The sequence below is a fragment of the Lysinibacillus sp. fkY74-1 genome (genome assembly GCF_053165895.1).
The window spans coordinates 2,362,499-2,593,184 of record NZ_CP170173.1 but is presented as its reverse complement, the minus strand read 5'-3'; the positions used below and the strand labels follow the sequence as shown (position 1 = coordinate 2,593,184).

The 230,686-nt window shown below is 36.4% G+C and carries 246 protein-coding genes, 7 pseudogenes, 7 riboswitches and 1 other annotated feature (2 of these 261 cut by a window edge); of the genes and pseudogenes, 187 read left to right on the top strand and 66 right to left on the bottom strand.

The window, feature by feature from the left end; all coding sequences use genetic code 11:
* Positions 1-322 carry the end of an SDR family NAD(P)-dependent oxidoreductase gene (locus ACE1MS_RS12685; protein ID WP_416277619.1) on the top strand. 401 nt of this gene lie to the left of the window's left edge, so the window shows 322 of its 723 coding nt (coding positions 402-723); the start codon falls outside the window, past its left edge; its stop codon occupies positions 320-322.
* Positions 323-763: 441 nt separating this feature from the next.
* Here the strand turns inward: ACE1MS_RS12685 and ACE1MS_RS12680 are convergent, their stop codons facing one another.
* Together ACE1MS_RS12680 and ACE1MS_RS12675 are read right to left on the bottom strand one after the other, a co-directional pair.
* Positions 764-871 carry a YjcZ family sporulation protein gene (locus ACE1MS_RS12680; RefSeq protein WP_080695207.1) on the bottom strand — a complete coding sequence of 36 codons (108 nt, stop codon included), beginning with the start codon at positions 869-871 and terminating at the stop codon, positions 764-766.
* Positions 872-1,500: 629 nt separating this feature from the next.
* A complete protein-coding gene (locus ACE1MS_RS12675; protein WP_012294761.1) occupies positions 1,501-1,653 on the bottom strand; it encodes a hypothetical protein in 153 nt (50 codons plus the stop codon).
* Between the two features lie 282 nt (positions 1,654-1,935).
* Between ACE1MS_RS12675 and ACE1MS_RS12670 the strand changes: the two genes are divergently transcribed.
* Positions 1,936-2,817 carry a cation diffusion facilitator family transporter gene (locus tag ACE1MS_RS12670; RefSeq protein ID WP_036161865.1) on the top strand — a complete coding sequence of 294 codons (882 nt, stop codon included), beginning with the start codon at positions 1,936-1,938 and terminating at the stop codon, positions 2,815-2,817.
* A gap of 163 nt (positions 2,818-2,980) precedes the next feature.
* Positions 2,981-3,808, top strand: a complete 828-nt coding sequence (locus tag ACE1MS_RS12665; RefSeq protein WP_036167040.1) for a DNA alkylation repair protein — start codon at positions 2,981-2,983, stop codon at positions 3,806-3,808.
* Positions 3,809-3,914: 106 nt separating this feature from the next.
* On the opposite strand, the gene ACE1MS_RS12660 is transcribed toward ACE1MS_RS12665, so the two are convergent.
* Both ACE1MS_RS12660 and ACE1MS_RS12655 read right to left on the bottom strand, forming a co-directional pair.
* Positions 3,915-4,085, bottom strand: coding sequence for a hypothetical protein (locus ACE1MS_RS12660; RefSeq protein ID WP_171821092.1), 171 nt, complete (start codon positions 4,083-4,085; stop codon positions 3,915-3,917).
* Between the two features lie 178 nt (positions 4,086-4,263).
* Entirely contained in the window at positions 4,264-4,908 is a 645-nt protein-coding gene (locus ACE1MS_RS12655; RefSeq protein ID WP_012294757.1) for a pentapeptide repeat-containing protein, read from the bottom strand.
* Between the two features lie 414 nt (positions 4,909-5,322).
* Here ACE1MS_RS12655 and ACE1MS_RS12650 point away from each other — a divergent pair, with 414 nt between their 5' ends.
* The 9 genes from ACE1MS_RS12650 to ACE1MS_RS12610 all read left to right on the top strand — a co-directional run bounded on the left by ACE1MS_RS12650 (position 5,323) and on the right by ACE1MS_RS12610 (position 10,118).
* Positions 5,323-5,802, top strand: coding sequence for a GNAT family N-acetyltransferase (locus ACE1MS_RS12650; RefSeq protein WP_031417856.1), 480 nt, complete (start codon positions 5,323-5,325; stop codon positions 5,800-5,802).
* Positions 5,803-6,109: 307 nt separating this feature from the next.
* A complete protein-coding gene (locus ACE1MS_RS12645; RefSeq protein ID WP_230584433.1) occupies positions 6,110-6,283 on the top strand; it encodes a hypothetical protein in 174 nt (57 codons plus the stop codon).
* A 275-nt stretch (positions 6,284-6,558) separates the two neighbouring features.
* Positions 6,559-6,732, top strand: coding sequence for a hypothetical protein (locus ACE1MS_RS12640; protein ID WP_155273060.1), 174 nt, complete (start codon positions 6,559-6,561; stop codon positions 6,730-6,732).
* 96 nt (positions 6,733-6,828) lie between these two features.
* The gene (locus ACE1MS_RS12635; protein ID WP_197223641.1) at positions 6,829-7,104 is read left to right on the top strand and encodes a hypothetical protein; all 276 of its coding nucleotides are present in this window, start codon (positions 6,829-6,831) and stop codon (positions 7,102-7,104) included.
* Between the two features lie 47 nt (positions 7,105-7,151).
* Complete coding sequence (locus ACE1MS_RS12630; protein ID WP_447402384.1) at positions 7,152-7,865, top strand: UDP-N-acetylmuramyl pentapeptide phosphotransferase; 714 nt, start codon at positions 7,152-7,154, stop codon at positions 7,863-7,865.
* Between the two features lie 135 nt (positions 7,866-8,000).
* Entirely contained in the window at positions 8,001-8,282 is a 282-nt protein-coding gene (locus ACE1MS_RS12625) for a hypothetical protein (RefSeq protein ID WP_447402383.1), read from the top strand.
* Between the two features lie 159 nt (positions 8,283-8,441).
* The gene (locus ACE1MS_RS12620) at positions 8,442-9,026 is read left to right on the top strand and encodes a GNAT family N-acetyltransferase (RefSeq protein WP_099806219.1); all 585 of its coding nucleotides are present in this window, start codon (positions 8,442-8,444) and stop codon (positions 9,024-9,026) included.
* A 229-nt stretch (positions 9,027-9,255) separates the two neighbouring features.
* Complete coding sequence (locus ACE1MS_RS12615; RefSeq protein WP_012294750.1) at positions 9,256-9,639, top strand: hypothetical protein; 384 nt, start codon at positions 9,256-9,258, stop codon at positions 9,637-9,639.
* A 92-nt stretch (positions 9,640-9,731) separates the two neighbouring features.
* Positions 9,732-10,118, top strand: coding sequence for a hypothetical protein (locus tag ACE1MS_RS12610; protein ID WP_239069379.1), 387 nt, complete (start codon positions 9,732-9,734; stop codon positions 10,116-10,118).
* A gap of 165 nt (positions 10,119-10,283) precedes the next feature.
* On the opposite strand, the gene ACE1MS_RS12605 is transcribed toward ACE1MS_RS12610, so the two are convergent.
* A complete protein-coding gene (locus ACE1MS_RS12605) occupies positions 10,284-11,219 on the bottom strand; it encodes an EamA family transporter (RefSeq protein ID WP_447402969.1) in 936 nt (311 codons plus the stop codon).
* Between the two features lie 447 nt (positions 11,220-11,666).
* Between ACE1MS_RS12605 and ACE1MS_RS12600 the strand changes: the two genes are divergently transcribed.
* Positions 11,667-12,581, top strand: coding sequence for an EamA family transporter (locus ACE1MS_RS12600; RefSeq protein WP_036216491.1), 915 nt, complete (start codon positions 11,667-11,669; stop codon positions 12,579-12,581).
* 230 nt (positions 12,582-12,811) lie between these two features.
* Positions 12,812-13,453, top strand: coding sequence for a DUF998 domain-containing protein (locus ACE1MS_RS12595; protein WP_206700963.1), 642 nt, complete (start codon positions 12,812-12,814; stop codon positions 13,451-13,453).
* A gap of 269 nt (positions 13,454-13,722) precedes the next feature.
* On the opposite strand, the gene ACE1MS_RS12590 is transcribed toward ACE1MS_RS12595, so the two are convergent.
* The gene (locus tag ACE1MS_RS12590) at positions 13,723-14,268 is read right to left on the bottom strand and encodes a DUF7010 family protein (RefSeq protein ID WP_031417209.1); all 546 of its coding nucleotides are present in this window, start codon (positions 14,266-14,268) and stop codon (positions 13,723-13,725) included.
* Between the two features lie 323 nt (positions 14,269-14,591).
* Between ACE1MS_RS12590 and ACE1MS_RS12585 the strand changes: the two genes are divergently transcribed.
* On the top strand, positions 14,592-14,750 hold the full coding sequence (locus ACE1MS_RS12585; RefSeq protein ID WP_172799063.1) for a hypothetical protein: 159 nt from the start codon (positions 14,592-14,594) through the stop codon (positions 14,748-14,750).
* 555 nt (positions 14,751-15,305) lie between these two features.
* Here the strand turns inward: ACE1MS_RS12585 and ACE1MS_RS12580 are convergent.
* The gene (locus tag ACE1MS_RS12580) at positions 15,306-16,658 is read right to left on the bottom strand and encodes a lytic polysaccharide monooxygenase (protein ID WP_447402968.1); all 1,353 of its coding nucleotides are present in this window, start codon (positions 16,656-16,658) and stop codon (positions 15,306-15,308) included.
* Positions 16,659-17,239: 581 nt separating this feature from the next.
* Here ACE1MS_RS12580 and ACE1MS_RS12575 point away from each other — a divergent pair.
* From ACE1MS_RS12575 to ACE1MS_RS12560, 4 genes are all read left to right on the top strand, one after another.
* Positions 17,240-17,704 (top strand): DUF2243 domain-containing protein, encoded by a 465-nt coding sequence (locus ACE1MS_RS12575; protein ID WP_012294741.1) that lies wholly within the window; start codon positions 17,240-17,242, stop codon positions 17,702-17,704.
* Positions 17,705-17,717: 13 nt separating this feature from the next.
* Complete coding sequence (locus ACE1MS_RS12570) at positions 17,718-18,512, top strand: cytochrome c oxidase assembly protein (protein ID WP_447402382.1); 795 nt, start codon at positions 17,718-17,720, stop codon at positions 18,510-18,512.
* 317 nt (positions 18,513-18,829) lie between these two features.
* Entirely contained in the window at positions 18,830-19,714 is an 885-nt protein-coding gene (locus tag ACE1MS_RS12565; RefSeq protein WP_207889190.1) for a peptidase MA family metallohydrolase, read from the top strand.
* 421 nt (positions 19,715-20,135) lie between these two features.
* Positions 20,136-20,645, top strand: a complete 510-nt coding sequence (locus ACE1MS_RS12560) for a hypothetical protein (protein ID WP_447402381.1) — start codon at positions 20,136-20,138, stop codon at positions 20,643-20,645.
* A 109-nt stretch (positions 20,646-20,754) separates the two neighbouring features.
* Here the strand turns inward: ACE1MS_RS12560 and ACE1MS_RS12555 are convergent, their stop codons facing one another.
* Positions 20,755-21,294, bottom strand: a complete 540-nt coding sequence (locus tag ACE1MS_RS12555; RefSeq protein WP_036216464.1) for a hypothetical protein — start codon at positions 21,292-21,294, stop codon at positions 20,755-20,757.
* A 683-nt stretch (positions 21,295-21,977) separates the two neighbouring features.
* Here ACE1MS_RS12555 and ACE1MS_RS12550 point away from each other — a divergent pair.
* Positions 21,978-22,259, top strand: a complete 282-nt coding sequence (locus ACE1MS_RS12550) for a CPCC family cysteine-rich protein (protein ID WP_447402380.1) — start codon at positions 21,978-21,980, stop codon at positions 22,257-22,259.
* Positions 22,260-22,457: 198 nt separating this feature from the next.
* Here ACE1MS_RS12550 and ACE1MS_RS12545 read toward each other — a convergent pair whose 3' ends face one another.
* A complete protein-coding gene (locus ACE1MS_RS12545; RefSeq protein ID WP_012294730.1) occupies positions 22,458-22,721 on the bottom strand; it encodes a hypothetical protein in 264 nt (87 codons plus the stop codon).
* Positions 22,722-23,370: 649 nt separating this feature from the next.
* On the opposite strand from ACE1MS_RS12545, the gene ACE1MS_RS12540 reads away from it, so the two are divergent.
* Positions 23,371-24,225, top strand: coding sequence for a malate synthase (locus tag ACE1MS_RS12540; RefSeq protein ID WP_447402379.1), 855 nt, complete (start codon positions 23,371-23,373; stop codon positions 24,223-24,225).
* Positions 24,226-24,468: 243 nt separating this feature from the next.
* Here ACE1MS_RS12540 and ACE1MS_RS12535 read toward each other — a convergent pair whose 3' ends face one another.
* Complete coding sequence (locus ACE1MS_RS12535; RefSeq protein WP_036216456.1) at positions 24,469-24,753, bottom strand: hypothetical protein; 285 nt, start codon at positions 24,751-24,753, stop codon at positions 24,469-24,471.
* A gap of 236 nt (positions 24,754-24,989) precedes the next feature.
* Positions 24,990-25,412 carry a ferritin-like domain-containing protein gene (locus ACE1MS_RS12530; protein ID WP_031416121.1) on the bottom strand — a complete coding sequence of 141 codons (423 nt, stop codon included), beginning with the start codon at positions 25,410-25,412 and terminating at the stop codon, positions 24,990-24,992.
* Positions 25,413-26,028: 616 nt separating this feature from the next.
* Here ACE1MS_RS12530 and ACE1MS_RS12525 point away from each other — a divergent pair.
* Entirely contained in the window at positions 26,029-26,301 is a 273-nt protein-coding gene (locus ACE1MS_RS12525; protein ID WP_447402378.1) for a hypothetical protein, read from the top strand.
* 144 nt (positions 26,302-26,445) lie between these two features.
* On the opposite strand, the gene ACE1MS_RS12520 is transcribed toward ACE1MS_RS12525, so the two are convergent.
* Positions 26,446-26,826 (bottom strand): hypothetical protein, encoded by a 381-nt coding sequence (locus ACE1MS_RS12520; RefSeq protein ID WP_447402377.1) that lies wholly within the window; start codon positions 26,824-26,826, stop codon positions 26,446-26,448.
* Between the two features lie 666 nt (positions 26,827-27,492).
* On the opposite strand from ACE1MS_RS12520, the gene ACE1MS_RS12515 reads away from it, so the two are divergent.
* Both ACE1MS_RS12515 and ACE1MS_RS12510 read left to right on the top strand, forming a co-directional pair.
* The gene (locus ACE1MS_RS12515) at positions 27,493-27,714 is read left to right on the top strand and encodes a hypothetical protein (RefSeq protein WP_036161846.1); all 222 of its coding nucleotides are present in this window, start codon (positions 27,493-27,495) and stop codon (positions 27,712-27,714) included.
* 249 nt (positions 27,715-27,963) lie between these two features.
* Positions 27,964-28,683 carry a hypothetical protein gene (locus tag ACE1MS_RS12510; RefSeq protein WP_197224587.1) on the top strand — a complete coding sequence of 240 codons (720 nt, stop codon included), beginning with the start codon at positions 27,964-27,966 and terminating at the stop codon, positions 28,681-28,683.
* 98 nt (positions 28,684-28,781) lie between these two features.
* Here ACE1MS_RS12510 and ACE1MS_RS12505 read toward each other — a convergent pair whose 3' ends face one another.
* Positions 28,782-28,985 carry a hypothetical protein gene (locus tag ACE1MS_RS12505; RefSeq protein WP_012294721.1) on the bottom strand — a complete coding sequence of 68 codons (204 nt, stop codon included), beginning with the start codon at positions 28,983-28,985 and terminating at the stop codon, positions 28,782-28,784.
* A gap of 856 nt (positions 28,986-29,841) precedes the next feature.
* On the opposite strand from ACE1MS_RS12505, the gene ACE1MS_RS12500 reads away from it, so the two are divergent.
* Both ACE1MS_RS12500 and ACE1MS_RS12495 read left to right on the top strand, forming a co-directional pair.
* Positions 29,842-30,024 (top strand): hypothetical protein, encoded by a 183-nt coding sequence (locus ACE1MS_RS12500; protein ID WP_236249535.1) that lies wholly within the window; start codon positions 29,842-29,844, stop codon positions 30,022-30,024.
* A gap of 8 nt (positions 30,025-30,032) precedes the next feature.
* Positions 30,033-30,203, top strand: a complete 171-nt coding sequence (locus ACE1MS_RS12495) for a RusA family crossover junction endodeoxyribonuclease (RefSeq protein WP_289448928.1) — start codon at positions 30,033-30,035, stop codon at positions 30,201-30,203.
* A 248-nt stretch (positions 30,204-30,451) separates the two neighbouring features.
* Here the strand turns inward: ACE1MS_RS12495 and ACE1MS_RS12490 are convergent, their stop codons facing one another.
* Together ACE1MS_RS12490 and ACE1MS_RS12485 are read right to left on the bottom strand one after the other, a co-directional pair.
* A complete protein-coding gene (locus ACE1MS_RS12490; protein WP_031417201.1) occupies positions 30,452-30,763 on the bottom strand; it encodes a hypothetical protein in 312 nt (103 codons plus the stop codon).
* Positions 30,764-30,790: 27 nt separating this feature from the next.
* A complete protein-coding gene (locus ACE1MS_RS12485) occupies positions 30,791-31,123 on the bottom strand; it encodes a hypothetical protein (protein WP_031417202.1) in 333 nt (110 codons plus the stop codon).
* Positions 31,124-31,555: 432 nt separating this feature from the next.
* Between ACE1MS_RS12485 and ACE1MS_RS12480 the strand changes: the two genes are divergently transcribed.
* The 4 genes from ACE1MS_RS12480 (at position 31,556) to ACE1MS_RS12465 (ending at position 33,503) form a co-directional block, all read left to right on the top strand.
* Positions 31,556-32,404, top strand: a complete 849-nt coding sequence (locus ACE1MS_RS12480; protein WP_289448929.1) for a hypothetical protein — start codon at positions 31,556-31,558, stop codon at positions 32,402-32,404.
* Between the two features lie 170 nt (positions 32,405-32,574).
* Positions 32,575-32,844, top strand: a complete 270-nt coding sequence (locus ACE1MS_RS12475) for a hypothetical protein (RefSeq protein ID WP_207889186.1) — start codon at positions 32,575-32,577, stop codon at positions 32,842-32,844.
* Positions 32,814-33,143, top strand: coding sequence for a DUF4355 domain-containing protein (locus ACE1MS_RS12470; protein ID WP_447402376.1), 330 nt, complete (start codon positions 32,814-32,816; stop codon positions 33,141-33,143). Before ACE1MS_RS12475 ends, ACE1MS_RS12470 begins: the two co-directional genes overlap by 31 nt.
* A 120-nt stretch (positions 33,144-33,263) precedes the next feature.
* On the top strand, positions 33,264-33,503 hold the full coding sequence (locus tag ACE1MS_RS12465; RefSeq protein WP_281487107.1) for a hypothetical protein: 240 nt from the start codon (positions 33,264-33,266) through the stop codon (positions 33,501-33,503).
* A gap of 98 nt (positions 33,504-33,601) precedes the next feature.
* Here the strand turns inward: ACE1MS_RS12465 and ACE1MS_RS12460 are convergent, their stop codons facing one another.
* Together ACE1MS_RS12460 and ACE1MS_RS12455 are read right to left on the bottom strand one after the other, a co-directional pair.
* Positions 33,602-34,138 (bottom strand): hypothetical protein, encoded by a 537-nt coding sequence (locus tag ACE1MS_RS12460; RefSeq protein WP_099806208.1) that lies wholly within the window; start codon positions 34,136-34,138, stop codon positions 33,602-33,604.
* A complete protein-coding gene (locus ACE1MS_RS12455) occupies positions 34,135-34,869 on the bottom strand; it encodes a YpjP family protein (protein ID WP_416277628.1) in 735 nt (244 codons plus the stop codon). Before ACE1MS_RS12455 ends, ACE1MS_RS12460 begins: the two co-directional genes overlap by 4 nt.
* Before the next feature lie 160 nt (positions 34,870-35,029).
* Between ACE1MS_RS12455 and ACE1MS_RS12450 the strand changes: the two genes are divergently transcribed.
* From ACE1MS_RS12450 to ACE1MS_RS12380, 15 genes and pseudogenes are all read left to right on the top strand, one after another.
* Entirely contained in the window at positions 35,030-35,455 is a 426-nt protein-coding gene (locus ACE1MS_RS12450) for a hypothetical protein (RefSeq protein ID WP_416277629.1), read from the top strand.
* A gap of 219 nt (positions 35,456-35,674) precedes the next feature.
* Positions 35,675-36,462: pseudogene (locus ACE1MS_RS12445) on the top strand (siphovirus ReqiPepy6 Gp37-like family protein).
* Positions 36,463-36,544: 82 nt separating this feature from the next.
* A complete protein-coding gene (locus tag ACE1MS_RS12440) occupies positions 36,545-37,273 on the top strand; it encodes a hypothetical protein (RefSeq protein WP_416277630.1) in 729 nt (242 codons plus the stop codon).
* Between the two features lie 216 nt (positions 37,274-37,489).
* On the top strand, positions 37,490-37,687 hold the full coding sequence (locus tag ACE1MS_RS12435; RefSeq protein WP_416277631.1) for a hemolysin XhlA family protein: 198 nt from the start codon (positions 37,490-37,492) through the stop codon (positions 37,685-37,687).
* A gap of 1 nt (position 37,688) precedes the next feature.
* The gene (locus ACE1MS_RS12430; RefSeq protein ID WP_089987110.1) at positions 37,689-37,949 is read left to right on the top strand and encodes a phage holin; all 261 of its coding nucleotides are present in this window, start codon (positions 37,689-37,691) and stop codon (positions 37,947-37,949) included.
* Positions 37,946-38,614 carry a M15 family metallopeptidase gene (locus ACE1MS_RS12425; RefSeq protein ID WP_416277632.1) on the top strand — a complete coding sequence of 223 codons (669 nt, stop codon included), beginning with the start codon at positions 37,946-37,948 and terminating at the stop codon, positions 38,612-38,614. The genes ACE1MS_RS12430 and ACE1MS_RS12425 overlap by 4 nt, the downstream gene beginning before the upstream one ends.
* Before the next feature lie 260 nt (positions 38,615-38,874).
* Positions 38,875-39,720, top strand: coding sequence for a discoidin domain-containing protein (locus tag ACE1MS_RS12420; protein ID WP_416277633.1), 846 nt, complete (start codon positions 38,875-38,877; stop codon positions 39,718-39,720).
* Positions 39,721-39,849: 129 nt separating this feature from the next.
* Positions 39,850-40,074 (top strand): transcriptional regulator, encoded by a 225-nt coding sequence (locus tag ACE1MS_RS12415; RefSeq protein WP_289448945.1) that lies wholly within the window; start codon positions 39,850-39,852, stop codon positions 40,072-40,074.
* A complete protein-coding gene (locus ACE1MS_RS12410; RefSeq protein ID WP_416277634.1) occupies positions 40,068-40,388 on the top strand; it encodes an aconitate hydratase in 321 nt (106 codons plus the stop codon). Before ACE1MS_RS12415 ends, ACE1MS_RS12410 begins: the two co-directional genes overlap by 7 nt.
* Positions 40,389-40,739: 351 nt before the next feature.
* Positions 40,740-41,165: an acyl-CoA thioesterase gene (locus ACE1MS_RS12405; RefSeq protein ID WP_031416085.1), complete on the top strand. Its 426-nt coding sequence runs from the start codon at positions 40,740-40,742 to the stop codon at positions 41,163-41,165.
* 12 nt (positions 41,166-41,177) lie between these two features.
* Positions 41,178-41,552, top strand: coding sequence for a DUF423 domain-containing protein (locus ACE1MS_RS12400; protein WP_197149590.1), 375 nt, complete (start codon positions 41,178-41,180; stop codon positions 41,550-41,552).
* Between the two features lie 146 nt (positions 41,553-41,698).
* The gene (locus tag ACE1MS_RS12395; protein ID WP_031416084.1) at positions 41,699-43,030 is read left to right on the top strand and encodes an SPFH domain-containing protein; all 1,332 of its coding nucleotides are present in this window, start codon (positions 41,699-41,701) and stop codon (positions 43,028-43,030) included.
* A 14-nt stretch (positions 43,031-43,044) separates the two neighbouring features.
* Positions 43,045-44,148 carry a hypothetical protein gene (locus ACE1MS_RS12390; RefSeq protein ID WP_031416082.1) on the top strand — a complete coding sequence of 368 codons (1,104 nt, stop codon included), beginning with the start codon at positions 43,045-43,047 and terminating at the stop codon, positions 44,146-44,148.
* Between the two features lie 468 nt (positions 44,149-44,616).
* Positions 44,617-45,822, top strand: a complete 1,206-nt coding sequence (locus ACE1MS_RS12385) for an EAL domain-containing protein (protein ID WP_031416080.1) — start codon at positions 44,617-44,619, stop codon at positions 45,820-45,822.
* Between the two features lie 254 nt (positions 45,823-46,076).
* Positions 46,077-46,946 carry a GNAT family N-acetyltransferase gene (locus ACE1MS_RS12380; RefSeq protein ID WP_031416078.1) on the top strand — a complete coding sequence of 290 codons (870 nt, stop codon included), beginning with the start codon at positions 46,077-46,079 and terminating at the stop codon, positions 46,944-46,946.
* A 612-nt stretch (positions 46,947-47,558) separates the two neighbouring features.
* On the opposite strand, the gene ACE1MS_RS12375 is transcribed toward ACE1MS_RS12380, so the two are convergent.
* A complete protein-coding gene (locus ACE1MS_RS12375) occupies positions 47,559-48,185 on the bottom strand; it encodes a nitroreductase family protein (protein WP_012294702.1) in 627 nt (208 codons plus the stop codon).
* A gap of 126 nt (positions 48,186-48,311) precedes the next feature.
* Here ACE1MS_RS12375 and ACE1MS_RS12370 point away from each other — a divergent pair, with 126 nt between their 5' ends.
* Positions 48,312-48,683 carry a winged helix-turn-helix transcriptional regulator gene (locus ACE1MS_RS12370; protein WP_031416075.1) on the top strand — a complete coding sequence of 124 codons (372 nt, stop codon included), beginning with the start codon at positions 48,312-48,314 and terminating at the stop codon, positions 48,681-48,683.
* A gap of 138 nt (positions 48,684-48,821) precedes the next feature.
* Here ACE1MS_RS12370 and ACE1MS_RS12365 read toward each other — a convergent pair whose 3' ends face one another.
* The 6 genes and pseudogenes from ACE1MS_RS12365 to ACE1MS_RS12340 all read right to left on the bottom strand — a co-directional run bounded on the left by ACE1MS_RS12365 (position 48,822) and on the right by ACE1MS_RS12340 (position 51,584).
* Positions 48,822-49,001 carry a hypothetical protein gene (locus tag ACE1MS_RS12365; protein ID WP_206701604.1) on the bottom strand — a complete coding sequence of 60 codons (180 nt, stop codon included), beginning with the start codon at positions 48,999-49,001 and terminating at the stop codon, positions 48,822-48,824.
* Between the two features lie 10 nt (positions 49,002-49,011).
* Positions 49,012-49,589, bottom strand: a pseudogene (locus ACE1MS_RS12360) (transposase); the annotation flags it as partial.
* A 314-nt stretch (positions 49,590-49,903) separates the two neighbouring features.
* Positions 49,904-50,029, bottom strand: a pseudogene (locus ACE1MS_RS12355) (manganese catalase family protein); the annotation flags it as partial.
* The gene (locus tag ACE1MS_RS12350) at positions 50,030-50,293 is read right to left on the bottom strand and encodes a spore coat protein CotJB (RefSeq protein WP_447402375.1); all 264 of its coding nucleotides are present in this window, start codon (positions 50,291-50,293) and stop codon (positions 50,030-50,032) included.
* Positions 50,290-50,511, bottom strand: a complete 222-nt coding sequence (locus ACE1MS_RS12345) for a spore coat associated protein CotJA (protein WP_031418574.1) — start codon at positions 50,509-50,511, stop codon at positions 50,290-50,292. The genes ACE1MS_RS12350 and ACE1MS_RS12345 overlap by 4 nt, the downstream gene beginning before the upstream one ends.
* Positions 50,512-50,951: 440 nt before the next feature.
* Complete coding sequence (locus ACE1MS_RS12340) at positions 50,952-51,584, bottom strand: hypothetical protein (protein ID WP_012294697.1); 633 nt, start codon at positions 51,582-51,584, stop codon at positions 50,952-50,954.
* Between the two features lie 144 nt (positions 51,585-51,728).
* Between ACE1MS_RS12340 and ACE1MS_RS12335 the strand changes: the two genes are divergently transcribed.
* Complete coding sequence (locus ACE1MS_RS12335) at positions 51,729-52,202, top strand: hypothetical protein (protein WP_031418573.1); 474 nt, start codon at positions 51,729-51,731, stop codon at positions 52,200-52,202.
* Between the two features lie 569 nt (positions 52,203-52,771).
* Here the strand turns inward: ACE1MS_RS12335 and ACE1MS_RS12330 are convergent.
* Both ACE1MS_RS12330 and ACE1MS_RS12325 read right to left on the bottom strand, forming a co-directional pair.
* Entirely contained in the window at positions 52,772-53,173 is a 402-nt protein-coding gene (locus ACE1MS_RS12330; protein WP_031418572.1) for a hypothetical protein, read from the bottom strand.
* A 222-nt stretch (positions 53,174-53,395) separates the two neighbouring features.
* Positions 53,396-53,716 (bottom strand): DUF4183 domain-containing protein, encoded by a 321-nt coding sequence (locus ACE1MS_RS12325; protein WP_031418571.1) that lies wholly within the window; start codon positions 53,714-53,716, stop codon positions 53,396-53,398.
* A gap of 1,271 nt (positions 53,717-54,987) precedes the next feature.
* Between ACE1MS_RS12325 and ACE1MS_RS12320 the strand changes: the two genes are divergently transcribed.
* The 3 genes from ACE1MS_RS12320 to ACE1MS_RS12310 all read left to right on the top strand — a co-directional run bounded on the left by ACE1MS_RS12320 (position 54,988) and on the right by ACE1MS_RS12310 (position 57,190).
* A complete protein-coding gene (locus tag ACE1MS_RS12320; protein WP_012294692.1) occupies positions 54,988-55,749 on the top strand; it encodes a glycosyltransferase in 762 nt (253 codons plus the stop codon).
* A 190-nt stretch (positions 55,750-55,939) separates the two neighbouring features.
* A complete protein-coding gene (locus ACE1MS_RS12315) occupies positions 55,940-56,341 on the top strand; it encodes a VOC family protein (RefSeq protein WP_099806454.1) in 402 nt (133 codons plus the stop codon).
* A 93-nt stretch (positions 56,342-56,434) separates the two neighbouring features.
* Positions 56,435-57,190: a class I SAM-dependent methyltransferase gene (locus tag ACE1MS_RS12310; RefSeq protein ID WP_447402374.1), complete on the top strand. Its 756-nt coding sequence runs from the start codon at positions 56,435-56,437 to the stop codon at positions 57,188-57,190.
* 91 nt (positions 57,191-57,281) lie between these two features.
* Here ACE1MS_RS12310 and ACE1MS_RS12305 read toward each other — a convergent pair whose 3' ends face one another.
* Together ACE1MS_RS12305 and ACE1MS_RS12300 are read right to left on the bottom strand one after the other, a co-directional pair.
* A complete protein-coding gene (locus tag ACE1MS_RS12305) occupies positions 57,282-57,434 on the bottom strand; it encodes a hypothetical protein (protein ID WP_155729468.1) in 153 nt (50 codons plus the stop codon).
* Between the two features lie 312 nt (positions 57,435-57,746).
* Complete coding sequence (locus ACE1MS_RS12300) at positions 57,747-60,101, bottom strand: M13-type metalloendopeptidase (RefSeq protein WP_197149577.1); 2,355 nt, start codon at positions 60,099-60,101, stop codon at positions 57,747-57,749.
* 426 nt (positions 60,102-60,527) lie between these two features.
* Positions 60,528-60,574: riboswitch (PreQ1 riboswitch) on the top strand.
* Positions 60,575-60,696: 122 nt separating this feature from the next.
* On the opposite strand from ACE1MS_RS12300, the gene queF reads away from it, so the two are divergent.
* The 7 genes from queF to ACE1MS_RS12265 all read left to right on the top strand — a co-directional run bounded on the left by queF (position 60,697) and on the right by ACE1MS_RS12265 (position 65,233).
* The gene (gene queF, locus ACE1MS_RS12295) at positions 60,697-61,197 is read left to right on the top strand and encodes a preQ(1) synthase (RefSeq protein ID WP_031418567.1); all 501 of its coding nucleotides are present in this window, start codon (positions 60,697-60,699) and stop codon (positions 61,195-61,197) included.
* A 22-nt stretch (positions 61,198-61,219) separates the two neighbouring features.
* A riboswitch (PreQ1 riboswitch) is annotated at positions 61,220-61,263 on the top strand.
* Between the two features lie 53 nt (positions 61,264-61,316).
* A complete protein-coding gene (queC, locus tag ACE1MS_RS12290; protein ID WP_012294686.1) occupies positions 61,317-61,976 on the top strand; it encodes a 7-cyano-7-deazaguanine synthase QueC in 660 nt (219 codons plus the stop codon).
* Between the two features lie 2 nt (positions 61,977-61,978).
* The gene (queD, locus tag ACE1MS_RS12285; protein WP_012294685.1) at positions 61,979-62,452 is read left to right on the top strand and encodes a 6-carboxytetrahydropterin synthase QueD; all 474 of its coding nucleotides are present in this window, start codon (positions 61,979-61,981) and stop codon (positions 62,450-62,452) included.
* A complete protein-coding gene (gene queE, locus ACE1MS_RS12280; protein ID WP_281487115.1) occupies positions 62,445-63,173 on the top strand; it encodes a 7-carboxy-7-deazaguanine synthase QueE in 729 nt (242 codons plus the stop codon). Before queD ends, queE begins: the two co-directional genes overlap by 8 nt.
* A 45-nt stretch (positions 63,174-63,218) precedes the next feature.
* The gene (locus ACE1MS_RS12275) at positions 63,219-63,758 is read left to right on the top strand and encodes a VUT family protein (protein WP_012294683.1); all 540 of its coding nucleotides are present in this window, start codon (positions 63,219-63,221) and stop codon (positions 63,756-63,758) included.
* Positions 63,759-63,906: 148 nt separating this feature from the next.
* Complete coding sequence (locus tag ACE1MS_RS12270) at positions 63,907-64,104, top strand: hypothetical protein (protein ID WP_197224573.1); 198 nt, start codon at positions 63,907-63,909, stop codon at positions 64,102-64,104.
* A 736-nt stretch (positions 64,105-64,840) separates the two neighbouring features.
* Positions 64,841-65,233: a RidA family protein gene (locus ACE1MS_RS12265; RefSeq protein WP_325881515.1), complete on the top strand. Its 393-nt coding sequence runs from the start codon at positions 64,841-64,843 to the stop codon at positions 65,231-65,233.
* Between the two features lie 317 nt (positions 65,234-65,550).
* Here the strand turns inward: ACE1MS_RS12265 and ACE1MS_RS12260 are convergent.
* The 4 genes and pseudogenes from ACE1MS_RS12260 to ACE1MS_RS12245 all read right to left on the bottom strand — a co-directional run.
* A pseudogene (locus tag ACE1MS_RS12260) lies at positions 65,551-66,012 on the bottom strand (transposase); the annotation flags it as partial.
* Positions 66,013-66,335: 323 nt separating this feature from the next.
* Positions 66,336-66,581, bottom strand: coding sequence for a hypothetical protein (locus ACE1MS_RS12255; RefSeq protein WP_012294680.1), 246 nt, complete (start codon positions 66,579-66,581; stop codon positions 66,336-66,338).
* Positions 66,582-66,810: 229 nt separating this feature from the next.
* Positions 66,811-67,854, bottom strand: a complete 1,044-nt coding sequence (locus ACE1MS_RS12250; protein WP_325881514.1) for a DUF418 domain-containing protein — start codon at positions 67,852-67,854, stop codon at positions 66,811-66,813.
* An 89-nt stretch (positions 67,855-67,943) separates the two neighbouring features.
* Positions 67,944-68,888: a helix-turn-helix transcriptional regulator gene (locus ACE1MS_RS12245; RefSeq protein ID WP_012294678.1), complete on the bottom strand. Its 945-nt coding sequence runs from the start codon at positions 68,886-68,888 to the stop codon at positions 67,944-67,946.
* Between the two features lie 101 nt (positions 68,889-68,989).
* Here ACE1MS_RS12245 and ACE1MS_RS12240 point away from each other — a divergent pair, with 101 nt between their 5' ends.
* On the top strand, positions 68,990-69,520 hold the full coding sequence (locus ACE1MS_RS12240; RefSeq protein ID WP_031417215.1) for a dihydrofolate reductase family protein: 531 nt from the start codon (positions 68,990-68,992) through the stop codon (positions 69,518-69,520).
* A gap of 135 nt (positions 69,521-69,655) precedes the next feature.
* Here the strand turns inward: ACE1MS_RS12240 and ACE1MS_RS12235 are convergent, their stop codons facing one another.
* On the bottom strand, positions 69,656-70,027 hold the full coding sequence (locus ACE1MS_RS12235; protein WP_012294676.1) for a hypothetical protein: 372 nt from the start codon (positions 70,025-70,027) through the stop codon (positions 69,656-69,658).
* 164 nt (positions 70,028-70,191) lie between these two features.
* A complete protein-coding gene (locus tag ACE1MS_RS12230; RefSeq protein ID WP_031417216.1) occupies positions 70,192-70,533 on the bottom strand; it encodes a hypothetical protein in 342 nt (113 codons plus the stop codon).
* A 320-nt stretch (positions 70,534-70,853) separates the two neighbouring features.
* Between ACE1MS_RS12230 and ACE1MS_RS12225 the strand changes: the two genes are divergently transcribed.
* The gene (locus ACE1MS_RS12225) at positions 70,854-71,375 is read left to right on the top strand and encodes an AAA family ATPase (RefSeq protein WP_012294674.1); all 522 of its coding nucleotides are present in this window, start codon (positions 70,854-70,856) and stop codon (positions 71,373-71,375) included.
* A gap of 41 nt (positions 71,376-71,416) precedes the next feature.
* On the opposite strand, the gene ku is transcribed toward ACE1MS_RS12225, so the two are convergent.
* Positions 71,417-72,238 (bottom strand): non-homologous end joining protein Ku, encoded by an 822-nt coding sequence (gene ku / locus ACE1MS_RS12220; protein WP_012294673.1) that lies wholly within the window; start codon positions 72,236-72,238, stop codon positions 71,417-71,419.
* Between the two features lie 107 nt (positions 72,239-72,345).
* Here ku and ACE1MS_RS12215 point away from each other — a divergent pair, with 107 nt between their 5' ends.
* Positions 72,346-74,163 carry a DNA ligase D gene (locus ACE1MS_RS12215; protein WP_198695941.1) on the top strand — a complete coding sequence of 606 codons (1,818 nt, stop codon included), beginning with the start codon at positions 72,346-72,348 and terminating at the stop codon, positions 74,161-74,163.
* Positions 74,164-74,214: 51 nt separating this feature from the next.
* On the opposite strand, the gene ACE1MS_RS12210 is transcribed toward ACE1MS_RS12215, so the two are convergent.
* Positions 74,215-75,177: an MBL fold metallo-hydrolase gene (locus ACE1MS_RS12210; RefSeq protein ID WP_289448953.1), complete on the bottom strand. Its 963-nt coding sequence runs from the start codon at positions 75,175-75,177 to the stop codon at positions 74,215-74,217.
* A gap of 136 nt (positions 75,178-75,313) precedes the next feature.
* On the opposite strand from ACE1MS_RS12210, the gene ACE1MS_RS12205 reads away from it, so the two are divergent.
* The 7 genes from ACE1MS_RS12205 (at position 75,314) to ACE1MS_RS12175 (ending at position 81,761) form a co-directional block, all read left to right on the top strand.
* Complete coding sequence (locus tag ACE1MS_RS12205) at positions 75,314-76,789, top strand: methyl-accepting chemotaxis protein (protein ID WP_036161818.1); 1,476 nt, start codon at positions 75,314-75,316, stop codon at positions 76,787-76,789.
* A gap of 188 nt (positions 76,790-76,977) precedes the next feature.
* Positions 76,978-77,451 carry a GNAT family N-acetyltransferase gene (locus ACE1MS_RS12200; RefSeq protein ID WP_012294669.1) on the top strand — a complete coding sequence of 158 codons (474 nt, stop codon included), beginning with the start codon at positions 76,978-76,980 and terminating at the stop codon, positions 77,449-77,451.
* A gap of 46 nt (positions 77,452-77,497) precedes the next feature.
* Positions 77,498-78,157, top strand: a complete 660-nt coding sequence (locus tag ACE1MS_RS12195) for a hypothetical protein (RefSeq protein ID WP_197224569.1) — start codon at positions 77,498-77,500, stop codon at positions 78,155-78,157.
* Positions 78,158-78,896: 739 nt separating this feature from the next.
* Positions 78,897-79,415 (top strand): PadR family transcriptional regulator, encoded by a 519-nt coding sequence (locus ACE1MS_RS12190; RefSeq protein WP_036161815.1) that lies wholly within the window; start codon positions 78,897-78,899, stop codon positions 79,413-79,415.
* A gap of 156 nt (positions 79,416-79,571) precedes the next feature.
* Positions 79,572-80,693, top strand: coding sequence for an ABC transporter permease (locus tag ACE1MS_RS12185; RefSeq protein WP_197149555.1), 1,122 nt, complete (start codon positions 79,572-79,574; stop codon positions 80,691-80,693).
* Positions 80,694-81,407, top strand: a complete 714-nt coding sequence (locus ACE1MS_RS12180) for an ABC transporter ATP-binding protein (protein ID WP_447402373.1) — start codon at positions 80,694-80,696, stop codon at positions 81,405-81,407.
* 33 nt (positions 81,408-81,440) lie between these two features.
* Complete coding sequence (locus ACE1MS_RS12175; RefSeq protein WP_447402372.1) at positions 81,441-81,761, top strand: heme oxygenase; 321 nt, start codon at positions 81,441-81,443, stop codon at positions 81,759-81,761.
* Between the two features lie 236 nt (positions 81,762-81,997).
* On the opposite strand, the gene ACE1MS_RS12170 is transcribed toward ACE1MS_RS12175, so the two are convergent.
* Positions 81,998-82,387: a hypothetical protein gene (locus tag ACE1MS_RS12170; RefSeq protein WP_012294664.1), complete on the bottom strand. Its 390-nt coding sequence runs from the start codon at positions 82,385-82,387 to the stop codon at positions 81,998-82,000.
* 328 nt (positions 82,388-82,715) lie between these two features.
* Here ACE1MS_RS12170 and ACE1MS_RS12165 point away from each other — a divergent pair, with 328 nt between their 5' ends.
* Positions 82,716-83,276 carry a hypothetical protein gene (locus ACE1MS_RS12165; RefSeq protein WP_012294663.1) on the top strand — a complete coding sequence of 187 codons (561 nt, stop codon included), beginning with the start codon at positions 82,716-82,718 and terminating at the stop codon, positions 83,274-83,276.
* 1,322 nt (positions 83,277-84,598) lie between these two features.
* Here ACE1MS_RS12165 and ACE1MS_RS12160 read toward each other — a convergent pair.
* Positions 84,599-85,048 (bottom strand): hypothetical protein, encoded by a 450-nt coding sequence (locus ACE1MS_RS12160; protein WP_099805899.1) that lies wholly within the window; start codon positions 85,046-85,048, stop codon positions 84,599-84,601.
* Between the two features lie 262 nt (positions 85,049-85,310).
* Between ACE1MS_RS12160 and ACE1MS_RS12155 the strand changes: the two genes are divergently transcribed.
* The 3 genes from ACE1MS_RS12155 to ACE1MS_RS12145 all read left to right on the top strand — a co-directional run bounded on the left by ACE1MS_RS12155 (position 85,311) and on the right by ACE1MS_RS12145 (position 90,783).
* Entirely contained in the window at positions 85,311-85,454 is a 144-nt protein-coding gene (locus ACE1MS_RS12155) for a hypothetical protein (protein WP_447402371.1), read from the top strand.
* 881 nt (positions 85,455-86,335) lie between these two features.
* Positions 86,336-89,041, top strand: a complete 2,706-nt coding sequence (gene acnA / locus ACE1MS_RS12150) for an aconitate hydratase AcnA (protein WP_099805897.1) — start codon at positions 86,336-86,338, stop codon at positions 89,039-89,041.
* A 281-nt stretch (positions 89,042-89,322) separates the two neighbouring features.
* Positions 89,323-90,783 carry a DUF6612 family protein gene (locus ACE1MS_RS12145; protein WP_447402370.1) on the top strand — a complete coding sequence of 487 codons (1,461 nt, stop codon included), beginning with the start codon at positions 89,323-89,325 and terminating at the stop codon, positions 90,781-90,783.
* 57 nt (positions 90,784-90,840) lie between these two features.
* Here the strand turns inward: ACE1MS_RS12145 and ACE1MS_RS12140 are convergent, their stop codons facing one another.
* Complete coding sequence (locus ACE1MS_RS12140) at positions 90,841-91,425, bottom strand: DJ-1/PfpI family protein (RefSeq protein ID WP_447402369.1); 585 nt, start codon at positions 91,423-91,425, stop codon at positions 90,841-90,843.
* A 138-nt stretch (positions 91,426-91,563) separates the two neighbouring features.
* Here ACE1MS_RS12140 and ACE1MS_RS12135 point away from each other — a divergent pair, with 138 nt between their 5' ends.
* From ACE1MS_RS12135 to ileS, 5 genes and pseudogenes are all read left to right on the top strand, one after another.
* Entirely contained in the window at positions 91,564-92,010 is a 447-nt protein-coding gene (locus ACE1MS_RS12135) for an Lrp/AsnC family transcriptional regulator (protein ID WP_031416066.1), read from the top strand.
* 345 nt (positions 92,011-92,355) lie between these two features.
* Positions 92,356-92,907 carry a hypothetical protein gene (locus tag ACE1MS_RS12130; RefSeq protein ID WP_447402368.1) on the top strand — a complete coding sequence of 184 codons (552 nt, stop codon included), beginning with the start codon at positions 92,356-92,358 and terminating at the stop codon, positions 92,905-92,907.
* On the top strand, positions 92,904-93,143 hold the full coding sequence (locus ACE1MS_RS12125) for a hypothetical protein (RefSeq protein ID WP_227256849.1): 240 nt from the start codon (positions 92,904-92,906) through the stop codon (positions 93,141-93,143). Before ACE1MS_RS12130 ends, ACE1MS_RS12125 begins: the two co-directional genes overlap by 4 nt.
* Positions 93,080-93,561: pseudogene (locus tag ACE1MS_RS12120) on the top strand (DUF2785 domain-containing protein). The gene ACE1MS_RS12125 and the pseudogene ACE1MS_RS12120 overlap by 64 nt, the downstream one beginning before the upstream one ends.
* Positions 93,562-93,804: 243 nt before the next feature.
* Positions 93,805-94,041 (top strand) — a binding site (T-box leader).
* A gap of 59 nt (positions 94,042-94,100) precedes the next feature.
* Positions 94,101-97,193: an isoleucine--tRNA ligase gene (gene ileS, locus ACE1MS_RS12115; RefSeq protein ID WP_447402367.1), complete on the top strand. Its 3,093-nt coding sequence runs from the start codon at positions 94,101-94,103 to the stop codon at positions 97,191-97,193.
* Between the two features lie 41 nt (positions 97,194-97,234).
* Here ileS and ACE1MS_RS12110 read toward each other — a convergent pair whose 3' ends face one another.
* Positions 97,235-97,837 (bottom strand): LysE/ArgO family amino acid transporter, encoded by a 603-nt coding sequence (locus ACE1MS_RS12110; protein ID WP_447402366.1) that lies wholly within the window; start codon positions 97,835-97,837, stop codon positions 97,235-97,237.
* A gap of 106 nt (positions 97,838-97,943) precedes the next feature.
* On the opposite strand from ACE1MS_RS12110, the gene ACE1MS_RS12105 reads away from it, so the two are divergent.
* Together ACE1MS_RS12105 and ACE1MS_RS12100 are read left to right on the top strand one after the other, a co-directional pair.
* Positions 97,944-99,404, top strand: coding sequence for an aminotransferase-like domain-containing protein (locus ACE1MS_RS12105; RefSeq protein ID WP_447402365.1), 1,461 nt, complete (start codon positions 97,944-97,946; stop codon positions 99,402-99,404).
* A 146-nt stretch (positions 99,405-99,550) separates the two neighbouring features.
* A complete protein-coding gene (locus tag ACE1MS_RS12100) occupies positions 99,551-100,735 on the top strand; it encodes an oxalate decarboxylase family bicupin (protein ID WP_447402364.1) in 1,185 nt (394 codons plus the stop codon).
* A 37-nt stretch (positions 100,736-100,772) separates the two neighbouring features.
* On the opposite strand, the gene ACE1MS_RS12095 is transcribed toward ACE1MS_RS12100, so the two are convergent.
* Positions 100,773-101,924 carry an MFS transporter gene (locus tag ACE1MS_RS12095; protein ID WP_036161791.1) on the bottom strand — a complete coding sequence of 384 codons (1,152 nt, stop codon included), beginning with the start codon at positions 101,922-101,924 and terminating at the stop codon, positions 100,773-100,775.
* Positions 101,925-102,022: 98 nt separating this feature from the next.
* Between ACE1MS_RS12095 and yeiL the strand changes: the two genes are divergently transcribed.
* Positions 102,023-102,685 carry a transcriptional regulator YeiL gene (yeiL, locus tag ACE1MS_RS12090; RefSeq protein ID WP_031416058.1) on the top strand — a complete coding sequence of 221 codons (663 nt, stop codon included), beginning with the start codon at positions 102,023-102,025 and terminating at the stop codon, positions 102,683-102,685.
* A gap of 46 nt (positions 102,686-102,731) precedes the next feature.
* Here yeiL and ACE1MS_RS12085 read toward each other — a convergent pair whose 3' ends face one another.
* A complete protein-coding gene (locus tag ACE1MS_RS12085; RefSeq protein WP_036163751.1) occupies positions 102,732-103,031 on the bottom strand; it encodes a hypothetical protein in 300 nt (99 codons plus the stop codon).
* A gap of 283 nt (positions 103,032-103,314) precedes the next feature.
* Between ACE1MS_RS12085 and ACE1MS_RS12080 the strand changes: the two genes are divergently transcribed.
* From ACE1MS_RS12080 to panF, 3 genes are all read left to right on the top strand, one after another.
* Entirely contained in the window at positions 103,315-104,295 is a 981-nt protein-coding gene (locus tag ACE1MS_RS12080; RefSeq protein WP_012294638.1) for a diaminopimelate dehydrogenase, read from the top strand.
* A 691-nt stretch (positions 104,296-104,986) separates the two neighbouring features.
* A complete protein-coding gene (locus ACE1MS_RS12075) occupies positions 104,987-105,250 on the top strand; it encodes a YhdT family protein (RefSeq protein ID WP_012294636.1) in 264 nt (87 codons plus the stop codon).
* On the top strand, positions 105,250-106,695 hold the full coding sequence (panF, locus tag ACE1MS_RS12070) for a sodium/pantothenate symporter (protein WP_036161783.1): 1,446 nt from the start codon (positions 105,250-105,252) through the stop codon (positions 106,693-106,695). The genes ACE1MS_RS12075 and panF overlap by 1 nt, the downstream gene beginning before the upstream one ends.
* 45 nt (positions 106,696-106,740) lie before the next feature.
* Here panF and ACE1MS_RS12065 read toward each other — a convergent pair whose 3' ends face one another.
* Positions 106,741-107,511, bottom strand: a complete 771-nt coding sequence (locus tag ACE1MS_RS12065) for a TSUP family transporter (protein WP_447402363.1) — start codon at positions 107,509-107,511, stop codon at positions 106,741-106,743.
* Positions 107,512-107,638: 127 nt separating this feature from the next.
* Here ACE1MS_RS12065 and ACE1MS_RS12060 point away from each other — a divergent pair, with 127 nt between their 5' ends.
* Positions 107,639-108,421 carry a TrmB family transcriptional regulator gene (locus ACE1MS_RS12060; RefSeq protein ID WP_012294634.1) on the top strand — a complete coding sequence of 261 codons (783 nt, stop codon included), beginning with the start codon at positions 107,639-107,641 and terminating at the stop codon, positions 108,419-108,421.
* A 21-nt stretch (positions 108,422-108,442) separates the two neighbouring features.
* On the top strand, positions 108,443-108,826 hold the full coding sequence (locus ACE1MS_RS12055) for a hypothetical protein (protein ID WP_447402362.1): 384 nt from the start codon (positions 108,443-108,445) through the stop codon (positions 108,824-108,826).
* Positions 108,827-108,871: 45 nt separating this feature from the next.
* Here the strand turns inward: ACE1MS_RS12055 and ACE1MS_RS12050 are convergent, their stop codons facing one another.
* A complete protein-coding gene (locus ACE1MS_RS12050; protein WP_025116318.1) occupies positions 108,872-109,243 on the bottom strand; it encodes a nucleotide excision repair endonuclease in 372 nt (123 codons plus the stop codon).
* A gap of 202 nt (positions 109,244-109,445) precedes the next feature.
* Positions 109,446-109,555: riboswitch (SAM riboswitch) on the top strand.
* 98 nt (positions 109,556-109,653) lie between these two features.
* On the opposite strand from ACE1MS_RS12050, the gene metA reads away from it, so the two are divergent.
* On the top strand, positions 109,654-110,589 hold the full coding sequence (gene metA, locus ACE1MS_RS12045; protein WP_012294631.1) for a homoserine O-acetyltransferase MetA: 936 nt from the start codon (positions 109,654-109,656) through the stop codon (positions 110,587-110,589).
* 55 nt (positions 110,590-110,644) lie between these two features.
* Here the strand turns inward: metA and ACE1MS_RS12040 are convergent, their stop codons facing one another.
* The 6 genes from ACE1MS_RS12040 to plsY form a co-directional block, all read right to left on the bottom strand.
* Positions 110,645-112,522 (bottom strand): endospore germination permease, encoded by a 1,878-nt coding sequence (locus tag ACE1MS_RS12040; RefSeq protein ID WP_447402361.1) that lies wholly within the window; start codon positions 112,520-112,522, stop codon positions 110,645-110,647.
* Between the two features lie 33 nt (positions 112,523-112,555).
* Entirely contained in the window at positions 112,556-112,789 is a 234-nt protein-coding gene (locus ACE1MS_RS12035; RefSeq protein ID WP_197223907.1) for a hypothetical protein, read from the bottom strand.
* Positions 112,790-112,793: 4 nt separating this feature from the next.
* Complete coding sequence (locus ACE1MS_RS12030) at positions 112,794-113,993, bottom strand: Ger(x)C family spore germination protein (protein WP_197223908.1); 1,200 nt, start codon at positions 113,991-113,993, stop codon at positions 112,794-112,796.
* Between the two features lie 27 nt (positions 113,994-114,020).
* Positions 114,021-115,565, bottom strand: a complete 1,545-nt coding sequence (locus ACE1MS_RS12025; protein WP_197223909.1) for a spore germination protein — start codon at positions 115,563-115,565, stop codon at positions 114,021-114,023.
* 147 nt (positions 115,566-115,712) lie between these two features.
* A complete protein-coding gene (locus ACE1MS_RS12020) occupies positions 115,713-116,003 on the bottom strand; it encodes a HesB/YadR/YfhF family protein (RefSeq protein WP_031416033.1) in 291 nt (96 codons plus the stop codon).
* Positions 116,004-116,022: 19 nt separating this feature from the next.
* Complete coding sequence (gene plsY, locus ACE1MS_RS12015; RefSeq protein WP_198695949.1) at positions 116,023-116,625, bottom strand: glycerol-3-phosphate 1-O-acyltransferase PlsY; 603 nt, start codon at positions 116,623-116,625, stop codon at positions 116,023-116,025.
* A gap of 537 nt (positions 116,626-117,162) precedes the next feature.
* Here plsY and parE point away from each other — a divergent pair.
* The 7 genes from parE to ACE1MS_RS11980 all read left to right on the top strand — a co-directional run bounded on the left by parE (position 117,163) and on the right by ACE1MS_RS11980 (position 125,487).
* Positions 117,163-119,139 carry a DNA topoisomerase IV subunit B gene (parE, locus tag ACE1MS_RS12010; protein WP_031416030.1) on the top strand — a complete coding sequence of 659 codons (1,977 nt, stop codon included), beginning with the start codon at positions 117,163-117,165 and terminating at the stop codon, positions 119,137-119,139.
* A complete protein-coding gene (parC, locus tag ACE1MS_RS12005; protein ID WP_447402360.1) occupies positions 119,136-121,574 on the top strand; it encodes a DNA topoisomerase IV subunit A in 2,439 nt (812 codons plus the stop codon). Before parE ends, parC begins: the two co-directional genes overlap by 4 nt.
* 123 nt (positions 121,575-121,697) lie before the next feature.
* A riboswitch (TPP riboswitch) is annotated at positions 121,698-121,808 on the top strand.
* A 155-nt stretch (positions 121,809-121,963) separates the two neighbouring features.
* Positions 121,964-122,959 (top strand): ABC transporter substrate-binding protein, encoded by a 996-nt coding sequence (locus tag ACE1MS_RS12000; RefSeq protein ID WP_012294623.1) that lies wholly within the window; start codon positions 121,964-121,966, stop codon positions 122,957-122,959.
* A 1-nt stretch (position 122,960) separates the two neighbouring features.
* Positions 122,961-123,254 carry a thiamine-binding protein gene (locus tag ACE1MS_RS11995; RefSeq protein ID WP_012294622.1) on the top strand — a complete coding sequence of 98 codons (294 nt, stop codon included), beginning with the start codon at positions 122,961-122,963 and terminating at the stop codon, positions 123,252-123,254.
* Positions 123,251-124,024, top strand: a complete 774-nt coding sequence (locus ACE1MS_RS11990) for an ABC transporter permease (RefSeq protein WP_099805888.1) — start codon at positions 123,251-123,253, stop codon at positions 124,022-124,024. Before ACE1MS_RS11995 ends, ACE1MS_RS11990 begins: the two co-directional genes overlap by 4 nt.
* A complete protein-coding gene (locus tag ACE1MS_RS11985; RefSeq protein ID WP_012294620.1) occupies positions 123,999-124,748 on the top strand; it encodes an ABC transporter ATP-binding protein in 750 nt (249 codons plus the stop codon). The genes ACE1MS_RS11990 and ACE1MS_RS11985 overlap by 26 nt, the downstream gene beginning before the upstream one ends.
* Positions 124,738-125,487: a TatD family hydrolase gene (locus ACE1MS_RS11980; RefSeq protein ID WP_099805887.1), complete on the top strand. Its 750-nt coding sequence runs from the start codon at positions 124,738-124,740 to the stop codon at positions 125,485-125,487. The genes ACE1MS_RS11985 and ACE1MS_RS11980 overlap by 11 nt, the downstream gene beginning before the upstream one ends.
* Positions 125,488-125,547: 60 nt before the next feature.
* Here ACE1MS_RS11980 and ACE1MS_RS11975 read toward each other — a convergent pair whose 3' ends face one another.
* The 5 genes from ACE1MS_RS11975 to ACE1MS_RS11955 all read right to left on the bottom strand — a co-directional run bounded on the left by ACE1MS_RS11975 (position 125,548) and on the right by ACE1MS_RS11955 (position 130,079).
* Positions 125,548-125,724: a hypothetical protein gene (locus tag ACE1MS_RS11975; RefSeq protein WP_227256847.1), complete on the bottom strand. Its 177-nt coding sequence runs from the start codon at positions 125,722-125,724 to the stop codon at positions 125,548-125,550.
* A gap of 92 nt (positions 125,725-125,816) precedes the next feature.
* Entirely contained in the window at positions 125,817-127,361 is a 1,545-nt protein-coding gene (locus ACE1MS_RS11970) for a solute symporter family protein (RefSeq protein WP_036163773.1), read from the bottom strand.
* Positions 127,362-127,369: 8 nt separating this feature from the next.
* Complete coding sequence (locus ACE1MS_RS11965) at positions 127,370-127,708, bottom strand: DUF485 domain-containing protein (RefSeq protein WP_031416022.1); 339 nt, start codon at positions 127,706-127,708, stop codon at positions 127,370-127,372.
* Between the two features lie 481 nt (positions 127,709-128,189).
* Positions 128,190-129,743 (bottom strand): solute symporter family protein, encoded by a 1,554-nt coding sequence (locus ACE1MS_RS11960; protein ID WP_031416021.1) that lies wholly within the window; start codon positions 129,741-129,743, stop codon positions 128,190-128,192.
* Positions 129,744-130,079 (bottom strand): DUF485 domain-containing protein, encoded by a 336-nt coding sequence (locus ACE1MS_RS11955; protein WP_012294615.1) that lies wholly within the window; start codon positions 130,077-130,079, stop codon positions 129,744-129,746. It abuts the gene before it with no gap.
* A gap of 586 nt (positions 130,080-130,665) precedes the next feature.
* Here ACE1MS_RS11955 and ACE1MS_RS11950 point away from each other — a divergent pair.
* The 4 genes from ACE1MS_RS11950 (at position 130,666) to ACE1MS_RS11935 (ending at position 133,635) form a co-directional block, all read left to right on the top strand.
* On the top strand, positions 130,666-131,262 hold the full coding sequence (locus ACE1MS_RS11950) for an SCO family protein (protein ID WP_012294613.1): 597 nt from the start codon (positions 130,666-130,668) through the stop codon (positions 131,260-131,262).
* A 317-nt stretch (positions 131,263-131,579) separates the two neighbouring features.
* Positions 131,580-132,227 carry a type A chloramphenicol O-acetyltransferase gene (gene catA, locus ACE1MS_RS11945; RefSeq protein WP_036163740.1) on the top strand — a complete coding sequence of 216 codons (648 nt, stop codon included), beginning with the start codon at positions 131,580-131,582 and terminating at the stop codon, positions 132,225-132,227.
* Positions 132,228-132,354: 127 nt separating this feature from the next.
* On the top strand, positions 132,355-132,852 hold the full coding sequence (locus ACE1MS_RS11940; RefSeq protein ID WP_031416019.1) for a DinB family protein: 498 nt from the start codon (positions 132,355-132,357) through the stop codon (positions 132,850-132,852).
* 357 nt (positions 132,853-133,209) lie between these two features.
* Positions 133,210-133,635 carry a YfmQ family protein gene (locus tag ACE1MS_RS11935; protein WP_031416018.1) on the top strand — a complete coding sequence of 142 codons (426 nt, stop codon included), beginning with the start codon at positions 133,210-133,212 and terminating at the stop codon, positions 133,633-133,635.
* A gap of 322 nt (positions 133,636-133,957) precedes the next feature.
* On the opposite strand, the gene ACE1MS_RS11930 is transcribed toward ACE1MS_RS11935, so the two are convergent.
* Positions 133,958-134,233, bottom strand: coding sequence for a YqhV family protein (locus ACE1MS_RS11930; protein ID WP_012294608.1), 276 nt, complete (start codon positions 134,231-134,233; stop codon positions 133,958-133,960).
* A gap of 365 nt (positions 134,234-134,598) precedes the next feature.
* Here ACE1MS_RS11930 and ACE1MS_RS11925 point away from each other — a divergent pair, with 365 nt between their 5' ends.
* Complete coding sequence (locus tag ACE1MS_RS11925) at positions 134,599-135,954, top strand: FAD-binding oxidoreductase (protein ID WP_036161765.1); 1,356 nt, start codon at positions 134,599-134,601, stop codon at positions 135,952-135,954.
* Positions 135,955-136,258: 304 nt separating this feature from the next.
* Here the strand turns inward: ACE1MS_RS11925 and ACE1MS_RS11920 are convergent, their stop codons facing one another.
* Complete coding sequence (locus ACE1MS_RS11920) at positions 136,259-136,870, bottom strand: hypothetical protein (RefSeq protein WP_012294606.1); 612 nt, start codon at positions 136,868-136,870, stop codon at positions 136,259-136,261.
* Between the two features lie 146 nt (positions 136,871-137,016).
* On the bottom strand, positions 137,017-137,220 hold the full coding sequence (locus ACE1MS_RS11915; protein ID WP_447402359.1) for a hypothetical protein: 204 nt from the start codon (positions 137,218-137,220) through the stop codon (positions 137,017-137,019).
* 253 nt (positions 137,221-137,473) lie between these two features.
* Between ACE1MS_RS11915 and ACE1MS_RS11910 the strand changes: the two genes are divergently transcribed.
* The 10 genes from ACE1MS_RS11910 to ACE1MS_RS11865 all read left to right on the top strand — a co-directional run bounded on the left by ACE1MS_RS11910 (position 137,474) and on the right by ACE1MS_RS11865 (position 147,025).
* The gene (locus ACE1MS_RS11910) at positions 137,474-138,022 is read left to right on the top strand and encodes a DUF6143 family protein (protein ID WP_447402358.1); all 549 of its coding nucleotides are present in this window, start codon (positions 137,474-137,476) and stop codon (positions 138,020-138,022) included.
* Positions 138,023-138,444: 422 nt separating this feature from the next.
* Complete coding sequence (locus tag ACE1MS_RS11905) at positions 138,445-138,771, top strand: ArsR/SmtB family transcription factor (RefSeq protein WP_012294603.1); 327 nt, start codon at positions 138,445-138,447, stop codon at positions 138,769-138,771.
* Positions 138,764-139,822 carry an ACR3 family arsenite efflux transporter gene (arsB, locus tag ACE1MS_RS11900; protein WP_036161760.1) on the top strand — a complete coding sequence of 353 codons (1,059 nt, stop codon included), beginning with the start codon at positions 138,764-138,766 and terminating at the stop codon, positions 139,820-139,822. The genes ACE1MS_RS11905 and arsB overlap by 8 nt, the downstream gene beginning before the upstream one ends.
* A gap of 12 nt (positions 139,823-139,834) precedes the next feature.
* Positions 139,835-140,251 carry an arsenate reductase (thioredoxin) gene (gene arsC / locus ACE1MS_RS11895; RefSeq protein WP_447402357.1) on the top strand — a complete coding sequence of 139 codons (417 nt, stop codon included), beginning with the start codon at positions 139,835-139,837 and terminating at the stop codon, positions 140,249-140,251.
* Between the two features lie 330 nt (positions 140,252-140,581).
* Positions 140,582-141,937, top strand: a complete 1,356-nt coding sequence (locus ACE1MS_RS11890) for an NAD(P)-binding domain-containing protein (protein WP_447402356.1) — start codon at positions 140,582-140,584, stop codon at positions 141,935-141,937.
* Positions 141,938-142,034: 97 nt separating this feature from the next.
* Positions 142,035-142,277: a hypothetical protein gene (locus ACE1MS_RS11885; RefSeq protein WP_447402355.1), complete on the top strand. Its 243-nt coding sequence runs from the start codon at positions 142,035-142,037 to the stop codon at positions 142,275-142,277.
* A gap of 668 nt (positions 142,278-142,945) precedes the next feature.
* Positions 142,946-144,013 carry a DUF4085 family protein gene (locus tag ACE1MS_RS11880; RefSeq protein WP_447402354.1) on the top strand — a complete coding sequence of 356 codons (1,068 nt, stop codon included), beginning with the start codon at positions 142,946-142,948 and terminating at the stop codon, positions 144,011-144,013.
* Positions 144,014-144,199: 186 nt separating this feature from the next.
* A complete protein-coding gene (locus ACE1MS_RS11875) occupies positions 144,200-145,255 on the top strand; it encodes an ankyrin repeat domain-containing protein (RefSeq protein WP_447402353.1) in 1,056 nt (351 codons plus the stop codon).
* 166 nt (positions 145,256-145,421) lie between these two features.
* Positions 145,422-146,183, top strand: a complete 762-nt coding sequence (locus ACE1MS_RS11870) for an alpha/beta fold hydrolase (RefSeq protein ID WP_447402352.1) — start codon at positions 145,422-145,424, stop codon at positions 146,181-146,183.
* Positions 146,180-147,025 carry a DUF2785 domain-containing protein gene (locus ACE1MS_RS11865; protein WP_447402351.1) on the top strand — a complete coding sequence of 282 codons (846 nt, stop codon included), beginning with the start codon at positions 146,180-146,182 and terminating at the stop codon, positions 147,023-147,025. Before ACE1MS_RS11870 ends, ACE1MS_RS11865 begins: the two co-directional genes overlap by 4 nt.
* Positions 147,026-147,422: 397 nt before the next feature.
* On the opposite strand, the gene ACE1MS_RS11860 is transcribed toward ACE1MS_RS11865, so the two are convergent.
* On the bottom strand, positions 147,423-147,569 hold the full coding sequence (locus tag ACE1MS_RS11860) for a YrzI family small protein (RefSeq protein WP_080695201.1): 147 nt from the start codon (positions 147,567-147,569) through the stop codon (positions 147,423-147,425).
* A 546-nt stretch (positions 147,570-148,115) separates the two neighbouring features.
* A riboswitch (cobalamin riboswitch) is annotated at positions 148,116-148,294 on the top strand.
* Positions 148,295-148,405: 111 nt separating this feature from the next.
* On the opposite strand from ACE1MS_RS11860, the gene ACE1MS_RS11855 reads away from it, so the two are divergent.
* Both ACE1MS_RS11855 and ACE1MS_RS11850 read left to right on the top strand, forming a co-directional pair.
* Complete coding sequence (locus ACE1MS_RS11855) at positions 148,406-149,323, top strand: tyrosine-type recombinase/integrase (RefSeq protein ID WP_447402350.1); 918 nt, start codon at positions 148,406-148,408, stop codon at positions 149,321-149,323.
* A 42-nt stretch (positions 149,324-149,365) separates the two neighbouring features.
* The gene (locus ACE1MS_RS11850) at positions 149,366-149,611 is read left to right on the top strand and encodes a hypothetical protein (protein WP_447402349.1); all 246 of its coding nucleotides are present in this window, start codon (positions 149,366-149,368) and stop codon (positions 149,609-149,611) included.
* Here ACE1MS_RS11850 and ACE1MS_RS11845 read toward each other — a convergent pair.
* Entirely contained in the window at positions 149,608-149,826 is a 219-nt protein-coding gene (locus ACE1MS_RS11845) for a helix-turn-helix domain-containing protein (RefSeq protein ID WP_447402348.1), read from the bottom strand. The two genes, ACE1MS_RS11850 and ACE1MS_RS11845, sit on opposite strands and share 4 nt — an antisense overlap.
* Positions 149,827-153,054: 3,228 nt before the next feature.
* Here ACE1MS_RS11845 and ACE1MS_RS11840 point away from each other — a divergent pair.
* From ACE1MS_RS11840 to ACE1MS_RS11635, 42 genes are all read left to right on the top strand, one after another.
* Positions 153,055-153,255: a hypothetical protein gene (locus tag ACE1MS_RS11840; protein WP_447402347.1), complete on the top strand. Its 201-nt coding sequence runs from the start codon at positions 153,055-153,057 to the stop codon at positions 153,253-153,255.
* A 16-nt stretch (positions 153,256-153,271) separates the two neighbouring features.
* Positions 153,272-154,345 (top strand): hypothetical protein, encoded by a 1,074-nt coding sequence (locus tag ACE1MS_RS11835; protein ID WP_447402346.1) that lies wholly within the window; start codon positions 153,272-153,274, stop codon positions 154,343-154,345.
* Positions 154,326-154,943 carry an HNH endonuclease gene (locus ACE1MS_RS11830; protein ID WP_447402345.1) on the top strand — a complete coding sequence of 206 codons (618 nt, stop codon included), beginning with the start codon at positions 154,326-154,328 and terminating at the stop codon, positions 154,941-154,943. The genes ACE1MS_RS11835 and ACE1MS_RS11830 overlap by 20 nt, the downstream gene beginning before the upstream one ends.
* A 413-nt stretch (positions 154,944-155,356) precedes the next feature.
* Positions 155,357-157,816: a hypothetical protein gene (locus ACE1MS_RS11825; protein ID WP_447402344.1), complete on the top strand. Its 2,460-nt coding sequence runs from the start codon at positions 155,357-155,359 to the stop codon at positions 157,814-157,816.
* A gap of 240 nt (positions 157,817-158,056) precedes the next feature.
* The gene (locus ACE1MS_RS11820) at positions 158,057-158,236 is read left to right on the top strand and encodes a hypothetical protein (RefSeq protein ID WP_447402343.1); all 180 of its coding nucleotides are present in this window, start codon (positions 158,057-158,059) and stop codon (positions 158,234-158,236) included.
* A 63-nt stretch (positions 158,237-158,299) separates the two neighbouring features.
* Positions 158,300-158,599: a hypothetical protein gene (locus tag ACE1MS_RS11815; RefSeq protein WP_447402342.1), complete on the top strand. Its 300-nt coding sequence runs from the start codon at positions 158,300-158,302 to the stop codon at positions 158,597-158,599.
* Between the two features lies 1 nt (position 158,600).
* On the top strand, positions 158,601-158,807 hold the full coding sequence (locus ACE1MS_RS11810; protein ID WP_447402341.1) for a hypothetical protein: 207 nt from the start codon (positions 158,601-158,603) through the stop codon (positions 158,805-158,807).
* A gap of 2 nt (positions 158,808-158,809) precedes the next feature.
* Complete coding sequence (locus ACE1MS_RS11805) at positions 158,810-159,244, top strand: hypothetical protein (protein ID WP_447402340.1); 435 nt, start codon at positions 158,810-158,812, stop codon at positions 159,242-159,244.
* Positions 159,245-159,259: 15 nt separating this feature from the next.
* The gene (locus ACE1MS_RS11800) at positions 159,260-159,457 is read left to right on the top strand and encodes a hypothetical protein (RefSeq protein WP_447402339.1); all 198 of its coding nucleotides are present in this window, start codon (positions 159,260-159,262) and stop codon (positions 159,455-159,457) included.
* Between the two features lie 93 nt (positions 159,458-159,550).
* Entirely contained in the window at positions 159,551-159,901 is a 351-nt protein-coding gene (locus ACE1MS_RS11795) for a hypothetical protein (protein ID WP_447402338.1), read from the top strand.
* Complete coding sequence (locus ACE1MS_RS11790) at positions 159,898-160,245, top strand: HNH endonuclease (protein WP_447402337.1); 348 nt, start codon at positions 159,898-159,900, stop codon at positions 160,243-160,245. Before ACE1MS_RS11795 ends, ACE1MS_RS11790 begins: the two co-directional genes overlap by 4 nt.
* Before the next feature lie 726 nt (positions 160,246-160,971).
* Complete coding sequence (locus tag ACE1MS_RS11785) at positions 160,972-161,349, top strand: hypothetical protein (RefSeq protein WP_447402336.1); 378 nt, start codon at positions 160,972-160,974, stop codon at positions 161,347-161,349.
* A 1-nt stretch (position 161,350) separates the two neighbouring features.
* Positions 161,351-163,075, top strand: a complete 1,725-nt coding sequence (locus tag ACE1MS_RS11780) for a terminase large subunit (protein ID WP_447402335.1) — start codon at positions 161,351-161,353, stop codon at positions 163,073-163,075.
* Positions 163,076-163,090: 15 nt separating this feature from the next.
* A complete protein-coding gene (locus ACE1MS_RS11775) occupies positions 163,091-164,347 on the top strand; it encodes a phage portal protein (RefSeq protein ID WP_447402334.1) in 1,257 nt (418 codons plus the stop codon).
* A gap of 20 nt (positions 164,348-164,367) precedes the next feature.
* Positions 164,368-165,078 (top strand): head maturation protease, ClpP-related, encoded by a 711-nt coding sequence (locus tag ACE1MS_RS11770; protein ID WP_447402333.1) that lies wholly within the window; start codon positions 164,368-164,370, stop codon positions 165,076-165,078.
* A 2-nt stretch (positions 165,079-165,080) separates the two neighbouring features.
* Positions 165,081-166,265 carry a phage major capsid protein gene (locus ACE1MS_RS11765; RefSeq protein WP_447402332.1) on the top strand — a complete coding sequence of 395 codons (1,185 nt, stop codon included), beginning with the start codon at positions 165,081-165,083 and terminating at the stop codon, positions 166,263-166,265.
* A 27-nt stretch (positions 166,266-166,292) separates the two neighbouring features.
* Positions 166,293-166,541 (top strand): hypothetical protein, encoded by a 249-nt coding sequence (locus ACE1MS_RS11760; RefSeq protein ID WP_447402331.1) that lies wholly within the window; start codon positions 166,293-166,295, stop codon positions 166,539-166,541.
* On the top strand, positions 166,525-166,794 hold the full coding sequence (locus ACE1MS_RS11755; RefSeq protein ID WP_447402330.1) for a phage head-tail connector protein: 270 nt from the start codon (positions 166,525-166,527) through the stop codon (positions 166,792-166,794). The genes ACE1MS_RS11760 and ACE1MS_RS11755 overlap by 17 nt, the downstream gene beginning before the upstream one ends.
* Complete coding sequence (locus ACE1MS_RS11750) at positions 166,784-167,083, top strand: phage head-tail adapter protein (protein WP_447402329.1); 300 nt, start codon at positions 166,784-166,786, stop codon at positions 167,081-167,083. The genes ACE1MS_RS11755 and ACE1MS_RS11750 overlap by 11 nt, the downstream gene beginning before the upstream one ends.
* A gap of 1 nt (position 167,084) precedes the next feature.
* Positions 167,085-167,441 (top strand): HK97 gp10 family phage protein, encoded by a 357-nt coding sequence (locus ACE1MS_RS11745; protein WP_447402328.1) that lies wholly within the window; start codon positions 167,085-167,087, stop codon positions 167,439-167,441.
* Positions 167,442-167,777 (top strand): hypothetical protein, encoded by a 336-nt coding sequence (locus ACE1MS_RS11740; RefSeq protein WP_447402327.1) that lies wholly within the window; start codon positions 167,442-167,444, stop codon positions 167,775-167,777.
* Positions 167,778-167,794: 17 nt separating this feature from the next.
* Positions 167,795-168,364: a major tail protein gene (locus tag ACE1MS_RS11735; protein ID WP_447402326.1), complete on the top strand. Its 570-nt coding sequence runs from the start codon at positions 167,795-167,797 to the stop codon at positions 168,362-168,364.
* A 32-nt stretch (positions 168,365-168,396) separates the two neighbouring features.
* Entirely contained in the window at positions 168,397-168,750 is a 354-nt protein-coding gene (locus ACE1MS_RS11730; protein WP_447402325.1) for a hypothetical protein, read from the top strand.
* A gap of 41 nt (positions 168,751-168,791) precedes the next feature.
* Complete coding sequence (locus ACE1MS_RS11725) at positions 168,792-168,959, top strand: hypothetical protein (RefSeq protein WP_447402324.1); 168 nt, start codon at positions 168,792-168,794, stop codon at positions 168,957-168,959.
* A 75-nt stretch (positions 168,960-169,034) separates the two neighbouring features.
* Positions 169,035-171,833, top strand: coding sequence for a phage tail tape measure protein (locus ACE1MS_RS11720; RefSeq protein WP_447402323.1), 2,799 nt, complete (start codon positions 169,035-169,037; stop codon positions 171,831-171,833).
* Positions 171,830-172,642 carry a distal tail protein Dit gene (locus ACE1MS_RS11715; RefSeq protein WP_447402322.1) on the top strand — a complete coding sequence of 271 codons (813 nt, stop codon included), beginning with the start codon at positions 171,830-171,832 and terminating at the stop codon, positions 172,640-172,642. Before ACE1MS_RS11720 ends, ACE1MS_RS11715 begins: the two co-directional genes overlap by 4 nt.
* Positions 172,643-172,657: 15 nt before the next feature.
* The gene (locus ACE1MS_RS11710) at positions 172,658-175,453 is read left to right on the top strand and encodes a pyocin knob domain-containing protein (protein WP_447402321.1); all 2,796 of its coding nucleotides are present in this window, start codon (positions 172,658-172,660) and stop codon (positions 175,451-175,453) included.
* 15 nt (positions 175,454-175,468) lie between these two features.
* On the top strand, positions 175,469-175,774 hold the full coding sequence (locus ACE1MS_RS11705) for a hypothetical protein (RefSeq protein ID WP_447402320.1): 306 nt from the start codon (positions 175,469-175,471) through the stop codon (positions 175,772-175,774).
* A complete protein-coding gene (locus ACE1MS_RS11700; protein ID WP_447402319.1) occupies positions 175,774-177,117 on the top strand; it encodes a hypothetical protein in 1,344 nt (447 codons plus the stop codon). Before ACE1MS_RS11705 ends, ACE1MS_RS11700 begins: the two co-directional genes overlap by 1 nt.
* A 19-nt stretch (positions 177,118-177,136) precedes the next feature.
* Entirely contained in the window at positions 177,137-178,669 is a 1,533-nt protein-coding gene (locus tag ACE1MS_RS11695) for a phage tail spike protein (protein ID WP_447402318.1), read from the top strand.
* Between the two features lie 194 nt (positions 178,670-178,863).
* Entirely contained in the window at positions 178,864-179,055 is a 192-nt protein-coding gene (locus tag ACE1MS_RS11690) for a hypothetical protein (protein WP_447402317.1), read from the top strand.
* A gap of 56 nt (positions 179,056-179,111) precedes the next feature.
* Positions 179,112-179,393: a hypothetical protein gene (locus ACE1MS_RS11685; protein WP_447402316.1), complete on the top strand. Its 282-nt coding sequence runs from the start codon at positions 179,112-179,114 to the stop codon at positions 179,391-179,393.
* A gap of 20 nt (positions 179,394-179,413) precedes the next feature.
* Positions 179,414-179,653: a hypothetical protein gene (locus ACE1MS_RS11680; protein WP_447402315.1), complete on the top strand. Its 240-nt coding sequence runs from the start codon at positions 179,414-179,416 to the stop codon at positions 179,651-179,653.
* Positions 179,640-180,341 (top strand): M23 family metallopeptidase, encoded by a 702-nt coding sequence (locus tag ACE1MS_RS11675; RefSeq protein ID WP_447402314.1) that lies wholly within the window; start codon positions 179,640-179,642, stop codon positions 180,339-180,341. The genes ACE1MS_RS11680 and ACE1MS_RS11675 overlap by 14 nt, the downstream gene beginning before the upstream one ends.
* 91 nt (positions 180,342-180,432) lie before the next feature.
* Positions 180,433-180,687, top strand: a complete 255-nt coding sequence (locus tag ACE1MS_RS11670) for a hypothetical protein (protein WP_447402313.1) — start codon at positions 180,433-180,435, stop codon at positions 180,685-180,687.
* A gap of 141 nt (positions 180,688-180,828) precedes the next feature.
* A complete protein-coding gene (locus ACE1MS_RS11665; protein ID WP_447402312.1) occupies positions 180,829-181,518 on the top strand; it encodes a hypothetical protein in 690 nt (229 codons plus the stop codon).
* A 427-nt stretch (positions 181,519-181,945) separates the two neighbouring features.
* A complete protein-coding gene (gene metE, locus ACE1MS_RS11660; protein WP_036163729.1) occupies positions 181,946-184,243 on the top strand; it encodes a 5-methyltetrahydropteroyltriglutamate--homocysteine S-methyltransferase in 2,298 nt (765 codons plus the stop codon).
* Positions 184,244-184,363: 120 nt separating this feature from the next.
* Positions 184,364-184,556: riboswitch (cobalamin riboswitch) on the top strand.
* Positions 184,557-184,700: 144 nt separating this feature from the next.
* A complete protein-coding gene (gene nikA / locus ACE1MS_RS11655; RefSeq protein ID WP_289448968.1) occupies positions 184,701-186,320 on the top strand; it encodes a nickel ABC transporter substrate-binding protein in 1,620 nt (539 codons plus the stop codon).
* Positions 186,321-186,391: 71 nt separating this feature from the next.
* On the top strand, positions 186,392-187,345 hold the full coding sequence (nikB, locus tag ACE1MS_RS11650; RefSeq protein WP_036161745.1) for a nickel ABC transporter permease: 954 nt from the start codon (positions 186,392-186,394) through the stop codon (positions 187,343-187,345).
* 1 nt (position 187,346) lies between these two features.
* On the top strand, positions 187,347-188,150 hold the full coding sequence (locus tag ACE1MS_RS11645; RefSeq protein ID WP_230586010.1) for an ABC transporter permease subunit: 804 nt from the start codon (positions 187,347-187,349) through the stop codon (positions 188,148-188,150).
* Positions 188,151-188,160: 10 nt separating this feature from the next.
* Positions 188,161-188,934 carry an ABC transporter ATP-binding protein gene (locus ACE1MS_RS11640; protein ID WP_012294587.1) on the top strand — a complete coding sequence of 258 codons (774 nt, stop codon included), beginning with the start codon at positions 188,161-188,163 and terminating at the stop codon, positions 188,932-188,934.
* A gap of 2 nt (positions 188,935-188,936) precedes the next feature.
* Complete coding sequence (locus ACE1MS_RS11635; RefSeq protein ID WP_447402311.1) at positions 188,937-189,755, top strand: ABC transporter ATP-binding protein; 819 nt, start codon at positions 188,937-188,939, stop codon at positions 189,753-189,755.
* 47 nt (positions 189,756-189,802) lie between these two features.
* Here ACE1MS_RS11635 and ACE1MS_RS11630 read toward each other — a convergent pair whose 3' ends face one another.
* Positions 189,803-190,288, bottom strand: coding sequence for an NUDIX hydrolase (locus ACE1MS_RS11630; RefSeq protein WP_031416007.1), 486 nt, complete (start codon positions 190,286-190,288; stop codon positions 189,803-189,805).
* Positions 190,289-190,519: 231 nt separating this feature from the next.
* A riboswitch (cobalamin riboswitch) is annotated at positions 190,520-190,714 on the top strand.
* Positions 190,715-190,903: 189 nt separating this feature from the next.
* Between ACE1MS_RS11630 and mmgD the strand changes: the two genes are divergently transcribed.
* From mmgD to ACE1MS_RS11600, 6 genes are all read left to right on the top strand, one after another.
* Positions 190,904-192,025 (top strand): citrate synthase, encoded by a 1,122-nt coding sequence (mmgD, locus tag ACE1MS_RS11625; protein ID WP_416277654.1) that lies wholly within the window; start codon positions 190,904-190,906, stop codon positions 192,023-192,025.
* Between the two features lie 98 nt (positions 192,026-192,123).
* Entirely contained in the window at positions 192,124-193,557 is a 1,434-nt protein-coding gene (locus ACE1MS_RS11620) for a bifunctional 2-methylcitrate dehydratase/aconitate hydratase (RefSeq protein ID WP_036216312.1), read from the top strand.
* A gap of 42 nt (positions 193,558-193,599) precedes the next feature.
* A complete protein-coding gene (prpB, locus tag ACE1MS_RS11615) occupies positions 193,600-194,514 on the top strand; it encodes a methylisocitrate lyase (protein ID WP_036163716.1) in 915 nt (304 codons plus the stop codon).
* A 45-nt stretch (positions 194,515-194,559) separates the two neighbouring features.
* Positions 194,560-196,218: an acyl-CoA dehydrogenase family protein gene (locus tag ACE1MS_RS11610; protein ID WP_447402310.1), complete on the top strand. Its 1,659-nt coding sequence runs from the start codon at positions 194,560-194,562 to the stop codon at positions 196,216-196,218.
* A gap of 10 nt (positions 196,219-196,228) precedes the next feature.
* On the top strand, positions 196,229-197,014 hold the full coding sequence (locus ACE1MS_RS11605) for an enoyl-CoA hydratase-related protein (RefSeq protein ID WP_031416003.1): 786 nt from the start codon (positions 196,229-196,231) through the stop codon (positions 197,012-197,014).
* Between the two features lie 14 nt (positions 197,015-197,028).
* A complete protein-coding gene (locus ACE1MS_RS11600; RefSeq protein ID WP_197223917.1) occupies positions 197,029-198,084 on the top strand; it encodes an enoyl-CoA hydratase/isomerase family protein in 1,056 nt (351 codons plus the stop codon).
* 109 nt (positions 198,085-198,193) lie between these two features.
* Here ACE1MS_RS11600 and ACE1MS_RS11595 read toward each other — a convergent pair whose 3' ends face one another.
* Positions 198,194-198,835 (bottom strand): YczE/YyaS/YitT family protein, encoded by a 642-nt coding sequence (locus ACE1MS_RS11595; RefSeq protein ID WP_012294578.1) that lies wholly within the window; start codon positions 198,833-198,835, stop codon positions 198,194-198,196.
* A gap of 121 nt (positions 198,836-198,956) precedes the next feature.
* On the opposite strand from ACE1MS_RS11595, the gene ACE1MS_RS11590 reads away from it, so the two are divergent.
* From ACE1MS_RS11590 to ACE1MS_RS11560, 7 genes are all read left to right on the top strand, one after another.
* The gene (locus ACE1MS_RS11590) at positions 198,957-199,475 is read left to right on the top strand and encodes a GNAT family N-acetyltransferase (RefSeq protein WP_099805870.1); all 519 of its coding nucleotides are present in this window, start codon (positions 198,957-198,959) and stop codon (positions 199,473-199,475) included.
* Positions 199,476-199,947: 472 nt separating this feature from the next.
* Positions 199,948-201,768, top strand: coding sequence for an IucA/IucC family protein (locus ACE1MS_RS11585; RefSeq protein WP_447402309.1), 1,821 nt, complete (start codon positions 199,948-199,950; stop codon positions 201,766-201,768).
* Positions 201,743-203,488, top strand: a complete 1,746-nt coding sequence (locus tag ACE1MS_RS11580; protein WP_099805868.1) for an IucA/IucC family protein — start codon at positions 201,743-201,745, stop codon at positions 203,486-203,488. Before ACE1MS_RS11585 ends, ACE1MS_RS11580 begins: the two co-directional genes overlap by 26 nt.
* Before the next feature lie 2 nt (positions 203,489-203,490).
* On the top strand, positions 203,491-204,723 hold the full coding sequence (locus ACE1MS_RS11575) for an AMP-binding protein (RefSeq protein ID WP_036216306.1): 1,233 nt from the start codon (positions 203,491-203,493) through the stop codon (positions 204,721-204,723).
* Entirely contained in the window at positions 204,720-204,977 is a 258-nt protein-coding gene (gene asbD / locus ACE1MS_RS11570; RefSeq protein WP_031415996.1) for a petrobactin biosynthesis protein AsbD, read from the top strand. The genes ACE1MS_RS11575 and asbD overlap by 4 nt, the downstream gene beginning before the upstream one ends.
* 13 nt (positions 204,978-204,990) lie before the next feature.
* Entirely contained in the window at positions 204,991-205,965 is a 975-nt protein-coding gene (locus tag ACE1MS_RS11565; RefSeq protein ID WP_031415995.1) for a DUF6005 family protein, read from the top strand.
* Positions 205,962-206,786 (top strand): sugar phosphate isomerase/epimerase family protein, encoded by an 825-nt coding sequence (locus ACE1MS_RS11560; RefSeq protein WP_031415994.1) that lies wholly within the window; start codon positions 205,962-205,964, stop codon positions 206,784-206,786. The genes ACE1MS_RS11565 and ACE1MS_RS11560 overlap by 4 nt, the downstream gene beginning before the upstream one ends.
* A gap of 134 nt (positions 206,787-206,920) precedes the next feature.
* Here the strand turns inward: ACE1MS_RS11560 and ACE1MS_RS11555 are convergent, their stop codons facing one another.
* Both ACE1MS_RS11555 and ACE1MS_RS11550 read right to left on the bottom strand, forming a co-directional pair.
* The gene (locus ACE1MS_RS11555; RefSeq protein WP_332291859.1) at positions 206,921-208,399 is read right to left on the bottom strand and encodes an Lsa family ABC-F type ribosomal protection protein; all 1,479 of its coding nucleotides are present in this window, start codon (positions 208,397-208,399) and stop codon (positions 206,921-206,923) included.
* A gap of 447 nt (positions 208,400-208,846) precedes the next feature.
* On the bottom strand, positions 208,847-209,812 hold the full coding sequence (locus ACE1MS_RS11550) for an arsenic resistance protein (protein WP_099805907.1): 966 nt from the start codon (positions 209,810-209,812) through the stop codon (positions 208,847-208,849).
* Between the two features lie 203 nt (positions 209,813-210,015).
* On the opposite strand from ACE1MS_RS11550, the pseudogene ACE1MS_RS11545 reads away from it, so the two are divergent.
* A pseudogene (locus tag ACE1MS_RS11545) lies at positions 210,016-210,204 on the top strand (SDR family oxidoreductase); the annotation flags it as partial.
* 109 nt (positions 210,205-210,313) lie between these two features.
* Here ACE1MS_RS11545 and ACE1MS_RS11540 read toward each other — a convergent pair.
* Positions 210,314-210,649 carry a 2Fe-2S iron-sulfur cluster-binding protein gene (locus ACE1MS_RS11540; protein ID WP_031415986.1) on the bottom strand — a complete coding sequence of 112 codons (336 nt, stop codon included), beginning with the start codon at positions 210,647-210,649 and terminating at the stop codon, positions 210,314-210,316.
* Positions 210,650-211,199: 550 nt separating this feature from the next.
* On the opposite strand from ACE1MS_RS11540, the gene ACE1MS_RS11535 reads away from it, so the two are divergent.
* The 18 genes and pseudogenes from ACE1MS_RS11535 to ACE1MS_RS11450 all read left to right on the top strand — a co-directional run bounded on the left by ACE1MS_RS11535 (position 211,200) and on the right by ACE1MS_RS11450 (position 226,497).
* On the top strand, positions 211,200-211,568 hold the full coding sequence (locus tag ACE1MS_RS11535; protein ID WP_031415985.1) for a DUF2089 domain-containing protein: 369 nt from the start codon (positions 211,200-211,202) through the stop codon (positions 211,566-211,568).
* Between the two features lie 12 nt (positions 211,569-211,580).
* Positions 211,581-211,970, top strand: a complete 390-nt coding sequence (locus ACE1MS_RS11530) for an SHOCT-like domain-containing protein (RefSeq protein ID WP_031415984.1) — start codon at positions 211,581-211,583, stop codon at positions 211,968-211,970.
* Positions 211,971-211,976: 6 nt separating this feature from the next.
* Positions 211,977-212,258: a hypothetical protein gene (locus ACE1MS_RS11525; protein WP_031415983.1), complete on the top strand. Its 282-nt coding sequence runs from the start codon at positions 211,977-211,979 to the stop codon at positions 212,256-212,258.
* Between the two features lie 305 nt (positions 212,259-212,563).
* The gene (locus ACE1MS_RS11520; RefSeq protein ID WP_012294563.1) at positions 212,564-213,001 is read left to right on the top strand and encodes a MarR family winged helix-turn-helix transcriptional regulator; all 438 of its coding nucleotides are present in this window, start codon (positions 212,564-212,566) and stop codon (positions 212,999-213,001) included.
* A gap of 392 nt (positions 213,002-213,393) precedes the next feature.
* Positions 213,394-214,272: an Hsp33 family molecular chaperone HslO gene (gene hslO, locus ACE1MS_RS11515; protein WP_031415980.1), complete on the top strand. Its 879-nt coding sequence runs from the start codon at positions 213,394-213,396 to the stop codon at positions 214,270-214,272.
* Between the two features lie 366 nt (positions 214,273-214,638).
* On the top strand, positions 214,639-215,391 hold the full coding sequence (locus tag ACE1MS_RS11510) for an SDR family NAD(P)-dependent oxidoreductase (RefSeq protein ID WP_207889104.1): 753 nt from the start codon (positions 214,639-214,641) through the stop codon (positions 215,389-215,391).
* 584 nt (positions 215,392-215,975) lie between these two features.
* Complete coding sequence (locus tag ACE1MS_RS11505; RefSeq protein ID WP_447402308.1) at positions 215,976-217,100, top strand: ABC transporter; 1,125 nt, start codon at positions 215,976-215,978, stop codon at positions 217,098-217,100.
* A gap of 17 nt (positions 217,101-217,117) precedes the next feature.
* Positions 217,118-218,329: an ABC transporter permease gene (locus tag ACE1MS_RS11500; protein ID WP_012294557.1), complete on the top strand. Its 1,212-nt coding sequence runs from the start codon at positions 217,118-217,120 to the stop codon at positions 218,327-218,329.
* 11 nt (positions 218,330-218,340) lie between these two features.
* Positions 218,341-219,261, top strand: coding sequence for an ABC transporter ATP-binding protein (locus ACE1MS_RS11495; protein WP_447402307.1), 921 nt, complete (start codon positions 218,341-218,343; stop codon positions 219,259-219,261).
* Between the two features lie 47 nt (positions 219,262-219,308).
* Positions 219,309-219,938, top strand: a pseudogene (locus ACE1MS_RS11490) (DUF3885 domain-containing protein).
* A 229-nt stretch (positions 219,939-220,167) separates the two neighbouring features.
* Positions 220,168-220,593 (top strand): stage III sporulation protein AH, encoded by a 426-nt coding sequence (locus ACE1MS_RS11485; protein WP_200991356.1) that lies wholly within the window; start codon positions 220,168-220,170, stop codon positions 220,591-220,593.
* 478 nt (positions 220,594-221,071) lie between these two features.
* Positions 221,072-221,506: a hypothetical protein gene (locus ACE1MS_RS11480; RefSeq protein ID WP_200990346.1), complete on the top strand. Its 435-nt coding sequence runs from the start codon at positions 221,072-221,074 to the stop codon at positions 221,504-221,506.
* 113 nt (positions 221,507-221,619) lie between these two features.
* A complete protein-coding gene (locus tag ACE1MS_RS11475) occupies positions 221,620-222,405 on the top strand; it encodes a tetratricopeptide repeat protein (protein WP_230584412.1) in 786 nt (261 codons plus the stop codon).
* A gap of 37 nt (positions 222,406-222,442) precedes the next feature.
* A complete protein-coding gene (locus tag ACE1MS_RS11470; protein WP_200990345.1) occupies positions 222,443-222,892 on the top strand; it encodes a hypothetical protein in 450 nt (149 codons plus the stop codon).
* Between the two features lie 19 nt (positions 222,893-222,911).
* Positions 222,912-223,823, top strand: a complete 912-nt coding sequence (locus tag ACE1MS_RS11465) for a tetratricopeptide repeat protein (RefSeq protein WP_051889515.1) — start codon at positions 222,912-222,914, stop codon at positions 223,821-223,823.
* Entirely contained in the window at positions 223,816-225,093 is a 1,278-nt protein-coding gene (locus ACE1MS_RS11460) for an ATP-binding protein (RefSeq protein ID WP_447402306.1), read from the top strand. Before ACE1MS_RS11465 ends, ACE1MS_RS11460 begins: the two co-directional genes overlap by 8 nt.
* 255 nt (positions 225,094-225,348) lie before the next feature.
* The gene (locus ACE1MS_RS11455; RefSeq protein WP_447402305.1) at positions 225,349-225,762 is read left to right on the top strand and encodes a DUF4279 domain-containing protein; all 414 of its coding nucleotides are present in this window, start codon (positions 225,349-225,351) and stop codon (positions 225,760-225,762) included.
* 78 nt (positions 225,763-225,840) lie between these two features.
* A complete protein-coding gene (locus tag ACE1MS_RS11450; protein WP_197148409.1) occupies positions 225,841-226,497 on the top strand; it encodes a Type 1 glutamine amidotransferase-like domain-containing protein in 657 nt (218 codons plus the stop codon).
* Between the two features lie 371 nt (positions 226,498-226,868).
* Here the strand turns inward: ACE1MS_RS11450 and ACE1MS_RS11445 are convergent, their stop codons facing one another.
* Positions 226,869-227,780 carry a DNA glycosylase gene (locus ACE1MS_RS11445; protein ID WP_447402304.1) on the bottom strand — a complete coding sequence of 304 codons (912 nt, stop codon included), beginning with the start codon at positions 227,778-227,780 and terminating at the stop codon, positions 226,869-226,871.
* 163 nt (positions 227,781-227,943) lie between these two features.
* On the opposite strand from ACE1MS_RS11445, the gene ACE1MS_RS11440 reads away from it, so the two are divergent.
* The 4 genes from ACE1MS_RS11440 to ACE1MS_RS11425 form a co-directional block, all read left to right on the top strand.
* Positions 227,944-228,657 (top strand): 2OG-Fe(II) oxygenase, encoded by a 714-nt coding sequence (locus ACE1MS_RS11440; protein ID WP_447402303.1) that lies wholly within the window; start codon positions 227,944-227,946, stop codon positions 228,655-228,657.
* Positions 228,658-228,742: 85 nt separating this feature from the next.
* The gene (locus tag ACE1MS_RS11435; protein WP_198695677.1) at positions 228,743-229,381 is read left to right on the top strand and encodes a bifunctional transcriptional activator/DNA repair enzyme AdaA; all 639 of its coding nucleotides are present in this window, start codon (positions 228,743-228,745) and stop codon (positions 229,379-229,381) included.
* Positions 229,365-229,898, top strand: coding sequence for a methylated-DNA--[protein]-cysteine S-methyltransferase (gene adaB / locus ACE1MS_RS11430; RefSeq protein WP_031415949.1), 534 nt, complete (start codon positions 229,365-229,367; stop codon positions 229,896-229,898). Before ACE1MS_RS11435 ends, adaB begins: the two co-directional genes overlap by 17 nt.
* Before the next feature lie 36 nt (positions 229,899-229,934).
* Positions 229,935-230,686 carry the 5' portion of an SPL family radical SAM protein gene (locus ACE1MS_RS11425; RefSeq protein WP_012294542.1) on the top strand. Its footprint extends 67 nt past the window's final position, so 752 of the gene's 819 nt are visible here — the first part of the coding sequence; its start codon is at positions 229,935-229,937; its stop codon lies beyond the right edge, outside the window.

Below are 230,686 nucleotides of genomic sequence, written 5' to 3'. Positions count from 1 at the left end.
AATTGGTTCAACTGCAGGGTTAGACCATACAAACAATGCACAGGTTTCATTTGTCACATCTAAATTCGGTTTACGAGGCATTACAAATGCTTTACGTGAACATTTAAGAGAAGACAGAATTTCTGTCACTTGCATTAATCCTGGGGAGCTAGCAGCAGAAGTCCCTTATGAGGCAGGCGCTGATAAGGCCATCCAATTATATGAAGGTACACGTATCCCTGTCCAAGATATTGTAGCTATTGTGCAATGTGTGGTTAATTTATCACCCGCTTCATGTGTAAAGGAAATTAATATCCCTGCCATAACAGATTTAAATGCTTAATGGTTCCATATTATTCTAGGGATCTCGTCCTATTAGAGTATAGTGTTAGCAGCTACATGAGCTATAACGGCGGGAATTAAAAAGGGTCACAGAGGATAGTGACCCTTTATAGAATAAGTGATATTAGTAGTTATGAACATTAGAGGCGAACAATATCATCAGAGAAGTGTTGGATGCCTTTAATATTTAGACATGAACTTAAGCTTGCATTAAAACAAATGATGATTTAGAGCCATAACCACCCCTTAATCTAGCAGACCGCATTACTCCCCCTCTCTAATTGTTCATGAATAGAGGTTCACAAGGAAATTTGAAAATATTGTTATGGTTGGGGAAGGTAATAGATTTTTAGTCTAGTGATTTGGGATGGAAAAAATGGCTCTAAAATGGCTATCTATCATTTTAATTTGTTCCTATATAGGACAAACGAGTAATGAGCGATTAATATAAAACTGAAGCGCCGACAATAATTAATAGAATAAATAGAACAACAACTAGAACGAATGTTGAACCGTAACCGCCGCCGTTATTGCCTCCGTAATAACTCATAAAGTATCCCTCCTTTCTCTCTATATGTATAGTATGTATCGTTATAGGAAGTTTAAAGGTATTTATCCAAACCTATAGAGCTCTAATGAAAGAAAAATTATTGCGACAAACTAAATTATAGGAAATGGTTGATTTTGCTATTCAAATAAAAAGTAACCAAATGCTTACTTGAAAGCTTATGTAAAATGCCCGACTTACTTTTGATAGAACGAATATGACATAAAGAATTACAGACACCTCTATCTACTGTAAACCAAAGGTATCGTGAAGAAGAACCCTCTTGGTGGCTTTTGTGATGTTAACATATTCATTTGAAGAACGCCCCCAAATAGAAGAGGGAAAATCAATGATTGTCTCTTGTTTTCGTCCTAACAGGATTTGAGGAGCTATGTTTTTAAAGGTGCCTTGTCCATCTATTTCATTCCCCAAAAAGTTCATTGGGAACGAATAGCGGAGACTTCTGTAGGAACAGCGTGAAAGTCGAGAACCTAGAATGGACCAAGCAGCTCGTCCCCCATGTGTAGTGAAAATTTCCATGCTTGGAATGGTGCTCGAAGCTTAGCATTTCGAATGGAATAATACCTCATTTCGGTTTATTTACATCGCTAATACGTACATCAGAATTCTCCTTAAAAAAATGACAAAATAAGAGGGGAGGCTGAAGCAATAAAAGAGCCTGTAGGTCTGACATTATCATACAGTTGATTATTTTCCGCAGGTAGTTGACCAGTTGCAAAAGAATTTATTTCACGAGCCTTGCCGACTAATTTTTTTGTCCCCATCTAATCACCTCAAGATTACAGTATATGTGAAAATAGCACATGAAAAACGACAGCGTTTAAGCCCACCTAGAAGGCATCAATAGGAAATTCATGAGGGTGAAAATAATATATTGAAATAAATGTTGGAGTGGCCGAAGACTGCTTCTTTAGGAAACGAATTTTTCCTGTAAGCAACTCTTTTATATCCCTTCCACTAATGTACGCTTAGGCAAAAAGGTTGCTGTAGACCCACTCGGGGTGGGGCTGTTATGATAAAACAGAACGTTAGTGGGAGGTAATGAATTGGAAGAAGAAAAATACAATAATCTTAAATTAGGTGAACGTGGTGCCATTATAAGTATTATTGCTTATATAATTTTGTCTGTTGTAAAAGTGGGAATTGGTTACATGAGTGGTTCAGAAGCCTTAAAGGCTGATGGTCTCAATAATACGACTGATATTATTGCCTCGATTGCAGTACTTATAGGCCTTAAGCTTTCACAAAAACCTGCAGATCATGATCATCGATATGGTCATTGGAAAAGTGAAACAATTGCTTCTATGGTAGCTTCCTTTATTATGATGGCAGTAGGTATTCAAGTATTATTTGGTGCATGTACTTCCATTTTTCAAGGTGGAAAAGAATCACCTGACATTTTCGCAGCCTATGTAGGTCTTGGATCGGCATTGGTCATGTATTTTGTATATCGTTATAACAAAAAATTGGCTGAAAAGATAAATAGTAAAGCCGTTATGGCTGCTGCCAAAGACAACTTGTCAGATGCCTGGGTAAGTATTGGGACAGCAGTAGGTATATTTGGATCACAATTACATATGCCATGGTTAGATACAGTAACAGCTATTATTGTAGGTTTTTTAATTTGTAAAACAGCTTGGGATATTTTCAAAGAAGCTTCTCATGAACTTTCTGACGGATTTGATGAAAACATACTTCAAAACTACAAAAATATTATTTTAAAGTTAGACGGAGTTATTGGAATTAAAGAAATTAGAGGTAGAAATTATGGCAACAACGAAGTGATTGATGTTGTCATTCTAGTCGATGCAAATTTAGATATTACAGAGGCTCATGATGTAGCTTGTCATGTTGAAGATAAGATGATTCATGAGCAGGGCGTATATGAAGTTCATGTGCATGTGGAACCCAATGAGGAGAAAATATAAAAAAGATTAGGCACTCAATGAATTTGAGTCCTAATCTTTTTTTATATTTGTCCATATTTAAGCCATTTCTTTCAAGGAAATGTATAAGTTTGTTTAAATTAATTAGAAATTATTAGTATAATAAACTTACTTTGGAAAATAATTATAGTAGGAGGATATCTTCATGCCAATTCATATAGATATAGTAAACAGAAAAGGGGCTAGAAAAGTTAGTGAAATCCCTGAAGAGGTATTAACGTTGTTGAACGAAGGAGAAATAGAAAGTGTTAATTTAACTGAATGGTTGGGGGTCAATCATATTTCTTTAGTGAAACATGTCCTACCTAAGATAGGATTATCTCATAAATTAGAAGGTATAGTAGAAGAAATGTTAAAACAGAATGCTGAATCGGGAATGAAGGCTATTCGTTTAACTGGTGAACTATTAAATACAGCAATAAACGAAGAAAACGAACGAACAAAAGAAGATATTATTAAAAAATTTGCAACGCATCCTTCTGATAGTGTTCGCTGTTGGGCAGCATTTATGAATAAAAATGAAAGCTCCTCTTTGGAAGAAAAATTAGCATATATTTATCCATTCGCTGGGGACCGTCATTTTGGGGTTCGAGAAATTTCTTGGATGTCGATTAGAGAGGAAATAGCGCAACAACTTGATGATAGTATAGAATTCTTAACAGAATGGGCAAAAGAAGAGGATGAAAATATACGAAGATTTTCTATTGAAGTCATTCGTCCTCGTGGTGTTTGGGCCAAGCATATCGAAGTTTTAAAACAGAATCCTAGTAAAGCCCTTCCTATTCTAAACCAACTGAAATCTGATCCATCAAAGTATGTACAAGATTCTGTAGGGAATTGGTTAAATGATGCCAGTAAAACCCAACCTGATTTTGTCATAATGCTTTGTGAAAAATGGAGTAAAGAATCTGAAACAAAAGAAACATCAAAAATTATAAAGAAAGCGAAAAGAACAATTATGAAGGGCAATTAATTAAAAAAGATAAAAACGTCAATCTAGCATATGCAAGAGCTAAAGGTTCTTGATATTTAAATGAATTAAAGTAGGTGGGAAGGGAAGGAAAACGAGTGAAGCCTTTTTAAATGCTGTTATTTTGTTTCTTCCCTGTTTCCATTCCTGCCTCGAAAATAAAGACGAGCATAAGAAAGAAGATAACAATTTTTATTGTGAGGGTTTCTGTCCAAAAGCCCAAATAATACATGAACACCATCATAATAGATAAAAGTGTTTTAACAATCTTTAGGGTCATTATGACACCTCCTAATAGTCGGATTACCTTATAACAAAAGGCTGTATAATAGAAACGCTTTTTTTTTCATAAAACAAAAAGTAGCCAAAAAGAAATAAACTTCAATGGCTACCTGTAACGTAAATGATTATTTATAATTGGCTGTTTTGAGTAGTGTATTAATCATTGCTTGGTCGTATCATTTAACCGTTAATCCGAGCAGTGAAGCAAACCCGATAGCTTGTTCAGAAGATACTTCACACCCATTCAAACTTTCGAGAGATACTTGAAGTCTTTTAAAGGTACACGTACTAATATCAATCCCCTTTAACGAAGTTTCAGTAAAATCAACCTCATTAATATCACATTCTTGAAATGCCACTTTCTTTAGTAAGGAATCAAAATAATTAGCTCCTTGTAGGTTGGTGTTATGGAATAATACTTGTTTTAAACGAGCCTCAGGAAAATTGCTTAAGGTTGCCATACAATTTTCAAAAGAAACATTTCCAAGATTAGCTTCGGAAAAATTCACACCTAATAATTTACAATTTTTAAAAACCACTCTATGTATAAGGCTTTCCTTTAAGTTTAAGTTAGATAAATCACAGTTTTCGAAAATGACATCCGTTACATCCATTTTTTTAAAAGAAGAATTGATGAATGTGACATTTTTAAAAATAACCTTAGCTACGATTAATCTTTCAACAACCTCCTTATCAATGACTGTATCTGCGATCATGCAATTTGATAAATAAGGTTCCTCCTCGTCATAAATAGCTTGAAAATTAGCTTTTTCTAAATCAGTAGGTATTTTTGGTGATGTAATTTGGAAATTATAGGACATATAAGCACACCCTTCGAAAGTAGTTAGCATCTATCTTATAGAATAAGAACTAAAATAAAAAGTCTTTCTTATTAAGTTAAAGTGTGTGCAAATCTAATTTTCTATAATAAAAGTGTTCATTCCAATGATATTCCGGAGTAGGGAAAGAGGCAAAGGCTTACCTATAGCTAGCATACATAAAACCATTTGTTACGGACTCAGTGTCTTCAGTAGAAGAACATTCTATAGCATATGACGAATACCTATTTGATGTTCCACTTAGCTTTCAGTGGTACTGAAAATCAATGAGTAGGATCCCAAACAGTTCATTAATGGAGGGCATCGGTATCGTTTATTTAGAAATTTCAAATAAATAAATGACCAAAACCACTTTAAATGGTAAAGTATAGAAATAGTGATTGGGGGAATGGTCATATGGAGAAATTAAACAGGGTTGAACTAAAGCATTTCATAAGTGAATATAAAGAAGAGTTAAACACTTTTGTCCTTACAGAGGAACAAAAACAATTCTCTGCGCTTCCAAGCAATTTTGAGGAAATCAATGAAGGACAATATCGTATTGTAATTTTAAGTGATCATACACCTGTTGGTTTTTTTCTATTGAATTCAAATGAAAGAGTAAAGAAGTACTCTAATAATTCGAACGCTTTGTTATTATCGGCACTTTCAATTAATCATGCTGAACAAGGAAAAGGTTACGCAAAACAGGGAATGACATTACTAGTTGAGTTTGTTCAATCAGAATTCCCTCATTGTGATGAACTTGTCTTAGTTGTAGATAAAGATAATATACCAGCACAAAAGTTATATTTAAAGGTAGGATTTGAAGATACGAATGAGCGATTAATAGGACGGATTGGCGAAGAAATTATTATGAGACAATTAATAAAATAATACACCCCACAAATACATAACGACCTACTTTTATGTATGGGAACGGCCATGTACGGCAGTACGACGACGTTCGGTAGCAGAAACAGTAAATTGAAAACAATGATGAAGTAGCCAAGCAGCTACTTCTTTTTAATGATGGCTAGATGAAATTTAATAAGCAGAGGTGATGATTTAAGATGCGAGAAAGTGTCAATCATTTTATGAACGATCCGTGGTGGCAGATTTCAAAAGGTATGTCAGAATCATTAAATGAAGAGTTAAAGAAATTTCACAACAACATATTCTTTATGGGAAAGAGGCAATTGCGGTGGCTAGAAGAGAAGATAATGATGATGTGATTTTTTGGATTGAAAAGATGAATAAATACGCAGTCGTTCATTTAACCTATTCGATAGAAACTTCAAGCGAATATCCTATCACATCATTATATACACGGAGAGAGTTAGAAGAATACTGTAAGAGTGTTTCAAAGCTTTATTAAGGTCTTTTAAATTTTATTTTGATACCATTTGCAATTTTGGTAATATAAAGGAGGATTTATTCGGTAAGTTATAAAAATGCCTTTATTAAAATTTCAGAGGATTCGGAAGTTACTTCGGCTGTTACTCCTCTCCCAAGAAACAACAGGCCTACTATAGCTTCAATTGAATTGAATTTAATTTAATTTGACATAACCCAGACAACTATACTGAGGAAGATGTGCAATTCCAAACGTATTTGATTAAAAATCAAATTGATTTAAATCGGATTCATTAAATGAAATCAGGAAACAATTTTTCCAAAAGTCTAAAGCGTGTTTTAGAGCTATTAATCATCTCATTTGTCCTCATTGCCTTTGTTTGGGTGATGATAGCGAAATCAGAATCCTACTCTGAACCTCATGAAGCGTTATGGTCAAAGGATAGTGATTTAGTGTTAATCCAAAGCTAACAGCTAAAGGATAAGGCACTCTTCTTTTTTATAAAAAATACGAATAATATAGGGGCTGCTTATGTTGAAAAAGGGCTCTTTGGATGGAATGCTGGGATGCTTACTTGGGACCCAATGGACAAGGAGAGAGGCTATGAAAAATTGGATCATTTAAAAGGACATAGAGATAGTCTAATCTATGGTCTCATTAGGAATGGTGACGAACAACTTATTAAAATCGGCGAAAGATATGCTACTATACTAGATTTAGCCGTCATACTGCCACCAAGTGAAGTAGAAAAGTATCAATTAGACGGCCTATTTATTTGGTATTTCGAAAGCCATACACCTCCCAACGAAGAGGAAATAACACGCATTAATAAAGTTACTTAAGAAGAACTAGGTACGAATTTTTAAAATGAATTTCAGGAGGGGAAAAGTTGTTATATATAGCTCTATTAATTGGCATCGCAGTTATTATGATTGCCGATAAGCTTACTCAGGCTTTTAAGCTATCAAGCATTTGGGGATTAATAAGTCAAATTTGTGCTTCACTTGTCTTGATAATGGTTGGTGGTCTTGAGGTGAATTATATTCATCTAAGTAACCACATCGAATTAGGGTATTTGGCGATTCCTTTTTCTTTATTATTTCTTGTAGGCTTTACAAATGTTATGAATATTGAAACAGGACAAAAATCTTTCATACTACTATTGCCATTGGTCTCTTTAGTGTGCTTCTCCATGGCAGCCTTCATTATGGGGCATTCATTTATTTTAATAATCGGGATTTCTAGCTGTTTAGCGATTCTACTTATTCTGCTTTATAGTTATGTCTCAGGTAACCTATTTATAGGAAAATCGCTTACCACATCAATAGGTTTTATCATAGCTGTACTTTCAATATCGCTCATTAAATTATTTATTGTAGCCATTTATATTCCGATATTTACGTTAGCACTACCATTCACTTTATATTATTTTATTCAAGATAAGTTTACGAGTGTTCAAGCAATTATCATTAGTACTTTAACAGCTGTAATATTTGGTGTATTTATATTCATCGTACCTACTCATCTATTATGGTATCCCGTTGTTGGCATAACCATTATATTGGTTATCATGCAATCTTCACGTAAATTTCGTATTATTTAGAAGCAACGCTCAGCCTCACTAATAGTTGAGTGGTTGCTTTTTTTACAGAATATAAGTTCTTAACTGTTTTAATTTTGTATTTGCAACCATATAATACCATAAGCGCTATTGTGAGTGTGAGTGGGGGTGAGGTAAATGTATATGAAGGCACAAACTAATTTTATTGATGTAGTAAAAAATACGATTAGTAATAACGGACAATCTATCGAAGAAAGACTTGGAGAAAAGCACAAAGGCTTTGAAAAAGGCTGGAAAATGGATGGAAATGAAGTTGTGTTTTGGGTCAGTCCTACATTAAGACTTAGTGAGTATACAGGAAGTATAATGAACGAATTTAGATTCACTCTATTATTTGACGAAGAAAATAAAAAGTTAATAGTATCTGGTAACAATGTTAAATCACGAAATTTATTATAAATAATCCATTACCTAGTCACATCCAATAGATGTGGCTTTTTAATATTGTAAGAATAGAAAACTCTAAAAAGGAAATAATCATCCATAATTTTAATAATTGCCTAAATAGAATATGGTACTATTCAATTATATTACTCTATAGTGAAAAGGAGAGTTATGATGAAAAGTGGGTTCGAATTTAAAGATTTCCCCGTATTAGAAACAGAACGCTTTATTCTAAGAAAAGGCACAGTAGATGATGGTAATGATATTTTTGAGCTTTATGCTAATGAAAATGTGGTTAAGTATCTTCCATTAAATTTATTTGAATCGCCTGATGACGCAATGGTTGAAATTAATTGGTATGAGAAAATTTTTAAAGAACAAATTGGTTTAAGATGGGTAATCGAAGAAGCCAAAACGAAAAAAGTGATTGGAACATGTGGCTATTTGAATTATGAAAAAGAACATAACCGTATAGAAATGGGTTATGATTTGAACCCTGCTTATTGGCGGCAGGGTATCATGCAAGAGACTTTAGGCAAGATTATTCATTTTGCTTTTACGTCGATGGCAATAAATAAAATAGAAGCGAAAGTTGAACCTGAAAATAAAGCATCCATCAGATTGCTGGAAAAATTAAAGTTTTGCCAAGAGGGTGTTTTAAGACAACATGAATTTGAAAAAGGGAAATATGTTGATCTTGTCCTCTTTTCAATGTTGAAAAGTGAATATATCGCGCTAAATGAGGAGTCACGCTTGTAATGAGCAGTGGCTTTTTTCTTTTCTTAATAGTGGGTATCAACTAGTCAAAACGTTAGTATGAATTTATGAGGTGAAAGGGAATAATGAAGCATTTATTATCTTTAATATTTGAGGTTATTGATTACCAAAATTTGTTTTTTATGCTTTAATATAAAAGAAGAGGGGAGGAAATGATTAACAAAAATCTATAAGATGCATGGTCATTAAGAAATAAGAGGATTGTGAAAAGATGTTACAAAATAAAATAATTTCAGCTGTAATTACATTAATTATAGGTGCTTTTATTATTCCATTATTTATTGGTTATACATACAGCATTTCATATGGTATTTATGGCACTGCATTTACTGCACCAGCTATGCTTATAGCTGTTACCATATCAATTTTGATTGAAAAATACAGTAAAAATAAAAATGCTATATTCATGTATTTGAAGCATTTACTATGTGCATTAATTTTTTCACTATTATTTAGCTTAATTAATTTTAATGTTAATACTTTTAAAGATACTATTTATCTAGTTTCTTTAATGGGAAGTATTTATATAACTATATTTGTAATCTTTGATTATTTGTTAAAAAGATTACAACTAAACCAATCAAATCGCAATTAGAGTATCTACAAAAACATTCAAGAATTTTTGAGGAAAAAGGGGAGATTATATGAATACTATCAATTATTCATATGGAGCAAGGGTGAATATAAATGAAGGGTTTTATGATTGATTATTTTGAGAGAAAATTAAGATTTAAAGATATGGAAGTCTGGGATATCTGGTTTGATAAAGATATATATAGATTGTTTATAGTAGATGAAAACCGTGCTTCTGAAATAAGGGATCTGAACTTGCCCCCTAATGCAAGGGTATTTGAAGAGGATTTAAGAGAGAATCTAATCACTGTGAAGGTATACTCCGAAAAACAAGTAAAAAGTGAACATGTAGAGTTAATCGATCAGTTTGCTAAACAATTAACGGATCATGTTGCATTAGCTCATTGTGATATCCAACTTACGTTTTATACGGGTAAAATAAATGATGATATTTTTGAAAAAATTCCTTTAAAGCATTTGCTACATTTCAACCAGGACTAATTTCAAGTAGCTCTTGACGTAGAAGTTGATTAGAACGAAGGGTGACCTCGCTCTGGGAAAGCGTCTGCACGTAGTGGTAATCAATGGCTTTACTGTATGGTAAAAGAAAAAAGACTGTAGATAAACTCAAAATTCATTGAGTTTGCCTACAGTCTGAAAGGATTTTTAAATAGAAGATCCTTTAGCTATTTCCTTGCTTGATTTTTTGTATGTTGTTTCGTTATTTCTTAACAAGCTATCTTTATCTAATATAGTTGGTAAACAAATACCAATAATGATTGTTACGATACCTGCAATTTGCAAAGTTGTAACCGTTTCGCTTAATAAGATAACGGATACCATCACTGCTATGGGTAATTCAACCGCACTTAAAATGGATGACATTCCTAAACCAACTTTAGGAACGGCAATAGTGAATAAGAATACGGGTATAATCATACCAAATAATCCCAACGCCAATCCGTAAACCCACAGTCCTTCATTAAACAAAGTACCATTCCAAATAATTTCTGGGGATTGAAAAACAGCCGTAATTATAAAGGCAAAGAAAGAAACAAATACTAAACGGTTGGACGTGGACATATTGGCAGTAGCTTTTCCGTTCACATATAAAAATAAGGAATAACAAAGAGCAGCTGCTAGCCCCCATAACCATCCCTGCATAGGGATTTGGGATAAATCAACATCAATGATGCCAGCAGCTGGAATGGTTCCAGCTACCAATATGAGTAAAGAGATTAATTCAATTCTACTTGGGAATTGTCGTTTTGTAATACAAGATATCAACATACCGATCCATGTAAATTGAAACAGTAGTACAACTGCCAACGAAGCGGGCAAAAAGTTTAAAGAATGACCATATAAAATGTTTGTTAATCCTGTTAAAATACCTGCGAATATAAGGATTTTAACACCTTTAAAGCTCATTTTGGCTCTGTTTGTAACTAAGAAGATACATACCGCTATACAAAAGCCTATAAAAAACTGACTTGTCACGGCCTCAGAGACAGAAAACCCACTACGCATGGCCAGTTTTATAATAGTTGAAACGATACCAAAACTACTAGCTGCGATAATAACTAGTAGGGGATAAAGATACATCTTCATTTATCCACTTCCCTCCTAAAACGTTTATATAAATAGAAATTTAGCTATGATTTTGAGATTTAGAAAAAAAATCATAATCTCCAATATAAATGACAGATTGCTATTTTACAATCTTTTTTTTATAATAATTGCTGGTGAAAAAGAGTTTTTCTGTGGAGGAAAGTAATATTTTAGAAAAGGTAAAAATACCAAAATCATATGTATCAAGGCTTTGGCTTATGGTTGTGGCTAAATATTTTTCAAAATGGAGAAATGTATTTGCTATCAAGAATAAATGAATAGCATTGACACTTCCCCAATTTTTTTATACAATTGTGCTAATTTTATAAGCAAACACTCACAGGTTCGTGAGTGGCGGAATTTTGTAGAGTGTTCACTCTGTTTCATTCGCTCGTTGTCTATTTATAGGCGACGAGATTTTTTATTTTTTGGAGGGATTTTTTGAACAAGTTGAAGTTTTCTTTAGTGGTTTTATTAGGGGCCTGTAGCTATGGGGTCCTATCATCCATTCTGAAAGTTGGATTTTCAAATGGCTATACTTTTCCTCAACTTTTAGGGGGACAATATGTATTCGGTTGGTTTGGACTTTTAATACTCGTTCTTACTTTTTCTCGTTATAAAGTATCCTTGAAAAATATAGTATCACTATTAGCGGTTGGGACAACGATGAGTTTAACGAGTATTTTTTACGGCTTTTCTGTAAAAGAACTTCCGGCATCTATTGCGATTGTGCTGTTATTTCAATTCACATGGATGGGTGTTCTCATTGAAGCGATTATTAATAAAAGTTTCCCAAGTCGCGAAAAGGTTTTGTCGATCATTATCTTATTTGTAGGAACGATGCTCGCTGGGGGTGTGTTTGAAGGGTTAGGACAACAATTATCTTTGAAAGGAATACTCTTTGGACTACTAGCAGCGATAACTTTTTCCTTCTATATATTTGCTAGTGGTCGTGTTTCTACCGAAGTACCGATCTATTCAAAAAGCTTTCTGATGACAACGAGTGCAACACTCTTTGTTTGCATAATGTTTCCCCCAACATACTTGATGGATGGTACATTGCAGGCTGGATTATGGAAATATGCGCTAATCCTAGGTTTCTTTGGTGTCGTTATACCAGTTATTTGTTTTTCTATTGGTATCCCAAAAGTAGGGACGGGTTTAGGAACCATTTTAGGAGCTGTCGAGCTACCAACAGCCGTGATCGCTTCAATTACGCTTGTTCATGAGGTCGTGTCTCTTTTGCAATGGCTGGGAATTGTCTGTATTTTACTAGGTATTTTCATCCCTCAAATGCTAAATGTACGAAAAGAGAGGCAGCTAGCTCGTTTTAGTAATGAAGCCACAGAATTTTAGAATGCTATCTACGGGGATCACCAATCAATCTAAGCATTTTATAAAGCTTGGTTTGCCTATCTATCATAGAAGCTTTCATCTTTGAATGAAGGCTTTTTTATGAGTCAAGAAGGAAGAGTTGTTTTAATAATTGTAGTCTAGACAGCTATGATAACCATATTTTATCCTCATTTTTGGTTATAAATTGGTAATTTATTTTGGAATTAACTATATAATTATAAAAAAGGGGGATGAATGTTATCTATTTATCTAAAAAAATAGGAATAGTAAGCTGGATAGTTACCATTTTATATTGCGTGATAGAGCCGATTTTTATTATGACTTCACTTGTACCTTATAATATAATGCAACAAGCTATGAGTGATTTAGGAGTGACAACATGTGGTAAGTATACGTATACAATCGCGCCGCATGAAATTTGTTCGCCATATCATTTTTGGATGAATGTATTGTTTATCGTAAATGGCTTATCATTTTCAGTTGGCGTTATATATATATATCAATATTTAGAAAAGAATTTGATTAATAAAATAGGAACAGTATGTATTCTTATTTTTGCAGTAGGAAATATTGTGTCTGGTATTATACCGGCAAATGTTCATTTATTTTGGCATTCGATTTTAGCTCAAATAGGCATGATTACTTTTTTAATTGGGCTGGGAATATATGCAAAATCATTAGATAGAGGTAAACATTGGACCTATTTCAACTTAATTGTACTGATAGTTTTACTAATCTTTATTGGTCTATTGTTTTTCCTTCCTTTGCCTGCAGGTTTATTACAAAGGCTTTTTTATGGTGTAATTTTCGTGTGGGGTATGGGGCTAACTATTCTATTAGGTTCATCAGAAATAAAACCAGGTACTCACTGACTTGAGCCTGTTATTTTTTATATAAACAGAAAAGTAAACATATAGGGCATCATCACAAAGAAGAGGACGACTCATGATGACCATTTCACTGGGAGAAGGATGTAAGAAAGGTACATAGCAATAAAAAAAGCTGCTTAATCTGACCAGAGATTAAACAGCACATGGATATTGTCAATATAAAACATAAAAAGGAAAAAGTCAACAAATTTTTAGTGGATAAAGTGCCAAGCATAATTTCGGCATGTACCCTATATACTATCTTCCATTAATTATACAGGTTTGACTTTAAGTTCTCTTTGGATTAAAACAACTCCAATTCCATACACAATCGAAATAGCTAAAGGGACAACAGTGAAAGCATAATCAACAAAGAAACCACCTAAGATGAGAGCAGAAAAACAGGTTCCTAAAGTAACGAATAAATAGGCTTTACTTTTATAAATCCATATGTATGGAAGAAAATGAGAGCCTGCAAGTAAACCAATTGTGAAGGGAAGGTATTCAGGTATTTTCATATACACAATGATAAATACAGGTATATAAAAAGCTTGAGGAGCCGCGACAATTCCTCCTAAAATCCCTAAAGGATTGTCTGTAGAGTTTAAACTGACACCAAGAATTTTACTAATGAAAATGCCAATAGGAAAAATAGCGCCCAATCCAAAGATCCAAATTAAACGGACAGCTTCTATTGGAAGGACAAAGTACATTAGGGTGAAAACTAAAAAGACAATAACGCCAGAAAGTAGAATTGGGAATCCTTTTTGTGTTTCAGCTATAAGCTCATTTTGCAAATTTACAAGAGTTTTACTCATAAACGTACCACCTTTCATAAAATGGGGAGAAGATAGTATAGTATAACAGTTCATAATCAAATTTACCGTAAATATCCTAAAAATGGTATCTTTTTCAGATGTTTTGGCGGAAGATATAGGGAAATGGAAATGGGGAAGAAATGGAAAAAATCATTCAAATGAAGGAGTAGCAGGCATTGATTCGTCGGTTTTTCTTCCATCCCTCTCTTTTGAAAACTAAACGTTAATAATTACAGTATGAAGCATTTGGATATGTTATGATCAAATTTGTGGAAAATATTCACAAACAGTCAGTGTGGTCTAATGAAATAGGGGGACAGATGATGGATAATCAGTATTTCGTAGGTTGGGGTACATTAGCGTTAATTAATGCAGGCCTGGCACAAGGGAAAAATAGAACAGGGTTAAATTGGTTTTTACTTTCTCTTTTATTAGGTCCATTTGCCACATTAATTTTATTATTTGTTGAAAAGAGACAGTAACTTCCTTCCATCTAGGAAGATTTGCGATAGAAGAGACGAGAATAGCGTTTTAGTAGGACTAGATAAAACTTCTATAAGTGGAACAATACTAAGTCAGTTACATTTAAAGGAGGAGAATATATTTATCTTACTCATAGTCTAAGTAAAATTAACGATGGAGCTCATTTGTTTAGCCATTTTGATGGTGACTCTCAATCTTTCATTACTTCTGCAATTTGAATCAAGTATTAAAATGACTATGATATCCTTGCAAATTCAACCGAGTTAAAGGGCAGTAAGAATGAACCTCACCTGATGGTGGGGCTTTTTCTTATAAAAATAGTCTAAACTAAAAGTGAAATCAAATAATAATAACGTTGTGGAGAAAACTCTATTTCCACCATCGAACGGATTCTTCATTTAGATTATCTGTTGTACTAACCTGTTGTATAATCTCGAAGAATAGTAGCATGTTTTACAAATGTAAAAGCAGCTTGTAAGTAAGCTGCTTTTACTTGAATCATTCTTTTGGAATAAAAAGATACTGAATCCTCTTACTAGAATACTGTCTTTTTATTAAATTTCTTTCCATAAAGACAGTGCGTTTATCCAATTTGGATCTCCATATCCTTGATAGCTTTGAACCGCTTCATAATTTTTACCTTGATACTCTACCTTATCTCCTTTTTTGTACGCCTTAAATGGACTCCATTGCTCATAAGAAGCACCTTGCTCCTTAGTCGTTACAGTTAAAATAGAACTTTTAATGGACTCATTTCCATCTGCATCTACGGCAGTTACTGCATACATATATGAAGTGCTTGATTGAAGATTCATGTCCATAAATGATGGGATTGTGGAAGTCCCAACTGCAGACATTTGTTCTTTTGTTGACCCTCTATATATAACATAATGGTCAACGGCTACATTATCCTCTGAAGCACCCCACATTAAGTCTACACTTGAAGAAGTAATTCCCATTGTATGTAGTGAAGTTGGTTGCGTAGGGGATTCTGTATCTGGAGCAGCATTCAATGTTTTTACAACTAGAGACTCACTTACTGTAGAAACATTCCCAGCTGCGTCTACAGCCTTTACAGAGTAAGTATAGGTTGTATTGGAATTTAAATGTTTATCTATAAATGTCGTTCCTGGGATAGTGGCAACTACCTTGCCATCACGTAATACTTGATATTCTTTTACACCTACATTATCAGTAGAAGGGTTCCATTTTAGCTCGGCGCTAGTAGAAGTAACTTTTGTTGTATGTAAACCATTTGGTTGAGATGGGGCTTCCATATCCACATTGCCACCATTATTAACCAAATTTATATCAATCACATTATAGAATGCATTTGAAGTGTCTGCGACATCCCAAACGGCTAGAATAACGTGGTAGCCATTACGGTCCGTCGGCACGTTAATGGTATGAGTTAAATTAGTCGATGCAGCAGTGCCATTATGTGCTACAGTACCAATTGGCTCAAGGTCAGCGCGGGTTAAAGGTTTGTTGGGATTCCAATCACGTTTTGTAATATAATAGTGCCATTTGCTTGTTAAATGTGGCGCAGTATATTTCCATGTAAAAGTATTGGGACCTCCCGTAATCGTATTCTTATACCAGCGATCTGCAGTTTGTTGATCAAGGATACCACCAAAAAGACCACCCGCAGATGCAATTTTTCCATCTAGAGGTCCACTTTGCGGAAATCCTTTAGGCGCCTCTAGACTCTGAGGCTCATACATGATGCTTCCACACATTAAGTTAAGTGCTCCATAATTTTGAGTACATAACGCTGCTCGGCTAGCTGGTTTTTCAACAAATCCATGAGCATATGCATTTGGAGCTGTCGAAATCCCTATGATTCCGGCTGCTAATAGGGCAGCACTCAGTCCTTTTTTGCTTAATTTTGAGAATTTAGTGTTCATCATCCATCGTCTCCTTAATTTGAATTTGTATTGCGACTAGTATGATAGCAATAGATTAATAATTATTCAAACTACGGAGAAATAATACAATAGTTTTATTTTGCAAAAAAACATTTTTATAAAAATATAGATATAAAGACCTTGTTTAGTGGAAATTGTTATTTTTAAAAGCTAATTTCTATTAAAAAAAGCTATAAATTCTAATAAAATATTTAAATTTGTCTATTTTCGTACTAATTGATATTATTCCAAAATATCCAACTGATTAAGCTTGTAAGGGCTATTGGAGATGTCTTTTTAAGGACAAACTAAGTTTCACCGCGAAGCAACAGTAAGTGGTGAGTTAAGGGATGAATCCAATATTTTTAGACACTATGTAGGTAAATGTCTGTTGCGATAGAATGCAGCTAAGAAAAAAATAACCTAAAGATGCTTTGCTCTTGCACATGCATGCAAATCCTTTTGGTGGTTTTCTACACACCATAAACAAAGGAGTTGATTACATAAAATGGTTTAGATTCTTTTGTTTCATGGTTAAACTAATAAAAATCTAGGAGGTGAATGGGTTGGATATATCAAAAATGAATGAGGTTAACCATCATACACACGAAAATCGTTTTCAGTATGGGAAACGTAATATGTGGACCGGCATATTATTTGGCTTTGGTGCAGTAGCATTTATAGACGAAGTAATTTTTCATCAATTATTACATTGGCATCATTTCTATGATAAATCTACGGCTAATATTGGATTAGTCTCTGATGGATTGTTTCATGCCTTTAGCTTTTTCGCCACAATTGGCTCTGCTTTTTTACTGGCAGATCTTCATCGAAAACATGGGTTTTGGTTAAAAAGGTGGCTTGGAGGTATTTTTCTAGGTTCAGGAACATTTCAACTATACGATGGTATCATTCAACATAAATTCATGAGGCTACATCAAATACGATATGATGTCGATATTGTCCCCTATGATATAGTTTGGAATGTGCTAGCGGCTATTTTAATTATTATTGGTATGGCCTTATTATTTAAAACTAATCAATAAGGAGGTACCATCTTTGCATTCACATGAAACTCACATCCAAAATCTTTCTGTCATTGTACAGCTAATAGTAGTTATCCCATTTTTCATTTCTTTGATTTCTTATATCGTGGCAGTCAAGCTCTCAAATCAACATAAAAAACAGTGGCCTTATATTCGTACATTATGTGGGATTCTTGGACATGTATGTGCCATATTAACATTAATGGGTCCATTAGCAGAGCTTGCACATGTTAATTTTTCAGCCCATATGGTGGGTCATTTATTGCTTGGAATGCTAGCACCACTACTTATAGCATTATCGGCACCTATTACCTTATTCTTAAGAACTATTCCTGTGAAAAAGGCCCGTTTTATTTCACGAATACTCCGCAACTCTTACTTTAAATTTGTGTCCAACCCGATCATAGCAACGATTCTGAATGTAGGTGGTTTATGGCTTCTCTATACTACGCCGCTTTTTAGCATGATGCACGAAAGCTCGATTTTATATATACTGATTCACATGCATATTTTTCTAGCAGGTTATTTGTTTACTAGTGCATTTATCTATATTGATCCAACGCCACATCGGTTATCTTATGTTTTTCGTTCAATCGTTTTATTGATAGCTTTAGCAGCTCATTCGATATTGTCCAAACATATTTATGCGTATCCCCCTAATCGTGTATCTACTGAACAAGCAGAGCAAGGTGCTATGATTATGTACTACGGTGGAGATTTAATTGAAATTGCACTGGTCTATATACTATTTTATCAGTGGTTTAAAAAGACAAGAAATCCTGTTTTTGCAAATCCTATTATTTCTTAACAACTCATCGTATACACTTATAAACAATCATGATGAGTATGAAATCGAGTGATTTCCAACTATTTTCTCATAGCCCAATTAGATTGAGCTATGAGAATAACGATGCTCCATCTTGAAATTTTATAGTAAAAGACAAAGCTCAGGTACTCATCATATGAGAGCCTGGGCATTTTTGTATTTTATTCTTTGTAAAAATGAAACTCAAGTGTAATTAATCTAGTTGCCTTATATTAAAGTTCGAATAAATGCCAATAATTGAAACTTCTGTATTTTCAGTTCGTATAAATGGGTAATACTATTTTTTCCAGGGGGTAAAAATGTTTAAGTTGAGAAGCTGCTATCTTATATTAGTCCTCTTACTAACTGCCTGTACTCAGGAGGCAGTCATTCCAAAAGAACAAGAAAAAAATGATGATAATATCGTGGTGACACCAGATGGAAAAATAACCTTTGAGATTATTAAAAATATCGAGATTTCACAAAGCAAAGTAGAATCATTAAAAGATGAACTTCTAATTGCCTATCATGATATTCAAAACTCAATTCAAACGGATTATGTTCCATCCGAGAGAATAAAAGTATATCTTAATGCAGGTAATGACTTATCTTGGGGCCTGAGGTCGGAAATCTATTTATATGGTGTTAAATCAAATTTCTATCCACTTGTTCATGAATTGACACATTCTATACTAGGCTATGGCAACAATTTTGATGCAAGTAATGGCTATTTTACGCAAGAAGGGTTTGCTACTTACATGGAAGATAAGTATGGAAAAAGCTCATATACCAATCAGTTTGTGAAGTCTTTTATCGATTCAAATACATTATTACCTATTAGTAATTTAATAGACCCGACTCAAGACGATTCTTATTTTCGACCAGATATTACAAGTGAAACAAGGTTCACCCTAATGAGGATGAGCTATATTCATTCAGCTTCATTTATTAATTACTTAATTGAAACTTATGGATTAGAAAAGTTTGAAAAGATATACAACGAAAAAAATGTAGCAAATAAAATAGAGGAAGTATACGGGAAGAATGTTAGTGAAATAGAGAAAGAATGGGTAGCTTTTATTAAACGTAGTCCAGAACCAACAAAAGAAGAAATAATAAAAATGAGGAATTATTCCGAATTAACTTCTTCACTTATTAATCAAATTGATGCCAAGTATTTTTCTAGAGATACTACAAATGACTAAGGACGTTCTGTTATATGAGAGAGAGAAAGAAAAAAACAGCTATTCCTTCTAAAAAATAGCTGTCTAAACTATAATGCTAACAGTGGAAATGGTTGAATCAGCTTATAATGTTGCTTGTGTGTTAACGGAAATAGTAATTTGATAGTTGCTTATCAAAAAAAAGTCTTACTAAAATTAATGCATTATTTTTTCTTTCTAGTAATTTTATTATGGATAATTATGTTAAAATTAATTTCGGAGATTGTGAAAGGAACTTATCATCCATATCCTATTCAAGCATATTTAGAAAATTAAGAGGGTCGTTTTTTGTACGACAAGCTAAATGTATTTAAACTAATGCCGCATTTTTGTATGCAACAATAGTGTATTAAAGCTACTGATGTTAATACAGAATCTGTGAAAACCTAAAGGAGGATTTATGTTGCAAATTAAATTGAACAAATCTCTTGCTTGGAAAATGGGGGAGATGATTGAATCTGGCTTAATAACGTATAAGCATTATGTATTATTTTGTGACGAAATTATTGAAAAATATGAAAATCCTCCTTATTGGATTATAGAACTATCATTAACAAAAGTTCAAAATGATGCAGTAAGAATAGTAAGAGAATTTGCGCATTCGGAACCCTTTGAAAATTTTCCAGAAGTAAATGATTTCTATTTGGCATGTTTATTTTTACAATATAAACAACGTCAAATATCTTGGGTAAGTTTTCTATTTAATGCTGGATGGTATTGTGACGGTTACCATTGTTCAATCCACTGTGAATTTTTTTATGACCTGCTAAATGCTTATGAAAAATCCAAAGCTTTAGAAGAAATCCAAGTAAGAAACGTTGAAAATTTTCTTCTAGTAAATATCAATGAAGCACAAGATATTTATAAGATATTTGAATATTACTTTGACAAATACATAGTAGCTAGTTCCTAATAATTCTAAAATTTTGTAAGATTAAATTCTGACCAAGACAGCTAAAGGCCGTCTTGGTCTCAAAATTATTCTATATGTATAGTAAAAAATGATTTGCTGGATAATCATATTAATATTTCCTTTTTGTAATCAATCCGAATTCATAAATAGCTTCTAGCTTGCCATTATTAAATTCTAAACTTACCATAGAATTTTCTTCTACACCGTTCTTTCCTTTATAATTAAGTTTATTTTCATCTGTGTGCAAAGCTCCGTATCCTACGATTTCTTTTACGGTTTCTTCACTCATACCAATTTTGAGCTTTCGAAACATTTCAGGCGTTATGGTTGAAATTTGTTTTGTCGGTTTTTCCTCCTCTGAGAAGATCATTTCTATCGATTGGCCAACTATCAATAATCCAATTATACTAATCAAAATTAAAGCGATTTTTTTAGGCCATTTTGGTGGAGTGACCTCTCTATAATAATAAGTTCTATTTGCTGACTCTCTGACTATTTCTGGGTGATTATATTCAAAATGAGTTTCTTTTTCTATAATCGTATAATCTTCTGAAACGGCACCACAATATTCACATACATATATATCTTTATATTCTTTGTGAGATTTTTTATATGAATTTGTAGCTAAACAGTTAGGGCAATTTTTCATAAATCCTTCTCCTTACCTTTGTCACTTCTTTCGGGTTGTGTCTTCAACAATCGTATGACAATATTCTCATTTTATTAACACTAAACCCACTTTATATACGTTCTTAAACATTACTGGCTAAACTATTAGGACAGTTATTCAACGACATACATCTCTCAATCTCTTCTTCTAATTACTATTTTAGGAAACTTAGTATGAATTGTATAGAGACAAATTGAGAATAAAAAATTATTGTTGTCACAGCTGGTGAGAATCAAGTGATTATTTTTGAGGAAAAGTGTGCTAAAGGCGCAGATGAAGAAACGAATACAGATAGCAAAGTAAAGACCAGAAGCTCAAATGAGTTACTGGTTATTTGTTGTGTATTATGTATAAAATATAAATTTAACCATTAGGCTGTATAACTTCCTAGTAAATCATTATACGAGTAGGCTTAAAAAAGCCGAGAAAATAAGCTATAATGTAATTCTAGAGAACTAGTAATGGGGCAGATTTTATCATAATTTTAAAGCAAGGAAGATGGAGATACAGTAGTTTACTCTCCATATCCCATTTCATATTTAGAAGATTGAGAGGGCTTGTATCAGTAGAACAAAAGTCCATTTGGTGAAAAAATGTATTTGGGTAGGCCAAGTAAAAAGAAGTATGATGTTATTTACTTATAAAAGTATTGGAGAAATTATATGAAATATACTTGTCCTTGTTGTGGATATAGAACATTAGGCGAAGAACCACCCGGAACTTATGATATTTGTGAAATTTGTTTTTGGGAAGATGATGGAATTCAATTTTCTGACCCTGATTGTATAGGAGGAGCTAATATTCCATCCTTAAGGCAAGCACAAAAAAATTTTATTGAATTTGGAGCTTGTGAAGAAAGATGTATTGAATTTGTAAGAAAACCTAATGAAAAAGACGAAAAAGACCCTAATTGGAAACGTATAGATTTCCAAGTTTTGAAATAGAAAAAATTTACCGTTATATGACGGATGAAGAACTTGCACAAAATTCAGAAGCGATAAATGATGATCTACATGCAATTTATTATGAAAATGAGCTTCATGTACAATACCCACCATGGGAAAATTGATCCATATAGTTCCTTAAAGAAAACCCAGGTACTTGTGTATCTGGGTTTTTATTCTTTTTCAAATTGCTATCATTTAATTTAATTTAGATAAAGTATCTATAATGAAAATCAGGATCATAAGTCCAATTACAATTACGAAAACCTTACCTGAAGATTTTTCATTTTGCACATCATTTTGAATTTCGTTACGTATTCTCTCTGACACTTCTCTCGTTTTTTTCGTTGTTGTTTTATCTTCAAAAATTGTATTACAATACTCACATTTCACAAATACTAAACCATCTCGATATACTTTTTTAAAAGGAGTATTGGCTAAACAATTAGGACAATTATTCATACATTCCACCTCGATTTATCTATCTTCTATTTACCATTTTAGGAAATTTGACATGAATTGTATATATAAATAAAATAAGTCATCAAATTTATGGAAGAGTATTTAATATGATTAATAATGCAAATATCAGATTTATTTTTGACTCATGAAGTATGTTTGACACGAAAGGATAAAAGCTTTAAAAATATTGCGATAGAGATACACCTGATTTCAGCGAGATATTTTTGTGGCTATCAAATAGTGAATTACTAAAGGTATACGATGAAATTTTAAAAGCCCAGGTACTCAATTAATTTTGAGCCGGGGCTTTTTCTGACTAACAGTTCTTCAGTTATAGATAAAATCTAAACTATTTCAGAGAATAATTTTTAATTTTAACCTATGATAAAATGAGTTGTCAATAATAAATTTGTGGAATTACTAAAAAAATGTTATAATAATGTTACAATTATTTTTAAAATCGTATTTTTGAATTCTGAAGTCCTTTTTGCTGATAGAGTTTGGGTACGTTTTTTTAATATCCTTTTATAAGCCAAAGAAAAAATCAAAACAATTATGTGAGCTTTTAAGGAAGTTAGTTGAAAATAAATTTATTAATTTACTATCTAATTGTAATTAAGTTTTTTATTCCTTAAGGAGGACTAAAATAATGAATCTAATCAATAAGAAAGTTACACACAAGCGTTTTGGTATAGGTAGTATAGTGAAGCATAACGATTCTAGTATTGAAATCCATTTCGCATCGGAAAATAAAAAGTTTGTTTATCCGGATGTATTTGGAAACCATCTAATATTACATGATAAAAGTGATGCTAAATTACTTGAAGAAATTATACAAAAAAAGGAAAAAGAACGAAAAGAAGAGGAACTAAAAAAGGAGGAGGAAAAAAAACAACAACGAAAAAATTTGGCACTTCGCTTGGAACATGAAAAACTTATGAAAAACCATAAACTACATCCATCCTCTCAAATGGTTTTTTGGTGTGACACAAATGAACAGAATAGTGCTTTTTCAGAGTGGAAAGTTTTTTCAGGAATATTGAAAAGTGGTAATAACATAGGAAAGCCAAACAAGCCGAGCCGATTGCACCCAAATAGTGCTGTCGTCTTAACAGCAATAGATCCCAAAATGCCTGAAAAAGACAGACGTATTTTAGGTGTCTATATGGTGAAAGAAGATTTTGTTGGTAAAATTTGTGAAGATGGATACATTCCAGCTCATTCCTTATACAGAATTCAGCTTACAGAACAAGAATCGAATCAGTTACTTTTCTGGAAATATTATATAAACGAAAAATCCCCTGAAAAAATAATATGGAAAACAGGTAAATATCGTTATTTTGAAAATTTGTGGATGGCACAAATTTTGCTTGATATAGTTTCGTTGAAAAGTGATTCAAATGAACGGGAGCTGGCACAACAATTTTTCAAACATTTTTGTAAAATGAATCAGATATCAGCTCAAGAATTACCAAAACCAGATGGTGCATTAATGCGTATTTAGACATTAACCCAAATATTATGAGGATGACTAAAAACCACTCTTGATAGAGTGGTTTTGAAATTAGATAAGGCATGTTCAAACAGTATTGTAGCAATGGCATCATACGTAAATGGTTTAGGTACAGTTACATTCGTTTCTGGTGATTCGTGGAAAGCTACTTCATTGAGCATGACAAAGAAATAAATTATTCAAGGGACGCTCATATTGAGTGTCCTTTAATTTTTTGATACTAACTGGTTTGTATTAAAAATAATGAGATGGCTTTTTTTTATTATTTAAATACTGTTCTCTTACTAATTGTGCGTAGTCCTTTACTATTTTAGAAAGTGTGTCAGTATCTACAGAAGGAAGTGAAGGCATAATTTCAAAAAGTTGAGGGTCAAAAGATAAGGTTTTTCCTTTATATGTAGCAATAATTATTATTTTTATGAATCCAATATCCCCAAATGTTTTGTAGTGCTCACTTGTGATTAGTATCTCTTTTTGAGGGTGCAATTTAACCCATTTTCTTACACGGAATTTTTCCATTGAAACACCACTCCAATTATGATAATTTAACACTTTATATTTTATCATTAATTCCTATAAAAGGGTGCTTATATATGTATAATTTTAACTTTTAAAATAATAATAACCATTTTTATCGAGGTGTAATATGGGGTAAAAACAACTAGTTGAGTTATACACTATCTTGATTGGCGGTTGTAAGTAATTCCTGATAATCAATAAAAAAAACCGACCATTTAGTCGGTAATATTTCATTATCAATATTGGTTAATAAAGAATAAAAACCAAACTGCGTGATTCTGTTCATCTGAAGCATTGGAACTGAATTGATTACTAATATAAGGAATATTATATTCTCTAGCAACACGATGATAAAATTCCACGGCTTCTTGTTCATCTTTAAATGCCGTTAAAATACCACTCTTAAAGTTCTGTGGCAATGTTTCGTTTATTTGTAGAGTTGGTTGTTGAGCTGTAAGGTAAGTATAGGTATAAACAAAACCTTGGTAATGTCTTATTTCATCTTTTTGTATTTCTAGTATACGATTTTTAACTTCCTCATTTGGAGCAAGCTTTGCCAATTGTTCATAATATCGAATAGCATTATATTCGCCGTTAATGGCTTTATTAAGGTCGAGAATTAATCTATTGTTTGAAGTTGGTTGTACAGTGTATTGCAAAGGTTTACCCTCCTTTTTTATATTTTAATGTCACCTTTTAAGGTTTAGGAGAAGCTCTAGTAATCGACTTTTTAACTTGCATTAATTCATTTATTAAATAGTCTATTTGCTTTTGAAGAGCCTTTACTACCTTAGATTGATCACTGGATTTGAGGATTTTGGTTATTTGTTTTTTTTAAAGCATTTGATGCTAAACCTGCTGCAACAGCAGATAGGCCATCACCCAAAGTGAATTATTTTTGGTCATTTCAATCAATAACCTCTTTACTTACATAGTGATGAATTACCACAACCGTATTCTATGTATTGCGTTACATAAAGGTGACAGCTCACAATCGGGTTACAGACGATACAGCATACAGATGAACAAATAATGAGGGGGAGAACCATTCATATTAGTAAAAATCGAAGAAATCTAAATATAAAGCGCCTTTGCCGATTCAATAATTTGCTCATATAACTCATTGGCTTTCTTGAAAAGACTATTTAACAACAATTGGGTATAAGGGTGCCCATATAGAAAGGCTGTAGCATGTTCACGCTTCTGCTCGAATTGGTTTATGCCCTTTGATGGCTTGTCAGATAAGTCATGATAGCTCAGCTTGAAGGCAAACCTATGCTAAAAGAAAGAACACTACCAAAGGCAGCAATCGGCTTAGGCGATCCAATTATGCAGGATGCAATTAGACGTTCGAAAAATAGGAAACATGTTACTGAGTATGAAAAGAAGCTTTTTGAGGTTCAAAATTTAAACGAAGGAGTTGCTGGTGATAGAGAGGTCCAAGTGTTGAACTGGATGTTAGACGGCAAGTCCCAGCGATGGATAGGGCTACACATGGCTCTATCAGCAACAAGCATTAAACGTATTAAGCATGCATCGTTAAGATGATTGCATGAATTGGGGCCTTGGCTCCTACGAATTAATTGCCACAATTAAAGAGTGTGGCAATTAATAAGATTTATATTTAGGTATCAGTTATAACCTTCACGCAAATTAATAATAAATACTAATCATGGTATATATTATTCGTCCTCAAATACCTGTTTTATATTTAGAGATATTTTTTTCCTTTTCAAAAATAGAAGTATTCTGTTCATATTTTTGGGGATTAGATACCTTTTCAAGCTCTTGTATCAACATATCCTCTATATCTATAGACTCTTTCATGTTTTCTTTGGTTTGTTTTACCTCCTTAACAAGTACTCTAACTAATTTTTGTCCATTCGATTTCACAAGATATGTACGTATATATCCATCTTCATATCTGGTTTCCAATTTAGGTTTGATATTTTTTTCATTTTCGTCTTCATCTTTGTTTTTAATTCCAAATAAATCTAAGAGGCTTTCATTTTTTATATTTTTATTTACCTCAGTTTTCAAATAATTTAATGTATTATTGGTTTGGATTTTCATCAATAATTCTCCTTAATTACAAAATATTTTAAATTAAACACTTTGAAATAGGTTTAATTTAGTATTTTTTATACGTTATTATACCTTATATAGTTAAAAATTGGAGGTTTTTGAAAATTCATTCAGTGCTTTTAACATCAGTTTGCTGATATACAAATATTATAGCATTCATGACTACACTATAATTTGTTCATGTACAAATGTAATAGATGTATAAATGTTACATTCGTTACACATTAGGTATTTAAAATCTTTTCTTCTTGTAAACTGGAGGGGAGGTTGGAGACAGAAAAATGTTTCCTCTCTTGGTATTTATAAAAAACCTAACTATTAGGGAAAGACATACTTACGAGCGGCCAGTGCTGAACAAACTTGTTCGAAGCATCCCATACAACGCCAGCCCATTTTTTTAAGAGATTAAGTAATTCTAGTAAATCAAAAAGCCGCCGAGTCCGAGTGTAACAGTACCATTCATAAGCTTAGAGGATTCGAGAAAGCAATTTAGTGCAAAATAAAGTTTGATAAGTATCGTTATTATTTTAAAGTAATCAAATTTGTTTTGTATTTAAGTAAGAAAAATTATATGCGAAATTTATCAATGTGGTAAAATAAACCATAATAAAGTATTGAAATAACAGAAAAGATATTTAATAGGAGGTTGAGTGTATGAATGAAGAAAAGAATAATAAAATACATATTTTAGCGATATTATTGATGATATCGTTATTGGTTGCGGCGTTTGTAATTTTTTTCTTAGGTCATTACATGGTGGGTTCTATTTTATTTGTAATTTTTATGCTGATTTTGAATGCTATTAGTAGTTGGCAGAAAATGAAAAATGATGAGTACATCCATTTGAAAAATTTTAAAAATAATGAGAAATGGTAATTGGCAGGATTGAAAATCATCATTATCAAAGCCCAGGTACTCATAAATTTGAGCCTGGGCATTTTTAATGAACATATGTTAACTCTATCTTTTTAGAAGATAACGACAATTTATCTACTTATTCAAATGTCATTGTCCAATTTCCGTCGGCTGAAATATCAAAGAAATAAAACTAGCTATGATAACTATTATTACAGCTCTGGTGAATTCTCCCCAAATTATGTATATTTGTGTATGAGGAGGGATTAGATGCAAAGAGTTATTCACCTAATAATCATTTCGTTGGTTGGAATATATTTCGTGTATGGTTTGTCTAGTATATTTTTAAACACCCAAGGAAATACAGCTGCGGACTTTATAATTTTAGCTATTTTATTAGTACTAGTTGCTCTATTTGAGGGATTTTTAATTCAACTTTATAGAAGAAAATATAGTGCTAAAGCTATAAAAGCACGCAAAGAAAGAGAAGCTAATAGAAAGAGAGAACAATTCGATGCAGAGAGTAAAGTACTTGGTTCAAGAGCTCGACAACAACTATTCAATGCAGATTTATGTATTAAAGTAAAACATACAGCTGGTTTACCAATTGCTGAAGGTGCTGAAACCTTTGTTTACAGATGCACAGATAAGGTCATTTTTGAGAGGGGTCAAGACACAATCGAGTTAGATATAAATAAAGTTACCGATATTCTAATAAAAACAGATGTTGAGATTCAAAAAAGCTGGGTAAGTAATGCTGGAAGAGCTATAGCGGGGGATAATATTTTTGGTTCGTTAGGTGCTATAATTGGAGGACTAGAAAAAGAAAAAACAAGTACTGTCATAGAAAAGTATTTAATTTTTGCTTATGAAAAGAATGGTGGGCAAAAATATATATCTTTTGAAGTCACTAAAGAACCTAATGCAAACTTATTTAATTCAAATTATTACAATCTCTCCCATAACGAAAGAAGATTTACGAGTCTATAGAGTGCCAAATTGGTGCTCTTTTTTGTATTTGAAATTAGTTTTGAATAGTATAGAAAAGAATTGTAAATGCGGCTACAGAACAACAAAAACCAAGACAGCTACATGCCGTCTTGGTCTATTTTCATTTCTAATAATACTTGTTTTCGTTCTAAAATCAATTCCATAATCTCATCTAAATCTTCTTCTAAAGCATAATTTTTTATAAAGCTGCGCGCGCTTGATCGTGCACTAATGTATTTTGCTCCCTCCTTATTCTTCTCTTGCCAACGATTATTAACTTCGGTCTGGGAATTCCCCTCCATCTTAACCCTTCCACAGTTAAGATTCAGTTTTGATTTTAGAGGCTCCGGGCACTCGAAAGAGATACACCAAACCTTAAAGTAGTGTTTTCGGATGTGGGACATTAACATCCTGAAACCTATAAATATATTGATTATCTTGAAAAAGAGCTAGGGCCTGTTACAAGAATTAAGCCTGACTATAGCCAATGGTGAAAAGAAGTTGTATCAGAAAAGATTATCAAGCAAGCGTTAGAAGTACTGCATCCAACAGGTAATCCATTTTTATGTATGTGGAAAGGTCGTTTCCCTTCAACAATGGCAAGGTTTTGTACAGTTGAACTAAAAGTTAGACCGATGTTTGACCAAATATATGTACCAATCTTTGAGGCTGGCGACAAAGTAATAAGTTGGCAAGGAATTAGGGCGAATGAAAGTTTGAGACGATCTCTAAAATGGATGAGACAGAGGAAACGCCAGAAGGTTACACAATCTATCGGCCAATACTCAATTGGGATGTATATGACGTTTTTTAGCAGCATGATAAGCACGGTATTGAGCCAAATCCACTGTAAAAACAAGGTATGGGGCGAGTTGGTTGTATGCCATGTATCAATAGTAAAAAAGAAGAACTGTACGAAATTGTTAGACGATTCCCTGAAGAAATTGAGAGGGTGGCTGCTGGGGAGAGATTGTTTCAAAAGCACCTAAGCGTGGATTTGCAACTTTCTTTCAAGTGATGACAGAGGACATGGAATCCATGATGTAGTTGAATGGTCAAAACGACTTATGGCGGAGTACAATGCGACCTTTTGAAACTGATGGAGGAAGTTCCGATGTGTTCAAGCCAATATGGTTTGTGTGGAATAGGAGGGCAAACATGAACGTACTCACATTTGAAATACCAGGAGTCATACAACCGCAAGAACGACCTCGATTTAGTAGAAGTGGTAAAAATGTTGTCACACATGACTCACCAAAGAGTAAGGACTTTGTAAAGCTCGTAGCATGGCAAAATAAGCCGTCTGAATTGATTACAGGGCCGATTAAACTACAAGCTTAATTGATCTAATGCCACCGAAGAAATACCATACAGGACCCAAAAGAGCTCTAATAGCTAGAGGTGAATTACGACCTACAACGAAACCCGAAGCGGATAACCTGATTAAGGACAAAAAGGATTGGATGAGTAAAATCATCTGGCATGATGACGCACAAATCGTTGAAATTAAATGTTCGTAGGTTTTATTCGGAGCAGCCTAGAGCTGAGGTGACGATAGAATGGCACCAAAAATAGAGAGTCGATACATCTGCTACTTGAAATGGCAGGGAATATTGGGTGAAGAGCTGGTGGGTTGCTAGGGAAGAGGAAAGTGGTTAGTTGAAAGATAAAGCTACCTCGAATAGACCGTACTGTATTTCGGTAATCGAGGTAGGTTTAGCATGGAAAAAGTATAGCTTTGTTATAGAAGTAGAGGTGTTAAAATGACTTAAATTATTGCATATACATTAACTAAGAAAGTGCCATTAGGTCCATCCGGATTAGCGATATAAAGTGATGTTTGAGAATTTACTTCAGTTCTATTTCCACTCATTACATTGCTATAAATTACAGGATCTGTACCAGCACAAACATCTTGCATTACATTAAAAGTATAATCGTCACCATCTTCAATTTCCCATTTAAGTGACTTGGTGTTTTCAGGAAGTACTAAAGTACTAAAATTCCCACTTGATCGATTTTTTTGGCCAGTAAGTGGAACATCTTGCGATTTTACTCGAGCAATTAATTTTTTTTCCATTTTATAATCCTCCATTTCACAATTTTATTAATTGAAATTTGCGTAAACGCTAACTAAAAATTGTTCTGAAGCTCCAGTAGGGTTAGCTATATAAAGTGAGTTTTCACTTTCATAACCTGCTGTTGATGAACCATTTTTTAAACCCTTAAAAAGGACAGGGTCGATATCGGCACAAAGATCTTGCATTACATCAAAAGTAATGTCATTTAAAGCATTCCCATCTGCATCTTGAACTTCCCATGTGAATGACTCAGTTTCAAGAGAAGGAATTAATAGGGTATTAAAATTCCCACTCGAACGATGATTTTGACCCTTTAGCTTATTTTTCTCAGATAAAACAGAAGCAAGTAAATCTTTCATTTTTTATTCTCCTTTGTTATGTGATTAGGTGTTACGCCAACTATTGTTGGTGTATTTTTAAAATAAATGCGTGTAAATAAGATGAAGAAATTTAAATTTGTGTAAAAATTAGTTAATTATCTAGATATATGATTAAGATGGAAAATATAAAAAAGCTGCAGCGTTTGCAGACGCTACAGCTCGAATTGGTTTATGCCCTTCTAGGCTAGTCAGATAAGTCATTATACCACAACTTAGGAGGGGCAACCTATGTTAAAAGAAAGAACACTAACGATTACACCAGATGCTTTAGATTCAATGTTGATTTTCATCATAAGAGTTTATTAAACTACATCCTTTCTTCGTGGTTAATTTTTTTGGAAGTGATTTTATTATTGGGTATTTATGCTAAAATTTATATAGCATTAATGTAACAATAAAGGAGAGGGTTGTATGTGGCATCTGGGGTTAACAAACAACAATAAAACATATAGTTTAGCAAGACAAAGGTTCTCGAGTGATATAGATATAATGTATCTTACAGACAATAGTGAACATGAAACATACTATTTAATATCGCCTCATTTTAGTGACTTGCCAGAAGAAGATTATGTAAAAGCATACTACAAGGCACTGTCTTTTGTTCGTTTAATAAATGGGTGTTTACTTTTAACGGGTGATTACTTACTGCAAGCGGATAATTATTTGACTAATTTTGATGATTCATATACTGCTTTACGTAGGGGAAAAGAGGTATATGGCAGAAGTCTTATCGAATATGAGCAGATTGTAAATCCGTTCGAAAATATACAAATAGAGGATTTGGAAAGCAACTCATACCTAGCTAACTGTTTAACTATGGTTAAACATAATCAAAAAGTTAGAAGAGTAATTGGCCTATTATATCTATATCACAGAGACAATTTATATCTTTTAGTAAATGCCTATAAAATCTATGAAATTATTCTTGCTGATTTAAGTATTCAGAGAAATGCAAAGGAATATAAAAAAATTCGTACTACCTTATCAAAAGAGATTTTGCCTTATTTGGATTATTTTATCTTAGGAGATTTTACTCACTATGCAAACACTACAGCAAGTTCTGATGGAACAGAGGTGACTGGTATATTCTCGCGTCACGGAGAATCTGAAAAAGTTTATAATAAAAATCCTATAGATCTAAAGGAGCTTGATTTCAATTTGAGAAATTTAATCAACAGTTGGTTAAGTATAAAAATAGAAAATCAAATTGGTAAAGTCCTTAAGGTAGAATATCAAAGAAGTGATATTTTTGATATATAAGTTAACTTCATATAGTTTTTTGGGGTAAAAAAATTCTACAAAAGCCATTCATTTTGAGTGGTTTTTTATTTTGTCTTTATTCTCGCAGACGCTATAAAGAACGAGAACAAATAAACTTTCCAACAGTTTAGGGATTCATGAGAGTAACTAAATTGGGCAAGGAGGAAAACATGGCACGCAATCTATTCAATCTTAAAACTTTATTACCTTTAGATATTCAAATGCTTGCAGACGGTGGCGAAGGAACTCCCCCAACGGAAAACCCACCATCAGGAGATGACATAAACGGTCAAGAGTCTACATTGACACTTAAATCGGTTCAAACTTTCCTGAACGAAAATGCGGAAGGTAAGAGCTATTTCTTCCATAGAAACTGGAAGAAGAGATTTCTAAACGCTATCCACCTGAATTGGAGGAAGCAAAACAGTTACGTGATTTAAAAGCACAATTTGAACAGTCTCAAAAAGAAGCTGCACGAGAAAAGCTAGTGAATCCAGCACTGTCCACTGCTACCGAAAAGAGCTTACCGAGTAAATTAGTAGGGTTCTTTGTAGGCGATGATGCAGAAAAGACAACTACTAATCCAAATGCTTATGGACGAGAAGGGGCAGCTATTGGGCGAAACAACCGAGTCGACGGACTAGAATGGCTGGAAGTACTTACAGACGTCGCACAACATATGAAGATTTACGATATAGATCTCATTATGTCGTGGACGCCTAATGTACAAAGCTTTTAAGCAAGGTTCCATGTTACAGGTTGTTGACAATTACGACAACATGGCTCGTATGGCTGTATTTCATCGTATCGCCGCTGGATTACGGACAATTTAAAAGGCACGACACATAGAGATCCATATTTGTATTTAGCGAGTATGGGGATTACAAAGGAACAATTCAAACTACATATAAAGAACGGTTTAGAGGAAGTAAAAGAGACACAAGAAGCAAAAGTAATGCTTAATGATGCTAAGACTATCCCTGCTGTGATTACAAATAGTAGGACGCATGTACAAGTACGTGAGCTTGCAGGTTTGCTAGGATTGAAGATCGTTTATAACAACGAAAGCAAGATAACAAAATTCTATGAAGTAAAATAATTGTAAAGGCCCAGGTACTCAATTTTGAGCCTGGGCTTAATGTGTCCAATTTACAGTAAACTTTTAAAGTTTAGACTTTGAACAATTTTATTGCTTTTTTAATTAATTTCGTTAATTATGCGATTTATCCAATTAGTAACTAACAGATCTCTCTCTTCGAAAGTTATATTACTTTGCATCTTTAGACAGTGTAAATCTTTTTGTAGTTTTGGCAACTTTTCTCTTAAAGTGAAATTATTTTCAGATTCCTCGTCTATAAAAATTAATTTTTGGTCATTCACTAATGTTTGGTATACTCGGCCAGAATACTCTAGGTCATCAATATAAACATTAACATGCCCTCTAACCTTAGGGTGAACATAAACATGATTTCCTTTAAGTTTAGAGAGTGAATACATGAAAGCCTCTAATCTCATTTTATTAATATAAAATTTGTGGCCGTAATAGAGCTGTTTGTGTTTCTTTGGGTTAATATCAAATACCTCATATCTAACACAAATATCTGTTTCCTTAGGTCGTTTCTTATTAGTCCAATGAGAAAAAGGTAACAGCCGTTCTTTTACTAAATAATCAATATTACTATGATCTAAATCACACCCGTAGCTTAATATAAAAACTTCTTCATGTTCATTCACTTAATCGGAGTCCCCCATGCAGGTAAGCTATTATGTCTTAAAAGTGTTTGTTCATGATGATATTCAAAACCATCATATTTAAGGTGGTAGTGCCAGTTGGTTACAGTTTTATTTTGTTCAAGGCCTACATGTCCTCTCATGATAGAATTACCATTTTTTCCGTAAATTTCAAAAACGTGGTCGCCTTGTCTAATTCCATTTGCCCCAGAACCTTCTGGTCCTACGAATTTAGAATAGCCATGTTTATCAATTTCTTTTTCAGCTGCAGCTATCCATTTATCCTCAATTTTATCTTTTACTTCCTTACCAATCTCTTTTTTTATTTTATCACCCATTTTCTTTTTAAGTGCATCTTTAATCAATACTCTGATTAATACATTTGCTAAACGGGGTTGAATGTTATCATTGTTAGTTACATTCTGTGAAACAGCAAAGGCATTTAAAGTTACCGATGGATAATTAATATCATAAAAATATTTTAGTAATGCAATATTTTGATCTTCAAGACCATATGAATTAAGGACAGTAATATCAGCATTTTCAAGAAATAAACTGCTATTTTCAGAAATAATATCTAAACTTAATTGTATATCATCTTCTGTTAAACTTGTTTCTTGTCTAATTAAATCTAACCCATTTTGAGTGTTGGCAGAGCTAGTTAAAGGTAAAGTTAATTGAAGAATTAATGTAAATATTATTATTATAGATAATTTGTTAAATATTTTTTTCATTTTTGACTCCTTGTATTTCAATTTTATTAATATTCCGGAATATTAAGGAAATTATCTCATTTTAATTAATATTTTTCAATAATTTCCTTAAAGAAGGATAATTCCTAATATTTACAATATTCTTTTTGGATAATTATCTTCTTATCTAATAGATGAACGTATGAAAGAAGATTTATGTGGTATCGTTTATTCGCTTATTAACGTACCTACAAGCGTGTTTCAACAACAATGGGATTATTGGTTTAATCTTAAAAAACAGACGCTTGAGGATGATATGGAAGCGTGGCAATTACAGCAGAAAAATGACTTTGAGACGTGGCAAGCAATTAGGAAACAAGAATATTTAACTTGGATTGAATCGATTAAAGATATATTGGATGAAAATGTAGCAGCTAATTTAGCAGCTAGAATAGCAAGTTTAGAGCAAACAGTTAACCCACATATAGCTGATTTAGTTAAACATAATAATTACGGAAATGCTACTGGTACAAATACATTAGTTGTCACGTTAACGCCTGCACTGAGTACTCTAATAGAAGGTTTCACCTTACGGTTTAAAAATGGGCGCAACCACTTTGAAGGTTAATGGTCTAGGTGCTAAACCTCTCAGAAAAAATGGTGGTATTGCATTAAGTGCTGGTAATTTAAAAGCCGGTGGCATATACGCTGTCACTTAGGATGGAGCGTCTTTTCTCTTAGCGGATGAAGGGGGGAATATGGTAATGCGGTAGAAGGGGACGCACGTAAAGGAAAAACAATAGGGACTGCAGGTGGTGTTAAGACTGGTACTTTAGATTTGACGAATGTGAATCCTGAAAATATACGTCAAGGGATCATCATTGATGGAGTAACTGGTAACTTAGGTATTATAGGGGCTGGTGAAAATCAGATATTACCTTGGGAATGGAACACAACGCCAAGAGTAACGTCCGAATCTAAACCTTATTGGCTACTGTCTGATTATGGATTAGGTTGGAACAATGATCTTGATTTGAAAAATAAACGTTTTGTATTTGTTGTGAAAGAAGGAAGAAACTTAGTAGCCAATCAAACGGGGCTGCCACAAGCTATTTTCTCGACAGAGTTTGAAACAATTGAATCCCTAGAATACACCGAAAGTGATTTGGATTATAAGAACTTCGCAGTCGTAGCAGGTCAGGGTGAAGGCATTGAGCGCAGAATTATTTCGATTGGTGATGCTGCAGGTGCTGACCGTTATGAAATGTTTGTGGATGCCAGGGATGTATCAGAGGAAGACGATAAGGGAAACCCTCGTCCAGATGAAAAAGTTATAGCTGATTTAAACAAAAGTGGTAATGAAAAGATGTCAGGGCATGCTCAAGAAATTTACTTAAGTGGCCAGATACTGACTACATCACGTTTGATATTCGAAAAGATTACAGTGTAGGCGATATGGTGACGGCCCGTGATAAAGGTTGGGGCGTTACTATGGATACAAGAATTACGGCAGCAACAGTGATTTGCGAATATGGCAAACGAAAGGTTGCGGTAGTTTTTGATAATGATAAGCCTACCTTCATAAGTAAGATGAGACGAGAGATTGATGCATTCAAATATGAATTAAAGAAGTAGACGCAGCATAGGCTAGCGTTATTTTTTATAGTATTGCAGGAAATCATTCCCTTCTGTAAAGTAGATGAAGGGAGGTTTAATTATGATTAAAAATGTAAAAACAATTTTAAATGAACTTGGAGCAAACGAATTATTGGTTGCTATGTTTTTATTGCTAATTGGATTAGTGATATTTTCTTTGAAAAATTACGATAAATCGGAATATGAAATTGTATTATCTAATTATTTCAATAAATTATTAGTATTAATATCTAAGTCAATACCTGCATATATAATAGCTTTTATAATTTTTACTTTAAGTGTTGCCTTTAATAATGATGGAGTTGCCTTTATTGATGTAATGTTTATGAGTTTAATAGCTATTTCTATAATATTTTTTATTCATATTATCACTATTCAATGTATAGGTTTTACGGCTATTAAATATGATTATTTTATTTATATTGAAGAGAATTCAAAGAAAAGAATAATTAAATTAATTAATAATGAAATTATGATGGTTGAAAACACGGATACACATGAAATTGAATTTACAACAAAGTGGAAAGATAGTAGGATTAAAAGAGAAGTGTCAAATAGAGGTATATTTCAGGAGCTTTATAATGATTTGAAATATAAAAAAGCCATATGGCTTAGTTTATTCTTATTAATTTTTATTGTAATACTCTTTGGAATCGGAATATTATCCAATAATATAGGCTATACAATAATTTTTATATTCTTAGCATATATTCTGTTTATGAATTTTTTTTCTATTTGGATAAATATTTTATTTAATAAATTAGAAAAGATGATTATTAGAAATCCATAAACAAAGGCTGATAGTATTAGCAATTAACTATCAATACATCTATTCAATTTGAATGGTAATCACAAAGAGAAGACTAATTAATAATCCAGTAGCACTCTCAACCGATGGTGCTTTTTTATTGCCTTCCACAATCATCTGTGGAGGGCTATTTTTATACAACAAGACCTAGCAATGCACTGTGCCGAGCAGTGCTATTTTTATTTGTGAGGTGTTGACATGGATCAACGAATAGAAAGATTAGAAACTGATATGACTGATGTGAAAACACGTCTTGCTGTAGCTGAATCGAATATCAAGGAAATTCGAGAGGATTTAGGCGAGACTAAAGACAATACAATTTGGATATTGAGATTATTAATTGGCGGTCTCGCAAGTGCAGTATTGGCTTTTATTATTCAAGGAGGATTGATGTAATATGAAAATCAACTGGAAAGTACGCTTACAACATAAACAATTTTGGGTTTCATTAATTGCATTACTATTAGTGCTCGCTAATCAAACAGCGGGCATTTTTAATGTCGATATTACGATTTACAACGCACAAATCACAGCCATTTCAGAGACTGTATTAAGCATTTTGGGATTACTTGGTATTATCATCGACCCGACTACAAAAGGTACCTCGGACAGTGAGCAAGCATTGAATTATGACAAGCCAAAGGGTGATGTGAAATGACAAGCATTACAACAACCTGCCGAGATATTTCTGAACTATTACCAGCAGCACAAACTGCCTGTCGATTGTTGTTCCAAGAGTACTTTAAAGCAGGTATTAAGAACGTCTTTATTACTGAAACATATCGCTCACAAGAACGACAGAAGTACCTTTATGCACAGGGAAGAACTCGACCAGGGGAGATTGTCACTTGGACACTAGACAGTAACCATAAGTCACGATTAGCGTGGGATATTGCTGTTGGTCCTCCACAGTCTTTATATGATGTAGTAACCCTAAGTCGAGTAGTTGCTAATGCACATAGACTTGGTATTACATGGGGGGGAGATTGGATAAGTAAAATTGATCGTCCCCATTTTGAGGTTAAGCCAAATTGGATTATACCGAAGGGATACAAAATTGAAGGACAAGTAATTATACCAACCAATTGTAAATACCAAGTGCAATTAACTGTGGAAGGCAATACGACTAAACCAATAGCAAAGGATGATGACACAATGAAATTCACAAGTACAACCGCAAAAGTTGCAGTCCGTGATTATATTCAACAAGTAGTCGGTAAAGGATTGATTGATAAATCTTGGTTGGAGAAATTCGATAATGGAACTATGACTAGTGGTGATTTTGAAGGGTTGAAGATTATCATTGCGCAACGTATCAAATAAAGAAGGTATTATTCCCAATTAACACTTGAAGGGTGTACAGTGAATCGATGACTACTGATTGTTTAGTAGGAGTGTATACCAAGATTCAACAAAGCTTATTTTGTTAAGTGAGGTATTTATATTATTAATTAGATGGCTTGGATAAATATATATACAATCGATAGGGCAATGTGATTGTACAAACCTTAATTTACACGAAATCTTATTATATATTTTCTTGTTGAATTTAACTAAAATTCAAATATAAGGAGTGAATAATTATGAAAAAAATTTTATTAATGTTTTTAGTTAGTATTCCATTTTTTATTTTTTCTACAATCGGGGATGCACATGCAGCAACAGGTAATCCTACAAGTTTAGTACCAAAAATGACAGCAGATAATGCTCCAAGTGGTAAGGCAACAAGTAGTTCTGAATGGTTCAAACCTTATCTTGCATTTGATGGAGTACCTGATTATGCATCAAACGGAGGATTTCATGCATGGGGGACATCTCAAACAACAGGATGGCTTGCATATGAATTCGATCAACCTAAAATATTAACTAAATACGTTTTATTTTATGGTAAACACCAAAGTAGTAATCCAGGATATACATTTAATTTACCTAATTCTTGGACTTTCGAAGGGTCCAATGATGGTGTGAACTGGGTAGAACTTGATAAAGTCAATGATTATACTACTTGGGAAGATGGAGAAAATACATTCACAATATCTAATAATCAACCCTTCAAACATTTTAGAATTAATGTTACTAAAAATAATGGTAGTGTTTCAAATCAAGTAAATCTTACTATTCATGAACTACAACTTTGGGGTTATGATAGTACAGAAAAACCGAACCCCGAACCAAATCCTGAACCTAAACCAGATCCTACACCTGAACAAAATAGAGCTATCTTAGTAATATCTTTAATTACAGGAATAGAGAAAGAGTATGATTTGAGCCTTGAAGAAGTGAATAGTTTTATAAATTGGTATGAATTCACTACTGGTGAGAAGTCTTATGCTATTAATAGAACAAATAAGAATAAAGGACCCTTTAAATCAAGAAAAGATTACTTTGTACATGACAAAATATTAATGTATGAAGTTAGTGAATACTAATAAATCATGTGGACTAGGACAATAAATTTTGTTCCTAGTCTTTTTTTATTTCCACAATACTCGTTAAAATACAAACGTTTGTTCTAAAATAATACAAACGAATGTTCTTGTTTTGAGGGGTGTGGAATGATGAAAGAACAACTAATTAAAGCAATGCAACGGAACCAATTTTTGAACATGATGTATATGGCTAAAGACGGCACAGTGTCACAAAGGCGTATTAAGATTATTAAAATTGTTGGTGATTCGTTTCAGGCGTATTGTTTTACAAGGCAAGCCAAACGCACATTTATGATTGATAGTGTATTAGCAGTTGTTCCAATCAGCCACAAGGAACGTTCAGTTGTATGCTGAAACCTGAACAACGGAAAATTTTTCATAAATTTTTAATTCTAGAAATGGCAGTTCAATCATTGCAACGTGACTTCCCGATAATTGAAAATCTAAAAATGAGTAAAGTTTATTTACCAATCCTTGAAAGATTACTAAAGGACATAACGCATGATTATTACGATTCAAAAAGATTTTTGGCAAAAGACAAAATAAGATTAGTAAAAGTAGAAAAGATAGACGAGTATTTTAGTGATGTGGATAGAGCCAAGGTTGTATTGCAAAGTTCAATATTTGGAGAAAACAAATACTGGGTCACTACGAATTGTATCCTTTAAAGGATTTAATTTTGGTAAAATTCCAGAAGCAATAAACTAATAACCAGGCGCTTGGATGAGTGCCTGGTTTTAATCATTTACATCAAATTTTTCTCGTGTAAAAATAGGTATCATTTTTGATTTCCAGCACCTGCCCAGTATCTTTTATTTTTAAATTTTTGTACCCCAGTGTACCCCAATTGAGTGGGGTACAACGGGTAAAAACGGAAACCAACATCTATTACCAAATATTTTTCTGATTCTAATCTCTAATTTTTGTAAAAATGAATTTATTAACTTTTTCTAATCAATAGAGCAAAAACCCCACCAAACCAATACTTTTACGCTATAATGTAGGACGAGGTGAAGAAAATGTTTGTGAGTGAAAAACAGATTGAGATTCGATATGCAGAGACAGACCAAATGGGCGTTGTCTACCATGCCAACTATATAATTTGGATGGAGATTGGGCGTACGCAGCTTGTAAGTGATGTGGGCTTTAAGTATGCGGCGTTAGAAGAAGATGGTTATGTATCACCGGTTATGGATTTATCGATTTCCTATAAGGCTGCGATGCACTACGGACAGGTGGCAACGGTTCGTACTTGGGTAGAAAAGCATGACCGCTTACGAACAACCTATGGCTATGAAATTTTACATGAGGATGGTACAGTGGCGGCCACTGCACAGTCTGTACATATTTTAGCACGTAAGGATACATTGCGTCCGGTATCTTTAAGTAAGGTGGATCCTGCTTGGGATGCAAAATATAAAGAAATTGCCGTTGTGGCAAAATAGGAGAGAGCCTAAATGGAAATGTTTTTAGCGTTAGGTGCGATTTTGGCCTGCCTTGGTGTTATTTTAGGTGCATTTGGGGCCCATGCTTTAAAGGATAAGTTTGCATCGCCCCATTATGCAGCTATTTGGGAAACAGCAGTTCAATATCAGATGTACCATGCATTAGGGATTATCGGCTTAGGTATTCTTTCAAATGAGACGCTTCTAGGAAGTTCTAGTCTGCTTTCATGGGCGGTATATCTAATGTTTACTGGGATTGTTTTCTTTTCTGGTAGCCTGTATGTCCTTGCCGTGACAGGTGTGAAAAAACTAGGCGCGATTACGCCCATAGGGGGAATGTTATTTATTATCGCTTGGGTACTTGTAGCAATTGCGGCATTCTCTTAAAAGAAAACGAGACAGTTCTCATAGGAGCTGCTCGTTTTTTTATGTGCGAATAAAGAAAAGTGAAACAATTTGTCTGATTATGCGTATTACATATTGTTTATAGATGATAAAATAAGCTAAATATCAATGTGAAGGTGGGAAATCAAATGGGTTTATTAAAAGCGGGAATTGGCGCGTTATCTGGCGTTTTAGAGGATCAATGGCGTGAATACTTCTATTGTGAGGCATTATCAGCGGATGTGCTTGTGACAAAAGGTGTGAAGCGCACGTCCAAACGAGGATCCAATAAAGGGAATGACAATATAATTAGTAATGGTTCTATTATTGCGATAAACGAAGGGCAGTGTATGATGGTCGTTGAGCAGGGGAAAGTCGTAGAGTTTTCTTCGGAATCAGGCGAGTATGTTTATGATACGTCAACTGAACCTTCAATTATGTATGGCTCAGACCTGTCTCAGGGGATTATGGAGACTTTTAAGCAAATTGGCAAACGTTTTACATTTGGAGGAGAACCTGCGAAAGATCAGCGAGTTTACTATTTTAATAAGAAAGAAATAGTGGGGAATAAATACGGAACACCTGCACCTGTCCCTTTCCGTGTGATTGATCGCAATATTGGTTTAGATATTGATATTGCTATTCGTTGTCATGGCGAATATTCATATAAAATTATAGATCCACTACTATTCTATACAAATGTTTGTGGCAATGTAGAGCGTGAATATACAAGGGCTGCTATTGATAGCCAGTTGAAGTCAGAATTAATGACAGCTCTACAACCGGCGTTCGCACAGATTTCTGCTAGCGGCGTTCGCTATAGTGAAATACCTGCCCATACTGCTGCATTAGCAGAGGCTCTTAACAAAGTATTATCGGAGAAATGGCTTGCAACACGCGGATTAGCTGTTGTGTCTTTTGGTATTAGTACACTAAAAGCATCAGAAGAAGATGAGGCTATGATTAAGCAACTTCAACGCAGTGCTGTAATGCGTGACCCTGGAATGGCTGCGGCTCATTTAACAGGGGCACAGGCAGAAGCGATGATTGCAGCTGCCAACAATGAGGCGGGTGCAATGACAGGATTTATGGGCATGAACATGGCGGCACAAGCAGGTGGCATTAATGCTAGTCAGCTTTATCAAATGAATGAACAAAATAAGCAAGCACAAATGGCTCAAGCGGATAGGCAAAATCAATCAGCAAAAGAAGATAATTCATGGACATGTACATGTGGTCATGAAAATACTGGGAAGTTCTGTTCCAATTGTGGGACGGCAAAACCGGTTGAAGAAGGTTGGTCATGTGCATGTGGAGCGGTGAATAAAGGGAAGTTCTGCAGTGAATGTGGGACAAAAAAACCTACAGGAGCGTTATTATACGCATGTGATAAATGTGGATGGACACCAGTAGACCCTGCAAATCCACCTAAGTTCTGCCCTGAATGTGGCGATGTGTTTGATGAAAATGACGTGAAGTAAGGAGAGGATGATTCATGTCAACGCAAGAAGTTGAGAATGTCAAACAAGTAAAGCTTGATTTTGATGCAGAATGTCCATCATGCAGCGCAACAATTGAATTTAATCCTGCCACAGGTAAGCTAGCTTGCCCATATTGTGGCTTTGAGACAGAAATTGCAACTCCTGAGCAAGAGGAAGAAAAAGTTGCTCGAGAAATGGACTTTTTAACAGCCGAGGAACGTGGCAATTTCAATTGGGGTGTAGAGAAAAAAACAGTCATCTGTGAAGCCTGTGCCGCGGAAACGATATACGATGCGTTGCAAGTGGCCGACAGTTGTCCTTACTGTGGTTCCCATCAGGTCATGGAAGCGAGTGCTGAAAACACACTAGCACCAAATGGTGTATGTGCTTTTGAAGTAACGGATAAGCAAGCTGGGGAACATTTTCAAAAGTGGATAAAAGGTAGATGGTTTACACCGAAAGCCGCCAAAAATAGTGCTAGGCCTGATGCCTTTAAAGGGGTCTATCTTCCATACTGGACGTTTGATACGAAAACAAGCTCCAGATATTCTGCCCGATATGGACGACATCGCACCGTTACAGATAAAGATGGGAAAACACATACGGAAACAGATTGGTATTCCACAAGCGGCTTTTATCAGGAATTTATCGACGATCATTTAATAAGTGCAACTACTCGCTATGATCAGAATATGATGCGAAAAATCGAGCCTTTTAATCTTTTAAACAATAAGGCTTATAAACCAGAGTATGTATCTGGCTTTTTATCTGAACGATATAGCATCGGCTTACAGGATGGCTGGAATCAAGCCAAAAGGGATATCCATGATCATCTTCATGCGCAAATCACTTCAAAAATTCGTTGGGAAAATAGCGCGGATGTAGTATCGAATTTACGTTTTTCGACCAATCATGATGATATTACATACAAATATTTAATGTTACCGATTTGGTTATCCTCTTTCCGTTATAAAGAGAAAATTTATCGCTTTATGGTCAATGGGCAAACGGGTCGAGTGGGTGGAGATGCTCCTATATCACCACTTCGTGTAACGATAGCTGTTATCTTATCATTAATGGTAATAGCAATCATTTGGTATTTCTTCATGTCTGAATAATGACGAGCAGTATTCCATCAGGGGCGTAATTGACCATTTGGAATACTGCTTTTTTCATAAAATTGTCCATCCATGCTGGGTAAATGACTACTTTATGAATTATTATCATCTATTATCCCAACCACTAGTGACACTCGTAGCATAAATTAATATGAATAGGGAAAATGAGCGAACAGCCATGAACCAATAACATGTTCATGAGAACAAAAGCATAACATGACAAGATGGCGTAAAAAATAACCTTTTCTGTTAATAAGTCGTCGGAAATGATGGGAAATTATGAGTATGACACCTAAGTTGATCTGAAAATTTCTATTAGATAAGCTATAAATGTTAAGAAGTGAAGTTGCGATTTTACAATAAACAACTTATTATACAGTCAGAGAGCATTTTTTAAGCTATTTATAGACTATATATTGTTATTTTTGAATAACAAATAAAAGGTTATTCATAATGGAGGTTTCGAAGATGGACGCAATTGAAGTGTTAACGAATTTAGATCAAATACATGGGTATTATCAGCCGATATTTAGCGCAGATGCGCATACGGTGATAGCCTACGAAATTTCCGGACATCTACAAATTGAAGGTCAGCAAATTAATTTAAAGGATTTTGTCAATAATGAGGACATTCCAGAAGAATACCGAATAGATATGGAACATAAAATTTTGCATGCAGCACTCGCCCAAATTGATGAAATTGCATCTGATATTGATATTTACATTCCAAGTAACCCTAATTTATTGATGCAGGATTTTGGTGAGAGTCATTTTAATATCATCCAACAATATATTGGAGAAGAAGATTTACACAGAATCGTGTTTGTCGTATCTGAGCATCGATTTTTAGGCGATATTAATAAATTGCACCATGCACTGCGGTATTTTACGACATTTGGGGTAAAAATCGCTGTACAAGAGGTCGGAGCTGAAAGTCATTTAGAGCATATTGCATTATTGGCCCCCCATATTTTAAAAGTCAACACACGTGATTTAAATTATGATTCTTGGTCTGCTCAATCCGATATGATTTCTGCTATTGGCAGTCTTGCTTATAAAATAGGTGCCAATCTTTTATTCGAAGATATTGAAACGGTTTATCAGCTACAATTTGCTTGGAAAAACGGAGGACGCTATTATCAAGGTCCTTATTTAGCCAACCCTGCTAGAAATCTTGTCGATAAAGATGTATTAAAGGAACGATTTAAAAAAGAATGCCAGCAATTTATTACGTCTGAAAAGAAAATGCTAGAGGCGCAATTTTTGCAGCTAAAGAAATTAAGAGAAGAGTTGGAGGCTATTGTTCACCGTGTGAAACCAACGAGTGATAATGCCTCACAATTAGAGCATTTAGCTGAATTACTGGATAACTATTCTTTTAGACTATACATTTGTAATGAGGATGGTTTCCAATTAACGCCTAACGTCATGCGAATAGATGGAAATTGGGAGTTGCAGCCACGTGCCATCAACAAAAATTGGAGCTGGCGCCCATACTTCTTACAAACGATCATTAAAATGCGAAACGATCAAAGTGGGGAAATCTCTGAGCTTTATCGTGATATTGAAACAGGAGAAATTACAAGAACCTTTTCAATCGCCATCAACGAACATGAATACTTGTTTGTTGACCTTTCCTATGACTATCTTTATGAGCACAGTATTTTTAGGTAAGCCTAGAAATGCTTATATAGCAAGGTTTGTGGGGTATAACTTATGATTGTACCCCAAAATGATTGTTTATCATAATAGAGTTTGTACATTACCAGTTAGAAATAATATTTTGAGTCAGATGATGAAGTAGCCGAAAGGTTGCTTCTTTTTAGTTATATGTAAAAGTATTGTTTCTGCAACGATAGAGTAGTTTCATTGAATAAAGGTAGATGGTAAATTATGATAATAATAGAAATAAAATAGGGGGATTTTTCATGTATACTGACAATAAAATAGAATTAAAATTAGTGGAATTTGATAAATATGATGTCTTAGGCTTAGTAGAACTTTCTACATCAGTTGGCTGGGATTATGATGAATATGAAGTAAGAACCGTTATGGCATCTGGAAAAATATACGGACATAAAAATACTGTGGGGAAAATTGTTTCTAGTGCTGCAATTATACCTTATGATACTAATTTAGCTTCAATAGGTATGGTTATTGTTAATGAAGATTATAGGGGCTTAGGCTTAGGCAAGAAGGCCACTCAGAAGTGTATAGACAGTGTTTCTCAAAATACCTCAATCATGTTAATTTCAACCGAGGATGGAAAACCTTTATATGAAAGATTGGGTTTTAGTACGGTTGATTCTGTACATAAATATTTAAGTGATAATTATATTCCAACTAATTTGTTTAATCATCCTCAAATTACTTTAGAAAGATACAAAGAGGAAGAAATTCATAAAATTATTGAATTAGATTCTGCTGCATTTGGAGATAAGAGGGGGGAATTGCTTCTTAATAGGATAAATCAATCAAAACAATGTTTAGTTGTTAAAAATCAAAATGGGAAAATTATTGGATTTGGATTATCTATATTAGGTCCAGAGAATCTATTAATAGGACCTATTGTAGCACCAAATTCACAAACAGCTGCTTTAATAATCGATGGGTTAGTTATTAATCATCAAGGGAAGATAAGGATTGATGTGCCATCCAGTAATGACGAGTTAATGTTGTTCTTGGAGAAAAGTGGATTTATTAAAGTTAGTAATCCTCCAATAATGATAAAGAATTCTATTAAAATGCCATATAGGAATAAAGAGTTGTTTGCTATTGCTGCACAAATTTTTGGTTAGAGATATCAATATCCTTTGTTCATGTAACGTTTGGAACTAATATAAGGGGAAAAGGTAATATGGTAAAAAAAATAAAGAAAGTGTGGTCTTAGGAAAAAATTGATGATTACTTTGATTCCAAAACGGATCATTATTTAACTATTTATAATGGGATAAAATAGTATTGGATTGTCCAACTGCACCTTAAAAAAACCGAAGTTGGCAATGAATTATGATAATAGGACATCAAAGTCAAAATTAGAAATTCTGTGGGAAGATGAAAAGACTAGTGTTTGTGAAGCTAACACTTTCTACGATTCTGATAACGGGTTAGAACTAGATGATGATAATTATGAAGAATATGATGTTGCACTAGTTAAAGATGTGTTGAATGATTTTCAAAATTGAAATGGCAACAGGTGAAAATAAACCTACACGTATTAAGATAGAGAAAACAGGAGAAGTAATTTTTGACTGATTTTCTTGCAATTATTGAAAGAAAAATGTTATTACAGGGCCCAGGCACTCAATAAATCTTGAGCCTGGGCATTTTTTCCACAAAAGCGCCTGGTCTATTTGTGGTTTTTCTTAAGATTACCTATTTCGACTATCTAATTTAGGCTCTAAAAAGCACTATATTATTTCGTTTTTATAAATTATCTCATTTACATTGTGTCTTACGGTTTTGTGACCAGCCTTCGTCCCTTTACCAATCGCTATTAGCATAACATCTAAATATCTTTCAGAAATATTTAAGGCGTCTTTTAACTTTTTAGAATCATAGCCTGACATAGTAATTGTGTCAAAGCCCGCTTCATTTGCTAACAAGATTAATGACATTGAGGCAAGACTTACATCTCTAGTTAATTCTATCTTTAAATCTTCAGTTGATTTATTTTTATAATAATTTATCGCAGCATGCGCTAGATAATCTCTTAGAGATTCGTCAAAATAACCTGCTTGAAAGCCTTCTTCATGTATCCTAATAATATTTTCTTTATCGAATGCCTGATAATCTCCCAACATAACAATTAAAGTTGAAGCTTCTATTACTTGTTGCTGATTAAAAGCTATAGGCAATATTAAATTTCTTAAGTCAGGTTCATCAATTATTAAGTAACGTGTAGCTTGGATATTATTCCCATTAGGGGATTTGCTTGCAGTCTCAACTAAAGAAGTTATAATTTCTGAACTAATTTTATAACTTGGATCATAATGTCTAACTGAACGTCTTTTTTCCAAAATATTTTTTACACTCATGATATCACTCCATAATTTTTATTATTTCTTGCAGCTTTAATTATAGTAAGCAATAATAAATAAGAAAATAACGCACAAAAAAGTGGTATAGCTACTTTTTTGTGCCTATTTAGGGAGAGAAAGCATATGGTTAAATATAATACTGGCATCAATATTTTTATGAATATTGCAGGTGGAAAATGGAAGTGTTTAATCCTCTTTTTTTTGAGCCAAAAATCTGTAAGAACAAAAGAATTTTATGAATTCATACCAGGAATTACACAAAAAGTTTTAACAGATCAATTGAAACAACTAGAAAGAGATGGGCTTGTACAACGAGAAATATTTAAAGAAGTGCCACCAAAAGTAGAGTACAGCTTGACTGATTTAGGTAAGTCATTTGTACCAGTTTTAAACACAATGTGTGAATGGGGGAATAAGTATGCATTAATGAATGGTATAGATAAAGATCAAAAAATTGATTGTCATACATTCATTGCAAACGAAGTAAAGTCGTAATTGCTAAAAATTGTATCGTTTAAAGGGTGAAATTTCTGAAGTTACAAATAAATAACCCGGTGCTCATTTAATTGAGCACTGAGTTATTTTAAGCGCTAAACTACTAATTCATACTTGAGAAAAAGGCCATGACCCGTTTCATAAATGTAATACTAAAAAAATGCAAAATAATGAAAACAGACCACCTAGAAAAGTGGTCTCAGACTGTAGACAAAAGTCATCGAGAAGTTTATTGTCGATGGCTTTTGTCATTTTTCTTTCTCTTTCATTTTCAATATCTGGTAAATCATTGCTGTATCCAACATACTCTTCGAGCATAGAGGCTCTCTTAAGCTGTCTGCCACGTCCAAGTAGCTAGTTTCTTTAAATTCATGGCAGCAAAAGTAAGCATCGCTTGCATGGACCATTTTTTTAGACCTCTTAAGGTTGTCCATCGCATACCATGCTTTTCTTTTGCATCCGCAAAGACACGCTCAATCGTTTCTTTGCGCTTGGCATAAATTTGTTTGATGTCATAGGAATGGCGTAAATGTTCAGCTTCCTCCACATACGACGCCCAAATATGACGTTGAATGAGTTTTTGATGATGCTTACTTTCTGTACATTGGGAAAGGCTTGGACACCTCGCACAAATCAAAGGATTCGATTTATATTGGCGATATCCTTCCTTCGTCGTTGTCGTATTCTTCAATATCTGCCCTTTATTTCTTTCCATTCTTCCTTTTCAAACTTCTCCATGGGAAGGGGCTTTTTTCCGTGTTCTTCACGATCCATATTTAACTCTAATGGAAGTTTTTCTTCATAAGCCCGTGTTTCTTTTCGCACAACCTTTTTATCATACTTTCGTTTATTCACACTCGCTTTCACATGCGTGGAATCGATAAATAAATGGTCTGCATGGAGCATTTACTTTTCAACACCCTATGTAGATGGAGTACTTTATGTAGAAGTTGATGGGAACGAAGGGCGGCGACTCCTGCGGGAAAAGCGGGAAAGTCGAGATCCTGGACTGAGCGAAGCGAGGGAAGCAGCTCGACCCCGCCCGCGGAAAGCGTCCGCCCGTAGTGGAAATCAACGGCTTTACTTTATTTCATTGTAAAAGAAAAAAGAAGACTGTAGGCAAACTCTCAAATTTTTTGAGTTTGTCTACAGTCTGAGACCACCTAGAAAAGTGGTCTACTACATTTTTAGAAAATTTTCTTTTGATTTCTGTCATCCTTTAAAATTTCTAGAGCTGCAGCTAATTCCCCATCAGCATCACCATATTGCTCCGTTAAATACTTTGCGAGCATGGGATTACATGTACTAACCTTAACCGCAAAAATTATTCCTCCCGGACTCAGAATTTATACTTGCCATGGCCAAGGTGTATCAACCCAATTGAAAGGATAATCAGAATAACTTCTTCCAAAATTCATTAATGGACCAAATTTTTGCTCAAATTTGACTTTAAGTTTCATACTTTTTTCAGTGTTTTCATTAAATTGCTTAATGGCATCATAGTCATCGGGATGAGTATCCAGATATAAGTTTAATTCAACAATGACAAAATCGATCGCTTGTATTTCTTCAAGTAGGGTATAAAATTCGGGTGGCATCTTTTTACTCACTTTTCATCCCTCCTTTTTGGTGGTGGGTAGGGACTAAACAATTGAGGCCATAAAGTTCCGGCTAGAAGTGCTTCTTGAGGGGTTGGGAATTGAGGTAATCCGGGTGGTTGAAAGCCCATATATAATTGTGGTGGTGTAGCATAAACTTTAACTTTTATAGGTGGACATGGATCGAATGGGCCGATATAAGGTTTCCAATACTTATATTGTGAAGACATGATATCCTCCCTTCTATAATCATTTGCATCAGTGCAATATATGGGGAGGCGATAAGTATTATTCTGAAGAAATAAAGATATTTCAAAAGAAAGTCCTAAACCATTAAACAATTTTAAATTAAGTAGAGATTTTCAAACACCTGCCATATAATACTTATTATGCTAACCGATAATCTGGGGTACAAACTTCAATAACGGTCGTACACCCCCACTTGATTTACTTTTACAAACATTGATTTAACAATATCCTCTAGAATTACTTTAATGCGCCATTCTCTTATGATTGTGCGCCACAATGGACAATAATTATTCTATTTTAATTAAAATGAGTATGCTTGAGTTGCTTTTATTTTACGAAGTCATTAAAAACCCAACTACAAACAGATTGTAGTTGGGTTTTCGTAGCAGGATATTCATAGCTTGTACTGCTAAATAGCTACTTAATTTTTATACATTAATTCAGTATACGTATCACCAATTGGAGTTGCAGTTTCAGTTATATACGTGTTGATGATTGTACCCATAGGGTTTTTCACTACATTTTTTACTTTGTGGTAAATAACGTCTTTTCTAACACCAACTCGGACATATTTATTAGGGTATTGCGATTCATAAGTCCTTGTAGAAGTAAAGCTATGTGAAAATGAAATACCGAACGTCGATGAACCTTGTGCAAAGGAGCCGTTTATACTCCAAGTGATGCCACCAGCAATGGATACACTTTTCACTTTATCCCAACCTGGTGTAGCAGGGTGGTAACCAATAAATGCCCGTGAAACAGTATATTTTTCAAGTGTAGTCTGTGTTGTTTGATTACATGTAGCACATAATAGTTGTTTGCTGTTATTCAGATAGGATTGATAGTCTGCTTCTGATTCAAACAGAATCATGCCGCCGTCTTCTGTTGTTATGCTATACCTATTATCTGTCACTAATTCTAATTCCTCAAAGGGTAGTAATTCTGAATCACTCTCGGCTGCATGGACTAAAAGGCTACTGCAACTAAACACTAAAAATAACACAAAGCTAAAGAGTAACGAACTAAGTAACTTATTTCCAGTTATTGCTGTCATCTTTTAACAACCTCCCCTATATTTGTAATTAAATTTCCATTATATACTAAGTGGCAATATTTGTATATAGAAGGTTTGCTTATTGTATAATATGTAAGTATTAACCAATGTTATTAAATTTTAAGAGAAGGTGGAATAAGAGTCGTGAAAAAGAGGTTAACATTTTGTGCTTTACTCGGATTATTGTTGATGCAAACGGCTTGTAGCTATGGAGTAAATGTTAACTACGAAGAAGTGAGCAATCCTGAAATGGTAATTTCCGAAAATACAAAATTGGAGAATGTAAGAGTACTAGAACTGGATATTAATCATGAAGAAAGTAAAAGGGTTCTTAACACATTTGGAGATGATTTAAAGGATGGAATTTATGCTTACGACAAGAATAAGCATAAAACATATATTTTGATAAATTCAACTACTAGGAATTACTCTGATTACTCGTTTAAATTTGATAAGGAAAAGAAAATTTTAACTCTTACCTATACAACGACAGAAGGAAGTAATACAAATAAAAAAACGCTATTTCTGTTAGAGAGTTATAAGAAGAATCCATATAATGAAATCAAACTCGTTAATAACGGGAACGATGATGGATTCATCGGAGTGTATACGCAGTAAACCATATTCAAAAAACATTTTATGTTGAGTTCAGGTACCAAAAAGATTATTCCTCCAACAGAAATACCCTGTATATTTCTACACAGAAAGAGGTAATGAATACATAGAAATGTACGAATTGTTATAGATAAGTGAAACAAACGTAACATGCCTTTGCTGATGCACGGAACTTGGAGTTTCCCCATCTCACGGTAAAGGGTGGGCTTCTACAAAACCAGTAAGACACAGATATATTGAGTTTTGCTGGTTTTGTTCTATTGGTGATAATTAAATTTTTGAACGGAATGAAGAATTACTCCATCTAATGGAGGAAGGAGGTGGAAAGGATAAAATTTGAATTAGAAAGGCACGCAATACACAAAGGTATTTCGATTTCACGAGATGAGTAATACGAAGTGGAGAGAACACAATTTGAAGAATATAATGGAAAAGCAAAAACTTATTTGAATTATGATGCCAATCCCATGGGGGAAAATATTGAACTGAATATTCCTTTGCAATAAGAAAAAGATGTTCAAAAAGGCTCTCCTTTCTAGACATCTTTTTTATTACATCATTTAGTAGATGCATTAGGATTGATCAAAGCTGCCTAGAACCATAAAATCTACAACAACACCACTTACTGGATTTTCTGACCCTAATACATTAATGCCTAATACTGTTACACCGCTAATATTTGTCACATTTGCAGAAACATATTTTGCGGCAATATTCTTCTCTCTCATTTGTACCCGAGGTCTTAAATTAATGGTTGTATTTGTAGAGTATACGCTTGATACTGCGAAATCAATAGTTGTTAACAAAGGATTGCCACTCGCTATTGCATTGTCTGTGAAATAAAAAGTAGCGATACCATTTGCATCTGATGTAGCTTGTCCATAAATAACGCGCTTTTCTTTTTTAGGAATCGACTCTCCAGCTTTAAATACATGTAATAATGTTGGTGCGAGTTTAATAATTTCAATGCTCATAAACATTCTCCTTCGTTAAATAGTTTCGTACCCATCCTAATTATTTATGAATGATGCAATGCTATTCTATGAACTTTTTATTAGTTTATTACTTTTTTAAATCAGTTATTAAAGTGCATAAGAAAATTAAAATTTTGCTGTAGTGGCAATGCCTTGAAGTATTTGAAGGGTCACTTGGGATGTAGTGACCCTCGAACAAAAGGAATGTGAATTAATAACTCATTACGTTTGTGTAACTAATTCTACTGCTTCGATTACTAAAGGTGTACCTGCAGTAAGCGTGCCTGTAACGCCATTAAATGTTAATTCTGTCGCAGAAACTGTATAGGAGCCACCTTCTTGTAATACCCCATTAATATAGAAATTATAGTAGCCATTAGTTACTACTGGGAAAGCAGTAGCGGCATTTCCACTATCGTTTAAAAAGGCAGTTGCAGCAATAGTTGTGCCATCTGTGACAGTTAAATTGGCTGCTAAAATATTAAAGAATTTAGTCGAAGTTCCTGTAACATTTACATGAATATTTATAATTGAAAGTGCCATTTTTTCACCTCCTTCCAAAACAATAATATTTACTGAAAAACTTCAAATTCATTTACCTATCCAATGAGATTTACGGGTTTGTTATACGGGTGAAAAAAGTTGATTATTTTCACAGTGAAACATGTAAGTTTTTAAAAAAATACATCTTATCTTATTTTCATTAATAGTATATGAATCGAATATGGAAGATGATTGGTAATGTGTCTATTAAAAAAAATGAATATAGGATTAAAAAATAATGGGAAATGGGAGGCAGTCGATGGCCGAACACTACATAAACACGCGCGAGGCAAGACAAAAATGGCTGGCCGATAGATACAACATTCTTTTGGAAATTTCCTATCGACTATTATTGAAAGGCAATATGATGAGGGTAAGAATACTACTCGGATGCTTGAGTAAGTCAAGGATTATGATGAAATCAGTCGTCTAGTGTTAAAAGAGGAGACTAAACTTGTCATTTCTTGCGCTTACCCGGGAAATTATTTTTTTATTTCCTAGCTAGATAGCTTTTCACAAGGGAAATATAATACATCATCATGGGGGAATGAAATCATATCGACAAAGAGGAAATAGTCATGATCGTCTATTTCCTGTCTATTTATCTGTTGTTAACGTGTGATCTGCTTATAACCGCACTTTCTACAGGAGCAGTGAACTTTACATTTGCTCAATTCACCACGTTCTCATTCTCCCGTAGCATACTATTCTATTTAATGGCCCATTTCTTTTGAATAATTCGTACTCTTTGATGGCAAAAAATAGATTTTGAATGGGCTTTGATCCCAATTAGCTCTCTTGAGAAAGCAAGCTTGCAGGTGTTCAAGTTCAAGGGATGTGTTGGCACGCACTTCAAGCTTGTGTAGCTGATATTCTACACGAATCTTTTCATCTCATCATTTCCTCTTGATTAAAAACGCAACAGCATCACTTCAAGGGGGTTATGCCTTTTGGTTTTGCAGTTTGTTGTAAATTTGAACTCAGAAGCTTATTTACATAATGTTCTAGAAGGTGACGAAAGGAAATTTAGGCGTTCTGAAATGTGGGAAAAGGAAAAACTTATGTTGATAAAGACTTCTAATTTTTTTATTTCTACAATACATAATAATTAGAAAAAAATTCAAATTCTAACTAGCTGAGACCATTAATTCAATGAGATAATAATTAATGGGTAGGTTTGGAAATAAAGTGAATAGGTAGTGCCACTTTGATTTTATTTCCATGTTATTCACTCTTATGTAAGTTACTGTTAGTTAAAGGGGAGATTTTACATGAATGAGAAGGAGAACGTTTTAAAGGAAAAAAATAAAGAGGATATAAAATTTTCAGTTGTAATACCCGCGCATAACGAAGAACAGTACATTGGAAAATGCATAGAATCCATATTAAAAGCTTCCAAGCCATTTGAACATCAAGTGGAAATCATTGTTGTATTAAATCGATGTACAGACAGAACGGAGGATATTGCAAAATCGTACAATTGTATCGTATTAGAGAATAACGACAAGAACCTCTCTAAGATAAGGAATGCTGGTGTTGAGATAGCAAGAGGTGAAATCATCGTAACGATTGATGCAGATACACGGATGAATGACCATGTGTTGTTAAAGGCAGAGGAGTATTTAAGCTCTGGAAAATACATTGGCGGTGGAGTTACAGGGAAGTTTGAGAGAATGTCTTTAGGAATTTTTGTTTCAGCTATGTTATTGATTGGTCCATTATTCTTTAAATATGGAGCCATATCTGTGGGAATCTTTTGGTGTAATAAAAAGGATTTTAAATCGATTAATGGTTTTAATGAAGAAATGCTTATGGCAGAAGATGCGGATTTTGCTAAACGATTAAAAATGTGGGGAAAAAAGAACGGGAAAAAATATGGGACAATTCAAAATGGAATGATCACATCAAGTAGAAAATTTGATAAAAATGGGGATTGGATTTTACTTAAGCGTCCGACAATCATCCTAGCCTACCTAAAAGGAACAGACCGAAAATATGCGGATGAAGCTTATTATGAAAATCAGGATAGATGAATGATCTTAAGCTAGAGGTTAAAATGAGAGATAAAAATAAAGAAACATTTGTGACGTTAATCCTCCATCGATTAACGCTTTTTTTTTGCTGTGATAGTGATGTTGTAATAGATAACTAATAAAGGTGAATAGTAGGGTGAGGTAGAATTCTAAAGTATATGGAATGCTGGATTGGAAGGAGAGTGTATGAATGATTATTTCTAACAATAGTACCCCAATTAAAAACAGAGTGGGTGCTGTGTTTGTTCCAGTTCGTAACTTAGAGAAGGCAATAGAATGGTACAGGAAAATATTTGGTTTGGAGGGGGGAGAAGAACATTTTGGGCATTTATTCGTGGCACCCATGGAAGGAACGGCTGGGTTAATTTTAGATGCTATGCCAATGTGGAGAAAAGAGGATGGAGATATTGCCACCTACCAAGTTCCATCCATTCAGTTTGTGACGGACGATATCCAAGCTTCTTATCAATTTATGAAAGACAATTATGTTGAACTTTTAACAGAAATACAGGATGATTTTTATTTTGTGTTCAAAGATTTAGAAGGAAATGTATTAATGGTTTGTAAAAGTGTTGGAGCTTCGGAGGGCTAATAAAGTGTGAGTGATAATGAATTTTGGTAAGGTATGATCCTTATCTCCTTATCAAAACATTAAAGAAAATAGTGTGGGGAGGAAGGGTGTACAGTGAAAACAACTGAAAATTTTACGGACAAGGCCGAAATATATGCGAAATATCGCCCTAGTTACCCTAATGAATATATTGATTATTTGTTTTCAGCAAACCAACTTAAAGGAGAACAGACGGTGGCAGATATTGGTTCAGGTACGGGGATATTGAGCCGTCAGTTACTTGAAAAAGGGATGAATGTTATTGGTGTGGAGCCAAATGACGACATGAGAAAGATGGCTGAGGAGTCTTTAAGCTTCCATTCTCGTTTTAAATCAGTAAAAGGAACTGCTGAACATACCACATTAAAAGGCAATAGTGTTGATTTAGTAACTGTGGCACAGGCATTTCATTGGTTTGATAAAAAAGCTTTTAAAATGGAATGTCAACGGATATTAAAACAAAATGCAAATGTTGCTCTTGTGTGGAATAGTAGAGATTTAACTAGTCCAATTATTCAAGAGAATGCAGCAATTTGCCAAAAGACCTGTTCGAATTTCAAAGGATTTAGCGGTGGAATGGAAGATACTCCAGCAATTTTTAACAGCTTTTTTAAGGATGGAAAGTATGAGCTTATAAAGTATCAAAATGATTTGATTTTTAATTATGAGGATTTCTTGGGAAGGAATTTATCAGCTTCGTATGCTCCAAAAAAACACGACGACGAATATGAAAATTTCATTTTTCTCCTGTCGGGGTTATTCGAAAAATACAGTAAGAATGGACAAATTGTTCTTCAGAATATAACACGAAGCTATCTAGGTAATGTATAAATAGCCAATAGAAGGGGGTTCGTTTAAGGAAATACAAAAAGCCCCAATATACAGCTTTTTAAAAGGATATTGGGGCTACGTTCCACATTAATTATTTATTCTTTTCATTTATAATTTGACTGAAATCTATTTCCTCTGCGAACTCTTCTCTGTTTTTACGCTCTCTGTTAGCATTTTGATTTTGATTCTGTTGTTTTTTGTTGTCTTGCGTTTTATTATTTTTATGTTTATTATTACCCATCATCATCTCACCTCCACCATTAGTGTGGGTGAAAGATGTTTTTTTATCCCCTTAAAGTACATGAAGTGATGATAGGTAATATTTAGAGAAACTTTTACTCGTTTGTTTTAGTAGGTAAGCCAAAATGATAAGGTTGCTAATATGGATAAATTTAATGCATGAAATATTGAAACAAAAGACAGAATTTAATCTAAATGTATAGATTAAATCTGCCTTTTTGTTTTAACAGCAACAATCTTAGTAAAGCGCCATACTCTTTCTCTAGACAGTCACTTAACTTTTTTATAGGGATGTAAGAGCTATTGAATTAGCTGATTACCAGATGGAAACTCGATCTTTCGGAGCTACATACATGCCATCTCCAGGCTTAATTCCATAGGTGTCATAGAATTCCTGGAAGTTTACAATCGTGCGGTTTACCCGAACTTTATTGGATGAATGTACATCATTTTTGCTCAAAATTGCTGCAAATTCTTTTGTTGTTGTGGATTTCCACATTTTTGCATTACTTTCGAAATATGCTTTAAAATCTGGTTTACTCATTTGAGAGACAACCTGCAGTGAAGCCGCCATTCCACCTAAATCAGCGCCATTCTCGCTTAATGTAAGCTGACCGTCATTCAAAACACCAGGAATAATCTCAATGGCATTATAAAACTCAATCAGCTTTTGGTTTTTCTCTTCGAATTTCTTAAAGTCTTCTTCTGTCCACCAGTTATTTGCATTTCCATTTTCGTCGTATGCAGATCCATTGTTATCAAATGCATGGCTGATTTCATGACCAATAATCATGCCAATGGCACCATAATTTTCTTCAGGTTTAGCGTTAATATCATAAAAAGGCGCTTGAAGAATACCAGCAGGGAACGTAATTTCGTTATTAAGAGGATTGTAAAAAGCATTAACGGTATAGACACTCGTTACCCATGCCGTTCTATCTACTGGTTTTCCTAGCTTAGCTTTTGTGTTATCAATGTATGCTTTGGTTACTGTGAAGGTATTAGAAAATAGCGAACCACCTTCGTCATATGTCTTGATAGTTACTTTATCTAATGTCGTATCCCACTTATCTGGGTAACCGATTTTAACAATCATTGTATCCAGCTTTTTAATTGCTTTAGCTTTTGTTGTTTCTGACATCCAATCAAGGGATTTGATTCTTTCCTCATACGTAGCAATTAATTTATCTACCATTTGTTCAACATCTTTTTTAGCTTTTGGTGAAAAATGTTCTTCGGCGAACAGTTGCTCCAAGTATCCGCTCATTGTGCTAGTTGTCTTAGCTATTGCGATTTCCTTATCTGTTTTTACGCCTGAAACTCCATATAACGTTGCAGAAAACTCATTAGCAGCATCTCCGAATTCATCTGACAACAGACCGCCAGTTGCCATAAGGAGCTGCAATTTAGAGTAAGCTTTCAGCACATTAAGGTTCTTTTCATTCAAGAGCTCCGCGCCTTTTTGCGCCAGCTTCACATCAAATACGATGACTTTATCAACACTGTCAACTTTCATCGAATTTAAAACTTGTTTCATATCTACTGTTTTGAACATGCTGTTAAATTGCTCGATTGTATAAGGGTTATAGTATTTCTTAACGTCGCCTTGTTCATGAGGGTCAAGTGATACGGAAGCTAAGCTTTTTTCCATTTCATAAATTTTCTCTGCTAGAGCAATTGCCGTAGATTCTTTTTCGCCCGATAGTACTAATAGTCTGGTCATATACTGAATATAGGCTTTTTTCGCGTTAGAGTCTTCAGTTACAAAACTGTTCTTATCCAAACCAGTAGCTAACCCAGTGTAATACAAAGCATTTTCACTGCTATTCTTTGCATCGTTCATAATGGCAAAGCTGAATAGTGAGCTTATACCTAATTCTTTCTCCAAATGAAGATCTGCTTGCACAAGTTCAGCAAGAGTTTTAGCTTCATCAATTGCTTTTACATATGTTTGAATGGGCTCAATTCCTTGTTTATTTCTATTGTTTGTATCCAATGCTGTCGAATAGAAATCGGCAATTTTCTGCTCTTTTGATCCTTTTGCAAATTGTTTGCCAGAGAGCTCATCTATTATCTTTTCGATTTTATCAGTATTCTGTTTTTGAAGCTCAGAAAATCCGCCGCCCATGATTTCTCCGACTGGAATAGTCGATTTATTTAACCATTCCTTATTGATGGCTTCATAAAAATCATCGTTTAAATGGGAACCTTTAAGTGTCCATATTCTGGCAATCAGGTTTTGGAATTCATCGATAGTAATTTCTTCATTTGCTCCTAATGTACCGTCAGGGTTGCCTGTCAGTATGCCTGCTTTAGTCAGTTTATCGATATCTTTCTTAGCCCATGTAGGTACATCAGTATACTCAACTCCAAATGTGCCACTGCGAAGATCATTTCCAACAGGCTTTGGCAATTCGCCGAATGCTCTGCTCAACATAACTAAAGCTTCAACTTTCTTCGCTGGCTCATTTTCTCGTAAATCTTTGTTTTTAGAGCCTTGTATAATTGCCTCCTTATTTAGTCCTGGTTGATAGGTATCTGCAGCTATCAACAAGGTTTTAACAATTTCTCCTCTTGTCGCAGGTGGTGACTTTTCATCAGCATACACCGCTACACTTACGGACAGGACCATTATGACGGTCATGAGTAAGGATAAAAACTTCTTTTTCATGTTCGTGCTCCTTCACAGTAAATTTGTATAAATTAAGGTAATTGGGTAGATTTTAGAATTTCTACCATTTGTCCATTGTAGTTGATTTATTTCAGTTTGAAAATATGTTAGGAGCTTTTTCATTTTAAGGGAGCATTATCTAGCTAATTTTGCGCTAATAGAGCTGAGAAAGGTCACTTCTAACCGACTATAATAGTATTACTTTAGAGTGGATTATAGGATTTAAGTAATACTACACTCAGGTTTTATTTTTTACGAATAGTAATGAAACTATGCCCAGCTAAGATTTTATGAGCTGCTAAAATATAGCCTAGAATGACAGTGTAATTTCAGAAGAAGCAATTCTGGGATTTTGTATGAAAAAATCTATTTGACGTTTCGTACTATTTTTCGTATTATATGGAGGAAAAGAATGCCCGAACTTGATCGGGAGAGGTTCATAGCTGATACCCTCTATAAAAAACTATGGAAACATGACAATTTGCCATGTCCATATCGGACGTGGCTTTTTTATGTTTAGACGTATGTTTTAATAGATGAATTGGTAAAGCCTCTCTTGAAAGTGTTGGGAAACATTTTACAAGGAGGTTTTTTTATGTCTGGTCGAAGTCATGAAGAAGGACTAAAGGATTTAACATTATTAGGTAATCAAGGAACGAACTATTCATTTGAATATGCACCTGAGGTATTGGAGGCAGTAGATAATCTTCATTCCAATCGCGATTATTTCGTTAAGTTTAATTGTCCAGAGTTCACTAGTTTATGCCCGCTTACCAATCAACCTGATTTTGCAACGATGTACATCTCGTATATTCCAGACAAAAAAATTGTAGAGAGTAAATCACTAAAGTTGTATTTATTCAGTTTTAGAAATCACGGTGATTTCCATGAAGATTGCGTTAACATCATTATGAATGACTTAATTACATTGCTTGACCCTCGATATATCGAGGTTTGGGGGAAGTTTACGCCACGTGGGGGGATTTCAATCGATCCGTGGTGTAACTATGGGAAGCCAGAGACTAAATATGAAGAAATCGCAAATTACCGTTTAATGAACCATGACCTTTATCCAGAAAAAATTGATAATCGATAACGAGAAATTAGTTAGTCCAATCAAAAAAGAGGTTTTTAGCTACCCTCTTAAAAAAACTAAGGAGAAAGCAGCACCTTTTCTTAGCGTGCTGTTTTTTCCATCAAAGGGAGTTTTTATAGATGAAGCAGGAGAAAGCAATTGTTGTATTTAGTGGAGGTCAGGATAGTACAACTTGTCTGTTTTGGGCAAAAGAACGTTTTGCAGAGATTGAGGCCGTGACTTTTAATTATGGACAAAGACATCGCCTTGAAATTGAATGTGCGGAACAGATAGCAGAGGAGCTTGGTATTAAGCATCACATACTTGATATGACCCTCTTAAATCAGCTTGCTCCGAATGCATTGACACGACAAGACATTAAAGTGGAAGACGGTCAAAATGGTGAGCTTCCATCGACATTTGTACCTGGACGAAACCTTCTTTTTCTTTCATTCGCTGGTGTTTTAGCAAGTCAAATAGGAGCCAAGCATATTGTAACTGGTGTATGTGAAACGGATTTCAGTGGATATCCGGATTGCCGAGATGTTTTTATTAAGTCCTTGAATGTAACGTTAAATTTATCGATGGATAATTCCTTTGTGATTGATACACCGTTAATGTGGCTCAATAAAGCGCAGACATGGGAGCTTGCCGATCAGTTTGGGGCTCTAGAATTTGTTCGGGAAAGAACATTGACTTGCTATAACGGAGTAATCGCAGATGGTTGTGGGGAATGCCCCGCATGTAAACTGCGAAAAAAAGGGCTTGATGAGTATCTAAGCTATAGGAAGGAGTTTTAAGCATGTCAGATTTTAAAATCGTCGATAAGCTCCAAAAAATAGGGGTAGATATCCAAAGTAATCAATTGAACTATCATGCTAAGCGTGTGCTTGTAAGCAAAGAATTTACCTTCGATGCTGCTCATCATTTACATCATTATGAGGGCAAATGTAAAAACCTACATGGCCATACTTATCGTGTTGTATTGGGACTTAGTGGATATACAGATGAACGCGGCTTGATGATTGATTTTGGTGATATCAAAAGAATATGGAAACAAAAAATTGAGATTCATCTGGATCACCGTTATTTAAACGAAACGCTTCCACCTATGAATACCACAGCAGAAAATATAGTTGTTTGGATTTACGATACCATGGTAGTGGCCTTGCGTGATGAGCAAAGAAATAATGGTGCGCGTGTAGAATTTATCAGACTATATGAAACTCCAACAAGCTATGCAGAAGCGAGACGGGAGTGGATGGAAGTTGAGTAAGATACCTGTTGTCGAGATCTTTGGACCGACAATTCAAGGCGAGGGAATGGTAGTGGGCCAAAAGACCATGTTTGTAAGAACGGCTGGCTGTGATTATTCTTGTTCGTGGTGTGATTCGTCGTTTACGTGGGACGGTAGCGGAAAGCATCTTATTGTTCAAATGACAGCGGAAGAGATTTGGGCAGAGTTGAAGCGTCTTGGGGGTAATGGCTTTTCATATGTTACGATTTCAGGCGGCAATCCTGCACTTTATGCTAATTTAGAGGCGCTTATTGCCATTTTAAAAGAAAACAACATAAAGGTTGCGGTGGAAACACAAGGAAGTAGGTGGCAGAACTGGATGTACGACATTGATGAATTGACCATTTCTCCCAAGGCGCCTAGTTCAGGTATGACAACAGAGTATTCAGTGTTGGTGGATATTTTTGGAAAACTTAGATTGCAAAATAGTCATCACCATATTTCTCTAAAAATAGTCGTTTTTACTCAAGAGGATTACGATTTTGCTAAACAAATTCACCATCAATTTCCAACTATCCCCTTTTATCTTCAAGTCGGCAATGATGATCTCACAACGAATGACAATTCGCGATTAATGAAAAATTTACTAGATAAATATCATGCACTGATTGATAGCGTGTTGAAAGATGAGGAATTAAAGGATGTTAAAGTATTGCCACAGTTGCACACTCTTGTATGGGGAAATAAAAGAGGTGTATAGTGTGCCATTACGAAATGTCTATAAATGTATTAGAGGAGTACCAGAATGAGAATTTTATTTTATTTATTATCGATTATCATCGCTAATGTGGTAACAGCAGCATTTGCGCCATTACAGTTTGGGATGTTTATTGTTCCAATGGGGACGCTTTTAATAGGGGCGACCTTTATTTTCAGGGACCTTGTGCAAAATAAATATGGTAGAACAAAGACATATTTCTTTATCGTTACAGCTTTAATTTTATCAGCAGTAGTGTCATTCATACTCGGGGATACACTTTTAATTGTGGTAGCATCGGCTGTCTCATTTGTTGTGGCTGAAACAGCTGATACAGAAATCTATAGTCGACTGAAATTACCAATGGCTTGGCGAGTGCTTTACAGTGGAATCGTGGGAGGGTTTTTGGATTCTGCAATCTTTGTAGTCATTGGATTGAGTCCACTTGGAGCTAATATATTGCCTTGGGAAGCAGTACCTGCCGCTATTGTAGGACAAATTATAGTGAAGACGATTATACAAATGTTCGGAGCCCTAATTCTTGGTCAAGTGGGATCATTAAAAGAAAAACGTCTTATTTCAGGTTAATTCTTTGTAGAAGAGGCTACTCGTTTTCTGTGGGAAAAGTGAGTAGCCTGCAAAGAATAATCGTTATAACACATTGACATTTTCCATTTTAATACCAAATCGAAATCTAGTATGCTACAATCTTGTTTAAAGACAGGAGGTTTAGGATTTGAATAATTATAATAATGGAGATATTATATTTAGTTTATTTTCGATAGTAGGACTGTTGTTTTACATAATTCCGATTATTTTTATAATTTGGTTTGCTATTAGTACGATTAAGCAACTAAAAAGACAAACAAAATTATTAGAAGAAATGAAAGACAGTATAAATTATATCAATGGACATCCGACACGTAGTAAATGATAATGCCCTAAAAACTATAAAAAACGATGAAAAAAAAACAGGTACTCGAATGAGACCTGAATTTTTTAGAACGGTAATCGCTATGAACTTGGGGATGGAATAAAGGGTTTAGGGTTTAGTCACATTAGTGTTCATAGCGATTCCCCCCTTACAAAACATATTATTTACTTATTTTGTAAATTGTATACCTTACTTGATGTAAAAAGAAAAGAATATCATGCCAGTACATATAAGCGCACTTCAATCATGGTTTTTATGCTTACAGCACCTATTGGAAGTTTGTTGAAAAATTGTAGAGGATGATATGGTATACTGTGAATGAACACGCATACTAACAAAAAAACTAGGTACTCCACAAAGAGAGTACCTAGTTTTAATTGTGAAAAAAGGAAGGGCCACTTGGGATGGAGTAACCCTAGTAACAATTTCGGAGGTGTAAGGCTAATTTAGCTTTACACTATTAAGTATATGTTAGATTCGCTATGTTTAAATAGTTAATTGCCTCAGAGTCTTAAAAAGAAAATTCTTAATAATTTCAGTTATAAATTGAAAAAGAGGGATAGAAATGGTAATATGGCAATAACTTTAGGTAAAGGGGAGAAAGCTTATGAAAAAAAGATCTATCCGTTTTTTAAGCATGGGCATTGGATTCTCCACTGCTGTTTTTTTCTAGAATAGTTGAACAAGGGATAAGTCTGCACTTTTTTAGAAAAAAAGAACCTAAAGGAGATTCAACATGAAATCAAAACTAGTGCGTAAAAACCCAATAAAGGCACCAAAGCCTGTAGGGAAATATAGTCATGTCACAATTATTCCAAAAGATGCAACAATGTATGTTTTTTCTGGTCAAATTGGTTTGGACCAAGATGATCAATTACCACAGACATTAGATGAACAAATAACAAATACCTTTTATCATATTGAAACGATTTTAGCTTCAGAGGGAATTGATGCCTCTCACATTGTAAAGGTCAATATTTGGGCTACAGAGGAAATAGATTGGGATTATTTCGACGAGCAATGGCAAGGTATGTTTGGCGATTCCTATCCATCAATGACCATAGCCTATGTATCAGCACTAGGTTTGCCAGAGATTAAAATAGAGCTTGATATTTGGGCTGCTAAATGATTTGTCATTATCGTTTATACCCTTAAAAGTTCATTTTACGAAGACAGTTGGAAGGAAGGGCTATTCTGCCACCGAAAACAGACCATCCACCGTGAAGATTGCTTGCTTAACTTTATTTCATTGTAAAATTTAAAAACGAATATATCCTTTGAATATTGTCGTTTCAGACTGTAGACAAAAGCCGTTGAGAAGTTCATTCTCGATGGCTTTTGTCATTTTTCTTTCTCTTTCATATTCAATATTTGGTATATCATTGCTGTATCCAACATACTCTTCGAGCATAGATGCTCTCTTAAGCTGTCTGCCATGTCCAAGTAGCTAGTTTCTTTAACATGCGTGGAATCGATAAATAAATGGTCTGCATGGAGGAGTCCTTGATGCATAATCTCTTTTAAAATACCATAGAAAATCTGCTCAAATATATCGGTGTCTTAAAAGCGATGGACATAATTTTTACCGAAGGTAGAGAAATGCGGGACTTCTGTATGGAAGCCAAATCCTAAAAACCAACGATACGCCATATTCGTTTCAATTTCTTTGATGGTTTGACGTATGGACCGAATACCAAAAACGTACTGAATAAACGTCATTTTAAAGAGAACAACAGGATCAATACTAGGACGCCCATTAGTTGAATAGAGATGTTCGACTAAAGGATAGATAAATGAAAAATCAATAGCAGCCTCAAGTTTTCGCACTAAATGATCGTTGGGAACTAATGGATCAATCGTTAACATTTCTAATTGTTCTCGTTCATGGGATTGATTTTTCGTCATCATCGTTATCACCTCAAAAATTTACTTTTCAACACCCTATATAGATAAAAGTAAGTACTTTATGTAGAAGTTGATGGGAACGAAGGGCGGCGACTCCTGCAGGAAAAGCGGGAAAGTCGAGATCCTGGACTGAGCGCAGCGAGGGAAGCAGCTCGACCCCGCCCGCGGAAAGCGTCCGCCCGTAGTGGAAATCAACGGCTTTACTTTATTTCATTGTAAAAGAAAAAAGACTGTAGGCAAACTCTCAAATTTTTTGAGTTTGTCTACAGTCTGAGACGACAATATCCTTTGAATATTGTCGTTTTTTTTACGTTCATGGCTACATTTTACCGAAGCATTCTTTTTAATTGCTTCATTTCATAATTTAAATCGTCAATTTGCTTTTGCAGTTTATCAATATCATTATTTTTACCTTGGTTCTCTTGTAACTCATCTTCCAAGGCAAGACCTGCTGCAATGGTCGCTAGTGCATCACCAAGTGTTGTGATGGCTCCCGCAATAACAGCCAGCTTAGCAGCTTGACTCACTGACTCAGCTCCTTCACTATTCCGATAGCCTTTGTTATTTTTCATAAAATCCTCCCTGCAAAAAAGGGTATTATATGTATAGTATGCATGCTGTAAGAGACAGGTGCAGAACCATGGTGACTAGCAGCCAAAAAAGGTCACTTATTTTTCAATAAGTGACCAAAAAAAATGGGGATGTGTATCTTCCTGAAGATATGAGCAAAGATGGAAAGCGAGTAGGGTACATTACCAATATATGACGTTTTGCTTTATGCTGATAGGTATATATCCTTGGCTAAAAATCTTTTCTTTTTCTAAGGGGAGGGACTGTCCAATAGGTCCCCATTCGCCACAGCCACTCCAGTGGTCCGAAGCGGAAATAGTGTAACCATAGCTTACTGAAGATTAATTGTAAAACGTAAATACCTAGACAAATCCATAGTGACTCGAGGAATCGAATTTGCCCAATTAGTTGAAATGTATGACCGATTATTAAAATGAGTGCAGTTTGCCCTAAATAATTTGTTAGGGCCATGCGTCCATACGCCTTTAATGGTGATAATAGTCGTTGGAATAATACACTTTGTAAACATAGGATAATAACCCCCATGTAAAAAGCGGAAACAAATGGGCTAAACTGTAGTCCAATTAACGCAAATTGCTCCATATTAGTAATATGCTCTTCCAGTTGAATTTTGGATAAATGATTGATATTAACATTGGCTGTAGGGACATAGTGCCACTGATAAAGCCAGCTAACTATGCTAACACAGAACATTACAATCGTCACTAGCATGATTTTTTTTCGATGTACAGAGATGTTTTCAAATAGGCGGTATTGTCCAGCAGTTAAACCTAGCAAAATTAGTGGGAAAGGCATGAGGATCTTTATCCCAAAATAAGCTGACAGGGCTAATAGAATGATCCCAACTATTAAATTGATTTCTTTCCGTACTTTATAAAAAGGTAAGGCTAAAAAACCAAAGATGGCATAGACAGTTAATGCTTCTCCTGGTTGAAAATAGAAATGGATAAGCCCCATTAATAATAATATTAAAAGTCTGCGACTAAATAATACATAGGCTCTATCATTTCTAGCCATTGCACGCGAAAGAAAAAGATAAAATCCTATGCCAAATAAAAAAGAAAAAATAATAAAAAATTTCCCCTCTATAAAAAGCGTGAGAAATCGACTATAGGCCATATCACTAGCTATTTGTGGTGGTGCAATCCACATCAATGCAGGGATATTCACTAAAATAATGCCAAGTAAGGCAAACCCTCTTAAATAATCTAAAGTATCAATACGTTTGTTGTTGTCGGTTGGTTGCAACGTCATCTCCTCCTTACAACCAAGTATAAGGTCGTTTCCTAAAAATTAGTAACGAAGAATGTTACGTGAATCTTACAAAATCGTCATATTTGGAATTAGCTTTCTATAGGGTATGTCGCTAATATAGCATGAGCATGTTGACGCAAAAGCTGAATTAATTCAGGTGGTTCTTTGACAATCGCATCCGGACCTAGGCGATAAAAAAAGGAGCTAATAAAGTGAATCTCTCCTTGGTCAATCATTGTATTGATATAGCCAGTTCCATCACTATGACCAACCACCACCTTCTCGAAATTTGGCTCACTTCTGCATTGTCGTACACCTTCTCTTGTTAATTCGACATACAAGCGTATTGGCTGCTGAGGTTCATGGGGACTCTCTAGCCATTGCTGTAAATGAACAGATGTCTCATAGCCTTTATCGCTTTTATTCATTGAATGAATGCGATCAACTCGAAATAGAAGGATTTTCTCTGTTTGTAAATGAATAGCAGGCATATACCACAAGCCATCATGCGCATACACGCCAATAGGATGGACATGCTTAGTGGTGATGCCTGATTTTGATTCATATTGAATGTCTAATTGTAAATGGTTAATAACCGCTTCTAATACGTCTGATAATAGAGGTGTAGAAATAGCGCGTTTAGGATTCCAAAAGGCAATATAGGATTGCAGACTATCTACCTTTTTTTGCGCCTCTTTCTGTAACGATTCATATAGTTTTTGTGAAACAGACTTCATTTCCGTATTAAATGGTAAGTCACGATAATATTGCAGAGATTGGAACGCAAAGAAAATAGCAACCGCTTCTTCCTCTGTAAATAAAATAGGGGGAAGAATGGCACTTGAAAGCACTGTATATCCACCATTTCTTCCTTGCTCTGCGTAAATTGGCAGCCCCATATCACTTAAATCTAACAGGTAACGATGCACTGTTCTTACAGAAATGTTGAAGGCATCGGCAATTTCCTGGGCTGTAAATTGCTTTTTAGCGCTGACAAATAACAAAATATCAATTAATCGTTTAGCCTTGGACATATTCTTTCACCTTTTTTAATTAATCATGTCAATAGTTGTCATGTTTTATGTTTAGTATATACATTGTACGAAAGATTTTCAAAAGAAGAGGAGCTGACATGATGTCACGAGAAATAGTGGTATTTATCGGAATAAGTTTAGATGGGTTTATAGCTAAAGAAAATGATGACTTACAATGGCTGGAAGAAACAGAGGGGGAAGGGGATAATGGCTATGCGGATATGTATCAAACCATCGATACGATTATTATGGGGAAACGAACATATGATTATGTCAAAGAGCATCTCGATACATTCCCTTATCCTGATAAGAAATGTTATGTGTTCACCCAATCTCAAACAGGGAAAGATGAGCATGTGGAATTTGTCCAAGGGGATGTGGTGGCGTTCACTAAGAAATTAAAACAACAATCAGGCGCAAAAATTTGGATGGTCGGTGGAGCTCATATATTGGATGCTTTTTTACAGGAGCAGTTGGTTGATGAATGGATTATCACCATTACCCCGCATTTATTAGGGGCAGGTATTCCATTATTTAAACAACCGCGTCCATTTGAAGATTTAAAGCTACTCGAGACAAAGCGATACGGTCAAATGGTCCAAATGCATTATCAGGTGAGAAAAGAAGAGTAAGGTAGTACGGATTAAAAGGAAAGGATAGATGAAGAAAATCTATCCTTTTTTTCATGGAATAATAAGTTGCTTATTATGAAAAAGAACTTGCTTGACTCTGTATCTGTTATGTTAACAAGACCAGCCTCAATCGGTTCATCTTGTTTTTAATTGCATAAAAATATTCACTAATATAACTAATAATGGGTGCATGATAAATGCTATGGCTATTTGAGCATAAGAAGCGCCAAAATATTCAGCATCGGTATCGAAAAGAAAGATGTTCAGCATCGTAAATAGCGTTAATACAGCTATTAGAGTGTAGCGAATGGCATTTTGAGAGCCAATAATTGAGCCATACACAAATAACAGTGTGGAACTAAATAGGAGTACATGTAGAATCATGGCTTCATCAATTGCATATGAAACGGGTATATCAGAAGTAATCAATAACCGATAAGCGAAGGCCCCTAGTAAAACAAACGTGCCAAATAAAAGTAATAGATTAGAAATTAAATTTTCTCTCATTGTCTCACCTTTTATTAAAATTTAGGTGTTAGTTTGGTTGCAAATCCTTTTTAAAAGACCTGCACAGCAAACAGTACAATCCGTTTTGAATTGGCAACAATATTAATTACTTAACAAAAACAACATATTCGTACCATTGGTTTAGAAAAACAAGCAAAGAGTATTTAATCCTTTTGCTTATGTTTGATTGCTAAATGTAATGAGAAACTTATCCCAATGGTCATTATTATAGAAAAAATAATCGTGAACATTTCTTTATAATAGATGGATGTAATAGCCATGATAATTGAACTGATGATAAGGGCTACACGTAATAATATAGCCGTTTTTTCACTTGGATTAAAAAAATCTTGAAGAATAGCAAATAAATAACCCAATCCGAAAAATAGAATGTACTCATAAACCAACACAGGCTCAACAGAATCTGGAATTCCTAAATATAGGGCTTGAATTATGAGAATAAATAACGCTATATATTTTAAATATTTATAGGAGTTTTTTGACAAATGATCACCCTTTTTTATAATAGATTAACATTTTTAAACAAGTGTTGGTTATAAAAGCTATTATTTTAAAAATTTAGTATATTCAGTAAGGAATGTTCTTTCCATTTGGATAAAAGGAGACAATTTGAAGTGAATGATAAGAGATATTACAGATTAAACTTAGCGTTCATTTGTGTTGTTTCATACCTGAGATTCATAATCAGAAGGATTATTATAGGTTTGTACATTGTTTTGGATATTGGGTGGGTTCATGTATGGTCCTCCTATTTTATTGTATAATAAAGGGACATTTCTACAAGGATACAGAGGGGGATACTACAATGTCATTGGAACTTCCGCGAAAAATACATATTATTGGCTCTGTTGGTAGTGGGAAAACAACATTAGCACGTTCATTATCCAAAATGCTCCAGCTTTCTTTTCATGAATTAGACAATGTAGTTTGGATTCGTAACCAATCGGGGGATATTAGAAGGACGGAGCAAGAGAGACAGGAATATCTACAATGTATTATCCAAACAGACGGGTGGATTATTGAAGGAATCCATCAGGAGGAATGGGTGGCACAAAGCTTTCAGCAAGCGGATTGTATTATCTTTCTAGATACGCCTTATAAAATTCGTACTGCTCGGATTATAAAGAGGTTCGTCAAACAAAAAATAGGAATCGAAAAAGCCCATTATCAGCCAACTTTTTCGATTTTTTTTAAAATGTTTCGATGGAATAAACGTTTTGAAGAGGTGGGGAAGCCACAATTTTTTACAAAAAGGGAAGATCTATTAGATAAAGTATTATTAGTTCAGCACCAAAAGGATGTAGACAATTATTTTCGTCAGTTTTAATCAATAAAAAGCGTATCCCGATGAGTGGATACGCTTCATTTTTAGGCATTTTTCTTTGTGCGTGTTGTACGCTTTCTTGTAGTAGGCTTTTTCGTTTTATCTAAGGATGCCTGTAGCGCAGTCATTAAATCTGTGACATTATCGGGAACTGGTCGTTGTTGATCGTTCGTAGCTACCGTATTGGTTGCTTTTTTCTCTTCGATTAAGTCCAGCAATGCATTCCGATAATCGTCTGTATATTTCTCTGGATTAAATGTGGTCGTTAATTGGTCGACCAGCATCAGAGCTGTCTCTAACTCCTTTGGTACAACGTCCTGCTCACTTGGAATATTCGGGACATCCCCGACACTCCTCACCTCATCAGGATAATGAATGGTCTCCATCACGAGTGCATTTTGATACACTCGCACAACAGCAAGCTGTTCTTTTGAACGAATAATGATTTTAGCAATGCCAATTTTGCCAGATTGCTCTAATGTTTTACGCAATAATGAATAGGCTTTAGCACCAGTAGAATCAGGGGATAGGAAATAGGTGCGTTCAAAATAAATCGGATCGATTTCCGTCAATTGTACAAAATCAATAATTTCTACGGCTTTATCTTCATTTTCTTTCCGTAAGTTTTCTAAATCCGCTTGATCCAGTACGACAAATTTATTTTTTGTATATTCATAAGCTTTTACAATGTCCTCATCTTTTACTTCTTGATTGCACCCCTCGCAAACCTTTTTATAGCTAATCGGTGTATGGCATTCCTTATGGAGCTGTCGCAGTTTAATATCTTTATTTTCCGTAGCGGCATGAAGCTTTACTGGGATATTGACAAGTCCAAAGGAAATGCTTCCTTTCCATACTGTATGCATACAAATGTCACCTCTTTTTCTTACTATGATATTTTTTGCAGTATTTTATGTATCGTAAATCGAAATCATCAAACACTGTAGATAAAAAGCAAGGTAGGTATTGTGACATGAAACCAATGCTTTTAACGGAAGCAAATGAAATTCCAATAGGGGATGACTGGCTTTATGAAACGAAATATGATGGCTTTCGATGCCTCTTAATATGGGATGAGCAACCGATACTTATTAGTAGGAACGGGCGTAATTTAAATCATTCGTTTCCTGAAATTATAGATTATTGTCACCAAATACATGCTTCAGTGAAAGCATTTTTACCACTCATTTTTGATGGGGAGCTTGTGTATTTAAGCAATCCATATAAAAGTGAATTTTCTGTTGTCCAGCAAAGAGGGAGAATGCAAAATCAAGATGTCATTGCAAAGCATGCTCAAGCCTTCCCCATGAGGCTTCTCGTGTTTGATATGTTAATGATCAAAGGGGAATCGTTTAGCAACCGTTATTTAAAAACTCGTAAAGAGCAATTGGCAAAGCTAGCAGCAAAGGTAAAGCTTCCCAATGTAGATGATCAAGATGGAAAGGCCATACAAATTGTGCAGGCTAAGGAGGAAAGTAATATTTTATGGCAGGCGATTAAGGTCTATAATGGGGAGGGCATGGTTGCCAAGAAGAAAACTAGTAAATGGCTGGATAACACACGTTCAAGCCATTGGTTGAAAATTAAAAACTGGCGTTATGTGACGGTCATTGTGACGCAATATGATCATAGTAATGGCTATTTCCAAGGTTCCATTTATGACGGAGGAAATTTACGAGAGGTTGTTACATTTAAACATGGCATGAAGGAGGAAGAGCATCAAACACTCGTTGCCTTTTTTCAGGCTCAGGGGCAACGTAAGAAAGAATTGTGGGAGTTAGAGCCTTCTATTTGTGTTGATATTGCCTGCATAGATTTTGATGGTAGTAAGCTCCGAGAACCAAAATTTCATGCCTTTCGATTGGAATTAACACCAGATATTTGCCAATGGCAGCATATGCAGCGACAGCTGTTTCCTATTCCTGAAACAGTTCCTATAACACATCCTGATAAACCTGTATGGCCAGAAATAGGTGTAACAAAGGATCATTATTTATCGTACTTACAAAGTGTTTCGCCCTATTTATTGCCATTTCTTCAAGATCGCCCATTAACTTTAATACGCTATCCACATGGTGTTCCTGGGGAAAGCTTTTATCAAAAAAGTAGACCAGATAAATTACCTGATTTTGTAGGCACAGCGATGATGGATGAGATTGATTATATGGTCTGTAATAATCTTGAAACATTGTTATGGCTGGGCAATCAATTAGCATTAGAGTGGCATATTCCATTTCAAACACGACAAACTATGAATCCGACAGAGATTGTCTTCGATTTAGATCCCCCTTCAACGGACCATTTTTCTTTGGCGATTGCAGGGGCACTAGATTTAAAAGGAATTATTGATTATTTTCAGCTACAATCATTTGTCAAAACTTCAGGCGGGAAAGGGTTACAGCTCTATATCCCGTTACCAGCAAATAAATTTACCTATGAGGAGGTTCGCGTTTTTACTGAATTTGCTTGTCGTTTTTTATGCCAACAAAAGCCACATTTATATACAATCGAGCGATTTAAAAAAAATCGCCATAATAAATTATATTTAGATTATGTGCAGCATGCTGAAGGTAAGACGATAATTGCCCCTTATTCCACTCGTGGAAATGAATTAGGCTTAGTCGCAACGCCACTCCATTGGGAAGAGGTTAATGACGATTTAAAACCCTATTATTTTTCGATTCCTGCTGTTATGGAGCGAATGAAGAAAATAAGCAATCCCTTTAAATACTTTCGTGAAGTAGGGGAACAACAGGACTTTCAAGCAGTTTTAGATCGTATAAATGAATAATGCTCATCAGGTCAAGAAGTATTGTAAGCTACTTCTTGACCCTTTTTATGATTAAAGTGTAACCTGTGCTTTCACTTTTTCTAAATAATCCAATATTCCCATCGCTGACACAATCGTATCGAATGGAATGGTTTGATAGACAGGGTGGTCGGGTGATAGACCATTTGCTTGTAAGTAGCTAAATAACAGCTCCCTTAATCGAGCATCTAAATCGCGAATTTGTTCCTGGAGCTGGCTGGATGCTCCTTGTGCTTTACGGCCTTCTTCTAAAAAAAGAGGTGTCCAATAACGTACTTGACGATAGGCCTCTGCTGGATTTTTATAAGCTCCATAATGGCCAAAATATAATTCGCTTGCCTGTAGCTTTTCGTACAATTGAATGGAATGCTCCATCGTTTCAGGATTGTATTGATTTGGGGAAGTGGAAGGTATGATTAGATCAATTGCTTCACCGTCCATTTCTGGGTAACGTACACCTGTTGTATCCCCAACAAAAAGACCGTTAGTAGCGGAATAAAGCATAGAAACATGATGTTTTGCATGGCCCTCTGTATGATAAAACGTTAAATGATGTTGTCCTAAATGGAGTTGTTGTTCATGACTTACTTCTATAATTCGGGCTGCATCGATCGGCACAATCGGATGAAAAAGGCGGTCAAATTCGGTCCCATAAACGCCTTTAGCGCTGGAAATGAGTCTGCCCGGATCGATCATATGGGCCGACCCTCTAGGATGAACAACTAATTTAGCATGAGGGCAGCTCTGTAAAAATAAGCCTGCACCACCGGCATGGTCTAAATGAATATGTGTCACAATGACGTAGTGAATATCCTCTAAAGCGATATTTAATTCCTTTAATCCTTCCATAATGTATGGAACGGATGGACTAGCAGACGTTTCAATTAAGGTTATTTTTTCATCAATTAATAGATAGGAGCTTGTTCGTTGCTCTCTATTTAGATCATGCGTATCAATACAATAAAAATTTGTGGCGATTTGTTGGACTCTGCTCAAAAGAATTCCCCCTTTAATTTCAATAATGTGAAGTATATGCTCTAAAAGTCAATTTTTAGCTACAAAAAGTAGTAGTTATACTATATAATAATAGAAAATCAAACTGAATGTCCATTCATTTTTTAGGGGGATCATTATGGAGAACAAAATTCGTTATGATACAAGGAAAGTGCACCGAGTTAATTTGGCAATAATATCGATTTTAGCCATTCTAATTTGTGGACCTATGATTATATCAAAAGGAATACTATTTTTATTTGTCGGACTAGCCGTTATCGCCTTAGCTATATGCAATTATTTTTTGCCGATAAAAGCTTATGTAAAAGGGTTTATCTTTGGTCTTATTCCATCAAGTATAGTGTTTACATTATTTTTGCTAGATAGTTTTTCATTGAATAAACATTATATTTTGCTGTGCACCATTGCCATTATCGCGCTTTATTTTAAAAAGGAATTAATTGTGTTTTTTGGGTTGCTAACTAACATTAGCTTTATCATTTTATATTTGGTCAATTCTTCATCTTTATTAGGGCCCTTTGATGACATCATTGTTTTCATCACTCTTCTAGCGATTATGAACGGTGTCATTATTGCTTTTTATTTACTTGCTAAATGGGGGAATGAGCTTATTAAACATGCTGAAATTCAGCAAAATGAAGTCCAAGCTTCTTTCAATCAATTACAAAATACATTTCAGGAAATCGAGAAAAGCAGTCAGGCTTTGGACGAACATGTGACGCAATTCCAGCAAACCATGCAAAGTATTTCTGGCTCTAGTAAACAAATATTATTAGCCACTGAGGATATTTCTGCCAGTATTCAGCAAGAGGCTTCTAGTTTGCAAATGATTCATGTCACTATGAGTGATTCTGTTCATTTTGTAAATGAAACGTTGACGATTTCAAAGGACACAGTGGAGAAATCTACTGAACTTCAGCAAGAGGTTTTGGCAGGATGGGCTAAAATGCAGGACGCGATGGCTCAAATGAGCGTGATGAGTCATGCCATGAGCTCAACCGGAGAAACCGTCAACGAGCTTCAATTCAGTTTGCAAACGGTGGATAGCTTGCTACAGGGGATCACACATATTGCGCAGCAGACAAATTTATTGGCACTAAATGCAGCCATTGAAGCTGCTAGGGCGGGGGAACATGGTAAGGGATTTGCTATTGTAGCGGAAGAGGTACGAAAGCTAGCGGAGGAAAGTGCTGCCATTACGGTCAGTATTACGAATGTGACGAAAACGTTGTTTGAGAAAGCGACGGAGGCTCATCAACGTTCTGATGATGGTGAAAAAGCATTACAGCACGGGGAACAGCTTTTACAGGATGTCAGTTATTTCTTTAATAGTTTAAAGGAATCATTTACGCAAACGAATACAGACTTGACAAGGGGGATGCACGAATTAAGCAGTGCCATCTTACAATTTGAGGCAATCCAATCTCAAATTGAAAAGCTGAATAAAATGACAGAGCAAAATGCATCATCAACAGGTGATATAGTGCATTCAGTGGAGGACGAAAATAAGCTCTTAGTGAAGATGACGGATACGACAAATCGTATTCAGACTTTAAGCGATACATTAAAATCATTGGTTATGGCAAAGATTTGAAGGAGAGATTGAAATTGAAATAACTGGTAGGTTAAAATAACAGTATGATTAAACATCTTAGATGGAGGGTATAGTGTTGTTAGTCATCTGAGATATCCGAAGGACAAATTAAAGTCATATGCATCGGTAGCTTGACCTACATAACGATGTCCAGTTAAAAGGTGAAGTTGAAAGGGAGGAAGGATACCATGAACATTCGTAGCTTACAGAGTGCAGATTATTATACTTTATTGCCAGTAATTAATGAGTGGTGGGGCGGAAGGAATATGTCAGATAAACTGCCTAAATTATTTTTCGATCACTTTACGAACACAAGCCTCATCATGGAAAAGGATGGCGAGATCATTGGTTTTCTTGTCGGTTTTTTATCACAATCCAACACAAATGAAGCGTTCATTCATTTTGTAGGGGTTCACCCTGATTATAGAAAACAGAATATTGCAAAAAGGTTATATGATGTATTCTTTCATGTGGTGAAACAGTATCACCGTAATATCGTTAAGTGTGTTACATCCCCTATAAATGAAGTATCCATTGCCTTTCACAAAAATTTGGGATTTAGAATGGAGAAAGGTGACAAGGTGATGGATAATATGTCTATCCATAGTGATTATAGCGGCGAAAATCAAGACCGTGTGTTATTTTATAAAATTCTATCGTAATTTCCTTGAATGACCTTGCATATAGTCCCCAATAAGGGGGCTATAGATGTTTATCCAAAAACTATTTACCTTATGGTTTCTTATTTCCATCATTGTTAGTGTCGTCTTTTTCTTTTTTTCCCATACGCCTATTCAAAATGCTGAGAAATCAAATGCGTCTCTATCGCAACCTAGCAACGATGAACTATTAGGTTATATGCAACATTATCAATTTCTTATTAGTGATATTGTCATAGCCCTGCAAAAAGAATCTTATAGCTTTCAATTAGACTATGCTGTCCTGCCAAATGGGAAAATGGAGCTCCTTGTGTCTATACCTGAAACAATCAATCAGCTGTCCAAACAAAAAATAGAGGAAACGATACTTGATTGTATTCAAAAAAATGATTTAAACCCGATATCGTTTCAAATAACAATTAAAAATCTTTATGATCCTGTAGCCACTGACTCGACCAGGCTTAGCTATAATGATGTTATGGCTCATTTATTTGAAACGATGACTGCACAACATGTTGGTGTCTTCAGTATCGACCACACGATGACATCAGAACATGTCCACATCATCATCAATTTAACAGAAGAGAAGGATGATGTAATTCAAAAGGAAGTTCGACAAGTAGCCGAGGATGTTATAAAGCAGCATCAATTTGATATACAGCAATTCTATATTGAAATACAAAATAAAATGTTTGCGTACCATAAATGAATAAGGAGATGTGTGCTTCGAGCGCTCATATTCAAATGCCTAGCCTTTGTAGCAAGAAAAGGGATATACCCTTGCCATCGTAACAGGTGTAAAAAGCATCCTAAAGATTTAGGAGCTGCATTTGTAGAAAATCAGCGGTTGATAGTATACATATTTTTTCACGCACTAGCAAGTATATCAAAATAGCATTTAAGTAGTAAAAGGAGACAACGTTTACTGTCTCTTCCTCTACGAAAGCACCTCGCTAATTGAAGAAGAACAGCGACGTTTATTAAACAATCGCGCTCGTTGTCTTAATTAGGGACTGTCACCAAAATGAATTATTTATTCTCGACCTATCTACAATGCATCCATTTTTACATAAACAGAAAAACACCACAAGTTAATAACATACTTATTAATCCCACACCTCGGCCCCTATTATCCACCAAACAACGGATTTAGTGGATGTCTCTTTTCCTTCTTTCCTCTATGCTTTTTTTCATTGACATAAGGACAAAAAGTCCAGCTACGATTAAACCAACTGATATCCAAAGTAACAATTTCATTTTAACATCTCATTTTTTATAGTTTGCTATCTACGAATGGCACCAAATATAGATGTTATTTTTCTAGATAATAAAAGTTCCCTTTCTTTATAGCACCATTAACGGATCAAGCACGAAATTAACACTCAATTGACTACAGATAGAATTTAAGAGAGAATATATAAAGAATGCTGAAAGAAAGGAGGATTTCTGTGGAACATCGCTCACTAATTCTGCTTGGGTTATTAATGGGACAAAGTCAACATGGATATCAAATTAATGAATTTATCGAAAGAAACTTAAGTACAGTTACAGATATGAAAAAGCCAACCGCTTATGCTACTCTGGATAGACTAAATCAAAAGGGTTATATAGATATTCAATTAGTGCAAGAAGGAAATAGACCTACCCGAAAAGTGTACTCTATAAATGAAAGCGGCCGAACGTATTTTTATCAATTATTATTGGATAATCTATCCTCTGCAGAAAGTGTTAATTATCAAGGAGATATTGGGTTAATGTTTATTGATTTCCTTCCTATGGATCAAGCAATCCCGGCCTTGCAAGAACGATTAAAGAAAAACAAAAAACGCATAGATGTATTTAAGGAAACGCCAGCACATGGGATACGTACCGGTGTTAATCTAGCGGTCGAACATAAAATTATTATGCTAGAAGCAGAAATAGTCTTTCTTGAAAAAACTATTCAAAATTTTAATCATTCGGATTAAATAGTATATCCACAAAAAAAGGAACCAAAGAGGGTTCCTTTTTTTATTTGAGTCAAAAATAAAATTATATAGTCACGCTTGACTAATCAAAAAGAAACTATTAGAATTCAATTAGTCAAACGTGACTATATATTAATGATAAAGGAGTGTCGTACATTGTTTCTTGCTATGAAAGAATTAAAGTATGGTAAATTACGCTTTCTGATGATTGGCGTTATAACTATTCTAATTGCTTGGCTAGTATTCATACTATCAGGATTAGGTAACGGCCTGTCTACTCTTAGTGCAGCAACCTTTAAAAATATGGATACCGATTATGTAACCTTTGAAGAGGGATCAAGAGCCTCTATGAGCCGATCGTTATTAAGTGAAACATTAACAGGGAAACTAGAAAGCCAACCTCATGTTTCAGCGGTATCAGCAATGGGTGCCACTATGGGAACAGTAACAAATAATTCGAGTTCGAATAAAAATGAAAAAGTAGATATTGCCATTCTAGGAATCAATCCAGGTAGTTTTCTGGAACCTACTGTAGAAGAAGGAAAGCCCCTCGATGCAAATCAGTCTTTGGAAGTAATCGCGAATGATACTTTAAAGAAAAAGGGATTTAAAATTGGTGATACGTTGAAAATAGAAGGATCATTAGAAGAGTTGAAAATTGTCGGGTTTGTAAAAAATGAAACATACAATCATTTACCTGCAATTTTTACTACCTTAGATAAATGGCGCTCCATTCAATTTGCAGCACCTGGTTCTGATAAAGGGATTGAAAAACCTGTAAACGCAATTATGCTGCAAGGGGAGGAAATTGACTCCGAGAAACTAAATCAGGTCTTCAAAAATACTGAAACAGTAACTAAGGCCAAAGCCATACAGGGAATGCCCGGTTATAAAGAAGAGAATGGCACAATTATGATGATGCTTGCTTTCCTTTTGGCCATTTCGGCATTTGTACTGGGGGTATTCTTCTACGTACTTACCTTGCAAAAATCAAATCAGTTTGGCATATTGAAGGCCATCGGCGCCAGCAATCGTTTCCTCGGGAAAGCTATTGTATCCCAAGTATTTCTATTATCATTCATTAGTATTGCAGCAGGAATCTTGTTAACCTATGGGACAGCCCTTATTCTTCCTGATGAAATGCCATTTTCACTTGACCTTAAGTTAGTTGTCCTTTATGCCCTGTTCTTACTTGTCATTTCTATTTTAAGTTCATTAGTTTCAGTTAGGAAAATTACAAAAATAGACCCACTTCAAGCGATTGGGAGGATGGAATAAATGTCAGGTATACAATTAAAAAATGTCTCCAAACTGTATCAACAGGGGGGAAATCAAGTTCTTGCCCTTGATAATATATCCCTAACTGTGGAACAAGGTGAGTTTATAGCTGTTATTGGTCCATCAGGTTCGGGTAAAAGTACCTTTCTTGCCATTGCAGGCGCCTTACTCCAATCATCTGAAGGTGAAGTTATTCTTAACGGCAAAAGCCTTAATCAGTTAAACCAAAAGAACTTAGCTCAATTGCGGCTGGATGAAATAGGATTTATCCTACAAACTAGCAATCTTGTGCCTTATTTAACTGTTCTTGAACAATTACTTGTAGTAAAAAGAATGTCAGGGAAACTTTTAAAACAGGATAAGGAGTATGCAAAGGAGTTATTGCAAAGTCTGGGTTTAACAGAAAAACTGAATAAGTTGCCAGAACAGTTATCTGGAGGAGAACGCCAACGTACGGCAATTGCCCGCGCATTTATAAACAGCCCGTCTATTATTCTGGCAGATGAGCCAACAGCTAGTCTGGATTCAAAAAGAGCTCATGAAGTGGTTCAACTCATAGCTATACAAGCAAAAACAAGAAACAAAGCAGCAATTATGGTTACCCATGACGAACGAATGCTTGAATACTGCGATAAAGTGTATCGAATGGAAGATGGCAAACTTAAACATGATGAATCTTTTAAAAACTTGAAAATTACCTCTACTAAAGGATAGAAATGTTTATAGAAAATTTAGGAGGACTAATCAATGATCATTGTAACAAACAGAATTAAAACGAAATTAGGTTTTGCTGCAAAAATGGCGCCCATGTTCACTAGGTCAGGTCCCTTACAAAAAACAGAAGGTTTTATAAAAGTGGAGGTTTTAATTGCTAAAAATCTAACCGGATTTGATGAACTGAATGTAAATATGTATTGGAACACGATTGAAGACTTTACTCAATGGAAAAATAGCGCTGCTTTTAAAGAAACCCATGCAGGGTCAAATAACACGGAACAGGAATCTCCAATTTTGGGAAGTGAAATTATTTTTTCAGAGGCTGCTTCGGCTTTAGAGCCAATTGCATAATGCTATACAATATTTACTCCACGACCGATTGTGGAGTAAGAAAACATTAGATTCATTTTATTGTTGTAATAAATAGGGTCATTTGTAGTAAAAAGAGGATAGATAGAGCGAATTTTATTTAAGCTCTTCTATCCTTTTAATGTATATACATTTGATGTGTGATATTTACTAAGTTTTTCTATTTAAAAAGCATCAGTTTTAACTTGGACTTGTAATCATTAACTGATTCCTTTTGCTTAATGAATGAAATTTTGAGGAATACATTCACGAACACCAGAATTTCTTAACGAGTTAAATAGGGCTGCACTGATTCTTAATAGAACATGGTTATCAGTGCCATTTTCTAAATCATAGATGACGAAGTAGGAATTATCCACCGAAAAAATACATTTTCGTTCTAAGTCAAACCCAGGTGGTACAGGTGGAAGCTTTAAAACGGGTACAACTACAGGTGTATCTCCTTCTTCTCTAATAAATCTGAAAGTTTGTCGGTCAATCTCATAGATATTTACTGGGTCAATCTCCACACCTTTATCTGGAACTGTAATTTCATCTTCAACTATTAGAAAAAAGCGCTCGTTCCGAAAGTTGAAAAGACTTCTTGCTCCAATTTCAAATGATGCCATTTTATTTTCACCTCCATTCCTATAAATAGGTTATTCGTATGGAATAAGATTCTTTGGACTATAAGGAAGGTAGAGTGAAAAATTATAAATAGAAATATTACTAAGAGTTGCTTTTACTACAGAAGCATACGTTGAACCATATACATTGTTATTTTCAATCGTGACAATATAATTCTATAGAACGAAAAGTAGAATGATTTATTCACTTCCATACACACTTACTAGCAATTGATAAAAAGTATTTACTATATTAATAAATATTTTTTTTAAAATAGTTATAGTGAAATCCCTTCACATTCTGTATATTTGTGTAGGAGGAGGAGATTTAATGGCAAGAAAATGGATGTTACCATTACTTTTATTAGTAAGTGTTCTGATGGTTGCGTGTAGTCAGGATCAAGAAAAAGAGAGCAATAAGGGTGGGGAAGTAGAAGTAACCATTCCAGCTTTATTTTTCGAGGGACAGGATATTGATTCTGTTATTTCAAAGGCGAAAAATAGTGGAATTAAGGAAGTCATTAAGAATGATGATGGTTCTTTAACGTATAAAATGTCTAAACCTGAGCACGAAGAAATGATGAAAGGCTTAAAAGAAGGTATTTTAGCAAGTGTAGATGAAATTAAAGCTAGTCAAGATTACAAATCTGTTAAAGATATTACTTATAATAAATCCTTTTCAGAATTCACACTTTCTGTAAACAAGAAAGAGTTCGACGGTAGTCTTGATACAATGGCCTCAGTTGGACTTGCTTTAACAGGTATGTACTATCAATTATTTAATGGTGCAGACGTTGAAGATTATAAAGTCACAGTAATTTATAAAGATGCATCTAGCGGAGAAGTATTCAATACCATTGTTTATCCAGATGATGTAAATAAGAAGAAGTAATAAAAAGAAAACCTACATAGGTATATAGGAACGCTGTTGCCAAAAGTCGTTGAGACCCATTCTCGATGACTTTTGGCATTTTTCTCTTCTATAGCCAAATTTTAATGAAAAGATTAATCAAAGACATGCCGATCGTTTACATTGGATGTTTTATCCTTACTAGAACATAAGTTTTTTGGACAATCCTTTTAGTAGATCAGTATGGCTAAAAAAACTATTCTAAAAGAAAGAAATTCTAAAATATGCTCTAAGTAGGTTGAGCTGCAGAAGGTGATTGAGGCTGATGAAATGATAAAAGCAGAAGTTTCAGAGGACATATGATGTTATAGATGTCTTGCTTAAGAGAAAATAATGATTGAACCATCATTGTATCCCACAAGGTCCTTCTGCCTGATTGAGCAGGCAAAGGGAAACGTTGATTATTTTTCCTTTCGGGGTTTTCTAAGGTACGAAAAGGACATAACAGAAAGTCCTATAAAAAAGAATAGTATCGCAACATATTTATTTGGAATAAGTGAATTGTAATCGAGGGAACCTGTTAATCTTCCCATTCCACTTGAAATTAAGAGGGCAGCTGAAATAAATATGATATGTTTAATTATAGAATACTGTGTTTTCATTGCATATAAACTCCTAATATTTGGGTCATTAACTTATAAAAGGATAACATAATTGGGTAATGTTTGAAAATGTAGATTTATTCATGTAGTGCATAATATAAATACTGAATATTTCAACATAGAAAGTAGTGGCAAACGGCGAATAGGCAAGTTCTTGCACCTTTTTATACAGGTAACGTAAAAATGGGTGTAACAGTATTTTTACTTGTTTGGTTTGTTCTTCACTTTGCATAAAATTGTGTATATTTCTTAACGTTGTAAATCCATATAAATCTGATGGAACCCCATGTTTGCGGGAGATATGATAAATCCATGCAATTTATTAGGAAAAGTAAATTAGTTTAAACTAGTTTACTTTTTTGAATCAGAATTACTAAGGGTCATCTTAGCTGCGTGAAAAGAGCCAATTACAACGAGAATTAAGAGTGTACTTCCATACACTCGAAAAGCACTTCGCACTTGGGTTGGAACGGTATACATGGTATATATGACAAAGTAGAACTATATGGAGAACGAAATAATAGGGATATCGCTAAAAAAAGATAAAAATCCTGTTACATGGGTAGCCATACTATTGCCCTGCTTAATAGACATAAAATTCCGATTTTTGAAGTTAGGGAGTATTTACATCAAAAAAAGGGACAGTTAACCGTCCCTCTTTTGATGTAAATACTTATTCACTTCTTCCCAATGAAAAAACTCTTACTCAATGACTATATCAATAGTTTGTTTAATTATTTCAACATTTTCAGCAGAGAATTTGACAACTAATTCATATTTTCCTGGAGTTAGTTTTTTTGTATCTACTGCTATAGGATACTCTAGTGCTTCATTAGGCTTTAATATTATTTTATCGCCTATTTTTCGTTTAGGAATATCATATATCAATGATTCAGGCAGGATATATTCCATGCTTCCTTCTGTTCTTTGTAACGAGAGACTTATATCATTTATTTTACTAAATATAATTGTAATTGGTTCTGTTTCAGCAGATGTAACTGAAAAATTAAATTTATTTATTGGAGTATTTTCAGATTCAAGTTTGAGTTCTCCAATTAAATGTAATTTTTTTTCTTGGTCATCATTATTAATTAATAAATATGAAATCAATACTACGACAATTAATACTAAAAACAAAATTATTTTTTTCAATTTAACCACCTCATTTAGGTATTTTTGTCTATATACTTTACGTTTTCATTATACCGTAATTTGATATTAATTCTAAATATGGAAGAATAATGGCATAAATTAAAAAATTTGCATTTAACTTTTCGGATTATTTTTATTTGTTACTCTCGGTACAAGTAATGCTTTTGCGTCAGAAGGTTTAACACAAGAAGAAGAAATTCTATTAAATGAAGTAGGGTTAGAAAATGAAGATTTAGAAATATTACCTTTGGAACAACTTAGAATGTTTATAGCAGAAGGTGCAGAAGTTGTATTAGAAGAGTCTGAAATAGTAACTTTTAATGAAATCCCTACTTTTGAAGAAGGGAGAATTACTACATTTGGAAGTATTAGTGAAAGTAACTTAAAATCACTGGTAAAGCAGTGAAATTATCTAATAATCATTAAATTGGTAAAATCCAATAATAGTTATATAGAAAATTTAGAGTTTTAAAAAGCACCTATACGCAAATATTTATACATGTGTTGTAGCGTCACAAAAAAGCTAATAGAAGTTAATAAAGAGGTAGCCGTCTTACTTCTAATAATGAGCTAATTGAAACTAATAGTCTGCAAAACCTAGAGGTCTTGAACGCCATTGTCCTGTTTGAAAACGAGTTTCATGTGTTAAAAAAGATGATTCAAGAGCGCCTGCAGTTTATGGTTGGTTACTGATTGGGTTATTTTTATATGCGGTATGATATCAATGTACCAATTGACAGCTTCGTTATAATCAACATAAAAGTGGTTATCACGTGAAAATCGTCCACTTCCATTTGGTTCAGTCAAATAGGTTGCTATAGCAGGTGAAGATAATAAAATTGTATCGATATTGTGGGATGTTATCAGTACATAAAAAGTGCCACAGGATGTGGCAAAGAAATAATATTAACTTTAAGCACTTTAAATTTTTTCTTCTATATTATATAAAATAGTACAGTCTAAACTTTTTTACATTTTCATTTTACTAATGGGGGTACCTTTTTTAAAAAAAACCCAGCAAGTGCCCCACAAAGTACCCAGTTAAATACATTTAAATACACTTAGTTAGATAGTATAGAATCCCTCATAAATACAAACCCTTTTTATTATGTACATCAAAAATAAAAGCATCAGGGTAGAAACCAAGGTCATAAGTAATGCTTATCAAAAAAGATAATATTAATGTAATTTACTTATGAATATAAATACGTTATCATGGGTATTGGAGAAAAGATGCTACACTTTTATAAAGCCTTTTCAAAAAGATATATTTAGGGGGATCCGCAAATGGCACAAGGTAATTTACACAACAGCCGTGCATCATTCGAAGTGAATGGTAAAACTTACAATTACTATGACTTAGCTGCGATTGAAAAAGCTGGCGTTGCAAAAGTTTCAAACCTTCCTTACTCAATTAAAGTATTATTAGAATCTGTTTTACGTCAATATGATGCATATGTAATTAAAGAAGAGCACGTAAACGAATTAGCAAAATGGGGCAATGGTGCTGATCCAGAAGCAGAAGTACCATTCAAACCTTCTCGCGTTGTATTACAAGACTTTACTGGTGTACCAGTAGTTGTTGACCTTGCATCTCTTCGTTCAGCAATGAAGGAAATGGGCGGCGACCCAAGCAAAATCAACCCTGCTATTCCAGTTGACCTTGTAATTGACCACTCAGTACAAGTTGACAAATATGGTAATGCATCTGCATTACAAGCAAATATGGACCTAGAATTTGAACGTAATGCTGAGCGTTATAACTTCTTAAAATGGGCTCAAACTGCTTACAATAACTTCCGTGCTGTACCACCAGCAACAGGTATCGTTCACCAAGTAAACTTAGAGTACTTAGCTCCTGTTGTACACGTAAACGAAAATGCTGATGGCACATTCGAAACATTCCCAGATTCAGTAGTAGGTACTGACTCTCATACAACAATGATCAACGGTATCGGCGTTCTTGGATGGGGCGTAGGTGGTATCGAAGCTGAAGCAGGTATGCTTGGTCAGCCTTCATACTTCCCAATCCCAGAAGTTATCGGTGTTAAATTAGTGGGCGATCTACCTAACGGAACTACTGCTACTGACTTAGCATTAAAAGTAACACAAGTATTACGTCAACGTGGCGTAGTTGGTAAATTCGTTGAGTTCTTCGGACCTGGCGTATCTAAATTACCACTAGCTGACCGTGCGACAATCTCAAACATGGCTCCTGAATATGGTGCTACATGTGGTTACTTCGCAATTGACGAAGAATCATTAAACTACATGCGTTTAACAGGTCGTGACGAAGAGCACATCGCGGTTGTTGAAGCTTACTTAAAAGCAAACCACATGTTCTTCGATCCATCTTTAGAGCCAGTTTACACTGACGTGTTAGAAGTAAACTTAGCTGATATCGAACCAAACCTTTCTGGTCCTAAACGTCCACAAGACTTAATTCCACTATCTCAAATGCGTTCTCGTTACAAAGAAGCAGTAGTGGCACCACAAGGTACACAAGGTTTCGGTTTAACTGAAGACGAATTCGCAAAAACTTCTGTAGCTAAATTTGCTGAAGGCGATGTAGAAATTCCAACAGGTGCTGTTGCAATTGCTGCGATCACTTCTTGTACAAATACATCTAACCCATACGTATTAATTGCTGCTGGATTAGTTGCGAAAAAAGCTGTAGAAAAAGGTCTTACAGTACCTAAATGGGTAAAAACTTCTTTAGCACCAGGTTCTAAAGTTGTAACTGGTTACCTTGAAGATTCAGGTTTACAAACATACCTTGACCAAATCGGCTTCAACACTGTAGGTTACGGCTGTACAACATGTATCGGTAACTCAGGTCCATTATTACCAGAAATCGAAGATGCTATTAAAGCAAAAGACTTATTCGTAACATCTGTTCTTTCTGGTAACCGTAACTTCGAAGGTCGTGTACACCCACTTGTAAAAGCTAACTACTTAGCTTCTCCACCACTTGTTGTTGCTTATGCACTTGCTGGTACAGTGGATATCGATCTACAAAAAGATTCATTTGGTAAAGACAAAGATGGTAACGAAGTATTCTTCGCTGATATCTGGCCTTCAACTGAAGAAGTAAACGCAGTATTAGGTACTGTTGTTAACCGTGAGCTATTCCAAAAAGAATACGAAACTGTATTCACAGCAAACGAAAAATGGAATGCAATTGAAACATCAACTGAGTCTCTATACACATTTGATGATAAATCAACTTACATTCAAAACCCACCATTCTTCCAAGGTCTTGCGAAAGAACCAGAAGCTATTAAAGGCTTAGACGGTTTACGCATTATGGCGAAGTTCGGTGACTCAATCACAACTGACCATATTTCTCCAGCTGGTGCAATCGGTAAAGATACACCTGCAGGTAAATATTTAATTGAAAACGGTGTTGCTATCCGTGACTTTAACTCTTATGGTTCTCGTCGTGGTAACCACGAAGTAATGATGCGTGGTACATTTGCAAACATCCGTATCCGTAACCAAGTTGCTCCAGGTACAGAAGGTGGTTTCACTACTTACTGGCCAACAGGTGAAGTAGAGTACATCTATGACGCATGTATGAAATACCAAGAGCAAGGTACTGGCTTAGTCGTACTTGCTGGTAACGACTACGGTATGGGTTCTTCTCGTGACTGGGCTGCGAAAGGTACATTCCTACTTGGCGTGAAAACTGTTATCGCACAATCTTACGAGCGTATCCACCGTTCTAACTTAGTAATGATGGGTGTTCTTCCACTTCAATTCATGCCAGGTGAATCTGCTGAAACATTAGGCTTAACTGGTAAGGAAGAAATCTCTGTAAACATTACTGATAACGTGAAACCACGTGAAATCTTAACAGTAACTGCTAAATCTGAAGACGGCACAGTTAAAACTTTCCAAGCTTTAGCTCGTTTCGACTCGGAAGTAGAAGTAGACTACTACCGTCATGGTGGTATCCTACAAATGGTTCTACGCGCAAAAGCTGCTGAGTAATCATGACATTAGAAAGCCGATCTCTTAGGAGGTCGGCTTTTTTTGTTTGGCGCTCATCAAGAGGAGGAAAAGCAACGGATAGAGCGACCGAAGTGGCAGATAGAGAATTTCTCCTAAAATGATGGATAGAGCGGCAAAAGTGATGGATAAAGCACAAAATGTGACAGATAGAGAGAACAAAGAAGCTCGAATATTTCCAAATGCATAGCATTTTCCCAAATATTTATATACTATTAAAATGTAAGCCTTTAAATTTTTACATAAATGGGGGAAGATTTATCATGACAAAGAAAAATAAAAAGTTTTTTACGGTGGCAACTACGGCAGTGGCCTTGACGGCTGTAGCAGTTGTACCTGCATCGGCAGCTAGTCCATTTTCAGATGTGAGCGAAGATTATGCACATTTTAAAAGTATATCTACATTACATGCAGCAGATATAATTAATGGATTTCCTGATGGAACCTTTAAGCCAACATTGGACGTAACACGCGGACAAGCAGTGAAGATGATTGCAGGGGCTTTCGATCTTACAACAACGGATGTTGAAAATCCGAATTTCAAGGATGTCGATTCAACTAGTCCATACTATAAGGCGATTGTTACATTGGTTAATTTAGGTATTGTAAATGGCTATGAGGATGATACTTTCAGACCTGATGAGACGATTACGCGTGGACAGATGGCGGTTATGGTGGCACAGGCAACAGGCTTAACAGCAGAAGGAAAAAGTCCATTTACGGATGTACCTCAAACTAGTCCATTTGCAGATGCTGTAACGGCATTGCATGAAGCAGGAATTGCGAAGGGCGTGACGGCAACAGAATTCGGGGTGGATAAAAATGTAACGCGTGGTCAGTTAGCAACATTTATTGTTAACGCCTTAGGCTTAGAACAGCCTTCAACTGGGGAAGATAAGGAGCCGGTAACGGAAGAAAAGCCTGAAGTAAACGATCAAGCATTGCTAGAAGAAGTGTTTACTAAGGCTTTAGCTAAGCAAAAAGAGGTAAAAAGCATGAAGGCTTCTATGACGATTTCACAGTCTGTAGAAGCAAACGATGGTAAGGAAACCATGAAAATGGATTCTAAAGGCAATATGAAGATGGAGATTGTTACAGAGCCGATGCAATTCTTTGCAGATGGTACCATGTCACTAACAGATCCAACTAGTGGTGAAGCGATTAATTTACCCATTAAAATGTATATGACAGCTAAAGATGGTATGTATATGTATGAGGCAGACCAGAAGGCTTGGGTAAAATTCCCGAAACAATTATTTGACGACGTTCTAAGTCAAACAGGCATGCAACCAGATGCAGCGGAGCAATTAGAGATGCTTCAATCCTTTGCTGAGGATTTCACTTTAAAGGAAACAGCGAATCGTTATGAATTAACCTTGAAAGGTGCTGGTGATAAATTTACAGAGTTGGTGAAGCAGCAAATTGGTGCCATGGATTTAGGTATGGATGCTGATTTAGATAGCCAATTAGGCAATATGTCTTTTGATAGCCTCACATACAAATTGGTGATTAATAAAAAAACATTTGATGTAGAAGAAATTGCTATGGATATGACATTAGGTATGAAAGTAGAAGGCAATTCCATTAAAACAAAACAGCAAATGACGATCAAATATCATGATTTCAATGCTGTGACGACTATTACCATTCCAAAAGATGTGTTAGACAATGCGAAGGAAATCGATTTAAGCACAACTGAAACAGTACCACCAGTAAGCAAATAAACGTGAATCAAAAAGTAGGCTACGCCAAATATATGGTGTAGCCTACTTTTTTATCAATTAACGAAAGCCCATTAAGTCTTTTACTCTTGCTGTATTTGAGGTAGATGTCAGTGTTTCCAGTAAACAAAAGGCTACATCAAAGCCTGTTCCTGGATTGGAGGAAGTAATAATATGGTCTGTTTGTACAATTCGCTCGTTGACAACTGTCGCCCCAAAGCTTGCTAGCTGCGCTAATCGTTTACTAGTTGGATGATTGTAGGTTGTCGCCTGACGATTGTGGAGAATACCGCTATGTCCTAATATTAAGGAAGCCACACATATCGTTGCTATTGGTTTTTGCTGATCGTTAAAATGTCGAACAACTCTTTGAAATTCCTCGCTAAAGGCATCCTCATAAAATCCCGCTTCCTCAAAGCCACCTGGAATAGCCAAGGCATCAAAGTCGGCTAAATCAATTTCATGCAGCAATTTTTCAGGAGTGACCTTAAAATTCCATGTGCATTGAAGCTGTGTATGTAATCCTACCGTGACAACCTCTGTTGTTCCATCACCCTCCCATTTATTCCAACCTAGTACATCTGTAAAAACACTTGCTTCCACAGCCTCGAAGCCATTTGCTAAAAGTAACATTATTTTTTTCATTTGTTCTGCCTCCTTTATGCTTTTATTGTAATTAAAGAAGCTAATCGTTAACAGAAGCTATATAATGTAATTTAGATAAATCTCCTTATTAAAACAGGAATTATATAAATAAAAGTTAATTAAGAAAGGTGATTAATGGTGGATCAAATTGATATTCACATTTTACAGCAGTTACAGCAGAATGCTAAAATTTCGATGAAAGAATTAGCCGCTACTGTTCATTTATCTTCTCCGGCTGTAATAGAACGCGTCAAAAAGCTCGAGGAACAAGGTGTGATTGAAGGGTATCACACTAAAGTAAACATCAAAAAAATGGACCGAACGATTCAAGCGATTATTTTATTTAAATCCATCGATTGTAAAAGTCTATCTGCTTTTTGTAATAGCCACCCGGATGTACTCGAATGTTATCGCGTAGCAGGGGAGATTAGCTATATTGTCAAGCTAGCAACCTATTCTGTAGAAACATTAGAGCAATTTATTGATGCGACCATGCCCTATGGTACACCCTCTACTAATATCGTGTTATCTGCAAACGAAAAAATGGTGATTACACCTTTTACGGATCTTAACGATAATATGTAGGCTCAGGCGACTTCTGCAAAGCTTCCCTTTAGTAATGTCTTAAAAATGGTGATGGAGTGGAAGTGCCATATTACGAGACGAATGGCAAATCAGTATGAATGTGCACATCGACCAACATGTTCAATAACTAAGTCTGTTTCAAATGGCAGGCTTTTTTTTGTTTGTATCCAACCTTTTAATCTTTTCTGGTTTCAGTTACAATAGTTGTAATATTTTTCTAATTAAAGAGGTGGTCAGTTGATATTCGCTCTATTGGATAATGGGACTGCTTTTTTCCTAAGCCTGCCACTCCTACTCATTTATTTAAAAAGTAGGTCCCGGGATGAGTCCACTTGGCGCTGGTCGATGTCATTATGGATTGTTAATTACTTAGGCATTCGATATTTTGTCTCGTTTGGAGATGTGTTTTGGGTAGTCCTATGTTGGCAGTTACTATTTTTGTGGCCTATAAGTATTGCTATGTATATCCATTTATTCAACAAAGAAAAGAATTGGGCATTTTACATAGGTTTGAAGAAGAAGCATGTACTTCTTGTAGCGTCCTTCATGGTTCTATTCGGTGGTACTCTAGTTTATTCACTATTTCAGGCAAATGAGCAGGTAATTGCTTTTCACCGGCAGGTAATGGAAGAAATTGAGTCTAATCCGGATCGTCAAGAATATTTAATGTATCATACAATTGCACCTTCTACACTTCTTGGTGTAACCGATGATATAGCTGAGGTTCGTAGAGGGCAAATATATGCTTCCACCTTACCCTGGCGTAGCAGGGTAATTCTGCACACGGATGATTGGCAAAAGGAATTTACATATGTCCGTTTTAATAATGGTTGGAAGTTAGAGGGGCTCTACCGGGAGAACATAACCATAAGGAATAAAGGGGAGTTTGACAATTGATACAGGATATATTGATGGCAGGTGATTTAAAAGATAAGCTAAGCACAATAAAACAGCGTCAAACAACATGGGAACAAGTGAATCAAGAACAGCTATTACAGTCCATGCTAGCCCATATCGGCTCGACCGATAGTGAGCTAAGAGATACCTATATTTATAGTGGCTTCTATGAATGGATACTCGAAAAAAATTTGTTAGATATCGTTATAGGACAGACCTCTGGCATTACTGCTTGAACCATTTATTATGGAAAGATATTGAGGAAGTGGCATCAGATGGGGTCTTTACTAGTTCCTTTACAACTTTATTGGTTGCATTTATTTTAGCAAGAGATTTAGAGGATGATTTTTTAACGCAGGACAGGATAGACGAAGGTCAAACAAAATTACTGGCTTATGTAAAAGAAGAAATGGATGGAAGGGCTTTGTACCTGGCAAGGGATGGGCGCATAGTGTAGCACATGTATCAGGTGCGATCGATGAACTTGTGAAAAATCCTAAAATAAAGAAAACTGCCTATGTTGATATGTTACATGCATTAGGGTCCATTTATTTACAGCCTCAATATATCTTTATTCATGATGAGGATGAAAGGCTGTTAGTACCCATTTTTGCGATGTTGGAGCGAGGCTTAGCACAAAATGAGGTAGTCTGATCATTCCAGTAAATTCCATCAATCCTATCCACATTAAAAGATTAAGTGGACGAAGAGTATTTTTATCATGTAAGGTTTAATAGTAAAACATTGCTAAAGAGCTTTTTTATTCAAACGAATCACCAAGCTCAGTATGCAACCTTGCATCGAAGCATTATCACTTGTCTAAATGAGATTAATTAAGATTGTCCACCGTTGACAGACAATTGGTAAATCTGATAAGATGAGTGACAATAAAAGCATACAAATTCGTTGATGAGAAAAAGTAATGTTTCATTTTGTTCTACAGAGAGCCGACATTTGGTGGAAGTCGGTGTGCAGGTGTTACATGAAAATCCTCTCTGAGAAGGTTGGCTGAAAACAGTAAGCTAACCCGGGTGTCTACCGTTAAAAAGAACACGTATGATAGTACGTTGCTGAGTGCTATTGACTGGCGTCAATAGAATTAGGGTGGTATTCGCGGTTAACCCCGTCCCTTTCTTGGGACGGGGTTTTTTGTATGCCTTTTATACAAAATAGAATTGTATAGGAGGAATTAAATGCAAACAGAACAAAAGAAAGAAACGACGCTTGAACGAGAAACACGGATACGGACATTGTGGGAGCAAGAGGGAACATTTTTAGCCTCTGTCACAAATCGAGCTGGACAGCAGCCCTTTGTATTTTATGAGGGACCACCGACAGCAAATGGTTTACCACATGTTGGGCATGCCTTTGGAAGAACGATTAAAGATGTAGTGGCCCGCTATAAAACAATGCAAGGTTTTTTTGTTGAACGAAAAGCAGGCTGGGATACACATGGTTTACCTGTAGAACTAGGAGTAGAAAAAGCCTTAGGTATCTCAGGGAAGCAGGAGATTGAGAAGTATGGAGTGGAGCGCTTTATTCAAGCGTGTAAAAATAGTGTTTTTACCTATGAACAGAAATGGCGTTCCTTTACAGAACAGCTTGGCTATTGGCTTGATATGGATGATCCCTATCTCACATTAAGCAATGATTATATAGAATCGGTGTGGCATATTTTAAGTCATGTTCATAAGGAACAGCTTTTATATAAAGGGCATCGTGTTTCACCATATTGCCCGAGTTGTCAAACATCCTTAAGCTCACATGAGGTAGCTCAGGGCTATAAGGATGTGAAAGATTTATCTGTCACAGCTATGTTTAAGCTTGCTGATTGTGATGAATATTTCTTAGGCTGGACCACAACACCATGGACATTACCCGCCAATGTAGCGTTGGCGATGAACCCATCTTTACAATATGTACGGGTAAAGCAAGGGGATCAGGTATTTATTTTAGCCAAATCTTTGGTTTCTAAGGTTTTCACTGAAGCTGTGGAAATTTTAAGTGAGCATACTGGGCAGGAATTTGCTGGTGTGTCTTATCAGCCACCATTTTCATATGTAACGGTTCATCAAGGTCATGTTGTCGTGATGGCTGATTATGTCACGGAGAATAGCGGTACAGGGATTGTGCATATTGCTCCAGCATATGGGGAGGACGATTATAAAACGGTTCAACAGCATGGCTTGTCCTTTGTCAATGTAGTGGATCTGAAAGGCTGTTACACAGAAGAGGTGCCAGAGCTTGTCGGACGATTTGTAAAAGATTGTGATGTGGACATTATAAAAATGCTTGCGAAAAAGGAGCTCTTATTTAGTAAAGAAAAATATGAGCATAGCTACCCGCATTGCTGGCGCTGTGATTCTCCATTATTGTACTATGCAACGGATAGCTGGTTTATCAAAATGACCGCTTTAAAAGAGCAATTATTACAAAACAATCAGCAAGTGACTTGGTATCCTAGTCATATTAAGGATGGGCGATTTGGCAACTTCCTCGAAAATATAGTGGATTGGAATATAAGCCGCAACCGCTATTGGGGTACGCCGTTGAATGTCTGGATTTGTCAGAATTGCGGTCATGAGGAGGCTCCTCATAGTATCACAGCGTTAGAAAAATTAGCCAAGGGAGCTGTCGATCAGCAAATAGAGCTTCATAAACCGTTTATTGATGAAATTGTTTGTACTTGTCCTACATGTCAAGGAGATATGACGCGGACACCAGAGGTAATGGATGTATGGTTTGACAGCGGCTCAATGCCATTTGCACAGCAACATTATCCATTTGAAGATGTCAAGGCTTTTCACAATCAGTTTCCAGCAGATGTTGTGATTGAGGGAATCGACCAAACACGTGGTTTTTTCTATAGCTTATTAGCGGTTTCGACGTTATTTACTGGAAAGCCTGCTTATAAACAGGTGTTATCGTTAGGGCATGTGTTGGATGAACATGGACAAAAGATGTCAAAAAGTAAAGGCAATGCATTAGAGCCTGTAGAGTTAATGGACCAATATGGGGCAGATGCATTACGTTGGGCATTTTTAGTTGATAGCTCTCCTTGGAATCCAAAGCGTTTTTCCAAAAAGATTGTGGTGGATGCCAAATCAAAGCTAGTGGATACATTGGATAATACATTTAAATTTTATCAGCTCTATGCCAACATTGATGGATTTACGTATGATGCTACAAATACTGGTACACGAACACCTTTAGATCAGTGGATATTGTCACGATTGCATCACACAATTCAGCTTGTGACGGCAGCTATGGATGAATTTCAATTTACGTATGCTACAAGAGAAATCGCACAATTAATGGAAGAACTAAGCAATTGGTACATTCGTCGATCACGTGCAAGATTTTGGGCACATGGGCTGACAGCGGATAAACGAGGTGCATTTAGTACCCTTTATGAGGTTTTAACGAACATTTGCCGATTACTTGCACCATTTACGCCCTTTATCACCGAAGATATTTACCGACAATTAACAGGCAAGAGTGTGCATGTAGAAGACTACCCAATCTACGAAGAAAAGCTTGTGAATCCTCAGCTGGAACAAGAAATGTCTACGGTTTTAACGGTTGTAGAGCTGGGTAGGAGTATACGTAATAGTCAAGGAATGAAGGTCAAACAGCCTTTAAGTGAGCTTATTGTTGAGGTGTCTGGAGAGCTGACTGGCTATCAAGCTTATAGCCAGTTAATACAAGAGGAATTAAACATTAAGGCTTGCATATGGACGCATGATTTTTCAGCTTATGAAAGTGTCCAATATAGGCTTAATTTTAAAACAGCTGGTACTGCTTTTGGTTCACAGGTCAATCAAGTAAAATCGTATATGATGACGTTAACGGATGAAGAGAAAGAACAGCTACAGCAAAATGGGGAAGTGCCCATCATAGTGGAAGAGCAACAGCTAACATTATTATCAAGTCATGTCATAGCTGAAGCGATTGTGAAAGACGACTATATTTTAGCTGAAGATAGCAAATGCCGTGTATTGATGAATGTTCAATTAACCGAGAGTTTGCTACAAGAGGGACAAATACGAGAATTAATTCGGTTCATCCAAGATTCTCGTAAAAAGTGGCAGCTGCCTGTTGAACAATATATATCCATCGCCTTTTGCGGTAGTGAAGAGGTACTTTCCGTCATTCAACAGCATGAAGCGTTATTACAAGCCAATGTACTAGTCAAATCCATACATTATGGCGAAGAATGGACAGAAGTGAGATCGGCAGAAACAGAGCTATTTGATGAAAAGCTCACTGTTTGTATCTCCTTATAAAAGAAATGCTCAGGATTCATCCTGAGCATTTTCTCTGTAGGTTACAGTAAGCCAAATGCTAGATAACAAGCTGTCGCCCAAATGAAAATCGCTGAGCATCTATTAAAAATTCTCATCACATTTCCGGAGCTATCAAGCTTTTGGAAAGAGGATCCAGTTACAGTAAGGCCAAAAAACCATAGCCAAGAAATAAGGACACATGCTGTAGTGAAGATGAATTGCTCTGTACCACTATATTTTAAGGCACTCGTACCAATCACCCCAATAGTATCTAAAATGGCATGTGGATTTAGAAGTGATACAGAAAGTGCAAAGAGAATTTGTTTTTTTACGGGAAGTGCCTCATTCTTATTGCCAGTTACTGGACTTGAACGCCAAATCGTATAGCCCATATAAAGTAAGAACAATATACCAACCGACATTAAAGTAATGCGTAACCATTCAAATTGTAAGACGATTATTGACAGACCAAATACCGCCAGTAATATTAGCAATGTATCGCAAATGGCAGCTGTCAAACTAGCTGGCAGCGCTCGCCATATAGTTGGTTGTGTAGCACCTTGAGAGAAAACAAAAACATTTTGTACGCCTAATGGCAAAATGAGACCAAATGCTAAAATGATGCCGTGAAGAAATGCTTCCAATGATTAATCCCTCCTTTCCTTCATCATTTTAGCTATGGTATCACTAAAAGAAAACGACCAATTGGATGGTTTTTTATCCACCCAATTTTAAATGGAGGCGATAACCATGGGCTGGCAACCAAGTAGAAAAAGTGGCCATACATTACAGCAACAAATTGTTCAGTGGGTTACTGCCCAAGTCGAACGAGGAGATTGGGCAGCAGGGACTAAACTGCCTACTCAAAGACAACTGGCTATGCAATTCGGTGTAAATCGCAGTACAGTTCAACAGGCTTTAGATGAATTAAAAGCGATCGGTATTCTTGAAGCAAAGGTAGGATCAGGAGTTTATGTCACTCGCAATTCCTGGCATGCATTACTTCAACAAACACAGCCAAATTGGCAAAAATATATCGAAACGAGCCTGCATAAACCAAATTACCATACAATCCAATTAATTAACGAATATGAGCAGCGTGATGATGTGATTCGATTAGGGACAGGAGAACTAGCACCAAGTCTGTTACCAACAGAGAAAATTGAAGCTTCACTAAGGGAGCTATCCTTGCAGCCCAAAACATTAGGCTACTCATCACCACAGGGCAATGATCAACTCCGGGCAGCTATCTGCGATTATGTACAAAAACGAGGCATCGAAGCGGAGCCTCAGAACGTTTGTATTGTCTCTGGTGCATTACAAGCTTTACAGCTAATTGCCGTTGGTTTACTAGAGCAAGGGTCCATCGTTTTTCAGGAATCAACCTCCTATTTGAATTCTGTTCATCCATTTCAATCGGTTGGTATGCAAATGATTGGGATACAGCGAGATGAACAGCTTGCTCAAACACTATCTCAAAGGAAACGAAAAAAACAAGCCGTGTTTTATGCCATTCCTACATTGCATAATCCAACTAACCATGTATGGGCATCTTTGGAAAAAAAACAGCTATATGAGGTCTGCCAAGCAGCACGCATTCCTATAATTGAAGATGATGTTTATCATGAATTGCTTTTTGATGACCCGTCACCACCCATTAAGGCAATGGATAGTAGTGGACAAGTTCTATATATTGGGAGTGTCTCCAAAACCTTAAGTCCTGGGTTACGCATTGGCTGGCTAATCGGTCCAACGACTGTTATCGAACGATTGGCAGATATTAAAATGCAAACGGACTACGGCTCAAGTGCTATTTCACAAGAACTTGTGCTACATTGGCTACAATCAGGGAAATATGAAAAACATCTTATACGTTTACGACAGCAATTACAGGATCGTGCTGATTTTACAGAACAAATATTACAGGAAAAGTTTAGAGAGTTAGCTGATTGGAATAAGCCAAAGGGAGGCTTTTACATTTGGCTCAAGTTCCATTATCCTGTTGTCGATAAGGACTTCTTTGTCAAGCTATTACAGCATCGTGTCTTAATTAACCCAGGCTATATTTATGATCCTCAAGATCAGCATCATATTCGTTTATCCTACGCCTATGCAACCTATGAGGAAATGCAGGAGGGTTTACAAATTTTATATGATTATGTAGTGGAGGCTACGGATATTGGTAACGGTAGCAAAGTGAGTAAGAAGTAAGAAGGGGACACTCTGAAATTGTTGTACAGAAACGATTGATTGCATAATTACCTGTGAATGTAAAGGGCATAATCCGAGCTGTATACCCATACATTTTAGAGAATCATAGCATTTCAGTTCGATTTCTAACATAAAGAGGTGAATGATTGGAAAATTTGTCGTCAGGTTATTTTCAGGTGCCCCAACCCATACGTAGTGATGGGGCAGGAGGCATAGATAAAGGACCACGCGATATAATGAGAGATTTAGAAAATCCCGATATGCTGGTGCCCCCAACAACAGATGCAGGTTTGATTCCGAACCTACGATTTTCATTTTCAGACACACATATGACCTTAAATCAAGGGGGCTGGTCTCGCGAAATTACGGTACGTGAATTACCAATAGCGACCACATTGGCTGGTGTTAATATGAGTTTGACACCGGGTGGCGTACGTGAGCTACACTGGCATCAGCAGGCAGAGTGGTCCTACATGTTATTGGGGCATGCACGTATTACGGCGGTCGATCAAAATGGCTGTAATTTTATTGCGGATGTAGGCCCTGGCGATTTGTGGTATTTTCCACCAGGAATACCGCATTCCATACAAGGCTTAGCGGACGGCTGTGAATTTTTATTAGTATTTGATGATGGGAATTTCTCTGATCTCAATACGCTTTCCATTTCTGATTGGTTTGCTCATACGCCAAAGGAAGTGCTATCAGCGAATTTTGGTGTTCCAATTCGTGCCTTTGATGATATTCCGAGTGAACAGGTGTATATTTACCAAGGCAATGTACCAGGATCGATTGACTCGCAAAGAATTCAATCTCCCTATGGTAGGGTGCCACAAACTTTTAAACACCGTTTGTTGGCTCAGCCACCATTGAAAACACCGGGTGGCAGTGTACGCATTGTTGATTCGACCAATTTCCCAATCTCCAAAAATATTGCGGCAGCATTAGTGGAAATTGAGCCAGGTGCAATGCGGGAGCTGCATTGGCATCCGAATAATGATGAATGGCAATATTATTTACAAGGAAAAGGGCGTATGACGGTATTCACTGGGGATGGAACTGCTCGAACATTCGATTATCGCGCAGGAGATGTCGGCTATGTGCCGTTTGCGACCGGTCACTATATTGAAAATACAGGTACGGAGCCATTATGGTTTTTGGAAATGTTTAAAAGTGACCGATTCCAAGATGTATCGTTAAATCAATGGATGGCACTAACACCAACTGAGCTGATACAAAGCAATCTACAGGTTGGTCCGGAGCTAATACAAGCATTAAGAAAGGAAAAGTGGCCAGTGGTGAAATATCCTGGATTTTCCTATTATCCGAAATGAAAAACGCAGGTGAAGTAATTCTCACCTGCGTTTCATATTAATATTGATATTTGCGTCGTGTCATGAGCACTATAGCGATGGCTGGAACGGTACAAATTAACATGGCTGCAAAGGATAAACCAGGCGATAGCTCGTATAAATAGCCTCCCAAAAATGTCAGGATGGCTGTACTTAACCCCATCGCTAATGCTGAATATATACCCTGTGCGTTTGGAATTTGCTCCTTCGGTAGGGTTTGTGTGAGATAACGAATAAAAGCAAAATGTGCCAGAGCAAAGGAGAATGCATGCAATGTTTGAGAGGCAATAAATACCCAAACATTTGGGAACATAAATATGAGTAACCAACGTAGAGAAGACCCGCTAGCTGCTAACAGTAATAATGAAGAAGAACGCCATTTCGTAAATAAAGTATCAGCCTTCATAAAGTATAGGATTTCGCAAATAACGGCGATATTAATAATCATGCCCATATAAAATGGATCTACTTGTAAATCTTCTAAATAAATATAACCATAGCTATAATAGGAGGCATGTGCACCTTGCAATAAAATAACAATGAATAAAACAATTGGGAAACCTTTAATAGTCCATAGTGTTTTCATGGACAATGATTTAGCACGTTGCTCCTTTGTTGGCACAATAAGCAATTCCTTTGGTGTAGCGAATAGCTGCATAAGCAGCATGCCGATTAAGCCAAGGATCATGCTCCAAAAGATAATATTTTTACCGAATACCCCTGTTAGCATACTTATAATTAATACGGCAATCACAAAGCCAAAGGAACCATAGGAGCGGCTTTTACCATAATGAATGTTGCCAGATTGGACAAGCGTTGCAGCACTACTTTCAACAGCTGGTAACAGTGCTGGGTAAAAAATACTAAACAAAATTGTGACCACTAATAATGCACTAAAGCCCGAACTTGGTATGTACAGCAGTGCTGTCAGAAGTGCACCGACTGCTAAAATGGTAATGAGACGTTTATTGTTAACATATTTAGCGAGCGTGGGGAAGAAGAATAGATTAGACGTGGCTCTAGCGAGTAACCCACAGCCCATTACAACGCTTGCTTGTGATACTGTCAAATGTTTAGCATCCACAAGCCAGCCTGTCCAGTAGGGTAAGAATATGCCCCAAGTAATAAAAAATGTAAAGAAATTTTGAGAAAGCCATCGTTGATTATTCATAAATATACCGTACCTCCATTTAACTATGTTGAATAATAGCACGTTCATCGCTACAATAATGTGAGATATCTCATATTTTTCAGAGGAGAGAGTAAAAAATGCATATTCTAACAGCTGAAACACGCACCCATTATCTCGAAAAATACCCTATTCATGATTTCTTCTCCTTTGACATTAATCCCTATTTAGAAGTTTGTGAATTTGACAAAGGAGAATGGATTTTCCAGGAAGGCTCTTTTCCAGAGACATTGTATTACATGATTGAGGGTAAGGCGAAGCTCTATATGACGCATAAAAATGGCAAGGTTTCACTCATCGAATATTTAGAGGCACCACGTTTTATGGGGGAGATTGAATTGCTGAATGAGGCAAGATATACAAAGGGCATTCAAACGGTATCTAAGACAATTTGTTACTCCATTACCCAATCATGTAAGGAAAAGTTACTTGCTGACGCTTTATTTTTACGACGACTTTGTGTGTTTTTAGGGGAAAAGGCCACAAAAATAACCTCCAAATATACACAAAATCAGGCATATCCTTTTGAAAGTCGTTTAGCAGCCTTTATTCAATTATCGGCTGATCAAGGTGTTTATAAGGAAAAGCATACAGAGATCTGTGAGTATTTAGGGGTTTCCTATCGCCATTTATTATATGTATTGGCACAGTTTTGTGAGGAGAAAATTTTAGAAAAACGCAAGACAGGCTACCATATTATTGATGAAAAACGTCTCGCACAATTAGCTCAGGAGATTCAGTAGTTGGGGAATTAAAAATAGGTGGAGTATATAAACCGTCGTTCAGACTTCAAATAAAGAAGTCATGGATAGATTTGTTATATTCACTTTTTTTAATGAGCCAGCGAGCAATTTCCTTGCCGCTATAATAAAAGTCTACTTCATTAACCCTGTTTTTTTGAATGGATTTGTCTAAGGTGCTTTCCATAACGTCAAAAGGTAGAACACCGATACTTACATGCTTGTTTGGTAATAAACTTTCAAGCGGCTTCCTTACAGTTTGTATCGTTTCACTGCTTTGGTTTACAGAAAATGTAAGTAGTTCTCCTTGTGCCGTTGTTGTGCTTAATGAGTAACCAGTACTTTTCATTCAACATGCCCCCTTTTGTCGTTACATTTATTGTACAAGACTGGTTCGAAAAATAGCCGTCATTTACAAGTCTTTTACGAAAACTTAAAGGTCCATGGAATATTTAGTAATTTGTAACCGTATTCATACCATCATTGGATGAAAATCATAGAAAACTGATATATATTCTTTCAAAAAAACTCATACTCAAACTATTGTGAATTTTTCTAACACGAAGTATTATTGTAGTTAGATTTAACGTGAAGGTTTTCACAAAGTCACGTAATCGTGAGGAGGAATTTTAATGAGTGCAATTCGAGTAGGTATTGTAGGTTATGGAAATTTAGGTCGTGGTGTGGAATATGCTATATCACAAAATCCAGATATGGAACTAGTAGCAGTATTCACACGTCGAGACCCTTCAACAGTAAACGTAGCAAGCAATGCTAGCGTATATGTAGTAGAGGACGCTGAAAAATTCCAAAATGACATTGATGTTATGATTCTATGTGGGGGCTCAGCAACAGATTTACCAGAGCAAGGTCCACATTTTGCTCAATGGTTTAATACAATTGATAGCTTTGATACACATGCGAAAATTCCTGAATTTTTCGATGCGGTTGATGGAGCAGCTCAAAAATCTGGTAAAGTATCTGTCATCTCAGTTGGTTGGGATCCAGGTTTATTCTCATTAAATCGTCTATTAGGAGAATCTGTATTACCAGTTGGTACAACGTATACGTTCTGGGGAGATGGTCTAAGTCAAGGTCACTCTGATGCAGTTCGTCGTATTGAGGGCGTTAAAAATGCTGTACAATACACTTTACCAATTAAAGAAGCAGTAGATCGTGTACGTAACGGTGAAAATCCAGAGCTAACAACACGGGAGAAACATGCTCGTGAATGCTGGGTTGTGCTGGAAGATGGCGCAGATGCAGCAAAAGTTGAACAAGAAATTGTGACAATGCCTAACTACTTCGATGAATATAATACAACTGTCAACTTCATCTCTGAAGAAGAGTTTAAAGCAAACCACACAGGTATGCCACATGGTGGTTTTGTTATTCGAAGTGGTGATAGTGGTGCAAACGATAAACAAATTCTTGAATTCTCATTAAAACTCGAAAGTAATCCAAACTTCACATCAAGTGTTTTAGTTGCTTATGCACGCGCAGCACACCGTCTGAACCAAGCTGGTGATAAAGGGGCGAAAACAGTATTTGATATCCCATTCAGTCTGCTTTCACCAAAATCAGCGGCTGAATTACGTAAAGAATTATTATAATTACAGAACTAAAACCCGATTATCATTGATTTGATAATCGGGTTTTTTATTTATCTCCATCAAAACTATTAAAATATGGTAAACTGTCAATCATTTAATAACCTGAATTTTTGTAACCTTACACTAACGGAGGTTATCGTTTACATGACAGATATTATCATTGAATCTAAATGTATAGCTCCAAATCCATCCAATTATTGTATTAATCGAGCAACTCTTATGAGAACATTAATAAAATGTCATCAGCATACATGCACACTTATTCATAGTGGAGCAGGATATGGCAAGACAACCATCCTCACTCAATTTCTATACCCGAATCTCGACGTTTTTCTTGGTATAGTATTTCCGATGAAGATGATACAGTTTTACCCTTTTTAAGGCATCTTTTTCTCAGTATACAGCAAATTGTACCTAATTTTGGTCAGACATTTGATACATGGGACCAATTATCTCGCTTTCCAAAATGGAGGAGCTCAATCGCTGGTACAAGCTGTTTATCAATTGCTTATGTAACATAGATAAGCCACTCCTAATTGCTCCGTTGTTGGCTATGAGGATGCCTTTCCAATCATAGGAAAATTAAAATCGTCAATTAAAGCGTAGTAAAGTCAAGGACGCTTATTTGTCCACATCTCTTCCCATCAGACCAACATATCAGTAAAATAGAGTAGGTTAGGGGGATTGTCTTGTGAAAGATCAACGCTTTAAAATTGCGCATCGAGAGGCACTTATTGGAATTGGACTAGTCCTTGTGAACTTTGCGATTTGGTTTGGCTTTGCATATGGACTAGGTGCAGGGGATCCCGCAAATTATTCGTATGTTTTGGGTTTTCCTGCTTGGTTTTTCTATAGCTGTATCGCAGGGACAGGCTTTATGATCCTGCTCGTCTGGATCGTTATGAAGCTCTTCTTTAAAGAGGTTCCATTTGATGATGGGGAGGAGGAGCGCTAATGCACTGGCAAGTTGTATTTCCATTGCTATTATTTCTAATTATTATTTTTGGAATTGGACTCTGGGCCAATAAACATGTTCGCTCCTCTAACTCGTTTCTACAGGAGTATTTCCTTGGTGGTCGAGAAATGGGTGGATTTATTCTAGCGATGACCATGATAGCTACCTATGGTAGTGCGAGCAGCTTTATCGGAGGGCCAGGAGTAGCTTATACGAAAGGACTTGGCTGGGTGCTACTTGCCATGGCACAGCTACCTGCGGGCTATTTTGTCCTGATGATTTTAGGGAAGAAATTTGCTATTATTGCTCGTCGTTACCAAGCTATTACGCTCATTGACTTTTTACGTGAGCGCTATAAAAGCCATGTCATTGTCATTCTGTCTGCTATTAGTATCATTGTCTTTTTATTTTCAGCGATGATGGCACAGTGGGTAGGGGGAGCCCGTTTAATCGAGTCTTTAACAGGCTTACATTACACGGCAGCATTGTTTATATTTGCGATATCAGTATTAGTGTATGTTATCATTGGTGGCTTCCGAGCAGTTGCTTTAACAGATACTGTTCAAGGTACGATAATGGTCATTGGAACTGTTATTTTATTAATCGGAACTATTATTGCAGGTGGAGGCATCGATAAAATTATGTCCTCGCTGGTCGCAGAAAATCCCCATTTTGTATCTCCATTTGGAGCAGAAGGGGATTTAACGCCTCTGTATGTTTCAACGTTTTGGCTATTAATTGGTGTAGGTGTGGTGGGACTTCCCCAAATTGCCGTGCGTGCGATGAGTTATAAAGATTCTAAAAGTATGCACTTAGCGATTATTATTGGTACGATTGCTATTGGGACCATTATGTTTGGGATGCATCTAATTGGTGTGTTAGCACGACCTGTCCTACCTGGCATCGACATTGGTGATAAAGTCATGCCACTCTTAACATTGAAGGTGCTGCCGCCATTTTTAGCAGGGATTGTCTTAGCAGCGCCAATGGCCGCTACCATGTCCACTGTCAATGCATTACTTATGCTAGTAAGCTCTACGGTTGTCAAAGACATCTATCTAAATTACATGAAGCCACAGGCAAGTGATGCCGAAATTAAACGCGCAAGCTTTATTGTAACGACTGTGATTGGCTTAGCAGTGATCGTCTTTGCACTCCATCCACCTGATTTATTAGTGTGGTTAAATTTATTTGCATTTGGTGGGCTTGAGGCAGTCTTTATTTGGACGGTAGTTCTCGGATTATACTGGAGGAAAGCAAACAAATATGGCGCCATTGCGTCCATGATTTCAGGTATGGCTTTATATATTTTCATCGACCGGTTCTATCCTACGGCCTTCGGTATGCATACCGTTACGATTCCAATTGTAGCTTCCCTTATTATTTTTGTAATCGTAAGTCTTGCTACTAGTCATAAATTTAAGGACGAGCACTTCCTCATATAATGTAAAACAACGCCGCAAATTTTGGACTGTGGCGTTGTTTTTTTATTAATGAATCATATAATCGTAGGCATTTTTTGCAAGGAGTGTCATTGTCACAATAATAAAAAGCGTCCGGACAAAGCTGCTTCCTTTTTGAATGGCCATACGAGAGCCAAGCATAGCCCCTCCAATTTGAGCAACCCCCATGACTAAACCATATACATAATGGATTTGACCTAGGTAAGCAAACATACAAACACCTGCCACATTACTTGCTAGATTTAAAAATTTCGCATTTCCTGCCGCCTTTAAAAAATCAAAGCCAACAAGCAAGAAGCTAAAGATTAAAAATGAGCCCGTTCCTGGGCCAAGAAACCCATCATAAAATCCAATAGCAAATAATAGCATCATAAATAAAAATAAGTGGGTTTTCGACAGATTTTTTACCGTTGAGACAGCGCCCCAATCTTTTTTAAAGATTGTATAAATCCCAACAGCTGCCAGCATGATAAGCATTAATGGTTTTAGTAGAGCTGGGTTAATTAAATGAACAGTCCATGCACCACATAATGATCCAATGAAGGCGAGAGGGAAATATTTCAGCACAGATCGAATTTCAAGCTGACCAGAACGGTAAAAGGAAATGGTCGAAGTAAGTGAGCCCATTGCGCCTGCTAACTTATTGGTTGCCACAGCGGCGGCTGGATTTAGGCCAACAAACAATAGAGCTGGTAAGGAAATTAAACCGCCACCTCCAACGACTGAATCGATAAATGCCGCCAGAAATCCAAACGAAATTAAAAGTATTAGAATATGTACATCCACATCAAAAACCATGTCTTACACCTCATTTTAATTAGTTACTACTGAAATAGTAACTAATTTATTTAAAGCTGTAAAGCCTAACTTTTTCATTGGCAAATGTTCACAACAGTAGCCTATAATAAAAATATGGAGGGATGATATGGATGAATTAATCGCCCAATTAAAAGAACTGGGATTGACAGAATATGAGGCAAAGGCCTATACAGCACTCGTACAAAATAGTCATGTCAGTGCCTATCAAGTTAGCAAAAACTCTGGGATTCCAAGAGCTAGAATCTATGACATATTAAATGGTCTTGTTGAAAAGGGATTCGTACTGAAAGAGGAAACGGCGGATCAAACGACGTATTCTTCTATTCCTGTCGAGATGTTTTTGCAGCAAATTCAACAGCGCTGGCAATCAAATTTTACATCGATTAGTGATCAGTTAGAAAAACTAGAAATGAAAGAACAGGAAGCGGAATCTAAAGTATTAATGCTAAAAGGGAAGCAGACGATCGTTAATTATTGTCAAACCTTATTAAAGAAAGCAGAGACAAAAGTCATCCTATCGATGTGGGAAGATATGTACGATACCTTACGTGAGGATATTGAAGAGGTATCTCAGCATGTGGAGGTGCATGGCATCACTTTATATGTCGAGGAACATCTAGCATCTATAGACATGCACAGAGCCACACACTATACGAGAAAGACTTCTACACCTCATTGGTTTATTTTATCGGTTGATGGTCAAGAAATGATTTATGGTCACTCGCCATCCAACCAAGAAACCGCATTTATAACGAATGACCCTGTGCATATTTATTTACTAGAGGATTATATTTGGCATGATGTTCTTATCAATAGACTAGTAAAACGCGATGATAATGAACTGGAGGACTGGATTGCTAAAGAACGTAAAGCATTTTTCTTAGAGTAGTTATAAGGGAAGGGGAGCATCTTGAAAAAATGGATGTTGCCAGTATTACTTTATTTATTAATGATGGGTGGATGTGATTCTGCACCGCTGCCAGTTTTTCCTAAGATTCAGGAGCTAACAATTATTCCTGACCATATCCAACAACATATTATAGCTACAGACAGAATTCAGTTATTGTATGAAGATGACGTGACGTACTATCTTGTCATGTTTTCAAAAGGAAATGTGCTAGCAAGTGTAGCAGCTAATGAAAATAGGTTAGTCATTCATTTCAAGGAAGGAAGCGAGCAAAAGAAAGAAGCTCTACCCTATGTCTATGCCATCAACAAAAGCGCGGAGGTGACTATTATCGAACTGTATATTAACGGCAAAAGCATGCCGATAGATCGTATTACCATGCTGTAATAAAAAACCGAAATCCCTAAAAAGAGATTTCGGTTTTTATTGATATTAATAAAATACTTTATCTACATTGTATTTGGAGCGGAACGTATTAATCGCATACGTTTCATAAATTTCACGTTCCATAGGATCTTCTACTTCATAGACTTCAATTTTGAAGACCTCGTCACGATAGTTTTTCATCGGAGATACATTGTCTTCAAAATGTTTTTTTATGCGTTGGCGAATTTTACGTGCTTTGCCGACAAATAATAACTCATTCTTTTCATTATAAAATAAGAAAATGCCGCCTTTATCACGTGTGATTTTGTGGAAGTCGATGAAACCAAAGTATGGTGTAATTGGGACATCACCTGGTTTTACATCTTGTTCGCGTTGGCGAATAACTACATCTGGTTTTGGAAATTCAATATTAATCAAAGTATTCACGTTCCTCTCTATTACTAAAGATATATGGTAACATAATAGCGGCATGTTTACCATAAAATTTCATGTAGAATAACCATATACAGCAAGCTTAGTGTTTATCAAATGAATGTAGAACATGCATGGGAATAACAAAATATTCTATGAATTATTGATATTCTAACTAGTCCATGTTACAATTCAAAATAATTAAATAATCTTATCAAGAGAAGCAGAGGGATTTGGCCCGATGACGCTTCAGCAACCTCTAACAAATGTTAGAAAGGTGCTAATTCCAGCAAAGGTTTTTCCTTTGAGAGATAAGAGTGAACGTGAAAAAAATCCTTCTCATTCTATCTCATATGGAATGTGGAGGATTTTTAATTTTTTTAGAAAAAGGAGCAAAAAAGAGAGGGGAATGCTAGATGCCAATTAATATTCCGAAAAATTTACCTGCTGGGGAGCATTTACGTGAGGAGAAAATCTTCGTGATGGAAGAGGATCGTGCGAGAACACAGCAAATACGTCCATTAAACATATTAATTTTAAATTTGATGCCCGAAAAAGAAAAAACGGAGCTACAATTATTACGTTTACTAGGAAATACACCATTACAGGTCAATATTACTTTTTTAAACACGGCTACTCATGAATCTAAAAATGTCAGTAAATCTCACTTACAATTATTTTACACAACGTTTAACCAAATTCGTCACCGACGTTATGATGGTATGATTATTACTGGGGCACCTGTAGAAAAAATGCCATTTGAAGAGGTTAACTATTGGCAGGAAATTGCTGAAATTATGGATTGGTCTAAAAAGAATGTGACATCCGTGCTACATATATGTTGGGGGGCACAGGCTGCGTTATATCATCATTATGGAATTGGAAAAATAGAGCTTTCTGCTAAATGCTCCGGCGTTTATTCTCATGTGATTACTGATTTAACAGTGGATTTAGTACGAGGCTTTAGTGATTTATTTACAGCCCCTCATTCTCGCTATACATCTGTCTCGATTGACGAGGTTCGCAATCATCCAGACTTACGCTTATTATCCTATTCAGAGGATGCAGGTGTGTTTATCGTGCAATCTAAAGATAATAAAAACATTATGATTACAGGTCATTTAGAATATGATGCGACAACACTGGCTGATGAATACAGTCGCGATGTTGCCAAGGGCATTGATATCAACGTTCCAGTAAACTACTTCCCAAATGATGATCCAGAAAAGGAACCGATGAATACATGGCGTGCCCATACACATTTATTGTTCTCCAACTGGTTGAACTACTATGTATACCAAGAGACACCATATGAATGGGACTTTGTGGACGAAATTGAATATCATATTTAAATAACAATGAAAAAGTCTAATTTCTTCGCTAAGTAGCTGAAGGAATTAGACTTTGTTATTCTAAATTCTTCTTGTCAGAAACCGTAATATCTGGTTTAGCCTGATCGTTCTGATTGGAATCTGTAGCAGCATCGTTAGTTGGATTATCTTGATTGGCATCCATATTATTAGGTTTCATCTGATTATCTTGGTTGGAATCTGTAGCAGCATCGTTAGTTGAATTATCTTGATTGGCATCCATTTTGTCAGGTTTACTGTGATTATCCTGGTTGGAATCAGTAGTAGCATGGTGAGTCTGATTATTTTGATTGGCATCCCTATTATTAGGTTTTATCTGATTATCCTGGTTGGAATCAGTAGTAGCATTGTTAGTTGGATTATTTTGATTGGCATCCCTATTATTAGGTTTCATCTGATTATCCTGGTTGGAATCTGTAGCAGCATGGTGAGTCTGATTTTCTTGATTGGCATCGCTATTATTAGGTTTCATCTGATTATCTTGGTTGGAATCTGTAGCAGCATGGTGAGTCTGATTATCTTGATTGGCATCGCTATTATTAGGTTTCATCTGATTATCCTGGTTGGAATCACTAGCAGCATCGTTAGTTGGATTATCTTGATTGGCATCCCTATTATTAGGTTTCATCTGATTATCCTGGTTGGAATCAGTAGTAGCATGGTGAGTCTGATTATCTTGATTGACATCCCTATTATTAGGTTTCATCTGATTATCCTGTTGGGAATCCGTATTAGCGGGATTAGGTTGATTTCCTTGATTAACATCCGTATTACCACCCACATCAGTTACTTGCTCCTGATTAGCCATTTCAGCCGCATTCCCTTGTGATTTTCGATTACGTATGACGGCAACAATTAGTAGCAGGATAGGTAATAAAATGGTAAAAATAAATGAATAGATAGGCCAAATTTCATTATTATAATTGTCGGAATGGACAATATCAGGATGAATAATTTGCGAAAGACCAATCATAATAATACCCATTGGTAAGATAAGTGGGCGGTGATCCTTCAGTTTCATAATTTGTGCAATTCCCACAACCGTTGTATAGAAATACATAAAGGTTCGAATAAAAATAGATGTAATCCACATAAAAGCCATGATAATTTCAATACGCTGTAAAAAGTTGCCGATCGAGATTCTCTGTGCTAAAGCATAGCTAGGAAAAGTTCGGGAAGCCGTATTGGCTGCCCCTAATACTAGTATGCAAAGGGTAATCAATGTTACTAAAACAAATCCACCGAGAATCGTGCCTATGTAAAAGCCTTTCTTTGAGGATTGCTGGACATTCACACTGGCAGGGTAAATCATTAATAACATAACTAGGGAAAAAGAAAAGACGCTCATAAAGCGAATAATACTATAGAACATGGATGTTTTGGATACTTCCATAATTGGTTGTATATTTTCAAACTTAATTTGTGGAGTAATACAAATAATAAAGAAAATAAAAATTAAGATAAACATAGGGAAAAGTATTTCTGCTGAGCGAGCAAAGGTCTCTAAGCCTAAATAGGCAGCATACATAATAATAATGCTAAACAACAAGGCGAATGCCAGTGTGGGTGTTTCTGGCATTACCTCAGTTTTCATAAAAATGCCAATAAAGTATAATAGTTCTCCTCCCGAAAATAGGGTAAGGGACAGAAAACCAATCACTGTAATTTTTCCAAAAAAGCGACCGAAAATTTTTTCATTTGCCTCAATAAAATTCAGTGTGGGTGTTTGGTTGCCTAACGTCAAAAATAATTTCACCACTAGTAAACTAAGAACAACGCCAATGCTTGCAGCAATCCATGCATCCTGCTTACTGGAGCTTGCAATAGTTGAAGGGATAATCAAAATGGCTGTACCGATAGAAAGGAGGGACGTAATGATTGTAAATTGTCTTGAACTAATGACTTCTTTTTCCATTTAACTGTCCTCCCATACATGTCGATGTGTCTACTATTTTGTGAGTGAAACGATAAAATCCTTAATGGGTGTAAAAATAAAAGTTACGAAATCTAAAGGGCTCGGGATATTTATTTTGAGGGCAATACCTATATTAAGTGCTGTCCCAATTAGTAAAAGAATAGAAAAAACAAGAATGGTCTTGGTTTCCTTTTGCTTTTTGAGCTTTGGGATGAATAGTAATGCAATAATGACCGAAATAATGAAGACAGCTACCGCTAATACCATGCTACTATTCCTCCTTTGGCTTTTTTAATAATGAATTTTGCATTGTCCCTAAGCCTTGTGTCGTTACTTTTACACGAACATGGACAGGAAGATCAGGAAAGATAGTTGGCCAATCATTTTTGATTTTTTTCCATTGTTTAGCATCTGCACGATGAAGGGCATCCCCATAGCCTAAAACATCCACTTGGTATTGCTGCTGAATTTTTTCTAACGTTTTTTCAATACGTTCATCGATGCCTTGTGCTGTTTTTTTATTGATATAATCCATCGTTTTATTTTTTGTGAGATTAATATTACATTCGACCTCACCTACATTTTGCTCCACATCTATTTGGACATCAATTTGCGGTTTCCCATTTTGAAATGACCCCTTTACTTTTGTGGAGGATTGCGTAATCTCAGTCGACAGCGTACCTTGTTTGGGACAGTTGACGATTTCAATGGTACTTTGTATTTTGTCACTGAGGAAGCTAATACTTTTACTTTCTCCCTCTGAAAGTAAACCAATGTATCGATCTCCTTTAAAGACAGCCAATCCTGCATATTTTAATAACACAGGAGTTTTAACACGTTGGACGTTTGTTTTATCGGCACCTAATCGTTTGTCCCCGTGAATTTCAATGGCAGAAATCAATGCGCCATTATCCTTTTCGTTGAGCCTCGTGACCAATTCGTCTATATTAATAGCAATTGTAGAGCCCCAAACTTTTTCAGAAACCTTGAGCGAATTTAATATTTTATTAGCAGGCACTTTTTCGATAGGGGTAAGAACATTTAACACTTCCTTAGCTGTAGCCTCATGAGACATAATGACATCGAAATCTTTTCTAAACTCATGGTCTCGTGCAATCAAATCCAATGAATCACTTATTCCTTCTTTGGCGAGGTCTTCACCTAAGACAACTACTTGTAAATGAGCAAAATAGGGTTTCCGAGCAGCAATAGTTGTCATTTTACGAATGGCCTCAAAAATTGTTTCCCCCCTCGAATGATAGCTAATAACTGGGGTGCGCTGAGTGGGAGCTTGTCGCATTGAAACCTCACTAGGATCAACGATTTGAACAGTAATTTCAAATTCGTCCTCTACTTTATCTATTCCAAGCGCTACGACAATGGCTAATTCATTTAATTCACGCTTACTCCAGCAGCCACTTAACAGTAAAGGGAGGATGCATAGTAAGCAAATTGTTTTTACTTTTGCCATATTTCATTCCTCATTTGTTCAGTAGTTTTATTTCCTGCCTGTTCTTGTGACATATTTATGCCCTCTGACAACATTTTTCTGATTCACCAAACGTGGACGTGTTAATAAACGTCTACGTGGGAGCAATAAAAAAGCATCTTTTTGATCCTGTATAATGAATGGAGCAAATGGGCTTAAATATGGTACACCAAATGAACGAATGCTGCATAAATGAAGAATAATGACTATAATGCCAAACATAACTCCAAAAAGACCAAACATAGCAGCTAAAATCATTAATGGAAAGCGAAGCACACGAATCGTATTGGACAACCCATAAGCAGGAAATAAAAAGCTACAAATGGCCGTCAATGCTACAATAATAACCATAACTGCTGAGACCACACCGGCATCTACCGCCGCCTGTCCGATAACCAATGTACCCACGATGGACACCGCTGGACCGATTGTTCGCGGCATTCGAAGCCCTGCCTCTCGTAGTATCTCAAAGGCAAGCTCCATAATAAGTGCCTCCACTACGGCAGGGAAGGGCACGCCTTCTCGTTGTGAGGCAATACTAATGAGCATGGCCGTCGGTAGCATTTCCTGATGAAACGTCGTAATCGCAACATAGAGAGATGGTGCTACCAATGCCAAACTAATACCAAAGAAACGTAAGATACGAATGAGGGAACTAATCATCCAATGCTGATAATAGTCTTCTGCTGATTGCAAAAAGGAAGTAAATAATGCAGGCACCACTAAGACAAAGGGGGTACCATCTACTAGAATCGCCACTTTACCATCTAATAATTCACCAGCTATCACATCAGGACGTTCGGAGTTGTAAACGGTTGGAAACATGGTGTTTTTAGAATCCTGAATAAAATCCTCAATATAGCCACTTTCTAAAATGCCATCGATATTAATGCGGTCTAACCGCGCTAACACCTCTGCTACAATTTTGTCACTGGCGATACCATTTATATACATCACAGCGACGTCTGTTTGTGTCACTTCACCAATGACTCGGGACTTAATCCAAAGATTTGGACTTTTTATTTTGCGTCGAATGAGTGCGGTATTCGTACGCAAAGTTTCAGTAAAGGACTCTCGAGGTCCCCTAATGACGGATTCGGTTGATGGCTCTGTCACAGCTCTGTCTTTTGCACTTTTCGTACTTGTTACAATGCCTTCCGCAAAGCCATCTAATAGAATAACGGTCTCACCATTCAGTATGGCATGATAAAGTGTGGTAAAATACTCGATATTCATCACGTCACCAACAGTTAAATAGGAACTTCGCACATATTGATTTATGGTAGTAATTTCTATTTCTTGTTCTTCCTCAATATTCGCCATTAATTTATCAATGACAGAATCCGAAATCATGGTTTTATCGGATAAGCCATCAATGGAAATAATAGCGAGCCGATGGGGTTCAGCTTCACCAATTGTAATTTCTCGTATAATGATGTCATTGCTATGACCAAGAGTGTTTTGAATGACCTTTATATTTTTGGCAAGGGAAGTATTTAATAAATCGTCCGTTGTAAGGGATGGGGAGGGATCGATCTTGTTTGATATGGACATGCGCTTTCCTCCTCAAATGAATGTTCATTATTTATAGAATGGACAACTTTATGCGGAGATAAACGAAAAAAGGAATGAAATTCTAGCTACTATTTTTCAAATAAAAAAACAGTATTTCCTTTCAAAGACTGAAAGGAAAATACTGTTTTATGTACGATACTCGTATTGTAATTCATCTAAACTAGCATCCACGTCCACATGTAAGTTATGATCGTTAAAGAACCATAAATCTTTTTCATCGATGTAATAGGTTACGCCATCAATGACTGCTTCAGCTCCAATAGCAATGGGCTCTTCTCGCGTCATACCTAGTGAAAAGCCTTCGTGAAAAGGACTTGAGCCACCATAGCGTGCATAAAAGCGAATAGTATCGCCTGGTTCTACTTCCATCTCTTGCTTGAACCATTGTAGGGCTTCATTTGTCAGTGCAATTTTCATAGTGAATGCTCCTCTCTTCCTACAGCCATTTTACCTTTGGCTCAGTGCCATTTTTAATACGTGCAATATTGGCACGGTGACGATAAATAATAAAGGTAAATAAAAAGGCTACCAAGATGCTTAATGCAAAGTCACCTGTAACAAAATAATAAACGATTGAATAGATAAGTGCTACTAAAGCGGCTATCATAGATGTTAGGCTGACGATTTTTGTGAGTTTCAATGTCACAAGAAAAGCAATTAGGAGCAAGACAAACAATGGCCATGAGTAGCCTAATAAAACACCTGCAGATGTGGCAACGGCTTTTCCACCACGGAAATTGGCGAAAATCGGAAACATATGACCAATCACTGCAACAAGACCTAGGATTAAGGGATGAATAGAACTGTCTGAGAATATGGGAAGTGCAGCTAGTAAGACAGCGGCAGTCCCTTTTAGAACATCCATCACAGTCACAACAATACCGGCCTTTTTTCCTAATGTTCGAAATGTATTCGTTGCTCCTAGATTACCGCTTCCGTGTTCTCGGATATCGGTAGTATAAAAAATTTTACCTATCCATAGCCCTGAAGGTATAGAGCCGATTAGATAAGCACATAAAATAATAAGTCCATTGATCATAGTTGGACTCCTTTCATTCATAGTCCATCACTTGGTACTAATAGTTTGTAACAAGTATTTTACACTTTTTCTTGCTAATCTACAATGTTATGAAGGAGAATTCCTAAGGAGTCTTGAATTCAATACAAAAGAAACTAAATGTAAATTGGAGATAGGCTTTTAGACATGATTGATGAAGGCACGAAAAAAGTCTTTCTTAAAATTTAGGCAAAATGGCAATTTTGTCAATCGTTCATTCCTTTGGTAGAATAGAAGTCTAACTTTATTCATTTACATGGAATGACGCAGAAACACTATTTTGCAACTAAATAAGCTACGATGCGTCAGGTGTTTACGGATACTAGTGGTTGTCTGTCTTGCTTAAATTCCAATTTTAAGCAACTGTTGAAGATGTTTACTATTGAAATGTTTATTAAAACTGTGAGCAATTTTTAAAAATTTAATTGGACCTGTCGCTAACTATTGACAGGAAATGCTATTATTATTAGGATGAGAACATAAATAGAACATGTGTTTGTTTTTTGGAGGGGAATTTTGTTGACGAATAAACAGTCACCTAGCGTCTATAATGATGACGCTATACAAGTATTAGAAGGATTAGAAGCGGTGCGCAAACGACCAGGCATGTATATCGGTTCGACAGATGGCCGTGGACTTCATCACCTTGTGTATGAAATCGTAGATAATGCGGTGGATGAAGCATTGGCTGGCTTTGGATCTCATATTATTGTCAAGATTCACAAAGACCAGAGTATTAGCGTACGCGATTTCGGCCGTGGAATGCCAACTGGTATGCATAAGATGGGTAAACCTACTCCTGAAATTATTTTTACCGTCCTACACGCAGGTGGTAAGTTTGGACAAGGTGGTTATAAAACAAGTGGCGGTTTGCACGGTGTAGGTTCTTCTGTTGTGAATGCGCTATCAACTTTTTTAGAAGTAACCATCCATCGTGATGGGAAAAAATATCGCCAGCGCTTCGAGCATGGTGGACATCCAGTGACAACACTTGAAGAAATTGGTCAAACAAAACAAACAGGAACGCTTGTTCATTTCCTACCTGATGAAACAATCTTCTCTGTCACAAAATTTAATTATGATACTTTAGCAGAACGTTTACGTGAGTCGGCTTTTTTATTAAAGGGCTTAAAAATTGAATTAATCGATGAGCGCGAGGAAGGCAAAAATGATGTGTTCTTTTATGAGAACGGCATTGAAGCTTTCGTTGCGTATTTGAATGAAGAGAAGGATGTTCTTCATCCTGTGAAATATGTTGAGGGTATTCAAGACGATATTGAAGTAGAGTTTGCCTTCCAATATAATGATGGTTATTCTGAAACGATTTTATCGTTTGTCAATAATGTACGTACACGAGATGGCGGTACACATGAAACAGGTGCAAAAGCAGCCTTGACGCGTGTCTTTAATGAATACGCAAGAAAAATTGGCTTATTAAAGGACAAGGACAAAAACTTAGAAGGAACGGATATTCGAGAGGGCTTAGCGGCTATCGTATCTGTTCGTATTCCAGAGCACTTATTACAATTTGAAGGACAAACAAAGGGCAAGCTTGGTACGAGTGAGGCTCGTTCAGCGGTAGATAGTGTGGTGTCTGAGCAAATTTTATATGTGCTAGAGGAAAATGCTGAATTGTCAGCGTCTCTTGTGCGTAAAGCGATTCGTGCGCAGCAAGTGCGTGAGGCGGCTCGTAAAGCCCGTGAGGATGCACGAAATGGTAAGAAAAACAAAAAGGGTAGTACGATTCTGTCTGGGAAATTAACGCCTGCACAGTCACGTAATGCGGCGAAAAATGAATTATATTTAGTCGAGGGTGATTCAGCGGGTGGTTCTGCAAAACAAGGTCGTGATCGAACATTCCAGGCGATATTACCACTGCGTGGGAAAGTTATTAACACAGAAAAAGCCAAGCTACAAGATATTATGAAAAACGAAGAAATTTCAACGATTATTCATGCGATCGGTGCAGGTGTAGGTACAGATTTTGCTGTGGAGGATTCAGCCTACAATAAGGTAGTCATTATGACCGATGCTGATACGGATGGTGCGCATATTCAAGTATTGCTACTAACGTTTTTCTATCGTTATATGCGTCCACTCATCGAGGCTGGAAAAGTCTTTATTGCGTTACCACCACTTTATAAGGTTTCGAAAGGAACTGGCAAAAAAGAAGTGATTGAATATGCTTGGACAGAAAACGATTTACAAAAGGCCATCAAACAAGTTGGAAAGGGTTACATATTACAGCGCTATAAAGGTCTTGGAGAGATGAATGCTGACCAGCTATGGGATACAACAATGAACCCTGACACACGGACATTAATTCGTGTCACTATCGAGGATGGTGCACGTGCAGAGAGACGTGTCACGACGTTAATGGGCGATAAAGTAGAGCCACGTCGTAAATGGATCGAAGCCAATGTAGACTTCGGTATGGAGGATGATGCTAACATTTTAGAAAATGAATTCATCCAACAAGAGGAGGGCCAAGCATGAGTAGTACAGAAAAGTTTCAAGATTTACCTTTAGAAGAAGTAATGGGTGACCGTTTTGGTCGCTATAGTAAATATATTATTCAAGACCGCGCGTTGCCAGATGCACGTGACGGTCTTAAACCAGTACAGCGTCGTATTTTATATGCAATGTTTACGGAAGGTAATACACATGAGAAACCGTTTCGTAAATCGGCTAAGACAGTCGGAAATGTAATCGGTAATTACCATCCGCACGGAGATAGCTCAGTCTATGAGGCGATGGTTCGTATGAGTCAGGATTGGAAAGCTCGCCATATGCTTATAGAAATGCATGGGAATAACGGTTCGGTTGATGGAGATCCACCAGCAGCCATGCGTTATACGGAGGCAAGACTTTCTGCAATTGCTGGTGAAATGTTACGAGATATTGGGAAGAAAACGGTTGAATTCGTGCCAAACTTCGATGACCAGGATATGGAACCAACTGTTTTACCAGCTCGTTTCCCTAATTTATTAGTAAACGGCTCTACAGGGATATCTGCGGGTTATGCAACAGATATTCCACCGCATGCATTAGATGAAGTGCTGGATGCTGTTTTGATGCGCTTAGACAAGCCTACTGTGACAGTGGATGAATTGATGACAGTTATCAAGGGTCCTGATTTCCCTACAGGCGGAATTATTCAAGGTGTAGACGGCATTAAAAAGGCATATGAAACAGGGCGCGGTAAAATTATTGTCCGTGCACAAGCTGTGGTCGAACCTATCAAGGGCGGAAAAGAGCAAATTGTCGTTACCGAATTACCATACGATGTGAATAAAGCGAATCTTGTGAAAAAAATTGATGAGCAACGTGTAGATAAACGCCTTGAAGGGATTGCTGAAATTCGTGATGAATCAGATCGTACAGGGTTACGTGTCGTTATCGAGCTGAAAAAGGATGTTCCTGGACAGGGGATTCTACAGTACCTATTTAAAACAACAGATTTACAAGTAGCTTACAATTTTAATATGATTGCCATTCATAATCGTCGTCCAACGATGATGACATTACCATTATTGCTGGATTCCTATATTACTCACCAAAAAGAAGTGGTCACAAATCGTTCTATATATGATTTACAAAAGGCAAAGGATCGCTCCCATATCGTGGATGGCTTAATTAAAGCCCTATCTATTCTAGACGAGGTTATTGCTACGATTCGTTCATCTAACGATAAGAAGGACGCCAAGCTCAATTTACAGGCGAAGTTCGATTTTACTGAGGTACAGGCAGAGGCGATTGTGAGCCTGCAATTATATCGTTTAACGAATACCGATATTACAGAACTCCGTCAAGAACAGGATGACTTAAACAAATTGATTGCCAAGCTAGAAGGAATTTTACAAAGCGAGGCCAAGCTTGTACGCGTCATTAAACAAGAATTGCTAGATATTAAAAAACGTTTCACAGAGCCACGTCGCTCGAAAATTGAACAAGAAATAGAAGAAATTAAAATTACATTAGATGTCCTTGTTCCAAGTGAAGAGGTTGTAGTGACTGTCACGAAAGATGGCTATATTAAACGTACATCTACACGATCCCATGCCGCCTCCAACGGTCAAGATTTTGCGATGAAAGATTCCGATTACTTATTGTATGAAGCAAACTTAAATACACAACATCATCTATTGTTATTTACAAATAGAGGGAATTATATTTATCAGCCTGTTCATGAATTACCTGATATTCGCTGGAAGGACCTTGGACAGCATATTTCAAGTATTGTGCCAACAAGTGAAGATGAGTCGATTATTGCAGTCTATGGCTTTGAAACATTTGAACAGCCAAATATGTATATTTTAACTGCTACGAAAGATGGCCAAATTAAACGTTCGCCATTAGCAGATTATGCTGTGACGCGTTATTCGAAGCCAATTAAAACAATGAATGTTAAAGCGGGCGATGCAATGATTTATGCATCGTTTATAACTGATGATGCGGAACTGCTCTTAACAACTGATACGGCCTATGCCATTCGTTTCCCTATTGAAGAACTACCAGTTACTGGAGTGAAAACGGGCGGTGTTAAAGGTATTACGCTAAAAGATGGAGAAGCTTTAGTCGGGGTCAATGTCCTACAGCCAGATGAAACACAATATGTCGTTATTGTGACACAACGAGGGGCTGTAAAGAAAATGAATGTCGCAGAGGTAGAAATAGCAAGTCGTGCCAAGCGTGGACTTAAAGTCCTTACAGAATTAAAAGCAAATCCTCATCGAATTGTCGCTGTTATTCAAGCAACAGACGATGAGCAGGTTGTGATTGAAACTGAAAAAGGCATACAAGAGGTTATCGATGTCCATGCATTGACGCGCGCTGATCGCCATTCTAATGGTTCATTTAAAGTGGACATTGCAACAGATGGAGCCATCTCACATGTTTTAACGGCCAAAAAAGAACAAAAAACAAGCTAACATCATGCCCAGTCTCTATAAGTAGAGCTGGGCTATTTGTTTATAGTGGCACAACTATCCAAAATTAGCATCTTGTCATTTAAGATCAACTATGGGTATAATAAACATCGAAAAGTTCATAGCGAAAGAATGTAGGGGGGCTAGTTATGGCTAGCTGAGATTGTGTCCGATAGACACTGACCCTTTGAACCTGATTTGGCTCGTACCAGCGTAGGGAACATCTATTCAAAAAAGCAAATGTTTTGGAGATTGATTGCAATACGTCTGGGAGGAATCCTAGGCGTTTTTTTATTTTCTAAGCAATATCTTACCAACCGTATAATACGCTTTCTTCTGGTGACAACATTCATTCATGAACACTTTCATATTACAAACTGGGAGGACCTAGCATGAAAAAATGGTTATTTATCCTATTAGCTACTCTATTGACGTTAGTAGGCTGTAGCGACAAGGAGGACAAGCAGTCTGCTGATACAAAGAAAAAGGTATCAGTGGTACTCGATTGGACACCGAATACGAATCATACAGGATTGTATGTTGCGAAAAAGCTCGGTTATTTTGAAGAAGTAGGCTTAGATGTTGATATTATAATGCCAGGAGAGGCAGGAGCCGATCAGCTCGTAGCTTCTGGTAAGGCAGAATTTGGCGTGAGTTATCAGGAGGGCATTACACAGGCTCGTGTTCAGGATGTGCCACTTGTCTCGATAGCGGCCATCATCCAGCATAATACATCTGGATTTGCTTCTGTAGCGTCAAAGGGTATTACCTCTCCAAAGGACTTTGAAGGAAAAACATATGGGGGCTGGGGAGCACCTCTCGAACAAGCGGTATTACAATCATTAATGCAAAAAGAAAACGCTGATATTAATAAATTAGACATTGTCAATGCGGGAGATTTAGATTTCTTTACGATGATGAAAAAGGACATCGACTTTGCTTGGATTTATTATGCATGGACAGGTATTGAGGCAGAGCTTCGTGGGGAAAAAATTAATATGCTGTATTTAACGGACTATAGTGATCAGTTAGATTACTATACACCTGTTTTAGCAACCAATGAAAAAATGATTCAAAACAATCCAGACAGCGTCAAAGCTTTTGTTGCGGCTGCATCGAAGGGCTATGAATATGCCATCGAGCATCCGAATGAAGCGGCTGATATTTTACTAGAAGCGGCACCAGACTTAGATAAGGAGTTAGTGCATAAAAGTCAAGAGTGGTTGGCTGATAAGTATCAGGATGACGCTAATCAATGGGGGGAGCAAAAGCTTTCTGTGTGGGAAAACTATGCTAAATGGATGTCGAGTAACAAAGTGTTAGAGGGCGAATTTGATGCTAAACAGGCGTTTACGAATGAGTTCCTACCGAAAAAGGAGGCCAATTAACATGGCAAATTCATTAATCAGTGTCCAAATCATTCCGAAGACAGAGAAATACGAGGATGTCATTCCTTATGTGGATGCGGCCATTGCGGTTATTGATGCATCTGGTGTGAACTACGAGGTTCATCCCCTTGAAACAACAATGGAAGGTGAGCTTACAACGCTTCTTCAAATCATTGAAAAAATGAATGTTAAGATGGTCGAGCTAGGAGCCATTAATGTCATTACACAAGTAAAAATTTTATATCAACCAAATGGGATTACCATGGCTACATTAACGGAGAAATATCAGTCATGAAACGGGCATTACAAAAGGGAAGGACGATAATGTTTATCGCCTTCCTCTTATTCATATGGGAGCTGGTTGTGCATATCGCTGATGTTCCTCCCTGGCTCCTACCAGCACCAAGCATAATCTTAAAGGAAGGCTTTCAATCATATCAAACGTTTCTGCCACATGCTCTGGCTACTGTGGAATTAGCTTTACTTGGACTTGCTATTGGGGTTGGCTGTGGTCTAACCGTGGCGATTGTTTTGCATCGTTTTACTTTCATTCGGTCGTTATTTTATCCGATTCTCATTATGTCGCAAAATATACCCATTCTTGTATTGGCGCCGTTACTTATTATTTGGTTTGGCTTTGGCTTATTACCAAAGCTCATCATTATTTGTCTAGTATGCTTTTTCCCTATTGTCATTGCGGCAATGGACGGTTTTCGTCAAACAGCACCCGAGTTAAAGCATTACTTCGAAATGATTGGAGCAACGAAGGCCCAAACGTTTTGGAAATTAGAATGGCCACATGCCTATCCGGCAATTTTCTCGGGCATAAAAATTGCTGCTACCTATAGTGTAATGGGAGCAGTTATTGCGGAATGGCTTGGTGCAAAAAAGGGAATAGGCGTATACATGACCTTAGCACAATCTTCCTTCCGTACAGATCGAGTGTTTGTCGCCATTTTTGCGATTGTCTTGCTAAGCTTATTGTTGTTTAGTAGTATCCGCTTGCTTGAAAAATTAATGGTAAAGGGGAGAGGTTATCATGCTCAGCATTCAAAACATCGCTAAATCGTTTGACAGTCTACATGTACTTGACCATGTTTCCTTTGATGTCAAGGATGGTGAGTTTGTGGCCATAGTAGGACCATCTGGCAGTGGTAAGAGTACCCTTTTTCAATTAATTGGTGGGGTCTCTTTGGTTGATCAAGGGACGATTTTATTAAATGGAGAGGAGATTCAGCAAAAAAGAGGAGCAATTGGCTATATGCCACAGCAGCCTTGTTTACTTCCTTGGCGTACTATTTTAGAGAATGTAACAATTGTCGAGGAATTACAGCAAAATCCAAATGTTGAACGTGCAAAAGGTTGGCTTGAAAAGGTGGGGCTTGCTTCCTTTAGTCAAGCTTACCCATACGAGCTCTCGGGAGGGATGCAACAACGTGTGTCTTTTATCCGTGCCATTGTCAGTGATAAACCTATTTTATGTCTAGATGAACCATTTTCTGCGCTTGATGAATTTACAAGACTGGAAATGCAGGCATGGCTCCTGTCCATTTGGGAAGAGCATAAAAAATCTATATTATTCGTCACACATAGTATTGAAGAGGCCCTCTTTTTAGCCGATCGTATAATTGTTTTATCGAAACGGCCTGCAACAGTGAAAAAAGAAATGATTGTGCCATTTGAGCGCCCCCGCAAAGAAGAAATTCGTCATTCTGCCACATTCACAGCCTTGAAGCAACAGTTATTCACGTATTTACAGGAAGAAAAGGGGGATTTGAATGTTGATTGATGCCCATATTCATTTAGATCAATATAAGGACGTGGAAATACCTTCATTATTGGCAGAAGTAGAGGCATTAATTGCGGTAAGTATGCAGTTGTCCTCCTGTCAAAAGACGTTGCATTTAGCGAAGGTCTATCCCAAGGTGAAGGCGGCTTTTGGGTTTCATCCTGAACAGCCTTTACTGGATGAAATAGAAGAGAAGGCTTTATTTGATTGGATTCGCGCGCATCGTGATAACATGGTAGCGGTTGGTGAGGTCGGTTTACCCTATTATTTAAGGCAAGAACAAGCCTTGGATGTTCGTCCATATGAAGCTTTATTGGAACGATTTATCGTATTTGCTAAGGAATTGGGCAAACCGATTGTGTTGCATGCTGTATATGAGGATGCTAGCATCGTGTGCGATTTGCTAGAAAAGCATCAGCTTTGTCAGGCTCATTTCCATTGGTTTAAAGGGGACGAGGCAGTCATGAAACGCATGATTCGGCGAGGTTATTTTATCTCTATTACGCCTGATGCCTTGTATGAAGAGGAAATTCAACAGCTAATTCAAATCTACCCGATTGACTTAATGATGGTAGAAACAGATGGCCCATGGTCGTTTGAGGGACCTTTTACAAATAAACCAACGTCTCCGTGGATGATGCATTCGACGATTGAGGTGATTGCAGCCATCAAGGGATTGTCTATTCAGCAAGCGGCTAAAATTATCACTCAGAATACAAAAAACTTTTATCGACTTTAAGGTAACGTGGCAATTGCCACTTATGTTTTCTACAATAATAAAAGCAGTATAGGATATCAATTAGTTATCCGTATACTGCTTTTTATGTTTAGTAAAATCATGCATCAATTTCTCTGTTTTTGTTTTGGTGGTGCGTTCATGTGTGCTGAAGGAATTGGATTGGCGATTTTTCTCTACATCCTTGCCAGCAGTTCTTTTTATATGCATCCGCTTCTTTTTCGCCCTAGATTGAGCCATTTTCATTCCCTCCTTTTAACAATTATAGTAACGAAAATGAATGAAAAAGTAAAACCTCGTAAGAAAGAACTTACGAGGTTTATGAAATCGATTTAGTGAGATACGTCCTGTACAGAAATACCTGTGTTTGCTTTAACGTCAACTTCACGATATTTTGCATCATCAGTTTCTTTAGAAAGTAATGTGCCGATGAAACCACCAAGGAAACCAAGCGGTACAGAGATTAAGGCAGGGTTCGTTAACATAATTAACGGATCACCAACAAAAATCGCCTTGCCTTCAACTGGATTCCATACGTTTGGTGACATAGCTACTAATACTAATGCAGAGATTAAGCCTGTTAACATCGCTGTAACAGCACCAGCTGTATTAAAGCGTTTCCAATAAATTGTGTAAATAATAACTGGAAGGTTAGCGGAACCTGCAATACAGAATGCTAAAGATACTAAGAATGCAACGTTTAATGTTTGTGCACCAAGAGCTAATAGAATAGATATTACAGCGATTGTAATCGAGCCAATACGAGCTGCAAGAACTTGCTCTTTTTCAGTAACTTTACCCTTTTTAATGATTTGACCATAAATATCATGTGATAGGGCAGAGGCACCTGAAAGTACAAGGCCTGCTACTACCGCTAAAATTGTTGCGAATGCTACCGCACAAACGAATGAGAATAGAATGTCGCCTCCTAGTGCTTCTGCAAGAAGAGGGGCTGCCATATTACCTGCAGCGTTAGCCGCAATAATATCTTCTTTTCCAACGAATGCTGCTGCACCGAAACCTAAGAAAATGGTTAAAACGTAGAATATACCTACAATCCAAGTTGCCCAAATAACAGATGAACGAGCTGTTTTTGCATCTTTTACTGTAAAGAAACGCATTAAGATATGTGGAAGACCAGCAGTACCTAATACTAATGCAATTAACATTGAAATTGTGTCAAGTCCCTCTGTATATTTTAGACCAGGATTTAAATAAGCAGCACCATTATCAGTCACTGTAGACATTTCTTTGAACATTGTTGCAATACTGAAGCCAAACTCTTTTAATACTAAGAATGAGATAATCACTGTACCTAGCATTAAAAGACAAGCTTTAATAATCTGAACCCATGAAGTCGCTGTCATACCACCGAATAATACGTAAGTTGTCATCATGAAACCTACGATCAATACAGCTACCCAGTAGTCGATACCTAAAAGTAATTGAATAAGTGCTCCTGCACCAACTAGTTGTGCAATCATGTAGAATAAAACAATGGTAATAGTGCTTAAAGCAGCTGTTCCACGTACTTTCGCATTATTGAAACGCGCTGTAATCATGTCAGCTAAAGTGAACTTTCCAAGGTTACGTAATGGCTCAGCAACGATGTATAATACCACTAAGTAAGCGACTAAATAACCAATAGAGAAGAAGAATCCGTCAAATCCAAATAGTGCTACTGCACCTGCAATCCCTAAGAAAGAGGCTGCCGATAAATAGTCACCTGCGATAGCTAGTCCATTTTGCCAGCCTGTTAAGCCCCCACCAGCTGTATAGAAGTCACTTGCAGAAGAAGTTCGTTTAGATGCCCACCATGTGATAACTAATGTTAAACCAACAATGGCTACAAAGAAGAATATGGCTGTAAAGCTCATTCCGTTATTCATCGGTGGCCACCTCCGTTCTCGTATTCTGCGATAATTGCTTTAGCTTCTCTGTCAAAGCTATTTGCTTTAGCTACATATAAATGACATAACCCCCATGTCATAATGAATAGCCCTGCGGAATAAATCCACACCCAAGTAATTTCCCCAAATGCCTTTTGGTGTAGAATTGTTGTGTACGATGTCAGAATTGGTAACAACATGTAGGCCAATAAAAATATGGCAGTCATAGACCAAAGAAAAGAGTTCTTTCTACGTACAAGAGACTTAAACGATTCTTGGTTTGCAATTGCATCATAGTCAATCACGACACCTTTTTTTGCTTGATTGTTCGCCATTAACATTCCCCATTTTGTGTATATTTTTTCTGCCTTAAGACTTGATTTTGCTAGTTTAGTGAATTCACATTCTCATTTTATGAAAGAGTTCACAAAATTGCAATACATTTCAGAAAAATTATGTAAAAAAAATTTTTCTGAAAATAGTCCTGAAAGAGAAAATAACCTCCTAAATCAAGAATATATAGGGTTTTAGAATATTCAGACAAATAAATGAAGCAAAGAGAAATCTAGATTCTTAACAAAAAAAGAACGATAAATTTATAAAAATGCCTAGATTTTTTATCCATATTTAAATACTATTGCCTTAGTGAAAATTGGTTTTTTTCTGTATTTTGGAAGTCAAATAATATTGTTCGATAAGTAAATTGCTAGTTGTGGAATAACAAAAAAGGCGAAAAACTCGACCAAAAATCGAATTTTTTGCCTATTTTTTTGTATATTTTGAATTTCGGTTCATTATGCATAAGGTGCATAAAAATTAATGTGAAATATCAGATACAGAAACGCCAGTATTCGCTTTTACACGAATTTCTTTATAAATACGCTCGGCCTCTTCAGTCGGTACTTTACTAGATGAAAGGACTGATCCCAAATAACCTGCAATAAAGCCTAATGGAATGGTAATAATGGCCGGAACAGCTAGTGGTACAAGTGGCTTACCAACAAAAATAGCTGCACCTTCAACAGGACTCCATACATTTGGTCCCATCGCTCCTAAGATTAAACAAGAAATTAACCCTGTTAGCATGGCTGCTACAGCACCAGTAGAATTGAATTTCTTCCAATAGATAGTATAAAGAATGACAGGTAAATTTGCGGAAGCACCAATACAAAACGCAAATGACACTAGAAACGAAACGTTTAAGCTTTGTGCAAACAGCGCCAAAACAATAGAGACAATTGCAATGGAAATAGAGCCTGTACGTGCTGCAACTACCTGTTGCTTTTCTGTTAATTTTCCACCTTTCATAATTTCTCCATATATATCATGTGAAATCGCGGATGCTCCTGTTAATACTAAGCCAGAAACGACGGCTAAAATTGTTGCAAAGGCTACAGCCCCAATAAATGCCATTAACACATCACCGCCTAAATAATGTGCGAGTAGTGGAGCAGCTGTGTTACCAGCCTTACTTTCAGCTAAAATTTGATCGAGACCGACAAAGTTTAACGCGCCGAATCCTAAAAATATAGTTAACGAGAAGAAGATAGCTGTAATCCAAGTTGTCCATGAAATAGAAGAACGAGCTGTTTTAGCATCTTTTACAGTAAAGAAGCGCATTAATATATGTGGTAAACCGGATGTTCCTAAAACTAGGGCCATCATCATAGAGACAGAATCAATCGTGCTTGTGTATTTAATTCCTGGTACAAGGAATTCCTCCCCATGATCGACTGCAATTGTGTCAAACATTTTCATTAGAGAGAAATCAAACTTCACTAATACTAATGTTGCTAATAAGCCTGTCCCGAATAATAGTAGACTAGCTTTAATAATTTGCACCCAAGACGTCGCTGTCATGCCACCGAATAAAACATAAGTAGTCATCATTACACCGACAATTAACACAGCAACCCAATATTCAATGCCGAACAGTAGTTTAATCAATGCGCCTGCACCTACAAGCTGTGCAATCATATAAAGAATCACAATAATAATCGTACCTGATGCAGCTACGCCACGAATTCGCTTTTCATTAAAACGAGCCGTTAACATGTCAGCTAGTGTATAGCGGCCTAAATTGCGCATAGGCTCAGCAATAACGTATAAAAGCACTAAATTGGCTACAACATAGCCCACTGAGAAGAAGAAACCGTCAAAGCCAGTTAAAGCAATCGCACCCGACACCCCAAGAAATGCCGCTGCTGATAAATAATCACCAGCAATGGCAAACCCGTTTTGCCATCCCTTTAATCCGCCGCCAGCTGTGTAAAAATCAGCTGCTGAGGAAGTGCGCTTTGCTGCAATATAGGTAACAACGAGTGTTAAACCAACAATAGCTAAAAAGAAACCAACGGATACAATATTCATTTAGTTACCACCTTTCGTTTGATACTCGGCTAACACAGCAGCTGCAGCTTTATCGAATGAAGCAGCTTTTTTTACATATACTGTACAGAGCACGATAGTCATCACAAATAATCCAGCTGAGTACACCCATACCCCTGTAATATTTCCGAAGAATTTTTGTTGTAGTACAGGCTGGAATGCGAGGATTGGAAGTAGGATATAAAGAATAAGAAACAGTGCTGTAATCGAAAAAAGAAAGGTGTTTTTCTTTTTCACAAAACTATTGAACGATTCCATAGCCTCGATTGCATGATAATCAATAGGTTGTGCTTGTTTTTTACTAGAAACATTCGCCATTATTATTCCCCCTAAAGTTATATATTTCTGTTTTAAACGACATATTTCTTTTTCGTTCGTCGTTATATTCACTTATTTTATGGGGGATATTCTTATAATGCAATACTAAATTTTGAGTTTTTATAATTTTTAGTCATTTCATTTTTATGGTAATAACATAGAAATATTAAGGATTTAATAGAGAAATATTGTTTGAAAGAGAGTGATTATTTTTATTGATATAATATTCTTAAAATAGCTTGCTGCTAATAAAAATGATTGCGGGAGAAAATTTGCACTTAAAAGAGAATTTTCTGTATTTTATTATTCTGCTATTAAAATTCCAGATTCATAATAAGGTGAAGAATCGTTTGTTATATAACAATCGTTATTTTCTTTGGGAAATAACGAAAATAATAAAAAAAAGCTATGAAAAAATTTCTGAAAAAGGAGAGCTATTCGGAAGAATAAGTATGATGGAGTTCCAAAATTAGTTAATGTTCACAACTTACACAAAATGCATTGCTTGCGGAAGTTCATTATCTTGTATTTGGTATCTAGAATGCATAAAATAAGGTGAAGAAATGAAGGGATGTGTGCAATACAAATGAAAAAGAAAAGCATACTGCTAGTTTTAGTACTAGCAATCAGTAGCATTTTAGCTGCTTGCGGAAGTTATAAATTTGAGCCATCTTTAAACATTGAGGTTCAAGATTTTAATGTAACCAATCAAAAAAATGAACAGGTAAGCCTGGATGATTTAAAGGGCAAGCCGTGGTTGGCTATGTTTATTTTTACAAACTGTACAACAATCTGTCCGCCCATGACATTTAATATGACAGAGGTACAGCAGGCACTGCAGGATGAAGGCCTTGAAGATTATCAAATTGTTGCATTTAGTGTAGATCCAGAAGTGGATAAGCCAGATGTATTAACAAACTACCTAAATACGTATAACGTTGCAGATGAAAGCAAGTGGCAGCTACTAACAGGTTATCAGCAAAAATTTATCGAGCAATTTGCACGTAAATCATTCAATTCTTTAGTCAAAAATGATCCTAACTCAGACCAAGTCATACATATGTCGAGCTATTATTTAGTGAATGCAGACGGCACAGTTGTAAAAGACTATGATGGCGCGACGAACGTACCAGTTGAAACAATCGTTGGAGATATGAAGGCACTTATTAAGGAGAGCAAGTAACGCAGAGGTCCATGGGACTTCTGTGTTTTTTTGTGGTCTAGGGAGTCTCCTTCAAAAATGGATTCGTCTCCATTTACTTTCTCAATATTGCATATTAAATGTTATGTATATACGCAAGTAAAAGCCCCTCTCGAAATTCGGTTTTTTACGACAAATTTTGCTATTAAGAAGCTCTAGTATTATGATGATAATTGACTATCCCATCACATATCCTTATACTGTTCTCATATTTCATTTAGAAAAAAGGATGATTTAAATGAAAAAAGCAGTGAAAATTGCCTCCTAAATCCAATAAAACATTTTAGGAGGCGTAAAAAATGGAATTTAATTTGATTGACCGTGAGAATTGGCACCGCAAAGAGTATTTTGAACACTATTTACAACAACAAACAACCTTTAGTATAACGAATGAAATTAATATTACTGTTTTGATGGAGAATTTAAAGAAAAAGAATTTTAAGCTATATCCCGCGTTTATTTTTATGATGACTAAAATAGTCAATGCTCATCAAGAATTCAGAACTAACTTTAACGAAGAAGGGCAATTAGGTTATTGGACGGAAATGTTACCATCTTACACAATTTTTGAAAAACAGTCGTGCACATTTTCTTGCGTTTGGACATCCAATTTAACTCCATTTTCTGAATTTCACAAACAATACGAGCAAGATGTAGATATGTATAAAGGTACAGGTCGAATGTTTCCAAAAATGCCTGTGCCAGAAAACAATATCCCAATCTCTATGATTCCTTGGTGTTCCTTTACTGGATTTAATTTGAACATTCATAATGGTGGAGATTACCTACTACCAATTATAACCGGCGCTCAGTATACGCGTATAAATGGGGAGTACCACCTACCAATCTCCCTACAATTTCATCATGCCGTTTGTGATGGTTATCATGCAGGTATCTTTATGAATGAGCTGCAAGGACTTGCTGATAATAGTGCGGAGTGGCTATAGTTTTTTTATGAAAGAAGCTGTGATTACAGCTTCTTTTTATTGCCGTAAGCATAAAGCCAAGTCTAGTGAGAGCTTTCTATTTGAATGGAATTTATAGTATGCTAACCAAAAGGGAGGAGAGGAATCTATGATTAAACAACTGATTATCGGCGACACATTGCATGAATTAGCCGCTACACGCCGCATTTTGGAACGTTTGCCTGAGGAGCACCTGTCGTGGAAGCCGCACGAGAAATCGATGACACTTGGTGGGTTAGCCACACATTTAATCAACTTACTGAACTGGCAAATCGCAATACTTCAGCACTCAGAGTTTGATCTTTTGACAGTACCGCTGAGAAGGGAGCCAATAGATAAGCAAGCTTCCATTCTGAATGAATTTGATGAAAACGTAGACAAGCTTGAAAAGTTGCTAGCTGAATGTAACGAGAAGCTGCTTGCTGAAGAATGGACATTACGTCAAGGTGAACATATCATCCGCAGTCAGCCACGAGCCATGGCGTTCCGTACCTTTGGATTAAGCCATATGATTCACCATAGAGCGCAAATCGGAGTATATTTACGCCTTCTCAATATTCCGGTGCCCGGCAGCTACGGTCCCTCGGCTGATGAAGAAGCACCATGAATGAAGTTTCTTAATTCGATAAGAGCAGAATCTTAATCTACCAATGATAAAAAGGAATGTCCAAAACGAATTGTCTTAAAAAGGACAAAAAGTTTTGGGCTTTTTATATTTTGCTGGATTAATAGGGTATTAGAAGTATTAGATTTACTTCGATACATGACATACCAGAGATGTTATTAGTACATAAGTGGATGGTCAAAAAAATTAAAAATTGGAGGGTGATAAATAATATAAATCCCTTATCATTGAAAGGTGGATGATAAACATCAATATAGCGTAATTACTGATTAATGAGAAATGAAATTATTAATATAGTAGTAGCTATTAAGAAAAAATAGCTGAAAGAGTTGATAGGATATGACAACGGGATTGATAATTACAATAGTGATTGGATCTATTATTAAATTGTTAATGAGCCCACCAAGTATAGCTGTGGCGTGGCTAGTAAATAAATTTGAGCTTCATAAAGAACTCGACTCAAAAGAGGTTACGATCTCATTTAAGGGAAAGAATTTAGAAGAGAGAGAAAAAATAAGATTTATAGACTTTTTTAACAAAGCTATCTTTTTGAAAAAATATTATATATTTCCGGGCAATGAAAAATTATTTTTACAGCCTGAGACGAATGTTACACCTTTTATCATCAACTTAAAAAGTGGTAAAAAAGATGTGAATTTCTTAATTTTTCCCTACGACAATCATGTGGATGTAGTCAGGAAGCGTAAGGAGAAAGTGATTTCATATAGTCTAAGTTCAGAAAGTCTACAAAACTTCACTATTTAAACTTCTAATGCGATTTTCGAAAAAATAGGGATTTGGTCGTACTTCGGTTATCGGTGCGAAATCCCTTTTTTTATACGAAATTATAGAGGGATAGAATAGGACATAGTTTTGTAGTGAATGTACTTGGTATCTTAATGGGTATTCTGGATGATGCGTTCAATGTTGCTTCTATCCTCCAAAGGCTTCTACAAGAAGTGATTCATATAAAATTAGAAAATGATGGGACGGTTTGAGGTAGATGTTATGACTTTTTAAAGAGAAGAGTTAGTTTTAATATATAAGGGCGCTTTCCTGGAAAGTGCTTTTTTAGATTCATTTATTATTACTTAATATGTGAGCTTATTATAATAAGGGTAATTCCCGTAAATAGGCAAATGATTCTCGTCACAGGAATTTTATCAGCTAATCCAAATAATGCAATTGCAGTCGTGACAATTAAAACGGTTGGGCCAAACAAAGCAAGCATTGTATTAATATAGAATGCTTTTTCCAAGTTATTCAGCTTCAGCATTAACAATCCAGCACTAACTTCAATACTTCCAGATAATACACGTAAAATAACCATAGCAAGAAGCGATTTATCAATTATTGTCATCATCCTATCTTTATAGATAATTTTCGCTTATTTTATAATTTCATGATTAGGCTAATAATAGACTCCTGTTTTCAAGCAATATTAAAATCAATATATGTAGGATTCATATTTAATATTCTTTTTATCTGATACTTTAAAGTTATTAAGTTAATAGGTAAATTTCTAGTTTTATTGTAGGTAAGGTTAGAATTTATCCTAATTACAAACAAATTATTAATAGTATAAAAATCTACTTGTTTTCGAGCACAACTTTTGAAGTGATTGATACCCCTGAGAACTTCAATCATACGTCCCTAATACCTACACCCTTTTGAAGCCAAAGAATACGATAATAAAAAACTATTATTGTATTAGTAGAGGTGACTGAAATGGAACAAGATTTTAAGCTTTTAAAAGGATTAACAGGTGAAGTGATAACGATAAAAAATCCTAATTATGATGAAGCACGACAAGAATGGAATCGAGCTAATCAGAAATTCCCGCTGGTAATTGTATATTGTGAAATAAAGCAGGATGTTGTTAACGCCGTTCTTTGGGCACGTAGACATTGCATCGGAATTCGCATTAGGTCGGGTGGACATCATTATGAGGGATATTCCTCTGGTGATTTTGTATTGGTAATTGATATAAGTCGCTTAAATGCAATGAGTTTGGAGAAAAAGGAAGATGTATTAACAATCGAAGCAGGAGCAAAAAATTCAGACGTATATGATTTTATAGGTTCAAATGGATATGTTTTTCCAGGGGGAACTTGCCCGACCGTTGGAGTTTCTGGCTTTACACTGGGTGGAGGTTGGGGATTCTCCAGTCGACTTTATGGTCTAGGGTGTGACAGTTTGATTGAACTTGAATTGGTAGATTTTGAGGGAAGAATCATAAAGGCAAATAAAAATTGCAACTCTGATCTTTTCTGGGCTTGTCGTGGTGCTGGTGGAGGTAATTTTGGGGTGGTTGTAAGCATGACTTTTCAGTTACCAAAACCAATAAAAGGCCCTGTCACATTAATTAGATTCTTTTATGTAAATACTACAAAGGCTAAGCAACTAGAAGTTATGGATATTTGGCAAAACTGGTTACCTGAATTGGATAAACGAATGACTTTGGTTGCAAGCTTTTATAACACGGAGGAAGAAGGGTTAGGTATTTTTGCAACAGGATTTTTTTACGGTTCTTCAAGATTGGCAAAGAAAATTTTACAACCTTTTGCAAAAATAGAGGGTTTTCGAATGAACTTAGAAGAATTATCCTTTCTAGAAGCAGTGAAAAGGGTAGAGGCAACTTATCCACCGTTTGAAAAATTTAAATCAACGGGTAGGTTTGTTCAAAGGAGCTATACATCCGATGAGCTCGAAAATATTGGAAGACTTGTGGAAAGCCCTCCCAATGGTTCAGTTTATGCAGCTATATCCTTTTATGCACTAGGGGGAGCAATCAATAACATAGATAAAAATGAAACGGCCTTTTACTATAGAGATGCCAAATATATCATGGGCATTCAGTCTGTATGGATAGACGATAGGTATGCTAAGGGAAATCAGGAATGGGTTCGTGAACGCTTTGAAATTATTAAAAAGATGACAAAAGGTTCCTATGTGAACTTTCCCATTAGTCATCTTAAAAATTTTGAGAAAGAGTATTTCGGAGGCAATGCACAGAGGTTGAATCGAGTAAAAAGTAAGTATGATCCCTTGAATGTATTTAGGTTTCCACAGGGGTTAAAGTAAAATAGAAAATTAGGATAGATTTTAAAATGATAAAAGTAAAGTGAACACCAAATTAACACTACACCACAGTTTAGTAGTTACTACTAACTGTGGTGTAGTTTTGCTGGGGCCAGTTTAGCCATCCCTCAGCTCTCACTCAGTTCCATTCAATAGCGAATAATGGTTCGATGTGAAACCCCGTATTTCTTTGCAATCTCCTGAGTGGTTCATTATGGATTATAAATATTTTATACATACAATGATTGAAGGAATAAATAGAACTCAATCACCTTCATTATCCTAAATAACAGTAGGTGAAGTTGAATTATTTTTTAGTTACTATATGAATACCTGCACTTGCAGTACCAATTAAATTAACTGGGAAGTTTACCATTATTGATGAGATATAAAATACCATTAATAAACAATCTCCAACTGATATAGATAAGGGTGAAATATTACTTGATGCGAAAGCAATTTGTCCGAAGGTTACTACTGGTAATGTTATAGGGGGAGTTAAATCAACAAAGGCACTTGTACCAGTGAACATATTACTTCCAACGGGTGCATGAAAAATTTGAGCTCGGATTGTAACAGATCCTTCTACTAAAGGTAATGATCCTAATGGAGAAAATGACGCTGAGATAGCTGTAATGTTACCATCACTAGGAACTGTGAAGGCTTCACTCGTGTTTCCATTTAAGTTAATGACATTATTTATAATCGAAACGGTATTTGCAGTACCGAACCCTATACTACTTGCAAGTCCAACTAGAGCTTGAATATGTGATGTTGAATTTCCAGTTGAGAATGCAATTATAGTGTTATCAGTAGGAGAAGAAGGGTTTATACAGTTGGTTTCTGTAGCCATAAATGGTCCGGAGTTATCGCATGCTCTAAATGTTGACAATCTACTATTATACCGACAATTATCCATACAAGAACTTATCCCCTCTCTATTTATAATATGTAGTAAAGAGTATTAGACATGAACAATCACCTTATGTATGGATATTTTAATGTAGTAAAAACACTGATACTGGTCTGTATTTGGTAGTGTTCTAGGGAAAAGAAGCACCTCTTTTATTTCATTAAACATGCGAATAATGAATCGCTGCTCTTGTGATAATGGTGGTTGCGATGGTCCCAGAGTAAATAGGTTTTGGTGGCTAAAAAAATGGGTATACGGAAAAAAGCACTCGCTGCCTCATTGAAAGCATCTACAGCTTTATAAAATTGATCTATTTCATTATTAGTAGCATTTTTTCTAGTTTTATTCTCACTCAATTTTTTATCACCTCCTCTCCATAACTTATTCATAAGTTATGGAGAGGAGGGGTGTGTTTACATACAAAGTTCACTATTCATTTTTGTATTCATGAATAATTTTAAATAGATATTTAATTCTAGAGTTATATTTTTTCATGAAAAAATATAATGAAGCTAATTATTCGTCTGTTCAACATTTTTGTTTCAGAAAAATCTTTATCTGCACATTTTATATTAATTTACATAAATTGTAGAAAGGAGTGTTGTTCTTATGATGAATCATGATCGAATGATTAAGGCTGTTAATATACCTAATCCATTATATCAATCATTACAGGGGAGATATTTTGTAGGACAAACTGAAGCGATTTGTTTCGGACAAGGAAAAAATGCTTGGGGTAGTTTAAGTAACCCCCATCATTCAAATGTAGATCTATTTGTCAATGCGTTTACCATAACGAATCACTCAAATCAACCTTTTGTAGCTGAAATCTGGTTTAAAGCAATTCCACCTGGAAATCCAATGGTTTCGAAAAATGTGACACCTTCAAACACAGCCATTTCTCCACTTCCAAAGCCGGAGGTGAACATCAAATTTGCTGAACTTGTTAATGGACTACCTAAGAATGGAATCAATGCGTTTAAGCGAATAGTACCCCCGCAAAGTACTTTAGTTAGTGATGAAGATGGAAAATATATTTTCCCATCGGGTGAATCATTTGTCATTTTTTTAGTTGCACCAGACAATGAATATATTGAGGCAGAAGTTGCATTTGGATGGTTTGAAAAAACGGTTAGGAAAAAGAAAATTATTAACTAAAATTCGAATATTAATATTTACTTAGTTCATATTTTAATAAAAGAGTTCTGACGGTGGATGCTTAACCTTCTTACTTATAGAAGATTTTCCATTAGAAATAACTCCGAAAAAATGGAATAGCCTTGTGTATTCGCACCAAAAAAACAGGTATCTATAGGTTTCGTTTCAGGATGAATATGTACTTTGGTCAGACAGTAATGGAATAATGGTTAAACAAAACAAAGCACAGTAACTAAGAAGCGGTGCTTTGTTTTGTTTACAACACAATAATTTTTAATATCTATAAAAATTTTTATTGCAATTTCCAATCAGTGTACATAATATAAGTGTATAGTTATATAAAAATTTATTCACCTGAATTGGTTAGGTGATTTTATTTAAAATAATATATAAGTAAATAGTTATATAAGGAGTGCAGATACATGGAAAATACACTAATTGAAAAACAATTAAAAGCAGCAGCAGATTTGAATCGCATTAAATTACTTGCATGCATGAAAAATGGGGAGGTATGTGTATGTGATTTTGTGGAGGTGTTAGGAATATCACAACCAGCCGTTAGTCAGCATCTACGAAAATTAAAGGAGGCAGGCATTATTACGGAACGAAAAGTAGGGACTTGGAAACATTACCGTTTAGTAGAGGATCAAACGCCACTGATGAAGGGGATTTTAGAACAAATTCAACCTTTAAACGGGTGCAACTGTGGCACAGATTGTTGCCATATAGGAGGGACTGATCATGCGTAATGAATCTTTAACCAAACAGCTTTCTTTTCTAGATCGTTACCTTACCCTTTGGATATTCGTTGCAATGGGTATCGGTGTCGTATTAAGTATCACCATGCCCAATATCGGCGAAGCATTAGAGGCCATGTCTATTGGTACAACGTCCATACCGATTGCAATAGGGTTAATTGTTATGATGTATCCACCATTAGCGAAAGTAAAATATGAAGAAATGTGGCGCGTGTTTAAGGATTGGAAGGTGCTTTTGCTATCCCTTTTTCAAAACTGGTTACTCGGACCGTTCTTAATGTTCTTTTTAGCCATCATCTTCCTGCATGATTATCCTGAATATATGGCTGGACTCATTATGATTGGCTTAGCTCGCTGTATAGCAATGGTCATTGTATGGAACGATTTAGCCCGTGGAGACCGGGAATACGTCGCTGGACTCGTTGCTTTTAACTCCATCTTTCAAATCGTGACATATTCTATTTTTGCTTATTTTTTCTTAAATGTATTGCCTGGTTGGTTTGGTTTAGAGAATTTCCATGTATCCATTTCTATGTGGGAGATTACTAAGAGTGTACTTATTTACTTAGGTATCCCGTTTGCTGCAGGGTTCCTCACACGATGGATAGGGATTAAAACAAAAGGGAAACAGTGGTATGAAGAAAAGTTCTTGCCAAAGATTTCACCACTTACTTTAATTGCACTGTTATTTACGATTATGATGATGTTTGCTTTAAAGGGTGAGCAATTAGTAGAACTGCCACTTGATGTAGTGCGAATTGCTATTCCATTATTTATTTACTTTGTGGTGATGTTTGCTGTGTCATTCTTCTCTTCTCGTAAAGCAGGTGCTTCTTATCCTGTCACAGCAGCTCTTTCTTTTACAGCTGCAAGTAACAACTTCGAGCTAGCGATCGCCGTGGCAGTTGGCGTGTTTGGCCTTCACAGTGGCGTGGCATTTGCTGCTGTTATTGGTCCACTTGTAGAAGTACCTGTTCTCATCGGACTTGTATGGGTTGCCTTACGTTGGCAGAAAAAATACTTTAAAACCGTTGAATTGTAAGGAGCAATTTTTATGACAAATACACTTTATTTCTTATGTACGGGGAACTCATGCCGTAGTCAAATGGCTGAAGGGTGGGCAAAAAAAATACTCCCTCCAAATTGGACTGTAAATAGTGCTGGGATCGAAGCACATGGCGTAAATCCGAAGGCCATTAAAGCGATGGCAGAGGTAGGGGTTGATATTTCGGATCACACATCAGATTTAATTGATTTTGAGACATTAAACAATGCCACAGTAGTTGTTACGTTATGCGGGGATGCCGCTGATAAATGCCCAATGACTCCACCGCACGTACGTCGTGAGCATTGGGGATTTGAAGATCCAGCGAAAGCGACAGGAACAGATGAAGAGAAATGGACTGTATTCCAAAATGTACGTGATGCAATCGGCAAACGCATTGAGCAATTTGTAGCTGATGAGCTGTAATTGAATGGAAGATTAAAAATGACAGTGATTCATGCTAGCGTATGAACTCTAGACTATTTTATCGCTTATTTAATAGTTATTATGAATAGTAGAGAGCACACATTGAGTCAGGCCAAAGAGTTCGCTTTTGATTTTTTTGAAGAAGCCTTGGATTGTTACGGCGCTTCGACAAGGTTGCAATTTAAAAGTGCTGTAAAAGAAATTGATAAACGATATGTGAAATGTGTTAATTACACATGCAAAGTTTAAACGTCTAGCTAACTGCTAGACGTAAAAAATATATTATATATAAGAGAATGCTTATATAAAGAAAAAGAGGAGAAGGTAATAATGAAAACACTAAATATAATCAACCAAAATGGCTCTTGTTGTACTACTAAAAAGGATATTGAAGTACAGAAGAGTGTTAATAAATCCAACAAGAATTTACCGATTGTCATAATTGGCGCAGGTCCTATTGGATTAGCTGCAGCTGCTCATTTAGTGGAACAAAAGCAAGCATTTATTTTACTTGAGGCTGGGCGTGAAATAGCACACAATATTCGTACCTGGGGGCATGTTACACTATTTTCACCATGGCGATATAATATTAATAAAGCAGCTAAAGCTTTATTAGATGACTCCGGATGGGTAGCACCTAATTTAGATACGTTACCGACAGGACATGAATTAATTGATCTTTATTTAAAGCCTTTTTCTGAGCTAGTACAAATGAAGCCGAACATTCAGTTGAACGCAAAAGTAGTAGGGATTTCACGACAGTTGAATGATAAGATGAAGACGAAAAATCGAGTTGAACAGCCCTTTACTATTTATATTGAACAAGAGAATGACATCCGTATGATTGAGGCGAGAGCAGTTATTGATGCAACGGGTACATGGGGAAATCCCAACCCAGCAAATTCTACAGGTGTATGGCTACAAAGTGAAAAGGCATTAGCCAATCACATTGAATATGGTATCCCAGACATTGCTACGAATACTAAGAGATATGCCAATAAGAAGGTTGCAGTTATTGGAGGTGGTCATTCAGCTATTAATACATTATTGGCGCTTGCAGAATTACAAACAGAGAATCCTGCAACCAAGCTAGTGTGGATTATGCGTAAAAAGTCTGTAGAAGAAGCCTATGGTGGCGAAGAAAAAGATGCATTAGCAGCCCGTGGCACACTTGGTATTCGCATTCATGAATTAGTGGATACAGGTAAGATTGAAGTAATAACACCTTTCTATATCTCACAGGTGAATAAAGTTGAGAACATCCATATTGTTGGTGCAATGAACGGAGAACAAAAAGTATTAACAGGATTTGAAGAGCTTATTGTCAATGCAGGAAGTAGACCAGACCTTTCAATTAACAGTGAATTACGGCTTTCCATTGATTCAGCAACTGAAAGTGCGCATTCCTTAGCACCATTAATTGATCCAAATGTGCATAGTTGTGGCACAGTAAGAGCACATGGAGAAGAAATTCTACGCCAACCAGAAAAGGACTTCTATATAGTCGGAGCTAAAAGCTATGGACGTGCACCAACTTTTTTAATGGCAACAGGCTACGAACAAGTTCGTTCCATAACAGCTTTTTTATCAGATGATGAAGAAGCTTCAAAACGTGTGGAATTGGAGTTACCTGAAACCGGTGTATGTGGAATAAATCTTGCCGGTCCATCAAATTCATGTTGTTAATGATTCCGACTGTTAGCGAAAGCTAGCAGTCCTTTTAAAATAATAAGGAGGGAATTAGGATGGACACACTCATTATTCGTAAAATGGAAAAGAAGGATTGAAAGAGGAATTACAGATTGATAAAGAAGGAATCGAAACAGGGTTGGCAACCTTTAAAATAATTGTGCCAAGTGAACAGGTAAGGGATGAAAGACAACATGCAACATTGCGTTTTGTTGCAGAAGAAGACAATAGGGTAGAGGGTTGGATTGGCATTTCCCCTGTCTCTACACTGTCGTCTACGATGCAACATGAAAAGATAAATCGAGGAATGACGTTTATAGAATTAGAATTTCCCTAACATTGTAATGCCGCATTAACTACATCAAGTTGTATGTGTAAAAAATCGCTTGAAAAGTGCAAAATATCTCCTGAAGCAACCTGTCCTAAATTAGAACGGGTTAGCTTTATAGATGATTATAAAAATAATTAGCTATTCGCTACAGTGTTATATAACCCTTATCAAACTATATGGAGAAAATAATTAAAATGGGTCTTATGCTTAAAGAAGTACTTGTGTAGAAACTTTCTTAAATATAGAGCTGGGTATAGAAATAAAATTACATACAACTACGAGCTTTTAAATGGCTGAAAATTTGGTATTATTTGGTTTGGTGGGCTGTTTTTTTGAAATGAGGAGATGTTATTTTTTTAATGGGTATGGGCGTGATTATTTCAATAGCTGCCGTGATGGCTTGTGGCAAAAATAAATAATGTTTTAAGAAATAGTACTAAATTCACTACATATTCATTTTAGATAAATTTCCAAAACCAAATTTTGAATTCAATGAAATATTCTTTAAACAGCTATTTATGCAATACATAAACAGGTCTACTATAAGTACTTTTCAAGAGTATGCTGAGTGTGTACTCAGCATAGAAACCTGTATATTAGACACTTTAAAACTACATTTTTTTATCGTTCATATACTTTAAATAATAGGCATTACAGCTAAAAGGAGTGGGATGATGTTTTTCTTAACACGTGAACGTCAGGAAGTATTCAACGCAGCACAAACATATCCATTTGAAGAGGAGTTCGATGGCGAATTTGAAGATCATTTATACGAGTATTTAACTGCGTATATAGATGTCTTACCACAAAAGTTTCAATCCGGAATGATTGAACGAACTCTATTTGGAAATGATACTTTAATGAAAGAGTTTCAAGAGTGGTGCAATGTGACAATTGAGCAGTTCATAACTAAGAGTAATGCTATTTATGAAGAGCGTGAATCAATTGTGGAAAGCTTTCATTCGTCTGCAAAAACTGTTTTTTCACAATCATTGCACGATGGAGAAATTTTGAATGCTGAGCAACAAGGAAATAATTTTATGCTTTTATTAGATATGAGTAACGGGTTTACAGTCGAGTCAATGGTCCAATTAGTTTTTCATGATGCCCATATAGAGGGTGATCTTGAAGGCTATTACGTGTATGACGAACTAATAAAGTTTGAAGGTAGATATGCCTTACGAGTTTTATCTAGCTTTGGTAGCCCTTATGCTGAATGTACGATTTTCTTCAAAGATGTGACAGCAAAATACTTGTATCGTCCTGCAGTTTATATTGAACCAGGAGGAGTCGCTACGTGGGATGATTATGTTATTGCACTAAACCTAGATGATAAACATTATATTGTAAAAGATACGCATTTTGTAGAGATTAATATGGCTAATATTTCGCAATCGGATAATGGGATTTTTGCTGGAGGAGTATTACTAGGTGATACTTTTGAGGAGGCAAGAGAGCGGATTTATTGTGCTACTTATGAAGATCCATATGCTCATTTTAGTGAGCCTATACCGGCTGATGAGCTGTTATCTGCTATGTTTGATTTAGACCAAAATATACGTGTGCGTGCCTTCAACACAATCTTTGCATTAGGAAAGGATGCCGCATATATCGCTAATGATGTGCTTCGTAAAGTCGATATAAACACAGATGAAAATATGTATTTTAATATTATTGCCAACCATTTCAATCAACTCGGTTGTTTAGAGGAGGATGTAAAACTGAAATGGCATAGTGAATAAGAAGAGTGCTGTTCAAAACGTTCAGTGATTGAACAGCCTTTTTTAGTATTATGGATAGTTGACACAACCAATCCCTCCTCCATGCCAAAAAAGAAATTAAAACATGGTAAAATATAGAATGGTATATAGTTAGTAAATGACGTGATGAATTGTATTCAAAAATCTAATGTGAGGAGGAAAATACATATGGCGAGGAAGAGAAAAACGTTACCGAAAAATTTTAGTGAACTAATTGAAGCAGGTGATATTGCGGCATTACAAGAGGTATTTACCAAATGCGAGCTAGATGCATATGGCGGTTATAGTAAAACAACAGCCTTAAGCTTTTTCGATGTACCGGATGAATTGGTTCGCTGGCTGGCGGAACAGGGAGCAAATATAAATGCGAGAGACAATTACAAAAGAACAGCTTTACATAATCAGGCAATAAATTGGCGGGGGAATATTGAATTGCTTCTTGAGTTAGATGCAGATATAGAAGCCTTGGATTATCAAAATGAAACACCTTTATTTGCTGCGGCTGCTTTTTTTAAACCAAATGCGGTGCGCACATTGGTTTCTAAAGGAGCAAATATAAGCGCGGTAAATATGTTGAATGAGACGCCTTTGGACAAAGCTTTAGCAGTATGTAGAAATATAAATATTGTTGATCTAGTGGAAGTTTCTGAGATTTTTTTGAGCGCAGGTATAGCTGTAACGCCGGAAATGAAAAATTCTATCAAGCGAATTGGAAAAGACTTTGAATTCCATAGACAAGGTTTAAATAAAGAATATTTGAAAGAAACGGATGAGGCACTTTCCCGTCTTTATGAGCTATTTGATGTTTCACCTGTAGAGAAGCGAAAAACGCATGATGGTAAGTCTAAAATAACAGTATGTACAAAGGGCTGGCAGGCACAACATAATGAACTTTGGGATTTACTAATTCCTTCGCAAGGACATGCCCAAACTGTACAAGGAGAGGTTATTCGTATTACTGGTAAAGTCTCATACGAAATTTTACATAATGGCGGCATCAACTGGGATAATGATTTTCGTAAAATGCTCAAAAGTTTGAACCATTACATTAGCTTAGGTACACCATTACATCCCGCTGCACTCCAGGAATCTATCACTTTAGCGAAAGAACTTTACAAAGGTGATGGAGATAAGGAGCCTGCGAGACTATGCGAGTTAGCAGTGCAATGGGTACTTAGCAATCCAAATCCAATTATTTTAAAACAACCCGAATATAAGCGCTAACATATTTAAAGAATCCAATAACCATTTTTATAAACAATACTATCCCCTTTTTCTAAGCACTTAACGGCAATGAAGGGCTTTGGAAAATTACCCCTTAGTTGCATAAACGGACCTTTTTATTGTAGAAATAATAATGTAAAGCTTATAGTTTAATTAGGTGATTAAAATGACGATACGACATAAAAAGATAATCAATTTCTATAATAGGCGTATACGGTTCAATAAATATCGTAAAAATACACCCAGCGTAATCTTTATTGCCGGGTTAGGCGATAGCCATGAAACAAGGAAAAAGGTCCAAGATCGAATATCGGAAGAAACGTCAACCTTGTCCTATGACAAGGCGGGTATTGGCAGGAGTCAAGACGTAGCTGTTACGCGAACTTGCTGTGATCTTGTTGAGGAGCTCTCCGAATTGGTACAAGCGCTTGATGTGGAGAAGCCTTATATATTAGTAGGCCATTCCTTTGGTGGATTGGTCGCCAGATTGTATACCAGTCTTTATCCGCTGGACATCTGTGGTATGGTTTTGGTTGACGCTGCACCGGAATATAAAGAACTTGCCTATGAAAAGGTTCTACCAGAAAATCTACTTGCAGGAAATAGGGAATATTTCGAGAACCCTATGTTAAATAGTGAGAAAATTGATAAAATACAGAGTTATAAGCAAATCGTTGATTATTCAAACCAAAGTGATATCCCTCTCTCAATTATTACAAGAGGTTTACCCGATACTAATGAAAATGAAGGTGGATGGCCCTCACAAGAAATATTAGGAATTGAACAAAGTCTACAAGCAGAATTCCAATGGCTGTCAACGTCTAGTAAGTTCCGGATTGCTAGTCGTAGTGGACATTATATACATCATGATGAGCCTGATATTGTAATAGAAGAGATTATATTCATGTTAAAGGAGATGGGAAAATGAGCGACATAAGGTTTAAACTTATGGAGGATTTACAAAGAATTGAGGAGAATGCGTATCAGTTAGGCGAAGGTGAGCAGCATCAAGATTTCTTACCTTTGTTACTTCAATATATCGGTGATCCTCAGCCAGAATTGCGGGATAACTTGATTTATCCGATGTTTTATATGTGGATTAAGGAAGAGAATAGGTTCAGTGAAGAGGAGTTGCGTAGTCTCTTAACTGTTCTGACGGATGAGAACCATTTGTTCTATAAAATTGGCAGTGAGGAGGATCAGTCAGTTTTTACAAGGACGTTTTCTGCCTTGCCTATCGCTTTGATTATACAACGCCACAGACAGAATCCATTTTTAACTCAAGAAGAAATTGAGCAATTAATGCGAGACATGCTCCGTTATTACAAGGAGGAGAAGGATCTGCGGGGTTACCTTTCAGTAGGAGGCTGGGCTCACAGCGCGTCTCACGGTGCAGATGTTTTTGTTGAGCTGGTGCAGTGCGAGGAGAGCAGCGTTGCAATGCTTCGTGAGGTGCTTGTCGCTATATCTAGCATGCTCCATAATGAAATACATATTTTTAGTGATGAGGATGATGAGCGGTTGGTCAATATCGTGGATACAATGATTGACAAAGAATTACTTCCACATCAAGAAATTGCTGATTGGATTAGCTGCTTAGCGCAATGCTGCAATTTGCCGAGAAGTCGCAGTCAGGTGATTGCTCGCGTGAACTGCAAGAATTTTTTACGCAGTCTCTATTTCAGAAGGGGACAAGATAGCCGAGGAAATGAGCTTAATACTGCCATACTTGGCACTGAGGCAAAATTAAACAGGTTTTCTATCAGTTAAAGGATTAAGGGGTTGTCCTAATCCTTGGATTTGGCTGAGAAGCGCTGTTTTTTGTTACATGGATGGCTAATGGAGTAGAATAATTGAATTAGGCTAAATTGCTACATTCAATTTTAGTATCGAGGAATTACGCTTTGTAGAATTAGAATTTTTCGAACATTGTAATGCCGCATTTTCTTAAACTACAACAAGTGGTATGTGTAAAAAATCGCTTGAAAAGTGCAAAATATCTCCTGAAGCAACCCGTCCTAGATTAGAACGGGTTAGCTTTACAGGGATTATAAAATATTACTTCATCTGGTGGTTGTGTCTTTCTCCAGCCATAAAACTGCATATCGTCTTTTGATCATATAAATCATTTCTATTCCCACCTTTCCTGTTTTTTGAAATTACAACATTAATATTGACGAATACGAATATAATTTTCTACTTTTCTTCTGTTCTCTTCAAAGATTTTTTTCGCATTTTCATGTTGAAGTGCTTTTTCAATAGAAATCTCACGTTTTGTAATAGTTATCGTAAGAGCAAAAATGTTTAACATCATTTATTATCACCTCCTTAAATTACCATGAGGAATGAAAAAAACCGCAGAGAGACTCCTCTACGGTGAAAAAAGACACAAAAATACCGCAGGGGCACACTTCTCCCTGCGGTATGGGTATACTTAATTACAAAAAACTTAAGCGATCCATTCCGATCTGGTCGAATGTGTGATTTTCATTTTTACTGAAGTTGTAACTACCAATGACTTTAATTTAGCGATAACGAACATTTCATTCGACCTCCTTAAGAATTTTTTACTTTGTAAGTATATCATTTTTTAAGTTGTTTGTAAACAACTTTTACTAAGACTTCCTGATTGTGTAAAAGTCTAGAAAAATTCTTTGCTGCTTTACATTGTTAGTTATCTGATTTTTTGGGGTAGCGAATAGTAGAAATAGTAGTCTTAAAGCCAACAAACATCATTAAGGCATTATCACTAAGGGTAAGGGTCAAGTTGTTGACAATTAAAAACAAAGTAAATAGATAAATTTTTATATAAAAACAATTTCTACTATTCTGAAATATATGGTATAGTAGGGGTATAACTGAATATAGTGTAAGAAATGGTGCCAGATGAAAGTTTGGCTTAAAAGGGAAGTCGGTGCAAATCCGACGCTGTCCCGCAACTGTAATTCGGAGCAAATCACAAATGCCACTGGGAAACTGGGAAGGCTGTGAGACGTGTTGATGAGAAGCCAGGAGACCTGCCAATTTCTAGTACACACCAAATACCTACGTGGAAATAGGTGGTGAATAGTGACCAAAAAGGCACTGTGCGTAGGTTTCAACGTTACATAGGAATGTGTAGTAGTAGACTCCACTTTAGGAGGAACTATTATGACACTGATTAAATTTTGCATTTCAGATTTTATGGATGAACGAGAACTAATGAACGTTAGTAAACACACCCTCATGAACTACAGGAGATTCTTTAAGAACTGGACTGACTGGTTGAGGGAGAATAACATCACTGACATAGAAGATGTCTCTACGAATACGCTACGGTCTTACTTGATGTACTGTAAGAATGAGTGCGGTAATGGTACAAGTACTATCAATAACAAGGTGAAGAATCTCAAAGCGTTCTATAATCATCTGATAGAGAATGAGTTCGTTACTCACAATCCAAGTCTTAAGCTTAAGAAGCAACAAGAAGATGTTAAGATAGAAGTATTCACAGACGAGCAAATCAGAATTATGCTACGATATTTGAGACGACAAGCTAGAGGTAGGAAAGACCACCAGTTCACAGCATATAGAAATATAACTGTAATCAAAGTGTTGTTAGGTACAGGCATCCGACTAGGTGAACTACAAGGTCTCAAATGGTCTGACGTAAACAATACTTACCTCAGCATCTATGGTAAGGGTAGAAGACAGGAGACTGTGCCATTAGCATCTAAGGTACATGAGGAGTTAGCAGACTGGAAGAGATACCAAGAGAGCTACTTCGACTCTAACATTGATTACGTATTTGTAGACAGGTCTGGTAAGCAAATCACATATGAAGCCTGCAAGAACATCTTCAAGACATTACAGAGTGCGCTAGGATTTAAAGACGTGAGGTTGAGTGCTCATACTTTTCGCCATACCTTTGCACAACGATATATAGAAGCAGGAGGAGACGTTTTCAGCTTGCAGAAGATTCTTAGACATCAGAATTTAAGTATGACACAGAAGTATCTAGCAATGTGGGGGTCAGCTTTACAGGAATCTAATGAGAAGTTTAATCCTCTTAACAATATGGACATCTAAGTGTTAGTATTATAATAGTTAAATAAAAGGAGATGTTTACAAGTGACTCAAGAAATAGTAGCACTAGGAGAGTTTCTGAGACGAGATGATGAGACCGCACGCAAATATATTACTGAGATTGCAAAGCGTCTTAAAGAGAGAGGTATCAATTTAGAATTTGGTGATAAGGCATTGGTATTACATATGCTGAATGAAGACCCAGAATTAATTTTAAATATTGCACACAACATTGGAATATTTGAAAGTAGTGTAACAATCGGATATAAAGAGAAGGGTTCGGATTATTAGTCCGACCCTTTTTCTTTGTCTAGATATAGTAACTCATGTAGTTCAATCTCCAGTACCTCACATACCTTGGCGATAGTATCTCTATGGTATTGCACTGTAGTATTGTTAGCGAGCTTTCTCAGCGTCTCAAATGTGATACCAGACATTCTTTCCAGTTCACGAATAGATAAGCCCCTAGAATCTAATATGTATTTCAAATTGGATTTTACAATCATACTATCACCTCTCACCAATACTAACATGGCAAAAGGAATCTGTAAAAGGAATGTGTACTCTATTAAGGTACTCTTTTTTGTTGTGGCTAAAAGGAAAAATCCAAAAGGTTACGTATAGAAACAAACATAATAACACTCATAATCTCACCTACGATTTATACGACTACTACTAATAAAAGTTTAAAAGGTTACATAGAGAAACAAACTAATAATACTAATATATATACTACTACTATCTACTACTACTTAATTCTATTACTATTATGACTACTAATAATTATAAGAGTAAATATGACTTATATTATATTTGTTTCATGGTGTAACCTTTTGAAATTAACGTTGATATATAAGGGTTTATCGACTATAGAATAGTAACGTAGATGAATCGTCTATGCAGGTCAGAATAGTTATAGTTAATTTTCCCACTGTTTACGCTTATATTTTTAAAAGGTTACGTATAGAAACAAATCAATATATATAATATTTAGATTAACAGTTAGGTGACAATTATTAGAGTAGTAGTTAATAGTTAATAATTAGTAGAGTGAATATGAGTAGTATTTATATTGTTTCTATGTGTAACCTTTCAGAATTTAACTAGTGTTCATGCAGTTTTAAGGAGTGGTAGATAGAGTCCGTCCAATTGGCACGTTGGTATGACTGAGTTTGTAGATGCTTACGGAAAGTAACTAATTAAAAATACTAAATCAAATAGGATAATCGAATAGAGTATCTACCAAAGTCTAAGGAAGGGTACTATGATAATACCTCACTAGGGTATACGATTCAAAAGTTGTCATTTTGGACAAAAATGTTTCGCAAAAGGTGTCACGAACCCTTGGTACGACTGACTTCCTAAGGTTCGCAAATGATAAGGGTAGACCATACATAGAATCATACGCTAATATGCTTGCTGTATATAGATAAAAGAGACACAGGGGGTATATGGTAGTTTGATTTAGAGAAAATCTTGAAACCTTTGAGCCACTTGGAACGTACAAGACGGATTGGAAAGTATAATTGTCACGAACATTGATAGAATAGTATTGTTGCTAAAAGTGTAATGGTCTTTAAGGGAGAGGTAGATAAAGTTGAAACTATAATTCCCTATAAATAGTACAATTTAGACACCACGAATTTTAGCACCTCTTAAAATTGTATTAAACACTGGTAAAAGTAGGTGTAGATTTTACAAGGATAAAGGAGACCCAGAAAAGCGTAACTGATAATGGTAGATAAAGCGTAACTGATAATCACCTCTATAATGCCTATCATTGTAACCATCCTAATTGAGAAAGTAAAATTATTCTCCAATCCCAATGAGGACGTGAAGAGTAAATAGTGTACAAAGGAAGGGTAGCGAAGTACCAGAAAGACATCTTAAAATAGATGCTGATATATCAACGTTTATAAAGGATTTCCAAAGTGGTACTCTACAAAGTCAATGATACTAATAGTTGCAGAGTTTCTGTCAACCTGTGTCAAAGGGAGGTAGATAAAGTGTAACGGCTACGAGACCTTCACAGCCCTACAGCCACAAGGGGTTCAAAAATGGATTTAATTGCCATTCTCAGAATCATAATGTTTATAAGGGTTTACAAATTTCTATCCACCTTGAATAAAGGAGACCTCATAGTGAACGAGAAAACTTTACCATTCAGAAACCTTCAGAACCCTTGGGAGAGTAAGGTTGAGTTTTCACATTTCAGGATGTTGCTCACAAATGTTGATATGACGGCATGTGTCAATTCTGAATAAAAAGGAGACCCATGTATCGTAGATAAAGTCAAAACGATAAAACGTTGATATAACAGCGTTTGTAAAGCATGGTCTGAAATGCTATGTTGAACTGTTCATTGTGGTTACTATGATAACTACACTTTTTATGAATCGTAAACAAAGGGGACATATGTAACGGAATGAGAAATAATAAAACGTTGTCATATCAACTCCTTTCACATGAGGTCTGAAATACTGCTTCACGTTAATTATGTAAGTTGCTATTATAATTAAACATTTTATGAAGCAAGAACTAAGGAGCACTTTACCAAGCCAGAAACGATAAACTCTATTGTTTAAAGCAATAAAAGAGGTACGATGCAAGCCACCATCTTAGAATACTATTAAACATTACATTTTGAGCAGGTGTCTAGTTCAAACATAAAGGAGACCAATCTAGAGTCACATTGCAACCCTACATATATTTTTACATTCACTTTTTAATACATAGCATATTCATACAACAGTCCTAGAGTCGAACTGGATATATTTATCATCTGTTCTCTAAGTCGTCTCAAATCGAACGCTATGATTAAGAGTGTGAAACCTGTATCTGTGAAACATAGGGTGCAGGGGTATACGGTGAAAAGTTAAAAAATATGAGAATTGGAAAGTACGATATTTATTTGTACTGGAATAAACACATTAAGCATTTTTGTATAAAATTTACAATCCAATGGAATAAGCAAAAATCGACTAAAGTAAAATGACCCTAATTCTTCGATTTTCCCTATTAGAAGAAATCGGTTGCTATCGTAGAATTTATTATACTTACTATATAAATTGCAGGTGGTAAGGGGTATATGGATTTTCGAAATCAATGAATCATACCTAAGGGAGGGGTACTGGAAATCCGAGAGACAGATTCCCTCTAACAGTGGCTTTATTCGATAGCCATTCTTGAACTCAGTTTTTAGATGTAACACATTTTGAAATAGACATGTAAATCTCAAGTTATGCAAGCAGACAAAGGAATAATAGAAGAATCATAGTTCTGTGAAACATTTTGAGATAGACATAAAAATTTTTTATATTAAAAAATGAACACAAAAAGTACAACGCTAAAATTCTAAACGTTGTAACAGTAGGGTTCATGATATATGTATAGTCTATCAAATAGGAGAGAGGGAAAAAAATATTTCGGTGTGAAATGTTGTCCTCAATCTAGCCTCAATCTTATATAAGGTGAGAGGTATGTATTTCGTTCGTTATCATATTTTGATGTTTGTAATTTGTCTAAAGATAGTAGGTGTGTACCTCCTCCAACACATCTATTATTTTTTTATATTAAAACTTTAATAAGAAATATTCAAGGGAATTTTGCCTCTTGAAATATTCCAAGTATAATAATATAATGGAGGATTTTTACTTTTGGCAAGAAAATAGGTATGATAGAATGCTAGACTATTTACCCAACCAACAAATAACCAATTAAAAGGAGATATTAACATGAACAAAACTGAATCAAATAACTATGCGGTGCGTAACTCGTACCTTGCACATTCTTTAGCTTTCATCACTAATCAGAAGTACACAGTAACTAATGATATAAATGATGCCAATAAGAAGGTGTACGTATTTGAGCGTACAGATATTCTAATGGAAGCTATGACAGAGTTATCAAATATGAAGAAGAAGTATTCTAACTAAGGAGAATTAACCAATTATGAAAAACAACCAATTTGATTTAAACAAGTATAACTCAATTTTAGAAAGCTTTAAACACATTGAAGAACATAGCAACGTATTTATGAGCAATCAGTATTTCAAGACTCTACCTGCTATCTTCGCAACAGATAAAAAGAGTCAATGGAACAATGTTGTATTCTCGTATGGCTACCTGTACTTACAAACTTATATGTACAGATGGACTACTTATAATCATTATATACCTTCTGTGAAAGAAGTCAAGAGTCTTCTAGGATTATACGAGAATGATAAACGCTATAACAATGTAATTAAGAAAGATGGAATCCTAGATTCATATAACTTAACACAAACAATTGGAATCAAAGAGATACCAGTACTATCAAGTTACCACAGTGAAACACCTTTTGACAAGGAATTAGAGTTCTCAACTGTAGAAGAGATTTACGCTCCATTAGGAGATATGTATAAGAACTGGATGAAAGAAGTAGGAGCAACTAATAGAACAACTAGTAAGAAGCCCACTCTAGCATTTCACAACAGTACTAAAGAAGAAGACAACTTAGGTACATTCTTTGCGCCAACAGACTTTACTAATATTCCATTTGAAGTATTTGCGTTCTGCATGAGCAAAGAAGATTTAGGGCTTGATGGTTTTTTCATCTACTCATATATCAAACATGGAAATGACATACACGGTGAAGACTATCAGCTATCACACAGAATGCTGGAGAAAGAGTTTGGCGGCAGTAAAGATACACACTATAAACGCTTAGTAAGACTAATGAAGCATGGTCTAATTGAACGCACAGAAGTAATGGAAGTGTTCAGCAGTGCTATTCCATTTGAAGAAAGAGAGGCATCAACGTTCATGGTAGTTGAGGATGTGGAGTTATTCGACAAAGAAGGAAACGTAGACTACACAAAAGCACGAGTATTAACTGCTCAAGAGTATAAAGAAGAGTTTGAGATTGAAGAAGAGGAAGAAGAAGTAGTTAAGGATAGAGACTACTACGCTGAAAAGCAAATTAAAGAGTCAAGAGACGCACGAATTAAGAAAGCTGTAATTGATATTGCAGACTTACCATTTTAAAATAACTCAATTTAAAGGAGACGGAATTAGTATGAAAACAACAACAGGACAATTAGCAGTATTAGTAACAGAAGGTTATGTAGCAGTGGAAGGTTACGAAGGTTTATACATGATTAATAAAGCAGGCTCAGTATGGAGTCTACGTTGGGCTAGAGAGATTAAGGTTACTACTGGAACATATAAGCGTGTGAAGCTAACAGACGAGAACAATCACCGTAGAACAGTAGATTTACACAGAATCTTAGCAGAAGCATTTATTCCTAGAGTAGAAGGGTGCAATGTTGTAGACCATTGGGATGAAGATAAACACAACAACGACCTATCTAATCTGCGTTGGACTACACACAGAGAAAACGTTACTCGTGGCACATCTAAAGAAAGAAGAATGAAGACTTATTTAGATAATGCAGAGAAGAACTTAGGACACCGTTATGAAGTAGCTCAGTACACTTTGGAAGGTGAGTTAGTAGCTACTTATGAATCAGCAACACAAGCAAGTAGAGAGCTTGGATACGACCAAGGAACTCTATCTAAAGTATGTAACGGCAAAAAGAAACAAGCATACGGATTCGTATGGAGTTTCGTAAAGACGGCTTAAAGATACCTAGCCAATTAAAAAAACTAAAATTCAATTACTGGAGGAAATATTATATCATGAACAACACTACTGGAATCTACATTAAATCAATCGAGGCAAGCATCATCTGGGAGGCTACTTACCGTAATTCAAAATTAAAAGAATCATATGATGGTTTCATCCCATACTCATTAGAAAGTATCAAGTTACGCAGTGAGGGCGTTAACGAGTTTGCTTTCAGACGTGTAAGAAACGAAGACGGTCATATGGAATCAAAACGAATTGATATTAACGACTTAGATAAGCGTACAGTTCGTACATTAACTAAATTCTACACTGACGACATCATCAATGTCAAGTTTTCAAGCAAGGTTCACAATGCATCAGCAGTATTAACTAAAGTTGATAAAGCTCATAAGCGTAACTTAGAAAGTATGAAAGCTAAACATTTAGAGCAACTTAAGTATACAACAGACTCTAAGGAAATGCAAGCAGAATTTGATAAAAAGATTGAAGAGTTTACAGCTAACCATGAAGCACGTATGCAACAGCTTAAACAAGAGATTGAAGACAATAAGGAGCTATGGGATAACGAAGTATCGCTATTAGACCTACGTACTCAAATGTACGAGAATGGCTTCACAATGAAAGACTATAAAGGTCAAGATGTACACTACGTACCATATAAACGTTCATCTGCAAAAGCTCGTACCGGTCAAATCTGGTTCATTCGTGAAGAGTTAGCAGAGACTATGATTACTTGGTCTCGCATGGGAATCGACTTCAAAGGTGAAGTAGACATTCCTGCTCTATCAGCTTATGAAAGTTTAGTAGCTTCAAGCATCAAAGGAACAGTAAAGATTAATCCTAAGAATATCTTCATTGTAGACGATGTTGAGTCAGTTTTCAATATCACAGCAAATGTTATTGAGAAGATTACAGTAGATGGTGAAGACCAACTAGTATCTAACATTAAAGACAATCAGCGTATTGCTAACAGCTTATTTGATGGTCAAGGCTTACTAGATGCTGAATACTTCACAGGTGATTACGAAGGTAAGGGAATGATGTTATTACGTCAACATATGTTCAAGAGCTGTATGTTTAACGCTAACGTTGTTCAATTTATGAAAGACCAATTCGGAGAAGCTTATGAAACAGCTACTCTAGTAGACTACACAGGAGCTAAAGTAAAAGTTAAAGATATTAAGTGTATCACTACTCCTTCTAGTTTAAAAGTTTTCAAGTTTAGCAAATTCGTTGGTACAAATGCAGATATGTATAAACACTGGAAGAGCACTCTTAAGTCTGAAAAAAACGTATTCGGCATTTGTAAGAGTGAGTCAAGCACTAAGCTAGGATACAAAGATGGTATGCCTCTACAACAGATGTCATATCAAATGGTGAACAGTTTAGGCTTGGATATGAAAGGTATGCAAGAGTTAAGCAAGAATGAAGTAGACTACATCAATTTGATCAAAACTGATACTGTAGCTTTCATTAACTTCCTACGTGAGAACTCAACTATTATGAATGCTCACGACATGATTATCGACTTGTGGGAACAAAACGAAGACTTCGCTAAGACTGAAATCTTCAACACTTACCGACTAGAAGAGATTCAACGTTACATGCAATACCTAAAGAAAGGGAAAGTTCGCATTGTTGCAGACTATACGACAATGGTTGGTAATCCAATTGAAATGTTAATGCACGCTGTAGGTAAGTTAGATTTAGACAACCCTACTTTAAAAGGTAACGAAATCTGCACACCATTGTTCAAAGACGGTGAAGAGGTAGCAGGATTCCGTAATCCACACACTGGAGCGATGAACATTGGATTCCAAAAGAACACTCACAATGAATTAGTTATAAAGTATATGAACCTATCAAACAACATTGCGGCTATCAATGTAATTGGAATGCCACAACTAGACGTATACAGTGGAATGGACTTTGACTCAGATACAGTAATGTTCACTAATGATTCTACTATTGTAGAGATTGCTCGTAATAATGAAGAACTAGTATGCCTAAACGGTGTAGATGCTCAGAAAAATAGTTTTGAGTTCACACCTGCTAACCGAGCTAAAGTAGACAAAGCCATTGCTTCTGACGTTATTGGACGTATCGTAAACGTTGGACAATTAGCTCAAAGTGTTTATTTCGACACTCTAGCAAATGGTGAGACTAAGATTGCTAGTCGTATGAAAGAAGTAATAGAAGTAATCTCAGTAGCTTCAACTATCGCTATCGACTTAGCTAAGAGAACATATGCTATCGACATTGAGAAAGAGTTAGTACGTCTAGACAAGTATGTTAAGAAGCATATGCAACATAACAAAGAGGATGAGTTACTATTCCCAATGTTTATGTCTGGTAAAGGCTCTAATCGTAAAACAGCACGCTATGACACTTCTATGGACTATCTAATTGATATTCTTACTGTAGCTAAGACTGATACTCAAGAAGATATGACAGTAAAGGTTAAACGTGCTAAGGAGTTAAAGTCTAGCGATATGATTAAAACATTTGACTTAGTTAGACGCTGTGACGATAACGGAGAAATCTACAAAGTACGTAATGCTAATAGTAAGCAAGAGAATGAGATTATCGAGCTAATCACTGAGCACACTATGAAGCTTAACTCTATCTTTGCAGTAGCTAGTAAGGCTAAAGGTAATGAGAAAGAGCGACTATTGAAAGAATCATACTCAGAAGCTATGGAACTAGATGTAAAGATGAAGAAGAAGACAATCAAGGATGATACTATCTATGCTATTATGTTCCATTTGTTCGAACAGAACACTATCAAAGGTAATACAGTACGCCTTATGAACGCTGTTTACATGAGCAACCCTAAGAACTTTGTAAACATGTTTTTACAAAAATAGAACATAGAATGTCAGACTTGAAGTATACCATACGTCCTAAAACGCAGTGGTATCAAGGGTATAAAGAAATAGATTAGTCTATGAAATAGGAGAGGCTTTCCATCCTTTTCTATTCCATAGTTTTGTTCATACTATAATATTCCTCCTAGTTAAAGTCGTCTAGCAATAGGCGGCTTTTTCTATATTAAGGATTTAAGAATGAACTACATTAAACAAACAACCATAGGAAGGTAGATATAAATGAACTATACAGAGCGATTGGAACTATTAATGATTATGAAGCAAAAGAAAATCAAAATGACAGAGTTGGCTAAAGAGTTGAACTGCTCTATTAGTTGGTGCTCACAGTTTTTCAGCGACAAAGTAGGTTGGAATGAAGAAACAATAGCAAAAGCAAAACATTACATTATGAACAAATAGGAGATAAGAGTATGAACATTGAAAAGGTATTAGAAACATGGATAGCAACTCAGGACGACAACCATGATAGAAGAAGTACAGGAACTACTAATTGATGTATGCGACAAACTAGTATATATCCATAACATAGCTTATGCGAACGATTATGATGATATTTCTATTGATACATTATTTGAGGTTCAAGATTTCTTTTATGAGGATAGAGTAGTTGGTTTAAATGGGGTACGGTCATTCATTGACGCAGTTAACTACATCTACAAAGTAGCAGTTGACTATTTGATTATTGATGAACCGTTAACAGATATGACAGGCGCAATCTTTGGAAGTAGATTCGAATATTTAGTAAACGAAGGAGACTATTAATATGGCAGACATGACAGTAAAAGTGGAATTGAAAGACTTTGACGAGGTTAAGACTATGATTGAAGCAATGAGTAAGATGGTTGATGCATTAGGATTCGAACAGGAAGATATTAGCTATATCAGCAGTATGACACAGGAAGAGCTACATCAAGAAATGCACAGACGTATTAATAGCATTGAAAACAAACTATCAAAGGGAGACAACTAATCATGGCAGACACTAATCAATTCACATTAACATTAAAGAACAATAAGAAAGCAGTAGTAAGCAATGTTGACTATGCTACAGGTGGCTCAGGTGGATTCTTAAACTTTGACCTAGACAATAGACAAGCGACATTCTCCATTAACACAAGTGAGGTACTATTCTTACAGAAAGATAACTATGAACCTCCAAAGGCTCCAGAAGGTAATAATACTGAATTAAATGATTACATTGTAACCTTTAAGACTGGTAAGACTGTAACACTAAAGAATGTCTATGATACTGGATTCATTGGTGAGTTAGTAACATTCACAGCATTCGGACGCTCAGTGTTCTACGCTGTAAACGCAAAAGACTTATTGTCTTATGACATCCTTAATCAAGGTGAAACAAAGTCAGAAACATTTGTAAAAATTATAGACCCTACAGAAAATAAATAAGAGGAGAGATATAGCATGGGCTTAACAGAAATCTTAACAATCATATTTGTAGTATTGAAATTAGTAGGAGTGATTACTTGGAGTTGGCTCTGGGTATTCAGTCCTCTTATTATTGTGTACGGCATCATCTTAGCATTATATCTATTAGGGTGTGCGCTAACATTTCTAGGCATTGCAACAGTGGATAAGAGTATTAAACGAGGTAGATGGTAATGACTAAATGGCTCAATGAAGTATATGACTATGCATTCGTTAGATTGTTATGGATAGAGTTTCAGATTAATAAAGTATGGAAGAGGTAATAATATGAATGAGAGAATTATATATCAATGTTTGGATAATGCGAAACATACTTTCTGGTTAGACAGAGGCAGAGATGGATTAACATGTCCTGTCTGTCAATTCCAAGTAGTGCCTATTGGATGCTATGACGAAAAAGATAGAGTCATGAACAAGTATAAGATGATTAGCAAAGACGGAACAGAGAATTATGTTTATAGCGATAAAGTATACATTAATGAAAACAAATATGTATTTGATACTCATGATGGTTCTACAATAGCTGAGTTCAGTAGGGAGCTATATCATGAGCCTATGTTAGTAGTCTATGGTGGGTTTAAGATTGTCCGCTTTAAAGATGAGACGTTAGAGATATGAGCAAAGATAAACTGTATGACCGCTACAAACGTGACCCACAAGCCACATCATTCTATCGTAGTTATGAATGGCAGAAGATGAGAGACTATGTATTCAAACGTGATTTAGGTTTATGCCAACCGTGTCTAGAGTTAGGGACATACACTACTGGAGATGTAGTCCATCATATCGTAGAGTTACGAGATGGTGAAGAAGGTTGGTCTAAGAGATTAGATGAAGACAACTTAGAAACAGTATGTCACAGTTGCCATAACAATATCCATAAGGGTGATGGTACAACAAGAGGTGCAGTTCCGAATGGCTGTATGTTTGATGAGAACGGACAACTAATAAAGAAACAATAGGCATGTACTCTTATGGGTATGTGCCTTTTTTATGTTGAGGAATCGTATATCTAGAAATTGAATATACCCTAACGATATTCTGGATTGCTGATATTACTATTACCATATTTAGATTGTAGGTATTTAGATTATACCATTTCAGATTATAGGGTTAGCGATATACCATACGGTAGATACGGTATAGGCATAGGGTATGTGGTATGTACTACACATGCGAGGATAGTAACAGTATATCAATATATAGAAATAAATAGAACAAAATGATTATCAAATGATAACCAATGTGTGAGCATGTGTGTGTGATAAAGCTGTGAGTTATTGTGAGTTGAATAAGAAGTAAGCTGAGCAATGATGAGCTGTTGATGTAAGCAAGCTGTAAGAGAACGAGAAGAAGCGAGAAGAAGAAGCATGATGATGTGATGATGGCATGGCGTGAGCTGAGCCTTGAAGTTAAAAGAAATAAAGAAAGAAGAAGAGTTGAAGCGAGTGTATGTGTGTAGTACATGATGAGGAAGGTTGATGAGATGTCGAAGGAGAGTAAGGAAAGTTCTGGAGAAATTTTTTCTGAAATGAAATCCCCCCTTGAAACGTGAAAGGCATAGCATCCCCTAGACCGACGAGTCCCCGCAAAAAAATATATAGGTCTTTTTTTACAACCCCCCTGTCCCAACAATTTACAACTTTTAGCCCACATCAGCAACTATTAAACGAAAGGAAACGATTTTAATGGCAAATAGAAGAGTCTATACAAGAGAAGATAAAATTAAGCGAGAGGTTGGACGTATCAAGCGTCTATTGAAAGCGGCAGACGTAGATGAGAACAAGGTTAAGGCACTTGAAGGAGTTATTCAGCGTGCAGGATTCTTGAGAGTCATGTGTGAAGAGTTCGAAGCCTACTTGCTTGAGCATGGTTTCACTGAGCCATTCACTCAGTCGGCTAACATCCCACCGTACAATAAGAAACGTGCAGAAGCAGACTTGTACGCTACGTCACTCAAAGACTACAAAGCATTGTGCAAGCAGATTACAGATGCTTTCGAGTCTAAGATGAACATTAATCTGATTGACGATGGGTTCGATGCTTTCGTAAACGGAGGGAAGTAGTATGGCAATCAGTAGAGTAAAGCAAGAGTTGAAGCATTATCCCATTGCCTACAATCCAGTAATAGAATACTACAACCAGATTGAGAGTGGAGAAATCTTAGTCAGCAAAAAGGTAGAACGAGTATACAAAGAGCTTGTAAGAAAGATTAACGACCCAGAGTGCAAGTATGAATACTCTTCTATGAAAGCTAACCATGCACTAGAGTTTATCGAGAACTTCTGTAAGAAGTCAAAGGTTAAGCGTGGAGAAGATACAAGATTGATTCTAGAGTTGTGGCAAAAGGCAATGGTAGCGGCTACGTTTGGCTTTGTAGATAAAGAAACACAGCTACGTATGATTCGTGAGCTAGTTCTGATTATAAGCAGGAAGCACGGAAAAAGCACCGTAGGGTCGGCTATGGCTTTATATTTACTGATTGCAGATGGAGAAGCAGGAGCAGAAGTCTACGCAGTATCAACTAAGAAAGATGCCGCTAAGATTGTCTGGAGCGAGTCAGTGAAGATGATTAAGAAGTCTCCTTCATTGTCTAAACGACTTAAGGCTCTAGTAAGTGAGATTAGATTCGATACAACAGAGTCAACATACAAGCCTTTATCATCTGATTCTAACTCTCTGGATGGTCTAAACGTTCATGCTTCATTCATGGATGAATTGCACGCTTGGAAGGATAAGAACTTGTATGACGTTATTGTAGATGGTATGACAGCTCGTGACCAACCTTTGAACATTATCATGACAACAGCAGGAACAGTCCGAGAGGGAATCTACGACATTAAGTATGCAGAGTGTGAACGTATCATCAATGGATATGACGACAAGCTGTATGAAGACGACAGAGTTCTACCAATCATCTATGAACTAGATAGCGCAGAAGAAATACATGATATGAACATGTGGGTAAAAGCTAACCCTGCTCTAAACACGTTCAAGAGTAGAGAAGAACTGGAGCGTAAATATAAGAAAGCTCTAGACAACTCTACTAATATGCCTAACTTGCTATGTAAGGACTTCAATATTCGTCAGAACGGTGTAAACGCTTGGCTATCATTTGAAGAAGCAGAGAACAAAGCTACATTCTCATGGGAAGAGTTGAAACCAAAGTATGCAGTAGGTGGAATAGACTTAGCAAAAGGTATCGACTTAACATCAGCTTGTGTAGGATTCATGCTACCAGATAGTAACACAGTTTATTATGAGCATATGTATTGGATGCTTGCTGATACTATTGAACAGCGAGAGCAAGAGGACAAAGTACCGTATCAAACTTGGGTAGATAAAGGGTATATAAGACTATGTGAAGGTACTATGATTGATTACAAAGAGATAACTCGTTGGTTCCTAGAGATACAACAAAAGTACAACTGCTATATCTATATGGTAGGCTATGACAGTTATAACGCTTCTTATTTAGTCGATGATATAGGAGACCATTTTGGTAAGCATTCGGTCAAGTCAGTTCCTCAGATTCCAAAGGTGTTATCTATACCTATGACAGAACTAGGAGCTAAGCTTAAAGCCAAAGAAGTCAACTATAATGATAACCCTGTAACAAAGTGGTGCTTAATGAACACTACAGTAAAGACAGACACGAATGGAAACATTCAACCACATAAAGGCTTAGATAGAACTAGACGTATTGATGGTCTTGCGGCAATGCTAGACTCGTTTGTAATCATGAGTGATAACAGACAAGAGTATTACGGTGCTATCGGCAAATATCAGTAGAAAGGAGAAAATAACTTGGCTTGGAATTTATTTAACAGAACTCCAAAGGTTGATAAACCTGTCCACAAACAACAAGTACAACTATTAACATCAGACACTAATAACTCGTTCTCAAGTTGGGATGGACAAATATATAACAATGATGTAGTTCGTTCAATCATTCGTACTAAAGCTAGAACAGTTGCTAAGTCCATGGCTACTCATATTCGCAATGACAGCACTAATGGTCTAAAGGTTAACCCAGAGCCGTACATGAGATTGCTATTAGAAGAACCTAATCCAATCATGACAATGCAACAGATGTTAGAGAAGGTTATAACTCAACTAGAGATTAATAACAACGCATTCATCTATGTGTCTAAGGATTCAAATGGATTTCCTATTGGGTTATATCCAGTAATCGGTACTAATATTCAAATCTATCAAACTCCAACAAACAGCTACTTGCTACAGTTCACATTGAAAAGTGGTAACACTGTAACGTTCAAGTATGAAGACTTGATTCATCTAAAGCAAGATTACAATGATAATGACTTGTTCGGCACTCCTAATAGAGAAGTGCTACAGCAAATCATGAACGTTCACAATACATTAGACCAAGCAATCGTTAAAGCAATCAAGAATAGTAACTTAGTTCAATGGTTGTTGAAGTACAAGCAGAACTTATCACCAGATGATATTAAGGCATCCACTAAGTCGTTCGTAGATTCATTCTTAGACATTGAACATGCAGACTTTTCAGGAGCCGCGGCATCTGACTCTAAGTATGATGTAGAACGTATTGAAAGTAAAAGTATCTTACCACAATCAGATATGCAAAAGGAAATTAACAAACGCCTCTATAACTACTTCAACATTAACGAGAAGATTATCCAGTCAGACTACAATGAGAATGAATGGATTGCATTCTTCGAGTCATGTATCGAGCCTATCCTTAAACAGCTCTCAGACACATTTACTAAAGCTCTATTCAATCGTAAAGAACGTTCATATGGGAATCGTATCTTGTTCGAAGGTTCAGATATGGCATTCGCTTCAATTAGAACTAAGCTAGCACTTCAAGCAATGGTAGACCGAGGAGCTATGAGTCCTAACGAATGGCGTAAAACTATGAACATGCCTCCAGTACCTAATGGAGATGTATACCTATTACGTAAAGATACAGGTACAGCAGAAGAGGGTACAAGCGGTGGAGATTACGTTCCAGAGTATGACAGTGAAGCTTACGAAGAATCAGACAAAGAGCCTACGAATATCAAGCGTAGACGTTAAAGGTGGTGAAATAGTTATCTATGAAACAGATTCAGATTAAAGGCGCAATCATTTCAAATGACCAGAAAGAGATTTACGATTGGTACGATATGGAGTCTACTAGTCCTTATGATGTTACTCAACATCTGACAGGTGAAGACGTAGAAGTATTAATTAACTCTGGTGGTGGCTCAGTCTTTGCAGGTAGTGAGATTTATACAGCACTCAAAGCGTACACAGGTAAAGTTACAGTTAAGATTATGTCATTAGCAGGTTCATCAGCATCTATTATCGCTATGGGTGGAGATGTAATTGAGATTAGTCCAACAGCACAAATCATGATTCACAATGTATCCATGCAATCTGGTGGAGACCATCATGATATGAACCAAGCGGCAGAGATTCTTAAATCTGCTACAGAAGGTCTAGCAAATGCTTATGTATTGAAAACAGGTATTGCTAAAGATGAGATTCTAGCAATGATGGACAAGGAAACTTGGTTGAACGCTGATAAAGCAGTTGAGCTAGGATTCGCAGACAAAGTTATGTTCACAGAGAATAAACAAGAGTCTCAACCGTTCAATCCTTTAGCTCTCGTAGCTTCATTCAATAATGAAAGTATCTTGCCACAACAGGCAATCAACAAGTTCATGGAAATGAAGAATGAGAAGAAGGAACAGGAGCAATTTGATCAAAAACGTGCTCAACATACAGCACAACTAAACCTATTAAAACTAAAGGAGATTAAGTAATTATGAATAAAGATAAATACTTAGAATTACGTAATGAATTATTAGCATCAGCAGAAGAGTTAGTTAATGCAGGTGACTTCGAAGCATCTACAGCTAAGCAAGAAGAAATCAAAGAATTAGACAACAAGTTTGAGTCTATCACTCGTGAAATGGCAAACTTGAACGCTCTTAAAGAGCAAGAAGTAGTTTCATTAGAAAACAAATCAGTAGACGTTGAATTAAACAACGCAACTAAATTAGAGACAGGAGTTTTTGAAACAATGGAAAACAAACAAGATTTAATGGTGAATGCATTCGCTAAGTCAGTACTAGGTCAAGAATTATCTCAAGCAGAATTATCAAACGTTCACTATGCAGAAGACAACAACGTAGTAATTCCAGAAACAACTATGAACGAAATTATCGGTCTAGTATCTGAGCAATACCCATTCTTCGGTGATGCTCGTAAATTAAACATTACTGGTACAGTTCGCTTACCACGTCATAAAGCTATCGTATCTGGTGACGCTAAAGGTTACAAAGAGAAAACAGCTACAGAAGAAGAAGTAAACACATTCACAGAAGTTATCCTTAAAGGTGTAGACGTTGCTAAAGTTATCGAAGTATCATTCCAACTTGAAGCTATGTCAATTCCTGCATTCATGGATTATTTAAAAGGTGAGTTAGTAGAGCGTATCGGTTCTTTCCTTGGTCGTCAAGTATTCGTTGGTGACGCTTCTACAGGTGAACAATTCGAGGGTGTAATTAAAGTATTAGATACAGAAGGTCAATCAGTTAAGTATACAGCAGGTACAAATATTGCTTACACTTCTGTAACAGAAGCATTATCTAAACTAGCTTCTCAATTCCAAAATGGTGCGGCTGTATATGTAAACAACGCTACTCTATGGAATCAATTATCTAACATTGTAGATGGCAATGGTCGTCCAATGTTCATTCCAACTCCAGAAGCAGGTGGCGTAGGTCGTCTATTCGGTTTAGTAGTTAAAGTTGACGGTGGCGCTCCAGACGGTGTTGTTGTTATCGGTAAACCATCAGCAGGTTACACAGTTAACACTAACAAAGCTATCACTATCGACTCTCAGAAAGACATCAAAGCTCGTAAAACTATCTTCGGTGCTTATGCATTAATGGATGGTAAAGTAACTGACGAGCGTGCGTTCGTAGCAATCGTTCCAGAACCATAAGAATAACAACAAAAGGAGAGGTAACATATGAATCACTTAGTTACTAAACTCTTCTCAGATAAGGAGTTAGGTTTATTCCTGCCTAACTCTTTTTATCCTTGTGAAGATTACAAGCGTATTCAACACTTATCTTCTCTTGGCTTTATTATTCCTAATTCTAACACAGAACAATTGAATAAACCAGTAGAAGAAGTGAAAGAAGAAGTTAAGCCTAAGCCAACACGTAAAGCAACTACTCGTAAGAAAGCAGTTGATACAGATGTTACAAAAGGTTAAGCATTCTTTACGTATTTTAAACACAGCATTTGATGATGAAGTCCAAGACATGATTGATGCCGCTATCATTGATTTATCACTAGGCGGTATTACTAAACTTGACCAAGACAATAAGATTATCATTCAAGCAGTCACTCTATACTGCAAGTCTCACTTCGGTCTAGAGAATAAAGACAGCGCTAAGTATGGTCAGTCTTATGAATGGCTTAAGACTCGTCTATCTCTATCTAAGGAATTTAACAATGCTCTATAAAGATATTCTTACACTGAGCAATGTAGAAGTATACAAGGATGAGTTACATCAGCAGAAGAAACGTGAGGTCAAGCGTGAAGTATTCTGTGACAAGAAAAGTGTATCTCAATTTGAGTTCCATCATGCCAGTCAATCTGGTATCTCACCACAATTCGTATTCATTGTTAGATTAGCAGACTACGAAGGTGAGGAACTAGCTTACTACAACAATAATAAATATGCTATCTATCGCTCTTATGAAAAAGGCGAGTTCATAGAACTATATGCTACCAAGAAAGTAGGTGCATAGTATGGCATCAATTGACGACTTATCAAGCTTGATTTCAAGAGAGCTTCGAGCATTCTCTAATCATGTTGAGGAAGAAGTAAGAAAAGCGGCACGAGATGAAGCTAAGAAAGGTGTCGAGAAGTTGAAAGCCACTTCACCAACTCGTGGAGGTAGCAACAGTTACGCTACAGGTTGGAAGACTAAGAAGAAGGGTGACAACTACATTATCTATAACGAGAAGAAACCACAACTTACACACTTGCTAGAGAACGGACACGTCAATAGAGACGGCTCACGTACATCTGCAATTGTTCATATCAAACCAGTGGAACAAGAAGTTATAGAAGGATTCTTAAGTGCTCTGGAAAGGGGAATTTAATTGCTTAAGATTAAAGAACTTGCCGATTTACTAGCTCAAGTTAATATTCCAGTAGCTTATTCCCACTTTGTTAATGCAGAAAACAATCCTATGCCAGAGCCACCATACATGGCTTATATAGAAGAGGATTCGAATAACTTCGGTGCTGATAACAAAGTATGGACTAAACTGCTAAACTATCGCATTGAACTATATTCGGACGTAAAAGATTTAGCACTAGAAAGTACACTAGAAGACTTACTAGATGAGTCTGGTACTTACTATGAAACAACAGAGGTTTATATACAATCTCAACAGTTATATGTAAAGAATTACTTTATCACAATCACAAAATAAAAGGAGTCAACTAACTTATGGCAAAGAATAAAGTATTGTACGGTTTATCTAATGTTCACTATGCAGTTATCGAACGTGAAGCAGACGGTACTTATAAATATGGCGTACCAGTTCCAGTTAAAGGTGCGGTATCACTACAATTAGACCCAACTGGAGACCCACTAAACTTCTACGCAGACAATGGCGTATACTTCTCTCGTACAGCTAACACAGGTTATGAAGGTACTCTAACAATCGCTATGATTACAGACGAGTTCCGTACAGATGTACTAGGTGAAAAAATGGTGAACGGTGGTTTCTTAGAAACATCTGACGCTAAAGCTAAAGACATTGCATTGTTATTTGAGGTTGATGGAGACGTAGACCAAACTCGTTTTGTATATTATGACGTATCAGTTAACCGTCCATCACAAACAGCTAACACAGTAGCAGAGTCTATCGAAATCGAAGGTCAAGAATTATCATTCACAGCTAAGCCACGTACTAGCGATAAAGCTATTCGTTGGAACACTGGTGAAGCTACTCCAGAAGAAATGTATAACAAGTTCTATGAAGCAGTTGTAGAACCAGTAACAGTTACACCTTAATCAAACTAAAACAAACAGGAGGCTATATTATTATGGCAGAGAAAATTATTAAAATTGGCGAGAAAGACGTAACATTCAAAATTACAGGTAGTACACCTCTTATGTATCTATCAGCATTCGGTACTGACTTCTTATCAGATTTCATGAAAGTATCAAGAGAGCTTAGTAGCGAAGAAGGATTGAAGGACTCTATGCCTATTTATCAAATGGCATGGATTATGGCTAAGAAAGCAGACGCAGAGTTACCACAGTTAATGGATTGGTTGGATGAGTTTGAAGACGGTTTCCCAATCTTTGAAGTACTAGAAGAGGTTGTTCCATTAGTTCAAGCTAATATGGAAAGCCGTAATGAGAAAGTTAAAGTTAGTCAAGCTAAAAAAAAGTAACAGGTGATGGAGAGCCTATATCCACAGGTGAGTATTTGCTTATGTCTACACAATCAAAGTTAACATTAGACCATCTTGAGATGATGTCTATAGGAATGGTCTTAGACCACATACAGTTATATGCTGATATGATTAATCCAGATGAGAGCAATAAAGGCGGTCAAGCAAAGAAAGCTACTCAAGCAGATATTAACGCTCTTAAAATTTAAAAAAACTACTAGGGGGATTGCTCAATTCGAGTAGTCTCCCTTTTTTTATGATTATACAAGAAAGGAGTAATCATATTGGCAGGTAACATCAAGGGTATTACCGTTGAAATAGGTGGTAATACAACCAAACTAACAACAGCTCTACGTGAAGTAGATGGTCAATCCAGAAGTTTACAACGTGAATTAAAAGCCGTTGAACGAGGATTGAAGTTTGATTCTGGTAACGTTCAATTAGCGGCACAGCGCCAACAGATATTACGAGAATCAGTCACACAGACTTCTCAACGATTAGAAACACTTAGACAAGCTCAAGCTCAAGTAGATGCACAGTTTGCTCGTGGTGAGATTGGCGCAGACCAATACAGAGCATTCCAACGTGAAGTTATGAATACAGAGTCTCAGTTAAATAGATTGCAAGGACAACTTACTCAAGTTACATCTAAGTGGAATCAGATGGACACAGCTATTCGTGCGGCAGGGGAAAGAATGAAAGCCGTAGGAGATAGAATGAAGTCTATCGGTTCTAATATGTCTATGTATGTAACAGCTCCACTAGCGGCAATGGGTGCAACAGTTGCTAAGATTGGTATGGACTTTGAAGCGGGAATGTCAAAGGTAGCGGCTATCTCTGGAGCCACAGGAGCAGAGTTCCAACAGCTCCATGATAAGGCACGAGAATTAGGTGCGACTACTAAGTTCTCAGCTACAGAAGTATCAGAAGGTTTCATGTACATGTCCATGGCAGGTTGGGACGCTACTAAAATGCTTGACGGTATTGGTGGCGTATTAAACTTAGCCGCGGCATCGGGTGAAGACTTAGGTTTAGTATCTGACATTGTAACAGATGCATTAACAGCTCTTGGTATGAGTGCAGACCAGACAGGAAGATTCGTGGACGTATTAGCCGCGGCTACTTCTAAGTCTAATACCAACGTAGCAATGTTAGGTGAGTCATTTAAGTATGCGGCTCCAGTTGCAGGTGCATTAGGATACTCAGCAGAAGATGTATCGTTAGCGTTAGGTCTTATGGCAAACGCAGGTATCAAAGCCTCAAACTCTGGTACAGCATTACGTTCTATGATGACAAACTTAGCGTCTCCTACTAAGGCTATGAATGATGCTATGAATGATTTAGGCATCTCGCTTACTGACAATGAAAACAATATGAAACCACTTAAGCAAGTTCTTGATGAGCTACGTGTTTCCTTAACTGGATTAGACGCAGATACTCAAGCGGCTTATGCGGCAACTATCTTTGGTAAAGAAGCAATGGCAGGAGCATTAGCTATTGTCAATGCATCAGAAGAAGATTATAACAACTTAGCAAACGCTATTAACAACTCAGCAGGTACAGCAGAGAAGATGGCTAAGATTATGTCAGATAACTTAGCAGGACGTATCAAGGAAATGCAATCAGCTTTAGAAGAGGTAGCGTTAACTCTATATGAGAAAATGCAACCTGCTTTAGAGTTTGTGGTAAAGATTATCACTAAACTAGCTGAGTGGTTCGGTAAACTATCTGGTAGTACTCAACTAATCATCATAGCAATAGCGGCAGTAGCCGCGGCAATCGGACCCGTTGTCCTAGTAATTGGTGCTTTAATAAGTGCTATCGGTACAATTATGACAGTTATGGGTGCGGCACTAGTTCCTGTATTAGCAATTGTTGCAGGTATTGCGGCTTTAGGTGCGGCATTTGTCGTGCTATGGAAGAAGTCAGAAACATTCAGAGATGGAGTTAAAGCAGTCTTTGAAGCTATCAAAGAAGTAGTTATGACTGCTCTTGATGCAGTAGTAACATTTGTTAAAGCTAAGCTAGATGAAATCAAGAAGTTCTGGGATGAGAACGGTGCTCAGATAATGCAAGCCGTACAGAATGTCTGGGGAGTTATACAGAAGATATTCGAGTTTGTTATGCCAATCATCATGAGTATTGTTAAAGACGCTTGGAACAACATTAAGAATATCATTGACGGAGTTCTGAAAGTAATCATGGGACTAGTCAAAGTCTTCACAGGTCTATTCACAGGTGACTGGGGCAAGATGTGGGAAGGCGTTAAACAAGTATTGTCTGGAGCTGTTCAAGCAGTCTGGAACGTAATTGAACTTTGGTTTATGGGTAAGATACTTGGAGTCTTCAAGACGTTTGGTAAGTTCGTAAAAGAATTATTCGACAAACTAGGTACTAGTCTTAAAGGTATCTGGGATAAGATTGGCTCTGTTGCATCTACAGCTTGGAACAAAGTTAAAGACGTAATCATGAAGCCAGTTGAAGGTGCTAAGAAAGGTGCATCAGATGCATTCGATGCATTGAAGAACGCTATCTCTACAGCATCTACAGCAATCTGGAACGCTGTTAAATCGAAGTTTGAACCATTGAAAGACTTGATGGTTAAGCCTATCGAGACAGCTAAGAATTTGATCAAATCAGCTATTGATGCAATCAAAGGATTCTTCTCTGGATTGAAATTAAAGTTCCCTAAAATTGAGATGCCTAAGCTACCAAGATTCACACTGAAAGGCGAGTTTAGTTTAAAGCCTCCATCAGTTCCGAAGATTGGCATTGATTGGTTCGCTAAGGGTGGTATCATGAATAGCCCTACAGCATTCGGTATGAATGGTAATAACCTAATGGTTGGTGGAGAAGCAGGAAGAGAAGCAATCTTACCTCTTAACGCTCGTAACCTATCAGGCATTGGTGAAGGTATTGCTAAGCATATGGGACAACAATCACAACAACAAGTAGTCTACGTACAACCTGCACCTATCTACTTAGATGGGCAACAAGTGGCAGAAGTAACATTCGACCATATCAACGGTATGCAATATAAACAAACAAACGTATTAGCAGTAACGAAAGGGGTACAACTATGATTCTACAATTACTCAACGGTAAGAAGTTAGACATAGCAGAACACAGCCTAAGACGTTTATTCCACTACATTCCATCTATCTCACTATCTCATTCAGTTGAGATGGTAGATGGACGTGATGGTGGCATCTTTACAGATAGTCAGTTCACAGAGCGTGTCATTACTGTAGAGCTATTGTATGAGTCACAAGACATACAAGATTTCTATTTACTACGAGATGAAATCAATGCTCTGTTCACACGCAAAGAATCATTCTATCTAATCTTTAAAGGTGAACCATATAAACGATACTTAGTAAAGCTTAACCAAGGTTTTGTAATAGAGCCTAACATGTACATGAACTCATTCGAACTAGAGTTTACTTGTGTGAACATCTACGGAGAATCTATATCTACTACTCAGCAATTAAAGAAAGAATGGGACGTTAACCAATGGGCTTGGAACGACCAGATTACATGGGATGATGATATAGCTTATTCATTCACCACTAATTCATTTGTTGTTAGGAATGAGGGTACAGCTCACATTGACCCTAGACAAAGTGAATTGAGTATATTCATACAGGGTGATTATCCTAACGGTCTAACACTAACTAACAATACTACTGGAGACGTATATCAATATACGAAGTCTCTCACAAGTGGAGACAGACTAGTATTAGATGGTGTGAGAACTCTGAAGAATGGGGTCAGTGCATTCAGAGATACAAATAAGAAGCTAATCACACTAGCTCAAGGGGGAAACTCCTTCACTATAACAGGTGGAACATTAACAAAAATAGATTTTGATTTCAGATATTTGTACTTATAGAAAGGAGTAACAACTTTGACAATTTTATTAAACACTACAGGCAATCCAATTACTCGTGAAGAACGTAATAAGATTAACGAGAACTGGAGTAGAATCATTGGCGGTCTTACAGAAATACAATATCAAATTAACGTTCTAGCAGGTGGTAAAGAGGTTAACGAAATTTTAGAAGCTATCCGTATTGCTACAGAGAATGCTATCAAGGCTACAGAAGATGCAGAAGATGTAACAGCACGAGCTAACGATGCTATCGCTCAATCTGAGATTGCTACAGATAACGCTAAGACAGCCGCACTAGATGCACTTAAAGCTAAACAAGAAGCAGAAGAAGCTACAAACAAAGCCCTAAATAAGATTACAGAGATGAATAATCTTATCCTTACTACTCAAGGACTAAACAATACATCTCAATTAAAGATTGATGAGATGAATACTCTTATCGCAACTTCAACTCAATTAAATAGTGATTTACAAACTCTTAAGACTCAGATTCAAACTGAGATTGCTTTATCTAAAGCGGCTACTGCTAATGCTAATGCCGCGGCAGATGCTATCAAAGGTTGGGGTACAGCAGAAGAATGGGTATCAACTAAAACTTATGCAAAGAACAACGTAGTAACTCGTAACGGTTCTACATTCCAATCAAAAGTAAACAACAATACAAATAAGCCACCAACAGTTACAGATGCTAACTGGATTCTATTGGCTCAGCGAGGAGTAGACGGTACTGGTGCAGTATCAACTGTAAATGGTGTATCACCAGATGCAAATGGTAACGTTCAAATCGACACAGGATTACTTGACACTTACACGAAAGCTGAGACAGATGGTCTTATTGCATTAGCAGAAAACAAGTTTACTTCTCAAGGCTACGCAACTAATGACTTAGATACAGTAATAGAGGAAGAGTTTAGAGATGCTAGCATTTCTGGATTAAAACATGTTACTTCTAACGGTCAAGACTTCTTACCAGAACAGACAGAATACATTGGTGAAGTGGTAGTAGATGTTGATGGTGCAGTGACAACTAAACTATACAGAGCAACAGATATTACAACAGGTGTTGTTAACACTCGTGTAATTCGTTCTGACTCTAATGGTATCATCTCAGACTCAACTTGGTCTAAAGGTGGCGGCACTGGTTCTGGTGGTAAGTTTGTAACTGTTCCACTTAAGCTTAAGACTACTGCTAAGAATCAAAAGAACTGGACTATTCCTAATGACCAACTGGATATGAGCACAGATAGCGTAATGGTTTACTTCAACACTGTATACCTACGTCCAGAGTCATACACAATTACTGGTTCTGTGGGAACTGGTTACAAGTTAAGCTTTGATTCTCCAGAGTCAGAGATTGCAGACAATAACATTGATATTGTAATCTTCAAGAACGTTCCAGACATCATGGGACTTATCAGTGGTACAGCACTAGTTGACGGCTCAGTAGGCATGTCTAAACTATCTAACGAAGTTAAGGATGCTATCAATGAAGCTAGTCAAGCTAAAGATGCATGGCAGAAAGGTAAGTTCAACGATGCCAATGTAATCAACTTAGGCTCTCGCTCTGTTTCCAAGACTCTTTACATTGATGGAATTGGCGGTGGATGGCATGGTACTACTAACGTAGAAAATCTCAATATCGTTATTGAGTTTGGCTCACAGTTTTCTGGGATTATCAAAGCAACTTACACAACGTTCTGGGGTAATCAAGAGTCCCATGGTGGAGCTACTGTAATTTATCAAGTTGCTAACTATACAGACCGTGGTGGAGTTAAGCAAGCAGACTTCTTAATCGAGTCTATCACAGAATCATTCGCTAAAACTTATAACATTAGAAAGCCTTTATTTGTTGGTACAGAGTTAACTATGCCAGTATTGAAAGCTCCACTAGGCTCTATGCCATTCATGATTAAGCTTGAAGTAGATGGTTACTTAGGAGAAGGTAAATCATTATTCGATGCTGTGAACGGTGCAACTTGTGCGTCAGTAGATTTAGGAAGTCCAACAGCAGGTGGATACCCTTGGAGAAACCAAACAAGTGGAATCATTAGTCAAGCAGATAGAGATTTCTGGAATAATAAACGTGACTTACATGTCCGAGAGATTGATACAGACCCTAATATAACTACTACAGGTTCATTTCTAACAACTCACGCAAACGCACAAAGCAATGGCTCAGCAGGTTATTGGTATGTTGAGAATACTTTCTGGAGCGAGAGTGGATATAGAATGCAACACGCTACAACGTATAACCAAGCAGTTCCAGACTATAAAGTAAGACACTACTATGCAGGAACGTGGTCTCCATGGTCTCCATCTCTACAAGGGCTTTTCACATCTGTAAGTAATGGTAAAGCGAAAGTAGCATCTGCCATTACTGGTAAAGGAGTTCAAACTGCTTCGGATGCTACATTTGATCAAATGGCAAATAATATTAATGCAATACCATCAGGAACGAAATATGCAAGCGGTGTAACTTATGTTGCTTCTCCAGAGAACTTCGCCTATGCAAGTTCATCAGCAGTAGGAGTGGCAAGCTTTGCAAACATATTACTGGATATACCTTTTACTCCTAAAAGAATCTTTGTTTATGCAACCGCAGGAGATATTTATTACTCTACTGTGTTCAACCGTGAAAGCGACTCAATCGCTTCTAACACGGCTAAAACATCTATGCACAATGGCTCTGCAAATAATATACAATCATACAACATGAGAGCAAAAGTATTTACAGATACACCAACACAATTCGTTGTTAGATTGCCAGTTCAAGCAAACTTAAATTTCAATTGGGAAGCATACGGCTACTAGAAAGGAAATGATTAAATGTTCACACGAGAAAATAGAGTATTCTTCGACACTACTTCTGGACGTATACTGTGGCAAACTGGAGAGATTACTTATTCCAATACGCCTATTCAACATGAAGACATTATAGGTCGCATTGAATATATAGACCTGCCTATGGGTTCTATTAAGTATGATGATGAAAGACTAGTCAGTATTAATCCAAGGACTAGAAAACCAATCGTAGAAGCTCTTAAGAAAGAGTTGACACCTCAAGAACTACTTGAGCAGAAGTTAAAAGAAATCGAAGAGTTGAAGAAACAACTAGAAGGGAATGGTAAGTAATGACTGGAAATATTTCTTATGAGAACTTATCAGATTCTCTTAAGTTAAAAATGTCCGAGTCTACTACTGAGATTGTAAATGACCTTACTACTGGAGGAGCTGATAAAGCTCTTTCAGCAGAGCAAGGTGTAGTACTAGACGAGAAGATTAATAGTGTAGTAAAGCCTTATGGAGTACAAGTAATCAATCCTAATCACGCTATCTTAAGACTTGAGCCATTCGATGGTTGGACTGGTAGCGATTTACCAGAGGTTCTATATATTGTATTCAATCACGAACGAATGGAAGTCGAAGGAGAATTTACAGTTAGAGCTACTATACCAAAGAGAGCAGGAGGCTTCGATACAGGTAGTTATAAATCCATTACAACAGTACGAAGCATTAATTCAGAAACAGCTCCTTGGGTAGCAAACTCTGATAACGGAGTAGTTAATATATCTGATAAGTTTGCACAGCAGTTTTATAGTAATGGTTCAGTTGGAGTAACTGACCCTGCACCAATAAATAGAAGACCGTATATCTCTTTTATTAAAATCAAACAACGAAGTGCTATTAACATAGAGATAGAACTATTCACAGCAAATGGGAAAGCAAAAGAAATCCTAGAGAGCTACGAGATTGTCCACAGAGACGATGTATATACATCAGCATGGACTCTACCTATGCAGAAATCAGCATTTGATAAAGCCAAGAGTGCAATAACAGAAACGGCATCAGCAATAAGTGTAACTGTCTCTCCTCTTGGTAATGATTTAACAGGAGAATGGAATAATGGAGGTAAAGCATTCAAAACAATTCAAGGTGCTATAAACTCTCTACCAAGATACAGTAACTATCCATTAAATGTTAGAGTACTTGATGGAACTTATGATGAGTGGGTTCAAATTAATGGATTCACAGGCTCAGGTACTTTAACAATTCAAGGTGGTTCTGTTATCACAGATGCTCCTAAGTTTAAAGTGCGAGGCATTCAAATGGTAGGTTGTTCTATGAGAGTTGATATAATTGGTATGCACTTTAATAGTGCAGGTGTAACAGGTATTTCAATTCAACATAGTCAACTTGTCAATGTGAGCAATTGTAATTTTGATGCAGGAGCTACAGGTCAAAATGGTGCAGTTACAACTTCAAGTATTCTCTATATAAATAATTGTAATATTTCAAACAGAGGTATGGGAATCCAAGCAAACTATGGCGCTACTGTCTTCTCAGTAAACAATAGCGGTAGTGGTAATAGTATTGGATTGGTAGCCAACACTGCATCAACAATAGGTAAATCTAGCACACAGCCATCGGGGACAACGCCAGAGCGAGTGAATGATGCAGGTATAATCAGAAGCTAAAATAAGAAAGGAAGATTAGATGATATACGTAACAAACAATGGACAGTCAGAACCATTAGTATATCTATCTAGTTTCGAAATGGAGCAAGAAGTTAAGGGAGATTTCAGCATCTCCTTTAACTCTGTTAATGATAGCAAGAATATTGGACACTCATTGCTATTAGAAGAATCTATTATCACTGTAGATGATTTTGATTTCAGAGTCAAGCAGATGAAAGAAACTAGACAAGGTAAACAAGTAACAGCTCTGTCTACATACTTTGATTTAGTAGACCAGAGGAAAGACGATATATATGGCGGCACGAGAACGTTTAACGAGTTCCTAGCATTCATCTTCTTAGGTTCTGGATGGACTACTTCTACAGACTTTAATGAATCAAGGATGATAGAGAACTTTGGAGAGAACAATTTAGTAGCTCTAACTAACGCTCTATGTCAAGTATTCGAATGTGAGTTTGAGATTAGAAAGAACAATCATGTCCACTTCTCCAAGAAGATTGGTAGAGACCATGATTTCCAATATAGATATGGACACAACGTACAAGCTCTCAGCAAGGACGTAGACACAACTAAGCTTAAGACAGCAGTCAAAGGATACGGAGCACCAAATGCAGACGGTAGCCAGTTATACGTATACTATGAGTCACCTAACGTAGCTAAGTTTGGTAAGCGTGAAGCAGACCCTATCCATGATGATAGGTTTACTAACTATGCATCACTCACTCAGCATCTAGCAGACTCACTACAAGATGAGCCAGAGGTTACATTTGAATTAGATTCTATTGAACTCTTAGACAATGAGTTAGGCGAGACGGTATGGCTTATCTATGAACCGCTTGATATTGAAATACAAACTCGTATCCTAGCTCAGTCTAAAGGGTTCGTAAATGGTCAATTGAAGACGGTCAAAGTGGTTCTAGGTAACTCTCTACCTAAGTCAACAACAGACATCTTAATCTCACAAAAGGTTGAGATAGACGAGCAGAAGAAGATAACACGTTCTAAGTTTGAACAGACTAATGACAAGATTGAGTTTGAAGTAGAGCGTATTGGAGATAGCATCTCTCAAATAAAACTTGATGCAGACAGTTTGACTTTACGAGTAGCGCAAAATGAGGGAGACATTACACGTCATGAAGCCTCTATTAATCTCAACTCCAGAGAGATTGACTTACGAGTAAAAGAAGTGGATTACAATGGTAACGAGATTGCTTCTCGCATTAATATGACATCTACAACTGTTCAAATAGAAGGTAAACATATCTATTTAAGAGGTGCTGTAACTGTATTATCTGACATCACTGGTGATTTAGGAACTATCACAACTGGGACATTGAACTCTGTAGACATTAACACTCATAAGGATATACACATTGGTAACTCTCTGTATTTTAATGGCGCAGTTGGTAATATCACAGCAGGTGGTAATGGTATTGCTATCAACTCTTTTGGTGGTTATGTATATCTAAACGGTACAATAGACTTCCAGAATCAGTCGTCTGTTAATGGCAGTAACATTAGAGTAGGATACGCAGAAGCTTCATCCTACTAATCACATATCAGGAAGTAATGTAAGCGGAGAAGTTGCAAGCGCAAGATATGCAAAAGATGCAGGTACAGCAAATGGAACTTATGTAGACTATGATAATAGATTTATCTATGTACGAAACTCAGCAGGAACAGTATTGGCTCGTGCAGACAGAGTAAGCGGAGCATAAAATAACAAATGAAACGGAGATAATAAATATGCATTACTTATTACAACTTAACAACAATATGAACTTTAACCTAACTAGTGACACACTAAACATGGATGAAGTTACAGCTAAGCTAAATGACAAGACAACTACATTCATTAACTTTGGTGGAATGGTAGTAAATAAACATATCGTAATTGGTGTCTTCCCTATTGATGGCACTCAAGCAGAAGATAAATAAGAAAAGGAATGAACCATTCGTACTAATCTTACGAGTGGTTTTTTGGTGTCTAAAAAATGGGAATCGTTGAATTAATAGCTTTAATAGTAGGCATCCTTGCGGCTGTTGGGGGCGGCTTAATCGGTGTCTGGAAAATTATGAACGGTGTAGACAATACGTTAATCAATCTTAATCATAGTGTTGACCGTCTCAATGAGCATCTAGAAGAGGTCAAAATAGACCAGAAAGAAACTCGTGAGAAAGTATTTGAGCACACTGTAGCAATCGAGAAACAGAATCTAAAACTAGAACAGCATGACGAAAGATTAAAAACATTGGAAGATAAAGTAAACAAATAAGGTCATAAGGAGTGGTTTACATGAAGCGCAAGCTACAAGAACAGCTATCGAAGTTACTAGAGATTAGAAACATCATAGCTGTATTGGTAACAATAACATTTCTAGTATTGTCATTTACAGGCGTGTTACAAGTTGAGTTCATTCAGTCTATCATCATGGCAGTAATTATATTCTTCTTTGCAAAAGGAACAACTTATGACGAAGCTAAGAAGATGGTAGATGATGTGAAGAAAGAAGATGATACAGATGGCAAGGTTTAATTGTCCTGTAGAGGGAGCTAGGTTGACTTGTAAGTTCGGATGGAGACCAGACCCATTCACTAACACAGGTCGCTATTGGCATCAAGGTGTCGACCTAGCGTCTCCAGTAGCAGGTAAGAAAGTTCCTGTCTATGCATCAGCAAAAGGTGTAGTATCACGAGCACAAACTTTAAGCACATACGGTCAACTAGTTATGATTAGACATACTATCAATGGTAAGACATACGAAACTAACTATGCACACCTAGATAAGATTATGGTAAAGGTTGGTCAGCGTGTTAAGCAAGGTGAGCAAATAGGAATCATGGGTATGACAGGTTCATCTACAGCAGTGCATTTACATTTTGAGATTCATAATGGACTATGGATGACCGGTCAGCCTAATGCAATTGACCCTATGAAAAATATCACACTGGATTCATACACACCACTAGGGAAAGAAGGAGAGCTTACAATGTCACAGTACAATGAATTGAAGAAAGAGATTGAAGATTTAAAGTCAGCGTTACGTAGCAAGCAAGATAAAGAAGCTACACGTAAAGCAGGAAAGTCACACGATGTCGATTGGGAATGGCTTACAGCAAACGGCATTACAGATGGTTCAAACCCACAGAATGACTTGACTCGTGAACAGATGGCAACTATGCTAAAACGCTTCGAACAATATTTGACAAAAAAGTTGAAGTAAAACATTTGACTTTTAAATGAAGTCGACTGTAATATGTAGTCAATAAGAAAAATATAACCAAAACAAAAAAAGAAAAGGATGGTACATTATCATGAAAAAACTATTATTAGCAGGTATCTTAGCGCTTGGATTATTCACAGGAGTGGCAACAGCTCAAGCGGCTGAGCCAGTTACATTGGATGCAGTATACTTTGAAGACGAATTGTTCTTAACTTCTACAGCTCCAGTAATTGTAACAGAAGTAGAGTTAGCTAAACATGGTGTTCAACTGGTATACGGTTACACATATGTAATCACATACAAAGATGCTACAGCTCAAGAAATCTTATCAATCGAAATGAAGTAACAACTAAGGGTTATCACATTAATTTGTGGTAGCCTTTTTTTATATTAAAAATTGACTTCAATATACATTTGAATCCTCAATTAAATCAATGCTAAGATATTACTTGTAAGGAAAATGCATACAGAAAAGGTGGATTTATTTATGAATATCAAAGGCAAAGTATTAGCAAGCGTATTAGCAATTGGAGTAGCAACAACAGGTGGATTTATTGCAGGAAGTTATAGTTCAGAGGATGCAGAAGCAAAATCTATCTATCCTTTTAATGACTATAAACCAGAAGATGCAAAATATAATGATATTCTAGAAGAGTATGTGCAGTCTGGTAGAACTTTAACTTATGCAACAATGTACTACGACCATAAAGATACACAAGCGCAAATTCAAGCAACAGGGGATAATAGCATACTAGCCTTTCGCGAGCTTGTCAGAGAAGATGTTGTTCAAGGTAGAACAATCTATATTAATTCAGTAGACATCCCAGAGATGGTTGATGGTAAAGAGTATCTAATTATTCAAGACTACTCTAAAAACAAGAATGAATCTTTGGTAGATGTGATAGTAGACCCATTCCAACCAGAACTATCTATTAATTATGATAATGTAAAATTCATTGGAATGAATAACGGTATGTTCAACTTTGAATCGTTGGACGGTTCTAAGCAGTACTCTTTCTATTCTAATGTGTATTACAGTGCAAGCCAATGGCAAACACCAAAAATTGGGGAAAATTATAAGTTAGAATTTAGATATGCAAATCAAGAGAGTCTTAAGAGTTCAGTTAAGATAGATGATGCTACACCAGTTGAACCAGATAATCCCGCATGTAAATAATCAATACTCGGACCATCCTTAATTGGGTGGTCTTTTTTATCTTTACAAATAGTAAACTACATATTACAATATTAACCAGAAACAAAAAAAGAATGTCTACTCTACTCATTGAAGTCTTTCGTACAGGAGACCTGCCAATTTCTAGTACACACCAAATACCTACGTGGAAATAGGTGGTGAATAGTGACCAATAGGCACTGTGCGAAAACAGATGATGTATACGGAAGTTCTTTTTTTTTCGTATTGTTTTTGTATTAATAATTTTACTATGCAGCCATTTTCCAAAAAGGAGAATGGCTTTTTATCATGCTAATATTGCAAAGTGAAGCCCACTGGTTTTCATATAGGGCAACGAAACTAGCATGTGGATAACCAAATTTGTAGAGCAAGCTAGAAGTAAATTTTTTTGATGAAAGGGAGATGAAAGATGACTTATACTAGTACACTCATTGGCTACCCATATATCGGAGATGATCGCGAATGGAAGAAGGCATTAGAAGCATTTTGGCGTCAAGAACTAACGGAAGAGGATTTTCAGGCTACACTAAAAAGTATTCGTTTATCAAGAATTGAAAAGCAGCTACAACTCGGCATAGATGTGGTGACAGTAGGAGATTTCACATTGTACGATAGAATGTTGGATACTGCCTTAATGTTCGGCTTAGTACCGAAGCGCTTTAACTGGCAAGGTGGAAGGGTAGATTTACATACCTACTACAGTGTAGCGAGAGGAAATCATTCAGCAGTAGCTAGTGAAATGACCAAATGGTTTAATACCAACTATCACTACATTGTTCCTGAGTATGAAGGACAACCGTTGCAGCTAACAGAAAATAAGGTATTAGCAGACTTTTTAGAGGCAAAGGAAGCGTTCGGTATTATGGCGAAGCCGACACTTATTGGCCCCTATACATTTTATAAGCTCACTAAGGGCTACAATAAATTAACGCAGGTCGAATACTTATTAGCCTTAATACCTCTCTATGCCCAGATTATTCAAGAATTAGTAGATGCAGGTGCCGAATGGATTCAAATAGAGGAGCCTTCTTTAGTGACGACACTTGACTCAGCAGAACTGAAGCTAGTTCAAGAAATCTATGCTCAATTGATGATGACAGTTCCAGCAGCAAAACTAATGCTACAAACATACTTTGAAGCATTATGCTCCTATGAAACATTAATTACACTGCCTGTACAAGGATTTGGCTTAGATTTTGTACATGGCTATAAAGGGAATATGGAGTCACTTCGACAATATGGTTTCCCTCCAGATAAAGTTTTAGCCATTGGGGTGGTCAATGGTCGTGATATATGGCGTTCAAACCTAGCGGAAGCGAATGCCATGATTCAAGCAATTGAAAAACTAAGTGATGCTAAGGAATTGTGGATTCAACCTTCAAGTAACCTGCAACATGTACCAATATCTACTTCATTTGAAAAGAAGTTGGACCCTGTTCTCAAACAAGCACTGGCGTTTGCCGATGAAAAAATCGAAGAGATTACTGAGCTAACTAAATATAGAAAGGGTCAAAACGGAACTCGACGTCATAATTTCTCAGAAAGTATGAAAGCCATTGAAGCACTAAAAAATCATCCGATTCGTCAAAATAAGATGATCCAGCAAGCCGTTCAATCCGTCTCCACAAAGGATTTTGAGCGACATAGTGATTTTAGTCAACGTCAAAAATTACAGCAGCAGGCGTTAGCCTTACCACTATTCCCTACAACAACAATCGGTAGCTTTCCTCAATCTGATGAGGTGAAGAGAAATCGGAATGCTTGGCGAAAGAAACAAATATCGAATACAGACTATGAAGCATTTATTGAACTGGAAACAAAGCGCTGGATTCACTTGCAGGAGGATATGGATATAGATGTACTGGTTCATGGAGAATTTGAACGGACAGACATGGTCGAGTATTTCGGTGAAAAACTGACGGGCTTTGCCTTTACTGAAAAAGCATGGGTGGTTTCGTATGGTTCTCGCTGTGTGAAGCCTCCGATTATTTATGGAGATGTTGAATGGACTTCATCCATTACCGTGAAAGAGTCAGCGTATGCCCAAAGCTTAACGAAGCGCTTTGTCAAAGGGATGCTGACAGGGCCAGTGACCATTTTAAATTGGTCCTTTGTACGTGATGATATTTCTCGGAAAGATGTGGCCTATCAAATTGCTTTAGCACTTTGTAAGGAAGTGAAAGCACTAGAAACGGCAGGTATCTCCATTATTCAAGTGGATGAACCAGCACTAAGAGAAGGGCTACCTCTTCGTAAAGAAAATTGGGGGGCTTACCTAGACTGGGCAATCAATGCCTTCAAACTTGCTACCTCGAGTGTAAAAGATACAACACAAATTCATACACATATGTGTTACTGCGAATTTAACGATTTCATAGAACCCATTAGTGCGCTAGATGCTGATGTGATTTCTATTGAAACATCACGAAGCCATGGAGAGCTTATTTCTTCACTTCAAGTGCATCCTTATACAAAAGGGATTGGATTAGGTGTATACGATATTCATAGTCCACGTGTGCCGAGTGAGGGAGAAATGTTAGCCATCATGAGAGATAGTTTACAAGTTTTAGACAAACATCAATTTTGGATTAATCCGGACTGTGGCTTAAAAACAAGGAAAGAGCCAGAAACAATAGCGGCTTTAGCTAATATGGTGGCTGCTACCAAACTATTGCGTCAGGAGGTGAAGGAATCTATATCGAGATAACGAGAGATAAAAGGAGTTAAGCAAAGATCAGGTTATCTGCCTGGTCTTTTTGTATCTGTTTATTATATTCAGAAAATAAAATTGACGTGAACATTTGAGCATGTTATGTTTATTACTAATTTCAAATATTGCATTACAAGTTTGAATGAAATTATTTTTCGTTCGATTAAAAGGAAAATGGGTGTAAATCCCATGCTGTCCCGCAGCTGTAAATGAGGAGTTTTGTTTCGATGACCACTGAGTTTTTTCTTGGGAAGGTGAAGCAAAATGATGATTCATAAGCCAGAATGCCTGCTTGTAAGAAGATTCATTGATGATCTACGAAAGATAGGGAGATGGATGGTAGCTTACGTATTGTAGGTTTATCTGTCCTTATTCTTGTAGAATAAGGTTTTTTTATGCCTTCTTTCTATTCAATTTGTAGATATGAACAGGGAATAGAGATAGGAGATAAAAAATGAGATGGACGAAGTATTTACTGCCTTACATGCTTGTTTTGACCTTCAGTTTTCTTGCAGGTTGTACAAGCACGGAAAAAGACAAAGGAAACTCAGCATCAACTGAACAGACAGATGAAAAAATGATTACGATTGGTTGGCCATTAGATGTAGGCCCATTAAACCCCCATACATATTTACCAAATCAGATGACTGCTCAAGCAATGGTTTATGAATCTTTAGTGGCGTATAACGATGATGGGACAATTACGCCAAAGCTAGCAGAAAGCTGGGTCATCTCAGAGGATAAAACTGCTTATACGTTCCATTTACGCAAGGATGTTAACTATTCGGATGGGACTGCCTTTAATGCTGATAATGTGATTCGCAATTTTGATGCGGTATTAGCGAATCGTGACATGCATTCTTGGATGGGCATGGTCAACCATATAAAAGAGGTCGTCAAAGTAGATGAATCAACAATACGTTTGCAATTAGACGAACCGTATTACCCTGTGTTAAACGAATTAGCCTTTGTCAGACCATTCCGTTTTTTAGGGGATAATGGCTTCCCAGACGGCGATAAGACAAATGATTCCATTCAATCAGCTATTGGCACAGGGCCATGGGTTTTAACCGACTATAAAAAAGATGAATATGCTTTATTTAGCCGTAATGAACATTATTGGGGAGAAAAGCCTCTCGTAGATAAAATAAAGGTTAAAATCATCCCAAATTCGGAATCCATTTCGTTAGCCTTTGAAAATGAAGAATTAGATGTCATTTATGGGCGAGGGGTTATTAGTTTAGATAACTATACGTATTTAAGAGATAGTGGCAAATATAGAACAGCTACATCTGAGCCATTGTCTACGAAAGCATTACTGTTCAATACACAGTCTGGACCGTTAGCTGAGCTAAAGGTTCGACAAGCAATGCAATATGCTATCAATAAGGAACAAATGGTAGAAAGCATTACACATGGTACAGAAAAAGTGGCTAACACGCTATTTTGGGAAGCAATTCCATATGCCAATATTGATTTAGCCCCCATTATATATAATCCTGAAAAAGCACAGAAATTGCTAGAGGAAGCTGGATGGACGCTACAGAAGGGTGAAAAAATTCGTTCAAAAAATGGTCAACCCCTTACATTAGATTTAATCTATATTGCTACTGATGCCATTCAAAAACCTATGGCAGAGTTAATGCAGGGCGAGCTAGCGAAAATAGGCGTACAGTTAAATATTGAAGGCGCCGATGTGATGGTCGGTCTGCAAAAATTAATGGATGATCAGGTTGATATTAACTTCTGGCGAACTAATGGACCGCCGACTGATCCACATAGCTTTGCAAATGAATCAGCTACACCAAATGCTAGTGGTGTTTATGAAGCAAAATTAGGCTTACCAAATACTCAAGAAATCGATACTAACATACATCAATTATTAGTCGGGACCGATGAAGAAGAACGCGTGCAGCTATACACGGATATTTTAACAATGTTCCACAAACAAGCATTGTTCTATCCAATATCATATGAAACGAATCAAGTTATTTATCAACCATATATGAAGGATTTTGCACCACGTGCTTCTGAGTATGACATTCCATATGCACAAATGGATAAAGAAAACTAAGTATGAAAGAGAGAGTGTGTCGAACCAGGACAACTCTCTTTTTATCATCGGATGAAATAGGAAGTGACGACATGTACGAATCGACTTGGATGTTTTGTGTAAAAAGAATTCTCACACTTCCATTTGTATTAGTAGGCGTATCTATTCTGACCTTTGTGTTTATTCGTTTCGTACCAGTAGAACCAGCAGAGGTCATTCTTCGACTTGCAAGAATAGCCCCAACACCAGAGGCTATACAAGCTTTACGAGAAGAATTAGGGACAGATAAGCCTTTTATCATGCAATATCTGCTATGGGTAAAAGGCGTTTTACAGCTAGACTTTGGGACATCTTTTGTTAGTAAATTACCCGTTGGTGATGAGCTATTTGCTAAGCTACCCGCTACCATCGAATTAGCTTTAGTAGCATTTATCCTTATTTTAACCTTTAGTATTCCGTTAGGGGTTGTGAGCGCATTATATAAGCATTCCTTTATCGATAAAATCATTCGATTATTTACAGTCCTAAGTGTTTCCATTCCAACATTTTGGTTAGGGTTTATCCTACTTTATCTATTCAGTTTAAAACTTGGGATTTTTCCGACGAATGGAAAAGGTTCAGGAGCACATTTAGTTTTACCAGCTTTCACATTAGCTTTACCTACAATCGGATTGTTCTCACAGTTTATCCGCTCTGCCATTATTGAAGAATACGAGCAGCCCTATGTAAAATATGCACAGCTTAGAGGCTTAAAAAAATCGGTCATTCTCATCCGACACGTGGGGAGGAATGCTGCCATACCGATATCAACTTTGTTAGGGATGACACTCGGAAATTTGCTAGGTGGGGCTGTCATTGTAGAGCAAGTATTTAGTTGGCCTGGACTCGGTAGATATTTAATAGAATCCATAACGAATCGTGATTACCCCGTTGTACAATGCTATGTGTTGGTGATCGCTGTCATCTATGTGCTCGCCAATCTAGGCACAGATGTATTGCATCGTTTATTGGATCCTCATCTGATGATGAAGAATAGGAGAGAGTAAAGTGAACTTAGAACGTATACATATGAGAAGATTTATGAGTCTCACTATACTAATCATCATTGGTTTACTAGGACTGTTTGCCCCAATCATGATGCCTCATGACCCTTTAGCAGTCGATATTTCTAAGAAATTTTTAGCACCTTCATGGGACTATCCATTAGGAACAGACCATTTAGGAAGATGTGTCTTCTCACGATTGCTTTTAGGGATTCGGTATTCTTTAGGTGCGGCGCTCGTCATACAAATAGTTGCTATTGTAGTAGCGATCCTGTTGGGCGCATGGGTCTCTTTAAAAAGAGGTATAATAGATGCGCTATTTATTCGGATATGCGATATTTTATTAGCTTTTCCAACACTTGTACTAGCATTTGGGCTTTTAGGTGTATTAGGGCCAAGCTTAAAAAATGTGTTAATCGCACTTATTTTGACACAGCTTATTTATTATTCAAGACTAATTCGAAGTTTATTTATCGGCATGAATGAAAAGGATTTTATTCTAGCGGCAAGAATAAGCGGTACTACAGGTGTGAAATTAATTATTCGTCACTATCTCCCTCATGTTTGGCCTCCTATTGTAACGATTGTTGCATTAGATATGGGAAAGGTTATTTTAGAGATTGCAGGCTTTTCCTTTATAGGGCTTGGCGTGCAGGCTCCCACTCCTGAGTGGGGAATGATGGTAAATGAAGGGAAGCAATATATCCGCCAACATCCCGAATTAATGCTATATCCTGGGCTTACTATCGTTCTAGTTGTCCTAGTATGTAATGTTTTGGCAAGTAGTTTAAAGACGCCTGACCAGTAAAGGGGAAGTTATGAAAAAAGTTTTAGAAGTGAAAGACTTATCGGTCAAAATTGGAGAACAAAATATTTTAAACGCCATTCATCTGACAGCCTATCAAGGCCGCGTTTTGGGGATTATTGGCGAAAGCGGTAGTGGGAAAACCATGCTTTGCCAAGCTATCATGCAAGCCTTACCGTCTAGAGCGCAGATTATCAAAGGGCACATATTCTACCATCAACAAGATTTATTGAAGATAAATGCTGCTCAAATGAGAGCTTATCGTGGAAGACATCTATCTATTATTATGCAAAATCCTTCAACTGCCTTTGACCGTGTGCAAACCATTGAAAGTCATTTTCGTGAATCATTAAAGGCTCATTTTGTTATAACTAAAAATGAAATTAGACAAATTGCTATGGAAAGCATGTCAAAAGTTAATTTACCTAATCCCGAGAAACTTTTACACTATTATCCATTCCAATTAAGTGGGGGAATGCTACAGCGTGTAATGATTGCTTTGTCACTGGCAATTCAAGCCTCGGTATACATAGCTGATGAGCCAACGACAGCTCTTGATACAGTCAACCAAAAACAGGTATTGACATTATTTGATCGGATTCGCCTGGAAACACAGGCAGCCATACTTCTTGTGACGCATGATTTAGGCGTTATTGCTGAACTAGCTGATGATGTAGCCGTGATGTATAAGGGGGAACTAATTGAACAAGCAAATGTCTATGATTTTTTTGATGCACCACAGCATCCTTATACAAAGAAACTATTACAATCCCGAATGATGTTTTAGAGGTGAAAAAATTGAAGCTACTAGAAGTGAGAAATATTGAGAAGAACTATGCACATAGACCGTTCATATTCAAGCGAAGACAGGATGCTCCTGAATTACAGAAAGTATCATTTTCACTTCAGGAGGGGGAATGCTTAGGCATTGTTGGACAAAGTGGCTCAGGAAAAAGTACATTGGGCCGAATTATATTAGGAATGGAAAGGCCAACAGCCGGTGAGGTTCTATTTCAAGGGGTTAATCTTTATGATGCCACTAGCCAACAGAAAAAAATGATACGGAGAGATTTACAAGCAGTCTTCCAAAATAGCTATCATTCATTAAATCCAAAGCACACTATTTTTCAAATTTTAGAGGAACCGTACCTAAATTTCGAGCATTATAGCTCAGCTGAGAGACACTATAAGGTAAAGGAATTACTTAATCATGTAGAGTTAGAAAAATCTATTGCCGAAAAGTATCCTTCCCAGCTTAGTGGGGGACAACAACAGCGTGTGAACATTGCAAGAGCGCTTGCCTTACATCCAAAATTAATTGTTTTAGATGAAGCCATTAGTAGTTTAGATATGATTTTGCGAAAACAAATCATTCAATTACTACAGACACTACAAAAGGATTTGCAACTTGCATACATTTTCATTTCTCATGACTTACAGGCTACACGTTTTATTTCAGATCGCATCCTCGTCATGCAAAATGGTCAGCTAGTAGAGGAAATCATGAAAGGTGAACCATTTAAGCATTCCGCATCACTTGAGCTATACAACGCGATTTTGCCCAGTCACCCTCGCGAAAGAATTCACAAGAATACTAGTTTGGAATGATCTGAAATGTCTTTGCGAAGAAAGTCCTTATTAAAATTCTTACATTGTTATTTGGAAAGCTTCGTAAAGGAGCTTTCGAACCCCCATATTTTGCCCTCTAGGTTGTTTAAGAGAGCGACCGTCCTCTGTTCCATATTATTCGGAAGTTCTTCCTTACTGAAATAAGTGAGGCTTAAGCTCTCACCATCCTTCATTTCCAATACACCCCTTACATGTTTAGCTCTATAAAGGTGAATGACTGTATAGATTTCATCGCCATTCGGATAACAGTAGTAATAATCAGGTCCTGAAAAAACACCGATAAACTCAAACTCTTTAGCCACGAGACCAGTTTCCTCATAAAGTTCACGAGCAGCAACCTGCTCTAATGTTTCGTTTATTTCCATTGAACCGCCAGGTAATCCCCAATCCAACGTATCTGAACGATGTTGAAAGAGTATTTTCTTATCATCATTAACAACAAGAACTGTCGAACCAACGCTTATAATTGGTCTATTACCGATAAGCTTTCTTAATTCAGTTATATAGCCCATCCCGTCACTCCTCGTTTCATCGTAATGCAAAACAAATCGCTTTTTTAAAGCAGACTTCATAAATATAGCTCCATTGGGATTGATTAACAATCTTTTTTTGAGCGAAATAATGCTTAAATATGCAGAATAGTTCGTCAAAAATGAAAAATAGCTTTTTATAATCAGTCTTTTCTGAATTTTACCTATATTGATTGTTTGGAAACCTCTATGTTAAGGTAAAAAGACAAATTGAATATGCTAAATTTTGGTGGTTCAAATGGGTTTGATTCCATTTGATTAAAAGGGAAGTTGGTGTGAGTCCAACACTGTCCCGCAACTGTATGTAGGAGTTCCATAACGAGACCACTGTTTTGTTCTTCAAAACGGGAAGGTGTTATAGGAATGTTGATGATAAGTCAGGAGACCTGCCACTAAATAAGCATCAATTGACCTACGAGGATAGGGAGGTGTTAGCTACTGTATGATGATTGTGAATGGATGTAAGTTCACTGTTTTTTGTTCTGTCATACTTTTGTAGATTAACAACTTCTAAAGGATAGAAGTTGTTTTTTTGTTGTTCTTTCGAGTTTGAATGGTAACGCTTACAAGAATGATTAAACAAAGGGGTTGTAATCTATGGAGTTAACGTATTCACCAGGTCTTGATGGAGTTATTGCTGCGGAAACAAAACTGTCTTTCTTAGACGTAGTAGGCAGTCAAATTGTTATACGTGGCTATGATTTGATTGAACTATCTCAGAGATACGCCTATTTAGATATTGTCCATTTATTATTGCACGGAAACCTACCAACTACTGAGCAACAAGCTGACGTACAGGATAAATTGAAAGAAAACTATCACGTTCCACAAGAGCTTTTTCAAATTTTCAACTTATTACCAAATGGGACACATGCGATGGACGGCCTTCGAACTGGAATTTCAGCGTTAGCAGGGTATGATCAGCACATCCATGATCATTCGACTGAAATGAATGTAACACGAGCATATCGACTTTTAGGTGGAATGCCCAACATCGTTGCGAATAGCTACCGTGTATTAAATGGTCAAGATGTTGTAGAACCGGATAGTCAGCTTTCTTATAGTGCTAATTTTTATTACATGATTACTGGAAGAAAACCAACACCATTAGAAGAGGGAATTTTTGACCAATCACTTGTTTTATATAGTGAACATGAAATGCCGAATTCGACCTTTACTGCTCGTGTTATTGCCTCCACACAATCCGATCTGTATGGTGCTCTAACTGGTGCTGTCGCATCATTGAAAGGAAATTTGCATGGTGGGGCGAACGAGGCAGTCATGTATATGCTGCTTGAAGCTAAGACTGTGGAGGGCTTTGAAGCGATGCTGAAAAACAAGCTCAAAAATAAAGATAAAATAATGGGCTTTGGCCATCGTGTCTATATGAAAAAAATGGACCCAAGAGCGCAGATCATGAAAGAAGCTTTGTATAAACTATGCTTGGAGCAAGGGGATGACTGCTTATATCACATGTGCGAAGCCGGTGAAAAAGTGATGGTGGAGGAAAAAGGCTTGTATCCAAATTTAGATTATTATGCTGCGCCTGTGTACTACATGCTGGGCTTACCAATTGAATTATATACGCCTATTTTCTTTGGCTCTCGAACGATCGGTTTATGTGCACATGTGATCGAACAACATGACAATAATCGATTATTTAGACCTCGTGTTCATTATATAGGCGAGCGTCATAACCTTGAAGAATTGTCGGTATAATCAAGTTTTAACAACTCGCCATAGAGCTGATGGACATTCTGACCAATGCCCATCAGCATACTAGTATATCAAATTCATACCTTGAAAGGAAGATATAGATGATTAAAACGAATGAAAAAACGATGACAGACCAGCTTCTTATTGATATTGCGGATTACGTATTAAACACAAAGATTACGAGCGAAGAAGCTTACGAAACGGCTCGATATGTTTTATTGGATACGTTAGGTTGTGGCATTTTAGCTTTACAATATCCTGAATGTACAAAACTTCTAGGTCCTGTAGTACCAGGTACAGTCGTTCCAAATGGTACTCGTATTCCAGGGACATCCTATGTCCTTGATCCAGTTAAAGGTGCCTTTAATATCGGTTGTATGATCCGTTGGTTGGATTATAACGATACATGGTTGGCGGCAGAATGGGGGCATCCTTCTGATAATCTTGGTGGTATTTTAGCTGTAGCTGATTATTTGAGTCGTGTACGTGTTGCAGAAGGGCAAGAGCCTCTCCAAATGAAAGATGTTTTAGAAATGATGATTCAAGCCCATGAAATACAAGGAATACTTGCACTCGAAAATAGCTTAAATCGTGTTGGCTTAGATCACGTTTTATTTGTCAAAATAGCGACAACAGCTGTTGTTACAAAGGCTTTAGGGGGCACTCATCAAGAGATTGTCAATGCTTTATCAAATGCTTGGATTGATAATTCAAGTTTAAGAACCTATCGACATGCTCCTAATACGGGATCAAGAAAATCATGGGCTGCTGGCGATGCTACAAGCAGGGCCGTACAACTAGCAATGATGGCTGTGAAAGGGGAAATGGGCTATGCAACTGCATTATCTGCACCAGGCTGGGGATTCCAAGATGTGCTCTTTCATAAGCAAGAATTAAAGCTTGCGAGACCACTTGCATCTTATGTTATGGAAAATGTCCTCTTTAAAGTTTCATATCCTGCAGAGTTTCATGCTCAAACGGCTGCAGAATGTGCCGTTCATTTGCATGCTGAAGTAAAAAATCGCCTAGCTGATATTGACCGCATAGAAATTACAACACATGAATCAGCCATGCGAATTATCGATAAAGAAGGGCCTCTTCACAATCCTGCAGATCGAGATCACTGCCTTCAATATATTACAGCGATTGGTCTTATTTATGGTGACATTACCGCAAATCACTATGAAGATGAGGTGGCGGCAGATCCACGAATCGATGACTTGCGTAATAAAATGGTTGTTGTGGAAAAAGGCCAATATACAATCGACTATTTAGACCCTGATAAACGATCCATTGCGAACGCTGTTCAAGTTTATTACAAAGATGGTACATCAACTGAGCTAATTGAGTGTGAATATCCTTTAGGACATCGTTTCCGCCGTGAGGAAGCATTCCCTCAGATTATTGATAAATTCCAGCAAAACCTTCGTACACATTATGCTCAAAAACAACTCAATAAAATAAACGATGTTTGTGTAAATAAAGAGCTGCTTGAACAAATTGCTGTTCATGAATTTGTTAATCTATTTATTTAATTTAGATGGATTCCGAACGCAATAAAGAGGAGGTATTTAAAAATGACATGGATTGTCCAAGAAGCAAAGACACAAAAACAATTAGCTGAACAATTTAAAGCTCATATCGCTCGTTCAGCTATTTTGCAAATACCAGGGGTACATGATGCAATGGCTGGTTTGATGGCTAAAAAAGTTGGCTTTGAGGCATTATATCTTTCTGGTGCCGCTTATACAGCGAGTAGAGGTTTACCAGACTTAGGGATGATTTATTCAAATGAGATAGCCCAGCGTGCTAGTGATATTATTCGGGCTACAAATTTACCGATGCTAGTGGACATTGATACGGGCTTTGGTGGCGTATTAAATGTTGCCCGTACTGCTCGTGAAATGCTAGAGGCAGGGGTTGCTGCCGTACAGCTAGAGGACCAAAATCTTCCTAAAAAGTGTGGACATTTAAATGGCAAAACTCTTGTTCCAAAGGAGGAAATGATTCAAAAAATAAAAATGATTAAACAAATAGCCCCTACATTAATGATTGTTGCTCGCACGGATGCAAGGTCTGTTGAAGGCTTAGAGCAGGCTATACTAAGAGCCAAAGCATATGTTACTGCTGGGGCAGATGTTATTTTTCCAGAGGCATTACAAACTGAAAAAGAGTTTAAACAATTTGCCAATGAGTTAGATGCCCCCTTATTAGCCAATATGACTGAATTCGGTCAAACTCCTTATTATACGGCTAAGGAATTTGAAAAGATGGGCTACTCGATGGTCATTTATCCCGTTACATCTATGAGAGTTGCAGCAAAAGCATACGAGCGCGTATTTGAATTAATAAAAAATACTGGAACACAACAAGAAGCAATTGAGGATATGCAAACAAGAAGCGAATTGTATGAAACGATTTCCTATTATAAATTCGAGGATTTAGATAGTGAATTAGCAAAAACCATCTTACCGAAGGAGGAAATAAAGTAGGAGAGGTAAATGGCTTTTCTCCACTTTCTTTCAAGGAGGGCTTATATGGATCGACTAAAAAACAACATGACGATCTTTACACCTGAGGATTTCCACGATGAAGAAGAGCTCATTGCAAAAACTGCTGAGCTCTTCATTAAACAGGATGTCTCACCGAATATCTCATCCATTGAACAGCAACAATATGAGATCACCCGAAAATTGTTCCAAAAAGCAGGTGATCTTGGATTACTGGCCATTGAAATACCCGAAGCTTATGGAGGACTTGAGCTCAATAAAAAAATTTCTGGTCTGGTAGCAGAAAAAATGGGTTTTGGGGGTTCTTTTAGTGTCTCCTACAATATTCATGCAGGGGTGGGCACATTACCCTATATCTATTTTGGAAATGAGGAGCAAAAACTGAAATACTTACCAAAGTTGGCTTCTGGAGAATGGATTGGAGCTTACGCCCTTACAGAGTCCGAAGCGGGTTCTGATGCACTGCGCCCCAAAACGAATGCTAGATTAACGGAAGACGGGAAAGCATGGCTAGTAAATGGAGAAAAGCAATGGATTACCAATGCTCAGCTAGCAGACGTCTTCGTTGTATTTGCCCAGACGAATAGGGGGATGACTGCGTTGATTGTCGAACGTTCCATTAAAGGGGTATCCGTGGGTCAGGAAGAAGAGAAGATGGGCATTAAAGGCTCTTCAACGGCCACGCTCATTTTAGAGGATGTTATTGTGCCAATCAATTGTGTTCTTGGAGAGGTTGGCAAAGGACATATAGTCGCTATGAACATTTTGAATATGGCACGTCTAAAGCTTGCCTTTTCTAATATAGGAACGGCCAAACAAGCATTTCAAATAGCCGTGAATTATGGGAAGGGACGGAAACAATTTGAACGACCTATCGTTGACTTTACATTGATACAGGAAAAGCTTGCTGACATGGCCGTTCTGATTTATGGAGCAGAAAGCGGTGCATACCGAACGGCTGGGAAAGTTGATGAGGCTATTGCATCATCAAGCAATGAAACGATAGTTCAGAAAATATCTGAATTTGCTCTGGAATGCGCACTTCATAAAGTACATTGTTCCGAAGCACTTGGAAGAATAGCTGATGAAGCTGTTCAAATACATGGTGGATATGGCTATATGCAAGATTATGAAGTGGAACGTTTGTATCGAGACGCAAGAATTAACCGTATTTTCGAGGGTACAAATGAAATCAATCGCCTCACAATGGCTAAAATGCTGTGGAAAAAATATGTACAAACAACTGCAATAGAGGGTGATTTTATTCACGCTCAACCATTAGAAAAAAATCACCATTACATCCTTCTCTCCAAGCATTTAATGCAACTAGCTATTCATGTCATTGCAAATGCACAAATTCAACTCGAACAGGAGCAAGAATTTATGCGTTTGTTGGCGGATATGGCCATGGAAACGTATGTCATGGAATCAGCCTGGCTCAGGTCGAAAAAAACTGCACATGTCCAAACAAAACAATTAATGACTGACATATTATGCCAGGAGGGTTACCGCAAAATAGAAGAAAGTGCGATTACTATCATTACGGCCGCTGAAAGCAATGAACAAAAACGAGTAAGCTTGCTAAATAACATTCGACAATTAAATATTCCGCTACAGCAAAATCTCTTTATGAAAAAACGGGCACTTGCGAGAACATTCATTGACAACCCAAAAATGATTAGTTAGGAGGAGCAGCATGATCGATACATTTGTCAACGTTAGTAAAGAGGATTCTATTTCAATTATTCATTTAAATCATCCACCTGCAAACACTTTGTCATCAGCCACTATTGAAAACCTACGTCTCATTTTCCAAGAGCTAGCAGAGGATGAAGACACAAGTGCCATTATTATTACAGGCACTGGCCGATTTTTTGTCGCTGGGGCTGATATAAAGGAGTTTGTTTCAGCCTTTGGCCAACAGGAAAAAGCATTGCAAATGGCTCAAGCAGGGCAAGCGCTATGCGATGAAGTAGAAGCCATGAAAAAACCAGTTATTGCTGCCATTAATGGACCGGCTCTTGGAGGAGGGCTTGAACTAGCGTTAGGATGTCATTTCCGAATTGCTTCGAATCAAGCCATTCTCGGCTTACCAGAATTAAAGCTTGGGCTACTCCCAACATTCGGGGGGACTCAACGACTTAGCAGAATGACGAATCAAGCAACAGCGCTCCAATTAATTTTAACAAGTAAACAACTGAGTGCAGACGAGGCATTACAGCTAGGTATTATTCAACTCGTAACAGAACCTGAGGAACTTTTGACGACGGCTAAAGCTGTTGCACAGTCCTTTGTTGCGGGTAAAAGTATGACATGTGTCTCTCGTACAATTGAATGTGTGATTCAAAGCACGAAGGATAACCTACAAAAAGGACTTGAACTTGAACGAACACGTTTTGCTGAGTTATTTTTAACAAATGATGCCAAAGAAGGTGTACAGGCATTTATTGAAAAAAGACAGCCACACTTTAAACACTGTTAAAGGAGGGGGCCAACATGGCAAACGAAGTTTTATTTTCGGTGGAAGATGGAGGAGCAGCCTTCATTACGTTGAATCGTCCTAAAGCTTTAAATTCTCTTTCCACTAACATGCTTAACCTCATTAGAGAAAAATTAAAAGAATGGGAAGCGAATGATCAAATCTGTCTTATTGTACTACAAGGGGCAGGGGAGAAGGGGTTTTGCGCTGGAGGTGACATTAAAACACTTTATCAAGCACAATCCAGTCAAGAAGCATTTAAAGTAGCTGAAAACTTTTTTGAAGTAGAGTATGAAGTGGATTTGGAAATCTATCATTATTCTAAACCAATTATTGCTTGCCTTGATGGCATAGTCATGGGTGGTGGAGTCGGATTAACCTATGGAGCAAGCCACCGAATCGTTACAGAGCGTACAAAATGGGCGATGCCGGAAATGGATATTGGCTTTTTTCCAGACGTTGGCGCGGGCTATTTCTTAAACAAAGCACCAGGATTTATTGGTTACTATCTGGCATTAACTGCGTCCATTATTAAAGCAGCAGATGTCCTTTTTGCGAACGGAGCAGATCATTATATGACGAGCGATAAGCTATTTGATTTCCTTCAAAGCGTTATACAGACAGATTGGCATTCTAACAATATAAACGCAACCTTACACCAACTAATTAAGAAATATTCTAGTAATCCATCCACGAACAGTGAACTTGAGAAGCTTCAAACAGTAATAAACCATCATTTTTCAAGAAATACAGTCGAGGAAATCATACAATCCTTAAACCATGACCCAAGCGAATTTGCCCGTGACACGAAGAACTTGCTGTTGTCGAAATCACCTTCCTCTTTAAAAATTACGTTACAGCAGCTTATTGACGCTCGTGAAAAAACAGTAGAGGAATGTTTGAATACAGATTTCATGTTGGCAAGAAACTTTTTAAGACATAAGGATTTCTATGAAGGTGTACGATCTGTTGTGATTGATAAGGATCGTAATCCACGCTATACCTATCAAAACCTAGAAGAATTTACAGAAGAGGAGAAGAAAAAGTTTTTTCAAGAAAATAATGTTACATGATAGACTTCATTTAAAAATCCTGTGCGTAGCAGGATTTTTATCTTTATAGAAGAAAGGGGGAAATGACATCACCCCATTCTAAGCAAGAAACAGAATATTTGGGTTTATACTAGCTTTCAATCTCTTCATTTTGATCATTTAGAGTGGTATTAGAGTGCTGTAGGAGGTTATCTAGTATTCTGCCAGTAATAGGCATAAAGAAATGGAGGATGAGCCCTCCCAAACAAACCGTTATGATTGTTCCAAAGCCAATTGGGCCTTTCCATAGTAACGCCAGCGCTAAAAACAGGAGATAAATAGTGGTTCTTGCAAAAAAGATGCTCCTTTTCGTGAGCTCTTTAATTATTAAGGTTAATCGATCAACAGGTATCGGTGCAAAATTCGTATGTAAATAGGTGGCAGTCCCTAACCCAATCACCATTAAACCTACACCAAAACTAACAACTTGACTATACCAAGCTACAGGCGTTATCCAATTGTGTAACACAAATAACCACATATCAATTCCAATTCCCGTAATAAAGGCTGTCATCAAGCCCAAGAATTCGGGCCTTTGCTTGGTTAACATAGAATTACCAACTATTAAAATAATAGCTATAATAATTTCCCAGCTACCTACAGTCAGCCCTATATTTTTAGATAATCCCACTAAAAGGGCATCGAAGGGGGAAGTGCCTAGATTAGATTGAATAGTTAAAGAAATGCCCAGTGTTAAAATGAAAATGCCTAAGACATAAAAAACATATTTCACTTTTATTACCTCCCTACACTTTTTATTGCATATACAACAAAAATAAGTTACATTCAATATATATTCTTTTTATTGCATTTGCAATATAAAATACATAAAGAGTTCTGAAGGAGTGTAATCAATGTCAATCAAATTATCAAAATGTAGCATAGGTGATCTAAAAAAACTCCAAGAGGTGAGTATCGAAACATTCAATGATACCTTTAAAGATCATAATTCACCTGAAAATATGACCGCTTACTTGGAGAAAGCATTTACAGAGTATCAGCTGGAAAAAGAATTATCTAATAAAGCTTCAGAATTTTATTTTATCTATAACAATGATGTCATTGCTGGTTACTTAAAGGTGAATGTCAATGATGCTCAGTCTGAACCAATGGGGGATGGGACACTTGAAATTGAACGTATTTATATTCGACAGCCATTTCAAGGAAGAGGTCTTGGCAAATATCTCATCAACAAGGCAGTCGAATTAGCTGAAGCTCAAAACAAAAGCAGCATCTGGTTAGGAGTTTGGGATAAAAATGACAATGCCATAGGCTTTTATAAGAATATAGGCTTTGTGCAGACCGGGGCACACAGCTTTTATATGGGTGAGGAAGAACAAATAGATGTAATTATGACAAAAATATTAATATAAATTTTTAAATAGCAGAAATGTTGCGGTATCAACGTTTTTGCTATTTTTCTATACTTATTTTTCTACAGGTACATCGTTTGTGAAATGGCACGTCTTTCAAACCATAAGAACCTTTGTTTCATTAAACAACCATTCTTGTTTTCTTGTAATATTTAAGCTTTTTAATCCATTAAATATTAAAAATCTCTAATATGTGATGCGGAAAACGCCAACTTTTTCTATACTTTTACCTATTTCAATGGTTTGTATTGTCATATAGGTCTTTAGACAGTTGAGTCATTTCCATATTACCTATAAAATGTAATTATTAATGAAAACGATAATCATTATCAATTGTTAACAACACCTCATTTGTTTCGATTTACTTTTACTTCTCAGTCTTTCTAATAAGGGAGACTTATTTTTTCAACAGTGAGTGATAATCATTATCAATTAATAGTAAAAAGGTTCTGTGAAAGGATTGGTTTATTTCATGCAGCAGATTGCTAAACAGATTGCAAAGAATGCAACGTTTCAGGCGTTTATGAATTGTTATATACGAGAGGTGAGAAGCGGGCATTGGGTCAAAAAGGAGGAATGGATTAAGGAACAACGACTATCAGCCCTGATTACCGAGGCATATATATTAGAGCTTGAGTTACCAAGACAAAACATACGTTTTGCATTTGGCGTGGAATATAAATCTCTTGTTGGAAGACAGGTATTTGGTGCATCGTTGAAATATTGTACAAAACAAAAACAATGGCTTGTTGAGGATAAATTAACGATTCTCATCACGCTTATTCAGGAACTACATTGTACGACTAAAATGGATGGCTGTCTGAAGCTTTCTTCCCATTTTGACGAACTCATTCTTCGCATAATTGAGAGCTATCAAACAATGGCCCATTATATTGAAAAGAGTTTTGAAGGTGACAAGCTACACCGAGCTAGCGATACGTTTATTGAAGCAGAGCAGTCCCTTCTACTTGGTCATTGGCTCCATCCAACACCTAAAAGTAGACAAGGGATGGCAGATTGGCAACAAACCAGTTTTGCTCCAGAGTTACAAGGTTCTTTCCAACTTCACTACTTTCGAGTCGACCGTAAAATGGTGAACGAGGCCTCCGTATTAGAAATAAGTGCTAGTGAACACATTGCTCGATCTTTAATCAAATCACAGCCTGAATTTGTTAAGTCAGAGAATGTCTGTTTCATTCCGGTACACCCCTTACAAGCACAATGGCTTCTACAGCAACAGTATGTCAAAAAGGCGATTGCTGAAGATTTAATAAAATACGAAGGAGCACTAGGGGCATATTATACAGCAACCTCTTCAATCAGAACGGTTTACAACGCCCAGGAAGAAATGATGTATAAGTTTTCAATTCCCGTAAAAATAACAAATTCATTGAGGGTCAATAGAACTCATGAACTCAAAGCGGGGATTGCTATGGCTCGATTAATGAAGAAGATAGATTTCTTACAAAAGCATTCATCCTTTCAAATGATGAATGACCCTGCGTATATGACTATAGAGTTTCCAAATCAGACGGAATCAGGATTTGAGGTTATTTTTCGTTCAAACATATTTCCTAAGGGGCATGATGAAGGAATCTGCATGATCGCTACGCTTGTGCAAGAGCCCCTGCTAGAAGAAAAATCAAAGCTATGTCAGCTCATCATGAAAATCGCTCAATCTGAATTCCGGTCATTAGAGAGCGTCAGTTTAGATTGGTTTAAAGTCTATTGGACAAATGCTATTGAACCATTATTAAGATTATACGATGAGCATGGGATCGCTCTTGAAGCCCATCAACAAAATAGTCTGTTAAACATCTCTTCAGGTTATCCAACTACATATTATTACCGCGATAACCAAGGTTATTACTTATCAAAAGCATATAAAGATGTACTTCTTTCAATAGAACCATCTTTACATGAAACGGAGGAGCTATTTTACGAAGATGCCCTTATCCATGATAGATTTACCTATTATTTATTTATGAATCAATTGTTCCCTGTTATTGCTCGATTTGGAGCAGATCAGTTAATTAATGAAAATGAACTTTTGAAGTGGTCTATGGATCAACTGCACTTATTAGAAAAAGAATTTACAGGTTTTGGAAAAATATTCGTTCGTAACATTCTAAAACAAGAGGAGCTTGCCTTCAAAGCAAACCTATTAACAAGGTTTCATGATGTAGATGAACTGGAGGCCGAACTGGAACAAGCCGTATATACTAAAATTCCTAATCCATTTGTTATTCAGTTTGAGGAGGCAGAGTATGCAGCAGCTACAGCCTTTAGCTAAACAAGGAGAACTCCGTGTAAGGCGGCAGCTTGTAGAAGCAATGATCTTTGAAGGACTAATCAAATATGAAGAAACACGTCTAGATCAAAGGACTATAATTTTTACACTTATTGGACAGAAATACACCTATCGTTGTGAAGGTAGAAGGATGGCATTTGATCGCATTCGAATAAAGGAAGATCATATTTTTTTAGTAAGCGAAGATGAAACGGTACATGAGGCAACGCTTGAGGAGCTAGTCGATGAGTTACTGACGAGTCGTCAAGACAAAATTCGATTACTGAAAGAACTTCATGGAACGAATAAGCTTTGTGAATGGAATGAACGACATCTCCAAATGCCCATGTCGAGAAGAAAATCAATCTATGAAGAATTAGAATCGGAAATTATGGAAGGACATCCCTATCATCCTTGTTTCAAATCCAGAACCGGCTTTACAATTGACGACCATGCAGCCTATGGCCCTGAGGGAAAGCAAGCATTTACTCTTCAATGGGTTGCAGTGAGAAGAAGCTATGTACGAATCGCTGTACTTGAGGATGAAGCGAATTTTTGGAAAAGAGAGCTAGGGCATTTACTGTGGGAAACCATTCTTGACAAGCTTGCAGTATTCAAAGGAACATTTGAGGACTATACGTTCTTACCTGTTCACCCATGGCAATGGCGTACCATGAAACAGGAACTTGCTGAATTAATAGAACAAAAAGATTTCATACCTCTTGATGTGAAAGGAGATTACTATAGGGCAACTCAATCAGTGCGAACATTATGGAATTCTTCAGATCCAAAAAAGGCACAATTAAAATGCTCCATGAATATGGTGAATACCTCTTCATTACGAAGGTTACATTCTCATGCTGTTTGTGCTGCTCCTCATATTTCTGCATGGCTTAAACAGGTCATTGAATCCGATGCCTACTTACAAAAGAGCGTTATTGTACTGGAAGAATATGCAGGCATTATTTTTGAACCGGATGCCACAATGCATAGTAGAAAATTAGAAGGTCAGTTTGGCACCATATGGCGAGAAAGTGTGCGCTTGTACATGAAGGAAGAAGAGAAAGCAGTACCGTTTACGGTACTCATGATGACGGAGTTAGATGGGCGTCCTTTTATTGATGACTGGCTATGCCGATATGGAACCGAGGCGTGGATAAAACGATTGATTGAAGTGAGTGTTATTCCTGTTTGGCACTTACTTGTTGCTCACGGAATTGCTGTAGAGGCCCATGCGCAAAATATGATTTTATTGCATCAAAATGGGTGGCCGACACGAATTGTATGGCGGGATTTTCATGACAGTATCGAATATACGGAAGAATTCATTGCCGATAGAAAACTCGTTCCAGATTTTGAAATGATACATGAACGCTTTAAAGATGCACCTGCCGATCAATATTATTGGATGTCTTCTGTAGAGGGTTTACGAGAGTTAGCTATGGATACACTCTTCGTGTTTCATTTAAGTGAGCTATCTTATTTGCTAGAAGAGCATTATGGATACGAAGAAACACGCTTTTGGAGTCAAGTTAACGACGGAATACAGAAGCACTTTGACCGCTTTCCATCTTTATGCCCAAGAAATGAACAGCTTCAGTTTACTAGCACACATATTTATGTTGAATCTTTACTAAAAAAGAAACTGCAAAATCAAGAAGAAGGAAATTTTCGACATATCGTCAACAATACGTTGGCACAAGCAGATGAAAAGGGGAAATAATGATGTTTTATGTTAACGATCAATTTTATACAGTAGAAAATATTGAACAACAATTTGATATATATGAAGGCTTATCTCATCTAAAGGAGTGTAGCAATCGCAGGATAGCGATTTGTACGGATGATGTTTTTCAATATATGACTCTTTGTTTATACATTCGTGAAAATGGAGGATCGGTTGTCCCAATCCATCCGGCTACGCCCAAAGAGGGGGCCATAAGGATTGCTTCTACTGCGGGTAGTCATCTGTTGTTGTTCCAATCGATTGATACGTTTATTGAACTATCCAATCATTCCAATAACCAAGAAGGGGTATTGGTTCAAATGAGCTCAGGTACAACAGGAGCTCCGAAGTGCATTGAACGAACGTGGAGCTCAGTGGAGGAGGAGATTGAAAGTTATGTAAAAGCGTTACCTGTTGATGCCATGACAAATTCTGTTGTTGCTTGTCCAGTTACTCATTCTTATGGATTTATTTGTGGGGTTCTAGCCTGCATAAGAAGAGGAGCAAAGCCGGTTATTATTACGAATAGTAATCCTAAATATATATTGAAAAAGCTAAAAGAACATCCTCAGCACATACTCTATGGAGCTCCAGCGTTACTGTATACATTAAGCCGATTATTACCGATTGATCAACAATTTGATCGTGTGATGACGTCAGGAACTGTGATGCCACATAGCTGGTTAACATCATTAAGAGAAAAATCTAACCAAGTACTACAGCAGTATGGATGCTCCGAATCTGGCTGTGTTGCGATTCACCCTCATGTGGAAGATCCAAAAGAGATGGGATATCCTCTACCTCATGTAAAGGTGACAGCTGGTGACAAACAAAGACCTAGCGAGATTATCATTGAAACGTCTACACAAACGATTTATACGAAAGACCTTGGCTATATAGAACATAATATTCTTTCTTTTCTTGCAAGAATCGATGACACAATTAATGTAGCAGGCTTGAATGTGTATCCGCAAGAAGTAGAAAGCGTGTTAATGGATGAGCCAAGAATAACAGAAGCCGTCGTATATAAGAAACAGGATAGTTTATCAGGAGAGCGAGTTTGCGCACTCTATGTGTCTTCTGAACCAATCGATACTATAGAACTTAGAGAATGGTGCCGGAAATTTCTTGCCCCCCATCAAATTCCGATTGAGTTCATATTTGTTCATGAAATCGAAAAGCTACCTAATGGAAAAGTAAGTAGAAAAAAACTTGGAGGCATCCCTGTATGAGTCGGCAACAATTGATTAAGAGCATCTATGATATTATGGAAAATTCATTAGAGTTGCAGACACTGTCTTCTTTTAATGAAGATGCCCGATTAAATGAGGATTTATATATGGATTCAATTATGGTTCTTCAACTCATCCTTCATATAGAATTGGATCTTGGCATTTCCATTCCCGATGAGGGGCTCGTTCCGAAAGATTTCAAAACAGTAGGGACACTAGCAAGCTTCTTAGAAGAACAGCAAAAGATAGATTAATCGGAGGCTAAAAATGATAAAAGTTCATTGTTTTGTAAGCTGTGTTTGTGAGGTTATTAAGAAGACAAAGGGTGTCGATCATAGGCCTTACTATTTTGGGGTATGGGATGCAGATTTCGATGTGCTTGATAATGGTGTGCTCACATACCATTCTGAACAAATAGATCATTATTTCTTTCAAACATGGTATGAAATGCTCTATGGCATCAAGCTTTACAAATGGTATGACGAAAAACAAACCAAACAAGAAAATATCAACAAGCTACTAGGGTTATTAGCGCATAAATCTCCCCAGCAACATGTAATGGTAATGTTAGATTTATCGAAGCTTCCAGAACGAGAGAATAAATTTCATCAAAGTCCATTCCCTCATTATGTGATGCTAGAATCGACAGAAAATGAAGAAGAGTGGTTCATGTATGATCCTGATTTTCGCTGGGAAGGGTTATTACCGAAGGAAAGAATTTTAGCTGCTATCCAAGAGCCATCTGTAGGAGGAGGCTATTACTTTGATTCGGAGACAATCATTGCTCCAACTACCGAGACGGTGGAAGCCTATTTTAATACATGTATTAAGCTTCATTGTAATCCATTGACAGATACCATTGCTGAAATTATTAAAGAGCATACTGCTGGGAATGACAAAGAAAGTATATCAAAACTTCCAGCTGCAATAAAACAATTGCCAGTTATAGCGATTAGAAAGTATGCATATGAGCATGCGTTTGCATTTTTTTGGGAAGCACTTGGCCGCGCTGAAGAAGGCTTTGATAAATGGTGTGATGATATTGAGCGTTTAGTGAATGGCTATACTACGATTCAGTATCGGGTGATGAAACTTGCGATGACGCAAGACCCGCTAGTAACAGAAGATATTTTTGCGAAGTTAGCAAAACAAAATCTCCTTGAGTTCAACATAAAGCAAGGATTACACGAATGTTTTCAAGCATGGTTAACACTACAGCATAAGAAAGAGGTCCAGTTATGAAACTATCTATTTGTACAATTTCGTTTCGCCACTATCTTCACTCAATAGATCAATTGGCTGACTTTGCCAAAGCTCAAGGCTTTCAGGGGATCGAGCTCTGGGGTGTTCATGCAAAGAACTTGGCTGATGACCTTCATTATGGAGCGGATTGGTTAAGATCCTTCGGTTTGGAAACGAGCATGCTTAGTGATTATTTACCATTAGATGCTCCTATTTCTGAGATGATGGCTGAAACGGAGAGGTTATCTGCACTTGCGGAACGCTGGGGAACCAATAAGATTCGTACATTTGTCGGAAAGAAGGGCAGCTCAGACACAAGTAAGAAAGAAAGAGAGGAACTTACTTTCAGACTAGAATTGCTCTGTGATTATCTTGAGTCAAAGGGACAATATTTACTTGTTGAAACTCATCCGAACACTTTGACAGATAATTTACCATCAACCATGCAGCTACTCGAAGAAACGAATCACCCAAGGCTACGAGTAAATTTTGACGTATTACATGTATGGGAATCAGGGATAAACCCTATTATCGCTATGGAGCAACTTCGTCCTTATATTTTACATTTCCACTTTAAAAATATTGCCTCCCGTACACAACTTGATGTTTTTGCACCACATAATGTTTATGCTGCATCAGGGTCTAGAGAAGGGATGGTTCCATTATTTGAAGGAGTCATTGATTATGGAGAATTCCTAGCGGAAGTAGATTCAACCATGGAGATAAATGCCTCACTGGAATGGTTTGGATCGAATGTGAAGAGTGTTTTAACAAAAGATATTCACGATGTTAAGAAGGCTTTGCAGCTGGTGCAAATATAATAAGTATAAGGCTATAGAGAATCCCAAGGAAAAATATGTATCATCTTTTCCTTGGGATTTTGTCTTTTTATTAGGGAGATAGCTTAGAGAGCTATTGATTTACAAACGTTCAGTTTTTATAGTTTCCTACTTAGCTACATAGAAATAATTTTGGTTGCCACGGTTTGCTGAAATGCCTGGTCATGCTCTACAAACACCATTGTAGGATTAAAGCTTTGGATGAGCTCTTCAATTTGCAGACGGGAATAGATATCTATAAAATTAAGTGGTTCATCCCAAATATATAAATGTGCTTTCTCACATAAACTTTTGGCAATAAGTAGTTTTTTCTTTTGTCCACCTGAATAATGAGCAATATCCTTCTCAAATTGGATTCGATCAAAATCCATTTTACGAAGGATGGATTTAAACAATGTTTCATCAATGCCGTTATCTTCAATAAAATCCGATAACGATCCCTTCAAATGGGAAGTATCCTGTTGAACATAGGATATTATGAGACCCGAGCCTACATGAATGTTGCCCGTATGCTGTATGTCGTTTCCAAGAATGAGTTTTAAAATACTACTTTTTCCGCTTCCATTTTTTCCATCAAGGACAATACGATCACCTTGCTCAACTTTAAAGCTTAATGGCTGATTAATCATTTGGTCATCATATCGAACAGATACATCGGTCAACGTCATTAGTTGCTTTGACTGAAACGTCAATGGCTCTAATTTTAATGACTCCGTCTTTTCTACATTTTTTAGCAATTTTGATTTTTCATCAATCGCTTTTTGTTGTCTTGATTCAATGTGCTTCGATCTCTTCATCATCTTAGCCGCCTTATGTCCGACAAAGCCTTTATCTAGCTTAGAACCTGAATTCGTCGTCCCATTTTTGGAAGCCTCGACTTGGTTGGACCAGCCTGCTGAACGCTTCGAGGAATGTTTTAATCTTTCTATATCCTTTTGTAGACGATGGTTTGTTGCTTCCTCGTGCTCCTGCTGTCTATCAAAATTTAACTTCCATGAAGAATAGTTACCACTTTGAACGTCAATATTTGCTCGATTAATGGATAGGATATGGTCCACACAGCCATCTAAAAACGTTCTATCATGCGAAATCAAAATAAATCCTTTTTTCTTCTTCAAATAGTTAGCAACCATTTTTCGCGCATCTGTATCTAGATGGTTAGTCGGCTCATCAATTAATAGAAATTGGCCCTCCGTCAAGAAAAGGGCAGCAAGCAATACCTTCGTTTGTTCTCCGTTCGATAATGTATTAAAGGGTCGGTACATGACCTCCGCATCTACATGTAGATACGATATTTCGCGAAGATACTCCCAATCCTCTGCCTGCGGGCAAATCTCCTCAAATATTTCATACGTAAATTTGTTTCGATCAGCAACAGGGTAGGGGAAATAAGTAAAGTCTACCGAAGCATTAATTTGCCCACTATACTCATAATGCCCTAATAATAAATGAAAGAATGTTGTCTTCCCTCGACCATTTCTACCGATAAATCCTAGTTTCCAATCCGTATCTAATTGAAAGTTAACACCTTCAAAAATAGGATCAAAGCTACCTGGATAGGAAAATGTTAAATTTTGAACTTGTATCATTGACATGATAATTCCTCCTTTGTATAGCAACACGTTTTTCTTTCTTATATACAAAGTCGGCATATCCATCTGGTGTTCATGTCTCCGCATAAGTAGGATGGATATTAACGACTTATACGGAGATTTACATGTGTAACAATTGTGTCTAAATCGCTCATTTTCCACACTCCTTTTTTGAATTTTGATGTAACTATGAGAGAATAAAAAAATCCCCCCAATTTCATTGGAAGGATTAGTCGGTTACAGGTAATAATAAAGGACCTTTTTGCCATAGGAAAATGACAAATAAAGTATAAACTGATGAATAAAAATGGACAGACTAATCCTATATTTTGTAGTTTGAAGTAATTGATTTCAACTTAAAATATAGATTAGTTCATCATTGTTCATCCATCAGTCCTCTCATAATTGTATATTCATCGTACCAAATTTTTTCATGAATGACAAATCAGCCTATTGTTCGCGTAACAGTAAATGAGGCACAATACGAATGTACATGATTTCTCCTATAATTTCGACAATCGTTTGTGTAACGATAATAGCAACCACAACTGTATGAATTGAATCCGGTAAAGATAAGGCCAAGGGCAGAACGACAAGTGAATTGCGTGTTGAACCACTAAAAATTAAAGCTCGACCAGATGCAAGATCAAGTTTGAATCGTTTGCCGATGTGTTTTGAAATAAATGGCATGATAAGCATAAAGGCAATATAAATTGGAATGACCTTTACAATCAAATCAATGGACGACGATAGTTTTCCAATTTGTGAAGCTACAACAACAAACAATGTTAACGCCATAAACGGAACAGGTAGCCATGCAGAAAAATGAATAATTTTTTGACCAATTATTGATTTTTTAGCTAGTAGTTGAAAAATAATAGCAATGACTAATGGGATGACGATCAGCTCTAAAAATGCCTCTAGGAAAGGACCTTTTTCAACTATTTCCGATGCTTCATGACCAATGAATAACCACAAATAGAAGGGGAGTAATAGCATTTGGGTAATGAAAAGAATAGGTGTGGAAATCAGCATAGCTTTTTCATTACCACCACCAAGTGCTGTAAAAACAATGACATAATCAATACAAGGTGTCAGTAATACTAAATAGACACCAAGTAATAAAGGCGGGTGGTTTGGTAAAAACAAAGTTAGTAGCCAAACAACAATGGGTACCGCTATATAGTTGACCGTTAGCAGAGCTCCCAAAAAACGACGGTTAGAAAAGGATTCTTTTAATGTAGTAAAAGGAATTTGTGAAAACATGCTATACATTAAAATAGCTATGACAAATGAAATGGTAATGTCTAAATGGATGCCCATCTCAGGGGCGAATAACCCTATACCTCCTGCCAACAATAAAACGAATACATACAGGGAAATCTGATTTCTTTCTAATGTTTCTCTTGCAATCATCATCATTGAACTCCTATTTTTTTAACCCCGTATATTTACTAGGGGAATTCCTCTATAAAAGTATCATATAAAAGGACCTTATTGGATGATATAAGCAAATTCCTTCATAAAAACAGATTTTTAATCGCAAGAAAATACCTATCCCCATTCGGGTGGGGGTACGGAGTCAGTAGAAATCAGCTAATAGAACGACTCCATATCATGAAAGTTTGACAATGGTAGAAGCTGAAGCGCGCTTTATGAAGGAGAATCGACCAACTTCTATTATACAACGACTTATTCGCCCAGAGGAAATTGCTCATTTCGTCACGTTTTTATGTAGTCCACTGTCATCTGCCATCAATGGCTCTGCATTAAGTATTGATGGTGGATTAGTACGCAGTGTATTTTAAGAAAATTTCCATCATATAAATACAATCATTAGCCTTGGAATACTATTAAAACATAAATATTAAGAACAAAAACGCGGGTTTAGCCTCCGCGTTTCTTTAACATTAAGGATTATTCTGCTGGTCTTGGTCCTCTATTGCCCTTTGTATTTTCAGAAGTTAGAATGGGGCGAACAGTAATATCACTAATGACACGGATTTGACAAGATAGTCGTAAGCAGTCGTCATATAAATTCTCATCTATATTTTTTAAAGCGAAGGCTGTTTTTTCTACTTTTGAAATATCTTTATACTCACCAGCTAAAACCTCCACTCTACAAGTGGTACATTTAGCTTTTCCGCCACATTGATGATAAATTTCTATCCCATTTTCCTCAAGTGCTAGCACTAGTTTTTTTCCTTCCTCAACTTCAAAAGTTTTTCCTCCAAACACGGTGACAAATGGCATCTAATAATACTCCCTTCATTTTTTCCTTATGGGGTTAACGAAGTAAATGTTTTTATCAGTTTGTATGGATGCTGCTATTTTTATACAAAAATCAATTTGAACAATAATACCTAGCGAGGATACTTGTATGGTGGAAATCCTTCCAATTCATATGCTGGGAAAACCACTCTATTTAAAGGATTACGCCCAAATCCGCCGTACATGGGGGATATATTTCCCTTGGATATGGGGAAATTTTCTTGTCACTTTCTAACCTTCTATCGGTGGCAAGCACTTAAAATTGGGTTAAGTGCCTACTTTACTACTACTATTTCAGTATCTTGGATTGAAATCGATGAACGAAGGCGAATTTTTGTTTTCCCATATTGCCCCTACATACTCCATTTCTCTATAGTCTCTTCACTTTATATTAACGTTTTTTGTAAAAATTAATTATTTTAAACTACATATTAATATTTTTAATTTTTTTGGATAAATAATTAAACTTAATTATTTATTTTTTAAATTCTTTGTTATATAATCAAATCAACCTAAAGAAAGGAATTTCATTATGGCCTATCAAGTAATCACAAATTGTCCTGTTTGCAGTCAAACATTGAAAATTACAAAGTTGCAGTGCTCTCATTGCCACACTACAATCGAAAATGAGTTTGAATTATCGAAACTGGCCTCCTTATCAAAGGATCAGCTTCATTTTGTGGAAGTATTTTTAACTTGTAGAGGGAATATTAAAGATGTTGAAAAAGAACTTGGGATTTCATATCCAACAGTTCGAGGAAAGCTAACAGATATTATTTCATCCCTCGGACATGTGGAGAAGAAGAAGAAAAATGAAGTAGACGAGAAAAATGTTGTTACGCTGCTAGAAAAGGGTGAAATCACAGCGGAAGAAGCCATTAAGCTTTTAAAAGAGGAATAGGAGGAAATGATCATGAAAGAGGAAATTGCACGAGTGTTAACGATGGTTCAGGAAGGAAAAATCGATGCAGAAAAAGGTTCAGAACTTATTCAAGTACTGCAAGAGAAAGATGAAGCAGGAAATAAGCTATTAGATAAACCAGCTAAGTATTTAGATAAAACTTTAAAAGTTCGTATTGTCTCAACTGAAAATGATAACGTAACAGTCAATTTACCTATCAAGCTGGTCAAGGTGGTATTAATGGCTGGACATAGTATCGCAGCTAGTATTCCTCAATCGGAAAAATACGTGAAAGATCTAGATATTAATCTTATAATGGAAGCCATCGAAAACGAATTAGATGGCCAAATCGTTGATATTAAATCGGCAAACGGGGATTCCGTTTCTGTGTTCATTGACTAGTGACTGATGATACATGTCAAAGTGAAAACAAAGGATGTTCGGCTTACCATCCCAATCCCATATGCTATGTTAAATATTGTTATTTCCATTTTGTCTTCACCATTATTTCAGCGGAATATAAACAAATGGACAAAAGAATACTTTGAAAGAAAAAAACTGAACTTTACTTTGCCGCCACTAGACAAAAAAACACTCAAGCCCATTGTCCAGGAGCTCAAGCATTATAAAGGCATCGTGCTAGTTGATGTCAAAGCACAGGATGGAACAGTAGTAAAAGTTAAATTATAATTTATTGACATACAACCACTTACATCTGAAATAGTAGGTGGTTTTTTTACATATTCGCTACCAATAAACACGTCAAAAAAAGTTTAATAGAACCACTATCCAATTCTTCCATGAATTTGTACCTTCATAGGTTTTTCTGCGAAATCACCACGCTAGATGTCAGATAACCATTAAAGTGTTCTACATCTATTATCAATCATAACTTACATCTAGCTACTAAATGGCTACCGAAAATCATTGTGGAAAAATGAGTATATAAGTTGAAATAACTTCAAAATTGAACTATTCTAAAGGCGGTGATATGAATGGCAGAGATACAAGCACATGAAGCAATTTTATTTAACTCCATAATTTCTACCGCAGTACAAGATGAATTAAAACAAGAGTTAAAACGATTAGGCTATACGGACTTAGCCCCAAGCCATTTCATGCTGTTATACGTTGTGTACAAAAATGGGGGACGCATACAAATAAAATGTATTTGTGATACAATGCAAAAACAAAAATCAACGATTACTGAAATGATTCTCCGTTTAGTCAAGTCAGGCTATCTTGTAAAAGAGGGACATAGCCAGGACAAACGAGTCATGTATGTGGTTGCAACTAAAAAAGCACTGGAGGTCCAGAAATATTTTGAAGAAATCTTTGATCATCTGACAACCAAAATGTTTCATGGATTTAGTGAGGAGGAGAAAGCTACTTCTTTTACTCTACTTCAAAAAGTGTTAGGTAATTTGAGTTAGAGCAGCTATGTTCTAACTTTTATTCCCTCTAATAGTTCATAATTGAACTATTTGTATAGAATTTGTCCTCTCAACACGTAGATGTATATTAGACATAGTGATATAAAGGACTCTTGGACTAACGAATTTTTCCCACTATGTGCTTTACAATACGTAGGCTGTTTATTGGCTATGTAGAAACAGAAGCCCATGCCAATAAAAGAGAAATGACAACATGTATTATTTACAGACGGCACTCGCATGATATACAACTGAGGTCTTTGTGACATGTATAACACAATCATTAGATTATTGAATTGTCGATGGGCAAATTGTTGGGCTTGTGGCGTAAAAAGGCGATGATGTATAATGCAGATTCATCTTCTAATAAAATGAAGAAAAGAGAGATAATAATGAAGGATTATTTAGTAAAAGGTTTAGCCTATAACGGACAGGTTCGAATAATAGCAGCAAGGACAGTCGATACAGTAGGTGAAGCACAACATCGTCACTATACATGGCCGACTGCATCAGCAGCGTTAGGACGTTCAATGACTTTCGGCGTGATGCTTGGTTCTATGTTAAACAATGAAGATAAATTAACCATTCGAATCAATGGTGGAGGCGATTTAGGTACAATCCTTGTAGACGCTAACGCGAATGGAAAAGTACGAGGATATGTTACGAATCCGCAAACACATTTCCCCCTCAACAGTATTGGCAAATTAGATGTTAGAAGAGCCGTAGGAACAGATGGTATGGTAACGATTTCAAAGGATATTGGTTTACAACAACCCTTTGTAGGACAAGTACCTATTATTTCAGGGGAGTTAGGGGAAGATTTCACATACTATTTAGCACAGTCAGAACAAATTCCTTCTTCAGTGGGGGTAGGAGTGATCGTGAACCCTGATAATACAATCCAAGCAGCAGGCGGCTTTATTATTCAAGCATTACCTGGTACAGCAGTAGAAATTATTGAAGAAATTGAAAAGCGTTTGGACAGTATTCCTACCATTTCAGCAATGGTACGTGATGGCCTAACACCGGAAGAAATTCTAACTATGGTTGTAGGAGAGGGGAATGTAAAAATTCTCGAAACACAAGAAGTACTATTCCAATGTACTTGCTCAAAAGATCGCTCTACTAAAGTGCTAGTTAGCTTAGGAAGCGCAGAACTCCAAGATATGATTGAAACAGATGGTCAAGCAGAAACACAATGTCACTTCTGTAATGAAACGTATCAATTTAACAAAAGTGAATTAGAAGCCATGTTAGAACAGGCCGTTTAATCTTTAAAATAAGTAACCAAAATTTATACCCACATTGGTAAAATGAATGCACGCTAAAGGAACTGACTTCCGTTCTTTTTAGCGTACATTCATTTTTTTGGTTACACTTAATCATGTTCTTTATTAAGAAAAGCATTTTATTATATGATTAGCTAATAGATTTGAACTTTAGCTGAAATTAAATCTATTCAGATACCTTTCAATTAAAATCTTTTTCACAAGACATGGACTAAATAAGCAAGGATTTAATCCCCGCAACAATCCAACATAATAGCGATAGTTAAACATGTATATCGAAGCTTCTTTAAAAGGGTTTACCATAGAAAAGGAGAATAACTATTGTAAACATTTGTTAGGAGAGAAGCTATGCAGAACTTATTAGGACAGGTTGTTCTCATCACAGGCGCAAGCTCCGGTATTGGGCTTGCTACCGCAGAGCTGATGGCATCTAAAGGCGCTAAAGTAATTATTCATTATCATACAAATGTGAATGGGGCCATGGAAACTGTCCAACGTATTCAAGAAAAGGATGGAGAGGCTATGGCCATTCAAGCTGATGTTACGAATAAAGAAGAAGTGAATGCAATGGTTGACCAAGCTATTTCCTCCTTTGGTGCGATTGATGTTTTAGTTAATAACGCTGGAGGAGGTATCCAACAAAGTACATTTATGGATATAAGTGAAAGACTATTGGAAGAAACGTTCAACTTAAATGTTACTAGTGTTCTCTTATGTTCCCAAGCTGTATTAAAGTATATGATTCCTAAAAAATCCGGAAAAATTATCAATATCTCTTCGGCGGCTGCACGAATTGGAGGAGCGGGAGAAAGTATTCATTATGCATCTGCTAAAGGAGCGATAAATACAATGACGATTGGTATGTCACGAGAGCTAATTGACTATGGGATTATTGTAAATGGGGTAGCGCCAGGAATGGTAGAAACACCTTTTCACAATAAATTTGCTCCTGGCGATAATCGTCTCGAGCGTATGACTTCAACTGTACCTATTAAACGGCCTGCAACCCCTGAGGAAATAGCAGAAGTAATTGCCTTCCTCACTTCTGATGCCTCCAATTATATTCTTGGTGAAATTATAAATGTTAGTGGTGGGAGATAAATAACATTGTAGAACGTGTATTTCAGGCTTTGTTGCTGCTAATAAACATGGCATAGATATCGAAATAATAGAGTTTCACCAAGAAAAACCTGCTCAAACTCGCATACCATGATGTTCAAGAATGTTTAAAGAAGAATTGGATGGCCTATTCGCATTGTAGGGCTATGAACAAGCCTGCTGTGGCTATTGTAGAAAAGATAGGGTTCCAGAAATATATGTGGTACTAGGCATTCAAGCCATTTTAATAGTAGATCATTTAAGGACTGTCAAAAGCAGTCCTTTTACTTTTGTCGTGATGAATGTACCTGTAACGAAAAAACTATTTTTAAAGCGGTGCATTGATAATGACTATACAAAATTGAAAGCTAATAATACGCAACATGAAAATTTGAATGGTTTAATAGTTTAGTTATTAAAAAGGAACTAAATTATATAGTATCTTATTATTATTTTGCTATTCCTCCAAAATCGTTAGTCTTTTTATTCGTAATATTCTAAACCTTTAATATACAAAAAATTGAAAAAATATCCACAAAGCATTATCATAGTAATCTAAAGACTTTCACATTGAAGAAGCTAGGAGGATGACCGTGTTAAAAGCATTAAAAGTAGGTCTAGTGATAGAGCGAGCGAATCGACGAAATTTAGTTGCACTAATAGCTGTTGTATTAATCGTTTTTGGCTTTATGTTTTATATAAAGGCGCAAGCCGTTGGTAATCAGCTTATTGAAAAAAAGGGTGATTATTATTCAACACAGGCCATACTATCAAAGTTTCAGGTGAAGGATGCCTCGGAAACAGGTGATGGCAGCGATATATTTAAAAATTTAACGAAGCAAAAAAGTAAGATTGCATTGCAAATAGCCACATTAACGATGGACAGACAATCCATGTATTATGAGGCGTCACTTCAGCTTGCTGAATTAAGACAAGAGGCATTCCAATTAGAAGGATACCATGATATCGCAGAATTATTACCCTCTAAATTACAAAATTCGATGGACTATCTTTATTTTAAATGGATGAATGATGCGGGAAGGGATAAAATAACTGACTTATTTCAATACATACCTTTCTTATTATTTTTCTTTAGTTACGTAGGTGCAGGCTGGTACATATTTATTAGCTTCCAAACAAGTTCTATTTTGCTAGATGATTTTGAGCATTCTAGTTTAATTCAAGGCTTTCCTGTTCGTTTTGATTCTTATATTTTATCCAAATGTATGATTTCTTTGTTCACCATCATCACAAGCTTTTTACTCATTTTTATTTGCGCCAGTCCATTGTGGGTATTAAATGGACTTGGTAACCCACAAGATCCAGTAGGCATATACGTAGGAGATGCTGTATTAATCTCTTCTATCCAATATATCGCGATGAGCCTTGGCTATATGTTCGTCATTTCCATTTTCGTCATGCTATTGTCGATTATATTAAATGTGTTACTGAAAAATATGTATTTAACATTATTTATACACTTTATTTTGTTCTTTTTACCGATGATTTTTCCATCACTAATTAGTGTATTTCCCTATAATCCTTTTAATTTCATGAACTTCAATGATATTTTAGGAGGCGTACCAGTTGATTTAGCACAGCCTGTTGAGATTACGATGAATCTTGGCTTACTTATTTTGTTTATCTGTATTATTTTAATGTTGTTCACTATTAAAACGTTTTTCTCAACAGGGAAAATCAAAAGGGCATAGGGGAGGTACTCATAAGCATGTGGAGTTATTTCAAATTTGAATTCAAACAATTTTTTACGAATAAGAAAAACTTAGCCATCTATTTTTTGCTTGCTTTTGCAACCTTTTTTTATGTATTTAAATTAGCACCCGCATACGATCCGATTGAGCAAGTCGAATATGAAGAAATTGAGGCTCGCTATTTAACACGGCAAGAGTTTTTAAATTCGATGGAAGGTCGCAACTTATATAGTCTACATCCTGCCATCATTTATGCTGTTGAGATATTTGGGCAAATTAATCCACTAGATAAAGCAAGATTAGAAGCATTAGAGGAGGGGGACCTAAAAAAATATGCCGAGGTAACTCGTGATTGGTACTACTTTACGAATGCGATTACATACAAAAGTGATTCATTCTCCTATAACTCAAAGTATTTTATAAAAAATAATGATTATGCAGAAGATGATGCCTTTTATGCTTATTTAGAGCAGGCAGCCCGTTATGATACGTACGCGGAAGCAAAGTATGAATTATCCATGGACATATTCGAACAGCGGACAGCCCTTCAAACGTTAGAGCGTTTATTAAAGGGATTACTACCTGTTATTTTAATTGTGTGTGTACTACTTTTAGCTATTGATATCGTGACAAAAGATCGCCGTCATCCATCTATTATCAAAGGATTTCCTATTAGCGATTGGAAAAAGCTATTGATGAAAATGATCGTTGCACTACTAGGTAGCTTCGTATTATTTGTACCACTTTTTGCTGGGTTCATTATTATAGGCTTACAATCCGGCTTTGGAAATTTCAATTTACCATCACCCATGTATGCTCCTCATCTCGATTGGCGTCAGGAGGGTAAATTTGAACCGATGACTTTAGGGATGTTTTTAGGACAAACCCTCATTCTGCTTTTAACTTGGTTTATGGTCATCATCAACGTTGTATTATTGTTCAGTATCCTATTCCGTAACGAGATGATGAATGTCGCCATCGGCTTACTCCTTATTTTTGGGGAGAAGTTTTATTTCAGCCGATATGTTGGCTACTTTTGGGATATTCAAATTTATCCAACCTCGTACATTCAAGTCGGACAAATTGTATCAAAACAACGAAATTTTTATTATATGAACGATTATTTAGATTTCAATTTAGGATTACAGTTGTTACTAGTCTTAGCTGTAGTCGTCATTTTATTCATGCTGCTTATTGTTATGAATAGACGGTATAAGCTAATAAAATAGGAGGGACACAGGTGATTGACATTCAAAATATTACTGTGCAATTTGCGGAAAATAAAGTGTTAAATGATATCTCAATGACATTTGAGCAAGGTGAAATGATTGGACTTGTTGCACCAAATGGAACAGGAAAATCCACATTTATGAATGTGTTGATGAATTATGTAAAGCCTATGAAAGGGAAAGTAGTATTTAAAGATGGTCTATGCTACTCGAATAAATCAAATGAAGTAAAAATTCATAGTTTTGTGTCGATGATGCCAGACCAAAGTGACTTGTATAATCACTTAAGCGGGCGCGAACATTTAAAAATGTTTGCAACCATGTGGCAATCCGATTTAAAACTTATAGATGAAACCATTGAAATGTTAAATATGGGGCATTATGTGAATAAAAAAACAGGCACGTATTCTCTGGGTATGCGCCAGCGCCTTTGCTTTGCTATGCAAATAGTGACGGATACGGACATTATGATGATGGACGAGGTGATGAACGGACTTGATCCAAATAATGTAGAAATTATTTCGAAGATATTAGTAGAGAAAAAGGCGGAGGGAAAGGTTATTATTATTGCCTCACATTTACTCGATAATTTAGAGAAATATGCAGATCGAATTTTCTTGTTTAACGAAGGAAAACTAGTGGATACCAATGAAATAATAGAAGGTTTCAGTCAAGCACATATTAAAACAATTCGCGTAAAAAATATGGAGCATCCTACTGAAAAACAGTTGTATGAGCTGTTTCCAAACATCAAACTTCAAACTCTTACAAATGGAATCACATTAATTCATTTACCAAGCTCTGAAGCCGCTTTATTAAGTTCGCTTACATCTTTTTTAGTGGAGAGAAATGTAGTGGATTTTGCATTTGGAAAAGTGACATTAAATGATTTGTATTCTATGTATTATCATGAGTATAAAAATGTGACCTAGTTTTTTTCAATTTTATGCTAGATTATATTAAAGGAAGATTTGAGTGAATGACGATAGATGTAGAACAATATTTAAATAAGACTTTTCCTGGACTCACGTTAACACCTAGCCTTTTTCAGCAATGGGATATTGGTATTCACGTTGAATTTGGGACTGGATTTTATCAATGGAAAAATAATGTTCGTCTAAATCTAGCCATGTTTAATGATGTATACCATCAAGCTTTGACCATTTTTAACGAAATTTTTTCGTATTCGGATGAAATTTTACTTGTGACAAATGTTTATCAGTATAAGCTTGCTGAAGGTAAGAAAAAGCGCATAAAGGTATATGATCGTTATATAAAAAATAAAGAGTTAAAATACCATTTAAATCAACAAACCTAGCCGTATGTATTGGATGATGAGGATGTTTATATTTCACGATTTTCCTTAAAGTGCCGCAAACAAGATATTCACTATGTATTACTTATCAAAGCAGCCTGTAATGAAGATTTCCACTTAAAGCCTAAATTTGGTACAGGCTATAGCTATCCAGATGTATTTTTTATTAATTTGACCAAAAATGTTATCTTGTTTATTTATGATGATAGAGGTTGTGAGGTCATCGCGACGAATAAAGAAACGATAAAACCTGTAGGTCTAAAATTTAGGAACTGGATAGATAATTGCAAATGAGATGACAGCGTTACACATTCTCAATGGAATAAATGGATGCAGGGATTAATCAACATAAGCTTTTATGCTTTTGCATCCATTTCGTTATGACAAGCAAAGGGTAGGAAAAATATTTCATTCAAAATCATGGAGTTGCACCAGCAGCTCTTTTTTTATAGGGCTTACAAGGCCGTTTAATGGAAATTATGCGCTATCTCTTGAGTATGGACGAGGAGGAAACAGAAAATTGATGATGATTACTGAAAATATAAGGGGGCAACGCTATTATCAGCTTATTGATATACTAGCGAAACGATGTAGCCGCTTTGCCTTTGTTGAGAACAGACAATTGATGGAAAATGAAGAATTACGCTTAGCCGCTGTCGATGAGCTAATAGCACCTATTGAAAACCTGCTTATCGAAAGAAAGGTTCAAAATGAATGGGAGACAACAACGCTTGGCGAGCATACAGCCTTTGTTTTTTACTTTCTATTAAATGATACGACTGCTCAATTCTTGAAGGAGCATAGCGATTCACTTTTTGGTTGGATTACGCCAGAATTACCAGAGGATTTAATGTTTTATGAAGATGAACAATGTGTATTAGCAGCTTGTTCGCACGAAGGTTTTTTCTGGGTGGATGAAAAGGTATGGGACCGTTTGTTATTAAGCTAAAGATGTCGCTTATTTGATTATTTTGTGAGGCAATTCTTAATGAAAAAGGGGGTTTACGTTATGTTATTTATACGTTGTTTGTCATACCAGTATTAGGAGTTTTATGTTTTTTAAATTTCACTACTTTTTTAAAGGAACTAATAAATGGGAAAAATACGTATAACCAAAAAGGTTTAAAGCAAAAAAAGTATAAAAACGAACCATTAATCAAATACATATTTAAAATATTCGTATTTTAAACTATGAAATGCGCTTTCTCCATCGACTGGAGACCGTCCATTTTGGATTAAACACGAATATTTAATGATTATGAAGATGTTTCTAACATTCAACGATGAAAACAGTAATTTTAACAGAAAGCATTTCAATAAATGATCTGCTTATACATTTAAAGAAATAGTTTCCATTATTGATAAATAAATGTATAATACGAAATGTCAATGGGATAGATACTAAATAGAAGGAGGCTTATGGTTAGTTGCATTCACTTTATACACCAAGCTTAACTGGTAAGAAAGTAAGAAGGACAAAAAGCTTTAGCATACATAATTTAGTCATCGTTGCCTTTATTGGAGGTCTACTTGCCATTACGATCGTTGGGTTTATAAATGCCAACGCCCTCAAACTAGAGAAGCATTACCTCAGACTACTAATAGTAAGCAGTGTATTTCTCCATACGGCTACTATAATCTTTTATGTTTTCCTTCCTTTTTCCGCTGAAATGGATTTGCTAATCAATCGGTTGCTGGCTGGAGTAAGTTATTTTATCTTTTGGGTGATTTTGAAAAGACCTTATAAAGAACATTTAGTATTTGTGGGGGAAACACAATCCCTGTACTGGATAGGGATTATCTATTGTTTAATTTCCATCATTATAGATGGTTTTCTTAGAAATAGTGTCCTAGCTAATTAGGGAAGGAATTTATGTGCATGAACAGTGAAAAAGAAAATACACCTATGGCTCTTATTGAACACTATTTTGCGATTGGAAGATACACAAATGTTATTTCCTTAGTGAAGCAACGGATGGCTGAAGATATGGAAAATAAGGAATTATGGTATATGCTAGCTGTCAGTCATTATTCCATAGGTCAATATGAAGAAGCATTTGAGCCATTTCTTAAAGCATTTCAGCTAGGATATGATAAAGGCGTCATTTACTATTTTTTAGGCGGCATCTATATGGCAACGGAACAGTGGCAAAAAGCAGAAGAATCTTTTTTGGAAGCATTACATAATAATCCAAATGATGCATATGTTTATTCAGCGTATGCAATTTTGATGAAAATGACAGGTCATAGAAAAAAAGGCAGTTTATTAGTAGAAAAAGCTCTAGCATTAGATCCTAACAGCACAGCCGTTTTATACCACTATACCCTTACTGAAATGGCTGCAAAAAAGGAAAAGCACAATACTGCACTAGCTCTTTATATGAATTCAGCGGATAGTGAGTTTGCAAAGTTAATTCATCTGGGCTGGAGTGCTGCCTTTAATAATCGATTTAAGGAAGCTAAAGAATATTATCGACAAGCTTTTCTTATAAAACCTGAGGATAAAAGAATTTTATCGAACTTAGAGGAATTGGAAATTAAAACTCACCCGCTTTTGCTTCCTTACCGTATAGTAGAGCGAATAGGCGGCATTGGATTTGTATTCATGATGTGGCTTATACTTTGCCTGCTTCTTGACAAGCTTATTTCCAATGATAACTTTGTCAATCACCTTCTTCGCTTTTCTATTTTTTTCACACTTTATTATTTTATATCTATTCCCATTGTAAAAGGCTTAAGAAAATGGAAGAGCCCTAAATAAGGAAGGAAAAAATTGAAAAGGAGACAACTAAGGAATAATGGAACATATTTATCAACCTAGTATACTAAACGAAAATGAGGATCGAACACGAAGTTATGTTGTAAACAATTTATTTTTCGTCGCTTTTTTTGGTGGAATTTTTGCCATTGTAGTATTAGGTATGCAAAATGCTAAGTGGTTAAAGCTTGAAAAAAAATATATCCGAATACTAACGATTCTTAGTGGTTTACTAATTATAGGAAAACTAATCATGGTTTATGCCATTGGACAAGGAATCCTAGCGATTGATGAAGACTACATAAAGGTTTTTGGACGAATTATTGCAGTGGCGGGCTATTTTATTTTTTTCGCCTTTTTAAATAGGCCCTATAAAGAACATCTAGTTGTTGGTGGACAAACTGAGTCCTTATGGATGCCAGGCTTTCTAGCATGTATTGTTTCTGGATTTATCGAATTTATCGCTATAGCATTCCTATTAGCGCTTTAAAAAGGAGCTTTACTACAGAATGATTGAACGTGAAGATATTGAAATGAATGAAAACTATGAAGGGGCAACATTTGAAGTAATAGAACACTATTTTGAAGTAGGGAAATATGCACAAACGATTGAACTTATTCATGAGGTGATAGCTGATCACCTTGAAAACAGTCGACTATGGTTTATTTTAGGCTACAGTTATTATCTTATGGGAGATTACAATAGAGCTGAATTGCAATTAAAGGAAGCCTTGCATTTGGGGTATAGTGAAGAAATAATTTTCTATTTTCTTGGATTTATTTATATGAAAAAGGAGCGTTGGAAGGAGGCTGAGGAAGCTTTTCTAGAAGCATTACGAGCCAATCCAGATGATGCTGAAAACCACGCTGCTTATGCAGTTCTAATGAAAAAAATGGGGCATCGAAAAAAAGCAAAGCAATTAATTACTAAAGCACGTGAGATGGCTCCTGAAAATAGTTTTGTATTACGTAACTATTTTATATTAGAGGAGATTAATAGCCCTAAAAAACAACGAGTCCTTGCATTAGAGCAATATATGAATTCAAGTGATAGTGAATTATCTAAACTATTACACTTGGGAATCCATGCTGCCTTTCATAATAAAGAAAAAGAAGCACAAGAATATTTTAGACAGGCCTTTCTACTTAACCCTGAGGATAAAGAATTGTATGAATTATTAGAGGAGTTTGAACTGTCAGGACACCCGCTATTAATACCTAATCACCTCGTTGAAGTGGTAGGTGGTACTGCTGGCATATGGCTGATAGGGGTGGTCATTTACTTTTCATTAATAGGTTTAGATTTTAATACGGCAGCGGTTCTATTTATAAAATGCTATATTGCATTAGCTCTATATACATGGATTTCACTTCCTCTTGTAAAGGGATTAAAAAAATTAAGGGGCTACAAGTATGGATAAAATAAAATGGTTACAACAAATGGTAGATCAAAATGCTAATGATCCACAAGCGTATTTATGGCTTGGCAAAGAACTAGCTGATCAGCATCGTTGGCTTGAAGCGGTTCAAACTTATTCATTGGGTCTTTCTTTTTGCTCGGACGATGAACTACGAAATAACATCATTCAGGAATTAACAAAGGCTAGTTTACAAATTCAACACTCTCCAAAGGTTGCTAGCGCCGTTGAAATTGACGATGAAGATAAGGCTGAATTAGCTATCGTAGATCATTGTCTAGACACAGAAGCAGAGGTGGAACTGGATAATTTAGATAACATTTCTGTAGAAGATAGGAAAGTAAAAAACCTTGAACCGAAGTTTAGGGTGATTGATGGGGATGCACCTAAAAAGGCTATAAAAAAAATCGAGGAAATAGTAACTTTTGCGGATGTTGCTGGTCTTGAGGATTTAAAGAAAACGATCAACTTACGTATTATTAGTCCATTTTATAACAAGGGATTGTTTGCAAAGTTCCGTAAAAAAGTTGGGGGTGGCGTTCTTCTTTATGGACCACCTGGCTGTGGGAAAACCTATATCGCTAAAGCGACAGCGGGAGAATGTAAGGCTAATTTTTATCCCGTTCATATTACAGATATTTTAGACCCTTATATAGGAGTAAGTGAACAGAATTTAAAAGCTATATTCGATAAGGCTCGCTTCCAAAAGCCTAGCATTATGTTTTTTGATGAAGTAGATACTATTGGCATGAGTCGTTCACAAACGTCCTCCCATGTTCGTGGCATAATCGATACGTTTCTAACCGAGATGGAAGGTGTGGATACAAACAATGATGAGGTTCTTGTGATGGCTGCTACCAATACACCATGGGATGTTGATAGCGCTCTAAAAAGACCTGGTAGATTTGACCGGCTCATCTTTGTAGCGCCACCAGATGAAAAAGCAAGAGAGCAAATTTTTAATTTGAAATTAAAGGGAAGATTTGTTGAAAATGTTGATACAGCCGTATTAGCAGCCAAAACGCCATTTTTCTCAGGCGCTGATATAGCAAATGTAGTGGAATTAGCTACTGAGTATGTGCTAGAAGAAATATTACTTTCAGGTAATGAAAGACCCATTACTACCGACGACTTAGTAAGGGCACTACATGAACTTCAGCCTTCTACATTAGATTGGCTTCGTACAGCAAAAAATTATGTTAAATACGCAAATCAATCAGGGTTGTATAATGACGTAGAAAAATATCTTCGAGCACATGCACGAAATATATAAAATGGCTATCTCCAAATATCGATAGCAAAACATGAAGAAAACCTTTTAAACATTCAAAGTTTAGAAGGTTTACTTTTTTACATGGTACTTTATATAAATAGGTAGTTACTTTAATCGCATATCTTTGGGCATGAGCATTGATAAACAACAAACAGTAGCCCATGGTGGATAGTACTCCCGGAGAGGGTACTGTAATTGTATTTTTAAATTTTATTCTTGATGGCGTTTAATTAATTCCTCAAGAAAGGAGAAAGAATGCAAAAGCCAACAACTAATATAAGGTCTTATTTTTGTGTATTTGGAGATAATTTTCCACTAGATGAATTCACACAAAAAATAGCAATAACACCAACAGAAACACGTACAAAAGGTGCACTCTATACAATCGGAAAAACACAACACGAAAGTTATACTTCATCGTGGACTTACGAAATAGATGATCAACGAACAAGTGATCCTACTTTACAAATAAATGAACTAATAGATATTTTCACGAATAAGGTAAACATTATCAATCACTTTAAAAAGAAATATAAGTTACAATGTAAAATAGCAGTGATCCTTGTTTTTCCTGAAACTTCCGGTCTTTTTATAAATCAAAAACTTATTAAATTTGCTTATGACACCAACTCAGAATACGATATTGATATTTATCGCGATGAAATATGAATTGCAAAAAGTAAAAAGCCTTTTATTTCGTACTACAAACAGAACTTATAAAAGCAGGTAATAATGACGGAGGTACACATGAAAACACACTATTATTTAGGGTGGTTTAATGATTTTTTTCCAGAGAATCTAGGCAGGGTGTTACAGGAGGATATAACTGATAGAAAATCGCTTGCTATGATTAGCTCGAATCCACTTTTGTATGAAGAGGCGGGTGCTACTGAACGCTCATGGCTTGACCAAGCAGGTATCCTATTCGATGACTATCATTTAATTAATTATCACGTACAGAAGGAAGATGCCCAAACCTTTATTCGAAATGCGTCAGCCATTTTTTTGTTAGGTGGAGATACGCTGAAACAAAATGAGTTTTTACTAGACTATGAATTGTCGGATTTAATCAAAAAAAGCACAGCGGTTGTGATGGGAGCAAGCGCAGGAGCAATCAATATGTCCGCTAAATGGTTATGCTCAAAAAACTTTGGCTATCCAGTTGAAAAAAGCTCTTTATACGATGGAATCGGTCTTGACAATTTTTCCGTCCTCTCGCATTTTGATCTTGAAAATAACATAGAGTTGGTGCAAAACGAGTTGTCTCCCTTATCGGAAGAACTAAATATTTATGCGTCGAACAAAGATTGTGCAGTACGTGTAAAGGGAAACAGCATCGACATTTTAGGTAATGTATATGTAATTTCCCAGTCAAAAATTAAGAAGTTGGATGAGACGCTCTAGATAGGGCGAATGGCAATAGCTTACCTGAATTATTGGAAATAAGAAGAGCGTATTTGGATTATCTTTTTCCAAAACACGCTCTTTCTTTGTTCTCCTTTATACCAGATTAGGTGTTAATATTGTAGTGAGTTTAACAGTTAGTGCGTTTACAAGAAAATTTTTCATGAAGCATGATGGGGCTTCCAACGAGGAAATCGTGGAAAGTTTACCATAATAACATTACATTATTGATGGATTGTAGGATAGATTTACATTTATAATAGAGCCTGTGATTATATGATAGCTCGCAAAGAATAGTTGAAAAAGAGCATGTTTTTGATTCATTTGTTTCAAAGCATGCTCTTTATAATTGTTCTCATCTTAAAATTTTTTTAATAAAGGACACGCCATAAATAAAAGGTAGCGTAGGATTCCCAGTTTTTCCATGGTATCGATAATTCCAAGATCTCATCTTTCGTCGGCTTTTGATTCATGTTCAGTAATATTTTGATTGAATTGATAAGACCCACATCATCAATTGGAAAGGCGGTTCGGAACCTGAGGCAGCGCATTAGCACATAATTGGCTGTCCAAGGACCGATTCCTCGTATTTTAATTAAGCTTTTTTCAGCATCTTTAAAGTTCATCTTCATTAATTTTTCCCTCGATAATTCTCCACTTGCCATTAATTTCGCAATGCCAATGATATATTCACTTTTTCTTACCGTCATTTTAATATCTGCAAGGTCAGAGGGTGTTAACTGTGCAATTCTTTCGTACGATGGGAACACCCAAAATTGCTTACCATTCCATTCGATGAAATCGCCAAATTTTTCAACAAATTGCCTCTTTAAGGTGTACGCGAAGGCTAAGTTAATTTGTTGGCCTAAAACTCCCCAGCATAAAGCTTCAAATAAATCAGGAATGCCAATAACTCGCAATCCATAGAAGCTTTCAGCAGGTATTTTTAATAAAGGATCTGCCTTTGCCATTTCATAAAAGGGTGTTAAATCGTTATGAAGATCAAACCACTCATGAATATATTTTACAACCTGTTCTCGTTGCCAGCTTTCAATAGGTCTTGTTTCATTTAAGAATTGAACAATCATTTGTTTATTCTTCATGACGTTTACCTGTACCAGAGACCGAATTTCTCCAATAGCAATCACTTTTGTAATACTATCGTTCTCTATTTCATACATGCATTCATTCTTTTCTCTTGTTAGATAGCCTAGATTGGCATTCATGTTGAAATGTTTAGGTAGGGTAATGACAATATTATTATTGACTTCATGCCATTTCATTTTTTCATTCTCCTTTACAAAATACACTGATGTCATTTTTACTTTATCACATCATCATCTTTACTAATTTTGTTATCTTGCTCTTACATTCTAAATACCTTATTTTTTTCGATTGATGAGGTTATAGTGTTAGTTATCAACAATGCTAAATAGGAGGGATAACATGGTGCAAGACATAAAGACACGTGTCGAAGGCTTAGATTGGGAGTGCATTCAAAATGAATTAGATGATCAGGGTTTCGCAAAGCTTCCAACAATTTTAACAAAAGAGGAATGTGAATCTTTCATGGAAATGTATGGGGAGGAAGAGCTATACAGGACGACAATCAATATGACAAGATATCGTTTTGGGAATGGGGAGTACAAATATTTTTCTTATCCATTTCCTGATATCATCCAACATTTAAGAGAGTCCTTTTATTCGGAATTAGCGAAAACTGCTAATCGATGGCTGGGCTATTTGAAGAAAACAGAACGGTATCCACAACATCTTCAAGATTTTTTGAACACCTGTGAGGAGTTTAATCAAACGAGACCGACACCTTTACTATTAAAGTATGAAGCAGGCGGGTTTAATTGTCTGCATCAAGATTTATATGGCGATCTATTTTTTCCGTTTCAAGTAGTGTTTGTATTAAATCAGCGAGATCAAGACTATTGCGGTGGGGAATCTCTATTAGTAGAACAAATTCCACGTGCGCAAAGCAGGGGTCATGTCATTACGTTAGAACAAGGTAGTGCCCTTATTTTCCCCACTAACCACAGACCCGTTCTCGGTAAAAAAGGCTATTATAAAAATACAATTCGTCACGGTGTAAGCACCGTTACTTCTGGAGAACGATACGGACTTGGAATCATTTTTCATGATTCTCAATAATATTACGTTTCAATATTTTGCTATTCCATTCTTTGAGATATCCATTCGAATGGATAGGGAGTATATTATAAGGTGAGGTGAGAAAATGTCAGATAGAATGGATCACGGCTACAAAGAGAGCTATGCTCAAAGTCATTTGAATGATGGAGAAATGATAACTGATGAGAAGTGGCAAGCCATTATAAATAATGATATTGCATACAATAATCAATTTTTCTACGCTGTCAAGTCAACAGGGATATTTTGTAAGCCTTCTTGTAAATCACGCGTCCCCAAAAAAGAAAATGTATGTATTTTTCTAAATGCAGAACAAGCTCTCCGTGCTAATTTTCGCCCATGTAAACGATGTAAGCCGACAAATGAAAATCTACCTGATAGTGAGTGGGTCAATTTAATTACGGAATACATTGATAAAAATTTCACAGAAAAATTAACGCTAGAATCGTTAGCATATATTTGTCATGGAAGTCCGTATCATATGCAGCGGACATTTAAAAAGATTAAAGGCATTACGCCAGTAGAGTATATACAGCAAGTTAGAGTTCACGCAGCTAAAAGGTATTTGATTCAGACGAATAAATCAATTGGTGATATCGCCATATGTGTGGGTATGGCTAACACGCCTTATTTTATTACTTTATTTAAAAAGAAAACGGGCCAGACACCAGCGCAATTTCGTCAAATGATGAAGATGGAGGAACAGTGCAATGGAAAAAATGAATAAACCAACCCTTTATTGGTCTTTACTAAAGTTTAAAGAGTGGAAATTCTATGTAGCTTCAACATCAAAGGGGCTTGTGTTTGTTGGGTCACAGAACAATCCATTCGAGGAATTATTAGAATGGGCTTCGAAACACTTTCCAGGAAGTCCGCTTGTGGAAGATGCTGAAAAGCTTGAGCCCTTTGTCGATGAAATCACTCAGTATCTAGAAGGAACGCGGAAAACCTTTACGATTCCATTTGAGTATGTAGGTACACCATTCCAGCTAGCAGTCTGGCAGGCACTTTGTGATATCCCTTATGGCGAGACGAAATCCTATTCTGATATTGCCAATGCTATCAATAATCCAGCAGCTGTGCGGGCAGTAGGCGCAGCGATCGGGGCTAATCCGGTATTGATTACTGTGCCATGCCATCGCGTAATAGGAAAGAACGGCTCATTAACTGGCTATCGAGGTGGATTAGAAATGAAGACATTGCTCCTTGATCTGGAAAAGCGAGCTTTATCAAGCATTATGTAATCTAGTTATTGCTGTACAACAAATGGAGGTACCGTCATGAGTAGTGAATTATTCTATAAAAATCCGAAAACCATTCTGAATAAAGGGACAGGCTTCCTCTCTGGCTATACGCATTCACTTAATCCCTATACAGGCTGTTCTTTTGGGTGCTCCTATTGTTATGTCCGTGAAATGCCTGTATCTCTGTTTCGGGAGGGTGAATGGGGAAATTGGGTGGATGTTAAAAATGGAGCTGCAAATTTATTAAAAAAAGAACTTTATCGAGCCAAAGCTAAAGGGAATGTAACTATTTTTATGTCATCAAGTACAGACCCATATCAACCTATAGAGCAAAAGGAAAAGGTCACGCGATCTTTACTAGAAGTAATGGTAGAAGATCCACCTGATTTTCTATTAGTACAGACTAGAAGTCCACTTGTAAGTCGAGATATCGATTTGCTGCAACAATTGAAGGACAAAGTTCGAGTAAGTATGACGATTGAGACCGATTCGGAAACGATACGAAAACACTTTACTCCGAAGGCCCCTCCCATTCAGGCACGCTTTAAAACATTGGAAAAATTAGCAGCCGCGGGCATACCCATCCAAGTGGCTATAGCTCCCATATTGCCAAGTGGGGATGATTTTCCGTTAAAGCTAAAGTCTTATGTCGATCGGATATGTATAGATGACTACTTCATGGGCGATGGTAGTGGTGGTAAACGCACACGAAAACTCGGTATTGACAGCAAATACGCCCAGCTTGGTTTAGAGGAATGGTACGGATCGGATGTTCTTAGAAAAGTATA

Coding starts and splice junctions, on each gene's coding strand:
- ACE1MS_RS12680 (WP_080695207.1), bottom strand. CDS start 871: ATGAGTTATTACGGAGGCAATAACGGCGGCGGTTACGGTTCAACATTC.
- ACE1MS_RS12675 (WP_012294761.1), bottom strand. CDS start 1,653: ATGGGGACAAAAAAATTAGTCGGCAAGGCTCGTGAAATAAATTCTTTT.
- ACE1MS_RS12665 (WP_036167040.1), top strand. CDS start 2,981: ATGCCAATTCATATAGATATAGTAAACAGAAAAGGGGCTAGAAAAGTT.
- ACE1MS_RS12660 (WP_171821092.1), bottom strand. CDS start 4,085: ATGACCCTAAAGATTGTTAAAACACTTTTATCTATTATGATGGTGTTC.
- ACE1MS_RS12655 (WP_012294757.1), bottom strand. CDS start 4,908: ATGTCCTATAATTTCCAAATTACATCACCAAAAATACCTACTGATTTA.
- ACE1MS_RS12650 (WP_031417856.1), top strand. CDS start 5,323: ATGGAGAAATTAAACAGGGTTGAACTAAAGCATTTCATAAGTGAATAT.
- ACE1MS_RS12640 (WP_155273060.1), top strand. CDS start 6,559: ATGAAATCAGGAAACAATTTTTCCAAAAGTCTAAAGCGTGTTTTAGAG.
- ACE1MS_RS12635 (WP_197223641.1), top strand. CDS start 6,829: ATGCTTACTTGGGACCCAATGGACAAGGAGAGAGGCTATGAAAAATTG.
- ACE1MS_RS12625 (WP_447402383.1), top strand. CDS start 8,001: ATGTATATGAAGGCACAAACTAATTTTATTGATGTAGTAAAAAATACG.
- ACE1MS_RS12620 (WP_099806219.1), top strand. CDS start 8,442: ATGAAAAGTGGGTTCGAATTTAAAGATTTCCCCGTATTAGAAACAGAA.
- ACE1MS_RS12615 (WP_012294750.1), top strand. CDS start 9,256: ATGTTACAAAATAAAATAATTTCAGCTGTAATTACATTAATTATAGGT.
- ACE1MS_RS12610 (WP_239069379.1), top strand. CDS start 9,732: ATGAAGGGTTTTATGATTGATTATTTTGAGAGAAAATTAAGATTTAAA.
- ACE1MS_RS12605 (WP_447402969.1), bottom strand. CDS start 11,219: ATGTATCTTTATCCCCTACTAGTTATTATCGCAGCTAGTAGTTTTGGT.
- ACE1MS_RS12595 (WP_206700963.1), top strand. CDS start 12,812: ATGAATGTTATCTATTTATCTAAAAAAATAGGAATAGTAAGCTGGATA.
- ACE1MS_RS12590 (WP_031417209.1), bottom strand. CDS start 14,268: ATGAGTAAAACTCTTGTAAATTTGCAAAATGAGCTTATAGCTGAAACA.
- ACE1MS_RS12585 (WP_172799063.1), top strand. CDS start 14,592: ATGGATAATCAGTATTTCGTAGGTTGGGGTACATTAGCGTTAATTAAT.
- ACE1MS_RS12580 (WP_447402968.1), bottom strand. CDS start 16,658: ATGAACACTAAATTCTCAAAATTAAGCAAAAAAGGACTGAGTGCTGCC.
- ACE1MS_RS12575 (WP_012294741.1), top strand. CDS start 17,240: ATGAATGAGGTTAACCATCATACACACGAAAATCGTTTTCAGTATGGG.
- ACE1MS_RS12565 (WP_207889190.1), top strand. CDS start 18,830: ATGTTTAAGTTGAGAAGCTGCTATCTTATATTAGTCCTCTTACTAACT.
- ACE1MS_RS12555 (WP_036216464.1), bottom strand. CDS start 21,294: ATGAAAAATTGCCCTAACTGTTTAGCTACAAATTCATATAAAAAATCT.
- ACE1MS_RS12550 (WP_447402380.1), top strand. CDS start 21,978: ATGAAATATACTTGTCCTTGTTGTGGATATAGAACATTAGGCGAAGAA.
- ACE1MS_RS12545 (WP_012294730.1), bottom strand. CDS start 22,721: ATGAATAATTGTCCTAATTGTTTAGCCAATACTCCTTTTAAAAAAGTA.
- ACE1MS_RS12540 (WP_447402379.1), top strand. CDS start 23,371: ATGAATCTAATCAATAAGAAAGTTACACACAAGCGTTTTGGTATAGGT.
- ACE1MS_RS12535 (WP_036216456.1), bottom strand. CDS start 24,753: ATGGAAAAATTCCGTGTAAGAAAATGGGTTAAATTGCACCCTCAAAAA.
- ACE1MS_RS12525 (WP_447402378.1), top strand. CDS start 26,029: ATGCTAAAAGAAAGAACACTACCAAAGGCAGCAATCGGCTTAGGCGAT.
- ACE1MS_RS12520 (WP_447402377.1), bottom strand. CDS start 26,826: ATGAAAATCCAAACCAATAATACATTAAATTATTTGAAAACTGAGGTA.
- ACE1MS_RS12515 (WP_036161846.1), top strand. CDS start 27,493: ATGAATGAAGAAAAGAATAATAAAATACATATTTTAGCGATATTATTG.
- ACE1MS_RS12510 (WP_197224587.1), top strand. CDS start 27,964: ATGCAAAGAGTTATTCACCTAATAATCATTTCGTTGGTTGGAATATAT.
- ACE1MS_RS12505 (WP_012294721.1), bottom strand. CDS start 28,985: ATGGAGGGGAATTCCCAGACCGAAGTTAATAATCGTTGGCAAGAGAAG.
- ACE1MS_RS12500 (WP_236249535.1), top strand. CDS start 29,842: ATGAACGTACTCACATTTGAAATACCAGGAGTCATACAACCGCAAGAA.
- ACE1MS_RS12495 (WP_289448928.1), top strand. CDS start 30,033: ATGCCACCGAAGAAATACCATACAGGACCCAAAAGAGCTCTAATAGCT.
- ACE1MS_RS12490 (WP_031417201.1), bottom strand. CDS start 30,763: ATGGAAAAAAAATTAATTGCTCGAGTAAAATCGCAAGATGTTCCACTT.
- ACE1MS_RS12485 (WP_031417202.1), bottom strand. CDS start 31,123: ATGAAAGATTTACTTGCTTCTGTTTTATCTGAGAAAAATAAGCTAAAG.
- ACE1MS_RS12480 (WP_289448929.1), top strand. CDS start 31,556: ATGTGGCATCTGGGGTTAACAAACAACAATAAAACATATAGTTTAGCA.
- ACE1MS_RS12475 (WP_207889186.1), top strand. CDS start 32,575: ATGGCACGCAATCTATTCAATCTTAAAACTTTATTACCTTTAGATATT.
- ACE1MS_RS12455 (WP_416277628.1), bottom strand. CDS start 34,869: ATGAAAAAAATATTTAACAAATTATCTATAATAATAATATTTACATTA.
- ACE1MS_RS12450 (WP_416277629.1), top strand. CDS start 35,030: ATGAAAGAAGATTTATGTGGTATCGTTTATTCGCTTATTAACGTACCT.
- ACE1MS_RS12440 (WP_416277630.1), top strand. CDS start 36,545: ATGATTAAAAATGTAAAAACAATTTTAAATGAACTTGGAGCAAACGAA.
- ACE1MS_RS12435 (WP_416277631.1), top strand. CDS start 37,490: ATGGATCAACGAATAGAAAGATTAGAAACTGATATGACTGATGTGAAA.
- ACE1MS_RS12430 (WP_089987110.1), top strand. CDS start 37,689: ATGAAAATCAACTGGAAAGTACGCTTACAACATAAACAATTTTGGGTT.
- ACE1MS_RS12425 (WP_416277632.1), top strand. CDS start 37,946: ATGACAAGCATTACAACAACCTGCCGAGATATTTCTGAACTATTACCA.
- ACE1MS_RS12420 (WP_416277633.1), top strand. CDS start 38,875: ATGAAAAAAATTTTATTAATGTTTTTAGTTAGTATTCCATTTTTTATT.
- ACE1MS_RS12415 (WP_289448945.1), top strand. CDS start 39,850: ATGAAAGAACAACTAATTAAAGCAATGCAACGGAACCAATTTTTGAAC.
- ACE1MS_RS12410 (WP_416277634.1), top strand. CDS start 40,068: ATGCTGAAACCTGAACAACGGAAAATTTTTCATAAATTTTTAATTCTA.
- ACE1MS_RS12405 (WP_031416085.1), top strand. CDS start 40,740: ATGTTTGTGAGTGAAAAACAGATTGAGATTCGATATGCAGAGACAGAC.
- ACE1MS_RS12400 (WP_197149590.1), top strand. CDS start 41,178: ATGGAAATGTTTTTAGCGTTAGGTGCGATTTTGGCCTGCCTTGGTGTT.
- ACE1MS_RS12395 (WP_031416084.1), top strand. CDS start 41,699: ATGGGTTTATTAAAAGCGGGAATTGGCGCGTTATCTGGCGTTTTAGAG.
- ACE1MS_RS12390 (WP_031416082.1), top strand. CDS start 43,045: ATGTCAACGCAAGAAGTTGAGAATGTCAAACAAGTAAAGCTTGATTTT.
- ACE1MS_RS12385 (WP_031416080.1), top strand. CDS start 44,617: ATGGACGCAATTGAAGTGTTAACGAATTTAGATCAAATACATGGGTAT.
- ACE1MS_RS12380 (WP_031416078.1), top strand. CDS start 46,077: ATGTATACTGACAATAAAATAGAATTAAAATTAGTGGAATTTGATAAA.
- ACE1MS_RS12375 (WP_012294702.1), bottom strand. CDS start 48,185: ATGAGTGTAAAAAATATTTTGGAAAAAAGACGTTCAGTTAGACATTAT.
- ACE1MS_RS12370 (WP_031416075.1), top strand. CDS start 48,312: ATGGTTAAATATAATACTGGCATCAATATTTTTATGAATATTGCAGGT.
- ACE1MS_RS12365 (WP_206701604.1), bottom strand. CDS start 49,001: ATGCTCGAAGAGTATGTTGGATACAGCAATGATTTACCAGATATTGAA.
- ACE1MS_RS12345 (WP_031418574.1), bottom strand. CDS start 50,511: ATGTCTTCACAATATAAGTATTGGAAACCTTATATCGGCCCATTCGAT.
- ACE1MS_RS12340 (WP_012294697.1), bottom strand. CDS start 51,584: ATGACAGCAATAACTGGAAATAAGTTACTTAGTTCGTTACTCTTTAGC.
- ACE1MS_RS12330 (WP_031418572.1), bottom strand. CDS start 53,173: ATGAGCATTGAAATTATTAAACTCGCACCAACATTATTACATGTATTT.
- ACE1MS_RS12325 (WP_031418571.1), bottom strand. CDS start 53,716: ATGGCACTTTCAATTATAAATATTCATGTAAATGTTACAGGAACTTCG.
- ACE1MS_RS12320 (WP_012294692.1), top strand. CDS start 54,988: ATGAATGAGAAGGAGAACGTTTTAAAGGAAAAAAATAAAGAGGATATA.
- ACE1MS_RS12315 (WP_099806454.1), top strand. CDS start 55,940: ATGATTATTTCTAACAATAGTACCCCAATTAAAAACAGAGTGGGTGCT.
- ACE1MS_RS12305 (WP_155729468.1), bottom strand. CDS start 57,434: ATGATGGGTAATAATAAACATAAAAATAATAAAACGCAAGACAACAAA.
- ACE1MS_RS12300 (WP_197149577.1), bottom strand. CDS start 60,101: ATGAAAAAGAAGTTTTTATCCTTACTCATGACCGTCATAATGGTCCTG.
- queF (WP_031418567.1), top strand. CDS start 60,697: ATGTCTGGTCGAAGTCATGAAGAAGGACTAAAGGATTTAACATTATTA.
- queC (WP_012294686.1), top strand. CDS start 61,317: ATGAAGCAGGAGAAAGCAATTGTTGTATTTAGTGGAGGTCAGGATAGT.
- queD (WP_012294685.1), top strand. CDS start 61,979: ATGTCAGATTTTAAAATCGTCGATAAGCTCCAAAAAATAGGGGTAGAT.
- ACE1MS_RS12275 (WP_012294683.1), top strand. CDS start 63,219: ATGAGAATTTTATTTTATTTATTATCGATTATCATCGCTAATGTGGTA.
- ACE1MS_RS12265 (WP_325881515.1), top strand. CDS start 64,841: ATGAAATCAAAACTAGTGCGTAAAAACCCAATAAAGGCACCAAAGCCT.
- ACE1MS_RS12255 (WP_012294680.1), bottom strand. CDS start 66,581: ATGAAAAATAACAAAGGCTATCGGAATAGTGAAGGAGCTGAGTCAGTG.
- ACE1MS_RS12250 (WP_325881514.1), bottom strand. CDS start 67,854: ATGACGTTGCAACCAACCGACAACAACAAACGTATTGATACTTTAGAT.
- ACE1MS_RS12245 (WP_012294678.1), bottom strand. CDS start 68,888: ATGTCCAAGGCTAAACGATTAATTGATATTTTGTTATTTGTCAGCGCT.
- ACE1MS_RS12240 (WP_031417215.1), top strand. CDS start 68,990: ATGTCACGAGAAATAGTGGTATTTATCGGAATAAGTTTAGATGGGTTT.
- ACE1MS_RS12235 (WP_012294676.1), bottom strand. CDS start 70,027: ATGAGAGAAAATTTAATTTCTAATCTATTACTTTTATTTGGCACGTTT.
- ACE1MS_RS12225 (WP_012294674.1), top strand. CDS start 70,854: ATGTCATTGGAACTTCCGCGAAAAATACATATTATTGGCTCTGTTGGT.
- ku (WP_012294673.1), bottom strand. CDS start 72,238: ATGCATACAGTATGGAAAGGAAGCATTTCCTTTGGACTTGTCAATATC.
- ACE1MS_RS12215 (WP_198695941.1), top strand. CDS start 72,346: ATGAAACCAATGCTTTTAACGGAAGCAAATGAAATTCCAATAGGGGAT.
- ACE1MS_RS12205 (WP_036161818.1), top strand. CDS start 75,314: ATGGAGAACAAAATTCGTTATGATACAAGGAAAGTGCACCGAGTTAAT.
- ACE1MS_RS12200 (WP_012294669.1), top strand. CDS start 76,978: ATGAACATTCGTAGCTTACAGAGTGCAGATTATTATACTTTATTGCCA.
- ACE1MS_RS12195 (WP_197224569.1), top strand. CDS start 77,498: ATGTTTATCCAAAAACTATTTACCTTATGGTTTCTTATTTCCATCATT.
- ACE1MS_RS12180 (WP_447402373.1), top strand. CDS start 80,694: ATGTCAGGTATACAATTAAAAAATGTCTCCAAACTGTATCAACAGGGG.
- ACE1MS_RS12175 (WP_447402372.1), top strand. CDS start 81,441: ATGATCATTGTAACAAACAGAATTAAAACGAAATTAGGTTTTGCTGCA.
- ACE1MS_RS12170 (WP_012294664.1), bottom strand. CDS start 82,387: ATGGCATCATTTGAAATTGGAGCAAGAAGTCTTTTCAACTTTCGGAAC.
- ACE1MS_RS12165 (WP_012294663.1), top strand. CDS start 82,716: ATGGCAAGAAAATGGATGTTACCATTACTTTTATTAGTAAGTGTTCTG.
- ACE1MS_RS12155 (WP_447402371.1), top strand. CDS start 85,311: ATGTTTATAGCAGAAGGTGCAGAAGTTGTATTAGAAGAGTCTGAAATA.
- acnA (WP_099805897.1), top strand. CDS start 86,336: ATGGCACAAGGTAATTTACACAACAGCCGTGCATCATTCGAAGTGAAT.
- ACE1MS_RS12145 (WP_447402370.1), top strand. CDS start 89,323: ATGACAAAGAAAAATAAAAAGTTTTTTACGGTGGCAACTACGGCAGTG.
- ACE1MS_RS12140 (WP_447402369.1), bottom strand. CDS start 91,425: ATGAAAAAAATAATGTTACTTTTAGCAAATGGCTTCGAGGCTGTGGAA.
- ACE1MS_RS12130 (WP_447402368.1), top strand. CDS start 92,356: ATGTCATTATGGATTGTTAATTACTTAGGCATTCGATATTTTGTCTCG.
- ileS (WP_447402367.1), top strand. CDS start 94,101: ATGCAAACAGAACAAAAGAAAGAAACGACGCTTGAACGAGAAACACGG.
- ACE1MS_RS12105 (WP_447402365.1), top strand. CDS start 97,944: ATGGGCTGGCAACCAAGTAGAAAAAGTGGCCATACATTACAGCAACAA.
- ACE1MS_RS12095 (WP_036161791.1), bottom strand. CDS start 101,924: ATGAATAATCAACGATGGCTTTCTCAAAATTTCTTTACATTTTTTATT.
- yeiL (WP_031416058.1), top strand. CDS start 102,023: ATGCATATTCTAACAGCTGAAACACGCACCCATTATCTCGAAAAATAC.
- ACE1MS_RS12085 (WP_036163751.1), bottom strand. CDS start 103,031: ATGAAAAGTACTGGTTACTCATTAAGCACAACAACGGCACAAGGAGAA.
- ACE1MS_RS12080 (WP_012294638.1), top strand. CDS start 103,315: ATGAGTGCAATTCGAGTAGGTATTGTAGGTTATGGAAATTTAGGTCGT.
- panF (WP_036161783.1), top strand. CDS start 105,250: ATGCACTGGCAAGTTGTATTTCCATTGCTATTATTTCTAATTATTATT.
- ACE1MS_RS12065 (WP_447402363.1), bottom strand. CDS start 107,511: ATGGTTTTTGATGTGGATGTACATATTCTAATACTTTTAATTTCGTTT.
- ACE1MS_RS12060 (WP_012294634.1), top strand. CDS start 107,639: ATGGATGAATTAATCGCCCAATTAAAAGAACTGGGATTGACAGAATAT.
- metA (WP_012294631.1), top strand. CDS start 109,654: ATGCCAATTAATATTCCGAAAAATTTACCTGCTGGGGAGCATTTACGT.
- ACE1MS_RS12040 (WP_447402361.1), bottom strand. CDS start 112,522: ATGGAAAAAGAAGTCATTAGTTCAAGACAATTTACAATCATTACGTCC.
- ACE1MS_RS12035 (WP_197223907.1), bottom strand. CDS start 112,789: ATGGTATTAGCGGTAGCTGTCTTCATTATTTCGGTCATTATTGCATTA.
- ACE1MS_RS12030 (WP_197223908.1), bottom strand. CDS start 113,993: ATGGCAAAAGTAAAAACAATTTGCTTACTATGCATCCTCCCTTTACTG.
- ACE1MS_RS12025 (WP_197223909.1), bottom strand. CDS start 115,565: ATGTCCATATCAAACAAGATCGATCCCTCCCCATCCCTTACAACGGAC.
- ACE1MS_RS12020 (WP_031416033.1), bottom strand. CDS start 116,003: ATGAAAATTGCACTGACAAATGAAGCCCTACAATGGTTCAAGCAAGAG.
- plsY (WP_198695949.1), bottom strand. CDS start 116,625: ATGATCAATGGACTTATTATTTTATGTGCTTATCTAATCGGCTCTATA.
- parC (WP_447402360.1), top strand. CDS start 119,136: ATGAGTAGTACAGAAAAGTTTCAAGATTTACCTTTAGAAGAAGTAATG.
- ACE1MS_RS12000 (WP_012294623.1), top strand. CDS start 121,964: ATGAAAAAATGGTTATTTATCCTATTAGCTACTCTATTGACGTTAGTA.
- ACE1MS_RS11995 (WP_012294622.1), top strand. CDS start 122,961: ATGGCAAATTCATTAATCAGTGTCCAAATCATTCCGAAGACAGAGAAA.
- ACE1MS_RS11990 (WP_099805888.1), top strand. CDS start 123,251: ATGAAACGGGCATTACAAAAGGGAAGGACGATAATGTTTATCGCCTTC.
- ACE1MS_RS11985 (WP_012294620.1), top strand. CDS start 123,999: ATGCTCAGCATTCAAAACATCGCTAAATCGTTTGACAGTCTACATGTA.
- ACE1MS_RS11980 (WP_099805887.1), top strand. CDS start 124,738: ATGTTGATTGATGCCCATATTCATTTAGATCAATATAAGGACGTGGAA.
- ACE1MS_RS11975 (WP_227256847.1), bottom strand. CDS start 125,724: ATGGCTCAATCTAGGGCGAAAAAGAAGCGGATGCATATAAAAAGAACT.
- ACE1MS_RS11970 (WP_036163773.1), bottom strand. CDS start 127,361: ATGAGCTTTACAGCCATATTCTTCTTTGTAGCCATTGTTGGTTTAACA.
- ACE1MS_RS11965 (WP_031416022.1), bottom strand. CDS start 127,708: ATGGCGAACAATCAAGCAAAAAAAGGTGTCGTGATTGACTATGATGCA.
- ACE1MS_RS11960 (WP_031416021.1), bottom strand. CDS start 129,743: ATGAATATTGTATCCGTTGGTTTCTTTTTAGCTATTGTTGGTTTAACA.
- ACE1MS_RS11955 (WP_012294615.1), bottom strand. CDS start 130,079: ATGGCGAATGTTTCTAGTAAAAAACAAGCACAACCTATTGATTATCAT.
- ACE1MS_RS11950 (WP_012294613.1), top strand. CDS start 130,666: ATGAAAAAGAAAAGCATACTGCTAGTTTTAGTACTAGCAATCAGTAGC.
- catA (WP_036163740.1), top strand. CDS start 131,580: ATGGAATTTAATTTGATTGACCGTGAGAATTGGCACCGCAAAGAGTAT.
- ACE1MS_RS11940 (WP_031416019.1), top strand. CDS start 132,355: ATGATTAAACAACTGATTATCGGCGACACATTGCATGAATTAGCCGCT.
- ACE1MS_RS11935 (WP_031416018.1), top strand. CDS start 133,210: ATGACAACGGGATTGATAATTACAATAGTGATTGGATCTATTATTAAA.
- ACE1MS_RS11930 (WP_012294608.1), bottom strand. CDS start 134,233: ATGATGACAATAATTGATAAATCGCTTCTTGCTATGGTTATTTTACGT.
- ACE1MS_RS11925 (WP_036161765.1), top strand. CDS start 134,599: ATGGAACAAGATTTTAAGCTTTTAAAAGGATTAACAGGTGAAGTGATA.
- ACE1MS_RS11920 (WP_012294606.1), bottom strand. CDS start 136,870: ATGGATAATTGTCGGTATAATAGTAGATTGTCAACATTTAGAGCATGC.
- ACE1MS_RS11910 (WP_447402358.1), top strand. CDS start 137,474: ATGATGAATCATGATCGAATGATTAAGGCTGTTAATATACCTAATCCA.
- ACE1MS_RS11905 (WP_012294603.1), top strand. CDS start 138,445: ATGGAAAATACACTAATTGAAAAACAATTAAAAGCAGCAGCAGATTTG.
- arsB (WP_036161760.1), top strand. CDS start 138,764: ATGCGTAATGAATCTTTAACCAAACAGCTTTCTTTTCTAGATCGTTAC.
- arsC (WP_447402357.1), top strand. CDS start 139,835: ATGACAAATACACTTTATTTCTTATGTACGGGGAACTCATGCCGTAGT.
- ACE1MS_RS11890 (WP_447402356.1), top strand. CDS start 140,582: ATGAAAACACTAAATATAATCAACCAAAATGGCTCTTGTTGTACTACT.
- ACE1MS_RS11880 (WP_447402354.1), top strand. CDS start 142,946: ATGTTTTTCTTAACACGTGAACGTCAGGAAGTATTCAACGCAGCACAA.
- ACE1MS_RS11875 (WP_447402353.1), top strand. CDS start 144,200: ATGGCGAGGAAGAGAAAAACGTTACCGAAAAATTTTAGTGAACTAATT.
- ACE1MS_RS11870 (WP_447402352.1), top strand. CDS start 145,422: ATGACGATACGACATAAAAAGATAATCAATTTCTATAATAGGCGTATA.
- ACE1MS_RS11865 (WP_447402351.1), top strand. CDS start 146,180: ATGAGCGACATAAGGTTTAAACTTATGGAGGATTTACAAAGAATTGAG.
- ACE1MS_RS11860 (WP_080695201.1), bottom strand. CDS start 147,569: ATGATGTTAAACATTTTTGCTCTTACGATAACTATTACAAAACGTGAG.
- ACE1MS_RS11855 (WP_447402350.1), top strand. CDS start 148,406: ATGACACTGATTAAATTTTGCATTTCAGATTTTATGGATGAACGAGAA.
- ACE1MS_RS11845 (WP_447402348.1), bottom strand. CDS start 149,826: ATGATTGTAAAATCCAATTTGAAATACATATTAGATTCTAGGGGCTTA.
- ACE1MS_RS11840 (WP_447402347.1), top strand. CDS start 153,055: ATGAACAAAACTGAATCAAATAACTATGCGGTGCGTAACTCGTACCTT.
- ACE1MS_RS11835 (WP_447402346.1), top strand. CDS start 153,272: ATGAAAAACAACCAATTTGATTTAAACAAGTATAACTCAATTTTAGAA.
- ACE1MS_RS11825 (WP_447402344.1), top strand. CDS start 155,357: ATGAAAGCTAAACATTTAGAGCAACTTAAGTATACAACAGACTCTAAG.
- ACE1MS_RS11820 (WP_447402343.1), top strand. CDS start 158,057: ATGAACTATACAGAGCGATTGGAACTATTAATGATTATGAAGCAAAAG.
- ACE1MS_RS11815 (WP_447402342.1), top strand. CDS start 158,300: ATGATAGAAGAAGTACAGGAACTACTAATTGATGTATGCGACAAACTA.
- ACE1MS_RS11810 (WP_447402341.1), top strand. CDS start 158,601: ATGGCAGACATGACAGTAAAAGTGGAATTGAAAGACTTTGACGAGGTT.
- ACE1MS_RS11805 (WP_447402340.1), top strand. CDS start 158,810: ATGGCAGACACTAATCAATTCACATTAACATTAAAGAACAATAAGAAA.
- ACE1MS_RS11800 (WP_447402339.1), top strand. CDS start 159,260: ATGGGCTTAACAGAAATCTTAACAATCATATTTGTAGTATTGAAATTA.
- ACE1MS_RS11795 (WP_447402338.1), top strand. CDS start 159,551: ATGAATGAGAGAATTATATATCAATGTTTGGATAATGCGAAACATACT.
- ACE1MS_RS11790 (WP_447402337.1), top strand. CDS start 159,898: ATGAGCAAAGATAAACTGTATGACCGCTACAAACGTGACCCACAAGCC.
- ACE1MS_RS11785 (WP_447402336.1), top strand. CDS start 160,972: ATGGCAAATAGAAGAGTCTATACAAGAGAAGATAAAATTAAGCGAGAG.
- ACE1MS_RS11780 (WP_447402335.1), top strand. CDS start 161,351: ATGGCAATCAGTAGAGTAAAGCAAGAGTTGAAGCATTATCCCATTGCC.
- ACE1MS_RS11770 (WP_447402333.1), top strand. CDS start 164,368: ATGAAACAGATTCAGATTAAAGGCGCAATCATTTCAAATGACCAGAAA.
- ACE1MS_RS11765 (WP_447402332.1), top strand. CDS start 165,081: ATGAATAAAGATAAATACTTAGAATTACGTAATGAATTATTAGCATCA.
- ACE1MS_RS11760 (WP_447402331.1), top strand. CDS start 166,293: ATGAATCACTTAGTTACTAAACTCTTCTCAGATAAGGAGTTAGGTTTA.
- ACE1MS_RS11755 (WP_447402330.1), top strand. CDS start 166,525: ATGTTACAAAAGGTTAAGCATTCTTTACGTATTTTAAACACAGCATTT.
- ACE1MS_RS11750 (WP_447402329.1), top strand. CDS start 166,784: ATGCTCTATAAAGATATTCTTACACTGAGCAATGTAGAAGTATACAAG.
- ACE1MS_RS11745 (WP_447402328.1), top strand. CDS start 167,085: ATGGCATCAATTGACGACTTATCAAGCTTGATTTCAAGAGAGCTTCGA.
- ACE1MS_RS11735 (WP_447402326.1), top strand. CDS start 167,795: ATGGCAAAGAATAAAGTATTGTACGGTTTATCTAATGTTCACTATGCA.
- ACE1MS_RS11730 (WP_447402325.1), top strand. CDS start 168,397: ATGGCAGAGAAAATTATTAAAATTGGCGAGAAAGACGTAACATTCAAA.
- ACE1MS_RS11725 (WP_447402324.1), top strand. CDS start 168,792: ATGTCTACACAATCAAAGTTAACATTAGACCATCTTGAGATGATGTCT.
- ACE1MS_RS11715 (WP_447402322.1), top strand. CDS start 171,830: ATGATTCTACAATTACTCAACGGTAAGAAGTTAGACATAGCAGAACAC.
- ACE1MS_RS11705 (WP_447402320.1), top strand. CDS start 175,469: ATGTTCACACGAGAAAATAGAGTATTCTTCGACACTACTTCTGGACGT.
- ACE1MS_RS11700 (WP_447402319.1), top strand. CDS start 175,774: ATGACTGGAAATATTTCTTATGAGAACTTATCAGATTCTCTTAAGTTA.
- ACE1MS_RS11695 (WP_447402318.1), top strand. CDS start 177,137: ATGATATACGTAACAAACAATGGACAGTCAGAACCATTAGTATATCTA.
- ACE1MS_RS11690 (WP_447402317.1), top strand. CDS start 178,864: ATGCATTACTTATTACAACTTAACAACAATATGAACTTTAACCTAACT.
- ACE1MS_RS11685 (WP_447402316.1), top strand. CDS start 179,112: ATGGGAATCGTTGAATTAATAGCTTTAATAGTAGGCATCCTTGCGGCT.
- ACE1MS_RS11680 (WP_447402315.1), top strand. CDS start 179,414: ATGAAGCGCAAGCTACAAGAACAGCTATCGAAGTTACTAGAGATTAGA.
- ACE1MS_RS11675 (WP_447402314.1), top strand. CDS start 179,640: ATGGCAAGGTTTAATTGTCCTGTAGAGGGAGCTAGGTTGACTTGTAAG.
- ACE1MS_RS11670 (WP_447402313.1), top strand. CDS start 180,433: ATGAAAAAACTATTATTAGCAGGTATCTTAGCGCTTGGATTATTCACA.
- ACE1MS_RS11665 (WP_447402312.1), top strand. CDS start 180,829: ATGAATATCAAAGGCAAAGTATTAGCAAGCGTATTAGCAATTGGAGTA.
- metE (WP_036163729.1), top strand. CDS start 181,946: ATGACTTATACTAGTACACTCATTGGCTACCCATATATCGGAGATGAT.
- nikA (WP_289448968.1), top strand. CDS start 184,701: ATGAGATGGACGAAGTATTTACTGCCTTACATGCTTGTTTTGACCTTC.
- nikB (WP_036161745.1), top strand. CDS start 186,392: ATGTACGAATCGACTTGGATGTTTTGTGTAAAAAGAATTCTCACACTT.
- ACE1MS_RS11640 (WP_012294587.1), top strand. CDS start 188,161: ATGAAAAAAGTTTTAGAAGTGAAAGACTTATCGGTCAAAATTGGAGAA.
- ACE1MS_RS11630 (WP_031416007.1), bottom strand. CDS start 190,288: ATGGGCTATATAACTGAATTAAGAAAGCTTATCGGTAATAGACCAATT.
- mmgD (WP_416277654.1), top strand. CDS start 190,904: ATGGAGTTAACGTATTCACCAGGTCTTGATGGAGTTATTGCTGCGGAA.
- ACE1MS_RS11620 (WP_036216312.1), top strand. CDS start 192,124: ATGATTAAAACGAATGAAAAAACGATGACAGACCAGCTTCTTATTGAT.
- prpB (WP_036163716.1), top strand. CDS start 193,600: ATGACATGGATTGTCCAAGAAGCAAAGACACAAAAACAATTAGCTGAA.
- ACE1MS_RS11610 (WP_447402310.1), top strand. CDS start 194,560: ATGGATCGACTAAAAAACAACATGACGATCTTTACACCTGAGGATTTC.
- ACE1MS_RS11605 (WP_031416003.1), top strand. CDS start 196,229: ATGATCGATACATTTGTCAACGTTAGTAAAGAGGATTCTATTTCAATT.
- ACE1MS_RS11600 (WP_197223917.1), top strand. CDS start 197,029: ATGGCAAACGAAGTTTTATTTTCGGTGGAAGATGGAGGAGCAGCCTTC.
- ACE1MS_RS11590 (WP_099805870.1), top strand. CDS start 198,957: ATGTCAATCAAATTATCAAAATGTAGCATAGGTGATCTAAAAAAACTC.
- ACE1MS_RS11585 (WP_447402309.1), top strand. CDS start 199,948: ATGCAGCAGATTGCTAAACAGATTGCAAAGAATGCAACGTTTCAGGCG.
- ACE1MS_RS11580 (WP_099805868.1), top strand. CDS start 201,743: ATGCAGCAGCTACAGCCTTTAGCTAAACAAGGAGAACTCCGTGTAAGG.
- ACE1MS_RS11575 (WP_036216306.1), top strand. CDS start 203,491: ATGTTTTATGTTAACGATCAATTTTATACAGTAGAAAATATTGAACAA.
- asbD (WP_031415996.1), top strand. CDS start 204,720: ATGAGTCGGCAACAATTGATTAAGAGCATCTATGATATTATGGAAAAT.
- ACE1MS_RS11565 (WP_031415995.1), top strand. CDS start 204,991: ATGATAAAAGTTCATTGTTTTGTAAGCTGTGTTTGTGAGGTTATTAAG.
- ACE1MS_RS11560 (WP_031415994.1), top strand. CDS start 205,962: ATGAAACTATCTATTTGTACAATTTCGTTTCGCCACTATCTTCACTCA.
- ACE1MS_RS11555 (WP_332291859.1), bottom strand. CDS start 208,399: ATGTCAATGATACAAGTTCAAAATTTAACATTTTCCTATCCAGGTAGC.
- ACE1MS_RS11550 (WP_099805907.1), bottom strand. CDS start 209,812: ATGATTGCAAGAGAAACATTAGAAAGAAATCAGATTTCCCTGTATGTA.
- ACE1MS_RS11540 (WP_031415986.1), bottom strand. CDS start 210,649: ATGCCATTTGTCACCGTGTTTGGAGGAAAAACTTTTGAAGTTGAGGAA.
- ACE1MS_RS11535 (WP_031415985.1), top strand. CDS start 211,200: ATGGCCTATCAAGTAATCACAAATTGTCCTGTTTGCAGTCAAACATTG.
- ACE1MS_RS11530 (WP_031415984.1), top strand. CDS start 211,581: ATGAAAGAGGAAATTGCACGAGTGTTAACGATGGTTCAGGAAGGAAAA.
- ACE1MS_RS11525 (WP_031415983.1), top strand. CDS start 211,977: ATGATACATGTCAAAGTGAAAACAAAGGATGTTCGGCTTACCATCCCA.
- ACE1MS_RS11520 (WP_012294563.1), top strand. CDS start 212,564: ATGGCAGAGATACAAGCACATGAAGCAATTTTATTTAACTCCATAATT.
- hslO (WP_031415980.1), top strand. CDS start 213,394: ATGAAGGATTATTTAGTAAAAGGTTTAGCCTATAACGGACAGGTTCGA.
- ACE1MS_RS11510 (WP_207889104.1), top strand. CDS start 214,639: ATGCAGAACTTATTAGGACAGGTTGTTCTCATCACAGGCGCAAGCTCC.
- ACE1MS_RS11505 (WP_447402308.1), top strand. CDS start 215,976: ATGACCGTGTTAAAAGCATTAAAAGTAGGTCTAGTGATAGAGCGAGCG.
- ACE1MS_RS11500 (WP_012294557.1), top strand. CDS start 217,118: ATGTGGAGTTATTTCAAATTTGAATTCAAACAATTTTTTACGAATAAG.
- ACE1MS_RS11485 (WP_200991356.1), top strand. CDS start 220,168: ATGATGATTACTGAAAATATAAGGGGGCAACGCTATTATCAGCTTATT.
- ACE1MS_RS11475 (WP_230584412.1), top strand. CDS start 221,620: ATGGCTGAAGATATGGAAAATAAGGAATTATGGTATATGCTAGCTGTC.
- ACE1MS_RS11470 (WP_200990345.1), top strand. CDS start 222,443: ATGGAACATATTTATCAACCTAGTATACTAAACGAAAATGAGGATCGA.
- ACE1MS_RS11465 (WP_051889515.1), top strand. CDS start 222,912: ATGATTGAACGTGAAGATATTGAAATGAATGAAAACTATGAAGGGGCA.
- ACE1MS_RS11460 (WP_447402306.1), top strand. CDS start 223,816: ATGGATAAAATAAAATGGTTACAACAAATGGTAGATCAAAATGCTAAT.
- ACE1MS_RS11455 (WP_447402305.1), top strand. CDS start 225,349: ATGCAAAAGCCAACAACTAATATAAGGTCTTATTTTTGTGTATTTGGA.
- ACE1MS_RS11450 (WP_197148409.1), top strand. CDS start 225,841: ATGAAAACACACTATTATTTAGGGTGGTTTAATGATTTTTTTCCAGAG.
- ACE1MS_RS11445 (WP_447402304.1), bottom strand. CDS start 227,780: ATGAAATGGCATGAAGTCAATAATAATATTGTCATTACCCTACCTAAA.
- ACE1MS_RS11440 (WP_447402303.1), top strand. CDS start 227,944: ATGGTGCAAGACATAAAGACACGTGTCGAAGGCTTAGATTGGGAGTGC.
- ACE1MS_RS11435 (WP_198695677.1), top strand. CDS start 228,743: ATGTCAGATAGAATGGATCACGGCTACAAAGAGAGCTATGCTCAAAGT.
- adaB (WP_031415949.1), top strand. CDS start 229,365: ATGGAAAAAATGAATAAACCAACCCTTTATTGGTCTTTACTAAAGTTT.